Source organism: Caballeronia sp. LjRoot31, from assembly GCF_964253885.1.
GTDB lineage: Bacteria > Pseudomonadota > Gammaproteobacteria > Burkholderiales > Burkholderiaceae > Caballeronia.
Genome location: NZ_CAXURX020000001.1, coordinates 571,285 through 801,970, shown reverse-complemented (window position 1 = coordinate 801,970; position 230,686 = coordinate 571,285). Strand labels below are relative to the sequence as shown.

At 60.1% G+C, this 230,686-nt stretch carries 177 protein-coding genes, 1 tRNA gene, 2 pseudogenes and 1 riboswitch (2 of these 181 running past the window's edge); of the genes and pseudogenes, 76 read left to right on the top strand and 104 right to left on the bottom strand.

What is annotated here, in order from left to right:
* Window positions 1–1,647 carry the 5' portion of an FAD-dependent oxidoreductase gene (locus ACSQ8V_RS03370; RefSeq protein ID WP_436204892.1) on the bottom strand. It extends 21 nt beyond the left edge of the window, so only the first 1,647 of its 1,668 coding nucleotides appear in the window; the start codon lies at window positions 1,645–1,647; its stop codon lies off the left edge, out of view.
* 19 nt (window positions 1,648–1,666) lie between these two features.
* The gene (locus ACSQ8V_RS03365) at window positions 1,667–2,623 is read right to left on the bottom strand and encodes an MBL fold metallo-hydrolase (RefSeq protein ID WP_436180881.1); all 957 of its coding nucleotides are present in this window, start codon (window positions 2,621–2,623) and stop codon (window positions 1,667–1,669) included.
* 186 nt (window positions 2,624–2,809) lie between these two features.
* Between ACSQ8V_RS03365 and ACSQ8V_RS03360 the strand changes: the two genes are divergently transcribed.
* From ACSQ8V_RS03360 to ACSQ8V_RS03345, 4 genes are all read left to right on the top strand, one after another.
* Window positions 2,810–3,637 (top strand): EAL domain-containing protein, encoded by an 828-nt coding sequence (locus tag ACSQ8V_RS03360; RefSeq protein WP_436204891.1) that lies wholly within the window; start codon window positions 2,810–2,812, stop codon window positions 3,635–3,637.
* Between the two features lie 557 nt (window positions 3,638–4,194).
* The gene (dalD, locus tag ACSQ8V_RS03355; RefSeq protein WP_213762308.1) at window positions 4,195–5,586 is read left to right on the top strand and encodes a D-arabinitol 4-dehydrogenase; all 1,392 of its coding nucleotides are present in this window, start codon (window positions 4,195–4,197) and stop codon (window positions 5,584–5,586) included.
* A 118-nt stretch (window positions 5,587–5,704) separates the two neighbouring features.
* Window positions 5,705–7,186, top strand: coding sequence for a xylulokinase (gene xylB / locus ACSQ8V_RS03350; protein WP_213762307.1), 1,482 nt, complete (start codon window positions 5,705–5,707; stop codon window positions 7,184–7,186).
* Window positions 7,187–7,315: 129 nt separating this feature from the next.
* Window positions 7,316–8,263 (top strand): sugar-binding transcriptional regulator, encoded by a 948-nt coding sequence (locus ACSQ8V_RS03345; protein WP_213762306.1) that lies wholly within the window; start codon window positions 7,316–7,318, stop codon window positions 8,261–8,263.
* Between the two features lie 1,009 nt (window positions 8,264–9,272).
* Here the strand turns inward: ACSQ8V_RS03345 and ACSQ8V_RS03340 are convergent.
* The 6 genes from ACSQ8V_RS03340 to ACSQ8V_RS03315 form a co-directional block, all read right to left on the bottom strand.
* Complete coding sequence (locus ACSQ8V_RS03340) at window positions 9,273–10,394, bottom strand: ABC transporter ATP-binding protein (protein WP_213768681.1); 1,122 nt, start codon at window positions 10,392–10,394, stop codon at window positions 9,273–9,275.
* 49 nt (window positions 10,395–10,443) lie between these two features.
* On the bottom strand, window positions 10,444–11,172 hold the full coding sequence (locus tag ACSQ8V_RS03335) for an HAD family hydrolase (RefSeq protein ID WP_436206579.1): 729 nt from the start codon (window positions 11,170–11,172) through the stop codon (window positions 10,444–10,446).
* A gap of 34 nt (window positions 11,173–11,206) precedes the next feature.
* On the bottom strand, window positions 11,207–12,055 hold the full coding sequence (locus ACSQ8V_RS03330; protein ID WP_436204890.1) for a carbohydrate ABC transporter permease: 849 nt from the start codon (window positions 12,053–12,055) through the stop codon (window positions 11,207–11,209).
* Window positions 12,052–12,987, bottom strand: coding sequence for a carbohydrate ABC transporter permease (locus tag ACSQ8V_RS03325; RefSeq protein ID WP_213768679.1), 936 nt, complete (start codon window positions 12,985–12,987; stop codon window positions 12,052–12,054). The genes ACSQ8V_RS03330 and ACSQ8V_RS03325 overlap by 4 nt, the downstream gene beginning before the upstream one ends.
* Window positions 12,988–13,094: 107 nt before the next feature.
* Window positions 13,095–14,402 (bottom strand): ABC transporter substrate-binding protein, encoded by a 1,308-nt coding sequence (locus tag ACSQ8V_RS03320; protein WP_255631794.1) that lies wholly within the window; start codon window positions 14,400–14,402, stop codon window positions 13,095–13,097.
* A gap of 192 nt (window positions 14,403–14,594) precedes the next feature.
* The gene (locus ACSQ8V_RS03315) at window positions 14,595–15,368 is read right to left on the bottom strand and encodes an L-iditol 2-dehydrogenase (RefSeq protein WP_213768677.1); all 774 of its coding nucleotides are present in this window, start codon (window positions 15,366–15,368) and stop codon (window positions 14,595–14,597) included.
* A gap of 432 nt (window positions 15,369–15,800) precedes the next feature.
* Here ACSQ8V_RS03315 and ACSQ8V_RS03310 point away from each other — a divergent pair, with 432 nt between their 5' ends.
* Genes ACSQ8V_RS03310 through ACSQ8V_RS03295 form a run of 4 tightly spaced genes read left to right on the top strand, consistent with a single transcriptional unit; the run spans window position 15,801 to window position 18,603 of the window.
* A complete protein-coding gene (locus ACSQ8V_RS03310) occupies window positions 15,801–16,697 on the top strand; it encodes a metal ABC transporter solute-binding protein (protein ID WP_436204889.1) in 897 nt (298 codons plus the stop codon).
* A gap of 43 nt (window positions 16,698–16,740) precedes the next feature.
* Window positions 16,741–17,640, top strand: coding sequence for an ABC transporter ATP-binding protein (locus tag ACSQ8V_RS03305; RefSeq protein ID WP_436204888.1), 900 nt, complete (start codon window positions 16,741–16,743; stop codon window positions 17,638–17,640).
* Window positions 17,633–18,415: a metal ABC transporter permease gene (locus ACSQ8V_RS03300; RefSeq protein WP_436204887.1), complete on the top strand. Its 783-nt coding sequence runs from the start codon at window positions 17,633–17,635 to the stop codon at window positions 18,413–18,415. The genes ACSQ8V_RS03305 and ACSQ8V_RS03300 overlap by 8 nt, the downstream gene beginning before the upstream one ends.
* On the top strand, window positions 18,412–18,603 hold the full coding sequence (locus ACSQ8V_RS03295; RefSeq protein ID WP_213768673.1) for a hypothetical protein: 192 nt from the start codon (window positions 18,412–18,414) through the stop codon (window positions 18,601–18,603). The genes ACSQ8V_RS03300 and ACSQ8V_RS03295 overlap by 4 nt, the downstream gene beginning before the upstream one ends.
* Before the next feature lie 7 nt (window positions 18,604–18,610).
* Here the strand turns inward: ACSQ8V_RS03295 and fghA are convergent, their stop codons facing one another.
* The 4 genes from fghA to ACSQ8V_RS03275 form a co-directional block, all read right to left on the bottom strand.
* The gene (fghA, locus tag ACSQ8V_RS03290) at window positions 18,611–19,456 is read right to left on the bottom strand and encodes an S-formylglutathione hydrolase (RefSeq protein ID WP_436204886.1); all 846 of its coding nucleotides are present in this window, start codon (window positions 19,454–19,456) and stop codon (window positions 18,611–18,613) included.
* A 71-nt stretch (window positions 19,457–19,527) separates the two neighbouring features.
* Window positions 19,528–20,634: an S-(hydroxymethyl)glutathione dehydrogenase/class III alcohol dehydrogenase gene (locus ACSQ8V_RS03285; RefSeq protein WP_436204885.1), complete on the bottom strand. Its 1,107-nt coding sequence runs from the start codon at window positions 20,632–20,634 to the stop codon at window positions 19,528–19,530.
* Window positions 20,635–20,692: 58 nt separating this feature from the next.
* A complete protein-coding gene (locus ACSQ8V_RS03280) occupies window positions 20,693–21,925 on the bottom strand; it encodes an AGE family epimerase/isomerase (protein WP_436204884.1) in 1,233 nt (410 codons plus the stop codon).
* A 76-nt stretch (window positions 21,926–22,001) separates the two neighbouring features.
* Window positions 22,002–23,432 (bottom strand): xylulokinase, encoded by a 1,431-nt coding sequence (locus tag ACSQ8V_RS03275; protein ID WP_436204883.1) that lies wholly within the window; start codon window positions 23,430–23,432, stop codon window positions 22,002–22,004.
* A 387-nt stretch (window positions 23,433–23,819) separates the two neighbouring features.
* On the opposite strand from ACSQ8V_RS03275, the gene ACSQ8V_RS03270 reads away from it, so the two are divergent.
* Window positions 23,820–25,193, top strand: coding sequence for a nucleobase:cation symporter-2 family protein (locus ACSQ8V_RS03270; RefSeq protein ID WP_436204882.1), 1,374 nt, complete (start codon window positions 23,820–23,822; stop codon window positions 25,191–25,193).
* A 127-nt stretch (window positions 25,194–25,320) separates the two neighbouring features.
* Here the strand turns inward: ACSQ8V_RS03270 and ACSQ8V_RS03265 are convergent, their stop codons facing one another.
* From ACSQ8V_RS03265 to ACSQ8V_RS03255, 3 genes are read right to left on the bottom strand one after another with little or no spacing between them, the layout of a single operon-like run.
* Window positions 25,321–26,961 (bottom strand): efflux transporter outer membrane subunit, encoded by a 1,641-nt coding sequence (locus ACSQ8V_RS03265; RefSeq protein ID WP_436204881.1) that lies wholly within the window; start codon window positions 26,959–26,961, stop codon window positions 25,321–25,323.
* Window position 26,962: 1 nt separating this feature from the next.
* Window positions 26,963–30,154, bottom strand: coding sequence for an efflux RND transporter permease subunit (locus tag ACSQ8V_RS03260; protein WP_436204880.1), 3,192 nt, complete (start codon window positions 30,152–30,154; stop codon window positions 26,963–26,965).
* A 28-nt stretch (window positions 30,155–30,182) separates the two neighbouring features.
* A complete protein-coding gene (locus ACSQ8V_RS03255) occupies window positions 30,183–31,436 on the bottom strand; it encodes an efflux RND transporter periplasmic adaptor subunit (protein ID WP_436204879.1) in 1,254 nt (417 codons plus the stop codon).
* A gap of 455 nt (window positions 31,437–31,891) precedes the next feature.
* Here ACSQ8V_RS03255 and ACSQ8V_RS03250 point away from each other — a divergent pair, with 455 nt between their 5' ends.
* Window positions 31,892–32,542, top strand: a complete 651-nt coding sequence (locus ACSQ8V_RS03250; RefSeq protein WP_436204878.1) for a TetR family transcriptional regulator — start codon at window positions 31,892–31,894, stop codon at window positions 32,540–32,542.
* Window positions 32,543–32,571: 29 nt separating this feature from the next.
* On the opposite strand, the gene ACSQ8V_RS03245 is transcribed toward ACSQ8V_RS03250, so the two are convergent.
* The 9 genes from ACSQ8V_RS03245 to ACSQ8V_RS03205 form a co-directional block, all read right to left on the bottom strand.
* The gene (locus ACSQ8V_RS03245; RefSeq protein ID WP_213768663.1) at window positions 32,572–33,336 is read right to left on the bottom strand and encodes a CoxG family protein; all 765 of its coding nucleotides are present in this window, start codon (window positions 33,334–33,336) and stop codon (window positions 32,572–32,574) included.
* A 182-nt stretch (window positions 33,337–33,518) separates the two neighbouring features.
* Window positions 33,519–33,881 (bottom strand): DUF427 domain-containing protein, encoded by a 363-nt coding sequence (locus ACSQ8V_RS03240; protein WP_213768662.1) that lies wholly within the window; start codon window positions 33,879–33,881, stop codon window positions 33,519–33,521.
* Between the two features lie 261 nt (window positions 33,882–34,142).
* On the bottom strand, window positions 34,143–34,703 hold the full coding sequence (locus ACSQ8V_RS03235; protein ID WP_436204877.1) for a carboxypeptidase regulatory-like domain-containing protein: 561 nt from the start codon (window positions 34,701–34,703) through the stop codon (window positions 34,143–34,145).
* A 243-nt stretch (window positions 34,704–34,946) separates the two neighbouring features.
* Window positions 34,947–36,482, bottom strand: a complete 1,536-nt coding sequence (locus ACSQ8V_RS03230) for a DegQ family serine endoprotease (protein ID WP_213768661.1) — start codon at window positions 36,480–36,482, stop codon at window positions 34,947–34,949.
* A gap of 65 nt (window positions 36,483–36,547) precedes the next feature.
* Window positions 36,548–37,873 carry an ATP-binding protein gene (locus tag ACSQ8V_RS03225; RefSeq protein ID WP_436204876.1) on the bottom strand — a complete coding sequence of 442 codons (1,326 nt, stop codon included), beginning with the start codon at window positions 37,871–37,873 and terminating at the stop codon, window positions 36,548–36,550.
* The gene (locus ACSQ8V_RS03220) at window positions 37,873–38,535 is read right to left on the bottom strand and encodes a response regulator (protein WP_213768659.1); all 663 of its coding nucleotides are present in this window, start codon (window positions 38,533–38,535) and stop codon (window positions 37,873–37,875) included. The genes ACSQ8V_RS03225 and ACSQ8V_RS03220 overlap by 1 nt, the downstream gene beginning before the upstream one ends.
* 670 nt (window positions 38,536–39,205) lie before the next feature.
* The gene (locus ACSQ8V_RS03215; RefSeq protein ID WP_436204875.1) at window positions 39,206–39,688 is read right to left on the bottom strand and encodes a DUF2778 domain-containing protein; all 483 of its coding nucleotides are present in this window, start codon (window positions 39,686–39,688) and stop codon (window positions 39,206–39,208) included.
* A gap of 15 nt (window positions 39,689–39,703) precedes the next feature.
* Window positions 39,704–40,180, bottom strand: a complete 477-nt coding sequence (locus ACSQ8V_RS03210) for an Hcp family type VI secretion system effector (RefSeq protein WP_436180864.1) — start codon at window positions 40,178–40,180, stop codon at window positions 39,704–39,706.
* A gap of 304 nt (window positions 40,181–40,484) precedes the next feature.
* Entirely contained in the window at window positions 40,485–40,616 is a 132-nt protein-coding gene (locus ACSQ8V_RS03205; RefSeq protein WP_436180863.1) for a hypothetical protein, read from the bottom strand.
* A gap of 439 nt (window positions 40,617–41,055) precedes the next feature.
* On the opposite strand from ACSQ8V_RS03205, the gene ACSQ8V_RS03200 reads away from it, so the two are divergent.
* A protein-coding gene (locus ACSQ8V_RS03200) for an IS3 family transposase (RefSeq protein WP_436204874.1) occupies window positions 41,056–42,233 on the top strand; the annotation gives its coding sequence in 2 pieces (ribosomal slippage) (window positions 41,056–41,323 and window positions 41,323–42,233; 1,179 coding nt in all).
* Between the two features lie 554 nt (window positions 42,234–42,787).
* On the opposite strand, the gene ACSQ8V_RS03195 is transcribed toward ACSQ8V_RS03200, so the two are convergent.
* From ACSQ8V_RS03195 to ACSQ8V_RS03185, 3 genes are read right to left on the bottom strand one after another with little or no spacing between them, the layout of a single operon-like run.
* Window positions 42,788–43,810: a histone deacetylase family protein gene (locus ACSQ8V_RS03195; RefSeq protein WP_436204873.1), complete on the bottom strand. Its 1,023-nt coding sequence runs from the start codon at window positions 43,808–43,810 to the stop codon at window positions 42,788–42,790.
* Between the two features lie 13 nt (window positions 43,811–43,823).
* Window positions 43,824–45,068: a Zn-dependent hydrolase gene (locus ACSQ8V_RS03190; RefSeq protein ID WP_436204872.1), complete on the bottom strand. Its 1,245-nt coding sequence runs from the start codon at window positions 45,066–45,068 to the stop codon at window positions 43,824–43,826.
* A 19-nt stretch (window positions 45,069–45,087) separates the two neighbouring features.
* Window positions 45,088–46,398 carry an MFS transporter gene (locus ACSQ8V_RS03185; protein WP_436204871.1) on the bottom strand — a complete coding sequence of 437 codons (1,311 nt, stop codon included), beginning with the start codon at window positions 46,396–46,398 and terminating at the stop codon, window positions 45,088–45,090.
* Between the two features lie 127 nt (window positions 46,399–46,525).
* Between ACSQ8V_RS03185 and ACSQ8V_RS03180 the strand changes: the two genes are divergently transcribed.
* From ACSQ8V_RS03180 to ACSQ8V_RS03165, 4 genes are all read left to right on the top strand, one after another.
* Window positions 46,526–47,494, top strand: coding sequence for a LysR family transcriptional regulator (locus ACSQ8V_RS03180; protein WP_436204870.1), 969 nt, complete (start codon window positions 46,526–46,528; stop codon window positions 47,492–47,494).
* Between the two features lie 147 nt (window positions 47,495–47,641).
* Complete coding sequence (dacB, locus tag ACSQ8V_RS03175) at window positions 47,642–49,240, top strand: D-alanyl-D-alanine carboxypeptidase/D-alanyl-D-alanine endopeptidase (RefSeq protein ID WP_436204869.1); 1,599 nt, start codon at window positions 47,642–47,644, stop codon at window positions 49,238–49,240.
* 255 nt (window positions 49,241–49,495) lie between these two features.
* Window positions 49,496–50,686: an SGNH/GDSL hydrolase family protein gene (locus ACSQ8V_RS03170; protein ID WP_436180858.1), complete on the top strand. Its 1,191-nt coding sequence runs from the start codon at window positions 49,496–49,498 to the stop codon at window positions 50,684–50,686.
* 103 nt (window positions 50,687–50,789) lie between these two features.
* A complete protein-coding gene (locus ACSQ8V_RS03165) occupies window positions 50,790–51,110 on the top strand; it encodes a TA system antitoxin ParD family protein (protein ID WP_436204868.1) in 321 nt (106 codons plus the stop codon).
* A gap of 60 nt (window positions 51,111–51,170) precedes the next feature.
* Here the strand turns inward: ACSQ8V_RS03165 and ACSQ8V_RS03160 are convergent, their stop codons facing one another.
* The 9 genes from ACSQ8V_RS03160 to ACSQ8V_RS03120 form a co-directional block, all read right to left on the bottom strand.
* Window positions 51,171–52,187, bottom strand: coding sequence for an L-threonylcarbamoyladenylate synthase (locus tag ACSQ8V_RS03160; RefSeq protein WP_213768653.1), 1,017 nt, complete (start codon window positions 52,185–52,187; stop codon window positions 51,171–51,173).
* A 5-nt stretch (window positions 52,188–52,192) separates the two neighbouring features.
* Window positions 52,193–53,380, bottom strand: coding sequence for a 5-(carboxyamino)imidazole ribonucleotide synthase (locus tag ACSQ8V_RS03155; protein ID WP_213768652.1), 1,188 nt, complete (start codon window positions 53,378–53,380; stop codon window positions 52,193–52,195).
* Between the two features lie 68 nt (window positions 53,381–53,448).
* Window positions 53,449–53,976 (bottom strand): 5-(carboxyamino)imidazole ribonucleotide mutase, encoded by a 528-nt coding sequence (gene purE / locus ACSQ8V_RS03150; protein WP_097265832.1) that lies wholly within the window; start codon window positions 53,974–53,976, stop codon window positions 53,449–53,451.
* 298 nt (window positions 53,977–54,274) lie between these two features.
* A complete protein-coding gene (locus tag ACSQ8V_RS03145) occupies window positions 54,275–55,177 on the bottom strand; it encodes a phosphoribosylaminoimidazolesuccinocarboxamide synthase (RefSeq protein WP_436204867.1) in 903 nt (300 codons plus the stop codon).
* A 1,460-nt stretch (window positions 55,178–56,637) separates the two neighbouring features.
* On the bottom strand, window positions 56,638–58,074 hold the full coding sequence (gene pyk, locus ACSQ8V_RS03140; protein WP_213767647.1) for a pyruvate kinase: 1,437 nt from the start codon (window positions 58,072–58,074) through the stop codon (window positions 56,638–56,640).
* Window positions 58,075–58,501: 427 nt separating this feature from the next.
* Window positions 58,502–59,692, bottom strand: a complete 1,191-nt coding sequence (locus tag ACSQ8V_RS03135) for a phosphoglycerate kinase (protein ID WP_436204866.1) — start codon at window positions 59,690–59,692, stop codon at window positions 58,502–58,504.
* 453 nt (window positions 59,693–60,145) lie between these two features.
* A complete protein-coding gene (locus tag ACSQ8V_RS03130) occupies window positions 60,146–60,469 on the bottom strand; it encodes an AzlD domain-containing protein (RefSeq protein WP_213767637.1) in 324 nt (107 codons plus the stop codon).
* Entirely contained in the window at window positions 60,466–61,332 is an 867-nt protein-coding gene (locus tag ACSQ8V_RS03125) for an AzlC family ABC transporter permease (protein ID WP_436204865.1), read from the bottom strand. Before ACSQ8V_RS03125 ends, ACSQ8V_RS03130 begins: the two co-directional genes overlap by 4 nt.
* Window positions 61,333–61,527: 195 nt before the next feature.
* Window positions 61,528–61,824, bottom strand: a complete 297-nt coding sequence (locus tag ACSQ8V_RS03120; protein ID WP_436204864.1) for a hypothetical protein — start codon at window positions 61,822–61,824, stop codon at window positions 61,528–61,530.
* 83 nt (window positions 61,825–61,907) lie between these two features.
* Between ACSQ8V_RS03120 and ACSQ8V_RS03115 the strand changes: the two genes are divergently transcribed.
* From ACSQ8V_RS03115 to moaC, 7 genes are all read left to right on the top strand, one after another.
* Window positions 61,908–62,831 (top strand): branched-chain amino acid transaminase, encoded by a 924-nt coding sequence (locus ACSQ8V_RS03115; RefSeq protein WP_436204863.1) that lies wholly within the window; start codon window positions 61,908–61,910, stop codon window positions 62,829–62,831.
* Between the two features lie 138 nt (window positions 62,832–62,969).
* Window positions 62,970–63,164 carry a zinc-finger domain-containing protein gene (locus tag ACSQ8V_RS03110; RefSeq protein ID WP_047895834.1) on the top strand — a complete coding sequence of 65 codons (195 nt, stop codon included), beginning with the start codon at window positions 62,970–62,972 and terminating at the stop codon, window positions 63,162–63,164.
* A gap of 274 nt (window positions 63,165–63,438) precedes the next feature.
* Complete coding sequence (gene waaF / locus ACSQ8V_RS03105; RefSeq protein WP_213767634.1) at window positions 63,439–64,488, top strand: lipopolysaccharide heptosyltransferase II; 1,050 nt, start codon at window positions 63,439–63,441, stop codon at window positions 64,486–64,488.
* Between the two features lie 303 nt (window positions 64,489–64,791).
* Entirely contained in the window at window positions 64,792–65,238 is a 447-nt protein-coding gene (locus ACSQ8V_RS03100) for a nuclear transport factor 2 family protein (protein ID WP_436180849.1), read from the top strand.
* 123 nt (window positions 65,239–65,361) lie between these two features.
* Window positions 65,362–66,678, top strand: coding sequence for a YheT family hydrolase (locus tag ACSQ8V_RS03095; RefSeq protein ID WP_436204862.1), 1,317 nt, complete (start codon window positions 65,362–65,364; stop codon window positions 66,676–66,678).
* Window positions 66,671–67,285, top strand: a complete 615-nt coding sequence (locus tag ACSQ8V_RS03090; protein ID WP_436180847.1) for a DUF2946 family protein — start codon at window positions 66,671–66,673, stop codon at window positions 67,283–67,285. Before ACSQ8V_RS03095 ends, ACSQ8V_RS03090 begins: the two co-directional genes overlap by 8 nt.
* 103 nt (window positions 67,286–67,388) lie before the next feature.
* Complete coding sequence (gene moaC, locus ACSQ8V_RS03085; RefSeq protein WP_436204861.1) at window positions 67,389–67,868, top strand: cyclic pyranopterin monophosphate synthase MoaC; 480 nt, start codon at window positions 67,389–67,391, stop codon at window positions 67,866–67,868.
* A 207-nt stretch (window positions 67,869–68,075) separates the two neighbouring features.
* On the opposite strand, the gene ACSQ8V_RS03080 is transcribed toward moaC, so the two are convergent.
* The 8 genes from ACSQ8V_RS03080 to recA form a co-directional block, all read right to left on the bottom strand.
* Window positions 68,076–69,896 (bottom strand): PglL family O-oligosaccharyltransferase, encoded by a 1,821-nt coding sequence (locus tag ACSQ8V_RS03080; RefSeq protein WP_436180846.1) that lies wholly within the window; start codon window positions 69,894–69,896, stop codon window positions 68,076–68,078.
* 238 nt (window positions 69,897–70,134) lie between these two features.
* A complete protein-coding gene (locus tag ACSQ8V_RS03075; RefSeq protein ID WP_436204860.1) occupies window positions 70,135–70,761 on the bottom strand; it encodes a pilin in 627 nt (208 codons plus the stop codon).
* Window positions 70,762–70,879: 118 nt separating this feature from the next.
* Window positions 70,880–71,590: a TerC family protein gene (locus tag ACSQ8V_RS03070; protein ID WP_213767629.1), complete on the bottom strand. Its 711-nt coding sequence runs from the start codon at window positions 71,588–71,590 to the stop codon at window positions 70,880–70,882.
* A gap of 153 nt (window positions 71,591–71,743) precedes the next feature.
* Complete coding sequence (gene sucD, locus ACSQ8V_RS03065) at window positions 71,744–72,625, bottom strand: succinate--CoA ligase subunit alpha (RefSeq protein ID WP_031359567.1); 882 nt, start codon at window positions 72,623–72,625, stop codon at window positions 71,744–71,746.
* A gap of 137 nt (window positions 72,626–72,762) precedes the next feature.
* Window positions 72,763–73,944, bottom strand: a complete 1,182-nt coding sequence (sucC, locus tag ACSQ8V_RS03060; RefSeq protein WP_436206578.1) for an ADP-forming succinate--CoA ligase subunit beta — start codon at window positions 73,942–73,944, stop codon at window positions 72,763–72,765.
* A gap of 181 nt (window positions 73,945–74,125) precedes the next feature.
* Window positions 74,126–74,809 carry a DUF2889 domain-containing protein gene (locus tag ACSQ8V_RS03055; RefSeq protein ID WP_436204859.1) on the bottom strand — a complete coding sequence of 228 codons (684 nt, stop codon included), beginning with the start codon at window positions 74,807–74,809 and terminating at the stop codon, window positions 74,126–74,128.
* Between the two features lie 209 nt (window positions 74,810–75,018).
* Window positions 75,019–76,650 (bottom strand): recombination regulator RecX, encoded by a 1,632-nt coding sequence (gene recX / locus ACSQ8V_RS03050; RefSeq protein WP_436204858.1) that lies wholly within the window; start codon window positions 76,648–76,650, stop codon window positions 75,019–75,021.
* A gap of 17 nt (window positions 76,651–76,667) precedes the next feature.
* Window positions 76,668–77,744, bottom strand: a complete 1,077-nt coding sequence (gene recA / locus ACSQ8V_RS03045) for a recombinase RecA (RefSeq protein WP_213767626.1) — start codon at window positions 77,742–77,744, stop codon at window positions 76,668–76,670.
* 227 nt (window positions 77,745–77,971) lie between these two features.
* Between recA and ACSQ8V_RS03040 the strand changes: the two genes are divergently transcribed.
* The 4 genes from ACSQ8V_RS03040 to ACSQ8V_RS03025 all read left to right on the top strand — a co-directional run bounded on the left by ACSQ8V_RS03040 (window position 77,972) and on the right by ACSQ8V_RS03025 (window position 82,369).
* Entirely contained in the window at window positions 77,972–78,715 is a 744-nt protein-coding gene (locus tag ACSQ8V_RS03040; RefSeq protein WP_213767625.1) for a response regulator, read from the top strand.
* A gap of 24 nt (window positions 78,716–78,739) precedes the next feature.
* Window positions 78,740–80,317: a sensor histidine kinase N-terminal domain-containing protein gene (locus ACSQ8V_RS03035; protein WP_436204857.1), complete on the top strand. Its 1,578-nt coding sequence runs from the start codon at window positions 78,740–78,742 to the stop codon at window positions 80,315–80,317.
* Window positions 80,318–80,544: 227 nt separating this feature from the next.
* Window positions 80,545–82,203 carry an MFS transporter gene (locus tag ACSQ8V_RS03030; RefSeq protein WP_436204856.1) on the top strand — a complete coding sequence of 553 codons (1,659 nt, stop codon included), beginning with the start codon at window positions 80,545–80,547 and terminating at the stop codon, window positions 82,201–82,203.
* A gap of 89 nt (window positions 82,204–82,292) precedes the next feature.
* A tRNA-Met gene (locus ACSQ8V_RS03025) sits at window positions 82,293–82,369 on the top strand.
* A gap of 186 nt (window positions 82,370–82,555) precedes the next feature.
* Here the strand turns inward: ACSQ8V_RS03025 and ACSQ8V_RS03020 are convergent.
* Together ACSQ8V_RS03020 and ACSQ8V_RS03015 are read right to left on the bottom strand one after the other, a co-directional pair.
* Window positions 82,556–83,047: a GNAT family N-acetyltransferase gene (locus ACSQ8V_RS03020; protein ID WP_436204855.1), complete on the bottom strand. Its 492-nt coding sequence runs from the start codon at window positions 83,045–83,047 to the stop codon at window positions 82,556–82,558.
* Window positions 83,044–83,316: a DUF1778 domain-containing protein gene (locus tag ACSQ8V_RS03015; RefSeq protein ID WP_436204854.1), complete on the bottom strand. Its 273-nt coding sequence runs from the start codon at window positions 83,314–83,316 to the stop codon at window positions 83,044–83,046. The genes ACSQ8V_RS03020 and ACSQ8V_RS03015 overlap by 4 nt, the downstream gene beginning before the upstream one ends.
* A 135-nt stretch (window positions 83,317–83,451) precedes the next feature.
* On the opposite strand from ACSQ8V_RS03015, the gene ACSQ8V_RS03010 reads away from it, so the two are divergent.
* Window positions 83,452–83,577 carry a hypothetical protein gene (locus tag ACSQ8V_RS03010; protein ID WP_436204853.1) on the top strand — a complete coding sequence of 42 codons (126 nt, stop codon included), beginning with the start codon at window positions 83,452–83,454 and terminating at the stop codon, window positions 83,575–83,577.
* 60 nt (window positions 83,578–83,637) lie between these two features.
* Here ACSQ8V_RS03010 and ACSQ8V_RS03005 read toward each other — a convergent pair whose 3' ends face one another.
* Both ACSQ8V_RS03005 and ACSQ8V_RS03000 read right to left on the bottom strand, forming a co-directional pair.
* On the bottom strand, window positions 83,638–83,976 hold the full coding sequence (locus ACSQ8V_RS03005; protein ID WP_436204852.1) for a type II toxin-antitoxin system PemK/MazF family toxin: 339 nt from the start codon (window positions 83,974–83,976) through the stop codon (window positions 83,638–83,640).
* A gap of 3 nt (window positions 83,977–83,979) precedes the next feature.
* Window positions 83,980–84,267, bottom strand: coding sequence for an AbrB/MazE/SpoVT family DNA-binding domain-containing protein (locus ACSQ8V_RS03000; RefSeq protein ID WP_158941168.1), 288 nt, complete (start codon window positions 84,265–84,267; stop codon window positions 83,980–83,982).
* 716 nt (window positions 84,268–84,983) lie between these two features.
* Between ACSQ8V_RS03000 and ACSQ8V_RS02995 the strand changes: the two genes are divergently transcribed.
* The 4 genes from ACSQ8V_RS02995 (at window position 84,984) to ACSQ8V_RS02980 (ending at window position 90,484) form a co-directional block, all read left to right on the top strand.
* Window positions 84,984–85,703 (top strand): TIR domain-containing protein, encoded by a 720-nt coding sequence (locus ACSQ8V_RS02995; RefSeq protein ID WP_436204851.1) that lies wholly within the window; start codon window positions 84,984–84,986, stop codon window positions 85,701–85,703.
* 722 nt (window positions 85,704–86,425) lie between these two features.
* Window positions 86,426–87,832 carry a protein kinase domain-containing protein gene (locus ACSQ8V_RS02990; RefSeq protein ID WP_436204850.1) on the top strand — a complete coding sequence of 469 codons (1,407 nt, stop codon included), beginning with the start codon at window positions 86,426–86,428 and terminating at the stop codon, window positions 87,830–87,832.
* 11 nt (window positions 87,833–87,843) lie between these two features.
* A complete protein-coding gene (locus tag ACSQ8V_RS02985; protein ID WP_436204849.1) occupies window positions 87,844–88,989 on the top strand; it encodes an AAA family ATPase in 1,146 nt (381 codons plus the stop codon).
* Between the two features lie 13 nt (window positions 88,990–89,002).
* Window positions 89,003–90,484 carry a hypothetical protein gene (locus ACSQ8V_RS02980; RefSeq protein WP_436204848.1) on the top strand — a complete coding sequence of 494 codons (1,482 nt, stop codon included), beginning with the start codon at window positions 89,003–89,005 and terminating at the stop codon, window positions 90,482–90,484.
* Between the two features lie 374 nt (window positions 90,485–90,858).
* Here the strand turns inward: ACSQ8V_RS02980 and ACSQ8V_RS02975 are convergent, their stop codons facing one another.
* From ACSQ8V_RS02975 to ACSQ8V_RS02945, 7 genes and pseudogenes are all read right to left on the bottom strand, one after another.
* On the bottom strand, window positions 90,859–93,849 hold the full coding sequence (locus ACSQ8V_RS02975; protein WP_436204847.1) for a type I restriction endonuclease subunit R: 2,991 nt from the start codon (window positions 93,847–93,849) through the stop codon (window positions 90,859–90,861).
* Entirely contained in the window at window positions 93,846–95,060 is a 1,215-nt protein-coding gene (locus ACSQ8V_RS02970) for a restriction endonuclease subunit S (RefSeq protein ID WP_436204846.1), read from the bottom strand. The genes ACSQ8V_RS02975 and ACSQ8V_RS02970 overlap by 4 nt, the downstream gene beginning before the upstream one ends.
* Window positions 95,053–96,579: a type I restriction-modification system subunit M gene (locus ACSQ8V_RS02965; RefSeq protein ID WP_436204845.1), complete on the bottom strand. Its 1,527-nt coding sequence runs from the start codon at window positions 96,577–96,579 to the stop codon at window positions 95,053–95,055. The genes ACSQ8V_RS02970 and ACSQ8V_RS02965 overlap by 8 nt, the downstream gene beginning before the upstream one ends.
* Window positions 96,576–98,072 (bottom strand): N-6 DNA methylase, encoded by a 1,497-nt coding sequence (locus ACSQ8V_RS02960; RefSeq protein WP_436204844.1) that lies wholly within the window; start codon window positions 98,070–98,072, stop codon window positions 96,576–96,578. The genes ACSQ8V_RS02965 and ACSQ8V_RS02960 overlap by 4 nt, the downstream gene beginning before the upstream one ends.
* Window positions 98,073–98,680: 608 nt before the next feature.
* Window positions 98,681–99,051, bottom strand: a pseudogene (locus ACSQ8V_RS02955) (IS66 family transposase); the annotation flags it as partial.
* Between the two features lie 46 nt (window positions 99,052–99,097).
* Window positions 99,098–99,157 (bottom strand): annotated as a pseudogene (locus tag ACSQ8V_RS02950) (IS66-like element accessory protein TnpA); the annotation flags it as partial.
* 479 nt (window positions 99,158–99,636) lie between these two features.
* A complete protein-coding gene (locus ACSQ8V_RS02945; RefSeq protein WP_436204843.1) occupies window positions 99,637–101,406 on the bottom strand; it encodes a DUF262 domain-containing protein in 1,770 nt (589 codons plus the stop codon).
* A gap of 72 nt (window positions 101,407–101,478) precedes the next feature.
* On the opposite strand from ACSQ8V_RS02945, the gene ACSQ8V_RS02940 reads away from it, so the two are divergent.
* Window positions 101,479–102,504: an IS30 family transposase gene (locus tag ACSQ8V_RS02940; RefSeq protein WP_436204693.1), complete on the top strand. Its 1,026-nt coding sequence runs from the start codon at window positions 101,479–101,481 to the stop codon at window positions 102,502–102,504.
* 304 nt (window positions 102,505–102,808) lie between these two features.
* Here the strand turns inward: ACSQ8V_RS02940 and ACSQ8V_RS02935 are convergent, their stop codons facing one another.
* From ACSQ8V_RS02935 to ACSQ8V_RS02925, 3 genes are all read right to left on the bottom strand, one after another.
* Window positions 102,809–103,717, bottom strand: a complete 909-nt coding sequence (locus ACSQ8V_RS02935; protein ID WP_436204842.1) for an alpha/beta fold hydrolase — start codon at window positions 103,715–103,717, stop codon at window positions 102,809–102,811.
* Between the two features lie 56 nt (window positions 103,718–103,773).
* On the bottom strand, window positions 103,774–104,838 hold the full coding sequence (locus tag ACSQ8V_RS02930; protein ID WP_436204841.1) for a DedA family protein/thiosulfate sulfurtransferase GlpE: 1,065 nt from the start codon (window positions 104,836–104,838) through the stop codon (window positions 103,774–103,776).
* A 152-nt stretch (window positions 104,839–104,990) separates the two neighbouring features.
* A complete protein-coding gene (locus tag ACSQ8V_RS02925) occupies window positions 104,991–105,686 on the bottom strand; it encodes a FadR/GntR family transcriptional regulator (protein ID WP_436204840.1) in 696 nt (231 codons plus the stop codon).
* A gap of 155 nt (window positions 105,687–105,841) precedes the next feature.
* On the opposite strand from ACSQ8V_RS02925, the gene dgoD reads away from it, so the two are divergent.
* Both dgoD and ACSQ8V_RS02915 read left to right on the top strand, forming a co-directional pair.
* A complete protein-coding gene (gene dgoD, locus ACSQ8V_RS02920; protein WP_213767617.1) occupies window positions 105,842–106,990 on the top strand; it encodes a galactonate dehydratase in 1,149 nt (382 codons plus the stop codon).
* Between the two features lie 290 nt (window positions 106,991–107,280).
* Window positions 107,281–107,583, top strand: a complete 303-nt coding sequence (locus ACSQ8V_RS02915; RefSeq protein WP_436204839.1) for a hypothetical protein — start codon at window positions 107,281–107,283, stop codon at window positions 107,581–107,583.
* Window positions 107,584–107,624: 41 nt separating this feature from the next.
* Here ACSQ8V_RS02915 and ACSQ8V_RS02910 read toward each other — a convergent pair whose 3' ends face one another.
* Window positions 107,625–108,560, bottom strand: coding sequence for a CopD family protein (locus tag ACSQ8V_RS02910; RefSeq protein WP_436204838.1), 936 nt, complete (start codon window positions 108,558–108,560; stop codon window positions 107,625–107,627).
* 438 nt (window positions 108,561–108,998) lie between these two features.
* On the opposite strand from ACSQ8V_RS02910, the gene ACSQ8V_RS02905 reads away from it, so the two are divergent.
* The 4 genes from ACSQ8V_RS02905 to ACSQ8V_RS02890 all read left to right on the top strand — a co-directional run bounded on the left by ACSQ8V_RS02905 (window position 108,999) and on the right by ACSQ8V_RS02890 (window position 113,826).
* The gene (locus ACSQ8V_RS02905) at window positions 108,999–109,760 is read left to right on the top strand and encodes a c-type cytochrome (protein ID WP_213767614.1); all 762 of its coding nucleotides are present in this window, start codon (window positions 108,999–109,001) and stop codon (window positions 109,758–109,760) included.
* 21 nt (window positions 109,761–109,781) lie between these two features.
* Complete coding sequence (locus ACSQ8V_RS02900; protein ID WP_213767613.1) at window positions 109,782–111,080, top strand: c-type cytochrome; 1,299 nt, start codon at window positions 109,782–109,784, stop codon at window positions 111,078–111,080.
* Between the two features lie 279 nt (window positions 111,081–111,359).
* Complete coding sequence (gene trhA / locus ACSQ8V_RS02895; protein ID WP_213767612.1) at window positions 111,360–111,980, top strand: PAQR family membrane homeostasis protein TrhA; 621 nt, start codon at window positions 111,360–111,362, stop codon at window positions 111,978–111,980.
* 325 nt (window positions 111,981–112,305) lie between these two features.
* Window positions 112,306–113,826 (top strand): DEAD/DEAH box helicase, encoded by a 1,521-nt coding sequence (locus ACSQ8V_RS02890; RefSeq protein WP_436204837.1) that lies wholly within the window; start codon window positions 112,306–112,308, stop codon window positions 113,824–113,826.
* 174 nt (window positions 113,827–114,000) lie between these two features.
* On the opposite strand, the gene ACSQ8V_RS02885 is transcribed toward ACSQ8V_RS02890, so the two are convergent.
* The gene (locus ACSQ8V_RS02885) at window positions 114,001–114,516 is read right to left on the bottom strand and encodes a hypothetical protein (RefSeq protein WP_436204836.1); all 516 of its coding nucleotides are present in this window, start codon (window positions 114,514–114,516) and stop codon (window positions 114,001–114,003) included.
* Window positions 114,517–114,732: 216 nt separating this feature from the next.
* A complete protein-coding gene (locus ACSQ8V_RS02880; RefSeq protein WP_213767609.1) occupies window positions 114,733–115,560 on the bottom strand; it encodes a ferritin-like domain-containing protein in 828 nt (275 codons plus the stop codon).
* A gap of 768 nt (window positions 115,561–116,328) precedes the next feature.
* Here ACSQ8V_RS02880 and ACSQ8V_RS02875 point away from each other — a divergent pair.
* Together ACSQ8V_RS02875 and ACSQ8V_RS02870 are read left to right on the top strand one after the other, a co-directional pair.
* Window positions 116,329–117,108: a DeoR/GlpR family DNA-binding transcription regulator gene (locus ACSQ8V_RS02875; RefSeq protein ID WP_213767608.1), complete on the top strand. Its 780-nt coding sequence runs from the start codon at window positions 116,329–116,331 to the stop codon at window positions 117,106–117,108.
* A 319-nt stretch (window positions 117,109–117,427) separates the two neighbouring features.
* Window positions 117,428–117,625, top strand: coding sequence for a hypothetical protein (locus ACSQ8V_RS02870; RefSeq protein ID WP_031359543.1), 198 nt, complete (start codon window positions 117,428–117,430; stop codon window positions 117,623–117,625).
* Between the two features lie 86 nt (window positions 117,626–117,711).
* Here the strand turns inward: ACSQ8V_RS02870 and ACSQ8V_RS02865 are convergent, their stop codons facing one another.
* Entirely contained in the window at window positions 117,712–118,089 is a 378-nt protein-coding gene (locus ACSQ8V_RS02865; RefSeq protein ID WP_436180817.1) for a hypothetical protein, read from the bottom strand.
* A gap of 254 nt (window positions 118,090–118,343) precedes the next feature.
* Between ACSQ8V_RS02865 and glpD the strand changes: the two genes are divergently transcribed.
* From glpD to ribB, 3 genes are all read left to right on the top strand, one after another.
* Window positions 118,344–119,918 carry a glycerol-3-phosphate dehydrogenase gene (gene glpD, locus ACSQ8V_RS02860; protein ID WP_436204835.1) on the top strand — a complete coding sequence of 525 codons (1,575 nt, stop codon included), beginning with the start codon at window positions 118,344–118,346 and terminating at the stop codon, window positions 119,916–119,918.
* A gap of 164 nt (window positions 119,919–120,082) precedes the next feature.
* Window positions 120,083–120,832 carry a helix-turn-helix domain-containing protein gene (locus ACSQ8V_RS02855; RefSeq protein WP_213767605.1) on the top strand — a complete coding sequence of 250 codons (750 nt, stop codon included), beginning with the start codon at window positions 120,083–120,085 and terminating at the stop codon, window positions 120,830–120,832.
* 100 nt (window positions 120,833–120,932) lie between these two features.
* Window positions 120,933–121,112: riboswitch (FMN riboswitch) on the top strand.
* Window positions 121,113–121,270: 158 nt separating this feature from the next.
* Window positions 121,271–121,996, top strand: a complete 726-nt coding sequence (gene ribB / locus ACSQ8V_RS02850) for a 3,4-dihydroxy-2-butanone-4-phosphate synthase (RefSeq protein ID WP_436204834.1) — start codon at window positions 121,271–121,273, stop codon at window positions 121,994–121,996.
* Between the two features lie 283 nt (window positions 121,997–122,279).
* Here ribB and ACSQ8V_RS02845 read toward each other — a convergent pair whose 3' ends face one another.
* From ACSQ8V_RS02845 to ACSQ8V_RS02835, 3 genes are all read right to left on the bottom strand, one after another.
* Window positions 122,280–123,149, bottom strand: coding sequence for a hypothetical protein (locus ACSQ8V_RS02845; protein WP_436204833.1), 870 nt, complete (start codon window positions 123,147–123,149; stop codon window positions 122,280–122,282).
* A gap of 206 nt (window positions 123,150–123,355) precedes the next feature.
* Window positions 123,356–124,534, bottom strand: coding sequence for an MFS transporter (locus ACSQ8V_RS02840; protein ID WP_213767602.1), 1,179 nt, complete (start codon window positions 124,532–124,534; stop codon window positions 123,356–123,358).
* 10 nt (window positions 124,535–124,544) lie between these two features.
* Window positions 124,545–124,994, bottom strand: coding sequence for a VOC family protein (locus ACSQ8V_RS02835; RefSeq protein WP_436204832.1), 450 nt, complete (start codon window positions 124,992–124,994; stop codon window positions 124,545–124,547).
* 119 nt (window positions 124,995–125,113) lie between these two features.
* On the opposite strand from ACSQ8V_RS02835, the gene ACSQ8V_RS02830 reads away from it, so the two are divergent.
* The 15 genes from ACSQ8V_RS02830 (at window position 125,114) to ACSQ8V_RS02760 (ending at window position 141,404) form a co-directional block, all read left to right on the top strand.
* Window positions 125,114–126,079: a LysR family transcriptional regulator gene (locus ACSQ8V_RS02830; protein WP_436204831.1), complete on the top strand. Its 966-nt coding sequence runs from the start codon at window positions 125,114–125,116 to the stop codon at window positions 126,077–126,079.
* Between the two features lie 170 nt (window positions 126,080–126,249).
* Entirely contained in the window at window positions 126,250–127,611 is a 1,362-nt protein-coding gene (gene miaB / locus ACSQ8V_RS02825) for a tRNA (N6-isopentenyl adenosine(37)-C2)-methylthiotransferase MiaB (RefSeq protein ID WP_213767600.1), read from the top strand.
* A 32-nt stretch (window positions 127,612–127,643) separates the two neighbouring features.
* On the top strand, window positions 127,644–128,753 hold the full coding sequence (locus ACSQ8V_RS02820; RefSeq protein ID WP_436204830.1) for a PhoH family protein: 1,110 nt from the start codon (window positions 127,644–127,646) through the stop codon (window positions 128,751–128,753).
* A 2-nt stretch (window positions 128,754–128,755) separates the two neighbouring features.
* Window positions 128,756–129,223: an rRNA maturation RNase YbeY gene (ybeY, locus tag ACSQ8V_RS02815; protein WP_436180810.1), complete on the top strand. Its 468-nt coding sequence runs from the start codon at window positions 128,756–128,758 to the stop codon at window positions 129,221–129,223.
* Between the two features lie 3 nt (window positions 129,224–129,226).
* Entirely contained in the window at window positions 129,227–129,925 is a 699-nt protein-coding gene (locus ACSQ8V_RS02810) for a gamma-glutamylcyclotransferase (protein WP_436204829.1), read from the top strand.
* 247 nt (window positions 129,926–130,172) lie between these two features.
* Complete coding sequence (locus ACSQ8V_RS02805; protein ID WP_213767598.1) at window positions 130,173–131,078, top strand: HlyC/CorC family transporter; 906 nt, start codon at window positions 130,173–130,175, stop codon at window positions 131,076–131,078.
* A 216-nt stretch (window positions 131,079–131,294) separates the two neighbouring features.
* A complete protein-coding gene (gene lnt, locus ACSQ8V_RS02800; protein ID WP_436204828.1) occupies window positions 131,295–133,046 on the top strand; it encodes an apolipoprotein N-acyltransferase in 1,752 nt (583 codons plus the stop codon).
* Window positions 133,003–133,524, top strand: a complete 522-nt coding sequence (locus ACSQ8V_RS02795) for a GNAT family N-acetyltransferase (RefSeq protein WP_436204827.1) — start codon at window positions 133,003–133,005, stop codon at window positions 133,522–133,524. The genes lnt and ACSQ8V_RS02795 overlap by 44 nt, the downstream gene beginning before the upstream one ends.
* Window positions 133,525–133,707: 183 nt before the next feature.
* Window positions 133,708–134,715: a glycine--tRNA ligase subunit alpha gene (gene glyQ, locus ACSQ8V_RS02790; RefSeq protein ID WP_213767595.1), complete on the top strand. Its 1,008-nt coding sequence runs from the start codon at window positions 133,708–133,710 to the stop codon at window positions 134,713–134,715.
* 18 nt (window positions 134,716–134,733) lie between these two features.
* Entirely contained in the window at window positions 134,734–136,833 is a 2,100-nt protein-coding gene (glyS, locus tag ACSQ8V_RS02785; RefSeq protein WP_436204826.1) for a glycine--tRNA ligase subunit beta, read from the top strand.
* A gap of 11 nt (window positions 136,834–136,844) precedes the next feature.
* Window positions 136,845–137,408, top strand: a complete 564-nt coding sequence (gmhB, locus tag ACSQ8V_RS02780) for a D-glycero-beta-D-manno-heptose 1,7-bisphosphate 7-phosphatase (protein WP_213767593.1) — start codon at window positions 136,845–136,847, stop codon at window positions 137,406–137,408.
* A gap of 57 nt (window positions 137,409–137,465) precedes the next feature.
* Window positions 137,466–138,281, top strand: coding sequence for a lysophospholipid acyltransferase family protein (locus ACSQ8V_RS02775; RefSeq protein WP_436204825.1), 816 nt, complete (start codon window positions 137,466–137,468; stop codon window positions 138,279–138,281).
* Between the two features lie 96 nt (window positions 138,282–138,377).
* Complete coding sequence (locus ACSQ8V_RS02770) at window positions 138,378–139,370, top strand: M48 family metallopeptidase (RefSeq protein ID WP_436204824.1); 993 nt, start codon at window positions 138,378–138,380, stop codon at window positions 139,368–139,370.
* A gap of 160 nt (window positions 139,371–139,530) precedes the next feature.
* Window positions 139,531–139,917, top strand: coding sequence for a lactoylglutathione lyase (gene gloA / locus ACSQ8V_RS02765; protein ID WP_213767590.1), 387 nt, complete (start codon window positions 139,531–139,533; stop codon window positions 139,915–139,917).
* A 551-nt stretch (window positions 139,918–140,468) separates the two neighbouring features.
* Entirely contained in the window at window positions 140,469–141,404 is a 936-nt protein-coding gene (locus tag ACSQ8V_RS02760) for a DMT family transporter (RefSeq protein WP_436204823.1), read from the top strand.
* A 9-nt stretch (window positions 141,405–141,413) separates the two neighbouring features.
* Here the strand turns inward: ACSQ8V_RS02760 and ACSQ8V_RS02755 are convergent, their stop codons facing one another.
* From ACSQ8V_RS02755 to ACSQ8V_RS02730, 6 genes are all read right to left on the bottom strand, one after another.
* Complete coding sequence (locus ACSQ8V_RS02755) at window positions 141,414–142,358, bottom strand: LysR family transcriptional regulator (protein WP_436204822.1); 945 nt, start codon at window positions 142,356–142,358, stop codon at window positions 141,414–141,416.
* 156 nt (window positions 142,359–142,514) lie between these two features.
* Window positions 142,515–143,663: a porin gene (locus ACSQ8V_RS02750; protein ID WP_213767587.1), complete on the bottom strand. Its 1,149-nt coding sequence runs from the start codon at window positions 143,661–143,663 to the stop codon at window positions 142,515–142,517.
* A gap of 421 nt (window positions 143,664–144,084) precedes the next feature.
* Window positions 144,085–144,897, bottom strand: a complete 813-nt coding sequence (rsmA, locus tag ACSQ8V_RS02745) for a 16S rRNA (adenine(1518)-N(6)/adenine(1519)-N(6))-dimethyltransferase RsmA (protein WP_213767586.1) — start codon at window positions 144,895–144,897, stop codon at window positions 144,085–144,087.
* Window positions 144,898–144,957: 60 nt separating this feature from the next.
* Window positions 144,958–145,950, bottom strand: a complete 993-nt coding sequence (gene pdxA / locus ACSQ8V_RS02740; protein ID WP_436204821.1) for a 4-hydroxythreonine-4-phosphate dehydrogenase PdxA — start codon at window positions 145,948–145,950, stop codon at window positions 144,958–144,960.
* A gap of 11 nt (window positions 145,951–145,961) precedes the next feature.
* Complete coding sequence (locus tag ACSQ8V_RS02735; RefSeq protein ID WP_436204820.1) at window positions 145,962–147,332, bottom strand: peptidylprolyl isomerase; 1,371 nt, start codon at window positions 147,330–147,332, stop codon at window positions 145,962–145,964.
* A gap of 124 nt (window positions 147,333–147,456) precedes the next feature.
* On the bottom strand, window positions 147,457–149,835 hold the full coding sequence (locus ACSQ8V_RS02730; RefSeq protein ID WP_436204819.1) for an LPS-assembly protein LptD: 2,379 nt from the start codon (window positions 149,833–149,835) through the stop codon (window positions 147,457–147,459).
* A gap of 248 nt (window positions 149,836–150,083) precedes the next feature.
* Between ACSQ8V_RS02730 and ACSQ8V_RS02725 the strand changes: the two genes are divergently transcribed.
* Complete coding sequence (locus ACSQ8V_RS02725; protein ID WP_436204818.1) at window positions 150,084–151,124, top strand: aminoglycoside phosphotransferase family protein; 1,041 nt, start codon at window positions 150,084–150,086, stop codon at window positions 151,122–151,124.
* Between the two features lie 17 nt (window positions 151,125–151,141).
* Window positions 151,142–151,834, top strand: a complete 693-nt coding sequence (gene murU, locus ACSQ8V_RS02720; RefSeq protein WP_436206577.1) for an N-acetylmuramate alpha-1-phosphate uridylyltransferase MurU — start codon at window positions 151,142–151,144, stop codon at window positions 151,832–151,834.
* A 32-nt stretch (window positions 151,835–151,866) separates the two neighbouring features.
* Here murU and ACSQ8V_RS02715 read toward each other — a convergent pair whose 3' ends face one another.
* Together ACSQ8V_RS02715 and ACSQ8V_RS02710 are read right to left on the bottom strand one after the other, a co-directional pair.
* Complete coding sequence (locus ACSQ8V_RS02715) at window positions 151,867–152,289, bottom strand: type II toxin-antitoxin system VapC family toxin (RefSeq protein ID WP_436204817.1); 423 nt, start codon at window positions 152,287–152,289, stop codon at window positions 151,867–151,869.
* Window positions 152,286–152,531, bottom strand: coding sequence for a FitA-like ribbon-helix-helix domain-containing protein (locus tag ACSQ8V_RS02710; protein ID WP_213767580.1), 246 nt, complete (start codon window positions 152,529–152,531; stop codon window positions 152,286–152,288). Before ACSQ8V_RS02710 ends, ACSQ8V_RS02715 begins: the two co-directional genes overlap by 4 nt.
* A 152-nt stretch (window positions 152,532–152,683) precedes the next feature.
* Here ACSQ8V_RS02710 and purB point away from each other — a divergent pair, with 152 nt between their 5' ends.
* The gene (purB, locus tag ACSQ8V_RS02705; RefSeq protein WP_436204816.1) at window positions 152,684–154,072 is read left to right on the top strand and encodes an adenylosuccinate lyase; all 1,389 of its coding nucleotides are present in this window, start codon (window positions 152,684–152,686) and stop codon (window positions 154,070–154,072) included.
* An 81-nt stretch (window positions 154,073–154,153) separates the two neighbouring features.
* On the opposite strand, the gene ACSQ8V_RS02700 is transcribed toward purB, so the two are convergent.
* The 9 genes from ACSQ8V_RS02700 to edd form a co-directional block, all read right to left on the bottom strand.
* Window positions 154,154–155,098, bottom strand: a complete 945-nt coding sequence (locus ACSQ8V_RS02700; RefSeq protein ID WP_436204815.1) for a hypothetical protein — start codon at window positions 155,096–155,098, stop codon at window positions 154,154–154,156.
* A gap of 722 nt (window positions 155,099–155,820) precedes the next feature.
* Window positions 155,821–158,028: an Ig-like domain-containing protein gene (locus tag ACSQ8V_RS02695; RefSeq protein WP_436204814.1), complete on the bottom strand. Its 2,208-nt coding sequence runs from the start codon at window positions 158,026–158,028 to the stop codon at window positions 155,821–155,823.
* Between the two features lie 397 nt (window positions 158,029–158,425).
* Window positions 158,426–163,297, bottom strand: coding sequence for an Ig-like domain-containing protein (locus ACSQ8V_RS02690; protein WP_436204813.1), 4,872 nt, complete (start codon window positions 163,295–163,297; stop codon window positions 158,426–158,428).
* Between the two features lie 357 nt (window positions 163,298–163,654).
* Window positions 163,655–168,028, bottom strand: a complete 4,374-nt coding sequence (locus ACSQ8V_RS02685; RefSeq protein ID WP_436204812.1) for an Ig-like domain-containing protein — start codon at window positions 168,026–168,028, stop codon at window positions 163,655–163,657.
* A 535-nt stretch (window positions 168,029–168,563) separates the two neighbouring features.
* A complete protein-coding gene (locus ACSQ8V_RS02680) occupies window positions 168,564–172,289 on the bottom strand; it encodes an Ig-like domain-containing protein (protein ID WP_436204811.1) in 3,726 nt (1,241 codons plus the stop codon).
* A 666-nt stretch (window positions 172,290–172,955) separates the two neighbouring features.
* Window positions 172,956–173,456, bottom strand: a complete 501-nt coding sequence (locus tag ACSQ8V_RS02675) for a gluconokinase (protein WP_436204810.1) — start codon at window positions 173,454–173,456, stop codon at window positions 172,956–172,958.
* Between the two features lie 10 nt (window positions 173,457–173,466).
* The gene (locus ACSQ8V_RS02670) at window positions 173,467–174,849 is read right to left on the bottom strand and encodes a GntP family permease (protein WP_436204809.1); all 1,383 of its coding nucleotides are present in this window, start codon (window positions 174,847–174,849) and stop codon (window positions 173,467–173,469) included.
* A gap of 238 nt (window positions 174,850–175,087) precedes the next feature.
* Window positions 175,088–175,720: a bifunctional 4-hydroxy-2-oxoglutarate aldolase/2-dehydro-3-deoxy-phosphogluconate aldolase gene (gene eda, locus ACSQ8V_RS02665; RefSeq protein WP_436204808.1), complete on the bottom strand. Its 633-nt coding sequence runs from the start codon at window positions 175,718–175,720 to the stop codon at window positions 175,088–175,090.
* A 61-nt stretch (window positions 175,721–175,781) separates the two neighbouring features.
* Entirely contained in the window at window positions 175,782–177,662 is a 1,881-nt protein-coding gene (gene edd, locus ACSQ8V_RS02660; protein WP_436204807.1) for a phosphogluconate dehydratase, read from the bottom strand.
* 297 nt (window positions 177,663–177,959) lie between these two features.
* Between edd and ACSQ8V_RS02655 the strand changes: the two genes are divergently transcribed.
* Window positions 177,960–178,805 carry a MurR/RpiR family transcriptional regulator gene (locus ACSQ8V_RS02655; RefSeq protein WP_213768513.1) on the top strand — a complete coding sequence of 282 codons (846 nt, stop codon included), beginning with the start codon at window positions 177,960–177,962 and terminating at the stop codon, window positions 178,803–178,805.
* 266 nt (window positions 178,806–179,071) lie between these two features.
* Here the strand turns inward: ACSQ8V_RS02655 and ACSQ8V_RS02650 are convergent, their stop codons facing one another.
* The 4 genes from ACSQ8V_RS02650 to ACSQ8V_RS02635 form a co-directional block, all read right to left on the bottom strand.
* On the bottom strand, window positions 179,072–186,544 hold the full coding sequence (locus ACSQ8V_RS02650) for a YadA-like family protein (protein ID WP_436204806.1): 7,473 nt from the start codon (window positions 186,542–186,544) through the stop codon (window positions 179,072–179,074).
* A 664-nt stretch (window positions 186,545–187,208) separates the two neighbouring features.
* Window positions 187,209–189,404: a TolC family protein gene (locus ACSQ8V_RS02645; protein ID WP_436204805.1), complete on the bottom strand. Its 2,196-nt coding sequence runs from the start codon at window positions 189,402–189,404 to the stop codon at window positions 187,209–187,211.
* Window positions 189,405–189,410: 6 nt separating this feature from the next.
* The gene (locus ACSQ8V_RS02640) at window positions 189,411–190,688 is read right to left on the bottom strand and encodes an HlyD family type I secretion periplasmic adaptor subunit (protein ID WP_255631768.1); all 1,278 of its coding nucleotides are present in this window, start codon (window positions 190,686–190,688) and stop codon (window positions 189,411–189,413) included.
* Entirely contained in the window at window positions 190,685–193,000 is a 2,316-nt protein-coding gene (locus ACSQ8V_RS02635) for a type I secretion system permease/ATPase (protein ID WP_213768516.1), read from the bottom strand. The genes ACSQ8V_RS02640 and ACSQ8V_RS02635 overlap by 4 nt, the downstream gene beginning before the upstream one ends.
* A 658-nt stretch (window positions 193,001–193,658) precedes the next feature.
* Between ACSQ8V_RS02635 and ACSQ8V_RS02630 the strand changes: the two genes are divergently transcribed.
* A complete protein-coding gene (locus ACSQ8V_RS02630) occupies window positions 193,659–194,435 on the top strand; it encodes a copper homeostasis protein CutC (protein ID WP_436204804.1) in 777 nt (258 codons plus the stop codon).
* 17 nt (window positions 194,436–194,452) lie between these two features.
* Here the strand turns inward: ACSQ8V_RS02630 and ACSQ8V_RS02625 are convergent, their stop codons facing one another.
* From ACSQ8V_RS02625 to ACSQ8V_RS02585, 9 genes are all read right to left on the bottom strand, one after another.
* A complete protein-coding gene (locus tag ACSQ8V_RS02625) occupies window positions 194,453–194,869 on the bottom strand; it encodes a CopD family protein (RefSeq protein WP_213768518.1) in 417 nt (138 codons plus the stop codon).
* A gap of 18 nt (window positions 194,870–194,887) precedes the next feature.
* Window positions 194,888–196,165 carry a glutamate-5-semialdehyde dehydrogenase gene (locus ACSQ8V_RS02620; protein WP_436204803.1) on the bottom strand — a complete coding sequence of 426 codons (1,278 nt, stop codon included), beginning with the start codon at window positions 196,163–196,165 and terminating at the stop codon, window positions 194,888–194,890.
* An 84-nt stretch (window positions 196,166–196,249) separates the two neighbouring features.
* Window positions 196,250–197,368, bottom strand: a complete 1,119-nt coding sequence (holA, locus tag ACSQ8V_RS02615; RefSeq protein WP_436204802.1) for a DNA polymerase III subunit delta — start codon at window positions 197,366–197,368, stop codon at window positions 196,250–196,252.
* 23 nt (window positions 197,369–197,391) lie between these two features.
* On the bottom strand, window positions 197,392–197,943 hold the full coding sequence (locus ACSQ8V_RS02610) for an LPS-assembly lipoprotein LptE (protein ID WP_213768537.1): 552 nt from the start codon (window positions 197,941–197,943) through the stop codon (window positions 197,392–197,394).
* Window positions 197,944–198,035: 92 nt separating this feature from the next.
* Window positions 198,036–200,630 carry a leucine--tRNA ligase gene (gene leuS, locus ACSQ8V_RS02605; RefSeq protein WP_436204801.1) on the bottom strand — a complete coding sequence of 865 codons (2,595 nt, stop codon included), beginning with the start codon at window positions 200,628–200,630 and terminating at the stop codon, window positions 198,036–198,038.
* Between the two features lie 328 nt (window positions 200,631–200,958).
* Window positions 200,959–201,384: an ExbD/TolR family protein gene (locus ACSQ8V_RS02600; protein WP_436204800.1), complete on the bottom strand. Its 426-nt coding sequence runs from the start codon at window positions 201,382–201,384 to the stop codon at window positions 200,959–200,961.
* Window positions 201,385–201,440: 56 nt separating this feature from the next.
* Complete coding sequence (locus ACSQ8V_RS02595) at window positions 201,441–202,148, bottom strand: MotA/TolQ/ExbB proton channel family protein (protein WP_436204799.1); 708 nt, start codon at window positions 202,146–202,148, stop codon at window positions 201,441–201,443.
* Between the two features lie 50 nt (window positions 202,149–202,198).
* On the bottom strand, window positions 202,199–202,996 hold the full coding sequence (gene dapB / locus ACSQ8V_RS02590) for a 4-hydroxy-tetrahydrodipicolinate reductase (RefSeq protein ID WP_436204798.1): 798 nt from the start codon (window positions 202,994–202,996) through the stop codon (window positions 202,199–202,201).
* A gap of 154 nt (window positions 202,997–203,150) precedes the next feature.
* Window positions 203,151–204,002, bottom strand: a complete 852-nt coding sequence (locus tag ACSQ8V_RS02585) for an outer membrane protein assembly factor BamE (protein ID WP_213768525.1) — start codon at window positions 204,000–204,002, stop codon at window positions 203,151–203,153.
* A 201-nt stretch (window positions 204,003–204,203) separates the two neighbouring features.
* Here ACSQ8V_RS02585 and fur point away from each other — a divergent pair, with 201 nt between their 5' ends.
* Entirely contained in the window at window positions 204,204–204,632 is a 429-nt protein-coding gene (fur, locus tag ACSQ8V_RS02580) for a ferric iron uptake transcriptional regulator (RefSeq protein WP_213768526.1), read from the top strand.
* 115 nt (window positions 204,633–204,747) lie between these two features.
* On the opposite strand, the gene gap is transcribed toward fur, so the two are convergent.
* On the bottom strand, window positions 204,748–205,758 hold the full coding sequence (gene gap, locus ACSQ8V_RS02575) for a type I glyceraldehyde-3-phosphate dehydrogenase (RefSeq protein ID WP_213768527.1): 1,011 nt from the start codon (window positions 205,756–205,758) through the stop codon (window positions 204,748–204,750).
* Window positions 205,759–205,859: 101 nt separating this feature from the next.
* Window positions 205,860–207,890: a transketolase gene (gene tkt / locus ACSQ8V_RS02570; protein ID WP_436204797.1), complete on the bottom strand. Its 2,031-nt coding sequence runs from the start codon at window positions 207,888–207,890 to the stop codon at window positions 205,860–205,862.
* Window positions 207,891–208,253: 363 nt separating this feature from the next.
* On the opposite strand from tkt, the gene ACSQ8V_RS02565 reads away from it, so the two are divergent.
* Together ACSQ8V_RS02565 and ACSQ8V_RS02560 are read left to right on the top strand one after the other, a co-directional pair.
* On the top strand, window positions 208,254–208,667 hold the full coding sequence (locus ACSQ8V_RS02565; protein WP_062089626.1) for a VOC family protein: 414 nt from the start codon (window positions 208,254–208,256) through the stop codon (window positions 208,665–208,667).
* Window positions 208,668–208,781: 114 nt separating this feature from the next.
* Window positions 208,782–209,519: a 16S rRNA (uracil(1498)-N(3))-methyltransferase gene (locus ACSQ8V_RS02560; protein WP_436204796.1), complete on the top strand. Its 738-nt coding sequence runs from the start codon at window positions 208,782–208,784 to the stop codon at window positions 209,517–209,519.
* A gap of 178 nt (window positions 209,520–209,697) precedes the next feature.
* Here the strand turns inward: ACSQ8V_RS02560 and ACSQ8V_RS02555 are convergent, their stop codons facing one another.
* The 3 genes from ACSQ8V_RS02555 to ACSQ8V_RS02545 all read right to left on the bottom strand — a co-directional run bounded on the left by ACSQ8V_RS02555 (window position 209,698) and on the right by ACSQ8V_RS02545 (window position 213,705).
* Window positions 209,698–210,255, bottom strand: coding sequence for a barstar family protein (locus ACSQ8V_RS02555; protein WP_213768530.1), 558 nt, complete (start codon window positions 210,253–210,255; stop codon window positions 209,698–209,700).
* A gap of 5 nt (window positions 210,256–210,260) precedes the next feature.
* Window positions 210,261–210,779 (bottom strand): ribonuclease, encoded by a 519-nt coding sequence (locus ACSQ8V_RS02550; RefSeq protein ID WP_436204795.1) that lies wholly within the window; start codon window positions 210,777–210,779, stop codon window positions 210,261–210,263.
* 619 nt (window positions 210,780–211,398) lie between these two features.
* Window positions 211,399–213,705, bottom strand: a complete 2,307-nt coding sequence (locus tag ACSQ8V_RS02545) for an NADP-dependent malic enzyme (RefSeq protein ID WP_213768531.1) — start codon at window positions 213,703–213,705, stop codon at window positions 211,399–211,401.
* A 247-nt stretch (window positions 213,706–213,952) separates the two neighbouring features.
* On the opposite strand from ACSQ8V_RS02545, the gene thiL reads away from it, so the two are divergent.
* The 4 genes from thiL to ACSQ8V_RS02525 all read left to right on the top strand — a co-directional run bounded on the left by thiL (window position 213,953) and on the right by ACSQ8V_RS02525 (window position 219,455).
* Window positions 213,953–214,996: a thiamine-phosphate kinase gene (thiL, locus tag ACSQ8V_RS02540; protein ID WP_436204794.1), complete on the top strand. Its 1,044-nt coding sequence runs from the start codon at window positions 213,953–213,955 to the stop codon at window positions 214,994–214,996.
* Window positions 214,986–215,522, top strand: a complete 537-nt coding sequence (locus ACSQ8V_RS02535) for a phosphatidylglycerophosphatase A family protein (RefSeq protein WP_255631769.1) — start codon at window positions 214,986–214,988, stop codon at window positions 215,520–215,522. Before thiL ends, ACSQ8V_RS02535 begins: the two co-directional genes overlap by 11 nt.
* Before the next feature lie 54 nt (window positions 215,523–215,576).
* Window positions 215,577–216,077: a CinA family protein gene (locus ACSQ8V_RS02530; protein ID WP_436204793.1), complete on the top strand. Its 501-nt coding sequence runs from the start codon at window positions 215,577–215,579 to the stop codon at window positions 216,075–216,077.
* A 72-nt stretch (window positions 216,078–216,149) separates the two neighbouring features.
* Entirely contained in the window at window positions 216,150–219,455 is a 3,306-nt protein-coding gene (locus ACSQ8V_RS02525; protein ID WP_436204792.1) for an SNF2-related protein, read from the top strand.
* 1,129 nt (window positions 219,456–220,584) lie between these two features.
* Here ACSQ8V_RS02525 and purM read toward each other — a convergent pair.
* Window positions 220,585–221,640: a phosphoribosylformylglycinamidine cyclo-ligase gene (gene purM / locus ACSQ8V_RS02520; protein ID WP_213765902.1), complete on the bottom strand. Its 1,056-nt coding sequence runs from the start codon at window positions 221,638–221,640 to the stop codon at window positions 220,585–220,587.
* A gap of 232 nt (window positions 221,641–221,872) precedes the next feature.
* Between purM and hda the strand changes: the two genes are divergently transcribed.
* The 6 genes from hda to panB all read left to right on the top strand — a co-directional run bounded on the left by hda (window position 221,873) and on the right by panB (window position 227,207).
* Window positions 221,873–222,598 (top strand): DnaA regulatory inactivator Hda, encoded by a 726-nt coding sequence (hda, locus tag ACSQ8V_RS02515; protein WP_436204791.1) that lies wholly within the window; start codon window positions 221,873–221,875, stop codon window positions 222,596–222,598.
* Window positions 222,599–222,674: 76 nt separating this feature from the next.
* The gene (locus ACSQ8V_RS02510) at window positions 222,675–223,361 is read left to right on the top strand and encodes an HAD family hydrolase (protein WP_436204790.1); all 687 of its coding nucleotides are present in this window, start codon (window positions 222,675–222,677) and stop codon (window positions 223,359–223,361) included.
* On the top strand, window positions 223,354–224,955 hold the full coding sequence (gene pcnB, locus ACSQ8V_RS02505; RefSeq protein WP_213765899.1) for a polynucleotide adenylyltransferase PcnB: 1,602 nt from the start codon (window positions 223,354–223,356) through the stop codon (window positions 224,953–224,955). The genes ACSQ8V_RS02510 and pcnB overlap by 8 nt, the downstream gene beginning before the upstream one ends.
* Before the next feature lie 83 nt (window positions 224,956–225,038).
* Window positions 225,039–225,566, top strand: a complete 528-nt coding sequence (folK, locus tag ACSQ8V_RS02500) for a 2-amino-4-hydroxy-6-hydroxymethyldihydropteridine diphosphokinase (protein WP_213765898.1) — start codon at window positions 225,039–225,041, stop codon at window positions 225,564–225,566.
* Window positions 225,567–225,625: 59 nt separating this feature from the next.
* Window positions 225,626–226,333, top strand: coding sequence for a deoxynucleoside kinase (locus ACSQ8V_RS02495; protein WP_436204789.1), 708 nt, complete (start codon window positions 225,626–225,628; stop codon window positions 226,331–226,333).
* Window positions 226,334–226,391: 58 nt separating this feature from the next.
* Window positions 226,392–227,207, top strand: coding sequence for a 3-methyl-2-oxobutanoate hydroxymethyltransferase (gene panB / locus ACSQ8V_RS02490; RefSeq protein WP_213765896.1), 816 nt, complete (start codon window positions 226,392–226,394; stop codon window positions 227,205–227,207).
* Between the two features lie 56 nt (window positions 227,208–227,263).
* Here panB and pabB read toward each other — a convergent pair whose 3' ends face one another.
* From pabB to dnaK, 3 genes are all read right to left on the bottom strand, one after another.
* The gene (gene pabB, locus ACSQ8V_RS02485) at window positions 227,264–229,057 is read right to left on the bottom strand and encodes an aminodeoxychorismate synthase component I (protein ID WP_436204788.1); all 1,794 of its coding nucleotides are present in this window, start codon (window positions 229,055–229,057) and stop codon (window positions 227,264–227,266) included.
* 19 nt (window positions 229,058–229,076) lie between these two features.
* On the bottom strand, window positions 229,077–230,219 hold the full coding sequence (gene dnaJ, locus ACSQ8V_RS02480; protein ID WP_213765894.1) for a molecular chaperone DnaJ: 1,143 nt from the start codon (window positions 230,217–230,219) through the stop codon (window positions 229,077–229,079).
* A gap of 332 nt (window positions 230,220–230,551) precedes the next feature.
* On the bottom strand, window positions 230,552–230,686 hold the end of the coding sequence (gene dnaK, locus ACSQ8V_RS02475; RefSeq protein ID WP_213765893.1) for a molecular chaperone DnaK. The gene runs 1,821 nt beyond the window's last position; the window shows 135 of its 1,956 coding nt (coding positions 1,822–1,956); the start codon falls outside the window, past its right edge — the gene reads right to left on this strand; the stop codon is at window positions 230,552–230,554.

The window sequence follows — 230,686 nt, the reverse complement described above, 5'->3', positions numbered from 1 at the left end:
CAGGGCGCAAGTTGCGCGGGCGAGTGCTTCACGGACGGTCTGAGGTTCTAACGAACGAGCGCGCATCGCAATGTGCTGATCCGGGCGCAGCAAATAGAACGTGCCGGGATGTGCATCGAAACGTTGGGACAGGAGACCCTTCACATCTTCCAGTACCTCAACACCTTCGCGAGATTTAACGTCGGAACGCGCTGGCACGATCAAAAATAGCTTCATTTGCGGGCGAAAATCTTTCAACGCGGTCAGCGCATCCGACGATTCACCAAACAGTACACCCGCAAACGACGACCCCAGGCGCTGCAAGAACCATCCGTTGCGGCCAGCAAAAAACACTGGCGCATCCGCCGCCACTTCACCCGGCACAAGCGCGCAGTGGAAGGCATCGCGGTCCGGCGTGTTTAACGGCGAATCATGCAGCACCGAAGCCGTCGATAACCGTCCGCTATTCACTATCCGCCGCGCAAACGCGCAATCTTTCGCGAGCCGCAAAGCGGCGTCGCGGAACACGCGGGACACGTCGCTCTTCGGCGTGATGAAATCGGTTGAACGCGTGGAGTGGCGGATGTTTTCATCGGCGGCGGCTTCGCGCTCGCTGGCGTAGGTGTCGAGCAACGCGTCGGGTGCATCGCCGTCGATCACCAACTTTAATTTCCAGCCAAGATTGTCCGCGTCCTGCACACCGCTGTTCGCGCCGCGCGCGCCGAACGGCGATACGCCATGCGCCGAATCGCCCGCAAACAGCACTCGCCCGTGACGAAATTTATCCATGCGCTGGCATCGGAAGGTATAGACGCTCACCCATTCCAGTTCAAATTCGACGTCCGGTCCGAGCAACGCGCGCACGCGCGGAATCACACGCTCCGGCGCTTTCTCCGCGATGGGGTCGGCGCCCCAGCCCAACTGGAAATCGATGCGCCACACATTGTCCGGCTGCCGATGCAGCAACACCGATTGATTCGGATGAAACGGCGGATCGAACCAGAACCAGCGCTCGGTCGGGAAGTCGGCTTTCATCCGCACATCGGCGATCAGGAAGCGATCCTTGAACGTGCGGCCGTGGGTATCGAGATGCATGAGTGCACGCACCGGGCTACGCGCGCCATCGGCGGCGACCACGTAATTTGCTCGCAACGTATACGGACCGTCAGGCGTGTCAATCTGCAGCGAAACATATTCATCGGACTGCGTAATACCCATGACCTTGTTGCGCCAGCGGGCATCGAGCAAGGGCAACTCGCGCGCCCGCTCAGCCAGATACCCTTCGACGTAATACTGCTGCAGATTGATAAACGCGGGCCGCGCATGATCCGCTTCGGGCAACAAATCGAACGCGTAGAGCAGTTCGTTTTGCAGGAACACCTTGCCCACGTTCCAGCTCACGCCCTTCGCGACCATTGGTTCGCCGCAGCCGAGCCGATCGAATATCTCGAGCGTACGTTTCGCAAAGCAGATAGCGCGCGATCCCGACGACAACGTGTGGTCATCGTCGAGCAGCACGACCGGGGTGCCCTGCTGCGCGAGGTCGATCGCGGTCGCGAGACCCACCGGCCCCGCGCCGATCACGACGACCGGATGCAGCGGCGCATCGCCATCTTGATCCGATGAGCGGCGATACTCGAACGTAAGCGCCTGAAAATCGATAGCCATGGTCATTGTTCGTCGCCAATCAGCTTTCGAGCGTTTCCCACATTTCCTTGTCGCGCTGCGCCGTCCAGATGCGCGGATCGCGATATTGCGTGGCTTCGTCGAAGGCGCGCGTGACATCGAACGGCATGCAGTGATCGAAGATGACCCAGTCGCCAAACTTCGGCTTGAGCGCGGCATACGTGAGCTTGTAGATCTCGTTGAGGTCCTTGCCGGCTGCGGCGCCCAACTTCACTTGATTGAACAGTTCGCTAACGAAAGCCCGCGTTCCCGCGATACCGTCCGCCACTTGGCTCGGCGTCTTCAGCGCAGCACCGCGGCCGGGTACCAGCTTCTCGGGATTGAACGCCGCGAGCGCGTCGAGCGTTGCCGGCCAGTCCTGGTAATAGGCATCGCCACAATAAGGCGTCGCGCCGTATTCGACCAGATCGCCGGACAGCATCACCTTGTCCTGCGGCAACCACAGCACGGTGTCGCCTTTGGTGTGACCTCGGCCAAGCTGCATGATCTTCACTTCGAGCTTGCCTAGCCAGAGCGTCATCTCGCCTTTGAAGGTAAGCGTTGGCCACGTCAGGCCCGGCACCGATTCCACTGCATTGAACAGGCGCGGAAAACGCTCGATCTCGCTCTTCATGTCCTGCTCGCCGCGCTCGACAATCAGGTCGTACGTGTCCTGGCTGGCGATGATCTGCTGCGCGCCATACGCCGACGCGCCGAGCACCCGCACCGCGTGATAGTGCGTGAGCAGGATGTATTTGATGGGTTTGTCGGTGACTTCGCGGATCCGGCGAATCACGTCTTGCGCCATGACGGGCGTGGCTTGCGTGTCGGCGACGAGCACCGCGTCGTCGCCAATCACAATGCCCGTATTCGGATCGCCTTCCGCCGTGTACGCGTAGGCGTGCTCGGACAGGCGCTCGAATGTCACCTTCTTTTCCGCCAAGTCCGCCTGCGATGCAAATTTCTTCTCGGCCGCCATGAAAGCCTCCTGATGGTTTATCGCCTCAATTACGCATAGTAAAATTAATTACGATAAGTGAAATTATTGTTAACCCTAGTCATATGCGTCGAGTTGGTTTCGGGTCATATGAATATGTGGATTTTGTGCAAGGCGTCACGCGCGGCACTGCTACCATCGACGCTACACCTCTCACACCTTCCCTTCATGATTGCCCCAACCGTCCAGCAACTTGTTTCTCGCGCAGCGGACTATCCGTTTCCCGGCGCGCGCATCGTCATGGGCGAGGGAGCGAGCGCGAGTACGGCCATCGCGTTTTACGAAGGGTTTTGTCTGGCGAGCGCGTATGAGCCTATCTTCGATGTCACCACGCGAGGCTTGCCGCAATCGCTGACGGCATCGGTGGAAAGTGCGGAGCGTTTCGGCGATGAACTCGGTTTTCAGGCGCTTACCCTCACTGCCGATGGCGCGTCGTTCGATCCGTTCGCGCAACTCGACGACGACCCGAAGCTGGTCGAGCTCGACCGGCTCTCACGCGCATTGCACGCGTTTAATTTTTTCGGCGCACAGCGGCCGGGTTTGCTGTTCCTGCGTGTCCATGAGCGTCTGCTGAAGAGCGTGAAATACGATCATGGCAAGCACTTCTCTTCGGTATTGATCGAGTTTGGGTTGAATCCGGCGCGGATCGTGATTGAGTTGCCGCCGGCGGCGGTTGCGCATCGGACGTTCCTCGGGTATCTCGTGAAGAGTTATCAGAAGTATGGATTCAAGGTCGCGGGGAATTTGCCCAATGCCGGGCAGATCATGTCGGTGTCGGATATGGCTCGGCTGGATTTCATCAAGATGGATGCGGGTTTGGCGTTGAGGGATTCCGTGGTGAAGCCGTTGGTGGGGTATGCGCACCGGCTAAAGATTCCCCTCATATTTAGCCACGTCGGAGACGAAGCGCAATTCGAAGCGCTTCAGCAATTCGATGTGAGTTTTGTGCAAGGGCCCGCGTTTGAGGCGCATGCGATTGGGCCGGGGGGACGGTAGGAGCGTTCGCACTTCCTGACCCCACGGCCCTCCAGATCCGTCCACCGTTACGAGCGAAAATTCACCGGGCGGTGAACCTGTCCTCAATAGGAATGACGATGCCTGGAATCGTCGCGGCAGCTTCACTCAACAAATACAAAATCGGTGCGGCCGCTTCGACGCGCAATACGCAGACCGATCTTCAATCCCCACCGCCGCCTGACTCGATATATCAACAACACCACGCCACTGGCATCCGCCGCCATAAGCCGATCGAAATCTGCAGCGCAAATCGATGCCATAGATACCAAGGCGTCAGATTTTGTGCACCGCAATAGCCTTCATGTCACGCCGAACCATCCAAACCACAGCCCCAAAATCCACGCAAAAACGCAAACCGAAATGCTGCGTAGTGCCTTGACTTTCATCGAATCGAATACGATCATTCGCTCACAGAACGAGCAAATGATCGACGCAACACGGATTTGGCTCAGCGCCCACTTCGCGTTCGACGACAACGAGACACAGCACAGCGCCCGGCACCGCATGAGGCGCATCCAGATCAGAGGAAGGACGACATGACTACCGAAAGCCACGCAGCCGCCGACGTGATCCTGCACATCGGCGCGGGTTCTTTTCATCGTGCGCATCAGGCGTGGTATCTGCACAAGCTGATTGAATCCGGCGATACGCGCTGGTCTCTGACGGTCGGCAATATTCGCGGCGACATGAATGCCGTACTGGAAGCGCTGGCCGCACAGAACGGCACCTATACGCTGGAAACCGTCACGCCGCACGGCAAGCGCGCGTATGAAACCATCCGCTCGATCACGAAGGTCGTGCCATGGGCGGCGGACCTGAACGCGCTTGTGGCGGCGGGCGCTGCGCCCGAATGCAAGATCGTGTCGTTCACGGTGACCGAGGGCGGTTATTACCTCGATGAACACCATAAGCTGGATACGGCGAATCCGGATCTGGCCGCCGACCTGAAAGGCGCCCGCACGACGATCTACGGCGCACTCGCCGCTATTCTCGACGCCCGCATGAAGCAGAACGCGGGCAAGGTGACGCTGCAGAACTGCGACAACCTGCGCAGCAACGGTGATCGATTTAAAGCCGGCATGCTCGAATTCCTCCAATTGCGCGGCGAAACTGCGCTGCGCGAATGGATGATCGCGAATACGTCATGCCCGAACGCGATGGTCGATCGCATCACGCCACGCCCCACGCCCGATGTCCGCGAGCGCGTGCTAGCCGCCACCGGTTTCGACGATAAAGCCCCCGTCATGGGCGAAGCGTTTATCCAGTGGGTGATCGAAGACGAATTTATTGCAGGGCGGCCGGCATGGGAAAAAGTCGGCGCGGAAATGGTTCACTCGGTACTGCCGTACGAGGAAGCCAAAATCCGCATTCTCAACGCAACACATAGTTGTATTGCATGGGCGGGGACTCTGGTTGGCCATCAATACATTCACGAAGGCACGCAGGACGCCGATATCCGCGCGCTCGCCGAAACCTACGTCACCGAAGACGTGATTCCTTGCCTGTCGCCGAGTCCGATCGACCTGGCCAAGTACCGCGATGTGGTGCTCGACCGCTTCGTCAATCCGTATATCCAGGATACGAATCAACGCGTGGCCGCCGATGGCTTCTCCAAGATCCCCGGTTTTATCGCGCCGACTCTGCGTGAATGTTTTGCGCGTCACGTCGATCCGAACGCGACTGCCATGTTGCCCGCGCTGTTCTTCCGCTTCCTCGAACGCTGGCACGAAGGCAAGCTGCCGTACGCGTACCAGGACGGCGTGATGGACCCCGCCACCGCGCACGCTTTCTTCGAAGCGGACGATCCGGTGAAGGCTTTCGTCGCCGATAAACTGCTCTGGGGCAGCCTCGCGCAAAGCGCCGATCTGGAACGCGTGCTGCGCGCGGCGCTTGGCCGTGTCGATGCCTGGCTCGCCACGCGGGCCTGAGCAGCTTACTCATCTTCATGCCTGTCCGGTGTTATTGCCAATGGCGTAACACTGGCAGCGGCGCTACATTAGCGCCTCCGGTTTCCCGTGGCTTTAAGCCTTCATCAAGGGTTCGTCCATGTATTTAGGCATCGATCTCGGCACCTCCGAAGTAAAAGTTCTCCTGCTGGCGAGCGACGGCAATGTCGTCGGCACGGCGGGCACGCCCTTCACCGTTTCGCGTCCGAAACCCCGCTGGTCCGAGCAAAATCCGCTCGACTGGTGGAACGGCACGCGCGCCGCGCTCTTCGCTTTACGCGATAAATTCCCGCAGGAGTTCGCGCAAGTGCGCGGCATCGGTTTGTCGGGACAGATGCACGGTGCAGTGCTGCTCGATTCCGAAGATCGCGTGCTGCGGCCGGCGATCCTTTGGAACGACATGCGCAGCGACAAGGAATGCGACGAGTTGACCGAGCGCGCGTCGCAGTTGCATGAAATCGCCGGCAATCTCGCGATGCCCGGTTTCACCGCGCCGAAGTTGCTATGGGTGCAGCACAACGAGCCGGAGATTTTCAATCGGACGGCATGCGTGTTGCTGCCGAAGGATTATCTGCGGCTGCATCTGACGGGCACGAAAGTATCCGATCCGTCGGACGCCGCCGGCACCTTGTGGCTCGATGTCGCGCGCCGCGACTGGTCCGATGAACTGCTCGCCGCCTGCAACATGACGCGCGCCCAAATGCCGGCACTGGCCGAAGGCAGCGAGCCGTCGGGCACGCTGCTGCCCGCGCTCGCTCGCGAACTCGGATTGCCCGATGGCGTGATCGTCGCGGCCGGTGGTGGCGACAACGCGGCAAGCGCAGTGGGTATCGGAGCGACGGAACCGGGCGATGGTTTCCTGTCACTCGGAACATCGGGCGTGCTGTGCGTGGTCGGCGACCGCTTCCGGCCGAATCCATCGTCGGCGGTGCATGCGTTCTGTCACGCCATTCCTGATCGGTGGCATCAGATGAGCGTGGTGTTATCGGCCGCGAGTTGCCTTCGCTGGGTCTGCAAGCTCACCTCGACCGACGAACCCACGTTGCTCGCTGAAATCGCCGCGCTCGATCCCGCTGCGCTTGAGATCGCGCCGCTCTTCCTGCCGTATCTCAGTGGTGAGCGTACGCCGCATAACGACCCGTACGCGCAAGGCGTGTTCTTCGGCATGACGCACGCAACCGACCGCGCGTTGCTCGGTTATGCAGTGCTTGAAGGCGTGACGCTCGCGCTGACCGATGGCCTCGACGCGTTGCAGGCTGCCGGCACGGAAGTCCACGCGCTGTCGCTGCTGGGCGGCGGTGCGCGCAGCAAGTACTGGGGCCAGTTATTAGCCGACGCCCTCAACACCCGCACGCGCACGCACGGCGGCGGCGAGACCGGCGCGGCGCTTGGCGCGGCACGGCTTGGCTGGCTGGCGGCGGGCGGCGATCCGGCCGTGGTGCTTGCCAAGCCACCCGTGAAGGATGAGTTCATCCCGAACGCGGAACGCCATGCGATTCTGCGGCAGCGGCTGAAGGGTTTCCGCGAGTTGTATCGGCACGTGCGCCCGTTGTTCGATCCGGCGCGTCCGCGGCTCGCGTGATGGTTTAAAAGGCGGCCGGGGGAGTTTCTGCCCTCGGCCGCCGAGCGTGCACAATGTCGATCTTTCGCGTGCCTTTATGGCGCGCGATTCTCTTTATATTCGACACGAACGACCAGACATCGAGCCACCGTGCCCAAGTCCAACGAAAAACTCGATCTCGCCACCCGCGCCGCGTGGCTGTATTACGTCGCGGGCAATACGCAGAATGAAATAGCGGAGAAGTTGCAGATCTCGCGGCCCGTCGCGCAGCGGCTGGTCGCGTTCGCGGTCGAAAAGAACCTGATCCGCGTGCGCGTGGACCACCGGATTGCCGATTGCCTTGCGCTGGCGGCGAAGTTATCGAAGCGATACGGTTTGTCGATGTGCGAAGTCGTGCCTATAGACGGCGATTCGCCCGAGCAAGTGGATCGCAAGCTGGCGGTCGCGGGCGCGCAAGTGATGGAGCGTTATCTCACCGATGAAAAACCGCTGGTGATCTCGATCAGCACCGGCCGGACGCTGAAGGCCGTGGTCGCGCAAATCGGGCAACTGGAGCGTCCGCAGCACCGGTTGGTGTCGATGGTCGGGGCTATTGCCCAGGACGGTTCCTCGAACCGCTACGACGTCGCGCAGCACCTCTCCGAGAAGACCGGCGGCAAGCATTTCATGTTGCCCGCGCCGTTGATGGCTGACAGCCGGGCCGAGCGTGAGCAATGGTGCAATCATCGGCTGTATCGGATTGTCGATGCGTTGTCCGGGAACGCGGATGTCGCGTTTATTGGGATTGGCAATATTGGGATTAATTGTCCGTTGCATGAGGATGGGTTTATCACGACCGCCGAGGTGGAAGAGATGATGCAGGCCGGCGCGGTGGCGGAGTTGCTCGGGCTGCCGATTGATGCGCAAGGCGTGCGGGTGCAATCGACGACTGGCGAGCGTGTGACGAGTTTGCGGCTGGATGCCCCGCCGAAGCGGCCGACTATAGGGTTTGCGGGCGGGTTGAGAAAGCGTGACGCGGTGATCGCCGCGTTGCAGGGGAAATGGCTTTCCGGGCTGGTGACGGATGAGTTGTGTGCGCAGGCGGCGCTGGACGCTTGAGGGTGGTCGGGATTCTGGTGGGGTCGGGGTTTGGGTCGGGTTGGTCGGGTTCGGGGTTAGCGGTCGGGGTCAGTGCCGGGTTGGTGCTTTCAGTGTTAGTGGTCTGCGAGAGTCGGATTTTCTCTTTATCACTGTTAGCCACTGTGCGTGGCGGCACGTCATTTCTTTGTCCAAAGCGACAAAGAAACGAAGCAAAGAAAGCGCTTTAACCGCGCTACCCTAAGTGTCCACAGCGTGCAGTTTCAATTCATGGGTGCCCCAAAAGCACGGTGCTCGCCAGAGCGGAGGATGTGTGAACCCCTCCTTCTCCGAACACGGATACCCACACGCTTCGCCACCAGTGACTGAATCTGCCCAAGGGGCACCCCGCGCTATCCGCGGACGACCAACCACCGAATTTGTACGCATAACGAATCACACGGCCGACCCACCAGAAACGAAGCTGCAGAATGTGTGGGGCCATACCCACGAAGAAAACCGTAGAAGCAGCCTGATCAACTTACCAAAACGAAGTTGTTAATACGTATCAGGCCGCGTCGCCCACAAAAATAGCTGCGCAGACCAAGCAGTCAACCACGAAGACATGAAGCAGTAAAGATGCGTGGGGCCGCGCTGATTCCTGGGCGCCTCGTGCTTGCCCGAGAGCGTACGGGGCGAAGCGTGTTCGTGTCAGGATTCGCGAGAAGGAGGGGTTCACACATCCTTCGCTCTGGCGAGCACCGTGCTTTTGGGGCACCTATGAATCAAAACTGCACGCTGTGGACACTTAGGGTAGCGTGGTTTAAAAGCGTTTTCTTTGCTTCGTTTCTTTGTCGCTTTGGACAAAGAAATGACGTGCCGCCACGCACAGTGGCTAATAGTGATAAAGAGAAAATCCGACTCTCGCAGACCACTAAGGCCGAAAGCACCAACCCGGCATAGACCCCGACCACTAACGCCGAAATCCCCGCCCGCCCCACTCTCTCAACTCGCCAAAACCCCAACCCCCCGTCCACCGGCGCGAGCCCCCCTACGCCGCCGACAACACCTCAACAATCTTCCGCTGATAAGCAATCCCATCAGCATTAAACAAATGGCAATGCTCAGGCAAAGCGCCAAGCTTCAGCACCTCGCCACGCGAATGGCGCTCCAGCGGCGGAATCCGGGCGATGATCCCCTCCGGCGCCACCGTCGACTCCGAGTACAGATAAGCGGCATCGCCAAGCGACTCCACGGCCATCGTCTTCGCCGATACCCCGTGCTCCACCGTCGCCGCCGTCCCTGCATGCAAATGCTCCGGACGAATCCCGACTGTCACCGAATCGCCGACCTTCGCACTACCCGGCTCGACCGCCGTCAGTTGGGTCTCACCCGTCGCATACTTCACCAGCACACCATCGCTTAACACCTGCGTAATTTCGGCGTTAAAGAAATTCATCTTCGGCGAGCCGATAAAACCCGCCACGAACTTGTTCTGCGGCGCGTGATAAAGCTGGTTAGGCGTTCCGACCTGCTCCACATTCCCCGCCGACAACACCACGATCTTGTCAGCCAGCGTCATGGCCTCCACCTGATCATGCGTCACATAAATCATCGTGGTCTTCAACTCGTCGTGCAGACGCGCAAACTCCAGACGCATCTTCACGCGCAACGCAGCGTCCAGGTTGGACAGCGGCTCGTCGAAGAGGAACACCTTCGGCTTGCGCGTGATCGCGCGGCCGATCGCCACCCGCTGACGCTGGCCGCCCGACAATTGCTTAGGTTTCCTATCGAGCAAATGATCGATATGCAGGATCTTCGCTGCCTGCTTGACCGCTGCATCAATCTCCGGCTTCTTCGTGCCGGCAAGCTTCAGGCCAAACGCCATGTTGTCGTACAGCGTCATGTGCGGATACAGCGCGTACGACTGGAACACCATCGCAATGCCGCGCTTGGCCGGCTGCACGTCGTTCACGCGCACGCCGTCGATCATCAGGTCGCCGCCGCTGATATCTTCCAGACCGGCGATCATCCGCATCAGCGTGGATTTGCCGCAACCGCTTGGGCCCACGAACACGACGAATTCGCCATCGGCGATATCGAGGTTCACGCTACGAATCACTTCGGTTTCTTCGTAGCGCTTGTTGATGTTACGCAGATTCAGGCTTGCCATGATGGAGTCTCCGTCTTTAACTTGGCTTCGTTTTCTGCGAGCAAGAGGCTCACGGCAGTTCGAAGCTTGCGTTTTGCAGCCACTGCCCAACGAGCGCGGGGAGTTGTCCCATCTCGTCGAACACGACACTTGCGCCAGCACGTTTCAGCGCATCAATTTGTCCTTCAGTTGCATGACCGGCGCCCACGAAACCGAGCACGGTCATGCCCGCCGCCGCTGCCGCCGTGACGCCGGTTACGCTGTCTTCTACCACCACACAGCGTTCGGGCGCCACCCTCAGAGTTCGCGCCGCCGCGAGGTACACGTCGGGCGCGGGTTTCGGGTTTGCTACTTTATCGGCGCAAAACAGACGCTCGCCGAAAAACCGCACGAGGCCCGTGCGGCTCAGCACGGCTTCCACATACGACGTAAAGCTGTTGCTCGCGCAGGCCTTGCGCAAGGAAATCGCGGCCAGCGCGGCCTCGATTCCATCGACTGCCGGCCCTTCCACGGCCGCGGCTTCCACGACCACCCGGATTGCATCGATCTGGGCTGAATCGAGCGTCCGGCCGAGCGCTTCGGCCGTGCGCAGCAGCACCGTTTCGATTCGCAGCCCGAGCAGCGGCGTGACGATCGGCTCGGCATCCACGCCGGGCCAGAGTGCCTCCAACTGCTGCACGAGCACGCGTCCCGCAATCGCTTCGCTGTCGATCAATACGCCGTCGCAGTCGCAGATCAGCAGATGCCCGTCGAGGGCATCGGCTGGAGCGAGCGCGTCCGGTACGCCGGCTTGGGACAAGTTCAGGTTCACTGGATCGACCTCGGGTTAAGCTTCATTTCACCGCGCCGAAGGTCAGGCCGCGCACCAGTTGCTTCTGCGATAACCAGCCGACAATCAGGATCGGCGCCACGGCCAGCAGTGAAGCCGCCGAGAGCTTGGCCCAGAACAAACCTTCCGGGCTCGAATACGACGCAATGAACACCGTCAGCGGCGCCGCGTTCGAACTCGATAAGTTGATGCTCCAGAACGCCTCGTTCCACGAAAGGATCACGAGCAGCAACGCGGTGGACGCGAGCCCGGGGAGCGACATCGGCATCAGCAGATAGACGATTTCCTGCCACGTCGCCGCGCCGTCTATACGCCCGGCTTCCAGGATGTCACGCGGGATTTCGTTGAAGTACGTGTAGGACATCCAGACCGCGATCGGCAAGTTGATCAGCGTATAGACGACGATCAAACCCCACACCGTGTCGAGCATGCCGGTGTTTTTCCACAGCAGGTAGATCGGCACGAGCACGCCGACCGACGGCATCATCTTCGTCGAGAGCATCCACAGCAGCACTTTCTGCGTTTTCTTGGTCGGGAAAAACGCCATGGCGTACGCGCACGGCACAGCGAACAGCAAGCAGATCACCGTGACGCCGACCGAGATCAGGACGGAGTTCCACGCGAACGCAAAGTAATTACTGCGCGCGAACACCTCGCGGAAACTGTCGAGCGTGGGCGTGAAAATCAGCGATGACGAATACGCCTGCTGCTCGGTCTTGAACGCCGTGATGGTCATCCAGAAGATCGGGAAAAACAGCAGCAGCGCGAACAGCCACGCGATCACACCGAGCACGCCGCGCTTGAGCGTGTCGAGGATCGGCACGGACGTTGTTGCGGTAACGGGATGGCTCATGATTCGTACTCCCCTTTCAGGTTCTTCGAGAGCATGCGCACCAGGAAGAACGCAACGACGTTCGCCAGCACGACCGCCAGAATGCCGCCGGCGGAAGCCAGGCCGACGTCGAATTGCTGCAGGCCGAGCGCGTAGATCAGGTACGACAGGATGGTGGTCGCGGTGCCCGGGCCGCCGCCGGTCGTCGTATAGATTTCAGCGAAGATGGAGAGCAGGAAAATGGTTTCCATCATCACCACCACGGCAATCGCGCGCTTCAAGTGCGGCAGCGTGATGTAGAAGAACATGGAGAACGCGCCGGCACCGTCGATGCGCGCCGCTTCCTTTTGCTCCTGATCCAGCGACTGGATCGCCGTGAAGAGAATCAGGAACGCGAACGGCAGCCACTGCCACGCAACAATCACGATCACAGCAAAGAGTGGATAGTCGCCAAACCAATCGATCGGCTGAAGCCCCAACGACCGCATCAACGCGGCGATCAGGCCATACACCGGATGCAAGATCATGTTCTTCCAGATCAGCGCGCTGACCGTAGGCATGACGAAGAACGGTGCAATTACCAGCAGCCGCGCAATGCCCTGACCATAGAACTTGCGGTCAAACAGCACGGCAAGCAGCACGCCGCCAATTACGGTAATCAGCAACACCGATCCAATCAGCGTCAGCGTATGAACAATCGACGGCAGGAAGGCCGGATCGGTGGCCAGGAATTCATAGTTATCGAGCCCGGCAAACCCTTTGACATCGGGGTTGAGCAGGTTGTATCGCGAGAACGAATACCAGATGGTCATCGCGAGCGGGATGGCCATCCACAGGAACAGTACAGCGGTCGACGGCATGATGAGCCAGCGGACCGACTTCGCGCGCTTCTTGTCGCGCGCTGCGGCGGATTCCGCGTAACCGTCTGTGAGGGGGGGATTAAGTTGACTCATGATCGTGTCACCTCTCGATGATGCGCGGGCCGCGCGCCAGGCTTCTTCACAGAAGCGGCGCGGCCCGCTGTCCTACGTTAGGCGCAACAAGTTGCTGCTTTGAGCCCTTATTTCTGGTACCCAGCTTGCTTCACGGCACGATTCGCTGCGGCGTTGCCGGCTGTCAGCGCGGCATCGACCGTCGTCTGTCCGGCGACCACACCGGCGATCGACTGGCCAACCACGGTTCCGAACGACTGGAATTCAGGAATCCCGACGAACTGGACACCGGTGTACGGCACCTTTTGCAGCGTTGCATCGTTCGGGTTCGCCGATTCGATAGCGCTCAGCACGAAGTCGCCGAACGGTGCCGCCTTCTTGTACTCCGGATTGGCGTAGGTCGACTTGCGCGTGCCCGGGGGAACCGAGGCCCAGCCTTCGTCCTTCGCAACCAGTTCGATGTACTCCTTCGACGTAGCCCACGTCGCGAACTTCTTCGCGGCGTCCTGCGACTTGGAGGTCTTCGGAATCGCGAGCGACCACGACCACAACCAGTGCGAGCCCTTCGGGGTGACCGCGACCGGTGCTGCCGCGAAGCCGATCTTGTCAGCCACTTGCGACTGTGCCTTGTTGTACAACATGCCCGCCGCCACCGTCGCGTCGATCCACATTGCGCACTTGCCCGACGACATCAGCGTCAGGTTCTCGTTGAAACCGTTCGAGCTGGCTCCCGGCGGCCCATCGTTCTTCAGCAGGTCCGAGTAGAACGTGAGGGCCTTGTGCCATTCCGGGGTATTGAGCTGTGCTTGCCATTTCTCGTCGAACCAGCGGCCGCCGAACGTATTCACGACCGTCGAGAAAAACGCCATGTTCTCGCCCCAACCCGCTTTGCCGCGCAAGCAGATGCCGTACTGGCCTTTGGATTTGTCGGTGAGCTTGTCGGCGAATTGCTTGATCTGGTCGTAGGTCGGCTGGTCTGGCATCTTCAGGCCGGCGGCATCGAACAGGTCCTTGCGGTAATACGTCATCGAGCTTTCGACGTAGAACGGCAACGCGTACAACTGGCCGTTATACGAGAGGCCGTCGCGCGCGGTTTTCACCACATCGTCAATATCGTAATTGGCCGGCAGGTTCGTCATGGGCGCAAGCCAGCCGCGCTTGCCCCACTGCGGCGCTTCATAGGTGCCGATCGCCATCACGTCGAACTGGCCGCTGTTCGTGGTGATGTCGGTGGTGGCGCGCTGGCGCAGCACGTTTTCTTCGAGGATGACCCACTTCAGTTGAATGTCCGGATTCGCTTTTTCGAACGCCGGCGACAGCTTCTTCAACTCGATCATGTCCGGGTTGTTGAGCGTCGCGATCGTCACGGTCGCGGCCTTCGCGGCAATTGGCGCAATCGCGGCAACAGCGAATGCGGCGAATGCGAGCGAGCGCATCGGCAGGGTCTTGAGGGTGAAGTTGGCGCGTTTCATGTTGTTTCGTCTCCTTTATCGTTAGCACGGGCGCTGGTCTTGCGTGGCGTTGCTTGAAGCAGTCGATACTCGGGTAGTACAGGTGTTGCGGTAATTGATCTTCACTGGCGATCTTCCCTGCGACGGCGTCCTGATGCGCGCATGCAACGCGCGCCGTCAACTCATCCAGTTGCCGCCGTCCACGTTCAGCGTTTGTGCCGTGATGTAGTCCGAATCCGCCGATACGAGGAACAGCGCCGCACCCGTCAAATCGTTCGGCAGGCCCATGCGGCCGAGCGGCACGGCCTCGCCAACCAGCCGTTTTTTCTCACCCAGCGGGCGGTTTTCGTACTTCGCGAAGAGCGCGTCGACCGTCTCCCACATCGGGGTATCGACAACGCCTGGTGCAATGCTGTTCACGTTGATGCCATGCTGGGCGAGCCCGAGTGCGGCCGATTGTGTGTAGCTGATCACGGCGGCTTTGGTTGCGCAATAGTGGGAAACTAGCGCCTCGCCGCGACGCCCGGCCTGCGACGACATGTTCACGATCTTGCCGCCACGGCCCTGCTCCACCATGCGTTGCGCGACGAGTTGCATCAGGAAGAACATGCCCTTCACGTTGACCGAGAAGAGGCGGTCGAAGATGTCCCAGGATTCGTCGAGGATCGGGCGCATGTCGAAGAGCGCCGCGTTGTTGAACAGGATGTCGATACCGCCAAACTTATCGACGGAGGTCGCGACAATGCGCTCCAGGTCCTCGCGCTTCGTGACATCGGCCTTGATGGCCAGTACGCGGTCAGCGTGGTCCGCAAAACGCTGCGCCAACTCGGTTTCGTCCTTCAGATCGACGACGACGACTTTCGCGCCCTCGTCCAGAAATCGCTTCGTGACCGCTTCGCCAATCCCGCTTGCCGCACCCGTCACGATTGCTACCTTGTCCTGCAGTCTCACGGCTGTCTCCGGTTGGTTCGTCTCTGATTCGGCTACTTGAAATTGCACACTTGAAACACGCGATAGTGAGCGAACGCTCTATGCGCGATCAATTGCTCTCTGTTTGGTCGAATGATCGGTGAGGTGTGAGGCGGTGTCAAGGCACGCCGCCATGTTTCGATGCTGCGGCGCGCAAAGCACCTCAAAACTGCGGGAAAACCCCAACCGGCGCGGGTTTGCGGGTTATGGGCGAGTGTCTGGAACAAGGCCCGGATAGGCTTTCGTAATACGTCAGTGGATGCAAAATGTAGTGATACGTTATATCATCACGACCGGTTCGAACGGACGTAGCCGAGAGGGTCACGCCGGCAGTCACGCCTGCACAGTGGGCATGCAGAACGCGGACGCTATACACACCGTCAGCCTCTATCCACCCTTATTCCAGGAAACACCATGAGCAAACTTGCCGCCGTCATCCTGAGCTGCGCCGCCCTTTTATCTGCCAGCTTCTGCGGCCCAGCCACGGCGCAAACGGCATCCACAGGCGTGGTGCCGGTGGTCGCGGCCGAGAATTTCTACGGCGATGTCGTGCGCCAGCTCGGCGGCAATCATGTCCAGGTGACGAGCATCCTGAGCAACCCCGACGAAGATCCGCATCTGTTCGAAGCCAGCCCGAAGACCGCGCGCGCGTTGCAGAATGCGGCGCTTGTCGTGTATAACGGCGCCGACTACGATCCGTGGATGGACAAGCTGCTGTCGGCATCGAAGGGCAAGGGGCGCACGACTATCGTCGCGGCGCAACTGATGGGCAGGAAATCCGGCGATAATCCGCATCTCTGGTACGACCCGGCGACCATGCCGACGGTGGCGAAAGCGGTGAGCGACTATCTGGTCCAGGCGGACCCGGCGCACAAGGCTGACTACGACGCGCGTCTGGCGACGTTCCTGGCATCGGTGAAACCCATCGACGACAAGGTTGCCGCGCTCAAGAGCCAATATAAGGGCGTACCCGTGACAGCGACGGAACCGGTGTTCGGTTATATGTCGGACGCGATCGGCCTCGACATGCGCAATAACCGCTTCCAGCTGGCCGCGATGAACGACACGGAACCGAGCGCAACGGATATTGCCGCGTTCGAAAAAGATCTGCGCGAGCGTCGCGTGCACGTGCTGATCTATAACAGTCAGGCGACGGAAGCACTCACGAAGCGCATGTTGAAAGTGGCCCACGATTCACACGTGCCGAGCATCAGCGTCACCGAGACGCTGCCCGCCGGCAAGACCTTCCAGACATGGATGACGTCGCAACTCGACGCGCTGTCGGTTGCGCTGCAGGGAAAGACACAATGACGGGATGTGGCAATAGGACGTTCGCGCTTGCAGGCGCGTTGCAATGACGGGTTCCACACGAGGTAAAGCCGGTGCGCTGGAAGTCGAGCACGTTGCGCTCGAACTTGGCGGACGATCGATCCTGAAGGACGCCAGCTTCAGCGTGGCGGCGGGCGAGTTTATCGGCGTGCTGGGTCCGAACGGCGCCGGCAAGACCACGCTGATGCGCGCGATGCTGGGGTTGCTGCCGTTATCGAAGGGAACGATTCATGTGAACGGCGCGGCGGTCGTACGGGGTAATCCGTCCGTTGGCTACATGCCGCAAACGCGCAGCGGTCTTGCCGGCCGGCATCTGCGCGGCCGCGACTTCGTCGCCATGGCCGCCGATGGTCATCGCTGGGGCCTGCCGCGCGCAAGCGCCGCGGCGCGTGCCGATGTCGATCGCGTACTCGATCTGGTCGGTGGACGCTCGCTCGCCGCGCGGCCATTGTCGGAATTGTCGGGCGGCGAACGGCAGCGTTTGCTGCTCGCACAATGCCTGCTCGGCGACCCCAAACTCCTGCTTCTCGATGAACCCCTGATCAGCCTCGATCCGCGGCATCAAACCGGCGTGGTCGATCTCGTGCGGAGCGTGCAGCGCGAACTCGGCATTACCGTGCTGTTCTCGGCGCACGAGCTCAACCCGCTGCTGAACTCCATCGACCGTGTGCTGTATCTCGGCAATGGCCGCGCGGCGCTCGGTACGATCGATGAAGTCATCACGAAGCCGGTTTTATCGCAGCTATATGGATCGCCGATTGACGTGATGCGCGTGAACGGCCGCATCTTCGTGATGGCCGGCGACGTGGAAGTCGACAAGCTCGATCACGCGCACGAGGACGGTCCGAACGGACATTCCCACGACCACGACCACGATCACAGTCACACTCACCACCACACCGGAACGCATTCCCACGATGTTTGAATACGAGTTCATGCAAAACGCCTTCGCGGCGTCGGGGATTGTCGCGGTGCTCGCGGGCGTGGTCGGCTACTTCCTCGTGCTGCGCGGCCAGACCTTTGCGGGTCACGCGTTATCGCACGTGGGTTTCACCGGCGCGACCGGCGCGGTGCTGGTCGGCATGTCGCCGCTCTGGGGCATGATCGGCTTCACGCTCGCGGCGGGTATCGGCATGGGCGCGCTCGGCGAAAAGCTGACCGGACGCGATGTCGCCATCGGCGTGATCCTGACGTTGTCGCTCGGCTTCGGCTTGCTGTTCCTGCACTTCTTCACCGCGTATGCGAGTCAGGCAACGGCGCTGCTGTTCGGCAATGTGCTCGGCGTGAACCATGACACGCTCGTGGTGCTGGCCGGGCTCGCGGTGGTCAGTCTCGGCGCACTCGCGATCATCATGCGGCCGTTGTTGTTCGCTTCGCTCCAACCCGAATTGGCCGAAGCCAAAGGGGTATCGCTGCGCCTCGTGTCCATCCTGTTCCTTGCGATCACGGCGCTGGCGGTGGCGGCATCGACGCAGATCGTGGGCGTTTTGCTCGTCTTCGCGTTGATGGTGGGACCGGCCGCAGCGGCGCAAAACCTGGCGACGCGGCTATCGACCGGCGTACTGCTCGCGGCGGTTTTTGCGCTGGTGCAGGCGTGGTTGGGATTGACGCTGGCGTATTACACCGACTGGCCGACAAGCTTCTGGATCACGATCCTCGCGGCAGGGGTGTATGGGTTGAGTTTGTTGGGACGAAAATGAATCGAGCCGCTGACTGGAATGAGTTCTTCGCGTTGCTTAAAGACGTTGACGTGCCCGAGGGTTTCCTGAGCATGGAAGACCGTAATCAAGGGATCTATGCCCGTGATCCGTTCGACGGGTGGGCAGAACCGCCTGAAAACCCGGACGATGAAATCGCAAGCGAAAGCGCCCCACGCGCTTCCGCCTGACCCACTCTCAAGCACACAGCGTGCGTGCATGAAACGCAATATGCTCGCCGATAAACGTCGAGATGAAGTAATACCCGTGGTCATAGCCATCATGCCTGCGCACGGTCACCTTCTGCCCTGCCGCCTTCGCCGCCGCTTCGAATAACTCCGGATGCAACTGCGCTGCGAGGAAGTTATCGGCGAGACCCTGGTCGATCAGGATCCCTGCTGCAAAGTTCGACGCCGCGTTCTTCACCAGTTCGCTCGCGTCATACTGCTTCCACGTTTCCCGATCCTCGCCGAGATAGCCTGAAAACGCCTTCACGCCCCAAGGACATTGCGCGGGCGCAGCGATCGGCGCGAACGCGGACACCGACTTATAAATGTCCGGGTTCTTCAACGCGAGAACCAGCGCGCCGTGGCCGCCCATCGAGTGTCCGAAAATACCCAGCCGATCCTCACGCACCGGCAATTCGGCAAGCACCGCCGTGCGCAGATCCTGCGTCACATACGAGTACATCCGATAATTACGCGCCCACGGTTCCTGCGTGGCATCGACGTAAAACCCCGCACCTACGCCGAAGTCCCACGCAGCGCTTTCGTTCGGTACGCCCGCACCGCGCGGGCTCGTATCAGGCGCGATCAACGCGATGCCATGCTCAGAGGCATAACGCTGCGCGCCGGCCTTGATCGGAAAGGTCTCTTCCGTGCAAGTGAGGCCAGCGAGATAGAACAACGCGGGCACTTTGCCGGTCGATGCCTCGGCTGGCAAAAACACCGAGAACCGCATCGGCAAGCCGATCGATTGCGAGTCGTGTTTATAGGTTCGCTGCACGCCGCCGTAGCACCGATGTTCTTCCACAAGTTCCAGCATTGCTTCACCCCTTCTTTTTTTCGCCGGGACAGCGCGCCGTTTTTGGCGCGCCGCCTCAGTTGGCGCTTCGCTTAATACAACACCACCGAGCGGATCGATTCGCCCTTCTTCATCAGGTCGAAACCTTCATTGATGCGTTCGAGCGGCAGCGTATGCGTGATCAGATCGTCGATATTGATCTTGCCTTCCATATACCAGTCCACGATCTTCGGCACGTCGGTACGCCCGCGTGCGCCGCCGAACGCCGAGCCCTTCCACTCACGGCCCGTGACCAGCTGGAACGGCCGCGTGCTGATCTCCTCGCCCGCCGCCGCCACGCCGATGATGAACGACTGGCCCCAGCCCTTATGCGTGCATTCCAGCGCCTGACGCATCACCTTCGTGTTGCCGATACATTCGAACGAATAGTCCGCGCCGCCGTCGGTCAACTGCACGATGTGGTCGACCACATTCGGCACTTCGTTCGGGTTGATGAAGTGCGTCATGCCGAACTTCTTCGCGAGTTCCACACGGCCCGGGTTCAGGTCAACGCCAATGATCTTGTCCGCCCCAACCATCTTCGCGCCCTGGATCACGTTCAAGCCGATACCGCCCAGCCCGAACACCACCACGTTCGCGCCGGCTTCGACCTTCGCCGAATACACGACCGCGCCCACACCCGTCGTCACACCGCAACCGATGTAGCAGATCTTGTCGAAAGGCGCATCTTCACGCACCTTCGCCACCGCGATTTCCGGCACAACGATGTAGTTCGAAAACGTCGATGTGCCCATGTAATGGAACAGCGGCTTCCCGCCGATGGAAAAGCGCGACGTGGCATCCGGCATCAAGCCGCGGCCTTGCGTGGAACGAATGGCCTGGCACAAATTAGTCTTGCGCGACAGACAGAACTTGCACTGGCGGCATTCAGGCGTATAGAGCGGAATGACGTGATCGCCCTTCCTCAACGTGCCCACGCCCGGGCCGACATCGACCACGATACCCGCGCCTTCATGCCCGAGAATTGCCGGGAAGATGCCTTCCGGATCGGCGCCCGAGAGCGTGTAGTAGTCGGTATGGCAAATGCCGGTCGCTTTCACTTCAATCAGCACTTCACCGGCGCGCGGTCCTTCGAGATCGACTTCCTCTATGGTGAGCGGCTTTCCGGCTTCCCATGCAATGGCGGCTTTGGTCTTCATGTCTGGCTCCTTTCGTTGATCGTTGATTCAGAGTGGGCAGGCAATGCGTCGCACCATGTCATGACACAACATTTAGTACTTCGTAGCATGCACCCATGGTGTGATAGTCGACCTTGCCGGCCGGACTTTTTTCGTTGCTGTATTTCGTGTTGTCGCGCACGAGTATCCGGTACCACGCGCCCCATTTGTGATCGACGAAATGGTCCCAGCTGTAGGTCCACAAACGGTCGTACTCGGTCCAGTAACGCGCTGCCGTAGCCGAATCACCGGCTTGCGCGGCTTGATCGGCGAGCAACGCGGCGGCGGCCAATGATTCTGCCTGGACCCAGAAATACTTGTCTTCGTCGTAGAACTCGCCCTTGATATCGAAGCCGTAAACCATCCCGCCGTGTTCGTGGTCCCAGGAAAATTCCAGCGCACGATCAAACAGTTCTCGTGCACGCGTGACGTGCCATGGGTCCGGACGATGCCGGTCGAGAATCAGCAGCAGCTTCGCCCATTCGGTCTGATGGCCCGGCTGGAATCCCCACGGCCGGAAGATGTTGGTCTTGTCGCCCTTGTTGTATTCCCAGTCGACCGACCAGTCCGGCTTGTAGTGCTCCCAGACCAGGCCGCCGGCAAGCTCAGCCTGACGATTCACCATGTTGTCCGCAAGCAGCGCGGCACGGTCCAGGTAACGCACATCCTGCGACGCCTCGAACGCAGCGAGCATCGCTTCGCAGGCATGCATGTTGGCGTTTTGTCCGCGATAGTCCGACACCACCCAGTCCGCACTCGCTTCGTCTTTGTACAGGCCGTGAGCCGCGTCCCAGAAGTGCGTCTCCATCAGGTCCCAGGTTTCTTCCAGGTACCCGCGCGCTTCTTCGTATCCGGCTTCCAGTGCCTTCGCATATGCCAGCACGACGAACGCGAGGCCGTAGCAATGATTGGTGGCATCGGTGACATCGCGGCCGCTGAGCGTCCACGCATAACCACCGGTCTGCGGATTACGATGAAACTCACGCAAGTATTCAATGCCATGCCGGACACCACCGCGATACTCATCGAGGCCGAAGTGCTTGTACGCCATGGCATAGTTGAAAACGAAGCGCGTGCTCGACACCAGATGCCGCGACTTGCGGTCATAAATCGTGCCGTCATCCTTGTAGAAATGATAGAAACCGCCCGCCGGGTCCATGCAGTGCGGATGATAAAACGTCATGGTCCGCAGTGCGTGATCGAGCAGGAACTCACGCGAGCGAAAGTCGGGATGGTCGGGATGTGTAGCCGGGGACGTGGTTGTATCGGACATATTCGTATGAGGCTGTTCGTACTGTCTTTGGATTCGCTTGGGCGAGCGTTAGTGTAAGCGGAGGTGGAAACGAGCGTTAAAACCAGCTCGCGTTACGCTGGTATAAATCGATGAAACGCGTATGACGGAGCGCCAAAGCCCCGTCGCTATCTGCACCACCCGGCGATGCAACCAGCGTCGCCGACGGCGCCAGCACCTCCAGATCCGCCGCGTGCCAGGACCCGAGCGCGATGCCGCCAAGGATCGCCGCGCCGCGCGTCGCCGCGTTCGGGCAATCGACGGCTTGCAGCTCGGCGTCCAGCGCGTCGGCAAGAAGCTGACGCCAGCGCGGATCGATCGAGCCGCCGCCGGCAAGCCGCAGGGTTCGTACCGCGGCCGAGGGTCCCGCGTTCAGACGAATGGCATCGAGGCCGGCACGCAAGGCAAACGCTACGCCTTCGAAAGCCGCGCGCATCATCGTGCCGCGTGTGTCGCCAAGACCCAAGCCGAGCCACCCGCCCCTCGCCGATGGATTCATCCACGGCGAACGTTCGCCGCTCACGTACGGCAAGAACGTCACGCGCGTGGATGCCGGCGCACTGAACGCGTCTTCATAAGCGCTCGGCCAGTTCGTGTAGCCGAGCCAGCCGCGCACCGCTTCGAGCGCCACGCCCACGTTCTGCATCGCAGCCATCCGATACCACTGGTCAGTCGCCGCGCGATACGCGTGCAGCCCGATGACAGAGGCCGGCGCATCCGTCGACATCACCACGATCTGGCCGCCGCTGCCGGTGGTCAGCAACGCGTCGCCATCGGCAAAAAGACCGCTGCCGAGCGCGGCGCAAGCAGTGTCGCCCGCGCCCACAGCCAGCACTATTCCCGCGCGCAGCCCGAGCAGTTTCGCGCCCTCCGCGTTCAACGTGCCGGCCGCTGCATACGATGGCGCGAGCGGCGCGAACCACTCCCGCCGCAGCCCGATTTCCGCGATAAGCGCGTCGTCCCACACGCCCGAAGGTGCGGCTAGCGCGGTGGCGCACGCGTCCGACGGATCAGTGCAGACTTCGCCGCCCAACGCCGTGCGCAGCCAGTCTTTCGGCTGCAAGGCCCAGCGCGTCTTGCTCATCACTGCGGGCTCGTTCACCACGAGCCAGCGCAGCAGTGGCCCCGCCATGCCGGGCGCGACGGGATTCGCTTGCGGCGGGCGCCACGCGTCGAGCAAATCGAGCGCGCGGGTATCGGGCCATAACATCGCGGGACGCAGCGCGTGGTTGTTCTCGTCGGTGACTACGACGCCATGCATCTGCCCGGAGAAACCGATTGCATTCACCTGCTCGCGCTCATGGGCGGGCAGGCGTGCGGCTGCATCGCGCAGCGCATTCCACCAGGATTCGACGGGCGTTTCGGCCCAGCCGGGAAACGGCGTCGTGACTGCGTACGCGGCGCTCGCGAAGGCACGTTCGTGACCGTCTTCATCGACGATAGCGAGTTTCAGCGATGCCGTGCCCAGATCGATGCCAAGAAATCGCATGGAGATTCGTAGAAAAATAAGCTGAAAAAACGGGTTGCGACGGGTTTACCCGCTGCCCGCGCCGCGCCTCTGGAAAACAGACTATGCGGTGCGGCGGATAACCATCATAACCACGCCTCGTATCTGGACGCCTTGCGAAGCGCGACGCAAATCGTCCTTCGCCCGCCAGCCGTGGCTTCACTGCGCCAGACGCGATATTAAGGCACTCGCGGCATATCAGCGCGGCTAAGGGGGCCATACGCCAACGTCGACTTGTTCTCATTTTTTGCGCCGCTTACCTTGAATCACTAATTCGAGGGACACGCTCGGATCAACGCAAACAATTGCATGGGACCGGAGTAAGGCGCTAAAGCGCCAACTCCGGTCGACATTGGAGACAGAAACGACATGGCATCAATCCCGGTTCACCCGTGCGACGAACGGTTACCCGCCGCCCAGCTGCTTACGCTAGGCATTCAGCATGTACTCGTGATGTACGCAGGCGCCGTCGCGGTCCCGCTGATTCTCGGCGCGGCGCTCAAGCTGCCGAAAGACCAGATCGCGTTCCTCATCAGCGCCGATCTGTTCTCGTGCGGCGTCGCGACCCTTATCCAGACGCTGGGCCTGTGGATCTTCGGCATCCGCTTGCCGGTCATCATGGGCTGCACGTTTGCCGCCGTCGGCCCGATGGTCGCTATCGGCACGAATCCGGGGCTCGGCATTCTCGATATATTCGGCGCGACGATCGCAGCGGGCGTGGTGGGGATTTTTCTCGCACCGATGATCGGCAAGTTGCTGCGCTTTTTCCCGCCCGTGGTGGTCGGCACGGTGATCGCGGTGATCGGTTTGTCGCTGATGGGCGTGGGTATCAACTGGGCGGCCGGCGGTGTCGGGAACCCCGAGTACGGCAATCCGGTTTATCTGCTGCTGGCGCTTGTCGTGCTCACCTTGATCCTGATGATCAACAAGTTTGCTCGCGGGTTTGTCGCGAATATTTCGGTGTTGCTCGGGATCGTGGCGGGGTTCGGGATTGCCATGTCGCTTGGGCGCGTCGATCTCGACGGCGTGACGAACGCGCCTTGGGTCGGCATCGTGCTGCCGTTTCACTTCGGCCTGCCGCACTTCGACCCGCTTTCCATTGCAACGATGGTCATCGTCATGTTCGTGACCTTCATCGAATCGACGGGCATGTTCCTGGCTGTCGGTGACATGGTCGAGCGTCCCGTCGATCAGGATGCGCTGGTGCGCGGACTGAGAGTGGATGGATTGGGCACGCTGATTGGCGGGATCTTCAACTCGTTTCCGCATACGTCGTTCTCGCAGAACGTCGGGCTGATCGGCGTCACGGGTGTGAAGAGCCGCTTCGTCTGTGCGACCGGCGGCGTGATCCTCGTGGCGCTCGGGCTGTTTCCGAAGATGGCGCAGGTGGTGGCATCGGTACCGCCGTTCGTGCTCGGCGGCGCGGGCATCGTCATGTTCGGCATGGTCGCGGCGAACGGGATCAAGGTGCTGTCGAAGGTCGACTTCGTCAAGAACCACCACAACTTGTTTATCGTCGCGGTGAGTATTGGCCTGGGACTCGTGCCGGTGGTCGCGCCGAAGTTCTTCTCACAGTTGCCGCATGCGCTGGAACCCATTCTTCATAGCGGAATCTTGCTGGCGTCGGTGTCGGCGGTGCTGCTGAATATTGTGTTTAACGGGGTGAAGAAGGAACGCGACGCGACCTGCGCGATCCGTCATGCCGGAAGGGATTTCGATGGGACGGCGAAGGTGAAGCACTGAGGAAACGCATCAAGACCATTCATAAGATTCCTTGAGCGAATCGATGTCAGTGCAAACCTGAGAGACCAATAAAAAAACCGCAGCCCCAAAAGGCTGCGGTTTTTCAACATCTGAACCACCTACAAATTTACCCTGCCGATCCCACTGTTTTCCCCTCGGCATCAACCTGCGGCTTCGCCGCCGGCACCAGATGTTGTACCGGTACCAGCTTCGCAGAACCCGCCGAAGCCGAAGCCGAGCTGACCGTCGTACCGGAAGCCGCAGGCGCAACAGCCGCCGTCGGCGTGCCGATATCACGGTAATTCGGCATTGCATCCGAAGGACGTGGCTGATCGCCCGCATGCTCGACCCAGCCGCCGCCCAGCTCACGATACAAATCGACGAGATTCGTCACCCGGTTCAGCCGCGCCGTAATCAGCAACTGCTGCGCGGTGTACAGGTTCGTCTGGGCCGTCAGCACGCTCAGATAGTTGTCCACGCCGTTGCGATACCGCATATCCGACAGCTCCAGCCCGCGAGCCTGCGACTTCACATACAACTCCAGCGCCTTGATCTGCTCGTCGTACGTGCCGCGCGCGGCCAGCCCGTCCGCTACTTCGCGGAACGCCGTCTGGATCGCCTTCTCGTAATTCGCGATCTCGATGCGCTTCTGGATCTGAGCCAGATCCAGGTTGGCCAGGTTAGCGCCGCCCTCGAAAATCGGAATCGAGATTTGCGGTGCGAACGACCACGCCGCCGAACCCGGCTTGAACAACGTGCCAAGCGAAGGCGCGAGCGTCCCGAAGTTACCCGTCAGTGAAATCTTCGGGAAAAACGCCGCACGCGCCGCACCGATATTCGCGTTCGCCGCGAGCAGCGAATGCTCCGCCGACGCAATATCCGGACGCCGCACAAGCAGGTCCGAAGGCAGCCCGGCGGGGATATCGGCGAGCAGGTTCTGGCTGTCGAGCGGCAGGCCCGGCGGCAAATCTGCCGGCAACGGCTCACCGATCAGCAGCACCAGCGCATTCTCGGCCTGCGCCCGCAGACGCAATTGCGACTGCAGGTTGGCGGCAGCCTGCTGCAGGATGCCCTCAGACTGAGTCACGTCGAGCTCGGTGCCCACGCCGTTATCGAATTGCAGCTTCGTGATCCGATACGACTCCTGCGCCGTCTTCAGCGTATTGCGCGTGACGGTGAGCTGGTCGTCGTCCGAAAGCATGGTCAGGTACTGGTCGGCAACTTGCGACACCAGCGAGATTTCCGCCGCCTTGCGTGTTTCCGCAAGCGCGAAATACTGCTCGAGCGCCTGATCCTTCAAGCTCTGAATCCGCCCGAAGAAGTCGATTTCCCAGGACGCGTTCACCCCGACCGAATAGTCGGTAGAGAGCGTCTGATTAAACAACGACAGATCCCTCGGTGTTCGCGTCTTGGTCTGCGACCCGACTGCGTCAAGCGTGGGCAGCAACTCGGAACGCGTGATCTGATACTGCGAGCGCGCCGCGGCCACGTTAAGCATGGACACCCGCAGATCGCGGTTGTTCTTCAGCGCGATTGCAACGATCTGCTGCAAGCGCGCGTCGACGAAGAAATCGCGCCAGCCGATGTCCACCGCCGGCTTTGCCTGCGCCGCGCCGCCTGGCGAAGCCGCGTCCGGCTGCCTGTCATAGATGCCGCCCGTCGGGAACGTCTGGTCGACGGGCGCCGCCGGGCGCTCGTACTTCGGCGCCATCGTGCAGCCAGCCGCAAAAAGCGCGACCGCTGCCGCTATCAAGGAGTGTTTTAGCATCTCAATGTCCTTCCTTGGCCGGAGCAGGCGTGCCGCCGTGGTCACCATTGCCGCCGTTGCCATCGCCGTCGTGTTCGTGGTGCGGCGTACCCTTGTCGTGGCTGATTTTGCTGATCACCACAAAGAACATCGGGATCATGAAAATTGCCAGGAAGGTTGCGGTCAACATCCCGCCGATCACGCCTGTACCAATTGCGTGCTGGCTGGCTGAACCCGCGCCGTTACTGATTGCAAGCGGCAACACGCCGAGAATGAACGCCAGCGACGTCATCAGAATCGGGCGCAACCGCAAGCGCGCCGCTTCCATTGCCGCTTCGACCGTGGTCCTGCCCTGACTGCGCAAATCGCGTGCGAATTCCACGATCAAAATCGCGTTTTTCGCCGACAACCCGACCGTAGTCAGCAAGCCGACCTGGAAGAACACGTCGTTTTCGAGCCCGCGCAAGGTAGCCGCGAGCAACGCGCCCAAAATACCGAGCGGCACGACCATGATCACCGAGAACGGAATCGACCAGCTTTCATACAACGCCGCAAGACACAGGAACACGACGAGAATCGAGATGCCGTAAAGAATTGGCGCCTGCGACCCCGACTGGCGTTCCTGCAGCGACAAGCCCGTCCATTCGTAGCCAATACCGGCCGGCAACTTCGCCGCGATCGCCTCGATGGCCTGCATGGCCTGACCCGTCGATTTGCCCGGCGCTGCCGCACCCTGGATTTCAACCGCTGAAATACCGTTGTAGCGTTCGAGCTTCGGCGAACCGTAGATCCATTCGCCCGTACCGAACGCACCGAACGGAACCATCGCGCCGGCACTATTGCGCACGTACCACTTGTTCAGGTCTTCCGGGCTCATGCGGAACCGCGCGTCGCCCTGTACGTAGACCTTCTTGATCCGGTTATCGACGTCCAGGAAGTTGTTCACGTACGACGAAGCCCACGCGATCGAGAACACGTTGTCGATGGTCGCAGGCGACAGACCCAGCGCGTTCGCCTTCTCGCGATCCACGTTCACCTTGAACTGCGGCGTATCGTTCAGGCCGTTAGGACGAACCTGCGCGAGCGTGGGATCTTTCGCCGCCATGCCGAGCAGCATGTTGCGCGCTTCCATCAGCTTTGCGTGACCAACACCCGAGCGATCCTCCAACTCGAAGTCGAAGCCCGACGCCGTGCCCAGTTCCGGAATGGACGGCGGATTGACCGGGATGATCATCGCGTCCTTATAGCCCGCGAAGTGCCCGAACATGCGTCCGACCAGCGCGCCCACCTTCTGGTCCGCGCGCTGCCGTTCGCCGTAGTCCTTCATCCGCACGAACACCAGGCCCGCGTTCTGGCCGCGGCCCGCGAAGCTGAAGCCGTTCACCGTAAAGACCGCTTCGACGATGTCTTTCTGGTCCGTCAGCAGCCAGTTGGTTACGTCGGCGAGCACCTTGGCCGTACGCTCCTGCGTCGAACCCGCCGGCGCCTGGACGAGCACGAACATCGTGCCCTGGTCTTCGTCAGGCAAGAACGACTTCGGCAGGCGGACGAACAGGAAACCCACCGCGACGATCACGACCAGATAGATGATCAGCCAACGGCCCGAGCGGCGGATAACGTGCTGCACGCCGCTGTGATACTTGTCCTGGCTCTTGGCGAAAGTGCGGTTGAACCAGCCGAAGAACCCCTTCTTCTCGTCGTGATGACCCTTCTCGATTGGCTTCAGGAGGGTCGCGCACAATGCCGGCGTCAAAATCAACGCGGTCAGCACGGACAAGATCATGGCCGCGACAATAGTCAGCGAAAACTGCCGGTAGATCGCGCCCACCGACCCGCCCGAGAACGCCACCGGCACGAACACGGCCGACAGCACGAGCGCGACGCCCACCAGCGCGCCGGTAATCTGGTCCATCGCCTTGCGGGTGGCATCCCTTGGAGACAAGCCCTCCTCGGCCATCACTCGCTCGACGTTTTCCACCACCACGATCGCATCGTCCACCAGCAAGCCGATGGCGAGCACCAGCCCGAACATGGAGAGCGTATTGATGGAGAAACCCACCAGCCCCATGACCGCGAAGGTACCCAGCAACACGACCGGCACGGCGATGGTCGGAATCAGCGTGGCCCGCAGGTTTTGCAGGAACAGATACATGACCAGGAACACCAGCACGATCCCTTCGATCAGCGTCTTGACCACTTCCTCAATAGACAGCTTCACGAACGGCGTGGTGTCGTACGGATACTTCACGACCAGGCCCGGCGGGAAATACTTCGACAGGTCGTCGATCTTCGCGCGCACCAGTTTCGCCGTGTTCAGCGCGTTGGCGCCCGTGGCGAGCTGGATACCGAAGCCGGCGGTCGGTTGACCGTTGTACTTCGTGTCGAAGTTGTAGTTCTCACCGCCCAGCTCGATGCGCGACACGTCCTTCAGGCGCACTTGCGAGCCATCCTGATTCACCTTCAGCAGGATGTTGCCGAACTGCTCAGGCGTTTGCAGCAACGTGGCTTCCGTAATGGTCGCCTGCAGCATCTGGCCCGGCACCGCCGGCGTACCGCCCAAGCCGCCGCCTGCCACCTGCACGTTCTGCGCGGCGACAGCGTTCGTCACGTCGAGCGGCGTCAACGCGAAGTTGTTCAGCTTGGTCGCATCCAGCCAGATCCGCATGGCGAATTGCGAGCCGAACAACGTCACTGTCCCAACCCCGTCGATACGGCTGACCGGATCTTCCACCTTCGACGCCACGTAGTTAGCGAGGTCGTAACGGCCCATGCTGCCGTCTGTGGAAACGAATGCCATCACCATCAAGAAGCTGCTGCTCGACTTCGTCACCTTGGAGCCGAGCTGCTGAACGGCTTGCGGCAAGAGCGGCGTCGCGAGTTGCAGCTTGTTCTGCACCTGAACCTGCGCGATGTCCGGATTCGTGCCGGCCGCGAAGGTCAGCGTAATGGTGGCCGTGCCGGAGTCATCACTGGTGGAAGACAGGTAGAGCAAGTGATCGAGGCCGCTCATCTGCTGCTCGATCACCTGCGTTACCGTGTTTTCCACCGTGCTGGCGGACGCACCCGGGTACGTAGCACTGATCTGAATGGCCGGCGGTGCGATGGTCGGATACTGCGCGACCGGCAAGGTGAAGATCGAAGCGATCCCCGCCAGCATCAGAATAATGGCGATCACCCACGCGAAAATCGGGCGATCGATAAAGAACTTTGCCATGAAACAGGCTCCCTTTTATTGCGCCTGATTACGCGCCTGATGCCGCGGATGCGGGTGCCGGATTGCTCGAAGCCGCCGCGCCGCTTGCGCCAGCGACGGCAGCAGCCGGAGCCGCGCCCGCGCCAGCGTCTGACGCCGCCTGAGCCGGCAGTTGTGCATCGACAGCCTTCACGGTTGCACCGGGCCGGGCTTTTTCCGTCCCCTGCACGATCACGCGATCGCCCGGATTCAGGCCGCTATCCACGACCCACTTGTCGCCGTAGGTACCCGACGTCACCAGTTGACGCAACACGACCTTGTTGTCCGGGCCGACCACCAGCGCCGTCGGCTGGCCCTTCTGGTCATGCGTCACGCCGACTTGCGGGACCACCAGCGCCTTGTCGTTCACACCCTCGTCAATACTGGCGCGCACGAACATGCCCGGCAGCAGCACGCGGTCCTTGTTCGGGAAAATCGCGCGCACCGTGACCGAACCGGTGCCCTGGTCCACGCTCACGTCGGAGAACTGCAACTTGCCCGGTTCCGGATACGCGCGGCCGTCTTCGAGAATCAGCGTGACCTTGGCGGCGTTGACGCCGCTGGTTTGCAAGCGGCCTTCCTGGATATCGCGGCGCAGCTTGAGACCGTCCACGCTCGATTGCGTCAGGTCGACATAGACCGGATCGAGTTGTTGCACGGTGGTCAGCAGCGTCGCGGCGCTAGCCTGCACGTAAGCACCCGGCGTGACCTGCGACAAACCCGTGCGGCCCGTGATAGGCGAGACTACGTCCGTATAACCGAGGTTGATCTGCGCCGTGTCTACTGCGGCCTTGCCCGACGCGACGTCGGCCACGGCCTGCCCTTGAGTCGCCACGGCGTTGTCGTAGTCCTGCTTGCTGACCGCGTTTGCCGCGACGAGGATCTTGTAGCGCGCCGCCAGGGCGTTCTGCGTGATCACGTTGGCTTGCGCCTTGGCAAGCGTTGCCTTGGCGGTATTCAGGGCCGCGATGTACGGCGCCGGATCAATCTTGTAAAGTCGATCGCCGGCCTTCACGTCCGCGCCTTCCGTGAAATCACGGCGCAACACAATGCCGTCGACCCGTGCACGAACCTGGGCGACAAGAAACGCGCTCGTGCGGCCGGGCAGTTCGCTCACGACAGGAACGGTGGTGGGTTGAATCGTGACGACCCCGACTTCGGGCGTCTGGGGCGGCGGTGCTGATTGTTTTTGTCCGCAGGCTGCAAGAATCACGGCAGCCGTCGCGGCACTGATTAAGCGGAATGGAACCCGTTCGACGCGCATGGAGCGACCTCTGTCAAAGACTGAGATTGAAATAAGTGCGCGGCCGCCTTCTACGGGCGGGCCGCTACGAGCGTCTGAAGACGCTTACCAGTAGCCATTGGGCGCAAAAACCAGTGCCCCGACCATCATTGTTCCTCCGCGCCGGGAGCCGTCTCTATGTACGGCTGCCGCTGACAACGACCTTAGGGATGGACCACGCGGACGGACGGCGGAATGAAAGCTGTGTCGGATATTAACCGGTCAGTGCTACTTGGGCTATCGTTGGACGGATGGTATTGTATATACATTCATGAATGAACGTAAAAGAGACGATCGTACGTGAACAAGAGCAGTGCGAGGGGAATCGTCTCGAAGGGCTGGCGAGCGATGAACAAATGGTTGACGTCGCTGCAGTACAAATGTAAGACGGCGCTCATTTATCGCGCCGAGGCGAGCTAGCTGGGACCCACGAAACAATGGTCAGACGAACCAAGGAAGAAGCGGCGGAGACGCGCAATAGTATTCTCGATGCAGCAGAACGGGTTTTTTTCGAGAAAGGCGTTTCGCGCACCACACTAGCCGACATCGCGCTGGAAGCCGGCGTTACGCGCGGCGCAATCTATTGGCATTTTGCAAACAAGGGCGACCTGTTCACCGCCATGTTCGACCGCAGCCTGTTGCCGCTTGACGAACTGGTCGAAGCAACGCTCGACACCAAAGAGGCCGATCCGCTTGGCCGGATCCGCGACATCTTCATCTGGTGCATGCGCAATATCGCGCTCGACGAGCAGCGCCGGCGCGTATTCGACATCCTGTTTCTGAAATGTGAGTTCGTGGAAGACATGGGGCCGGTGCGCGAGCGGCATCAGACGAACATGCGCGAAGGGAAAGAGAAGATCGGGCGCGGACTGCGCAATGCGGTTGATAAAGGCCAGTTGCCGGCGTTGCTCGATACGCACCACGCCACCACCATCCTGCACGCGCTCTTCACCGGCATTCTGTACGACTCACTGATGTGGCCCGAGAGCATCGACCTCAAGAATGATGCCGAGCGCCTGATCGATTCCTGTTTCGACGTCATGCGCTACAGCCCCCACATGCTGCTGCGTCCCGCCGGACCTCTGTAACCGCGGGCTAGCCGAAAATGCCGGCGCTGCTATCGCAGGCCGTAGCGCTGCGCGAGAAACAGGAACACGGCGACACAGCAGATCATCGCGACCCACGCCCATGCGGGCAGGCTGTGCGGATGAGGATGGCGAGGCGCGTGACCGGGCAGCCGGTGGCGCAATACGCCGCCAATAGCGTCGGCGGTTGCCGCCGTGCGGGATTTTTGCGCGGCCGGCGTGCCGTGACGCGCGAACGCCGCCGACATGGAGATCGGTCGCAAGAATACGTGCCGGCGCGAAACAGCGGGGCCGGGCACAACCGCCGGCGGCTGACCATGCTTCGCGCGTACGACTTCGCAGAATTCGATAAAAAAATCGTCGGCAACTTCGCGCAGCGAGTTTTCGATCTGGCGTGCCGGCAAACCTGCCAGCGGCCCGGTGAGCGTCGCCCAGACGGTGTATTCAATCCACGTCGATGCGCTGTTCGCGTCCGGAATCAGCGCCACCGCGATTTGTCCGCGCAACGATCCCACGCCTTCGCCACGCGCCTTGAAACTGAGGGTTTGCGCGTCGACATCGCCGGATTGGCCATCATGGCGCGGCAAACGGGTTGCGTCGGCAACATGTGCCCGAATCGCGTAGTGCGCCCGCAACGCGCCAAGCGGCACCGTCAGCCTCAACGTGTATTCGCCACCGGCAAGGCGCACCAGGGATTCGCAGTTATCGATACTCGCGCGCACCAGCGCAAGATCTCCCAAAGCCTCGCGCACCTGAGCGGGTTCGAGCGGAATGCATAAGGCATCGGCGACTTCCATCGGGCCCTCCCGTTGTGTCGACCAGAGTTAGCGCTTCAGCGCTTACTCTGGTCCCATGCAGGTATCTGCGGTCGACCAGAGTTAGCGTGTCGACCAGAGTTAGCGCTTCAGCGCCTACTCTGGTCCCATAGCGCCTACTCTGGTCTCATGCCAGTCGACTGTTTTGATTTCGACCTGGCGTTTCAGGTACCCGCCGTCTCGTCGATACGATCGATCCGCGACGGATAAAACGCCAGATAATTTTTAATTTGCGCGACGCCTTCTTTCGGCTGCTCGTAACTCCAGACGGCGTTTTCGACCGGACCGTCCTCCGTCAGCAGATGGTAGTACGTAGCATCGCCCTTGTAGGGGCAATGCGAGGTATGCGTGGATTTTGAGAGCCGTGCCAGATTGACGTCGGCGCGCGGGAAATAATGCACCGGATCGTTGCCTGTTTCGATCAGCGTCAAGGCTGCGCGGGTGTCGGCGAATGTCACGCCCTGATGAATCACGCGATGGCGTCGCGTATTCAGCGAGATTTCAATGTGATGGGTGTCGGTGCTCATCGCGCGCTCCCGGTACAAAAAAACTAAACCGCCACCGCCGCGTTTGCAGCAGCGACATAAAAAAACCACGGGTTTTCCGGGACCCGTGGCTTTCATTATGGGACAACTTTGGGGTGCCTGTGCAAGCCCCGCCAACGTCTTTGGTACCAGCGCCACACCCTGGGCCATATTTAAAGCATCGCCGCAGTCGTTTGTTTCATATGCGGTTTTGCGTACGGTTTCTCACCGCGCCGGATGGTGCGTCTGATGGTGTTTAAACGTTTATTGCATGGACCAATGGAAATCAGCCTTCGCTCCACCGTTACCGGCCACTGTCACCCCTTGCTTCTTTTCTGAATCCTTGTAGCGGGCATAGACCGTGTAGTGGCCTGGAGGCAGCTTCACCAGCATGTACGGACCCATGGCGTCGGTCTTGAGGACTTCGGCGTTCTTTGCATCGGCAATCCGCACGTGGACGTCAGAGAGATAGTCCGACGTCGGCCCCGTGAAACGCAACGAAAGCGGCCAATGCGCCTGCTCGCGAATCAGCGCGTGCGATTCGTCCAACCCCACGCCGCCGGACGTGAACGAAACGTCGCCCTGTGTCTGGATCTGCGGCAGCCCGCCGCCGTTCGTGTTGCCGGCGCTGCTCGTGTCGCTCGTTCCCCCGCCCACGGTCTGCGCGAATGCACCGCCAGCCATCCCGAACGTCGTCGCGGCCGCTAGCAGGGCAATGGACGCCTTTCTCACGGCGGACCTGTGGTGTTTAGTCAACGCGCCGGTGTTTGCTTCAGTGTTTGACTCGGTAGTTGCTTCAATCGCTGCTTTAGTCGTCTTGGTCATCGTGCTCGGCTCCTTATGGACTTCAGACGCCTTCATCGGCGTTCCGCTTGTCTCCCGCCGTCCAGCACACGATGTTTAAGGCAGTCGGGCCGAAGCGGTTCGGGAGAGAAGCTATGAGCACGGTTCGTACCTGCATCTACCCTATTTTCAGGGCGGCGCCGTTGCCTACCCGGCGCCGCCCTGTTCCCGCATCGGCCGACGTTCAGTCGACATTTAAATAAATCACCCGGCAATCATCCCCAATCAGCCGAGATCCACCGGCACGAAGATTTGCGCATCGTCGCGCTGGATCAGCAACGCGATGCTGTCGCCAGCGTGAGCCACCATCGTCTTCAATTGCTGCACGGTCGTGACAGGCTGGCCGTTGACCGCCAGGATTACGTCGCCCGCCTGGATGCCCGCGCTTTCCGCCGCGCCGCCCGCCTGTTGCACGAGCAGACCGCGCGACAGCGATGCACTCTGCTTCTCTTCAGGCGTCAGTGGCCGGACCGCGACGCCCAACCGCGCATCCTGCGATGCCGAATCGGCCTTGTCGGCACCCTGCCCCGCGCTTGCGGTCTTGGCATCGGACAACGTGCCGACGGTCACGCTCAGGTCCTTCGTAGCCTTGTCGCGCCAGACCTGCACCTTCGTCGTGGTGCCCGGCGCGAGCGCCGCCACCTGCGACGGCAACGCGTTCGAATCCGCAACCGGCTGGCCATCGACTGAGAGGATCACGTCGCCGGGCTGCAGGCCGGCTTTCGCCGCCGGACCGCCCGCTTCGACCGAACTCACGAGCGCGCCATTCGGGCTTTGCAGGCCGAACGACTTCGCGAGCGTCTGGTCCATGCCCTGCACGGTCACGCCAAGACGGCCGCGATCCACATGGCCCGTCTTCACCAGCGCGTCTTTCACCTTCATGGCTTCATTGATCGGGATTGCGAACGAAAGTCCCTGGAAGCCGCCGGTCTGCGAATAGATCATCGAGTTGATGCCGATCACTTCGCCTTGCAGGTTGAAAAGCGGGCCGCCGGAATTACCCGGATTCACCGGCACGTCAGTCTGGATGAACGGCGTGTAGTTCTCGTTCGGCAACGAGCGCGATTTCGCGCTGATGATGCCGGACGTCACGGTGTTATCGAACCCGTAAGGCGAGCCGATCGCGACCACCCACTGGCCGACCTTGCTGCCGTTCGGATCGCCAATCTTGACGGTCGGCAGGTTCTTCGCATCGATCTTCAGCACGGCGACATCCGACTGCTTGTCTGAGCCGATTACTTTCGCGCGGTATTCGCGTTTGTCGGTGGTCTTGACCGTGACGACGTTCGCGCCGTCCACCACGTGTGCATTGGTCAGGATGTAACCATCGCTACTCACGATAAAGCCCGAACCCAGGCTTTCGCTTGGGGTATCGGCGGCGTTCTGGCCGTCGTTGCCGCCCATGCCCGGCACCCCATTACCGTAGAAGTGCTTGAAGAACTGGTAGAACGGATCGCTCGGATCGATCGGCAATTGCGGATTGCCGCCATTCCCGCCGCCATTCATGCCGTTGCGGCGCGACGCGGTCTTGACCACGTGCTTCGCGCTGATGTTGACGACCGCCGGGCCGTAGGTTTCGACCAGGCCGGAGAAATCCGGAATACCGGTCTTTGCAGCGGCTTCGGCCGGCATCATGGCGGCTTGTGCCGGCGTGATGACCTGCGGTGCCGGGACGTTCCGGTTTCCTGCGACGTAACCCGCCGACAGGGCGGCGGCAACGGCTACCGCAATGGCGCTGCGGGAAATGATCTTCGAATTCATCGTGTGCTCCTCGGGGATGCGCTTCAGAATGAAACGAAGATTACGAGGCGCCGCTTAAAGGGCACTTAAAGCGGGGGATTTAAAGCAGCTTTGAATTGAATGGAGACCAGCAAACCACCGCTTTTCGATTCGGCGAGCGAAACTTTCGCGTCATGCTGCATCGCGATCCGGCGCACGATCGCGAGGCCCAGGCCGCTGCCCGCCACGTCCGTGCGCGCCCGGCTGGCGCCCATTCCCGCTCGATAAAACCGGTCGAACACCCGCTCGCGCTCATCGGCGGGAATGCCCGGGCCCGTATCGGCGATTTCCACCGTGGGAGTGCCGTTGTCCACCTGCAGGCAGACGTCCACCCGTCCGCCGTCGGGCGTGTATTTCGTGGCGTTGTCGATGAGATTGTTGAACATCACGCGCAACGCGTTGGCATCGCCGGAAATGGTTGCCGGTTCGTTCGCTTCAATGCCCAGGTCGACACCGCGCTGTTGCGCCACCAGCACGGACGCGCCAACGCATTCATCCAGCAGCGCGTGCAGGTCCACGGGCTTGGTTTCACGCTTGCCGTCGGGTTCGGAGCGCGCAAGTGCAAGCAGTTGCTCGGCCAGACGCGTGGCGCGCGTGATACCCGCTTGCAGGTCGTCGAGCGCTTCCTTGCGCGACTCGTCGTCCTTCGCGCGCGCCACCAGTTGCGACTGGATCTGCACGGCGGCGAGCGGCGTGCGAAGCTCGTGGGCGGCGTCGGCGACGAAAGCCTTTTGCGTATCCAGCGCAGTCGCGAGGCGAACGAGCAGCGCGTTCAACGCGCGCACGACGGGCACGACTTCTTCCGGCAAACGGTTGTCGGGTAAAGGCTCCAGCGCTTCGGGATGACGCGTGTCGAGCGCGCGGGTGACGCGCTGCAGCGGCTTCAAACCCCGTCCGACGATGATCCATATTGCCAGGCCGAGCAGCGGCAGCAACACTACCAGCGGCCATAAGGTCCGCCATGCCACACCGGCCGCCAGCCGATTGCGGATGGACACCGGCTGCGCGAGCTGGACGACGTTATCGCCGACAATCGCGCTGTAGACGCGCCATACGCCGCGCGGCGTGGATTCGGTGGAAAAGCCCAGTTCCGCGTGGGGCGCAAGCGGTACGCGCGGGTGCGAGTAATACATGAGCACGCCGTTGCGGTTCCAGATCTGGATCACGACGCCCTCGTCGCTGTCGCTGCGTGATTGCAGCACGGACGAAAACGGTTCCGACGGCAGCGCGGCCGCAATCTGTTCCAGTTGATAATCAAACAGTTCGTTCGCTTCGGCCAGCGCCTGACGATAGATCAGCCAGCCCGCAAACCCCACGCCGACGATCACCAGTGCCAGCAGCCAGACCAGCAATTGGCGGCGAATGGAATGCATCAGGCTTCCTTCGATACCATGTAACCGAGTCCACGGACATTGCGGATGAGGTCAGGCCCCAGCTTTTTGCGCAGCGAATGGATGTAGACCTCGACCGTGTTACTGCCGATTTCCTCACCCCAGCCGTAGATTTTTTCTTCAAGCTGGCTCTTCGATAAAACCGCGCCCGGGCGTGCCATCAGGGCTTCGAGCAGCGCGAATTCGCGGGCGGAGAGGGCAATGGGGTTGCCTTCCAGCGTGACCTGGTGGCCCACGGGGTCCAGCGTTAATGCGCCGTGGCGGATCAGGGAGTCGCCGCGGCCGGCGTGGCGGCGGATCAGGGCGCGCATGCGGGCGCCCAGTTCGTCGAGGTCAAAAGGCTTGACCAGATAGTCGTCGGCGCCGGCGTCCAGGCCTTTTACACGGTCGGCAATGGCGTCCCGAGCGGTGACGATCAGCACGGGCAATGCGTTGCCTTTTGCTCTCAGGCTTTTGAGGACATCGAGACCGTCGCGTTTCGGCAATCCCAGGTCCAGCAGCATGAGATCGTAAGGTTCGCCGCCTACCGCCGTCAGGGCCGCTTCACCGTCCTGCACCCAGTCCACCGCGAATCCGTCGTTGCGCAGCGCCTTGCGGACGCCTTCCGCAATCATTCGGTCGTCTTCTACCAGTAGGATTCGCATCGATTTGGGTCACGGCTTGTCTCGGCTTTGCAGCCCGGACGTTCATTCTAGCCGGGACGGGTTAAGGCGGGCTTAAAGGGGCCTTAAGACCAAGAGAAGCGGTTTTCCTAAATAGACCCGATCGACAGTCGGCCACTTCGCGAGCACGAACACCCAGATCATGATCAAGTTCACGATGGACACCAAAATGGCAAGTTAAGTATCTCCCTGCCGGAAAAGCCGCCCGCTTGGTGACGCTGAAATAGGGGAACATAAAAATGATGGCTGTTGTCATCAAAATTAGCCAATGCCAGATGCTCGATAGTCCCACGGCCCCCTTAGCACTTTGTTGTGAAGCTGTGCCGTGAAAGTGCGACTTGATCATGTCTCACTGGCTGCGGATTTTTCTGACTCGATAGCCGCATAGTGCGAAATAACAGAGGAAGAGAAGAGCGCCGACTAGTAGCGTAGCTATTGCCCAATAGAGCACCAACGCGAGTGTTGCCATATCCTCTGGGTTTCCCAGATATTCGGCTCCGGTTACGGACAGGCAGAATCGAATAAATGTCTCCACAAACATCGGCATATTGAACGGGAGCGCGGCGATGACATACGTTAGTTGCCATCCTCCGATAGATGACGCCATGCCCCAAGCAACGTATCGCAATACCCGTTTCACAAATGACATTTCTCACTTGACCTCGACTGTTCCATAGGCTCGCAACGTTGTGCCCGGTACTGGCAGGGTCTGTCCTTGCGAACGGATGAATTTTTGAAGGCGGTCGAACTCATAGGGGGTTACGACCGTAATGCAACCGTGACTTAAACCCAAGGGGCCTTTGGGGTGCAACCTGAAATTACCTCGCTTGATACCATTGATGTTTGTCGTGTCGCCCGATGTCGGATTCCAGAGCATGAACCAAGTACGTCTGTCGGTTGAACCGTAGCCGTGCGCCTCCCACCAATCGTATAGGAAACCCAGGTAGCCCCCCGACTGGCGGTCTACGAGGTAGTACGTCCCTTTGGGAAGCGGTCCGACGTTTTCCATAGCCGTTTCATCGGGATTGTCCAGGCCTTGATCCGTTCCCGAAAAGGCCGCAATTGATGAGGTTCCCTCGCAGGTAAGGGACGAAGTCGTGAGCTTGTTAAGAACAAAAGTGCATTTGACCGGCATTTGTTTTACCTCAGGTCACTTTGTCGTGTTGTCCTTGATGTACAACGTAGCGGTTACAGCGCCGCCACTTCCCCCTAACTGGTTCTGTACGAAGTACTCATGCTTCATCGTTGAAAAAGAAAGGTGTACGTCTTCGTGACAAACATCGCCGCCGCCGACAAGCTCAACTTGGGTGATGACCACGTCATACATGGTGATCTTGAGGTACTCGAATGGTAGCCCTCCCGCCTTTCGCATAGTCAATTGCATCTGGTCGATATGCTTACCCGTGAAACAATATTTGGCCAGGTTCGGGCTGGCGCGGTCTAGCTGGTGCGTGAATGCCAGATCGGAAACCGTGGCCTTACCCGCGCCGCCGCCGGAACCCGACATCATGGCGGATTGCTGCGAGACCTTCCAACGCCAACCGATCACATCGATCTCGTTCAGGTGCGAGGCATCCTGCGATTCGCCGTCAATGCCATTTATTTTAAGGAAAATATCCTGTGCCATGAAAATCTCGCAACCTTTAAATTTAGCAGTACTGGATGAAGACTCGTGTATACAAAACTGAAATGATTGCATAGCCGAGGAAGCCTAACCCGATAGTCAGGGAAGGAACCACTTTAAAGCGTTGAGCAAAAACATCGTCGGAGACGGGCAAGTACGAAAGTGCCCTTTTCAATTTTGATATATCAGATTGTTGATAACGATGGGCTAAATCTAGCAGATTGCTGGATGCTCATGTTTTTGGGATAACTGCCATCGCATTCGAATTTACAATCCTCACAAACAGCATCTCAATATTCCTAACGTTTCACGCGATTGCGCTGGTACATTGAGAACCGAGATATTCAACATACCGGAAAGTGCGATTGGCAAGACACCGCTGTTTGAGGTCACGCCAAGTGCGTTCGATGACGTTGGGTCCCGGCGCATATTTTGGCAATCATCCGACAGTCAGCCATGCCCGCTAGTCGAGCGCTTTGTCGTGAGTTTGCTGGTGCGGATGGGCCGTTATAGAGCACCATCACGATCGGATTGCCAGGTACACGGGAGTGACGTGCGCATCGCCGGTTCAGGTCTTCCGGCAGGCAAACGGAGAGGGTACGGCGCGCAGCAGCGCTGGTGAGAAGCGTCAGTTCCCGACTGTTGCATCCGGCAAGCCAACTTGCAGCGCTTGCGACTTTGGCCGGTGTCTCACCGCGAAGATCAGCTCTGCGCTCTGCCCATATATGAGCGAGGTTAGCATGCGAGAGCGCGTCGGATTCGTCCTGCGAGAACGGTCGAATCTCACCGCGCGCCTGCTGGCACAAAAGTGTAGTGGTCTAATTTCCTCGGACAGGTCGATAGGCGGACAATGCTGAATCGATGAGGGAAAAGAGTAAATGACAAAAAGGCGCCGACAATTTGACGCCAGCTTCAAGCTGGAAGTGGTACGTATGGTAAGGGACCAGGGATTATCGGTGGGCGAGGTTTGCCGGTCGATGGGGCTTGTCGATACAGCGGTTCGACGCTGGGTCGCTCAATACGACGCGGAGTGCGCGGGTGGTCCCGGCGAGGGTAAGCCGCTGACAAGCGAACAACAACGCATCCGGCAACTCGAAACGGAGAACCGGCAATTGCGCGAGGACGTGTCCATACTAAAAAAAGCGTCGGCCTTCTTTGCACGGGAACTGAAGTGAGCTACCGAGTGGTCACTCAATTGCAAGAGAAGGCCGTCTCGGTCAGTCACGCTTGCCGGCTATTGCAGGTGAGCCGCTCGGGATATTACGCACACCGGCAGACACGGCCTAGCCCCAGGCGTGTGCAAGAGAAAACACATGTCAGGGCTGCCTTCGCCGCCAGCGGCAGGAACTACGGTAGCAGACGTGTGATGCATGCGCTGCAAGCCAAGGGAGTGCGCATCGGGCGTCATCGCGTGCGTACGCTCATGCGCGAAATGGACTTGCGTACGAACTGGAAACGTAAGTTCGTCTCGACCACCGACAGCCGTCATAAGCTGCCAGTGGCCGAGAATGTGCTGCAGCGGCAATTTGAGGTGGCACAGCCCAATCGGGCGTGGGTGTCGGATATAACGTACATCCGTACTGCGCAGGGGTGGCTCTACCTGGCCGTGGTGCTGGACCTGCATTCACGCAAGGTGGTGGGCTGGGCGATGGCGCCGACCATGCTGGCTGGATTGGTCGTCTCGGCACTGGATCAAGCCCTACAGCAACGTCGCCCAGCGCCGGGATTGGTACTCCATTCGGATCGCGGTAGCCAGTATGCGGGTGCTGAATACCAAGCCTTGCTTAAGCAACATCATGTCGTTTGCAGTATGAGTCGCAAGGGAAATTGTTGGGACAATTCTGTGATGGAAAGATTCTTTCTGAATCTGAAGATGGAACGCTTGTGGCAGCGTCAATACGCCAACCATGATGAGGCCCGAAGCGACATCAATCAGTACATCGTCGGCTTCTACAATTGCGTGCGGCTGCACTCGACTTTGGGCTATCTGTCGCCCAGTGCCTACGAGGCCAAAATGGCAGTAAAAGTACCTAACAACCTGTCCGAAATAACTTGACCACTACAAAGCTGCAACCGTACGCCCGAGCGCTCTGCCGCCTCTTGGTGCTACGCCCGCTCAGGGTGTGCCATAGCCGACGCCGGCCCCCTTCTTTGGGGCAGCATAATACTAGCCGTGCGCGATAGCGACGGCGCATCGGCGGTCGATTTCCGCCTCCAGGCACGGCAAGGTCCACAAAGTCGGTCCTGGTTCGCAGAGGATCACTCTCGCGCAGCCCACGGTTGCTTCGTCCGCGCTGCCCGGCCGACCGGTTCTTGGCAGGGCTTGAAATGCATCCACTCCGCCCGAGCTAATCGCCGCGTGGGATGGTGCACTCCTTCGGCTCGCGTGCCGATCACTCGCCGGACTGCCCGTCCGGACTCCAAAGATTTGCACGCGCCCTATCGGCCTCCCGCCTGTCCGAGGATCGGCTCAATCGCATCAACGCTACTCGATCTTCCGCACTAACTGTCTGCTCGCATCTCTACCCTGCATCATCGCTCCGTATTCAATCCGACACCGGGCTGGTGCATTCGTGAGCATGATTGATGGAGTCTACTCAGAACTACCCATCAACGTCCCGCGCCAAACCCATCGAAGAATGCGCGCGCATTCACCTCCAGTGTATCGATGTGATACCCGCCCTCCTGCACGATTAGCGTCGGCAATTTCAGTGCGCCAATCTGAGCGCCCAGCTTGCCGAATCCTTCGGTTGTCACCGCGACCATCGACTGGGGATCGTCCTTGTAGATGTCGAAGCCCAGCGCCAGCACCAGAACGTCCGGCTGGAAGCGCTCAAGCACACGCGTGGCGGTATCGAGGGAATCAAAAAACACTTCCTCCGATGACCCATGCGGCATCGGCAAATTCACGTTGTAACCGTCGCCGGCTGCCTCGCCACGCTCGTCGTCAAAGCCGGCTACGACCGGGTAGAAGTTCGTCGGGTCGCCGTGAATGGAGACGTACAGCACGTCGCTGCGATCGTAGAAGATTTCCTGTATGCCCTGGCCATGGTGCATGTCGGTATCGAGGATGGCGACGCGGCCGTATTTCCCACGCAGCGCCTGTGCCGCGATTGCTGCGTTGTTCAGGTAACAGAAACCGCCCGCCGCTTCGGCGCGCGCATGATGCCCCGGCGGCCGGCACAACGCATACGCCTCGCGCGCGCCTTCGATGATCGCGTTCGCCCCCGCCAGCGCACTTTGCGCCGACCAGTAGGCGGATTCGTACGTGTCGGGGCCGACCGGGCAGCTGCCATCGGCGAGATAACGTGCTGCTTGTCCAAGCACGCCACGCAGCGGATTGTTCTCGCGGATATACACATTCGACATTACTTCGTCGCCCCATTCAGCCGGCACCTTCTTCCACTCGCGATGCGCTTCCTCAAGGAAGCGCAAGTAGTTCATGCCATGCACGGCAGCGAGCGGCGCAGCGCCAAAGTCGGCGGGTTCGCGGACATCGAAACCCATGGCCTTCGACGCATCGACCAGTCGCAACGCGCGCTCAGGAATCTCCTGCGGCGTGCGCATCTGACCACGAGAAAGGTACGTGCGTGGATGATGTTTCAGTTGGGAGGGATGGAAATAAGTCAGCATTGTCCGGTCCTTGTTACGCGTCAACCGTTGCGCCGATCACCGCACGCGCCAGTACCGCATTGATCAAAACATTCGCGCCGCAGGTGACGTCTTCGGGAAGCGCGTCCTCGGCTTCGTTGTGCGAAAGACCGTCTACGCAGGGGATAAAAACCATGGCCGTGGGCACGTGCCGCGCGAGGTGGATTGCATCGTGACCCGCTCCGCTGACAATACGCTCGTATGCGTAGCCGAAGCCTTCCGCGGCTTCTTCCACGAGATCTACGCACGCGGAATCAAACGGCGTGGCAGGGCTTTTCCAGTATGTTGCGATGGCGGCTTCAAGCCCACGATCCCCGGCGATCTTGCCGAAGGCCGTGCGGACTTCGTGTTCCATCGCGTCGATTTTCTTGTCATCCGGATGACGCAGATCGACGGTGAACGCAACGCGCCCGGCAATGGTGTTACGCGATGAATTCGGCACGTCCACCTGACCAATCGTGACCAAGCCGAGCGGCGCGAAACGTTGCGCGATGGCTTCAAGTTCAAGCGCCATCGCCGCGCTCGCAAACAACGCGTCCTTCCGATACGGCATCGGCGTCGTGCCGGCGTGGGCGGCCACGCCCATCACTTCGACATCAAGCCAGCGGATCGCCTGACCGCCTGTAACAACGCCGATAGGATTGCCGTGGCTCTCCAGAATGGGCCCTTGTTCGATATGCGCCTCGAAATACGAATCGACGTTCTCAACGCCAAGTCCGCGCGTTCCGGCGTAACCGCTTTCATTCAAAGCCTCGCGCAACGTCACGCCGTCTGCGTCCTTGGTCTGCAATGCTGTTTCCAGCGGCGTCGCGCCGACAAACACCGCCGAACCAAGCATGGCCGGCGTAAAGCGCGCACCCTCTTCGTTCGTCCACGAGACAATCTCGATGGGCTTCTCCGTCAACACGCCGTGATCGTTCAACGTGCGCACGACTTCGAGCGCGGCCAGAACGCCGTAGACGCCATCGAAGCGACCGCCTTCAGGCTGTGTGTCGAGATGACTGCCGATCAGCACGGGTTTCGCTTTCGCATCCGAGCCTTCGCGACGCGCGAACAGGTTGCCGACTTCATCGGTACGCACGGTCATTCCCGCTTCGCTGCACCACGTGGCGAACAACTCGCGGCCACGCCGGTCTTCTTCCGTCAGCGCAAGACGACGCACGCCGCCCTTGGGCGTCGCGCCGATTTTCGCCATCTCCGTCAGGGTCGCCCACAGGCGTGGGCCGTCGATTTTCAACATGCTTCGTTATCCTCTAGATTCAGCGAGTAGCCAGTGCTTCCGGTGCATCGGCGCGACGATGTTTCAATGCATCAAGCGCGACGATCGACAGCAGCGAAATCCCGGCGAGACACGTATAAAACACCGCCAGCGGCCACCATTGCCCCGTGAACCTATGTGCAAGCCAAGTGCCGACAAGCGGCGTCAAGCCGCCCGCAATCGCGCCGCAAACCTGATACGAAATCGAGATCGCGGAGTAGCGCACACGCACCGGGAACACGCCGCTGACAAACCCTGCGATGACCGAATAAAAGCTCGCCATGCAGACCACGGCAATAGCGATGCCGATAATCATCGACACCATGTTGCCGCTTTGCACGAGGATGAACATGGGATACGGCGAGATCATCGCGCACAGGGCCGTGAGCTTCAGGAAGCGCGCACTGCCGATCTTTTCGGCGAGCAACGCGGCCAGCGGCTGCGTGAAGAACTGGATGATCGCGACCGCAAACAGGCAATCGAGGATCAGCGATTTCGTCACGCCCACATACTGTGTGGTGTACGAAATCATGAAGGTATTGGTGAAATACACGCCGGCAATGCCAATCGTATTTGCACCGATGCAAAACGCGACCAGCGCGCCCGACGAGCGGAACACTTCGGCAATCGGCAATTCCACCGTGCGCCTGGACAGCTTCTCGCGCTCGAATTCCGGCGACTCGTTCACGCCCATTCGAATCAAGATGCCGACCACAAGCAACACCGCGCTCACCAGAAACGGCAGGCGCCAGCCCCACGCGATGAACGCCTCATGCGGCATCGACGTCACCGCGCGAAACGCGACCAGCGAAAGAATCAGTCCGGCGGGGCTGCCGAGTTGCGCGAACGATGCGAAAAACGTCCGCCTTCCTTTAGGCGCATGTTCGGCCGCCATCAGCACCGCCCCGCCCCATTCGCCGCCCACCGCAATGCCCTGAACCACGCGCAGCAACACGAGCAGCACCGGCGCGAGCAGACCGACCTTCGCGTAAGCCGGCAGCAAGCCGACGCATACGGTCGCCACACCCATCATCATCAGCGTGGTCATCAGCGCTTTCTTGCGGCCGATCTTGTCGCCGAGATGACCGAAGATCAGCCCGCCCAGCGGCCGCGCGAAGAATCCGACGGCGAACGTGGCGAACGACGCCATCGTGCTGATGAACGGATCATGCGATGGAAAATACAGCTCGCCGAACACAAGCGCGGCGGCGGTGGCGTAGATATAAAAGTCGTACCACTCGATCATCGTGCCGATGAAAGCGGCGGCCGCCGCGCGCACGGGCTGGCGAGTCGGACTGGGTGTTGGGGTCACGGTGGCTCCTGATTCGCTTGTTTTAATGCAGATGGTCAGGGCGTTTTATCGCCAGCCATAAAACATTAGTCCAATTTCGATTTATTATTCGCCGTATAAGTTTGGCTAATACCCAGGACATTTCCCCATGGCTCAACGGCGTGTAGATATCGCGCGGTTCCTGAACGACCGGCTCGACTGGAACCTGCTGCGGACCTTCCTCGTCATCATGCAGGAGCGCAGCGTGAGCCGCGCCGCCGCGCGCCTGCATCTCACGCAACCGGCGGTGAGCCAGGCGCTCAAGCGCCTGGAGGACACGCTCGGGCGCAACCTGATCCAGCGCCGTGGCCCGCACTTCGAGCCAACGCACGCGGGCGAAGAGGTGTACCGGATCGCAAGCGATATCTACGGCCATATGTCGAGGCTCGAAACCGAGCTCGATGACCGCAGCGAAGACATCACCGGTTCGATCCGCCTGCTCACGGTGAGCCGTATCGATTCAGGCGTGTATGACGAGTTTCTCGGCGAATTCCATCGGACTTATCCGCGTATCGACTTGCATATCGAGGTAATGCGGTCGTCGGACATCATTTCGTCTCTGCTGCAAAAAACCGCGACGGCGGGGCTCAGCCTGTGCCGCACGCCCATCGATAAACTCGAGCAGCGTTGTTTCCTGCGCCAACGATATGCCATTTTTTGTGGCCGGTACCATCGCCTGTTCGGGCGGCATGGGCTGACCATGGAAGATTTGCTCGCGGAGAACTTCGTGTCATTCACGAGCGACCAGATTGGCGACAGCCTGTCGCCGCTGACCGTCTTTCGCGACCAGCGTGGGTTCACGGGACGGATCGTGGCGGCGTCGCCCAGTCTGGACGAAGTGCGGCGGCTGATCTTCGCGGGGTATGGCATCGGCTGCCTGCCCGAGCACATTGTCCGTGACGACCTCACGCAGCAGCGCCTGTGGCGTTTGCCGCCGGAAGAGGGTCTGGTCGATGTCGACGTCGATCTGCTGTGGCATCGCGGACGCAAGATGAACGCGGCGGAGCAGGCGTTCATCGATGGCATGGAGCGCACGATGCAGCGTTATTCACTGCCCGAACGGCTCGCCCCGCGCTGAGGCCCAAGTGCCAAGGCTTTACACCCGCTGCCGGTTGAAAGCCCGCAAACCTTAAACCGTAAGCAGAACCCCCATACAATAGCTGCACCGCTTGGGGCACCCTCGCCCTGCAATCCGCAAAACCGCACCACATCACGATCCAACCACATGTATAGAGCACCATTTCTGAACAGGACAAATCCACTTGCCAAACGTTGGCGCGCAGCCGCGACCCTGGTTATAGCCGCAGCCACTTTCACCTTCGCGATGAACACGCCCGTCGAGGCCCGCGGTGGTGGCGGCTCAAAGGCGGAAACGCAGAAACCAACGCCGAAACGCGCAACGGCGAAGAAGACGAAGTTCCAGCGCGTCGCGGTCCCGGCCGGTCCGCTGCCGGCCACCGTCATGGCGGCGCTTGCACGCGCCCACGTGCCGCTTTCGTCGATGAGCGTCGTGGTCGAACGAATTGGCAGCGGCGGCGTGCCGCTCGTCGCGATCAACGCCAACCAGCCGATGATGCCCGCCTCCACCATGAAGCTGGTCACCACGTACTCGGGCTTGTCGTTATTGGGTCCGGATTACCGCTGGAAAACCACGGCCTACGCCGACGGTGAAGTCGATGCAAACGGCGTCCTTCACGGCAACCTGTACATCCAGGGCACGGGCGATCCGAAACTCGTGCCGGAAGAACTCATCGACCTGGTGGATCAGATCCGCCGCAACGGCATCACGGGCATTGACGGTGCGCTGGTCCTGGACAAACGCTACTTCGATGCCTCCACGCGCGATCTCCCCGCCTTCGACGCCGACGAAAGCGCACCCTACAACGTCGGCCCGGACCCGCTGCTGTATGCGTTCAAGTCGCTGTCGTTCACGTTGACGCCGAGCCCCGACGGCCAGGTTGCAATCGATGTGCTGCCGCAACTCGCGCAGTTGCAGATCGACAACGAACTCAAGGTCACGCGCGGCGCTTGCGCGGGCTCACTGCCGGCGGCGTCGCCGAGCGTGGCGCAAACCACGGGCGGTTTTGTGCAGGCATCGTTTATCGGCGATTATCCGCTGCGCTGCGGCCCGCGCACCATCAACGTCGCTGCGCTAGACCATTCCACCTTCTTTGCCGGCGGCTTCCTCGCGCTCTGGAAACAGGCGGGCGGCACCTTCAACGGCACCACCCGCGAAGGCCCGACGCCGGTCAGCGCGCGGCTCGTCGGCACGCACCGCAGCCCGGTGCTGTCGGACATCGTTCGCGACATCAACAAGTTCAGCAACAACGTGATGGCGCGCAACCTGTTCCTGACCATCGGCGCCGCGATGGGCAAACCGCCCGCGACCACGCAGAAATCATCGGCGGCGATCACGGCGTTCCTGCATCACAACGCGCTGCCCATGACCGACCTTTACCTCGATAACGGCTCGGGCCTGTCACGCGAAGAACACATCACGGCGCAATCGCTCGCCGACCTGCTCACGGCCGCGAATTCGAGCCCGGTGGCGCAGGTCTTCGTGGAGTCGTTGCCTATCGCGGGCGTGGACGGCACCATGCGCAACCGGCTCACCAACGCGGGCGCGGGCGGCAACGCCCACATCAAGACGGGCACGCTGCGCGACGTGCGGGCCATCGCCGGCTACGTGGGCGCGGAGAATGGCGAGAGCTACGTGGTGGTGAGTTTTATCAACGACCCGCGTGCCGAAGCGGCCCGGGCGGCGCATGACGCGCTGCTCGAGTGGGTTTACGAGGGCGCGCGCCGCACGGGACCGGCTGAATGAGCCGCTTCCTGGCCGACTTAGAACCCGAGGGCGCGCGGTCTGCAAGCACAGGCAAACCCTCGTAGGAAACAATCTCAAATCCTCTTAAAGATTCGGTAAGCTATCGCCACGCTTGGCCGACGACACGCATTGTTCGCAGTGCATGTTGTTCGAAGATTCGAAGCCAACGCTCAAGCGGAAAGCCAGCCGACAGCAACCTCGAAGCGGCGTGCAGACCACATGACCAGATAAACGAGGAACGAGGAGATGAAGTCGATGAAACCCGCCCTGACGAAACCCGCCGCGCGTCAAACGCGCTGGCTGCTCGCTATCCAGACGGCCACTGCGTGCGCCGCGTTCGCCATGCTGGCCGCGTGCGGCGGCGGCAGCGATAACAACAATAACAACACGCCAGCGGGCGGCGTGAAACTGCAAGCGGTGTCGTTCGGCGACAGTCTCTCGGACGTCGGCACGTATGCACCAGTCGCAACGGCAAGCTTCGGCGGCGGCCGCTTCACGACGAACCCCGGCCAGATCTGGACCCAGAACGTGGCGCAGTATTACGGCAGCACGCTGACGGCGGCGAACACCGGCGGCTTCGGCATCCCGCTTTCGCCGGCCGGCGGTTTGGGCTATGCACAAGGCGGCTCACGCGTGACGTCGCAACCGGGCGTTGGCCACGCCACCCCGGGCACGGCGAACGCCGACTTTGCGCAGGCCACGACTGTCCCGATCAACGACCAGGTGACCCAGTACATTGGGACCTATGGCACGTTCAACGCGAACCAGCTCGTGCTGGTGAACGGCGGCGCCAACGACATCTTCTACAACCTGACCGTGGAGCAAGCGACTGCCGCCGACATCGAGGCCCAGCTCGCCGCGGGAACCATCACGCCGGCGCAGGCTACGGCAGCGGGCACTGCTGCGACGACCGCCGCGACGACCGCCATCAGCCAGGCGGCAATCGACCTGGCGACGGTCGTTGGCCGGGTGGTCCAAGCCGGCGCGACACACGTGGTGGTATCGGCGATTCCTGACATCGGCGGATCGCCTGAGGGCTTGGCCAGCGCCGATAAAGGCGTGACTTTGTCGCAAGTAACGCAGTTGTTCAACGGCACGCTGAAAGGCGCGCTGCAGCAGTCGGGCTTGTTGTCGAAGGTGGTCTACGTCGATGCCTACACCTGGGTCGACGGCATCCAGGCGAACTTTCAGGCGAACGGCTTCACGGTATCGAATACGGACACCGCCTGTAATCTCGCCGCGATGACCGCCGCCGCGACCAAGCTGGGCGAGCCGGACCCCTCGGCATTCGCTACGTCGCTGTTCTGCTCGCCGCAAACCTACACGGTTGCCGGCGCGGACCAGACGTATATGTACGCCGATACGGTCCATCCGACGACGCATCTGCATGCGCTGTTCTCCACGTACGTGGAACAGCAGATTGCTGCGAGCGGGCTGGGGAAATAAGCGCGGCCGGATGAGCCGATGATGTTGAAACGCCCGGTCGGAAGACCGGGCGTTTTGCTTTTTGGAGGGGCGGCCGAGGCTCTATTCGACGGTCTTCGCGAGGATGGCGGCCTTTGATCAGAAAGCCATAATCTCCGGGCACGCAGGCTGCAAAAATCGCATATCAGCCATAATGCTTCTCCTACTTCAGAAGGCCTTCATCATGGCGGTGCCACTCAAACTATCGGATGAACTGATCGAGATTGCGAAGCCGCATGCGACGGCAAAAAATTGCTCGGTTCCAAAGCAAATCGAGTATTGGGCGAGACTCGGAAAGGCGGTTGAAGAGAATCCTGAGCTTCCCGTCCAGTTCATCCAGGTCACGCTCCTCGCGGTCGAAGAAGCCAAAGCGGGTCAGCTAGCGGAATATCAATTCTCTTCGTGATGACACTTCGAAAGGTTTTTTAGCTAATCCTGCTTTGCAGGACACCAGCCCGCCGCGCCTCTACCCCTCAAACGCCGCTGCCGCACGCCCCAGCCGGTCGTTCACCGCGCTCCATTCCGCCGATACCGGCAGCGTCTCGATCAGAATCCTCTCGACATCAGCGCAATCGAGCGCGCGCAGCAGCCCGTACAGTTCGCGGGCGTAGCTCTGCGGATCGTCGGGCGCGGCGATGAAATGCACGTTCGGCGCGTCCGCCCATTTACCCGCGCTCGATGCCCGCGCGACCAGCGCCAGCTTCTTGCTGGCATCGAACGGATGCGCAGCGAGCAACGGTTCCAGCGCCGCGAACGGCAACAAGCTGAGCGGCGTGCGCGGCGCGTAATGCGCCTTCAGTGTGCCGGAGGCGCGCGGCGCGCTGGCGTCGGTGCCATCGGGCAGACGTGGCATCACGCCAAGCACATCGGCAATCTCGATCGGACTCACATGTCCCGGCCGGAGCAAGGCGGGAAAGCCCCGCGATAAATCCAGAATCGTCGATTCGATACCCACCTTCGCCGCCCCGCCATCCAGCACATGCACGCTTGCGCCGAATTCATCGCGGACATGTTGCGCCGTGGTCGGGCTGACATGCCCAAACCGGTTCGCCGATGGCCCCGCCACGCCGCCATGACCATCGCGCAAAGTGCTGAAGGTCGTGAGCAGCGCCTGCGCGACTGGATGCGACGGACAGCGGATAGCGACGGAATCCTGCCCGCCGCTGACAGCCGCCGGCACGTGCGCCGCGCGCTTCAGAATTAGCGTGAGCGGGCCGGGCCAGAAGGCATCGATCAGTTTCTGCGCATCGGCTGAAAGGGATTGAACCCAGTACGCCGGGTCGCTGCCGGGCGCGAGATGCACGATCACCGGATGATTCGACGGCCTTCCTTTCGCCGCATAGATCCTTGCGATGGCCTCGGGATTCTCGGCATCGCCGCCCAGTCCGTAGACGGTTTCAGTCGGAAACGCGACGAGTTGCCCGGCATCGAGCAACGCGGCCGCCTCCTGGATCTGCGCGACGGTGGGAGCTTCGAAAGTCATCAACGTTAATCCAGCGCAATGTGCAGCATGCGGGCGCAATCGCGCGCCGCCGTGCGCACTTCTTCCAGCGTGGCGCCGGTGAAATTCACGTGGCCCATCTTCCGGCCGGCCCGCGCTTCCTCCTTGCCGTACAGATGCAGCCGCGCGGTCGGCAACGCGATCACGTCATGCCACGGCGGCGTGCGCGCTTTCGTGCCCTCGAACCAGATGTCGCCGAGAATATTCAGCATGGCGGCCGGCGAATGCTGACGTGTGTCGCCAAGCGGCATGCCGGTCATCGCGCGGACTTGCTGTTCGAACTGGCTGGTAGCGCAGGCATCGACGGTGTAATGGCCGGAATTATGCGGACGCGGCGCCATTTCATTGGCGATCAGCGTGCCGTCTTCCAAGATGAAAAACTCCACGCACAGCACGCCGACGTAATCCAGCTTCGCGGCGATCGTGAGCGCCGCGTCCTGTGCCTGGGCGACGAGCGCGGGCGACGCGTCCGGCGCCGGCACGACGGTCTTCGCCAGGATGCCGCCGACGTGTTCGTTCTGCGCGAGCGGAAAGACGACCGACTTCCCGTCGCCGGCACGCGCGATCAGCACGGACACCTCGAACTTGAGCGGCATGCGCTTTTCGAGCACGCAAGGCACGCCCGCGAGCGAACCGTACGCGGTGCGCACTTCATCGACGTTGCGCACGCTCGTCTGGCCTTTGCCGTCATAACCGAGACGGGCCGTTTTCAGAATGCCCGGCAGCACGGCGGCGATCTGTTCGTCGCTTAAAGCGGCCAGCGCCTCGGGCGACTCGATCACCACATGCGGCGCCACAGGCACGCCAGTGCTCGCGATAAACCGCTTCTCCGCCACGCGATCCTGCGCGATGGCGACGCACCGGCCGGCGGGGCTCACGAAGGTCGTTTTCGCGAGGAAATCGAGGCTGGCGGACGGCACGTTCTCGAATTCCGTCGATACCGCCGCGCACAAACGCGCGAGTTCGGTCAGCGCGGAAGGGTCGTCGTACGCGGCGCGGATGTGTTTATCGGCGACGGAACCGGCCGGACTCGTCTCGTCCGGATCGAGGACCGCCACGCGATAGCCCATGGACTGTGCGGCGAAACAGAACATGCGGCCGAGCTGGCCGCCGCCGACCATGCCGAGCCATGCGCCCGGCTGGATGGGAGAACTGGGTTGGGTGTGTGCGTTCATCTTGTGGGGTCGGTCAGTCGGTCTCGGGCCGGAAATAGTGCCGGAGGTGTTCCGTAAAACTGCTGCGTTTATAGCGGCGGCAGGACCATGGCGTGCGCCGCGTCGTTCTGGCGCGCGCGGAATGCCGCGAGTTTGTCCGCGTAAGCGGTTTGGGTGACAGCGAGTATGGAGACCGCGAACAACGCCGCGTTCGCCGCGCCCGCCTCGCCGATAGCAAACGTCGCCACAGGCACGCCCTTGGGCATCTGCACGATCGAATGCAACGAGTCCACACCCTTCAAATATTTACTCGATACCGGCACGCCCAGCACCGGCACCGTGGTTTTGGCGGCGAGCATGCCCGGCAGATGCGCCGCGCCGCCCGCCCCCGCGATGATCGCGGCCAGCCCGCGCGTGCGCGCACTTTCGGCGTAGGCGAACATTTCGTCGGGCATGCGATGAGCCGACACCACCTTGGCTTCGTAAGGCACGCCGAATTCCTGGAGGATCGCGACCGCGTTTTTCATCACGTCCCAGTCGGAACTGGAACCCATTAACACGCCGATCAACGGTGCGTCATGCGTGTGGGCCGCGGTGGCGGTCTGGACTTCGCTCATCGTGCTGCATTCCTTTGGGGTGGACAGGCCTTTGGCGGCCTTTTTCGGGTGATGCGGATAGAAAGCATTTCAGTCGTCATGGAACGGCTTTGGGGACTGGGCGCTGCAGGGCCGGACGCCGGGGTCCGTTAATCGGGTCCGTTGCTTCGGCCCGGTTGCTTCGGTCCGTTGCTTCGGTCCGTTGCTCTCGTGCGCTGATTCCGGACAGCTTTTGCCGTCACCGTTATCACGTTTGAGCCACCGGACCCGCCCGCAGAATCGAGCGGAATTGCGCGCCAGGCCGGCCCCGCCTAAAAAATTACGCCAGCGACTGCCCGGTCAACCGTTGCAGCGCTTCTTCGTACTTCTCGGCCGTTTTCGCGATGACATCGTCGGGGAGCTTCGGCGCCGGAGGCGTTTTGCCCCACGATTGCGTTTCGAGCCAGTCGCGCACGAATTGTTTGTCGAACGATGGCGGGTTCGTGCCGACCTGATACCCATCGGCCGGCCAGAAGCGTGATGAATCCGCCGTCAGCACTTCGTCCATCAGGAACAGTTCGCCGCGCGTGTCCAGCCCGAATTCGAACTTCGTGTCCGCGATGATGATGCCGCGCGTCGCCGCGTACTCGGCCGCTTCCTTATACAGCTTGATCGAAATCTCGCGGATGGTCGCCGAAAGTTCCGTGCCGATCCGGCGTTCCATCTCATCGTAGGTGATGTTTTCGTCGTGATGGCCCATTTCCGCTTTCGCTGCCGGCGTGAAAATCGGCTCGGGCAGTTTTTCGGCGTTCTTCAGGCCCGGCGGCAATGCCACGCCGCAGACCGAACCCGTTGCCTGATAGTCCTTCCAGCCGCTGCCGGCCAGATAACCGCGCACGACCGCTTCCACCAGGATTGGCTCGAGGCGCTTCACCACGACGGCGCGGCCTTTGACCTGATCGGCTTCATCGGCGGCGACGATCGTTGCCGGATCGATACCGGTATTGTGGTTCGGCACGATGTGCGAGAGCTTCGCGAACCAGAAATCGGCCATCTGGTTCAGGACGCGGCCCTTGTTCGGAATGGGCTCGCCCATGATCACGTCGAACGCCGAGAGGCGATCGGTCGTGACGATCAGGAGCTTGTCGTTGCCGACTGCGTAGTTGTCGCGGACCTTGCCGCGCCCCAGCAGGGGCAATGATTTCAGCGTGGATTCGTACAGCGGGGAATGTGAGGTGGACATCGTCATCTACCGGAAAAGTGCCGCAAATCAGGCTGAGAGAAAAAACCAACACGCCGTTCCCCGGAATTGCGGGAACGGCGGTTCGTGTCGACTGGCCCTGTCATGCGCCCGGGGTCAGCCTTTGCATTCATTCTTCGTATTGATGCCCGGCGCAAAACCGGGCGACAAGCGCGACTCACCGCTATTGTAAACCGGTCGGGCGGACGACCCGGTTTTGGTTCATCGAGGGTAAGGTTTTCGGCGAAACCGCCCGCTATGCTGTTGAGGATGGCTATCTCAAAAAAAGTCGTCCAGTGGGGCCAGGGGTCAGGGGTCTATGCCGGGGTGGTCGGTTCTGGGGTTAGCGGTCAGAGTCAATGCCGGGTTGGTCGGTTCTGGGGTTAGCGGTCGGAGTCAATGCCGGGTTGGTCGGTTCTGGGGTTAGCGGTCGGAGTCTATGCCGGGTTGGTGCTTTCGGTGTTAGTGGTCTGCGAGAGTTGGATTTTCTCTTTACCACTATTAGCCACTGTGCGTGGCGGCACGTCATTTCTTTGTCCAAAGCGACAAAGAAACGAAGCAAAGAAAACGCTTTCAAACCACGCTACCCTAAGTGTCCACAGCGTGCAGTTTCTATTCATAGGTGCCCCAAAAGCACGGTGCTCGCCAGAGCGGAGGATGTGTGAACCCCTCCTTCTCCGAACACCGATACCCACACGCTTCGCCACCAGTGATTGAACCTGCCCAAGGAGCACCCCGCGCTATCCGCGGACAACCTCCCTCCAAATTTGTACGCGCCTCGAACCACGTCGCCAACCCGCCAGGAAACGAGGCCGCAAAGATGCGGGCGGCCGTACCGACGAAAATAGCCGTACAGAACGCGCAGCCAATTCACAAAAACTGAAGCAGTAAACACAAACACGCATCAAGCTGTGGCCTATGAATACGGTCGCACAGACCAGGTAGCTAACCTGTCAAAAAACCGCAGCCGTAAATACCTGTAAGGCCGTGCGGGTTCCTTAGCAATGGTGCTTGCCCGAGAGCGTACGGGGCGAAGCGTGTTCGTGTCAGGATTCGCGAGAAGGAGGGGTTCACACATCCTCCGCTCTGGCGAGCACCGTGCTTTTGGGGCACCTATGAATCAAAACTGCACGCTGTGGACACTTAGGGTAGCGCGGTTTGAAAGCGTTTTCTTTGCTTCGTTTCTTTGTCGCTTTGGACAAAGAAATGACGTGCCGCCACGCACAGTGGCTAACAGTGATAAAGAGAAAATCCGACTCTCGCAGACCACTAACGCCGAAAGACACCAACCCGGCATAGACCCCTGACCACTAACACTGAAAGCACCAACCCGGCATCAACCCCGACCGCCAACCCCGGAACTTCCCCCGCCAGCATCCACCCCAAACCCGACCAATCCCAAAAACCGTCCACCGGTGCGAACGAACCAAACAGTGCGAACGAACCAACCAGTGCGAACGAAATTAAAACGGATCTCCCACCCGCACGATCTTCATCGCGTTAGTCCCGCCGGCTTGCCCCATCGGCTCACCAACAGTCAACACGACCATATCGCCGCGAGCGGCATACCCCTTCGACACCACCACCTCCAGCGCCTGCTGAAGCGCAACATCGCGATCGGTGTTCGTATCCAAGTGCAACGACGTGACATTCCGATAAAGCGCCATCGTCCGCTCACTGCCAATCCGCGGCGTCAGCGCAAAAATGGGCACATGCGACCAATGCCGCGACATCCACAACGCCGTCGCCCCCGACTCGGTCAAAGCAACAATCGCCTTCGCACCCAAGTGGTAAGCCGTGAACAACGCACCCATCGCAATGGATTGATCAATCCGCGTGAACGTGCGATCAAGGAAATCCTTGTCAAGCTCGCTCTGCTCAGACTTCTCAGCTTCGAGGCAAATGGCCGCCATCGTCTCGATGGTCGTCACCGGATACTTACCCGCCGCCGTCTCCGCCGACAACATCACCGCATCCGTCCCGTCCAGCACCGCATTCGCGACATCAGAAACTTCAGCTCGCGTGGGCACCGGCGCATAGATCATCGACTCCATCATCTGCGTAGCCGTAATCACAAACTTGTTCGACTCGCGCGCCATCCGGATCATCCGCTTCTGCAACGCCGGCACAGCCGCATTACCCACTTCCACCGCCAGATCTCCACGCGCCACCATGATGCCGTCCGACGCATCAAGAATGCCCTGCAACGCCGGAATGGCTTCCGCACGCTCGATCTTCGCGATCATCTTCGGCTTGATGCCATAAGGCGCACCCGCGATGTTCGCCAGTTGCCGCGCCATCTCCATGTCCGTGGCGTTCTTCGGAAACGATACCGCCACAAAATCCGCACCAAGCGACATGGCCGTCTTGATGTCCTCCATGTCCTTCTCGGTCAACGCCGGCGCCGTCAGGCCGCCGCCCTGCCGGTTGATGCCCTTGTTGTTCGAAAGATCACCGCCCACTTTCACCGTGGTATGGATCTCTTCGCCAATCACACGGACCACGTCGAGCACGATCAGCCCGTCGTTCAGCAACAGGATGTCGCCCGCCCGCAAGTCGCGCGGCAAATCCGGGTAATCCAGGCCAACACGTTCATCATTGCCCAGCTCACAACGCGCATCGAGGATGAACGAATTGCCCGCAATCAACGTGATCTTGCCGTTTTCAAACTTGCCCACGCGAATCTTCGGGCCTTGCAAATCAGCCATCAACGCCACTTCACGGCCACATTGCTTGGCGGCGTCGCGAACGTATTGCGCGCGCTGGCGATGATCGTCGGCCGTGCCGTGCGAAAAGTTGAAACGGACCACGTCGAGACCGGCCTGCATCATTTGCAGCAGGATCTCAGGAGTGCTGGAAGCGGGGCCGATAGTGGCGACAATCTTTGTAGCGCGATGCATGGAATTCCTCGTCTGGGTGGTATCGCCTGAAACAGCGCTGCGAGTACGGTGTGCCGACGGGGATGAAGATGTCTCCGCCTGCGAACGCGCGCCGGCTCGGGCCGGCGTCGCTTTGTGATAGCTATTCGATATCTGTCCGGCGACCGGAATCAGCGACGCACTCGCGCCACCAATCATGACCGCGGTTTCCTTCCTTACTTCCCGCTTTAAATTCGAACCACGCCGGGCCGGCGCCGCAGCGGAACGCTTCGACTTGGCCGGTGCGCGAGCGGGGCCGGGGTCAGGTTTCACCCCGACCGCCACCCTCGAACCAATTTCGGCCGCCACTGATAAACCAGCGTCAGCAGCCAACTCTTCTTTATCTGCAGCAACTTCAGCAACTACGGATTCAGGACGATTGCTCTTCGACGTGGCTCGTTTCATGGGCTCAGGCCCGCGATTCGAGTACTTCCACCGCCGGCAACGTCTTGCCTTCCAAAAACTCCAGGAACGCGCCGCCGCCAGTCGATATATAGCTGATTTTGTCGTGGATGCCGTACTTCTGGATGGCCGCGAGCGTGTCGCCGCCACCTGCAATCGAGAATGCCGATGACTTGGCAATCGCATCCGCCAATGTCTTCGTGCCATTGCCGAACTGGTCGAATTCGAACACGCCGACCGGCCCGTTCCACACGATCGTGCCCGCCTTCTCCAACTGCGCGGCAAGCGCCTTGGCGGTGTCCGGGCCGATATCGAGAATCAGGTCGTCGTCCTGCACCTGGTCCACGGCTTTCGTTTCAGCCTTGGCAGTCGCGGCGAATTCCTTCGCAGTCACGACGTCGCTAGGAATGGGGACCGACGCCCCACGCGCCCGCGCTTCGCTGATGATGGTCTTGGCTTCATCGACGAGATCCTTCTCCGCCAGCGACTTGCCGATGTTCAACCCCGACGCGAGCATGAACGTATTGGCAATCCCGCCGCCCACGATCAACTGGTCCACTTTCTCGGCCAACGACTTCAGGATGGTCAGTTTCGTCGATACCTTCGATCCCGCGACAATGGCGACCAGCGGGCGCTTCGGCTCGCCGAGCGCCTTGCCCAATGCATCCAGTTCAGCGGCAAGCAGCGGACCGGCGCACGCCACGGGTGCGTATTTCGCAATGCCATGCGTGGTCGCTTCCGCACGATGCGCGGTGCCGAACGCGTCGTTCACGTAGATATCGCAGAGTTTGGCGAGCTTCTGTGACAACGCGTCGTCGTTCTTCTTCTCACCCTTGTTGCAGCGGCAGTTTTCGAGCAGCACGACCTGACCCGGCTGCACCTGCACGCCGTCAACCCAATCTGCGATCAGCGGCACATCGCGGCCAAGCAGTTCGCTAAGGCGCCTGGCCACGGGCGCAAGCGAGTCTTCAGGCTTGAATTGCCCTTCCGTCGGGCGGCCGAGATGGGACGTGACCATCACGGCGGCGCCCGCTGCCAGCGCTTGCTGAATGGCCGGCACCGAGGCGCGCACGCGGGTGTCTTCGGTGATGTTGCCCTGATCGTCCTGCGGGACGTTGAGGTCGGCTCGGATGAAAACACGTTTGCCGGACACTTTGCCTTCGGCGATCAGATCGGTGAAACGCAATACTTTCGTCATGGGAGTCAGCGGGTGAGCGAGTAATTGGAAAGCGGTTCGGGCGAGTTGAATCTGCGCGCCGTGGATTTATGCCAGCGGGCTCACACAGGTCGCTACGGGGAAATTGAAGTGCTCAAAACCATCCCGGCGATAAGTCGGCGTGCGCGCAACATCGCAAGGCGACCAGCACCAAGCGGAGGATTCGAACAGGTAAGGGACAATAAAACGAGGCGTGCCGCGCCTTTCGCCGGCGACCTGGATACCCAGGCGACGAGGCGTTGCAGCAGAGAATGGAGCGAGTGAAGCTGGTGTGCGGTGACTGCCGGATACACGTTTCGACCTCATTCGATACGACAGCGAGATCACCATTTTAACCGATACCCATGCCCGTCCGACGCAGGAAACGCAAATCCCCAGGATTCGGGATCGGCGAGTTTGCGATGGCTTGGATGACGCACCGCAGCAAAACCAGCGTCAAGCGAACAGCCGCAACACCGTGAAGACAATCATGCCGACGACAATCGTCCCCAGCATGCCGCGGCGCCAGAGAAACCAGGCGAGACCGCACAGGGAAGCGTAGAGCGCGTGATTCGAGAAAGAGATCGACAGGCCGGTCGGCGTAGTCAGAAGGTCGGGCACGACGACCGCAACCAGCGCCGCAGCCGGCGCGTAGCGCAGCGCGCGCTGCACGCGCTCCGGCAGGATCATGCGCTCGCCGCCCATCAGGAACAGCGCGCGCGTGATGCCCGTGATCAGCGCCATGCCGGCTATGGCCAGCCAGACTTGCGCCGCGCTCATCGGACGCTCCGGGCGCCCTTGGGGCCGACCGGTGATTTGTCGAGATCGGATGGCTGGATATCGAATGAAGGATCGAATGACGGGCTCAATGGCTCGGCGTCGATGAGACGGGGCGCGGAGTTTTCCACACGCCTTGGCGCGCCGCTGGTTTTGCGGCCCAGCTTCTCCGCCATGACATCGACAAACGTTCCGGCGAGCAGGGCCGCCGCCACGGCCAGCGGTAATGAAAGCCGGTACGGCAGGTCCAGCGCAATCAACGCGATCACGCTCGCCACGCCAACGGCCGCCAGCGTCGAGCGCGTGGCGATAGCCGAGACAATCAGCGGAATCAGCGCAAGCGTGCCGGCGAGTTCGAGGCCCCAGTTATCGGGGAAAAGGCTCGCGAGCAGAATTCCCACTATGGATGACACTTGCCACGAGGACCAGCTCGTCGCCGCCATGCCCCAGAAAAACGCCTCCTTGCCGGGCTGATAGCCGGTTGGGAAATTACGCTTCTGGAACATCAGGTAAATGATGTCGCCATTGAAATAACCGAGCACCAGCCGGCGGCGCAACGGCAAATAGGCGAAATGAGGCGCAAGCCCCGCGCTGAAAATGACGAACCGCAGATTGACCATGGCAGCGGTCAGCAGGATGGTCCAGAGCGGCAGCTTCGCGGCGAACAACGGCAGCACGGCCAGTTGCGACGATCCGGCATAGGCCGCGAGCGACATCCCGAGTGCTTGCGGCACGGTCAGCACGGACTTGGCCATCGCAATGCCGGTGACGAGACCCCACGAGAACGTGGCCGGAACCGCCGGAGAGAGGGTTTTGACGCCATCGAGAAACGCGCGTCGGTTCAGGTCTGACAGCCGGTCGAACATGGAGATGGGTGCGAGGCGTGGTGTGCTTGTGCGGTTGAGCGGCGGATCCAACGGATGCGGCGAAGAACGGGCAGCCGGCCGGATGATTGCCGCAGACCCGCTGCGGATCGAGCCTGAATTGCTGTTTAAAACAACCCAAAACACGACCCGAAACCGCCGCGCCGGGCCTTGAATCACGCCCAGTCTGACGCTCTATCAAGCCAACCGATCCGAACGGCGGGCTTTCGTGCGTTTCCTCACGGTTTGCTTTCGAACCGCAACGTTGGCTGCACCCTGAGCACATCGCGTGACGATGAAAGGCAAATTATAGCGTCGTGAAAGGCGCCAAATGGCCGATAGCGCCCATTTTTTAATCGAAAAGACGCTAAAATGACGGTCTTTGGTCGCCCAGCCGCTTGCCGGTTTTGCGCTGAAATCCCATGCCGCGCGTGCTGTTTCCGAACAGGCGCCACGGACCGGAACAAGGCGCAGAAGGCTCGTCGTCATCGTCATGCCGGTTAATCGGACGACGAAATACGCTGGCGCAAACGGGCGACCCATTCAACATCTGCACACTACTCGCCAGGAGAAATCGTATGTCAATGGCCGACCGCGACGGCAAGATCTGGATGGATGGCAAGCTGATCGACTGGCGCGACGCCAACATCCACGTGCTCACCCACACGCTGCACTACGGCATGGGCGTTTTTGAAGGCGTGCGCGCCTACAAAACCGGCAACGGCACGTCGATCTTCCGCCTGAAAGACCACACCAAGCGCCTGCTCAACTCCGCCAAGATCTTCCAGATGGAAGTGCCGTTCAACCACGCAACGCTTGAAGCCGCGCAACTCGAAGTGGTCGGCGTGAACAAGCTGGAATCCTGCTACATCCGGCCGATCATCTGGGTGGGATCGGAGAAACTGGGGGTATCGGCGAAAGGCAACACCATTCACGTGGCAATCGCAGCGTGGCCGTGGGGCGCCTATCTCGGCGACGACGGCATTGCGAAGGGCATCCGCGTGAAGACGTCATCGTTCACGCGCCATCATGTGAATGTCGCCATGGTCCGCGCGAAGGCGTCAGGCTGGTACGTGAATTCAATTCTCGCGAATCAGGAAGCCATCACCGACGGTTACGACGAAGCGCTGCTGCTCGACGTCGACGGCTACGTCTCCGAAGGCTCCGGCGAAAACTTCTTCCTCGTGAACAACGGCAAGCTGTACACGCCAGACCTGGCTTCGTGCCTGGACGGCATCACGCGTGACACGGTCATCACGCTGGCACGGGACTTCGGCATTCCGGTGATTGAAAAGCGCATTACCCGCGACGAGGTCTACACCTGCGACGAAGCGTTTTTCACCGGCACAGCCGCCGAAGTCACGCCGATCCGCGAGTTGGACAATCGCACCATCGGCGAAGGCAAGCGTGGTCCGATTACGGAAAAGCTGCAAAGCGCTTTCTTCGATATCGTGAGCGGCAAGAACGAAAAGTACGCCGATTGGCTTGCGCAGGTTAAGTAACGCAACGAAGTAACTTAACGCGCAATCCGACACATGACGTGCGGCGGTGAGGCGGGTTTTCAGGGTTTCCGGGTTTGAATTCCGGACTCGAAAGACCCGATTCACCGCGTCCCCAGACTAGAACGAACGAGATTCCTCATGAGCGAACTGAAGGAAATGCCGCTGGTCCAGTTGTCGGCGAAAGATGTGCCGGCGTTTTGCCCGAACCCCAACATGCCGCGCTGGAGCACGCATCCGCGCGTTTTCCTCGATATTTCCCACGGCGAAGCACGTTGCCCGTATTGCGGCACGCGCTACAAGCTGAAAGACGGCGAAACGATCAAGGGTCATTGAATCTTCGTCTTCGCGAAGACCAAGCGGCGTGCGGTTTGAACCGCGCCGCCCGCCTGGTCTCCGCGGCCACTAGCAATGCTGTGCCGCAATCAGCCATGCTGCTGCCGATCCCGTTGAACACAACGCTCCGGCCGCACTCCATGTTTTGAAAGAACGCACAACACCGCGCCCCTACGCCGGACACGCTGGATGCCGGGCGCCCTCACCCCATTGCCACAACGCGCCCGCCCACATGGTGTGAGCTGCGTTATTTTTGAGACTGGAACTTACATAGATGCGTCGCGCGTTGGTTATCGCACCGAACTGGATTGGTGACGCATTGATGGCGCAGCCGCTGTTTTCGCTGCTGAAGAAGTTGCATCCGCGCATTGTCATCGATGCTGTCGCGCCCACCTGGGTCGCGCCCGTGCTGGAACGCATGCCCGAGATCCACGACGTCTACGCCACCGATCTCGCCCACGGCAAGCTGCAAATGCTGCGTCGCTGGCAACTCGCGAGCGATCTGCGCGACGTGGGTTACGACGCCGCGTACGTGTTGCCGAACTCGTTCAAGTCGGCGCTAATTCCGTGGATGGCGGGCGTCAATCTGCGGGTCGGCTATACGGGCGAAAGCCGTTATGGCCTGCTGAACGTGCGGCACGCGAATCCGGCCAAGGGTCAACGTCCGCCCATGGTGGGCCAGTACGCCGCCCTCGCCTACGCGCCGGGCGCGAAGCTGCCGTGGCTGCAGGAAAACGCCACGGTTCCCATGCCGGTACCACGGCTCGATGCCGACCTGAACGAAGCGGCGCGCGTCTCCACCCGCTTTAATCTCGATACCCGCGCGCCGCTCGTCGTGTTTTGTCCGGGTGCGGAATACGGTCCGGCAAAACGCTGGCCGCCGGAGCATTTCGCGGCGCTCGCGCAGTTCATCGCGCAGTCGTTTCCGTATGCGCGGATTGTCGCGCTCGGGTCGCCGAAAGATTCACCCATCGCACAGGCCATTGCCGATCGTGCGCCGAACGTGCGTAACCTGTGCGGGCAGACGTCGCTCGGCGAAGCCTGCGCGCTGATCTCGCGAGCCAGCGCCGTGGTCACCAACGATTCCGGCCTGATGCACGTGGCCGCCGCGCTGCGCCGCCCGCTGGTGGCCGTGTTCGGCTCGACCGACCCGCGCCACACACCGCCACTCTCCGATCTCGCAAAGGTACAATGGCTGCACCTCGAATGCAGTCCGTGCTTTGCCCGCGAGTGTCCGCTGGGTCATTTGAACTGTTTGCGTGAACTCGGCGCCGAGCAGGTTTTCGGCGATCTACGCGGCATGTTGATGATGCAGCGTCATTAAAACGGGTTGGGCTGAAGCGGCTTCGGCGCCACGGCTCATGCTGATCGAGCAAGCCTGGGCCGCCGCTTCAGCTTCAAAGACTGCTTCATGATTTCGTCAGGGCAGCCGTCTGCCACGTCATGATCACCGGCGCCGTGACCGAGTCCTGCCGATTCCCGATCGGTGGAACGTTTGCGGTGTCCGTGGTTCCTGACATGCCAATGTCCCTAAGCCGGGGCATGCTTTTGAAACTTGACCGAACCGTGGCGCTCACTGTCCGAGAACATCCGGCGCCATGCATCGACCGTTAGAGACCCACTAGCCATGCCACGTTTTGCCCGCCTATTCGAAGCCGCCGCCGATACCCTCAACGCCTATTACCAGGCTGTCGCGGAGAGCAATATCGACAGCATCATGGCGCTCTGGATCGACGAGGAATTCGCCACCTTCATTTGTGCGGACGGCTCGCATCTGAGCGGCCTGGACAGCATCCGTGCGGGCCTTTCCACACAATTGGGGAACCGGCCAGTCACGGTCGAGCCGCTCGATATCCGCGTATACGACAGTCTCGGCACCGTGGTCTACGCCATCGCCGAAGCGCATCAGCCCGTCGAACCGGGCAGCTCACCCACCATGGTGTTCAGCACCTATGTGATGGTCCACGAACGTGGCGAATGGCGCATTGCACATGTCCACGCTAGTGCGATGCCAGACGAAGCCGCAGGACAAATTGCTGCAAAAATGCGACATGGACAAGGTCCGCTGCATTGACATCGGTTTTGCGGGTACGCTGGGCAGGGTAGCCGGCGTCCGCGGTTCGACGATTGCCTGGCCAGACTGATCGGCAGACTGTCGCCATCCGTTCGCATCCTGCATCCTGTTTGAAGACGCGCCATGAAACGCGATCACGCTCATCTCCTTCCTAACGCTCCGGCGCTGGATGCCTCGTCTGCGCTTGAGCAGACCGCTTCGGCCGCTCTCGACGCAGTGAGCCAAACAACGCTTGAACCGCTGGCCGAATGGCTGTATCGAGCGCCAAGATGGCTGCCCACCGCGCACGCGCAGACTATCGTGCCGGCGTTGTTCGCACAGCGGCCGGCGGTGAAATACCGGCGGGAACGATGGACAACCCCGGACGGCGATTTCATCGATCTCGACTGGCTGGCTTATGACGTCGATGGTGAAGGTGAAGGTGGCAAACACGCTCATTCCAGTGCTGCCACCGCGAACGCCTCGCCTCCTGTTGCACCGCGCGAGCTTCGAAACGCAGTCGCCACATCGTTCGATGAAACCGCGCCCTCGCACGATGGTGCTGGCCGCCACACGGCGGCGTCGCGAGGAACGAATCCCCCTCCCGACCCGGCCGCACCGCTTTTTGTCTTGTTCCATGGACTTGAAGGCAGCTCGGACTCGCACTATGCACGCGTGCTGATGGCCGAAGCGAAGGCGCGCGGCTGGTTCGGCGTCGTGCCGCATTTCCGCAGTTGCGGCGGCTCGATGAATCTCCTGCCGCGCTTCTACCATCTCGCCGATAGCGCCGAAGTCGACTGGGTTCTGCGTCGGTTAAAGGCGCAACATGCCGGGCCGGTGATCGCGGCGGGGGTATCGCTGGGCGGCAACGTGTTGCTGCGCTGGTTGTGCGAGCAGGAACAGGATGCGGCCGCCATTCTCGACGCCGCCGCCGCGATCTCCGCACCGCTTGACGTCCACGCCGGCGGTCACGCGATATCGCAGGGTTTCGGCATGGTCTACACGCGCAGCTTTCTCAAGACGCTCAAGCGCAAGGCACTGGCGAAACTCGACCAGTATCCGGGCCTGTTCGACCGCGACGCCATGCTCGCGGCCCGCACCATGCACGCCTTCGATAACGCCGTGACCGCGCCGGTCCACGGTTTCCGCGATACCGACGATTATTGGACCCGTGCCACCACGCGGCCCTATTTGCCGCGCATCGCGATTCCAACGCTGCTTCTGAACGCCCGCAACGATCCGTTCCTGCCTGGGCGGGTGTTGCCGTCGGCGACAGAAGTTTCCGCGGCCGTGACGCTCGATCAACCCGCGCATGGTGGGCACGTCGGGTTTATGACCGGGCCGTTTCCGGGGCGGATCGACTGGTTGTCGCAGCGGGTGTTCGGCTATTTGCAAACCTATGTGCGTCCCGTGGATCAGGTTCATCACGTGGCACACCAAACGGATTCCGAGCATGGATGAGATTGTCAAACAGGCGCTGGCCAAATGGCCCAACGTCCCGCATTGCACCGGCTGGCTGCTGCTTGATCGCCGCGGCCAGTGGCGCATGCGCGACGACGCCACGCAGGCGGCCGGTCTTCCCGGCGATATCATCCGGCACGACGCGTTGCTGGGCTTCATCAATCGCAACTACGCCGCCGATGCCGACGGTCAGTGGTTCTTTCAAAACGGCCCGCAGCGCGTGTATGTGGAATTGGGTTACACGCCGTGGATCGTGCGGCTGAGTGAAATTGACGGCGCGCTGGATGGCGCGACAGCTGGCGCGCTGCGGCTGACCGATCACGCGGGTGGGCGGTTTGAGCCGACGGCGGTTTGGCTCGACGATGAAGGCGGCGTGCTGTTTTCAGATGGCGCCGATGCGTCGGACGCTCCCCGTACTCCACGCGTCGCCGCGTTGCACGATCACGATCTCGATCTGTTTTCCACACACGCCGATCTCGATGATAACGGCGGCGTATTCCATTTCGCGGCTGGCCTCGACCTGACGTTGGGGCGTATCGATCGAGCCGATGTGCCGGGCAAGTTTGGCTTTGTCACCAGCCCGGCGGCGAAAGCGGCGGCCTTGTAAAGCGAAAGCGAAAACGACTTGAAAGGCTTATCGTAGCGGCGTGTGCGCGCCTGGATCACCCGCGTGCCGCTGTTATGATGAGCGCCCGTTGCAAGGAGAGGTTATGTCCGGACTTACACATTTCGACGCTTCTGGCGAAGCTCACATGGTCGATGTCGGCGACAAAAGCGAGACGCGTCGGGTCGCCATCGCGCGCGGCTCGATCGTCATGCTGCCGGCCACGCTTGCGTTGATCCGCGACGGCAAGGCTAAAAAAGGCGATGTGCTCGGCGTCGCGCGCATCGCAGCGATTCAGGGCGCGAAACGCACCTCCGATCTGATTCCGTTGTGCCATCCGCTGGCATTGACCCGGGTGGCGGTGGATTTTTCCATCGATGAAAACCTGCCCGGCGTGTTTTGCGAAGTACGCGTGGAAACGGTCGGGCGCACAGGCGTGGAGATGGAAGCGCTGACCTCCGTTCAGGTGGGACTGCTGACGGTTTATGACATGTGCAAAGCGGTGGATCGTGGGATGACGATCACCGATGTGAAGGTGCTGGAGAAGCACGGCGGGAAATCGGGGGATTGGGTGGTGGGGAGTTGATCACGGGCGCCTGAATATGGTCGCGTGCACAGATCCTTGGTCAATCGCTATCGCTGCCTGGTAACCCGCATTGGAAACCGACAATGCTTAGCTGAGAAAAAGGCAGTTCCAACTTTCACGTCGGAACTGCCTTTGTTTTTAGCCGCAATCGATCTCTTCGACTTCAAGACGCTCGGCCGCAGCGAGGCCGGCGATCAAACCGCCGTCTCAATCATCGTCGTCATCACTATCATCGTCAGTAGTCGACGGCGTAGGCACGCCATACTTCTTCATCAACTCGGCCTTGAACCCGGCCAGCGGCTTACCTTGATCGTCGAGTAACTGATAAACATCCGACAGTTGTTGCGGCCAGTCGTGCAGCTCGGTGGAGAATATCTTCAACCGGGCGATGGTATCGAGCGCGTCCTGCGACTGTCCGGCCAGCGCCTGCAACACCGCATAGCGCCTCAATACAGTCTCCCCTGGCAACAACGCCAGCGCCTGACGATGCATCACGAGCTTGGTGGCGAGGTCCTGGCTGTTCATCGGCAGCAACGTCGCAGCGCCATACTCACCCCAGGCGCCAAACAGAAACGACGGATCCGCACGATACTGCTCAGCCGGCTGCGAACCGTAATAGAGCACTTCCGAGCGGTTGTAATCGCGCAAGATGGGATACAGCGAAGCGAGCCCGAGCACCACCAGCACAACATACAACCCATAAGAAAACGACCGCGAGACCCACCGCAACGGCCGCGTCTCCAGCAAGCCAAAAATCAGCATCGCGGGCATCAGATAGAACATGTACTGCTGCGGATACTCGACCAGCGCATGCATCATCAGCACGCCCAGCAGCGACAGCGCGAAAATCCGCGCAGGCGTATGCGGTGCACGCAGCACTCGCACAAGCCAGCACACCACGCTGAACAACACGATCGCCATGCCGAGCAGACCGGTTTTCGCCAGCACGTCGATAAAGATATCGTGCGAATTGTTCGCGATCTCCACACCGCCAAGCTCACGCACGAACTCGAACTGATGCAGCGGGAACTCCCCCCAGCCAACACCCAGCAACGGATGCGTCAGGAACATGGTCCAGCCGTACTTCCAGAGCGCAAGCCGCGGCGCGATCTGGTTCGCGTCCTGCATCCGCTCCGCCGCCGATTGGCCAAGTTCGAGCTGAAAACGCAAGTTCGCCCAGCGAATGGCTGCGTTCACGGCGAAGAACAATACGAGCAGCACGATCGGAATCAGCCATGCGCGCGTTTTGCTGCGAGCGGCGCGGCTGTCGGGACCATCCGGGTCGTCGGCCACGGTCGAACGGCCCTGAATAAAGGCCATCCAGAATCCCGCGAGCACGATCACGCCCATCTGCAACCATGGCCCACGCGACACGGTCAACGCGAGGCCGGCCGAAAATATTGCGGAGAGGATGAGCCATATGATCACCGGCAGGCGTCGGGTTTGCACCAGATACAGCGCACCCGCCGTCGCGAACGCAATGTACGTGGCAAGGTGATTCGCCTGCGCCATGTTGCCGAACGGCCGCCGTTCAATCGCAACGTTGTAGGCCACCACGAACGGCGAAAACTTCGCCTCCATATGAAACAACTGCACGACCTGACAGAACACGGCGAACAAACCACCGACGATCAACGCCGCCGCGCCCCAGCGCAACGCCTTCTCGCCCAGACCCGCGCGCACGAAGCCATAACCCGTATGCACCGCGATAAACGATGCCAGCAAATAGCCGCCGCCAAGCCAGTTCATCGACGGCTGCGACACCGGCAATACCACCGTCTGCGCCACGAGCAGCAAACCGAGCACAAGTGGCATCAACGCGATGACCGGCGTCGCGAACGGCACACGCGGTTCGGACAAACGCACGGTCAACGCCATTCCCCCGCCAAGCATCAGGAACAGTGCAAGCGCGCTGAACTCGGCATAGAAGGTCGGAATGGGATAGGTGTGGTTGACGACCGAGAACGGGATCGTCAGTGCCAGACAGAGGACAGCAAGAGAAAGGTAGCGCGCGATGTTTGAAGGCATGTGGGGTCGGGAACGTCGGCAACCGGCGCACTATACAAAAAATTACCCTTGCTGTGCGATACCTGGCATGAAATGCGCCGAAATCGCCGCCATTCCTGAAAATTCCGTGGTGGTTTAGGCGAAACATCGAGGCTGTCCGCAATCCGCGTGCTCGCTCACAAGCGTCATGGCGACGATGCACCGCGATTACGGTTTCATGCGGACAGCCTTTCAGCTTCGCTCAGTGCCTTTCGACTCGCTAAGTCCGGCATTCCGGCGGTGCGAGATTAGGCGGTAATGTTGGTGCTTCCGAGGGTGACGGACCCGCGCCCGGCGCCGGCAAGGAGGACGCCGTTTTCGTGGCGTCGAAACATTCCCACGTGATCGATCCGGCCTGTACCGAGCCCTTCGTCAGAACGGTACGCGCCGTCGGCGTTTCGGCGTTGTCCGGTGTTGACGGTACCAGCACGAGCGTATTCGATCCTGCCGGCGCCACACGCGTGGAAAACGCGATGGTGACTTGCCCATTGGTATCGTCGACGTGAATCGACTCCACGTTCCGGGTCCCCGGCGGCGACGAATATCCGCCACCCAGGTCAGAGCCGCTCGCGGCATTTTCCGCCACCGCCAACCGTGCCGACGATGCCAGCGACAAGCCCTCGCCCACCCGGCTGCGTGCCAGATAATCCTGATAAGCCGGAATGGCGTACGCCGCGACCACGCCGACAATCGCGAGCACGATCATCAACTCGATCAACGTGAAGCCCATTCCGAAACGCTTTATCTTGCCGCGCGTAATCAGCCTTCGAAACCACGCTTTGCTGCTACTCGCGTCACTACCCGCACCATCTACCCTGCACACCGCTGCTGTTATTGCTGCTGCCATCGCTGAACTCCCAAAAAGACAAAGCGCCTGGTTGCGTGATGCAATCCAGACGCTTCGATCTTATTGAGCGCTAGCCGGTCTCAACAGTCAGCCAGACGGCCAACGGTCGAACCCAAAATCAATGCGCGGCTTTCGATTCCGCCGCCAGCACGCGCCGCCGAAAGTACCAGCCGAAGGCCAGCACCAGCACGGCGCCCGCCACGTGCGCCGTGTACTCGGCGCCCAGCACGTTCAACGCCGGCCAGCGGTCGAAGAACGGGTCGTCGATCATCAATCCGCCCGCGATCCACCCGAGCAAACCTGCGCCGAGCGCAATGACAATCGGGAATTTGTCGAGCAGCTTCAGCACCAGCGTACTGCCCCACACAATCAGCGGAATGCTCACCAGCAAGCCGAAAATAACCAGCGCCAGCCGATGCTGCGGATCGGCAGCTTCCGCAGCACCTGCCACGGCAATCACGTTGTCGAGACTCATCACGGCATCGGCCACGATGATTGTCTTGATCGCGGCCCAAAGCTGGTCGGTCGGCTTGATATTCGGGTCGCTGTGATCCGGCATCATCAACTTCACGCCGATCCACAGCAACATCAGGCCACCCGCGAACTTGAGGAACGGGATATCGAGCAGCAGCACGGCAAACGAGATCAGCGCGACCCGCAGCACGATCGCCCCGAGCGTACCCAGCAGCACGCCGCGCGTGCGTTGCTGCGGCGGCAAATTCCTGCAGGCGAGCGCAATGACGACGGCGTTGTCGCCGCCAAGGAGGATATCGATAACGATAATCTGTAGAACAGCGCCCCAATGGAGCGTGGCGAAGAATTCGAGCATGAAGGAACCGATGAACGACAGCGACAGAAAGTACGCGCAATAAAAAAGCGGGGAAGCCTTGGCTCCCCCGCTTTTAGAACCGACGTTTTACGAAAGGCTTACGCAAGCATACCGCAGCCCTGCGTTTTCTGTCGATCGGCCGTTCCTTAACCCTTACAGCATCGCCTTCAACAGACGCGCCATTTCCGACGGGTTCTTCGTGACGGTGATACCGCATGCTTCCATGATTTCCAGCTTGGCATCGGCCGTGTCCGCGCCGCCCGAAATCAGCGCGCCCGCGTGACCCATGCGCTTGCCGGCCGGAGCCGTGACGCCCGCGATGAAGCCAACCACCGGCTTCTTCATGTTGTCCTTGATCCAGTAAGCGGCGTTCGCTTCGTCCGGGCCACCGATCTCGCCGATCATGATCACGGCGTCCGTGTCGGGATCGTCGTTGAACATCTTCATGACGTCGATGTGCTTCAGACCGTTGATCGGATCGCCGCCAATACCCACTGCCGACGACTGGCCAAGGCCAATAGCTGTCAACTGACCGACGGCTTCATACGTAAGCGTGCCCGAACGCGACACCACGCCGATACGGCCCTTACGGTGGATATGACCCGGCATGATGCCGATCTTCAGTTCGTCCGGCGTGATCGTGCCCGGGCAATTCGGTCCGAGCAGCAGCGTCTTGCGATTTTCGCGACGCATACGGTCCTTGATCTCGAGCATGTCGCGCACGGGAATGCCTTCCGTGATGCAGATGGCGAGATCCAGGTCAGCTTCGACCGCTTCCCAGATTGCAGCAGCGGCGCCAGCCGGCGGCACGTAGATCACCGAAACGGTTGCACCCGTTTCAGCCTTTGCTTCCGCGACGCTTGCGTAGATGGGGATGCCTTCGAAATCTTCGCCGGCGCGCTTCGGGTTCACGCCCGCAACGTACGCTTCACGGCCGTTCGCATACTCGCGGCAAGCGCGGGTGTGGAACTGACCGGTCTTGCCGGTAATACCCTGGGTGATGACCTTGGTGTCTTTGTTGATCAGAATCGACATAGTGTGACCTCTGTTCGTCGACGTCGCCTTTCGCCTGCGCGCCTTGTTTCAAGGCGCGGCGGGCGGGAAGGCGCCGCCTTTCGTATCTGGTGGAACGCTCGTAATCCGGTGTCTGGTTTAACAACCAACAGCCCGGATTATTTGCCCTCGGCGGCTGCGACAACCTTCTGCGCAGCTTCTTCCATGCTGTCGGCCGCGATGATCGGCAAGCCTGAATCCGCCAGCATCTTCTTGCCGAGATCTTCGTTCGTGCCCTTCATGCGCACGACCAGAGGCACCTTCAGCGACACCGCCTTCGACGCTTCGATCACGCCTTCCGCGATCACATCGCAGCGCATGATGCCGCCGAAGATGTTCACGAGGATTGCCTTGAGATTCGGGTTCTTCAACATGATCTTGAAGGCTTCCGTGACCTTCTCGGTCGTAGCGCCGCCGCCCACGTCGAGGAAGTTGGCCGGCTCGCCGCCGAACAGCTTGATCGTGTCCATGGTGGCCATTGCCAGACCGGCGCCGTTCACCAGGCAGCCGATGTTGCCATCGAGCGAGATGTAGGCCAGATCGAACTTCGACGCTTCCACTTCAGCCGGATCTTCTTCGTCGATATCGCGATACGCGACGATGTCCGGGTGACGGAACAGCGCGTTGGCGTCGAAGTTGAACTTGGCGTCCAGTGCGATCACCTTGCCGTCGCCGGTGACGATCAGCGGGTTGATTTCCGCCAGCGATGCGTCCGTTTCCCAGAATGCCTTGTACAGGCCTTGCAGGATCGCGCGCGCTTGCGGGATCGAGCCTTCGGGAATGCCGATCTTGCGCGAGAGGTCGTCGGCGTCTTTGTCCAACAGACCCGTCGCCGGCTCGACGGCGAACTTGTGCAGCAGTTCCGGCGTCTTTTCCGCGACTTCTTCGATGTCCATGCCGCCTTCGCTCGATGCCATCACCACGACTTTTTGCGTGATACGGTCGAGCACGAGGCCGATGTACAGTTCCTTCTTGATGTCCGCGCCTTCTTCGATCAGCAGGCGGTTCACCTTTTGGCCTTCAGGGCCGGTCTGGTGCGTGACGAGTTGCATGCCGAGGATCTGGTTCGAATATTCGCGAACCTGTTCCAGGGTCTTTGCAACCTTCACGCCGCCGCCCTTACCGCGACCGCCAGCGTGAATCTGAGCCTTGACGACCCATACCGGGCCGCCCAGCTCTTCAGCGGCCTTGACCGCATCGTCCACCGAGAACACGGGCTTGCCGCGCGGGACCGCGACGCCGAACTTCCGCAGGATTTCCTTTCCCTGGTACTCGTGAATCTTCATGCGTGATTCCTTCAGTCTGAGAGTTGGATTGAACTTCGATTACGTGGATTAAGGGATTGCTTGGAATGCTTGAATTACGTTGAGCGTTGCTTCCGGCGTCAAAAGTATCCGCGTCCGGAGTCATGCTGATGTTTCCTGGTCGGCCAGTTCTGGGAACCTGCTCTTGCTAATTTCGATTAGTGTCGACTAATTCCGATTAATTTCGCTGAGCCGGCTCCACTTCGCTTCCGGCCTTTTTGGAGTTGTCCTGATCCACTATCCGGTCTGCCGCGCCACGGGGCGCGTGGCCGAACCAGCGCGGATAATATTGCCGAACGGCTTCACCGTCGAAACGCAACGCGTTGCAACGGCCAAGCTGGAATGGAGGTTTGTCGGTTTCTGCTGCTTTGTTTGCTGCTGTGCTTGCTGAACTATCCGATGCTTTGCCGGGCGCGCCGCCTTTTTCGGTGTTCCACACTTCGCCGGCGAATGCCTGGATGGCGGCTGTGGGCAACACGGCGCAAAGTTCAGTGATGTGCGTGCAACCGGTCGTTCCGGCCAGCAAACGGCTGGATTCGCGACGGAAATTTTGCACAAGATTGAGGCCGATGAGCGCGCGGTAAGCGGGGTTCGATGCTGCGCACAGCCCCGCATACGGAGACCACTCGGAAGCCGCTTCGGCGTCGACGATAGTGAACGTTCGGTCGATAGTGATGCGCAGCCAGAGTTCATGGATCGGCAGGCCTTGAGGCCGGACGCCCGCCGCGAGTTTGACGTCGCGCGGCTTTTCATCGGTTAGACAGGCTTCGATATCCCACAAGCCATCTTCACGCTCAAACGCTTCCAATCGAATCGCGCGGCGATGGCGCAACTGTCGGGAAACGGGCGGAGAAAGCGGCATGTGCAGAGGAAGGCCGGAATGGGAAAACGCCAAAATTTTACCATACTGGGCATTTTCAGCCGGACCAAGTTGCCGCGGGGGAGCTTGAGGGGCAATGCGGAGACTTGTGCGGCGGTTTGTTTCGCGTTTGTTTCGATAGGGCCGCGCGCGGTGGGGGATTTCGCTCAGCGCCGGGGTTGGGGTCGTAGCGCCAAAATTTCCGCCGGCGCCTATTCGTCGATATCGATAAATTCGTCGTCGCCAGCTTTCAGCACTTTCACGATCGTCCCGCCGTTGAATCCCCGCGTGGCGAGAAAGCGCGCTTGTTTCGCACGTTCGGCCGGCGTCGTCGGCGGTTCGCCGAATTTCTTGCTCCAGACCTCGCGAGCACGAGTGAGTTCGGTTTTCTTCAACTCGGCGCCAGCGTCCTGAATCAACGTTTCGTCGATACCGTTGCGCTTCAACTCATTCACGATCCGGCTTGTGCCAAGACGAGTGCCCCGCCGATGAACAACGCTCTCCACAAATCGCTCATTCGACAACCACCCTTCTTGTTCAAGCGCGTCGAGCAAGGTATCGAGGGAATCGCCTTCGCCGAGATGCGGCGTCAGCTTGCGCGACAATTCCGTGCGGCTATGTTCACGGCGCGATAAATAACCCAGCGCACGACCGCGTAACGATAATTGCGGCCCCTTTCGCTTGGAATCGCCCGTTGCCGATGACTTTCCGCGTCCGGTAGAGCCGCGCGAATAAACCGGTTCGGCGTTTTGGCTTTCGCTAACTGCATCCGCTGCAGATGGCACGCACTGTTCGAAGGACTCGAATGGATCGGCTACGTCAATGCCTGTTTCTCGCTCGACGCCCGGAGAAATAACTGCAGGTTTCGATTGCGATTTCCGGGCAGCTTTTGCCGGAGCGGCCTGTGATTGAACAAGTGACTGTGCCTGTTCCAGGACCGCCCGAGCGCGCTTTAAGCGTTCCTCGGCATCGACCGCGTCCAATCCAGTTGCCGAATCAGGCTGCGCGGGTTCAAATTGTTGATGGTCGACTTGCGGCGCAACCGCAATGTCGGCGATTTTGGCGCTGTTCTCATCAGCGAGCTTTGCCGGCTTCGGCGAATTACGACGACTGGTTTGTCGATCGGTGGACCGTTCGAAAACATCCACGCCGTCAACAGGCTGAGGCAAAGATTTGCCACGCGTAGTCGAACCGGCTGCTTTGCGCCCCGATAACCCGCCACGTCCAAATTTACTGCGATCACTCGATCGCTCGTATTCAGCCGGGGCCTCTGCCGACGCACTCTTCAAAGATGACCGCGCCGCCCCCCCACCACCGAACGATCCACGCTTCGGATACGCACGATCACTCGACCGTTCGAACACCGGCTCGCTGTCCTGCTGTGTGGTTTCACCCGCTTCCTGCAGACTCGCGGCGATCGCCTCAGCCTTGCTGCTGCCAGACGACAAACTTGAACCGCCGGGTCGCCCAAAGCTGCTTTTCCTGGCGAAGCTACTGTTACCGCTACTGCTACTCCCAGCACTCTTGCCGCTGGAAAACCCGCCACCCTTATTAAACCCACCGCTTCCGCTCTTCTCGCCGGAAACTCCACCGCCCTTCGAGAAGCTGTTTCCAAACGAACGACGCGCCGGAGCAGATCCCTCCACACCGACGCGTTCGCCTGCTGCTGCGCGGTATCGATCGCTGCTTCGTTCGTAGCGGTCGACTCCTTCCTCGGCGCTGAGACTTTCGTCTTCGTCGCTTATGGACTTCGAGCCGTCCGGATCTTCCTTTACGTCCTGCTCCGCGTCACGATTTGAATCGCGACCGGTCTTCGATCCGAACCGGCTCTTGCTGCGCATCATCTTTTACCGCCTAAAACTCATTCTTCTTCATCCGCCACTTCGGCAACACCCGGAGCGATTGCGTCGGCCATTGCATTGACGCCCAGCGACTCGCGAATTCGATTTTCGATTTCACGCGCCATTTCAGGATTCTCACGCAGGAATTCGCGTGCATTGTCCTTACCTTGACCAATCCGTTCGCCGTTATAGCTGTACCAGGCGCCCGCTTTATCGACGAGCTTGGCTTGCACGCCCAAGTCGATGATTTCGCCCTGACGCGAAATACCTTCGCCGTAGAGGATGTCGAAGATGGCTTCGCGGAACGGCGGCGCAACCTTGTTCTTCACCACCTTCACGCGGGTTTCGTTGCCGATCACTTCGTCATTCTTTTTGATCGAGCCAATACGGCGAATATCCAGGCGCACCGATGCGTAGAACTTCAGCGCGTTACCACCCGTGGTGGTTTCCGGATTGCCGAACATCACGCCAATCTTCATGCGGATCTGGTTGATGAAAATCACCAGGCAGTTCGTACGCTTGATCGTGCCGGTCAGCTTGCGCAGCGCCTGCGACATCAAACGTGCTTGCAAACCAGGCAGCGAGTCGCCCATTTCGCCTTCGATTTCAGCCTTCGGCACCAGCGCCGCAACCGAGTCGATCACGATCATGTCGATGGAACCCGAACGCACGAGCGCGTCGCAGATTTCCAGCGCCTGCTCGCCCGTGTCCGGCTGCGAGATCAGCAGGTCCGACGGACTCACGCCAAGCTTTTGCGCGTAACCGATGTCGAGCGCATGTTCCGCGTCAATAAACGCTGCCGTGCCACCGACCTTCTGCATCTCCGCAATCACTTGCAGCGCCAGCGTGGTCTTGCCCGACGATTCCGGACCGTAGATTTCCACCACGCGTCCACGCGGCAAACCGCCGACGCCCAATGCAATATCCAGTCCGAGCGAACCGGTCGAGACCACTTGAATGTCTTCAATGGCTTCGCCAGCGCCGAGCCGCATGATCGACCCCTTGCCGAATTGCTTCTCGATCTGCGCGAGCGCGACGGCCAGCGCCTTGCTCTTCTCTGCAGACATCCCGCCCGGGCCTTTCTTGCTATCTTCCATGAATCGTCCTTTGCTATGATGAACGGCGTCTGGCGCATGCCCTTGGGAGTTTTTTCCCGGCTGGGCGCACTGCTGCAGACACTGTATAAAAAAACAGGTGTTTTTGCAAGTCCGATCGAAGCGCGTAGTTTCAGCGCCACGTTCGACCCCTGCAGGACACCACTACACCTGGAGACCGCCGCGCCGGGCGAATTGCGGTGCCGGCAATGCTTTTTGCGCACACTACGATGCGAATCCTCATTGCCGAAGACGACAGCATACTCGCGGACGGTCTCATTCGATCACTCCGCCAATCGGGCTATGCCGTGGATCACGTGCGGCACGGCGTGGAAGCCGACACTGCCCTTTCGCTCCAGACTTTCGACCTTTTGATCCTCGATCTGGGCCTGCCGATGATGTCCGGCCTGGAGGTCCTGAGACGCCTCAGGGCACGCAATTCCCAGATGCCCGTGCTCATCCTGACGGCCGCCGACAGTGTCGATGAACGCGTCAAGGGCCTCGACCTCGGCGCCGACGACTACATGGCCAAACCGTTCGCGCTGAACGAACTCGAAGCCCGCGTGCGCGCCCTTACCCGACGGGGCGCGGGCGGTGGCCCCACCGTCGTCAAGCATGGCGCGCTCGCGTTCGATCAGGTCGGACGCATTGCGTCTATCAACGACCAGGTGATCGAGTTATCGGCACGCGAACTCGGCGTGCTTGAGGTCCTGTTGCAACGGGTTGGCCGGCTGGTCTCGAAGGAACAACTCGTCAACCACCTTTGCGAGTGGGGTGAGGAAGTCAGCAACAACGCGATCGAAGTCTATGTCCATCGGCTAAGAAAAAAAATCGAGCCCGGCGGCGCGCGGATCATAACCGTTCGCGGGTTAGGCTATAGCCTTGAAAAAGCCGTTGCCGCGGTAGCCGCTTCTGTACCTTCTACCCCGGCAAATACCGACGAGCCTGCCTCGCCCAGCCCGCAGTACAAGTAGCAAGTAACCACGAGTAAACACGCCATGGGCTCGCCAGCATCCCCCGAGCGCGCCGCTCCGGCGTTGCGCGAGCTGTCACCCCTTTCGCCCGATTTGCCCGAAGCCGACCCCGACGCTTCTCGCGACGCGCGTTACGCGAACCCGTTCGCGCCGCCCGACGAGCTCGAGCCCGACGGCGAGCCCGCGCCGCGTTCTCTGTTCGGCGAAATTCTGGACTGGATGCTCGCGCCACTGCTGCTCTTGTGGCCCATGAGTATTGCGGTCACGTATCTGGTTGCCAAGTCGATTGCCAACGGGCCGTTCGACCGCGCGCTTGAGACGGATGCCTACGTGCTCGCGCGGCAGATCGCGCCGGTGAATGGCGTCGCGGAATTGCGGCTGCCGAACGCCACGCGGGACTTCCTGCGCGCGGATAACGTGGACAGCGTGTTTTTCCAGGTCCTGGGGACGCGCGGTGAACTGGTGGGCGGCGACGCCGATATGCCCTTGCCTCATGACGATGATCGGCCACAGCCCGGCATCGTGGAATTTCGTGACGACGTGCTGCGCGGCAACGACATTCGCGTCGCTTATACGACGGTGGAGGCGCCGACGCTCGCTCATCCGGTGCTGGTCCAGGTGGCCGAGACGCTCGATAAACGCAGCCAGTTGGCCAACGACATCATCAAGGGCGTGATCCTGCCGCAGTTCGTGATTTTGCCGTTGGCTATCGTGCTGGTCTGGTTCGGGTTGTCGCGCGGGCTTGCGCCGCTGCATGCCCTGCAAGCGAATATTCGCGCCCGGCGTCCCGATGATCTTTCACCGCTCGAAGCCAGCCGCGCACCGCCGGAAATCGCGCCATTGGTGGCGTCGTTTAACGATCTGCTCAACCGGCTCGAGCAGAACATGCAATTGCAGAAGCGGTTCATAGCCGATGCCGCGCATCAGATGAAAACACCGCTCGCCGGCTTGAGGACGCAGGCAGAGCTGGCGTTGCGGCAGGATGTATCGGCAGAAGTGCAGCGTTCGCTTGAACAGATAGCGACGAGTTCCGAGCACGCCGCGCGGCTGGTGACACAACTGCTCGCGCTGGCTCGGGCGGAGAACCGGATGTCGGGGCAGATTTTTTCGCGCGTGGAGTTGACCGATCTCGCGCGGCTCGCCGTGCGCGACTGGGTGCAGGCGGCGTTGGCCAAGCGGATGGATATTGGTTATGAGGAGCCGCCGCATCCGGTCGAGGTTGAAGGCAACGCGGTGATGTTGCGCGAAATGCTGTCGAATCTTATCGATAACGCCATTCGCTATACCCCGCCCGGAGGGCGAATCACGGTCCGCGTGCGCACCGACGAGTCCGACACGCGGCACGTCTTTCTCGAAGTGGAGGACACGGGGTTGGGCATTCCTGAAGCGGAACGCACGCGTGTGGTTGAGAGGTTCTATCGCATTCTTGGCCGTGAAGGCGATGGCAGCGGACTCGGTCTTGCCATCGTCCGGGAGATCGCGACGATGCACGGCGGCACGCTCGATATTGACGATCACGTGTACAGCGAAGCGCCGCGGCAAGCCGGAACGCTTGTCCGAGTGGGCTTAAAGCGGGTTTATCCTGCCCGGGACAAACCCTGATCGCAGTTCGCCCGGCATTTTTGCACGACCCGATTTAGACGGATGTTAGCTAATTTATTGATGCAGAAGAACGAATATTTGAAGACGTTAGATCAATAACAAGATAACGAAGCGTCTTAACGCCCACCCGCTCGGCGTCAGAACGCCGTAAGTTTTCCCTCCAATAATCGTTGCACGGCGCTGCTATCCGCGGATGCCATTCAAAGATCAATACAGGAGACGACTTCATGGCAACGGTCGAGGGGCGCATTTCCCACGCACCGATGACGAGCGAAGAACGGCGCGTGATTTTCGCGTCATCGCTAGGCACGGTGTTCGAGTGGTATGACTTTTATCTGGCGGGCTCGCTTGCTATCTATATAAGCAGGACGTTCTTCTCCGGCGTCAATCCGACGGCCGGTTTCATCTTCACCTTGCTCGGCTTTGCGGCGGGTTTTGCCGTGCGGCCGTTCGGCGCGATAGTGTTCGGGCGTCTCGGCGATATGGTCGGGCGCAAGTACACCTTCCTCGTGACCATCGTGATCATGGGTCTTTCCACGTTCGTGGTCGGGCTGCTGCCCGGATACGGCACGATCGGGATTGCCGCGCCTGTGCTCTTCATCGCGATGCGGCTGCTGCAAGGGCTCGCGCTCGGCGGGGAATATGGTGGGGCTGCGACTTACGTGGCTGAACATGCGCCTGCCAACAAGCGCGGCGCGTGGACGGCGTGGATCCAGACCACGGCGACGCTTGGGCTTTTCATCTCGCTGATCGTGATCTTGCTTGTACGGAGTTCCGTCGGTGAGGAAACGTTCGGTGCCTGGGGCTGGCGTGTGCCGTTCCTGGTGTCGATCCTGCTGCTCGCCGTCTCCGTGTGGATTCGGTTGAAGCTGCACGAATCGCCAGTGTTCGAGCGCATCAAGGCGGAAGGCAAGACGTCGAAAGCGCCGCTGACCGAAGCGTTCGGCCAGTGGAAGAACCTGAAGATCGTGCTGCTTGCGCTGTTCGGGCTGACGATGGGACAGGCCGTGGTTTGGTATACGGGCCAGTTCTATACGCTGTTTTTCCTGACGCAGACGCTGAAGGTTGATGGCACCAGCGCCAACATCATGGTGGCGGTGGCGTTGTTGATCGGGACACCGTTCTTCCTGTTCTTCGGGTCGCTGTCGGACAAGATCGGGCGCAAGCCGATCATCATGGGCGGGTGCCTGATTGCCGCACTGACGTACTTTCCGCTCTTTCACGCGCTGGCTCATTACACCAATCCGACGCTGGAAGCCGCGACGGCCAAGGCGCCGATCAGCGTGATAGCCAACCCGGATGAGTGTTCGTTCCAGTTCAACCCGGTGGGGACATCGAAGTTCACGACCTCCTGCGATATTGCCAAGGGCGCGTTGTCGAAGGCTGGTTTGAACTACGAGAACGTGGCAGCGCCGGCTGGGACGATCGCGCAGATCAAGGTGGGCGACACCGTGGTGGATACGTTTGACGGCAAGGCCGCCGATGCGAAGGAGAAAGGCGCCGCGTTCGACAAGACGCTGGCGGGCACGCTGAAGTCGGCGGGTTATCCGGCGAAGGCTGACCCGGCGCTGATCAACTGGCCGATGGCGATTGTCGTCCTGACCATCATGATGATCTACGTGACGATGGTTTATGGGCCTATCGCCGCGATGCTGGTTGAGATGTTCCCGGCGCGGATCCGGTATACGTCGATGTCGCTGCCTTATCACATCGGCAATGGCTGGTTCGGCGGGTTCTTGCCGGCGACGGCGTTCGCTATCGTGGCCGCGAAGGGGAATATTTTCTCGGGGCTGTGGTATCCGATTGTGATCGCGTTGGCCGCGTTCGTGATCGGGATGCTGTTTGTTAAGGAGACGAGGGGGACGGCGGTTTATGACTCGGATTGAGGGGCCGCCCGCTGGATCATTTTGTCTCTAGGAATGAGCCTGGAAGGGGTTGACAGGTTTCGCAACCCTCTTCATAATCTCGATCTCTTGGCGAATTAGCTCAGCCGGTTAGAGCGACGGAATCATAATCCGCAGGTCCGGGGTTCGAATCCCTGATTCGCCACCAAGTTGTAAAGAAAGCCGCTGCTTCGAAAGAAGTAGCGGCTTTTTGTTTGGCTGCGTGCTGCCAGTTCTTGATGGTTATAGCCTTTTTGACTATGTGGGTGAGCAGGCCGAGAACGCGTCTTGCGTTCTGGTCAGGGCGCGACAGTGCACCTTGCCTCTTTCCGACCTAAAGCTGCTAGTGCGGCTACTACGGATGCCGTTTTAGAGGGAGCATTAAGGTCATTGAATCTACCGGCGATGCCCTAAATCCGTAGTACTCATAGAACTGCTTCGCGCGCTCGTTCACCGCATGCACAAGCAACGCGCGGACACCGGCATTCTCTGCGACAGATCGCACACGAGTTACTGCATCCTGGAGCAAGGCGGCGCCAAGCTTGATACCCTGAACGCAAGCATCGACCGCGAGCCTTGCGAGCACCATCACTGCCACTGGATTCGGCATGTTGCGACGGACGGCGCTAGTGGCATCTTGGTGCGCGACTGCACCCGCCGCCAAAGCGTAAAACCCAAGTACGCACTGGTCGGGATCGACCACGACGAAGGTGCGACTGGCGCCGTTCAGATGGTTGGTCAATGCGCGCCGCCTCAGCCAATCGTCCGGTGATGGCTCGCCGCAATTGAAGCCATCGAGTAGATGCGTCGCAGCGAGCGACTGAGGTGCCGAAAGTTGAACGCTCACTCCTTGCCCGTGTCCCACGGAGCCTTGACGGCCATCAGACGCTCAAAGCCCGCGTTGGCGGTTTGTGGTGCGTCGAGCAATGCAGTGAATTCGCGGAACCTGTTCTCGTCCAAGCTGAAAAAGACCTGATCCAGCGCAATAGCTTGCGCGCGCTCGCATGCAGCTTCCAGCATGAAGTCCGAGCGATTCTTGCCCAGCAGATTGGCCGCATGGTCGATCAGGTCGCGCTGTTCGGGTAGCGCACGTAAATTTATGGAGACGTCATGCATAAAGCTTCTCCTTTGTGTATGCACAACAGATACACATAATACGTTTGCGTATAGCTGTTGTCAGCACACCGACCGGCCGACGGTCGCACCTTTGCTCTTGGTGGGCTCGAGCAGTATTTACGGTAGGAAGGCTGCATGCTCACGCCGCGAAGCGGTGTTTACGTTCCGCCAACACTGGATATCGTCAACTACGATTTCCGGTTGCGCGACAACTATGATGGCCGGTCGACCTTCCAATTGTCGCGCACCACCATCCGCTAAGGCAGCGTCGCCGCCTCACCTAACTCGACAAAAATGGCTTGTTTCCGAGCCCCTTGATCGTTACAAACCGATTAGCGGTCGCACCGCATCTCTCACCGATTCCAGCTCCGCTTCTGTCACCTTGTGCCCGCGAAACTCAGCCTTTCTGGCCTCGATATCGACCGACCGAATCTGGTCAGCCTGAGCAACGCAAGGCTCGGGAAGCGTTGAGAGCGGAATTTCGGTCTGCCACTCGTGATTCGTCCTCGAGATCGTCACGCCGATGACCCGATGGATCACGCCGTTGACTGCTTTCGGGCTAATCACAAGAAACGGCCGCTTGCCGCTCTGCTCAGTTCCCATCGTTGGCGCTAACTGCACCCACCACACCTCACCGGCCTCTGGAATGCCATCGTCCATTTATCACCACGCGTCATTGCGGGCGGGGTCATCCGGGCCGCCGGCCTCTGAACCCATCGGCTCGTCATCCAGCAACGGATCGACCTGTCGCTCTCGCTTGCGCGCCGGACCTTCCTCAAGAAAGCGCGCCATCGAGAACTTTTTCACGCCCGCTGGTTTAATTACAAGAGCGCCATCTTCTGCGCTCACCTCTACGTCCGTGTCTTCCTGCAGGCGCAGAGTTTCTGCGAGCCCTGCAGGAATTCTCACGGCGAGGCTGTTGCCCCACCGCTTCACCTGTTGAAGTGCCATGCGTCGGCTCCTTATTGAGCGGCTTTCGTAGCCGTTAGATTTCAAAACAACTGCGGCGTCCGGTAGATACCGCATAGACACACTGTAGCGCGTTTTCACGAATGTGTATACGGCGTGTCTACAAGACGGCGGATAGAGCCCGCCGTTGGAATGCCACTTCGTGGCGCCGGTCTGTGGATATGGTGTTTCCGGTCGCCTCTTCGAATGCGGTTACAAACCAGCTAACCAAGACGTCGCAGAAATCTTCGGTCATCGATCGTTTGCTGCTCAGCAAAATTGATGGTTAGTCTTTGGTTTAGCATTCTCGGCTAAATTAGCTGCACAGCAAATCAACTGATTGTTACAAATCGAGATTTTGGGCGCCCTCGAATGGAAAGCGCGCGGATTGTGACTATGAATCGGATACAGGGTTCAGGCGACCGATCCGGCCGCCTCTCCGAATTTGGTAGCTCGATATTATTGATTACGCGCCCGGCCGCATCGTTTTCTCGCCTGCCCCAAAAGCTAGCACCCTGGCATTGACGTTTATTTTACGTTTCATGTTTAAAAATCGTTAAAAGTCAAAATTTGCGTCCCAGCGTTAAATTCGAGAAAAGCGCTATACGATCCGGGTTGCAGGAGCAAGGCTTGGCAAAGATGGAAGCAGGACTAGGATCAAGAGAATCGAAGCCCCACCAAGACATTCGAAAACGCGAACATTAGACATCAGAAAAATTATGAAACCCAGGATCTTTATTGGTTCATCCCGAGAGGGAATTTCAATTGCGAATGCAATTCATTCGAATCTAACCAACGACGCCGAATGCACCGTTTGGAAAGACGGTGTTTTCCAACCGTCTTCGTCCACATTGTCCGATTTGATGGGGATGCTCCATGATTCGGATTTTGCGATTTTCGTATTTAGTCCCGACGACGTCTCGATCATGAGATCTGCAGCAGACCACGTCGTGCGAGACAATGTTCTTTTCGAGCTTGGTCTCTTCATTGGTCGACTTGGGCAAGAGCGATGTTTTTTTCTCATTCCCGACTCCGAGAGAATGCGACTACCCACAGATCTTTTCGGTTTTAGTCCAACCAAGTATGAATCTCATCGCCGCGATTCAAATTGGGAGGCTGCAGTCAATCCAGCATGCACGCAGATACTTCGGGTTGTGAATAAATTGAGGTTTTCTCAAGACATCAATGAGGAAAGCGTTACTGCAAAAGTAACCGATGCCGCATCTGGGGAATCGTCGAAATTTGTAGATCCTGCAGCCACGACAAAGCTAAAGATCGAACGCTACAAGAAATCGTTCTTACTTAAGAGTGACAATCCTTCTCACAGAGAACGCCTTTCAGTGTTGTCGTATGCGTCATACAACCGGACGCTTCATGCATGGGTCATCCCTTATTCGAAGGAAGCTACCGCACGCTCTGAACTCTCTGATCTGTTGTGATTTTTGTCAAGCATTCGGGGTTTCCGCGAGCTACTTTCTTAATCTAAGATTCCTTAAAAACACGTCCGATATTTATGTTAGCGACCTTTATGCAGATGACCGCAGGCTCTTAGCTACTACCCATCTTGCTACGATTGCTGCTGTCGTAGCTCTGGGCGAAGCCAAGTTGGAAGTGAGAACCGGAAAGGGCTCGGAAAAAATTAACTTTCCGCTTACCGTTGCTGACATCGCCAGGATAAAACGCCAAGGCAAACGATGATGCACTATCCCACTTCATCGACGGGCTGGCGAAATTTTCGGCGCTGTTGGCCTTCCCGCTGCCATGGGACGACGACCCAGAGATTCATTTCCGAACTGCGCTACATCACCTTCCGCCCGAGTTGATTCAGGTAAGGACTGCGGAGCTGGAGGCCGCCAATTTCACGAGCCAGTTGAAGAAGCGCAACCATTACATCTACTTCCCAGATTGCTAACGATTCGCCGAGTGTGCTGCTATGCGGCACTTTGCACTCTCGCCTTCAGGACAAGCGTTGTTTGAATCGGACCTCGGGTATGCGCCAAAAAGATGAAGAAATAGAAAGAGGTCTGCGAGAGCGGCTGAAGCGTAAAAAACGTGTTTTCCAAGGAGATTTCCTCACATCAAATACATTAGAATCTCAGAGACGTCACTTCATAGAACACCAAAATGAGAGAACAGACCGCTTGCGGTTGCTGGAGGTCCAATGCCTGAAATGAACAAAGAAAAACTGGCAGCGCTTCAGAGTACAGCCGAAGCATATCTTGCTTCAAAAGGCGGCGAGATAGTCAAGGAGCTCGGGTCAGGTGGCTCAGCCGCAGTTTTCCTAGTAAAGGTCGATGGTAAAGATGTTGCCCTAAAAGTTTACGACCCCGCATTCTTTCTCGGTGATGAGGGAACTGCGGAGCGCCGACGAATCGACCTTCAGCTCAAATTGGTCGGCCACTCTTGTCCGACCTTGGTACAGGTTCACGACATTGAATTTGCAGTCGACACGTGCTTCGTCCATATGGAATATCTCCCGTGGCACGAGTTGAGTAAATGCTTGGACAAAGTTCCTCGCGCGCTAATTCAAAACCTGATTTCACAACTGGTCGATGCGACGCGCTATCTCGAAGACGTGGGGCTCGTGCACCGGGACATCAAACCGCACAACATCATGGTTAGCGCGGACTTTTCTGCCTTGAAGCTTATTGACCTCGGAGTGGTCCGTCCTTTCGACTCCGATAAGGCTGCTGGCGGTGCCGATGGGACCGATCACGGCCACCGGCGACCGTTTCTGGCCACCGCACAGTACAGCTCGCCAGAGTACCTGTTCCGGCTAACGGAGCCGTCACCGGAGCTGTGGCGCGGGCTGACTTTTTATCAAATCGGCGCAGTGATGCATGATTTGATAATGCAAAAGCAACTTTTCGCAGACGAGGTGGAGACTGGTAATCGGTACGCCGTCGCCATGGCTGTCCTACGAAAGACTCCGGACGTTAATCCTGATGGGCACGTTCCGCCATCGTTATGCACGTTGGCTTCTCATTGCCTTGCGAAGGACTTGACTCGTCGACTCCGCCTTGTCAGCTGGGGGGATTTCGCGCCACCGGGCGACGACCCGGAGACAGAACTCAGGCGACGACTGCAGCGCTTGGGCGCCGAGCGGCCGGAACACGTCGCAGCCGAACAGGAGCGTATTCGCACGCAATTGGCCAGAGAGCAAGCTTTGACCACGGTAGTCACCGCTCTCGGTATGCAGGTTCGCGAGTCGTTTCCTGGCACGCAGCTTGAACCTATAGGACAGCCGGAACCCAGCTGCGCTGCGCTCCTGCGCTTCCACTTGCCAGATACTGACCTAGCCGTAGACATGTCCATCGAAGCTCGCTGGTCAGATGGGGAAGAAGCCGGGTTGACTGTGCGAGGTCGTCTCGCTCGTTCTACGGGGCGAGCGAGGTTTGAAGGCGACGGGGCAGAGGTTAGCCTGTTGTCGGAGTCTGCATCGAACGCGCCGGCGGCAACCGAAGCCCTAAAAAACGCATTTATCCGCCTCGCAACTGAAGCGATGAATCAGATCGAAACCGCCGAAGACCCAGGCGCGGTGTATGGACTTGAACTTAAGCTGGCATAACGGGGACAGACATGGAAGGTAGCTGGTGGAAAGACCCGAATGAGATGGACAAGCAGCAGCAAAAGATTGTTGCACTCCCAGTCGAGGGAAATTATCTCGTCCAAGGCCCCCCTGGATGCGGAAAAACGAATCTATTGATACTCCGGATGCAGTGGCTTTCGAGCGCCGGAAAACGAAACGTTCTGTTTTTGACGCTAGGTAGAAGCCTTGCCGAGTTCATCCGAACGGGCGTAGGCGCGAAAAAACTTATCGAGACGAGTCAAATAATGACGTTCGCCGGCTGGTCCAAACAAATAATAGCCGACCACATGCCGTCACTACTCGCCGGGGCACCCGCCGAGTATGACGAAGCGCGTGACTATTATGCCGACGCGCTCAATCAGGCGACCTCCGGGTTACCGAACGACTACTATGAAGCAATTGCCGTCGATGAAATACAGGACTTGAAAAGTCTAGAGTTGGAAGTTCTTTCCCGGTTAACGCCTCGCTTAATCGTAGCTGGCGATACCCGACAAAAAATATATGCTGGGTCCGGTATAGCTGCAGCCCAGGATCTGAATTTCACTCAATCAACGCTCGATTTCCATTATCGAATTGGACACGCAATTTGCGTAGTGGCGGACAAAGTTTATCCGCCGTCTGAAGGAGACGAGCCGCTACTTCAGAAAAGTCAATACCCAGAGGGGAAAATGCCCTCTACGGCTCGCGGCATAGATTGCCAAGACTTCAACACGCAGTGCGAGGAATTGGTCAAAAACATCAAGACGCAGTTGAAAGCCTATCCTGGAGAAGGAATCGGAATTTTGCTTCCCACGTTCAAGCACGGGAACCTGGATACTCTGCGCGCCCATTTGGATGCTGCTGATTTCGCGAACCTTGTCAGCTATCACGACGAAAACGGCAGAAGTTTCGAGACCGAAAAACGAATCTTTGTTTTGACATGCCATTCGGCAAAAGGGACCGAATTTCGGTCTGTTCACCTTTTAGCGGCGGAGCGGATGATTAAAGGACCGTTGGCGCGCCGGGCACTAATTTTTACGGCAGTGACTCGAGCGAAGACGTCTTTAACCGTCTACTACAGCGACTCGTTACCACCCTCTTTAGCATCGGCCTTCGCTAAGCCGACTGTCCCAGACCTTAAGAATCTATTCGACTAATGGGAACCCATCAATGACGCATCACCAGTTTGATTGGTTCTCAATTCCCCCGAGCCAACTGCCAGAGGCGCTATTTGCCCGTTCGTCTGCGGCGATGGATGGCAATCGGATGGGCGAACCTGAACAATCGTTAGCAGGGACCTACGCCGTCGGCTTTCCCAAGAATCGCACAGAAAATGGGGCCGCTATCACCATAGTCCGCGAATCCGAAGCTGCGCAGTTGCTCGCCTGGGTTTCCACTTACGCGCCAGAGTGCTTTCCAATCAGCCAGACATCGCGGGTGTTAGGCTTCGACGACTGGGAATTGGCGAAGAAGATAAAAACTGAGCGTGTTTATCCGGGAAAAGATGCTATTTGGCCAAGCGTCGTCTTAGGCGAGATGCTAGCCCAGGGCGACGCCGACTTTCAAGTCCGCAACCTTCCAATGTCTCGAGCGTACGCATGCTTTAGTTTCACACAAGCACGCGCATCTATGCTCTATGGGTCGCAAGCTCCGGCCATGGCTTCAACAGTGCAACGCCTCCGCTTGGTCTCGCGCTCAGGGCTGTTTGTAAAGCGGCTTCTACCGGTCGATGACCTGGCGCCAATCTGGAGTTTCGTCGACGACCAACTCCCGAAAGCCCGGGAAATCTCCGGCGTAGTGCGATTTGTCATGGCCGCCTTAGATGGCAACGGGTCAATTGGCAAACTTGAGGTTCCCAGCGATTATTCTCGAGTTGCCTTGAAAATCGCTGAGATTTCTTCCGGCTCTTTGGAACAGAGAGTCATCGAGTTTGAACGCGCCGTAATCGCACTTCAAGCACTTGCGGCAACGGATTCCACGACGCACCGACTAATGCCCCTGCACCTCGCCGCATTTGCGGTCTGGGTCGGTTCTGGCAGCAGTCACATCAGCTTGCTGGATGAATTTAAGGCCCGATACCCGGGTTCGTACGCTTGGTTTGGGCTACTAGCAGGCTTGGCTGGACCAAAGCACTGGGATAGAGAATGGATACGGGCGAGCAACTCAATCGAGCGCTTACTCCGCGCCAGCTTTAGCCTTCAGGAATCGCCAAACTTCGACTTGTGCTGGGAGGAGTATCGATTCATTGAAGGTCAACGCGAACCGGTGGCTTGGCTAAAAGACCTCCCGAAGCTTTATCCCAAACTGCTCTCAGTCGAAATCGTGCCTGGAGCGACCTGCCAAATGCGCTTGGACGAGCCGGCTTCCCCAAGCGGACGGAAGGTCACGGCCACTCAAGCGGAACCCGCTGCGGAGGAGTTGCAGCGAATCATGGAAAGTGAGCGGCGACAGCACGCTCAAGTAGTCGCAGAAGTCGAACGCACCCTTAATGTCGCCTTATCGTCTTTGAAAAACCTGAGGCAAGGACAGCTTGAGCTCATACCGGCAAGCGCACCACCTGAACCGAGTGGGAAAACCGAACGCAAGCCACCGGCTCAAAGTTCAAAGCGAAATACCACACCAAAGCGGGCAACGCCCAAGCGGACGACTTAACAAGCAATTTGAATAGGTCAGTAGACTTGCAATGAATGAGGGCTACCGGTACAAAGTGAGGGTACATTTTTGGCGGTGGGCAGCCGTAACGGTTGATTCTGAGTGGTGATAACCCCTGACTCGTCACCAAGTTGTTCAAAGGGGTTAGCTTCCGCTAACCCCTTTTGTTTTTGTCTCTCTCCATATACTTACGGGACTTCCTCTAGCGATATGGGCCCCATCCGATTCCTACAAACGACGCGGGAACGCGTTCCCCGGGATGACGTGATGAAGGCCGCGACGCGACTCTCTCGTGCCCCTCCGGGGCACGAGTCAAGGGCGGGACTCACCTTGCATCCGTTGAGATTTCGTTCTTCTCACCGATCATCCTTCCCCTAGTAATACTGCCGGATGTAGCTGTATGCCTTTTCGAACAGGTCCTCGTCCGCGTGAAGCTTGTACTTGAACAGGGCCTTGCGGAGTGCCTTCTTAACCTCACGCTCGCCGGCCTGCGTTCCCTGCCAACCGGGAAAGCGTACCAGGCGTACGATCTCATCGATATCGGCAACGACGCGCTCGACAATGATGGGCGTGTCCGCCGTTTTGACCTCGTTGAACAGTTCAGTCAGAGCCGTTTTGCCGCGATCATCGTCTTCTTCGGGTGGAATTTCGCTCTCAGCTTGAAGGGTATCTTTGGCGATCTCCAGCAACTGCTTCAGAAACTCCACGCTGTTGATCTGTCCAGATTCGAAGCGATCCTTCAACGCATCCAGCCGTTCCGACAGCTCCTTGAATTTGGGATTGCCGCCATGGCCGCGAAGCCTACGCTTGAGCTTGATCTCGATCTCCTTGGCCTTTTTCGGCTCAGGATTCGACAGCACCGCCTCCAGCAGATCTGCGTCCAGCACTAAGGTGTCGAGGTCATCGCGTACCGCGTCCACGTGCACATTCTGGTGAATCAGCTCAATGGTTTTGGCACCGAGCGAATGCCAGATTAGTTTGCCGTGGCCGCCGGAGGGCTGCACAGACTGATACACCTGCGACAGCCACTTATAGTCCTTTTCGAAGGGGCCGAGCACAGTGTCGGGTGACAATGCCTCCCAGATCTTGTTGAGAACGCTGTATTCGGCGGCGAAGTTGTCTCGCACCTCGTTGTTGGGCAGGCACTGCTGCGCGGCAATCAAACCCTCGTAGCCTGGCTGTGTGCGGTCACAGTCGGTGAAGAACGTTAGGCATTTCTGCATCGCCTCGGGCAGCTTGTCCTTGAGTTCCTGGATGTTACTGACCACCTGTTTGACGCTTTGGTCATCAAACTCCAGCGCCGCCGCCACGTCATCGAAGATCCCGAGGTAGTCCACGATCAGGCCGTGGGTCTTTTCCTCGGAGTAGGTGCGGTTCACTCGGCAGATTGCCTGGAGCAGCGTGTGATCGCGCAGCGGCTTGTCCAGATACATAGCCTGCAGGACGGGCGCGTCAAAGCCGGTCAGCAGCTTCGCAGTGACGATGATCAGCTTCAGCGGGTCGGCGGGGTCGCGGAAGCGGTCCAGCAGCCGCTCTTCCTCATCGCGTTTGCGGTCGTAAGGAGCGTATTCCGGATGCTCCTTCTTGTCGGACGCCTGCACCGACATGACGATGTCGGTCGCCTCCGGTGGAAGCAGCTTGTCCAGCTCGGCCTTGAACAGCAGGCAGGACTCCCGATCGAAGGTGACGATCTGCCCTTTGAACCCGTTAGGTTCCACCTTGGTTTGGAAGTGCTCGACGATGTCCTCGCACACCTTCCGGATGCGCTCGGGCGTCTTGACCAACACTGCCATCTTGGCAGCAGTCTTGGCGAGGTTGTCCTTGTCCAGGTCCGACAGGCCGCCGGTCAAATCCTTGTAGGCCGCATCGAGGGCGGCTTTGTCGATGTGCAGATCGATCAGGCGCGGCTCGAAGTGCAGTTTCAGCGTGGCGCCGTCACGGATCGATTCCTCGAAGCCATAACGACTCATGTAGCCTTTCTCGTCCTCGTCGGCACCAAAGGCGTAGAAGGTGTTACGGTCGGCGCGGTTGATCGGCGTGCCGGTCAGGCCGAACAGAAAAGCGTTGGGTAGGGCCTCGCGCATCTTGCGGCCCAGGTCACCTTCCTGCGTGCGGTGCGCTTCGTCGACCAGCGCAATGATGTTGCTGCGGTCGTTCAGACTGCCTGGGGCCTCGCCGAACTTGAAGATCGTCGTGATGATGATCTTGCGCACATCCTGCGCCAGCAACTGCTGCAGCTTCTCCCGGCTTTCGGCCTTTTCCAGATTGGGAATATCCGCCCCGGTGAAGGTACTGGTGATCTGGCTGTCGAGATCGACCCGGTCGACCACGATCAGCACCGTGGGGTTCTTCAAACCGGCGTGCATACGCAGCTTCTGCGCGGCGAACACCATCAGCAGGGATTTGCCCGAACCCTGAAAGTGCCAGATGAGACCTTTCTTGGGGTAGCCTGCGAGCACACGCTTGACAATCATGTTTGCCGCCTCGTACTGCTGGTAGCGGCAGATGGTCTTGACGCGGCGCTTTTTTTTGTCCGTGGCAAATAGGGTGAAGCTGCCCAGGATATCCAGCACCACATGGGGTCGCAGCATGCTCTCGGCCGACAGCTTCATGGATTTCAATGAGTGGTGTTGGCCGTCATCGCCTTCGCGATCCAGATGCCACGGGCCCCAATCCTTGACTGGCAGGCTAATGGAGCCGTAGTGGTAGGCCTTGCCCTCGGTGGCCACCGAGAACACGTTGCAAACGAACAACTCGGGCACGAACTTCTCGTAGTCGTCATGCACCTGTACCGCACCGTCGACCCAGCTGATGCACTTCTTGACCGGCGTCTTGGCCTCAATCAGCACCAGCGGCAAGCCGTTGACCAGCAGCACCAGATCAGCACGGCGCTCCGTGAAGCCGGCGCGGTAAATAAACTGCTGGGTGACGATGTACTTATTCTGCGACAAATCATCCAGGTCGATCAGCCGCACGGGCACATGCTCGTTGTTCTGCCCGAAGGGCATGGAGCGCTCGCCGCGCATCCACGCGGTCATCTCCTCATTGGCGCGAATCAGCCCATCCGAGCGCACCGACAGCACGATGGCGCGGAGTTTGTAGAGCACTTCATCGGCACGGTCGTGCTGCGCGGCGATCTCCGGGTTCAGGCGGATCAACGCCTGCCGCAGCCACGATTCGACCAGCACGTCCTGAATCGGGCGAGGTACGTCAGCCGGCGCTGCGTAGCGCCAGCCGATGCCTCTCGGACTCAGGCCGTAACTGGCGATCGGCTCTTGAAAGGTGTTGGTTGGCGTAGCCTTGATCGGGCCGGCGAGCAGGTCGCGGACGTAGGCTTCGACGGTGTTGGATTCCGTAAAGCTCATCTCGAAGCCCCCTCCATAAGAACTTGATTTCTTATTGCGCTTGCTGTCTCGGCGCGTTTCTTGAGTTGAGGGATAGCAGTCACCACAGCAGATAGGGCCTTCACCATTGCTATTTGTACATCAAGTGGCACGAGCGGGAACTTCATTTCGGAAAACCGCTGAACACCCAAGTGTGCGATTGATGTTGTCTGCTTCGAAACCTGGATGAATCGCGATGTGTATTGGCAATACTGAAAATAATAGTGTGCGAACTCGGACAACACGTCGGCATTCGGCCGAAACCGAATCAAAGTGTTTTGGAAGCAGCAGTCGCGAACGTCATCACGAAATATTGCACTGCGGCCAACAAGCTCGCGACTTTGGCCCTCATTCAACAACACGTCGCCACTCTGAAGTTTAAATGTCGCGAACTCACTCTCCTTGAAGTCCATTTCATTGACATCACTCGTGTCAATGAAGCCGTCGAACACATTGGCCACACGCAGATACTTTCTTGTGTTCTTCCCGGTCTTGTATTTTGGTGACAACTGTCGGCCCATAAGAATCTCGCCCGCATCACGCGCCTTGATCCACCGGCAATCGACATCAGTCGCTAGATATGCAATACGGACCGTGTCACCGCCCTGTAGCGCATCAAAGGTTTCGAGAAGAAGTGATTTTCTCAGCTTCTCCGAGCGAGCCGCCGCGTCTTCTGCTGCTGTTCGTGCTGCCTCAGCGCTCATGAGCAACCTAACCAAGCACCGTTGCTCGTCTATTGGCGGTAGTGAAAACTCCTGTACCGCCATCGTTTTCCAGTTGATCGTCGGCGACAAAGAGCCGACGGAAATCTCAACCGCACGATCCATGAACAGATCGCCCTGTATGAAGAACGGCAGGAATTCGGGAAGCACGACTTCGGGTTTCGCCCGTAACACCATAGCGTGCGCAGAGCAAATGCCATCGAAGTCCGCAACGCCCAATTTGCGCTGGTAGGCTCGACGGCGACCAAAAATGATGTCGCCCTTCTTGAACATCAGTTTGGTGGCTTCCACGTCATCGGGTGTGCCCCAGCGACGAATCTTGAGCGAGCCTGCATCGAGGTGTTCGAGGCCAACGTAGTGCTCCATTCCGGACTCGGACGGGTTGTCGATGCGGACATTGACGTTGGTCGCCATCTGATCGAAGCGCCAAACCTTCCAGCCCGGCTTCAGATTATTTTTGTTTTCAGACACGCTCGATGTCCTCCGTAATCAGTCCAGCCAGCGTTTCCACCAACGCGTCCATCTGTTGCCAGAAGGCCCGACCATCCGTTTGCCATTTCTTCCAGGAGGAGCGAAGCGATACCGCATCGCCATTGCTGTCGGTTTCGGGCGTGGCGGCAACGCGCTTCACATACAGCGGAATCGACAGGTTGGCCGTGTTGGCTCCGATATCGGCCAAGGTGGCGACCTTGGCGAAGCCGGGCACATCAGCAAAGGTCTTATAAGCGGTCAGGACGCGCTGCTGGTGTGCGGCCTTCAGGAAGCTCTGCGCTCGCTCGCGAGTGACCTCGTTCACCGCGTCGATGAAGATCACCTTGCCCTTGCGCGCAGCCTTCTTTTTGCGGTTACAGATGACAATGCACGACTCCATTGGGGAGTTGTAGAACAGGTTGGGGCCCAGACCGATCACGGCCTCCACCCAGTCCTGCTCGATCATCTTTGAGCGCATGGCTTGTTCTTCATTGCGAAACAGCACGCCGTGGGGCCAAAGCACGGCGCAGCGGCCGTTGGCCGTGAGGCTGGTCAGGATATGCTGCTGGAAGGCGTAATCGGCACGGCCCTGCGGCGGAGTGCCCAGGGAATTGCGTCCCCACTTGTCACTGTTCCATGCTTCGCGGTCCCACTGTTTGATTGAATATGGGGGATTGGCCAGGATCACGTCGAACTGGCGCAGACGATCACCCGCGATGTGCTTCGGATCAGCCAAGGTATCCCCCCGGATGATTTCGAAGTCTTCGACGCCGTGCAGGAACAAATTCATGCGGGCGATGGACGAGGTGATGAGATTGCGCTCCTGCCCGTAGAGCTTGAGCGTGCGGAATTCGCCGCCGGAGCGCTTTACTTCGTCTAGTGCCGAAATCAGCATGCCGCCGGTACCGCACGTGGGGTCGTAAATCGACTCGCCGGCCTGTGGGGCGAGCAATTGCGTCATCAAATGAACGACCGTGCGATTGGTGTAGAACTCGGCTGCAGTGTGTCCGGAGTCGTCTGCGAACTTTTTAATCAAGTATTCGTAGGCATTGCCGAGCTCATCCTCGGGCACGTTAACCACTGACAGCGTCTGGGATGAGAAGTGCTCGATAAGGTTTTTCAGCGTTTCGTCAGGCAAACGCTCGCGGTTGGTCCACGGCGCGTCACCGAAGATGCCATCGAGCAGATCTGGGTTGGCAGTCTCGATCGCGCGCATTGCCTTCTGGATGGCGGCGCCAACGTTCTTCGGGATCTGGCGCACGTCATTCCAGCGCGCGCCATCGGGAATCTGGAAGCGATGGTTCTCGGCGAACTGCGCATAGGAGAGGTCGCCATTTGAGTTGGCCAGCGCCGCCTGGTATTCCTCGTCCCATACATCGGACACACGCTTATAGAACAGCAATGGGAAAATGAACTGCTTGTAGTCACCGGCGTCGATGAGGCCGCGCAGCAGCACGGCGGCGCCCCACAGGTAGCTTTCGAGCTCTTGCTGGCTGATGCGTTTGCTTGGGTGACTCATTGCAGCCATCCCCCTTCAGTCATGACCTGCGCGAGCCGCTCTTCGGCCTCGCGACAGCGGATTAGCGCATTTTTGAACGCCGCGATGGCGTCGGGCAGCGGTGGGATGTCTTCTTGCAGCGGCGGCAGCACGTAGCGCGAGATGTTCAGTGTCCAATCTTCAGCTTTGATCTCGTCGAGGCCAACCACCCGGACCGCGTCCTGCACATCAGTGAAACCGCGATACCAGCCGAGGATGTCCGCTGCATGCTCGGGCTCCAGATAGTTTTGCGCGCGGCCTCGGCGGAACAGTCGTGAGGCATCTGCAATCAAGACTTTCTTTTTACGCTTGGCCGGTTTGCGCTTACGAAGGATCAGGATGCATGCGGCGAGCCCGGTGCCGTAGAACAGATTGGGCGCGAGCCCGATCACGGCCTCGACGAGGTCCATCTCCAGCAGTTTCTGACGAATGCTGCCTTCAACGCCCTTGCGGAAAAGTGCTCCCTGAGGCAGCACTACGGCCATTCGGCCGGTCACATCAGCCATCGACTTGACCATGTGCTGAACCCAGGCGAAGTCACCGCTTGATGAAGGCGGCAGACCAGCAAAATTGCGGCCGAAGGGATCGTTCAACCACACGTCCTCGCCCCACTTTTCCAGCGAGAACGGCGGATTGGCGATCACGCAGTCGAAGGTCGCCAAGAGGTCGCCCGCGAAGAAAGCCGGGTTGCGCAGCGTGTCGCCGCGCACCACCTGGAAGTCCTCAATGCCGTGGAGAAACAAGTTCATCCGCGCGATGGATGAGGTGGTGAGGTTCTTTTCCTGACCGTACAATTTGCCCCATAGACGCTTGACGTCGCCGTGCATTTCTTTCACGTGCTGCACAGCGGCCAGCAACATGCCGCCGGTACCGCAAGCCGGGTCGTAGATGGTTTCTGCTTCCTTCGGGTCGAGCACGTCTATGATCAGCCGCACCACACTGCGAGGGGTGTAGAACTCGCCAGCCTTCTTGTTGGTCGCGTCGGCAAACTTCTTGATCAGATATTCGTAGGCGTCACCGAGCAGGTCTGAATTGACGTTCTTGTTACCAAACGGCAGCTTGGAGAAGTGCTCGATCAGGTCCTTGAGCAGGGAATCTGACAGCCGGTCTTTGTTCGACCACTGTGCATCGCCGAATACGCTATATAGCGTTTCCGGGTTGGCCTTTTCGATCTCCCGCATCGCGCGCTGCAGCGCTGCACCCACGTTGCGGGCTTTGGTGCGGACATCATTCCAGTGGCAGTCTTCCGGGATCTGGAAGCGGTGTGATTCCGGGAACCAGGCCAGTTGCTCATCACCGGTCTCGTCGACGATCTCCTGGTATTCCTCGTCCCAGACGTCGCAGATGCGCTTGAAGAACAGCAGCGGGAAAATGTAGGTCTTGAAGTCGGCCGCATCCACCGGACCACGCAAAATGTTTGCAGACTCCCAGAGGTGACTTTCGAGCTGGCTTAATGTGATTTCAGGGAAACTCAAAGGTCTAGTCCTTCGTCTTGCGCCGAAAATATGCGCTCAACGTCAATTTTCTGTGCTCCGCCATAACGAATTCCGATTACGCCATACGTTTCGCAATGGCAGCGGATGCGCTGCGCCTGTAATGTCAGGAACTGTTTGCAACCAAAAACGGGTCTGATGTTTAACTCTGGCCAGCAACACTCGCTCTGGCCAGTGAATCTCACCGAACGGCATTGGACGCCATGACGACTGCCGCATTGTAAGGCAACGCGTGGTCATGCCCTATCGCATTTACCCGAGGCAGCATAGTGAGTCCTCGGCCTTAGTTTTTAGTCGCAGAATCGGTCGTCCGGCCCGCAAGAAGAATATCTCGTCGTGGCCGGGAACGGCCCGTAGCTAGCAGAGTAATCCTGTCAACACGATTGATCGCGAGACGTAGCGATGGATCAGCGAGCGAGGGTCGAATTATTGAAAAAGGCCGATTTCGCACGAATCGGCTCTTCTCGTCAAACGTAAGCTTTGCACCGGCACCGTCGTTGACCGCGACCGGCGAATGGTGTCCTGTTAGAAGCGGCCGTTTGTCGGAAGCTGCGGCGCCAGGTTCTAGGGGCAAAAAGTGGTCGATACGATCGATTAACGTGATCTGAAATATGGGTGAGCACGTGGCGCAGGTGAGCCTCTGGATCGACATCCCCGAGCTTGCACGAGCCAATCAGAGAGTACCTGCCGGCAGGGCGATCGCCGCAGCTGTCGGCGCCCATAAATAAGAGGTTCTTTTCTTCCAAGACTGGCCGCACGCAACGCATTTTCTACGACGTTGTTATCTATCCGCAACGCCGTTCTCGCAATAGTAGTTCGACGCCTGCCACTGATTGAGCATGTAGTTGATTGCCTTCGTCGTGTCGGACTGTAGCGAGGGCGTCAACAGCCGCTCCCGTAACCAGCGTTCGAGGTTGTCGAGTAGTGGCCGTGCGCGCTCCTGTATAAAGTGTTGGCGCACGCCACCTGAACAGCAGGTTGATGCTGATGTCGCCCTGACGGCTAATCAACGTCGCGGAAGCGCCAGGCTCGAACGATTGTTCGGCAAGTTGTCGCTTGTACTCCATGGGAAAATAGGGCCGCTTATATCGACCTTCGGCACCGCGCCCACTCAATGCCTTATCCACGCATCGCATCCGCTGAATGATTTGGTCGACGTACAATAGAGAAAGCCGCCAGCCTCGTATAGAGGCCTCGTTGCATCGCTACAGTTACTGACGCTAAACACTTTTTGATTTAGCCAGAGTACGGTTGATTTCTCTTATTTATCATTGAATGACCGCGTCACTCGCCGAATCATGATCCGCAGGTCCGGGTTCGAATCCCTGATTCACCGCCAAATTTTCAAAAAACACCGCTGATCTGAAAACTTTCCGTTTCATTGGTCGCTGGCAGCTTCGCAAACATTGAATTCACGCGCATCCCCCCCCCCTCGCTCGACAAACTCCCACCGGGGTTTCAGTGGGCTTCCGTTAAGCGAGAAGGACCTATGGGATTGTCAAGGCATGCAATGTGACACAAGCAGTTGCGGCTGGGATGTCCAGAATCACAGGGGACCGGAGTCGGACGCTAAAGCAGGGGCTGTATTGTCGATTAAAGATTCCTTTGGCCAACGTTGCCGAGCCCATTCCGCCAAAAGTGCACCACGCGCTCGCACGGAATCAGCGTTCCACGAGCTGTGGTCCTGCGCCAACCGTTTTGTGGTTTTAAAAATGGTTTCTGTTTGAAAAAAAGCTCGACACGCCAACCAGTTCTTACGCGCTTTCTCGGAGTTCGCTTTAATAGTGAGCGGAACGAGGTTCCCCCACACATGCCTTAGTTGAAGGTGATCCTCCTGTGAAATTTCCTCGAGCCACTCGCTGGTGATCTCATTCGGGATAACGTGGTCAAGGGAGAAGGCAACGTCCTCAGGCAACAGATCTCCACCATCTAGCCCGTGCTCGTATTCGCGAATGATAAACATGGCGAGTTTGCGACCGTAGAGTGGTCGCGTAGCGACATCCGTCTTGAACGTTTGGTCGTCCGGAAACCGAACCGTGGCTTTATCGTCGATGGTCGAAATAAATTTCGCTGGGTCGCCTTGGGTTGCATGCCATAGGTCTTTAAAAACTACATGCAATCCCGTTGGCTCAAAGCCCGCAAATGCGCGTCGAACCAGGAAGGACTCAATCAGTAGCAGATTTGCTACCCCCCAGCCTTCCGTTAATGCATCGCTGTTAAACGCCCGGATAAGGCGGAAGATGAAAGGAAAAACGCTCGCCGGAGTCTTCATGCGGTTCAGGACTCTCATACGATTGTTAATCGCATCTGACGTTGTCAAGTTGCTCCATGGCTTTCCTTCTCTCGCCGTGAGAGCGTTGTAGGTCGACACATGAACTTTAAGATCCTCAATGATCTCGAAGGCTGCTTTGGTTTGCCATCGATCTTTTAGCGCAGCAAGAAGATTTGATTTAGTGGCGGTTGGCTTGTCGACCAGTGCGAACGGGAAAAAGTACCCATCAAATCGATCGCCGAGAGACTCCTCGAGCGGAACCCAGCTTTTTTGATAAAGCTGCTGCGCCTGTTCCGGTGAGTCCGCGAGCTTTTGGAAAACCAAATTGCGAATAAGGTCCCGGTTCTCTAGGCGAATTCCCTTGCTATTTAGACTGTCAAACACCTGGTGTGCATTGTGCTCATCGCCCAGAATGATTTGCACGAATGCAAGCTTCTCGAGCAAGGTGGTGACAATCTTGACTGCGATTTCTTCATCAAATACTTTGTCGACGTAGCATCGTTGTCTGATGTGAGATTCAGTTCGTTTGGCTGCGTCCGTCATCGCGCCAGTGGACTCACCGAAGTTGGCTGCTAGCTTAGGTTCGATTGACCCTATATCGGAAAAGAGATGATTGAACTGTGTGAAGTCGACCAGCGTCGGCTGAAGCTTTGGGCGATTCTTGTATTGGCCGCCCTGATTCAATACATATTGTTCGAAAAGTGTATTAGATAGTTCTGTTTTGCCAGCGTCACGCGCGTGCCGGGCCAACAAAATCAATGTAAGGTACAGCGTTGTTAGCCGCTGCTGTCCGTCGACAATCCAAGCCGAGTCAGGCCTGAAGGCCATGCCTGCAGACTTGACCTCAAGCACGAGTGCACCGAGGAACCGCTCGGAGTCTTCACCTTGCAAGATGTTGTCCACTCCGTCCCACAATGAGTCAATTTCGGCCACACCCCATACAAAGCGGCGCTGAAACAACGGCGATATATATTCACGCTCGCCTTTGAATAATTGAAGAAGGGTGACAGCGCCAGCATCCAGCCCGGTTTCTTTTCTTTTCATCGTTCGCTCTGCTGCTATTGGTTGGCGCCATCAAATCTGAAGTGCAACACCTTCCTCGTGTAAGGTGCGCACATGCAAAAAAGAAGAACGTATCAACAGCTTCAGCCTGAAGAGCGCATGACCATTGCAAGCATGAAGCAGCTGGGTTCGAGTGTTCGGGCCATGGCCCGAACACTCGGGCGCTCGGCATCAACTGTGAGCCGCGAGCTGACCAGGAACACGTGTTCTGTCGTGGGCTATGCGTCTGCCCCGGCGCAGTCGCTCAGCACGAGCCGACGCGAGGCTGCGCGCCCATGTCCCAAGCTGCACCCTCAAAGCATGTCGTGGCGCGTCGTACTCACCCTGCTGGAATGGAAGTGGTCGCCCCAGCAGATCTCAGGTACGCTCAAGCGCATGTGGCCCAACGATCCAACCCAGCACGTCTCGCATGAGACCATCTACACTGCCATCTATGCGCAGCCACGCGGTGAGCTGCGCCGCCAGCTTATCGCCTGTCTGCGCCACGGTCACAGCACCCGCATGTCACGCAAGCGGGGCACTGACCGGCGCGGCCAGATCCCCGACATGGTGAGCATCCATGTGCGCCCGCCTGAGGTCGACGACCGGGTGATGCCAGGTCACTGGGAAGGTGACTTCATCAAGGGCGCCGGCAATCAGTCTTCCGTCGGCGTGCTGGTTGAGCGCACCAGTCGCCTGGTGCTGCTGGCGAAGATGGAAGACGCCACCGCCGCCTCGGCACTGGCGGGCTTCACTGCCAAACTGAATTCGATCGCCGCCCCACTGCGCCAGAGCTTCACCTACGACCAGGGTAAGGAAATGACCCGGCATCAGGAGCTCAGCGCCGCCACCGGCGTGCGCGTGTACTTCTGCGATCCGCACAGTCCATGGCAACGCGGTACCTGCGAGAACACCAACGGGCTGCTGCGGCAGTATCTGCCCAAGGGTACTGACCTCTCGATCTACAGTCAGGACGAACTCGATGCCATCGCCGACAGCCTCAACAGCCGACCTCGCGCTACCCATGCATTTCATTCGCCATTCGAGGTCTTCGAACGTATGCTCGCAACCGCTTCGATAACCTCAGCTTCCGTTCATTAACCCGCTGTTGCATTTCAGCTTTGAAACCGCCGTTTGGAAAAACGTACGTCGGTCTCGCTAACTTTTCGCCTCTGGCGGCGAAGTTCCGGTTTCGATAATAAGGCAGCGCCAAGCCAAAGGGCAAAAATTTCCTCGTTTGATGACTTTCCAGAAACCATTAACGCGCAAGGGCTGCAACTTGCTCCCATCGCGTGCCTAGTACGATTCCGAGATCGCCTCGCTAAATTCGGTGCTTAACCTGTAAAAACCTACAACTTTGGATGGCAGTGGCCGCTCTCCCAGTGAATGAACATTCAAAATGATTTCACTGCACGGCAATCCCGAGCACCATCGATCCTAAGACGGTTCGATTAAAAACTCCCGCGTGTGTCACATTCATCCCATGTGAAGCGCCCTCAATCGTCACTCTTCGCGCCCCTTCAATCCACCCCTCCAGAGCTGTCACCGCATCCCTAAACATCCGCGGACTCTTCTCCCCATCGATTAGCAGCGTAGGGCATTGCACCCTCCCCGCAGCCTTCGCATCGTAGGCAGGCAACGGATCTCTAAACTGCAGCGCCAACGTATTTGCGTTATCCATCGCCATCGCCTTGAACTCTTTCGGACTCCTCGCCCAGAACCCTGGCCGACTCACGGAATCGACAAAAAGCTCCAACCCCGCATCCACATCCCCGCTACCAATCAACTCCGCTGCCTTCGCCCGCAGCGCATTAATCGGCGCAGGCAACACCGTCCGCCCTCGCCCATCATCCCCAGGCCGAGCCACTGCCCCACCCGGATCAGCAAGCACCAACGACTTCACCAACTCCGGATATCTCACGGCCAGATGAAACGCAACACACCCACCCCGCGAGTGCCCGACAACATTCACAGCCCCAACGCCCAACCGCTCGATAAACCGCCCCAACTCATCAACATGCGAGTCCCAACTAAACTGCCTTGATCCACCAGCCATCGCACCAAACCCCAGCACCCCCGAAGGCCAGTAATGCGAAAGACTCGGCGCGACACATCGATACTGCCTACCAAGTGGCCCTAACTGCGGCTTCCAGTATCGAAAGTCACAAAGCGACCCATGCACGAACAGCATCACCTCATGATGCTCATGCCCAGTCTGTACAAAGGGAACTTGCAAACCATCATCAAGCGTGGCGATATCCGGCGCAGGCAGGCCAAAAAGTTGCGAGGAATCCACCCCATCCAACAGCTTCATCCGATGCAACTCCGCTTAACGAAAGACCGCAAAAAACAAAAGCCCGCAAAAAAACCTCACTCCGGCGCCGTAGCCCGAACGGTAACCATATCGCCCAGGCTCCGATCATCGTCATCATCGAGCGAAGAAGAAGCCGAAGAAGAAGACACAGAATCCAACGCCCCCACAACCGCCCCAAAAGAATCAAACGGAATAGCCTCCACCGGAAACCCCTTCTTCTCCCACGCGTCCAACCCGCCCTTCAGCGGCCGCACGTTCCGGAACCCCTTCGCCCTCAACTGCCGCGCGATCTGCTTGGCCGTCGCTTCATTCGGACACACGCAATACACCACGACCTCGTGCTCCCGAAACATCGGATCGATTTTCCCTGTCGACTCCAAATCCAGCGGGATCGCGCCTTTGATCCGATGCGCCTCCTTCCTCCTCACCTCTTCCGGCCGGGCATCGAAAATAACGGGTGGTGCATCCGACCGCATCATTTCATCGAGTTGTTCGGGCGATATCCGATACTTCGCGAGCCATCGACGAAACTGCATTCGACGCACCCATCGGTACGCCAAAAACGCGCCTGCGGCCATTGCGAGCACATCGAGCGCGGTGAGCCCATACGTCCTGACGAACGCCAGCAGGTGCGCGACTTCGGCCTTCAAGATCGCGCCGCCGAGCATCCACGCCGAAGCCCAGAGCGCCGCGCCCACCAGATCCCAGAACACGAAAACCCGCACATCGATCTGCGTCGTCCCGAGCAACGGCGACGACACCAATCCCAATCCCGGAACGAATTTAGAAAGCGCCAGCAAAGGCACGCCGAATCGCTCGAACCAACTCCGGGCGGTACGCAAAGTGGTATCGAGGGAAAGCGAAAACCGCACGAGCGAGTTCAGGAATCGCCGGCCATACAACCTTCCGGCAGCGAACCAAAGCGAATCGGCGATGATCACCGCGATGACCGCAGCCGCCAACATATGCCAGAACGAAGCCAGCCCGGCCGCGACTAAAGTGCCGGCCAGCACCAGCATGGGTGCAGCAGGAATGGGAACGCCGAGCTGGGTGGCGAGCACGCTGACGAACACGGCCCACGCGCCCCACGACGACACAACGGAGATCGGGACGTACGGCATTCGGGCTCCTTCGGGACGGTGCGGAGCGCCGCGTGTCGGATAGATCACCTAAAAACGTCGGCTAAAACCATGCCAAAACAGCGCTCGGACCCGCAACTTTATCCCGAAAATGAAAATATCGCCGAGTGCGCCGAACGTCGTTTATCTCCGCTCTACCCCTCAATTCGCGCCCGCGTCACGCCGAGCAAACCGCCCATCGCGTCACGCGCCGCCGCCGAATCCCGCGCGACGATGGCATCGAAAACGGCGGTATGTTCCGCCATCGATGCGTTGAAAACCTCCGCCCGCCGCGCATTCAACCGCAACTGCGCCTCAAGCGTGCGCTCGATCAACGTCCCGAGCGGCACCAGCAACTCATTGCTGCACGCGTTCAACACGCTCAGATGAAACCGCAAATCGGCACGAACCCATTCATCGACATTGCGCGCATCCAGCATCGCTTGATGTGCCTGGCTTAAACGTGATAACGCCGCGTCATCGTGATTTACGGCGGCCAATGCAGCGGCATACGGCTCGATCATCTCGCGCATTTCCTGCAGCTTGATCGCGAACTGCAACGGCTTCGCAACCCGCGAATACCATTCCAAAACGTCGGCATCGAGAAGATTCCAGGCCTGCCGAGGCCGCACGCGCGTGCCAATCTTCGGCCGCGATTCAATCAATCCCTTCGATGTCAACGTGCGCAGCGCCTCGCGCAACACCGTCCGGCTGACGCCAAAACGCTCCATCAATTCGGCCTCACGCGGCAACGTGGACGCCGGCGGGAAATCGCCGCGCAGAATCTCGGTGCCAAGCTCATACGCCACGCGTCCGTGCAGATCGTGCTGGATATCCTTCCCCTTTCCCAAAGTTGATGCCAGGCAATCAAAACCACGCGATTATACGGACCCTTCCCCGACAAGGGTTTCCATCCAATAGTACTATTAATATACACATCAAACGGTTTTTTGATAGCATAGAAACCCTCGTTCCTCACTCACCGGAAAAATCAGGAGACGCCAGCATGAAAATCACCAAACTCGAGACTTTTATCGTTCCGCCGCGCTGGTGTTTCCTGAAGATCACGACCGATGAAGGCATCGTCGGCTGGGGCGAACCGGTGGTGGAAGGCCGCGCGCATACGGTCGCGGCGGCAGTCGATGAGCTGTCGGACTATCTGATCGGCAAGGACCCGTTGCTGATCGAGGATCACTGGCAGGTCATGTATCGCGCGGGGTTTTATCGCGGCGGGCCGATCGGCATGAGCGCGATTGCGGGTGTCGACCAGGCGCTGTGGGACATCAAGGGCAAGCATCACGGCGTGCCCATTCATGCGCTGCTCGGCGGCCAGGTCCGCGACCGGATCAAGGTGTATTCGTGGATAGGCGGCGACCGCCCCAGCGATGTCGCGAGCAACGCGCGCGCCGTCGTGGACCGCGGTTTCAAGGCGGTGAAGATGAACGGTTCGGAAGAACTTCAGATCATCGATACCTTCGACAAGGTCCAGGCCGTCATCAATAACGTAGCTGCGGTGCGTGAGGCGGTGGGACCGAATATTGGCATCGGCGTGGACTTCCACGGCCGCGTGCACAAGCCGATGGCGAAGGTACTCGCGAAGGAACTCGATCCGTTCAAGCTGCTGTTTATCGAAGAGCCGGTGTTGTCGGAGAACGTTGAGGCGTTACGCGACATCGTGAACCAGACGAGCACGCCGATCGCGCTCGGCGAGCGTTTGTACTCGCGCTGGGACTTCAAGCACATCCTGGCGGGCGGTTACGTGGACATCATCCAGCCGGACGCGTCGCACGCGGGCGGGATTACGGAGTGCCGCAAGATTGCATCGATGGCCGAAGCCTACGACGTCGCCCTCGCCCTCCATTGTCCGCTTGGGCCCATTGCGCTCGCGACGTGTCTTCAAATCGATGCCGTCAGCTACAACGCCTTCATTCAGGAGCAAAGCCTCGGGATTCACTACAACAAGGGCAACGACCTGCTCGATTACATCAAGAACCCCGAAGTCTTCAAATACGAAGACGGCATGGTGATGATTCCGCAAGGGCCGGGCTTGGGCATCGAGGTGAACGAGGAGAAGGTGCGCGAGATGGCGAAGGTTGGGCATCGCTGGCGCAATCCGGTGTGGCGTCACGCGGATGGCAGCGTTGCAGAGTGGTGATGTAAGAATTGCGCTGCACCGCACTATGCAGAAGCGGCGGGCATCGTAGAATGGCGTTATTGAGACAGGAATTCCGTCTCGATGGCGTTACGTAACTTGCTGGCAAGATCGCACAAGCCAACGGGTTACAGCACTGGAAACGGCTTCCTTTCGGTACACGAAACCCTTGTGCCGAAAGGATTTGCATGCGGTGAGGACGCCTGGCCCGCGTCTTGCATTATCTGGCGTACGTGTGTTTGTTTCGACCCAGCGCCCGGGAAGAGCGCGACGATCAAGCTAGAGAGTCCAGCATGTATTACACCCTTCCAGATGAATTCGTCCGCACGCAGATGGCCGTCGGCGCGCTGGTGCTGTTCGGCGTGCTGCGCGTGATCGGAGCCGTGATGGGCGCCCAGCACGGCTGGCGCATGTCGACGGTGACGCGCTGTTTTGTCGGCGCGGCGGTGCTGTTTTGCTTGCCGCAACTCATCGATGTGGTGATCTCATGGCCGATGTCGCACCGCGCTTTCGTCGAACTTCAGGGCAAAGCGATCGGCTGCGCGCTGGCGCTGTTCTGCGCACCGATCGTGAGTCACAAACTGGGCTACGAGTAGATATTGGCGTCCAGTAACTGAGCGCACGAAGCCCCCGACGATTAACCCATCGCAGAAAAACCCGGCACGCTGTGCGACAGCACGGCAGCCGCGACAAACACAGCAACAATCAGCAACGCTTCCATCCGCATCACGCCGGTGAACGTGTGTGCATCGACGGTCGATGCAGTGCGCTGCAATCGCGGCATGACGGACCATCGGTTCATCGCGCCGAGTAGTAACGCGGTCGCAATAAGCACACCCTTTACAACCAGCGCATGGCCCCAGCCACTCGCTTCGAGCGCCACCACCGATCCGCCCAACCCGCGCCAAGCGTTATAAATCCCGGTGAGAATCACGAGCGATACGGCAACCACCGCCGCCGTGGAAACCTTCCCGGAAATACGAATCAAGGACGCCCGCGCCAGCGACGTCCCCAGCGCCGGCAACACTCGCCACGCGCTCGCGATAACCAACCCGCCCCACACGGCCGTTGCCAGCAGATGAACCGTCTGCACGCCTTCGGCAAGCGAAAACGCGCCGGCATCGGCGGCATGTCCCACCGACGCCTTACCCGCCGCTGCCACCAGAGCGCCGATGGCGAACAACCCGATCCGCGGTCCGCCCTTCGGATTACCCAACGCAGTAGCCAGGATCAGCAGCACGCTGCCGGCGAACGCAATCGCCCAGCCCGTGCCGGCATGCGTGCCGGTCACAACGGTGACGACTGCATCGAAGGCTTGAAAGAGAGGCGCACCGCTCATCGATGCCGCCTGCATCCACACCAGCACAAGATCCGCCACCGCGAGCACGACCGCGCCGCCCGTGCTCAGCCGCCGCGCCCTCACCCAGCCGAGACGCGCGGGCGAAACAGGGGCAGCCGCGTTTTCCTTCGATAACCACACGCTCAGGAACGCCCCGCCGAGCGCGCAGGCAAACGCAATATCGGCAATCGCGGCAACGATGACTTGAGCGAACCACAGCGGATCGTCACTCATGACCGCGCCTTGACGAAGAAATTCAGCCTGAAAGTAAACAAGGAATGCATTGAAGGTTCGATGAAGGGTCGAGGAGGAAACTAAACAAACCACCGGGAACGCGAGTCTAGCGGAACGGCCACATGGAATGCACCCATGCGCAAGGACACCCGAGGCACACAAAACCACCGCCGAGCCCTGGAAAACCCATCGATGCTTTGTCAAACACCGTCAACTGTTAACTGTCACGCATAGTCAAAAACCCCTGTCGATCGGTCGCGCGGCAAATTGTCGCGTACACGTTGAAAGCGAGGCGCAACAGGGCAATGCTCAAATAGTCACCATCAGGCAACGATGATAGAATGCCGCGTCGCATCACGGGCTCGCAGAGCCAATGTGGCAATGGTTCACCACATATTCGCACCGGGCCGAACGAAGCTCGGCAGGTCCTCGAAATTCATGGAGTGTCGCGTGTCTTCAAGACGCATCTTTCGTCCGTTGCTCGCCCCGCTAATGGCTCTGGCGCTGATCGGCGCCTCCTGCATCGCCGGCGCAGCAGAAACCCCGGCGCCCGCTCAAGCCGCCGCCCAGCCAATGGCGCCGGACACCATGGCAGCGCGTGTACAGGGTTGCACGGCATGTCACGGCGTCCACGGCGAAGGCACGGACAACGACTATTTCCCACGTCTTGCCGGCAAGCCGGCTGACTACCTGTACAACCAGTTGCAGAACTTCCGCGAAGGCCGCCGGAAGTATCCGCCCATGAACTACCTCGTCACGTATCTCTCGGACGACTACCTTCATCAGATCGCCACGTATTTCTCGGAACAACGTCCGCCGTATCCGCAGCCGGCCAAGCCGACTGTGTCGGCGTCCACGTTGTCAAAGGGCCAGCAGATCGTGCTGAACGGCGACGCAGGGCGCGGTATTCCGGCCTGCGCGGCGTGCCACGGCGCGAACCTGACGGGTATGCAACCGGCCATTCCGGGTCTCGTGGGATTGCACTCCGACTACATCAGCGCGCAGCTTGGCGCCTGGCGTGCGGGCTCGCGCCACGCAATAGCACCTGACTGCATGCAACAGATTGCCACCCGCCTGACCGACGACGACGTGACCGCTGTCGCCGCCTGGCTCTCCACGCAAACCGCACCGGCTAATCCGGTACCCGCGCCCGCAGGCTCGCGCAAAACGCCGCTCGCCTGCGGCAGCGAACCGCAATAAGGCGCGAGGAGCGAGAAGAATATGAAACGCAAGTCCCTGTTCGCACTTTCGGCTGTTGTTGTGATTACAGCCGCCGCAGCCGCCGCAGCACTCTGGTCAGGTGGCGACACCTTCCATTCGGGCGGCGCCGTTGCCGCCGTGCCCGCCGACCAGACCGAGTTGATCAAACGCGGTGAGTATCTGGCGCGTGCTGGCGACTGTATTGCCTGCCACACGGTTCGCGGCGGCAAGACGTTTGCCGGCGGTCTGCCCATGCTCACGCCGTTCGGCACGCTCTACACGCCGAACATCACGCCGGACGACCAGTACGGTATTGGTAAGTGGACGTCGGAGGATTTCTACCGGTCGATCCATCTCGGCCGCTCGAAAGATGGCAGCCTGCTGTACCCGGCCATGCCGTTTACGGCTTATACCAAGGTCACACGCGCCGACTCGGACGCCATGTTCGCGTACATGCGCTCGGTGCCCCCGGTCAATGTAGCCAGCCGTCCGCACGAACTGCGCTTCCCGTTCAACCAGCGCAACATGCTGATTGGCTGGCGCGTGCTGTTCTTCAGTGAAGGCGAATTCAAGCCGGACCCCACCAAGTCGGTTGAGTGGAACCGCGGCGCTTACCTGATCGAAGGGCTTGGCCATTGCAGCATGTGCCATACATCGATCAACCCGCTGGGCGGCCCGGTCAGCTCGGCAGCGTTCGGCGGCGGTCTGATCCCGTTGCAGAACTGGTATGCACCGTCGTTGACGTCGAATAAGGAAGCCGGCCTCGGCGACTGGGACATCAAGGACATCAACGACCTGCTGAAGACCGGTGTGTCGCAACGCGGCGCGGTATTCGGCCCGATGGCTGAAGTGGTCCACAACAGCTTGCAGTACATGACGGACGCGGACATCAACGCCATGTCGACGTTCCTGAAGTCGATCCCGCAAAAGGGCGAAGCGCCGGAAACGATGCAGTTCGAAACATCGGCGCAGTTCGGTTCGGAATTGCTGCAGCAGGGCAAGAAGATCTACACGGAAAACTGCGCGAAGTGCCACGCGGAAAATGGTCTCGGCAAACCGCCGGCCTACCCGCCGCTTGCCACGAACCAGTCCATCCAGATGCAGTCGGCCGTGAACCCGATCCGCATGGTGCTCAATGGCGGTTATCCGCCGAGCACGGAAGGCAATCCGCATCCGTATGGCATGCCGCCGTTCGCTCAATCGCTCTCGGATACGGAAGTGGCTGCAGTGGTGACGTACATTCGTATGTCATGGGGCAACCACGGCACGCCGGTGTCGCCGCAACAAGTCAGCAACCTGCGCTCGGCGCCGCTCGACTGATTGAAGAAGGGTTTTCCCGCGGGTAGCGTAAAATACGCCGAAAGGCGCAAGCAGGGCGCAGGCCTCGAAACCGGGGCTGCGCCCTTCTTCTTTTTTGAGCACGAATAAGCTGGAACGCGGGTAGGCAGTCTGGATGCGCCTCAGGGGCGGTAAAATGCCCGGGGTTGGTTTGCCGGATTGCGCGGGTTTTGCTCCGGTCTCAACATTTCCTGATGTAGAAAATGAAGCAGAAAAGCGCGGCGCTGCAGACAGGACGCAATACCGCGATGAGGATGGTCGATGCACATTGGTGAACGGTTCAACAGCGTGACCCATCTCGTCGGCACGGTGCTGTCGGTGGCAGGGGTCGCTACGCTCGTCACCATGGCCGCGATGGAACGCGACCCGTACAAGATCGTCAGCTTTGCCGTGTACGGCGCCATGTTGCTCGTGCTGTACACCATTTCCACGCTGTACCACTGGGTCCGCAGCCCGCGGGCCAAGGCGGTATTGCAAAAATGCGATCATTCGGCCATTTACTTGCTGATCGCGGGAAGCTACACACCGTTCACGCTTGTCACGCTGCGCGGCCCGTGGGGCTGGTCGTTATTCGGCGTAAGCTGGGGGCTCGCCGCTCTTGGCATCGTTCAGGAACTCACGCTCGGGCGTCGAACCCGCAGCGTATCGATGGTGATTTACGTGATGATGGGCTGGCTCGCGCTCGTAGCCATCCGTCCTCTCGTTTCAGCACTACCGCCCGCCGGCACGGCGTGGCTGCTGGCCGGCGGTTTGATCTATAGCGCCGGCATTTACTTTTTCATCAACGACGAGCGCATCCGGCATGGACATGGCATCTGGCACCTGTTCGTGTTGGGCGGCAGCTTGTGTCAATTCGTCAGCATTGCACGCTACGTTGCTTGAGTATGTTGCTTGAATACGTAGCATGAGCCTGCCCTAAAACGGCACCCAATGCCTGACGCGAAGCGTTTTACGGCGTTTCAAATGCAACTTAACGCCAGTCAGCGTGTCTTGATAGCGCGTTGATCTTCGCGGCAACTTTCCCGGCGCTCGTAGCTTGTGCTTTGAGCAAGCGCCCCGAACGTCATGCCGCCCGATTTCCTCGATCGTCGTACGCACGCACCTAGTGGTGCGGGCCGCCTTTTTTTGGGCTTCAGGCCTTTTGGGGCTTTAAGCTTTTGGGGCTTTAGCGATAGCGCCGGTCGTCATACCGAATCTGTGAACACTTATGTCTTTTGATTCCCTCGGCTTGTCCGAACCCTTGCTTCGCGCTGTCAACGAACTCGGCTACACGATCCCTACTCCTATCCAGTTGCAGGCCATTCCGGCTGTGCTGAACGGCGGTGACCTGCTCGCCGGCGCGCAAACCGGCACGGGAAAGACAGCGGGCTTTACGCTGCCTATCCTGCAACGTTTGTCAGAAGCGCCTGCACCTTTGGCCGGTGCCAAGCGCCCGGTCCGCGCGCTGATCCTCACCCCTACGCGCGAACTCGCCGCCCAGGTGGAAGAAAGCGTGCGCGGCTACGGCAAGTATTTGAAACTGAAATCGACCGTGATGTTCGGCGGCGTGGGCATCAATCCGCAAATCGATGCACTGCGACGCGGCGTGGATATTGTCGTGGCAACGCCGGGCCGGTTGCTCGATCACATGCAGCAGAAGACCATCGATTTGTCGAAGCTCGAAATTCTCGTGCTCGACGAAGCCGACCGCATGCTCGACATGGGCTTCATTCACGACATCAAGCGCGTGCTGGCCAAGTTGCCGCCGAAGCGCCAGAACCTGCTGTTCTCGGCTACGTTCTCCGAAGAAATCAAGACGCTTGCGGACAACCTGCTCGACCGCCCGGCGCTGATTGAAGTGGCGCGCCGGAATTCGACTGTCGAAGCTATCGCGCAGAAGATTCATCCCGTCGATCGCGACAAGAAGCGCGAGTTGCTCACGCATTTGATTCAAAAGAACAACTGGTTCCAGGTGCTGGTTTTCACGCGCACGAAGCATGGCGCGAACCGGCTCGCCGAACAATTGACGAAGGACGGCATCAGCGCGCTGGCCATTCACGGTAATAAGAGTCAGTCGGCGCGTACGCGTGCGTTGGCTGAGTTCAAGGACAACACGCTGCAAGTGCTGGTGGCGACGGATATTGCGGCGCGCGGTATCGATATCGACCAGTTGCCGCACGTCGTCAACTTCGATCTGCCTAATGTGCCGGAGGATTATGTTCACCGGATCGGCCGTACGGGGCGTGCTGGAGCAACGGGTGAGGCGCTGTCGCTGGTTTGCGTCGATGAACATCAGTTGCTGAAGGACATCGAACGCCTGATCAAGCGGCCGATTCCGCAGGAAGTTATCGCGGGCTTTGAACCGGATCTGACGCAGAAGCCGGAACCGATTCTCCGACGCAGCCAGGGCGGCGGCGGTGCGCGTCAGGGTCAAGGCGCGCCGCGTCAGGGCGCGCCGAAGCAGTCGAACGGCGGCGGCCGGCCGTCGGCCAAGCCGGCTGGTAATGGCAATGGCAATGGCAATGGCAATGGCAATGGCGGTGGTGGTAATGGTGGCAACGGCGGGGGCTACGGTTCGCGCTCGCCGAAACCCGTTGCGGCGAAAACCGGTGGTAATGGCGCCGCGCCGCGCAAGCCCGAAGGCTCACGGCCGCCCGGCGCTGCGCTGCTCGGCGGCAAGCCGCGCAGTGAAGGCGGCGGCGGTGCAGGTCGACGCGATACGCCTCGCACGGGACAACGCGGGCGTTAAATAGCGTGATGTGGGTGCGGGTGGGAAGTTCGCCTGCGCCTTCTTCTTCGCTTGGGGGAAGGTGGTTGCTTTCGGCTTCGCCATGCTGGCGGAAAGTCACATGGAACTCTTTTGCGGGCAACCGCCCCACACTGCGTTCGATAAAAAGCGGAGCCTCGGCTCCGCTTTTTTATTTCAGGCAGCGGCGCTCGCCGCACGCTTCAGCACATCGATTTGTTCTCGCCAGCGGGCCAGCACCGCGTCCCCCTGCCCCTGAGCAAACTCGAACCCAATGCCCTGCACGAGCCGCGCGTAAGGCACTTTCTGCCATTCCCCGCTTTCGATCGTCGCGATAAAACACGTGACCGGCGAACCCTCCAACGGCGCAATTCGCGCCTGAAGCTGTACCTGGAAGAAGGCTTCGTCGAAGACGAAGGTCAGCGTGGCGTTACCCGTCTTCGACACCAACCGCGCCGCCCTCGACTGCGGCCACAACGAAAAACACAACGTGCCCGGATCCGGCGCGAACAACTCGCCGACGCTCAACAGCGATGTCCGCACGCGGCCGTCATCGGCTGCGAGCAACGACGCCGTGAAGCCCGTTTTCGTCTCGATCGACGTGCCGTCGAACAAGGTCCGCAATTCGGCAGGCCATTCGTCAAACGTGCCCTGCTCGATACCTGACGCACCGGACGCGGTGGAAGCGGTCATGCGGATCTCCGTGAAAAGACGATGGCCCGCGAAGGCGGGCCATCGAATAAGCTTCCCCGCCGCAAGCAGCGCGGTATTGCTGCACAGGGACTCGTACGCTTCGCGCCTCGGCTCTGGCTCCGCAGTGCCCTGACAGGCTTACGCTGCAAGCAGCGGGGAATTCGACCCGAACAGATTAAAGCGTAGCAAACTGTTCGATGCAAACGCCGGCTGGGCCTACCGGAAGAACACGTGCTGCGTGATCTTCGCGAGCGGATAGTGCACGCTGGGCTGGATTCGGGCCGGCAGATCGAGCGGCTTGAGCAGCATTTTCACGCACATATCGGCCGACAAATTGCGCCGGACCAGCGCGTTCACCCGAGCCGCCAACTCCCGATTGTGCGCGGTGTCATTTGCGCGCTCCGGGTAGCGGATCGCAAACACATGGCGCAGCGCGATCTCGGAATCCTCATTCTTGATTTCCATGACACGACGCAGCAACGCGCCGAGAACGGCGAAGCGACCGTTGCCTTCGATCTTGTTGTACTTCTTGAAGAAGCGAAAGAAGTGCTTGTAATGGCGGACTTCGTCTGTACGGATGTTGTCGGTGAGTTGCTTGAGAACCGGGTCGTCCGAGCACTCATTGATTGCCCGATACAGCGTGGCCGTCCCGGTTTCAACGACACAACGCGCGACCATTTCCAGCGCACGCGTTTTTTCGAAGTCCTCGACCGAACAGGTCAGCGAGTATTCGGCGAAGAAATTCTTGAACGCCGTGTCCCAGTCGAACTCCGGCCACACATGATGGATATACGTTTTCAACGCCCGGCCATGCTGCATTTCTTCCGGTTCCCACTCGTTGTTGAGCCAGTCGGAAACTTCGGGGTCGTCGTTGAAATACGTACTCAGGTTGCTCGTATAAAGATCGGTCCCGCTCTCAATGAACGAGGCCGCGCAAAGCAACAGGAGAAGGTGTTCATTGGATGCCGCTTTACGCCGGTCGATCCGGGACAGGTCGATATCTTCGATCCGCCAAGGCATCACATGGGTACTGTCAGTGTGCATAAAAATCGCGCTCCCAAAGCTGTACTGAACGCGCCGTCAGCCAAACCGGCCGAAAATCAGGCGACGCCGTGAACGTAACGTCGCGGCGTCCTCATGTGGTTAAAGACTTGGAGCCTGCATCTTAGCCGGGTTGCAACGAAGCTGCAGACACGAACACAGACCGTTAGAACCACATGTCAGTTCCGGATACCGCACAAATCAGCATAAATCGTACCGCGCCGGATCGCGTTGCGATAACGCATGCAACGCTTGATTCCCATTCCCTTACAGACGTATTTCGACAAGCCGCTAAAAGACGATTCAGCAATGGCGTTTTGGCCGATCGATTTGCCTGTTGAATCCGCACACAGCGCGGTAGAGTCCCGGCCGCTAACCCGCATTCAGACTCGACACCATCTATTTTGCCATCCTGACGAGTTGCTGCGCAGAACGCGAAGCATGCAATCCGTACGGCCCGTGCGAACATGGGGACATGCGGATATGTACATGTGCGGATCACGCGGGAACGGCTTCATCCCAAATCGTTCGCGGTTGCGGCGCGGGCGTAATCGAGGTAATCGACGTAACGCGTGGTAACGAACTTGTCGCTCTCAATGTGCCGCCCGAGCCCTAAACAGCACCGGCAAGGCGCTCGTTGGCGCGCTTGCATCGTGGCTATCGGGGAACGATAACCAAAGGCAACGCGGGTGATCGGGCATTGCCGTCCTGCCGGGCCTTTCCCTTACAATACGGGCCACCTCACGACAATAAAGCGCACTCTTCGACGCCATGACACGAGATCCCCGCATCACCTTGAACGCACGACAGCAAGAGCTGCTCGACTGGGTGCAACGCGATGGCTTCGTGACGGTAGAGGACCTGGCCACGCATTTCGACGTCACGCCGCAGACCATTCGCCGCGACGTCAACTGGCTCTCCGACATGAACCTGCTGCGCCGCTATCACGGTGGCGCGAGCCTCCCGACCAGTTCGGAGAACGTCTCGTACACCGCGCGCCAGCGCATGTTCCACGACGAAAAGCGCCGCATAGCCGCGCTGGTTGCTCAGCACATTCCCGATCAGGCGTCGCTCTTCATCAACCTGGGCACGACGACCGAGGAAGTCGCCCGGGCGCTGAACCGGCATCGCGGCTTGCACGTGATCACGAACAACCTCAACGTGGCGAGCATGATGAGCGGTTACCCCGAATGCGAGGTGCTGATCACCGGGGGGATTGTGCGGCCCTGGGACAAGGGCATTGTGGGCGAGCTGGCGATCGACTTCATTCGCCAGTTCAAGGTGGACTTCGCGATCATTGGGGCGTCGAGCATTGAAACCGACGGCACGCTGCGCGATTTCGATACCCGCGAAGTCCGCGTGGCCGAAGCGATCATCAAACACGCCCGCACGGTGTTCCTCGCCGCTGACCATTCGAAATTCGGCCGCCCTGCACTCGTCCGGCTTGGTCATCTGAGCCAGATCGACGCGCTTTTCACCGATGCCCCCGCGCCACCCGACATGGCTCAAACGCTCGCCGAGGCAAACACGCAGGTGTTCATAGCGGAGTAACGGCCAGCCCGCACACCCTGCACCGCCTGTGTGCACTGCGGCACGAACCTCATGTAATTTCTACGATTCCGCTTGTCCGCCGAACCGCTTTCACGCTCCTGAAAAGTCAAACCCAATATTTTCCGCAAGCGTTTGGCACTCGTCCGGCACTTGCCTACAATCAAATCCCCGGCAACGAAGCGCCGCTTTTCGGCGCTGCCAGCCACGCTATGCAGCATGCGTCTGCCGGACACGAAGTTCCAGCCTCGCCCAACGTTCCCAAGCACGGATGCCGGTCACCGACCGGATAAAGTGCCGTTCGATCGTCATGGAGAACACGATGCTCAGTCCGCATGAATTTGCCACGCTGCTCCTGTTGCAAGACGCGCCCCATCAGATGGACATGGTGCGCGACGAACTAGACGCCCTGCTCGAACGCCAGCTTGTCCAGTTGGAAAATCTTGCGTCTGGACGCCAGTTGTGGAGCCTGACGGCTTCCGGCGACTCCACGATCAAAGCAATCAAACGGTATTCGTAAATCTGCTCTGTGGTCAGCTCACCCTCGCCAGCGTGCCCAATCAGGCTGCATGAGCGAGCCGAGTAGCGGACCAGATAGCGGCCCAACTAGCCGCGCAATGTCGGGTCGACGGCTGCGCGCCAGCTAAGCGCTTGTGCCCGCTGATCTGCGAAGAACAAAGCCCACGCGCTTTGAGCCGCCGGCGTACGGCTAGCACTAAAGCTCGTATATTGACCCGCAATTCCCGCCTGGAACGCGCAAAACTGCTCCTTTGGCAACTTGCCGCGCTTTTGCGCCACGTAAGCGTCTAGAAGCGCCGAATACACGCCCTGTGCGTCCGTGCCGTAATCGACAGCACTCCCGCCGCACATGGACTGAAGCGCGGCCAGGGACGGCGCCCCCCTTGATCCCGAAACATCCGGCGCGGATATGCATCCGCCCAGCATCAGCGCGCCTAGCGCGCCGGCCATCAATATCTTTCGCATTGCGTCCACTCCTTGGTCTCCAGTGTCTACAGTATCGGTCGCTGGCCCGCTTCGCGCCACTCGGCCGGACGGCCTATGAGCCCAATCGGAAACAAATACGACCACGACCTGCACTTTTCCGGCAAAACGCCGTAATAGCGAGCGTTAGCCATTCAGACGACTTTACATTTTCGTTTTTGTTCGTTAAATTTCGAATTCGAACATTATTATGTTCCGACGGAGTTCTCTGTTGGTGGCCATGGGGCGGACAAGCGATGCAAGGCAATCTTTATGATGTGCTCGTGGTGGGCGGCGGGGTCAACGGCACGGGTATAGCGCGGGACGCGGCGGGCCGTGGCCTCACCGTCATGCTGTGCGAAAAGGACGACCTGGCTTCGCACACGTCGTCGTCGAGTACAAAGCTGATTCACGGCGGACTTCGTTATCTCGAATACGGTGAATACCGGCTCGTGCGCAAGGCGCTTCAAGAGCGTGAAGTGTTGCTGCGCGCGGCGCCGCACATCATGTGGCCGCTGCGTTTCGTGATGCCGCACATGCCCAACCTGCGCCCCGCCTGGATGATCCGCGCCGGCCTCTTCCTCTACGATCACCTCGCACGCCGTGAATTGCTGCCCGGCTCCCGGGGCATTGACATGCGCCGGCACCCGGCCGGTGCACCGCTCATCGACTCCATCAAACGCGGTTTCGTCTATTCCGACGGCTGGGTGGACGACGCACGGCTCGTCGCGCTCAATGCCGTTGACGCGCAGGAACACGGCGCGGTAATCAAGACGCGCACGCGCCTGGTCAGTGCGCGCCGCGGCGAAGGCGTTTGGCATGCCACACTTGCCGACAACCACGGGGCGACCTTTGACATTCGGGCGCGCTCCATCGCGAACGCTGCCGGCCCGTGGGTCAGTGATCTGCTCAAGGATTCACTCAACAGCAACACGCACACACGCCACACCGTGCGGCTGGTCAAGGGAAGCCACATCGTCACCCGGCGCCTCTTCGAGCACGACCACGCCTACATTTTCCAGAATCCGGACAAACGCATCATCTTCGCGATTCCGTACGAGCACGAGTACACGCTGATCGGGACGACGGATCTCGAGTATCACGGCGACGCGTCGAAAGTCGCCATCAGCCCGGAAGAAACCGCGTACCTCTGCGACTCCATCAATCGCTACTTCAAGAAACACATCAGTCCGGCCGACGTCTGCTGGACCTATGCCGGTGTGCGCGGCCTGCTCGAGGACGAAAATGCGGAGAACGCGTCGGCCGTCACGCGCGATTACCTGCTCGAACTCGACACGCCCGCGAACGAAGCGCCGTTGTTATCGGTATTCGGCGGCAAGATCACCACGTTCCGCAAGCTGGCCGAAGAAGCCGTCGACAAGCTCGGCGAGGCGCTGCAGTCGCCGGCCCGGAATAAACCCTGGACCGAAGGCGCACCGCTGCCCGGCGGGGACATTGCCCATGCCGATTTCGCGCTTTTCCTCAGATCGTTCAAGGAGCGCAATCGCTGGCTGCCCGGCGGGCTCGCGCATCGTTATGCACGCGCTTACGGCACGCGTGCACAGAAGCTGCTGGGCGATGCAAGCTCGCTCGCCGATCTCGGCGAGGCCCTGGCGCCCGGCCTCTACGAAGCGGAACTCCGCTACATGCGCGACAACGAATGGGCGACCTGTGCGGACGACGTGCTCTGGCGCCGCTCGAAACTCGGCCTGCACCTGGAGCCGGGGTCACTGGATGACGTGATTCGCCGCATCGACGGGTGGTTCGCATCCGGCAAGCCGGAGAAGGAACCGCGGGCGGCTTCATCCATGCCCACTCGCACGGTCGTTTAACCGAGCGTTGCCGCGAATAGCTACCCTGCGGCACCTGATAACGGTGTGACGATATCTTCGTTTGACCCACGTTAAGCCGATGCTAGTCTTGCTTTCACTTGTCCCCGCGCCGTTTCGCTGGGCGGGTCTTATCGACTGAACGAATGAAAGACTGGAGGCTCATCATGGTTGCACCGGCTTATTCATCGCTGGAACTCGTGCGCGAGTCGTTCGATGCGCACGCGCCGGCCGAACTCGCCGAGGCAACACGGGCGGCATCGGCTAACGTTCATCAAACGCATAACACCGACGCGCAGGAAGCGAACGACGCGCTCGAATATCTCGTTGGCGTGAACCTGGCGCGGCTGCGTGCCGAACGCCAGCTTTCGCTCGATGCCCTCGCTCGCGCGTCGGGCGTATCACGGGCCATGCTGGCACAGATCGAATCCGGGCGGAGCGTGCCGTCCATCAAGGTGCTGCACAAGATCGCGAGCGCGCTCAAGGTGTCGGTGGCGGCGTTCCTTCGACGCCACGCGACCAATGGCATCGAATATTTGCCGGCCGAGCAGGCAACGCGCCTCGTGACATCGAATGGACGCTTTTCGGCCCGGCCGCTGTTTCCGCTGAGCGCGCCGGCATCGGCGGAATTCCACGAACTACGCATTGCGCCGCTGCACGCCGAATCCGGCAGTCCGCACCCGCCCGGCACCACGATCAATCTGGTTGTAAGCGACGGCACGCTGGAAATCCGCGTGCATGACCGGGCGCAGTTGCTGGCCACGGGCGACGCCATTGTGTTCGACGCGGATCAGCCCCACACGCTGCGCAATCCCGGCAACACGGAAGCACGCGCCTATCAGGTCACGGTGAACGCGGAAACGCCGCCGCGCTGGCATGTTCCGGCCGATTCACGTCGTATCGACGATGCCAGCTAGGCGCGCTTGCGTCCAAGCTATAAACATGCAGTACTGCAACATCGGCTGGTCTGTTGTATCCTGAAATTAGTCGCGTTGTTAAGTGTTTAGCGACAAGTCAGTACGTCTTCAGGGCGGGGTGTAATTCCCCACCGGCGGTATGCGAGTGGCTGAAGCCTCCCGCGAGCCCGCGAGCGCCCGTGAACGCAGCTTGCAAGTCATTGCGAGCCACGTAACGGGGTCAGCAGATCTGGTGAGATGCCAGAGCCGACGGTCATAGTCCGGATGAGAGAAGATGTGCAGACGGTCATGTCCGTTTCGCGTGTTTGCCGCGGCGTTCTTGTGTCCGCGTTGAACGGGCGCTGTCGATTGATGGCGCTGAAAACGCGTGTCGTTCTGTCTGTTTGCAATGCCCTGAAACGTTTTTCGCCCCATTTCTTTTGCGAGAGCGTTTCACCCATGTTCGACAAAGTGTCCAGCTTCACCTCCCCCGCCACCGCCTTTGCTGATCTTGCGCAACTTCGCGCAGGCGACGCTTCCGTTGTCATCCCTCCCCGAATTGCCGCGGCCCTGCAAGCATTGCGCGAAGGCCGCGCGGTCGCCCTGCTCGATGACGACGATCGCGAGAACGAAGCCGACCTCATTTACGCCGCTGAAAAACTCGACGCCGAAGGCATGGCGCTGATGATCCGCGAGTGCAGCGGCATCGTGTGCCTGTGCCTCCCGGACGAGACCGTTCGCGCGCTCCACCTGCCGCCGATGGTCGCCGACAACGGCAGCAAATACGGCACGGCATTCACGGTGTCTATAGAAGCACGCGAGGGCGTGACGACGGGCGTATCAGCCATTGACCGGTTGACCACGATCCGCGCCGCGATCGCCGACAACGTCAAGGCCGGTGACATCGTGAGTCCCGGCCATGTGTTCCCGTTGCGCGCACAGCCGGGCGGCGTGCTGACCCGGCGGGGTCATACGGAAGGAACCGTCGATCTGACGATCCTCGCCGGGTTGAAGCCGGCTGGCGTCCTGTGCGAACTGATGAATCCGGACGGCACGATGGCGCGCGGTGCGCAGATCGATGCGTTTGTTAAGGAGCGCAACATTCCGGTGCTGACCATCGCCGAACTCGCTGATTTCCGCATGGCGCTCGCCGCCGCACGCGAACTGGCGGAAGAAACGGTTTAACGGCGGAAGGCTCCGTTCGACGGAGTATCGAGAGCAATAAAAAACGCGGCCCTGAGTTGAAGGGCCGCGTTTTGCGTTTGGGCGTCGTGGGAAAGCTGGGAACGGTTGCATCCGGCGACAAAGCAATTCAACCACCGCCGCCGCGTCGGTCGACGCGTTTCAAACCGTTCTCATGCAAACGTCGAAGGGGGCATGACGGCTACGCTCGATCTCGCCTGACCACGAACTGCAAACCGCGAACAAGCGTCGCGGCCAATGAAAAACAAACGCCGCCACCACAAAATCACACAGATTCCTCTCTCAAAATCGCCGCGAACTTCCTGTACAGCCAGACCGAGCAGGTTGCGCCCGTTGCCGTATAAAGCAGCGTGCCCACGCTTTGCACGACCATCAAACCCATCGTCAGGCTACCGATGGACCCTGCCGTCGCCAGCATTTCTGCGATCACCGTCAACACCGTCGCAATACAAATGATAGGCAGGATCGCGAGCACGGCCGCCGTCGTGATAAACCAGAAATGCCCGCGCGTGTCCTCCCAGGCGGCACGCCATTGAATCCGGCCACCGGCGGCAGTGTGCGGAAACAGCAAGGAAAGCCGCGCCGACACATAACTCACGCCGCACACGGCCAGCACCGCGAGCGTGGCGGTCGCGGCCATCGATGTGCCGCTGGACAATCCCGCCAGCCGCAACCCGATCCACACGATAACGACCGCGAGTGTCGCCCCCACGTAACCGGCAACCAGCGCGATGCAGAGAAGGAAATAGCGCCGGATACCGGCGTCCCAGAGACGTGCCGACGGCAGTACGGACGCGGAGGTGGCGGAAGCTTCGGCGGGCTCCGCGCTCAGTTTCATCGCGAAGCGGACCACGAACACGGCCAGCACGGCGAGTATCAATGTCTGTACAAACGTGACGCCAAGAGAAACCAGCGCCTGTCCGAACCCGGCGGCATGACCGGCGCTGCTGCCGGTCATCGCAGTGAGCGAACCGCCCGATTCCGCCATGCCGGGAAATTGCGCCGTATAGCCGGCGGTTGCCGTCGCGAGCACGGCTACGAACGCCACTAGAAATACGATCGGCATGTGCCGCACGGCGGAGGCGGCGTCGCGCCATGCGCCCTTCAGGCATTGGCGCAGCGTGATGTCTTCCATAAAACCTCGGTCGAAAAGCGTGATGAAGCGAGAAGCCGCGGATGCGGCTCGCACGACACGCTAGTCGGTTGAGGACGCCGGGTCAACATCCGGCTAGATCGGCGTGGAGGCCGCCCTATCGCGCAGGGCGGATCGGCGCGCGTACCGTCCCATGCCGCACGCTGAATCAACGCGCGTATTCCCCCCATCCCACACGCCCCACGGATTCAAACCGCATCGACCGCACCCGCGCTCGCTCCCTGACCGCCGCGATCAAGCCGGGCCGCGTACCACGTCACGCCGAGCGCGACCACGGCCACCACGGCCGCCACCCACGGCAGCGAATCAAGCGGATGCCCTTGCTGCAGCACCACGCCGCCAAGCCACGCGCCGCCCGCATTGCCCAGGTTGAACGCACCGATATTCAGCGTCGACGCCAGATTCGGCGCGTGTTTCGCCTTCTCGACCACGCGAGTTTGCAGCGGCGGTACGGTAGCGAACGCGGCGATGCCCCAGATAAAGATCGTGATGGCCGCCAGCGTCTGGTTGTGGCTGGTCTTCGCGAACACCGCCATGATGATGGCCAGCGCGACGAGAATGCCCATCAGCGACGGCATCAGCGCCCGGTCGGCCAGCTTGCCGCCGATCGTGTTGCCGATCGTCAATCCAACGCCGAACAGCACGAGCACCAACGTGACGCCGTGTGGCGAAAATCCGCTGACCTGTTCGAGGATCGGCGCGATGTAGGTGAAGACCACGAACACGCCGCCGAAGCCGAGCACCGTCATTGCCAGCGCGAGCCAGACTTGAGGCTCCTTCAGCACGCGCAGTTCGTGACCGAGGTTCGACGGTCCCGAATCGTGCTTGTTCGGTACGAGCGCGGCCACGCCGATCAGCGACAGCACGCCGAGCGCCGCCACGACCCAGAACGTCGAGCGCCAGCCGAACTCCTGACCGATAAACGTCCCGAACGGCACGCCGAGCACGTTCGCGAGCGTGAGCCCCGTGAACATCAGCGCAATCGCGCTCGCGCGCTTTTCAGCGGGAACCAGCGACGCCGCGACCACTGCGCCAATGCCGAAAAACGAGCCGTGCGCGAACGACGTCACCACGCGGGCAACCATGAGCATCGAATAACCGGGGGCAACGGCGCACAGCACATTGCCGACGATAAACACGCCCATCAGCAATTGCAGCGCGAGTTTGCGCGGCATTTTTGCGGTCAGCACGGCGAGCAGCGGCGCGCCGACGGCTACGCCCAGCGCGTAGCCGGTGACGAGAAAACCCGCCGATGGAATCGATACAGCCAGATCGCGGGCCACGTCGGGCAGCAAACCCATGATCACGAACTCAGTTGTACCGATGGCAAACGCGCTGATCGCGAGCGCCAGAAGTGGAATAGGCATGGAAATCCCCTTAGTTTGAGAATGCGGAGGGTGAGGAGGGTGAGGATGGTGACGATGGTGAGGAAACCGACGTCACGAATTCGATGACCACGCCTGGCGCAAGCTGCACGAACACTTGCTGTTCGCGGGCGAGCGGAACGTCGGCTTCGGAAAACGGAATCGCGTGTTCGTGCAGACGCGCGAGCAACGCCTGCCATTCGGCCGCGCCTTGCACGCGCAACGCGAGATGATCGATGCGCGTCGCGGCCCGGCCACCGGGCGGCGACGCCAGCACCGAACCGTTCTCGATCAGATGCACGGCCGGCACGTCGTCGAGATAAAGCCAGTACCCGCCTATGCCGAACGGCGGGCGCGGACCGACTTTCATGCCGGCTATATCGACGAGAAAATGGCGGATCGGCTCGCAATCGGGCGCGACGATCGTGACGTGATCGAGTTTCATCGGGGCAGGTTTAGACACGTCGGGCGGCATGATTTCCAGCTTCACACGCTGCAATGCACCAAATTCTGCGCGCAAAGAGACATTTTGATAATTGGCGTAGCATTTGAAGCATTATCAAAAGTAAATTGAGAATGACGATGGATCGACTCGGCGATATGCGCCTGTTTACCGAAGCGGCAGCGCTCGGCAGCTTGTCGGCGGCGGGGCGCAAGCTGGGTTTATCGCCGGCGGCGGCCAGCGCCCGGCTGCTCAAACTGGAGAAATCCCTCACCGCACGGCTGTTCGAGCGCACCACCCGCCAGCTCAGGCTCACCGACGAAGGCCGGCTTTATTTGCAGCATTGCCGGATTGCGCTGCAGGCTATCGACGACGGCGAAGCCGCGCTGCACGCCGGCCAGAATCTCGTGCGCGGGAAGGTGCGAATCTCAGCCACATCGGATTTCGGCCGCAACCTGCTGTGCCATTGGCTCGATGAATTCAGCCGCCTGCATCCGGATGTGAGTTTTTCGCTGACGCTGTCGGATTCGGTGTCGAATCTGCTGCTGGAGGATATTGATCTGGCGATTCGCTTCAACCAACCGCCGGAGGGCAATCTGGTCGCGCGGCGGCTGGCGCCGAACCGGCGTGTGCTGTGTGCATCGCCGGACTATCTGGCGCGGCACGGCGAACCGAAAATGCCCGCCGATCTCAGCGCGCATACGTTCACGGTGCTGGTGACATCGACGGCTACGTTCAATCAGTTCCAGTTCGTCCGCGGCGACGAGCGTTTCACCCACACCGTGCCCCTCGACGAAGCCTGGGAAACGAACGACGGCGCGCTCTCGCGGGCCTGGGCGCTGGCTGGCCAGGGTATTGCGCACAAATCAATCTGGGATATAGCCGCCGACGTCCGCTCCGGCGCGCTGAAAATTTTGCTGGCAGACTGGTGTTCGAACGAAGCGGCGGTTCACGCGGTGTTCCACGGCAACCGGTATATGGCGCCGCGGGTGCGCGTGCTGCTGGATTTCCTGATCGAACGCTTCGCCCGGGCGACGGCGGAATTGCTTGGCGACTTGGCCTACCCGCCCGGCCAGCAGGGTCACGAAGTCGAGCGGACGCTATAATATTAAGTTAAGCGTCGAGCTACGCGGCGTCCGAATTTCGGCCATTTCAGGCGAAATCGGGCTAAAGCAGGGCTAAAAGCGAGCGCAAAAGCCGACGAACGAAATAGGTAAGTCCCTTCAACGCATTAAAAACCGCGCCCCCAGACTAATCACTGCGACCGGCGAAATTCATGACCAAGAAAGTATATGTAAAGACCTTTGGCTGCCAGATGAACGAGTACGACTCCGACAAAATGGTCGACGTGCTCGGAGCAGCCCATGGCCTCACCCAGACGGATACGCCGGAAGACGCGGACGTCATTCTCTTCAACACGTGTTCAGTGCGCGAAAAAGCGCAGGAAAAGGTTTTCTCGGACCTTGGCCGCGTGCGCGAGTTGAAGGAAGCGAACCCAAACCTGATCATTGGCGTGGGCGGTTGCGTGGCAAGCCAGGAAGGCGCGGCTATTGTGTCCCGTGCGCCGTACGTGGACCTGGTATTCGGCCCGCAGACTTTGCACCGCCTGCCCGAAATGATCGCGAAACGGCGTTCCAGCGGCCGCGCGCAAGTTGATATCTCGTTTCCGGAAATCGAAAAGTTCGATCATCTGCCGCCGGCTCGCGTTGATGGCCCGAGCGCGTTTGTATCGATCATGGAAGGTTGCAGCAAGTACTGCAGCTATTGCGTGGTGCCCTACACGCGCGGCGAAGAAGTATCGCGGCCGCTGGACGACGTGCTGACCGAAATTGCCGGCCTCGCCGACCAGGGCGTGCGCGAAGTCACCATGCTGGGTCAGAACGTGAATGCGTATCGTGGACCGGTGACACAGCATTCCACGGACATTGCGGATTTCGCTACGTTGATCGAATACGTGGCCGAAATCCCGGGCATCGAACGGATTCGCTATACCACGTCGCATCCGAAGGAATTCACGCAGCGCCTGATCGACACCTACGCGAAAGTGCCCAAGCTCGTGAGCCACTTGCACTTGCCGGTGCAGCATGGTTCCGATCGCATCCTGATGGCCATGAAACGCGGTTATACCGTGCTCGAATACAAGTCCGTGATCCGCAAATTGCGCGCGATTCGTCCGGATTTGTCGCTGTCCACGGACATGATTGTCGGGTTCCCCGGCGAGACGGAAGATGACTTCCAGAAGATGATGAAGCTCATCGACGAAATGAGTTACGACACCAGTTTCTCGTTCATCTACAGCCCGCGTCCCGGCACGCCCGCCGCAAACTTGCACGACGACACCCCGCGCGAAGTGAAGCTCAAGCGCTTGCAACATTTGCAGGCGACCATTGAGGCGAACGTGGCGAAGATCAGCAACGCCATGCTGGGTTCGGTGCAGCGCATTCTGGTGGAAGGCCCGTCACGCAAGGACCCGAGCGAACTCGCCGGGCGCACGGAGAATAATCGCGTGGTGAATTTCCCGGCGCCAATCTCATCGCACAAACGGCTGATCGGCCAGATGGTCGATGTGGAAATCAACGTGGCGTATCCGCATTCGTTGCGCGGCGAACTGATTATGACGCCAGCGACAACTCACTAAACCGCAGCTTCGACAGGAACCCGACTCTCGCCTTGAAGACCGCTCAGCAGCATATGGAATTCACCGCACCGCGCGAAGACAACGCGCGGCTCGCCAACCTCTGTGGCCCGCTCGACGAAAACTTGCGGCAGATCGAGCAGGCGCTCGACGTGACGCTCACGCGTCGCGGACACAAGATCACCATCCGCGGGCGCGGCGCGAAGGTTGCGCTGGCGGCGCTCGAGAATTTCTACAATCGCGCGAAGGACACGTTGTCGGTGGACGACATCCAGCTGGCGCTGGTCGAAGCGCGCAATGCGGCGAGGCGCGGGTTGAATGTCAGCAAACCTTCGAACAATCTCAATTCCGACCCTGTCGATCCGCGTTTTCGCGGCGACCCCGATCATCCCTTCGATGAACCCAACGTGACCATCGACCTGGGCGACGAGGAAGATCCAGGGCCAAAGTTGTACACGCGACGCGCCGATCTACGCGGCCGCACGCCAATGCAGCGTGAATACCTGAAGCAGATCATTGCGCACGATGTGACGTTTGGCATCGGCCCGGCGGGTACGGGCAAGACCTATCTGGCGGTCGCATGCGCGGTGGACTCGCTCGAACGCGATCAGGTGAAGCGCATTGTGCTGACGCGTCCTGCCGTAGAAGCCGGCGAGCGGCTGGGTTTCCTGCCGGGCGATCTCGCGCAGAAAGTGGACCCGTATCTGCGGCCGCTTTACGACGCGCTCTACGACCTGCTCGGCTTCGATAAAACCGCGAAAATGTTCGAGCGCCAGATGATCGAAATCGCGCCGCTCGCGTACATGCGCGGCCGGACGCTGAATCACGCGTTCATCATTCTGGACGAAGCGCAGAACACCACGCCCGAGCAGATGAAGATGTTCCTGACGCGGATTGGTTTCGGGTCGAAGGCCGTTGTCACCGGCGACACCACGCAGGTCGATTTGCCGCGTGGGCACAGAAGCGGGCTGATTGAAGCGCAACACATACTGGCTGACGTGCGCGGTATCGCGATGACGAAGTTCACCAGCGTGGACGTGGTGCGCCATCCGCTGGTCGCGCGCATTGTGGAAGCGTACGACGCGCAGTCGGACCGTGATGCCGCGGCGGCCGCGATTGCCGCCGCAAAATATCGCTCTGAATAAGCATGCCCAAACTTGCCTTGACGCTGCAGTTTCCCGCCGCTAAAGCCTTCCCTGGGCACAAGGCGCTGTTGCCGCGCGCAACCGTCGCCAGCTGGATCAAGGCGTCGCTGTTCGCGGACGCGGAACTGACCGTGCGTTTCGTCGATACCGACGAAGGCCGGACGCTGAACCGGTCTTATCGGACGAAGGACTACGCCACTAACGTGCTGACGTTCGCGTACGCCGAATCGGAAGACGATCCGGTCACGGGCGACCTGGTGCTCTGCTGTCCGGTAGTGGAACGCGAGGCGCGCGAGCAGAACAAGCCGCTCGCCGCGCATTACGCGCATCTGATCGTGCACGGTACGCTGCACGCCCAGGGCTACGATCATGAAGATTCGGCGGAAGCGGAGGAAATGGAATCGATCGAAACCGGCATCATGCAAAAGCTCGGTTTCACCGATCCTTACTTGCCGTTGCCGCCCAACTAAGCCGTGACTGACGACCCTTCCCCGCTCCCCGAACTGCTGAAGGACCTGCCTGCGCAGACTCCCGACGACTATCCGCCGGTGTTCGAGGAGTCGCGTCTTCTCACCGATGAAGAACTTGCGGCGTCGCGTGAAAAAGCGTTGGCGCACTGGGATCGCAAGACGGATCTCTGGCTGTTCGGCTATGGCTCGCTGATCTGGAACCCGGGCTTGCCCGCCGTGGAAACGGTGCGCAGCAAGGTGCACGGTTATCATCGCGGACTGTATTTGTGGTCGCGCGTGAATCGCGGCACGCCCGAACAGCCTGGGCTTGTACTGGCGCTGGATCGCGGCGGTTCATGCACGGGCATGGCGTTCCGGCTTGCAGCCGTTGGCGCGGAGCCGCACCTTGACGTGCTGTGGCGACGCGAAATGGCGATGAACTCGTACCGCGTGGCCTGGTTGCCGTGCACGCTGGTCGACGGCCGCCGTGTCGACGCGCTGGCGTTTGTGATGCGACGCGAGGCTTCCACCTATACCGGCAAGCTGGCAGACCCGATGGTGCGCCACGTGCTCGGCTGCGCCACCGGCCGCTATGGCACTACGCTTGATTACGTCAGCCGCACGGTCGCCGCACTACGCGAATGCGGCATGCCCGACCGGCAGCTCGAAGCGCTGTTGCAGCGCTGCCAGAATGTGAATTCCGTGAATTCGTCGCAGGAATGAATGTGACGGGACACGTTAGAGGTACGCATGAAGGCACGCATGAACCTGCTGAGAATGCTCAGTAATATGCCCAACTGCGACCGATCGGCCAACGTCACCGGCTCGACATACTCAGCCGATATTTATCAGTTACGATGTTTCTACGAGATTTGAACGTCTTCGTGCCCGCTTGAACTGGCGCGAATTTTCCTTGGTGTATTCTTAACGCTCCGTAATTTCGCGTCCGGAACACTCCGGGCGCCCCACTATGAACGACGCCTATCCCAGTCGACGACACACCGACAAACCGCCGGAAAAGCGCACGCTGCTTGAGCGCCTGACCGATTTCATCTCGCACGAACCTGAATCGCGCGACGAATTGCTGGAAGTCCTTCAGGACGCCCACGAACGCAATCTGCTCGACGCGGATTCGCTCTCCATGATCGAAGGCGTGTTCCAGGTTTCGGAACTCTGCGCGCGCGACATCATGATTCCGCGTGCCCAGATGGACGCCATCAACATTGCCGAAACGCCCGAGCAGTTCATTCCGTTCATGCTCGAAAAAGCGCACTCGCGCTATCCGGTATTCGAAAGCAACCGTGACAACGTGATCGGCGTGCTGCTTGCAAAAGACTTGCTGCGCTATTACCACGAAGAAGAATTCGATGTCCGCGGCATGCTTCGCCCCGCCGTGTTCATCCCCGAATCGAAACGCCTGAACGTCTTGCTGCACGATTTCCGCGTGAACCGGAATCACATTGCCATCGTCGTCGATGAATACGGCGGCGTGGCGGGACTGATCACGATTGAAGACGTGCTGGAACAGATTGTTGGTGACATTGAAGACGAGTACGACTTCGACGAAGAAGCCGGCAACATCATTGCGACACCGGATGGCGCGCATCGTGTGCGTGCGCTGACCGGCATCGAGCAGTTCAACGAACAGTTCGGCACCCATTACTCCGACGACGAAGTCGACACCATCGGCGGGCTGGTCACGCACCGGTTCGGACGTGTGCCGCATCGTGGAGAAAAGGTGCGGATCGACGAGTTCGTGTTCGAGATTCTGCGCGGCGACGCTCGCCAGATCCATGTGCTGCGCGTACGGCGCGCGCCGAATACGAACCTGCTCGACGGGAATTCGCGGCGCGACCACGACGACGAACGCGATTGAACGCGATTACTTTCGCTTGATCAAAATAGAGAACGCGTCGGAACGCCACACACACTGAGCGGCCCTGACCTGCTCAAGCCTGTAACACTGACTGTTCACACTACGCGTCAGTGGCCGGTGGTGTGTCGGCTATGCAGGCGTTTTGCGCCTTTTTCGTGACATGACGAGCGCCGGTCACGCTCTGTCATTCGCTTACTTTCTGCCGACCCGTAATCCATGGCCGACTCTTCGTCTCCTGTTACCTCGCGGCGCGGCTCCCAGCCGATACCCGCTGAAAAACGCGCCGGCACGGCTCAGTCCTTGCCGTTCTGGCATTACCTCGTCGCGGCCGTGCTGGGCGCCGCGAATACGCTTTCGTTCGCACCTACGCCGCACGGTGGCTGGGTCGAACTGGTGATTTTCACGCTGTTTTTCGCGTGGCTTACGCGCACCAATGGCTGGAAAAGCGCGGCGTTGACGGGCTGGGCATTTGGATTCGGCAACTTCGTGACGGGTGTGTGGTGGCTGTATGTCAGCATGCACGACTACGGCGGCATGGCGGCGCCGCTGGCGGCTGCGGCCGTCGCGTTGTTTTCAATGTATCTCGCGATCTATCCGGCGTTGGCGGGCGTGGTCTGGTCGCTGTGCGCGGGTCGTGCGCGATATGAAGACAATGAGGACGACACGGGCTCCTCTGCTACCGTGCCCACCGATGAACCGCGCTTCGTGCCCACCGATGAACCGCGCTTCGTGCCGACCTGGCACGGCGCGTTTGCCTTTGCGAGCGCGTGGGCGCTGGGCGAATGGTTGCGCGGCCTTGTGTTCACCGGCTTCCCGTGGCTTGCCAGCGGGTATGCGCAAGTCGATGGCCCCCTGGCGGGGTTCGGATCGGTCGCGGGCGTGTATGGCGTGGGCTGGGTGCTCGGGCTTGTGGCGGCGTTGCTCGTGCAAGGGTTCTATGGCTTTCGGCGCAACTCAGCGGCTGAAACGTCCAAGGCTGCGCGACTTGCGCCGTTCATCGTGGCGGTGGGGTTGCTTGCGTCCGGCATGTTGTTGTCGCTGGTCGAATGGACGATCCCGGCGAACGCGCCGCTTACCGTCAGGCTGCTGCAAGGCAACGTGAAGCAGGAGATGAAGTTCGAGCAGGAAGGCGTTGATCAATCGCTGGCGCTGTATAAAAAGCTGATCACCGAGAAGCCTGCGGATCTTATTGTCACGCCGGAAACGGCATTGCCCATTCTTGCCGTCCAGGTGCCGCCTGACCTGGCGCTTGCGCTGCGCACTTTCTCCGATACAACCAACTCGTCCATTCTGTTTGGCGCTATCGGCGTGACGGCTTCGGAAGGCCGCGTAACCGGCTACACGAACAGCCTGTTCGGCATCACGCCGAATCAGCGGGACGTGTACCGCTATGACAAACATCATCTCGTGCCATTCGGCGAATTCGTGCCGACGGGTTTCCACTGGTTCGTGGCGCTCATGGGCATTCCGCTCGGCGATCTCGGGCGCGGGCCGCCGGTGCAGAAATCGTTCTTCGTACACAACCAGCCGATTGCCGTCGATATCTGCTACGAAGATATTTTCGGCGAAGAGATTGCGCGGACGATTCGCGAACAGGAAGCGCCCGCGGGCATTCTGGTGAACTCGACGAATCTTGCGTGGTTCGGCAACACCATTGCGCTGGATCAGCATTTGCAAATGGCCCGCATGCGTTCGATCGAAACCGGCCGTCCGATGCTGCGCTCGACCAACACGGGCATCACCGCGGTGATCGCGGCGAATGGCGCTGTAGTAGGACGGTTGCCCGTGTACACAGTCGGTTCTCTTGATGCCATCGTGCAGGGCACATCCGGCCGTACGCCCTATGTCACGAGCGGCAACATGACCGTGATCCTGGTGTCGCTGTTGCTGCTAGCATTCGGATTCGCGTTCGCGCCGGGCAGGAATGGCCGCAACAAACCTGACGACAGTGGCATCGGAAAATCCTGAACCCGCCCTGTTCATTATCCGCAAAGCAGTGCGGGCAGACGCGGACGCCGCGTGGGACATCCGCCGCGCCGCCGTGATGAATGAATGCGCGGGCGCGTATCCGCTGGATCAGCTCGAAGAATGGACGGGCGGTACGACCTCGGCAGCATTCGCCGATGCCGTCGAAGCGCGTTTCCTCGTGGCCACCATTGACGAGCACGTGGCGGGCACCGGCATGATCAACCTCGCGACCGGCAAGATCGATGCGATTTTTGTCCATCCGGCGTATATGAAACGCGGCATCGGTGCGGCAATGATGCGTCACCTTGAAACGCTCGCCCGCTCGGAAGGACTCCGCGAACTCAAGCTCGACTCCACGCTGAACGCCGCGGCGTTTTATCGCGCGCTCGGTTTCCAAGGCGATGAAATCGCGCCGTACCATTCGCCACGCGGCCTGACCATGGATTGTGTGCCGATGAGGAAACGGCTCGGCGGATAATCCCCGTTTTTACCGGCCGAATGGCCGATGAGTCCGCCGGTCATCCCCGGAAAGTCGCACAAGCCCCTCATTCCCGCTAAAATTCAACGTTTTAGCCCTCCGGCCGGTGCATTTTTCCGGTCCGCTTCGACCACGCGCCGGCCCACCGGCCCCAAGCTTCGAAGGCACGCTTCAAAGGCATTCATGCTCACTTTTCAGCAAATCATCCTGACGCTGCAATCCTATTGGGATAACAAGGGTTGCGCGCTTCTCCAGCCGATCGACATGGAAGTCGGTGCGGGTACCTCGCACGTTCACACGTTCCTGCGCGCTATCGGCCCGGAACCGTGGCGCGCGGCGTATGTCCAGCCGTCCCGGCGTCCGAAGGATGGCCGTTACGGCGACAACCCGAACCGCCTGCAGCACTACTACCAGTATCAAGTGGTGCTGAAACCCGCGCCCGAAAACATCCTCGACCTGTACCTCGGCTCGCTTGAGGCGCTCGGCTTCGACCTGAAGCAGAACGACGTGCGTTTCGTGGAAGACGACTGGGAAAATCCAACGCTCGGCGCATGGGGCCTTGGCTGGGAAGTCTGGTTGAACGGCATGGAAGTGACGCAGTTCACCTACTTCCAGCAGGTCGGTGGTATCGACTGCAAGCCGGTGCTCGGTGAGATCACCTACGGTCTCGAACGGCTCGCCATGTATCTGCAGAAAGTGGAGAACGTCTACGACCTCGTGTGGACCGAATGGGAAGAGGACACGCCGAACGGCCGCGAACTGCGGCGCCTGACCTATGGCGATGTCTATCACCAGAACGAAGTCGAGCAATCCACCTACAACTTCGAGTACGCGAACGTCGACCTGCTGTTCACGTTCTTCAAGAGCTACGAAGCCGAAGCTCAGAAGATGATCGAAGCGAAGCTCTCGCTGCCCGCGTATGAGCTCGTGCTGAAAGCCGGTCACACGTTCAACTTGCTGGACGCGCGTGGCGCGATTTCGGTGACGGAGCGCGCGGCGTATATCGGCCGGATTCGCGATTTGTCGCGTGCGGTCGCAAAGGGGTATTACGAGTCGCGTGAAGCGCTCGGTTTCCCGATGCTGGGCAACCCCGTACACGCCGCGGCCGGACTCACCACGGACGCACAAGATGCCGCCAAGCCCGCATGGGCGCCGGCGCTGAAGGTCGAGCGCAATATCGATCAGGCCTGACCAGAGCACGACATAACAATGACTGAAACCAACCTTGCATCGCTGCTCGTCGAGTTGCGGACCGAAGAACTTCCGCCGAAAGCGCTCGCGCGCCTGGGCACCTCGTTTGCCGAAGGGATTGTGCAGCGGCTTGCCGCGCGCGACCTGATTGAAGGGGAAGCGAGTTTCGAAAAATACGCCACGCCGCGACGTCTCGCCGTGGTCATCAAGAACGTGCGCGCAGTCGCGCCGGAACGGCAGGTACGCGAGAAGGTGCTGCCGGTTTCCGTCGCACTGGACAAAGACGGCCAGCCCACCGCGCCGCTCGCGAAGAAGCTCGCGGCGCTGGGTTTCCCTGATTTCCCCATCGGCGACCTCGAACGCGCCCAGGACGGCAAGGCCGAAGCGTTTTTCCTGCGCTACGCGGCACCCGGAGCAACGCTTGCCGACGGCCTGCAGACCGCGCTGCAAGAAACGCTTGGCAAGTTGCCAATCCCGAAGCTGATGACCTATCAACGCCCCGACGGCACCAGCGTGCAGTTCGTGCGGCCGGTGCATGGGCTGGTCGCGTTGCATGGCCGCAGAATCGTGCCGGTGAGCGCGCTCGGCATCGACTCCGGCGACACCACGCTGGGGCATCGCTTCATGTCGGAAGGGATTGTCGCGATCACGCACGCCGATGATTACGCCGAGACGCTGCGCTCGAAGGGCAAGGTCGTGGCGAATTTCGACGACCGTCGCGAATCCATCCGGACGCAATTGCTGGCATTCGCGGGTGAAGATCGCGTGGTCATGCCTGAGTCGTTGCTGGATGAAGTGAATGCGCTGGTCGAATGGCCGGTCGTGTATCAGTGCCGTTTCGACGAGTCGTTCCTGCAAGTGCCGCAGGAATGCCTGATCCTCACCATGCAGACGAACCAGAAGTATTTCGCGCTGACTGATGATCACGGCAAGCTGCGTTCGCGTTTCCTGATTGTGTCGAACATCGACACGCAGACGCCGGGCGATATTGTGGAAGGCAACGAACGCGTGGTCCGTCCGCGTCTGGCCGACGCCAAGTTCTTCTTCGAGCAGGACAAGAAGAAACGCCTCGCCGACCGCGTGCCGCTGCTCGCGAACGTGGTGTATCACAACAAGCTCGGTTCGCAGTTGCAACGCGTGCAGCGGCTTGAAGCGCTGGCCGGTGAAATCGCGCCCATGATCGGCGTGGATGCAACCGTCACGAGGCGCGCCGCCCTGCTCGCGAAGGCCGACCTGATCACCGACATGGTCGGCGAATTCCCGGAATTGCAGGGAACCATGGGCACGTACTACGCGCGCCACGACGGCGAGGTGGAAGAAGTCGCGCTCGCGTGTTCGGAACATTATCAGCCGCGTTTCTCCGGCGATGAAACCCCGCCCAACGGCGTGAGCAGCGCCGTCGCTTTGGCCGATAAACTGGAAACGCTCGTCGGCATCTGGGGCATCGGCCTGCAGCCAACCGGCGAGAAAGATCCGTTCGCGCTGCGTCGTCACGCGCTCGGCGTGTTGCGCATCCTGCTGGAAAAGCGCCTTGCCATCGACCTGTTCGACTTGCTGCGTATCGCACACAAGCAATTCGCCGGCATGCCGCAAGTCGTTGATTCAAGCGACGCCATCTACGCGTTTTTCATGGACCGGTTGCGCGGCGTGCTGCGCGAGCGCGGTTTCAACGCAATTGAAATCGACGCTGTGCTGAGTCTGAACCCCACGCGCCTGGACGACATCGTCGCGCGTCTGGACGCTGTGCGCGAATTCGCGTCGTTGCCGGAAGCCGCATCGCTTGCCGCGGCGAACAAGCGCATCTCGAATATCCTGAAGAAGTCGGCGGAACCCGTGCCGTCGAGTGTGCAGCCAGCGCTACTTCAAGAAGCGGCCGAAAAGGCGCTGTACGCGCAGCTCGAGCAAGTCGCGCCGCGCGTGCAAAAGCAACTGGCCGAGCGCAACTACACGGAAGCGCTGTCGGCGCTGTCCGCGTTGCGCGACGCCGTGGATACTTTCTTCAACGACGTGATGGTGAACGCGGAAGATCCGGCGCTGCGAAGTAACCGCCTGGCTCTTCTCGGCGCACTGCATCAGCAGATGAATTGCGTCGCGGACATTTCGAAGCTTGCCACCTGATGCGCCACACCATGCCGACCAACGCAAACAAGAAACTGGTGATTCTCGATCGTGACGGCGTGATCAACGTCGACTCGGACGCATTCATCAAATCGCCCGACGAATGGGTTGCCATCCCCGGCAGCCTGGAAGCAATCGCGCGTTTGAACCAGGCCGGTTACCGCGTGGCGATTGCATCGAATCAATCGGGTATAGGCCGTGGTCTGTTCGACATGGCCGCGCTCAACGCAATGCACGAAAAGATGAACCGGGCGGCGGCGGCGGTCGGTGGCCGTATAGACGCGGTGTTTTTCTGTCCGCACACGCAGGAAGACGAGTGCGAGTGCCGTAAGCCAAAGCCCGGCATGTTGAAGCAGATCATCGAGCGCTTCGAGATCGATCCTGCTGACACGCCCGTGGTCGGCGACTCGCTGCGCGATCTGCAAGCAGGCGCGGCGCTCGGCTTCGCGCTGCATCTGGTGCTGACCGGCAAGGGGCATAAAACGCTGGCAGCGGGGAATCTTCCGTCGAATACGAAAGTACACGACGACCTGCGCACCTTCGCGCTCGACTTCCTCGCCGCACATCAAGACTGACCTGACTGACCTGACGCTGGTTTTTTTCGTCACATCACATAAGACTTATTCAAGCCGATGCGCTTCATTCGTTCGCTGTTGCTGATGGTTTTTTTCGTCGTTTATACGGTGCCGTACGCGTGCACGTGCTTCCTCGTGTTCCCGTTCATGCGCGCTGAAAAGCGATACTGGATGGCGGCGTACTGGTGCAAGTCGTGCATCGTGGTGATGCGATACCTGAACGGCATCCGCTATCAGATTGAAGGTATGGAGAACCTGCCGGACGGTCCGGCCGTGCTGTTGTCGAAGCACCAGTCGGCTTGGGAAACGCTCGCATTCCCCGCGTTGATGCCACGGCCGCTCTGCTATGTGTTCAAGCGTGAGTTGCTGTTCGTACCGTTCTTCGGCTGGACCATGGGCATGCTGAAGATGGTTCATATCGACCGGCGTCAGGGCAAGGATGCGTTTGCATCGGTGGCGCGGCAAGGGCGCGAGCGCATGGCCGAGGGAGCGTGGGTCATCATGTTTCCGGAAGGCACGCGTACACGCGTGGGCCAGCAGGGCAAGTACAAGTCAGGCGGTGCGCGGTTCGCGTGCGCGGCGGGCGCGCCGGTCGTCCCGATTGCCCATAACGCCGGACACGTATGGCCGCGGAAATCGTTTCTCAAATATGCGGGTATAGTCACTATGTCGATCGGTCGTCCGATCGACACGACAGGCCTCACGCCGGATGAAGTCAACGTGCGCGTGGAGCGCTGGATCGAAGCGGAAATGCGTCGTATTGATCCGGACGCGTACGGTCCCGCCGATGGTCTCGCCGCCAAGGCTGACGCTAAGTCTGACTCTAAGTCAGAGTCAGAGTCCAAGTCTCACGGCGCGGCTACCGGCCTGTAGACCCGGGTGTCGTTATCGCTACGTTCGTTACGTTTGTTTCTATCGTTAGTGTCGTTCTTCCCGTCATTCCTGCGCCGCGTGCGCCAAGCTGAGCCGATGCAGAAGACTCCCTCGCGACAGCGTCCCGCTGCCGCGCTCGACAACCCGCAACTCGACCTGCCGCTCAACCTCCCCAGTGAGCCGAGGCTGTCGAGTGCGGCACCATCGCCTGCTACGTCGGGCGCTCCTGCCTCACCCGCCCCCGCCATGCCAGCAACATTGCGTGGCGACATCGCGCCGACCGATACTACCGAGACGGCAAGCACACCCGCGCCGCCCTTGCGCAAACCCGTTGCGCCCGACGGCACGCGCAACCGGCAACTCGTGCTCGGTTCGCAGATGCTCGATTACCGTTTGAAACGTTCGTCGCGCCGGACGATCGGCTTCACTATCGACGGTACCGGTCTCGCGATTACCGCGCCGCGCTGGGTGACGATCGGGGCAATAGAAAGCGCGATTGCCGAGAAGGAAAAGTGGATCTTCAAGAAGCTCACCGAATGGCAAACGCGCGTGGAGCAACGCGCGGTACCGCGGATTGAATGGAAGGATGGGGCGCAGCTTCCGTATCTCGGGCGGACCGTCACTGTCATGATGACCGCTGCGCCGGGTACGACGGGCAAGAGCGCGACGCAACCGGCCTTCGATACAGAAAGTGACGTGCTCTGGCTCGGCCTTCCCGCAATGGCAGAGGGTCAGCTCATTCGCGAGCGTGTGCAACGCTGGCTGCATGTTCAGGCGTTGCAGGTTTTCGGCGAGCGGTTGCCCGTGTATGCAGCCAAATTGGGCGTGGAGTTCAGGGCATATGCGTTGTCGTCCGCGGCTACGCGCTGGGGCAGTTGTTCCAGCGACGGCAAGATCCGCCTCAACTGGCGGCTGATTCATTTCCCCGTGCATGTTATCGACTACGTGGTCGCGCACGAACTCGCGCACCTTCGAGAGATGAATCACAGTGCGCGCTTCTGGGCCACCGTCGAATCCATTTTCCCGGATTTCCGCGAAGCGCGGCATACGCTCAAACATCATCCGCCCGAATTGCTGCCCCTGCTTTAACGCCCCGGCGGCGCGGAGCATCGCGCTGCGAGCCTTTGCGGCGGGCGGTACAATTTTGGATGTGGCTGTTTTAATCGTGCGCGTTGTTCGCTGAGACACAGTAAAAGACACGGTAAAGCGGACCACCCGTTCCATCGACATTCCCCACAGGAACCCCATCATGCGACTTCTCCACACCATGCTGCGAGTCGGCGACTTGCAGCGATCCATCGATTTCTACACGCGTATCCTCGGCATGAAAGTGCTGCGTCAAAGCGAAAACACCGAGTACAAATACACGCTTGCGTTCGTCGGTTATGGCGATGAAAGCGAAACCAGCGTGCTCGAACTGACCTACAACTGGGGCGTCGACAAGTACGACCTGGGCTCGGCTTACGGCCACATCGCGCTGGAAGTAGACGACGCGGCGGCAGCTTGCAATCGCATCCGTGAAGCCGGCGGCAAGGTCTCGCGCGAAGCTGGTCCGGTGAAAGGCGGGACGACGGTGATCGCGTTTGTTGAAGATCCGGACGGCTACAAGGTCGAGTTGATCGAGAAGCATGCTTGAGGCGGTTTGGGGGTAACGACCTGCCAGCGATGGCGGGTTATCTCCAGACTTTCTGCGACGGTCATATTTGCACTTGTTGCTCCCAGCCCCAAAAAATGGCGCTTTTCGATGCCGCGAAATTTCACCGGTTACAGATAGGTAGGTGTACGGGGTTCGCAAGGACGTCTATCTGCCTCCTGCGCGAGCAGGGTCCAGCCGTGCTGGCATGCAGGTTTCCAGCCAAGCGCTCCCGCGCTGTTTGAGGCTCCTTCGGGAGCCTCATTCGTTTCCGCCTGATGCCGACCTTTCGCGAATTATCATCAGATATCCTGAATTATTGATGTTCACCAGCGCGATCTATTCAGCGTGAACAAAGTGAACAAAGGCCAGCGCGCCACCAAATTCGTCCAGCACACAACGCGCCAAGATTAGTCACTCGACATTGCCGGGCGGCGAACCAAGTGCCGGTAACGCTGACTCCATGCGCAACGCGCCCGCATGACAGCCTTGCGCCATCGATGGCAAAATGCGCCAGAGACTTGGCTCAGCAACCGGTAAACCACAATAATTCAATGAGCACCACAGCCCTGCCCTTGCGCCGCGCGCCCGACGCGACCGCCATCCTGTTGATGATCGCGTTATGCGCAGTGTGGGGTTTCCAGCAAGTCGCCATCAAGGGCGCGAACGGCTCTTTCCCGCCGCTGCTTCAGGCTGGCATCCGTTCAACCATAGCAACAGTTCTCGTCTGGATATGGACACGTTCACGCGGCGTCGCGCTGTTTCGCCGCGACGGCACCCTCGCATCCGGCCTGCTTGCCGGCGTGCTGTTCGGCGGCGAGTTCGTGTGCATTTTCCTGGGACTGACGTTGACCAGCGCCACGCGCATGGTCGTCTTTCTCTACACCGCGCCGTGTTTCATGGCCCTTGGCCTGCACTGGTTCGTCGCGGGAGAAAAGCTGAAGCGGGTGCAGTGGGCAGGAATAGCGCTCGCGTTCGGCGGCATCGCACTCGCTTTCGCCGATGGCTTCCTCCACCCGGCAACGGGCAGCGCATCGACATGGCAAGGCACCGCCGGCGATGCTCTCGGCGTACTCGGCGGCGTGTTCTGGGCAGCGACGACGGTCGTCATCCGCGCATCACCGCTCGCTCGTGCAAGCGCGAGCAAGACGCTCCTCTATCAGCTCGCGGTATCGGCAATTGTTTTGCTTGCGCTCGCCTTCGCGCTCGGGCAAACGCATGTGAGCACGATCACACCAACTGCCGTCGCCAGCCTCGCGTATCAGGCGATCGTGGTGGCGTTCCTGAGCTATCTCACGTGGTTCTGGCTGCTGACGCGCTACATGGCGTCGCGGCTCTCGGTGTTCTCGTTTCTCACACCTATCTTTGGTGTCGCGTTCGGCGTCGTGCTGCTGGGGGAAACGCTGACTACGCGTTTCATGCTTGCATCGGCCCTGGTTGTCACGGGCATTGCGCTGGTCAATGCACCCGCCGGCCGGCGACGTACCTGAAAAGGCCGGCTACCGGGCACGCCCGGCCGCTTGCGCGGCGCGGCTGGCGTCATTCATGATCTGCCCGGCGAGCGCAAGCGCCGCCTCCGCCGCGGCGGATTGCGTTCGATCCGCAAGGCAAACAAGCGCGAACTGAAGCCCCAGTTTGCGCGGATGAACAATCGACACACGCACCAGGCGCTGGTCATCGGGGTCTCGCTGTAACACTGAAGCCGTGCAGAACATCACGGCATCCGATCGCGCGACGACATCCTTGAGCACGATGACATCGCTACATTCCAACTGCACGGGAACGGCCTCGTGCGCGCGAAACTTCAGCAGCCGGCGCAACGCGTCTTCCATGAACGCAGACAGCGGCACGGACACCATGGGGAATTCGCGCAATGCCGCCAACGGCACCGGCGCACGCGCGAGCAACGGATGACCGGGGCGCACGAACCAGCCGCCGTCGTGACTGGCCAGGCGATGAGTGGTGACATCGGGCACAGCCGGCGTTTCACGACGATCCATCACCACGAAGTCAGCATCCTCCGAGCGCAAGCTTTGCATCAGCATACTGGCTTCTGCTATTTGTACGGATACCTTGGTAGCTGGAAACCGCCGTGCACATTCGACCAGTAAATCTGGAAACAGGATGGCGGCGGCATAAGGCCCCATTCCGATTCTCACTTCCCCCAGCGCGTCCGACCTGATCAGCTCGACATCGCGAAAAAGACAGCGTGTTTCGAACAGCACGCGCCGGGCACGCTCGACCAGCATCCGGCCGGCGGCGGTTGTCGCCACACCGCGTGCCGCGCGATCGAAGAGCTTGATATCGAACTCGTCTTCCAGCGCCTGGATACTACGGCTGAGCGCGGGCTGACTCAGATGAACCCGCTCCGCCGCACGCGCGAAACTACCCTCTTCGGCGAGCGCAACCATATGCGCGAGGCGACGCGAATTGATCTCATGCATGATTTAAAACGGAACCCTAAATAATGATCGCTGGTTTCGGAGCCGGGTGGTTATATCACCTCCTGCTGCCGCGGAGCCGCGCATACCGGCGCCGAAGGTTCGTGAAAAATTGCAAAAGACCGGCGGTGTCCCGAGCAGGATGCCGCCGGTCCCGGCTCAAAACTTGTGCCGGATTCCGGCCATCACGCCAAGCTGCGTGCTTTTCTGCGCGAGGCTGACAGCGTTGACCCCTTGCAACTGAGAGCCGATCAGATCGCCCCTATAGAGTGAATAATCGGTTTCCAGATACACGTCTGTGCGCTTGGACAGGTCGTAATCGGTGACCAGTTGAAATTGCCACGCCGAGCCGTCCTGCGGTTGGGTCTTGCCGGCCTGCAGCGTGCGCCACACGTTTGCGGCGAAGTGCCATGCACCTGCTTGCTGCGTAACGCCGCCGAGTATCATCCTGCGCCGCTTGAAGTCGGAGTATTTCAGCGCGGCGAGTCCCGGCGCGGCGAACGGTCCGTTGGCGAAGGTGGAGAACCCCTTGTCGTTCTGATTGACGATATAACCCAGCGCGAAACGCGTCTTGTCCCACGTGTACGAACCGCCAACGGTCCACGCCTTTGCGTTGCTGCCGTTGAGCGAGTCCTTCGTCTCCTTGAACGCTCCACCGAGCGTGAATGGGCCGTTCGCCGGCGCGTAGGCTGCTGCTACGCCGTACTGGCTGCCATATGCCATATGGCCGGCGTTGCCGCTGAACGAATAGGCGGTCGAGATGCGAAAGTCCTTGTACCTGCCGTGATACTGGATCTGGTTGCTGCTCCAGATACCGCCGGTCATGGTGACTTCGGGCTGGAAGTTGAAGTCGTAGGGAATCCATGGATTGCTGGAGTACCCGCCCATGGTGATGCCTTCGATCATCACGTTGTACTGACGGCCCAACACAACCTGTCCATACGTCGACGACTGCAGGCCGATTTGCGCTTCGTTGAAAAACGGCATGGTGGTGTCGCTCTGGCCGTTGTTCAGGAGAAAGCGGTTTTCGAGCTTGAAGAAGGTTGACCAGCCACCGCCCAGGTCTTCAACGCCCTTGATGCCCCAGCGGCTCTCGCTCATGCCGCCAGGTCCCATCAGGAAACGGCCGTTACCCCGTGTGTCGGCGTTGGACAGATAGCGCACACTCACGTCGGCGATGCCGTAGAGCGTGACGCTGGATTGTGCGTGGCTCGTTTCGCAGGCGAACGCAGCGGGAAGCAACGCGTAAGTCACCTTGCACCATTTTCCCAATCCACCCGTTTTTTTAAGTTGTCCCGACCTGTTCATACGTCTCCTCGTGATGTCGTCATGCGACGATCAAGCCTCGCCTGTATCGCCACGAATCAAAGAAGTCGTTGCCGTCTCCGATGCACACCCGCGTCATGCCGCTGAAGCGATTGCTCCTTACAAGAGTCTTTCTGCGCGTTTGCGCTGCCAATTTGAGACCAGCGACAGGATTAACTCCAGTGCATTTCTTGCATCGCGAGGATGCAGTGGCCGCATGAAGGCATGAAGAAAAGAGGAGCGGACAGAGGTCGCGAGATTCGCGTCAGCGAACCCGGAATAATGAGATAAAAAAGACGAAAGGAGCGGCAGCAAGGGCGATAGCGGCTTGATAAAACTGCCTTGGCGCGACCGGCGAGGCCCGCTCAGGCGAGAGAGAAACACCACACGCGCTATCGAAACCCGTCTGCGGCCTTAAAAGCGACTACTGCGCCGCCTTCACCACCTGCGCCAGTTTCACGAACTCGGCCACGGGCACTTCTTCCGCGCGGCGTGAAAGGTCAAATCCCAGCGCATCGAAATCCACCCGATCTCGATACACGCCCAGCGTATTGCGCATCATCTTGCGCCGCTGCGAGAACGCTGCGAGCACGACTTCGCCGAGCACCTTGTCATCCACGTCCGGCAATTCATGCGGCGCAAAGGGAATCATCCGCACGATCGCAGAATTCACTTTCGGCGGCGGATTAAACGATTCGGGCGGAACGTCGATGAGCTTATCGATTGCATAGCGATACTGAAGCATCACCGTCAGGCGGCCAAAGTCCTTGTTGCCCGGCTCGGCGATCATCCGGTCCACCACTTCATCCTGCAGCATGAAATGCTGATCGATGACTTTCGGCGCGAACGCGGTCAGGTGAAACAGCAGCGGACTGGATATGTTGTACGGCAAATTCCCGACAATCCGCAGCGACGGTTTTTCACCTTCCAGCGCGAGCGAACCAAAATCGAACGCGAGGGCATCGCCGGCATGCAGCGCCAGCAGATTGCCAAACCGCTTCTCAAGCCGTCCGATCAAATCGCGATCCAGTTCTACCGCGTGCAGCGGCGATTCGGGCGTGGAGAGCCGTTCGACCAGCGGCGCGGTGAGCGCGGCAAGACCCGGGCCGATTTCGACCATGCGTTCGCCGCGCTTGGGCGCGATGGTGTCGACGATCGAATCGATCACGCCTTGATCGACGAGGAAGTTCTGCCCGAAGCGCTTGCGCGCGAAGTGGCCCTGGTGCTTGATGGACATCGGAGAAGCCGATTAAAACCGCAATGAAAAGGAAACAGACAAGGAACGAGGCAAAAGAAATCAGGCTGTGCGGCGGTGGCGCGCCATGGCGACGGCTGTGTCGATAGCCACTATCAAGCTGCCCGGATCGGCGCGGCCCGTACCGGCCAGATCGAGCGCAGTGCCGTGATCGACAGACGTGCGAATGATCGGCAGCCCCAGCGTGATGTTGATGCCTTCGCCGAACGTCGCGAATTTCAGGACCGGTAAACCCTGGTCATGGAACATGGCGAGCACGCAATCGGCGTCTTTGAGATAACGCGGCTGGAACAAGGTATCCGCCGGATAGGGACCGGGAGCGTCGATACCCAGCGCGCGCGCTTGCAGCAGCGCGGGCGTGATGACATCGATTTCCTCGCGGCCCAGATAACCGTTTTCGCCCGCGTGCGGGTTGAGCCCGGTCACGAGGATGCGCGGTTTCGGCAGACCGAACAGCGCTTTCAGATCGCGGTCGATAATGCTCAACGTCTCGACAATGCCATCCACCGTCAACGCCGCCGACACGTCCTTCAGCGGCAGATGGGTGGTAGCGAGCGCGACGCGCAGCGGCCGGTCGCCCATGCCCGCGAGCATCATGACCACGCGCGGGGTATGCGTGCGTTCAGCGAGATATTCGGTGTGGCCGGTGAACGGAACGCCGGCGTCGTTGATGGTGCTTTTCTGCAGCGGCGCGGTGACGATGGCATCGAACCGACCGCTCACCGCCCCGTCTATGGCTGCATCGAGCAGGCCGAGCACATAACGCCCGTTCGCGGCGTTCAGCTTGCCCGCGGTGACGGGCACGCTCAGCGCGTGATGCTCGATCTCGATTGCCGCGCCCGTTGAAAGCCACGGCGATGAACCAGCCCGCTCGGCCATCAGCTCACGGTCGCCAAGCACGGTAAAGCGCACCGACGGCCAGCGCTGAGCCGCTTCAGCCAGCGCCGCCACCGTCAATTCAGGCCCCACGCCCGCCGGTTCCCCGGTGGTAATGGCTATGGACAATAGAGACGGTGAGCGGCTTGCTGCGTTCATCTCACCAAACCTTACTGGTTCAGCGCTTGTTGAGCCGCGACGCCCTTGTACTGCACGTAAGCGGTGTCGCGCAGTTCACGCAGCCAGTCGGAATACGCTTGCTCGGCCTTGCGCTGACCGATCGCCTGACGCGCCGTGTCCAGTTGCTGCTGCACTGAACCTTCTGCCTCGCGGCGTCCCAGCACCTGGATCAAGTGATAACCGTACTCGCTGCGAACCGGGTCGCTGACCTGACCGTCTTTCAGGTTGTTCATGGCGCGCTCGAATTCCGGCACGGTTTCGCCCGGGCTGATCCAGCCGAGGTCCCCGCCTTGCGACGCGGAACCGTCCTGCGAATAAGTCCGCGCGAAGTTGGCGAAATCGCCGCCCTTCTGAACGTCATCCTTGATTTCCAGCAGCTTCTGACGGGCGGCCGACTCGGACACGCCATCGGCTACGCGCAGCAAGATGTGCCGGACGTGGGTTTGCACGAGCTTCGGGGCATCGGCGGCCTGGCCTTGGCCTGTCCGGCGCTCCACCAGCTTGATGATCTCAAAACCGCCGTCGGTGCGAATCAGTTGCGGATTCACCTCGTTCGGACGCAGCGTTGCAACCGCGCTCACAATGGAAGCCGGCAACGAAGCCTGCGTGCGGAAACCGAGATCGCCGCCCTTGGCTGCGTCGGTATCCTGCGTATTGTTCTTGGCCAGCTTGGCAAAGTCCGATCCGCTTTGCGCGTCTTTCAGCACGCCTTCGGCCTTCGCCTGGATAGCGGCAATGTCAGCCTGCGACGCGTTCTCCGGCACCTTGAACATGATGTGCTGGAGATGCAGGTCATTGGACTGGAGGGCGTTCGGTCCGCGCTGGCTGGCAACGTAGTTGGCCACTTCGCCGTCCGACACCGTGATCTTGCTGTCCACCTCTTTCTCACGCAATTTCGATAGCGTCAGCTCGGTGCGGGCATCGCGCCGGAAAGTCGTCCAGGGCACCCCTTGCGCCTCGATGCGCGCGCGGTACACGTCGAGCGTCATCTGGTTTTGCTGCGCGAGACGCTCGAGCGTGCGTTGCACGGTCGCGTCGTCAATGGTGATGTTGTCTTCCTTCGCCTTCTGCAACTGAATCCGCTCGATCACCATCTGGTCGAGCACCTGACGTTGCAGCTGATCCGCCGGCGGAACCGGCGCGTTCTGCTGTTGCAGGCGGCGCACGATCAGACCCGTGCGGTCGGCGAGTTCACGTTCCGTGATGACGTCGCTGTTCACAACAGCCGCGACAGAGTCCGCAATCTGCGCGCCGCCCGCCGTGGGCGAGGGCGCCAGCGCCTGAGCGTGCGCCACCGGTCCGGCCAGTAAAGCTGCGGCGAAAACACCTGCCGCGAACATTGCGCACTTCAACTTGTTCATGTTTGACACAGATACTCCATCGATTGCGGCCGGTGACCGACCCTGTTGCCTGTTGCCCTTCTGCCCTGTACCTACGGCTTCCTGCCTGTATCCTGGCGTATTCCCCGGCACACACTCCGCACGCTCATTCGTAATTCGTGTAACGCGCGAGCGGTGCGGGCGGCGGCGGTGGCGGCGTGTAACCGTTGACGCCGGCACGGAACGCCGCGGTCAGCCCATTATCGACGTTCGACAGGCCCTTGAACGTCATTTGAGCGAGAATACGCGTCCCGGCAGTGTTACTTCCGGTGCTGGTGATACCGTTTGCGTAACGCTGCAAGCCGACGCCCAAGGTCCAGCAGTCGGCATCGTACTGGAAGCCCAGCAGCCCGTCGACGAGTCGATGCCCTGCCAGATCGTAGTTCACCCGGGCGACGCTATAAATGTGTCGCGACAATGGCCATTGTGCCGAAACCAGAATCTGGTTGATCGGCGAAGTGGACAGCGTGGTTTCGTTCGCCCGCGTGTACCTATACCCAATATTGATGACTTCGCGCGCCGCCGGGCTGAACCCGAAACCGATGCTCGACCGCACCAACTGGTTGTTGTCGGCATTATATTGGAACGCAGTTTCCTGTGAAAAACCAGCGCCCAGCTTGAAAGACGCGCCCAGGATCAGGTCCGAGTGTTTCGCCTGGTCGAGCGGCTGGCCTTCCGTGATCGTGACGCGCTGCGGCTGGAAATAATACTGCTGCGCGATCACAAAACGCGCGCGTTCGTCGCCCGTTGCCGGGTTGATGAAACGCGAGGTCAGGCCCACCGTCAGACGGTTTGCATCGGCAATACGGTCGTTACCCGCGTACGTGTTCGGCGTATAGATTTCAGCGAGGCTGAAGTCCGACTGGCCGGTGTCGAAGATCGGCGCGAATTCCTGATTGCGGTACGGCGTGTACACGTAATACAGGCGCGGCTCCAGGGTCTGGATGTAATCCTCCCCGAAGATGCGCACCGAACGGTCGAACACCAGGCCGGTGTCGAAGCTGACGGTAGGAATGGATTCCGACAGGCTCTTCGGCTGGTTCGGGGGCGTGCCGTTGGCCGCACTGCCGATCTCATTCAGGTCGTACGACGCAAAGTGATACTGGATCTTCGGCGTAACGAAATAACCGGGTCCGGTGACGCTGTAGCTCAGGTACGGATTAAAGACAACGCGCTGACCTTCCGTGGAGTCCGCGATGGTGGTCGTAAAGCGCGTGTAGTCCGCTTCCGCGCCGTAGTCGAAACCGCCGACGTTGTACTTGTTGTACAGGACGTTCAACTGCGGTTCGCGCGCATACGGCGAGGTCGCCGGCGGCAACACCTGCCAGCGCTGCTCGTGAGCGAGAATCGACCACGGTCCGTTGTTGTACGTGAGCCCCACTTCCTGCTGATACAGCACCTGCGTGCCGTTGATGATCTGGTTCGACGCGTTGCCCAGGTCTTCCGGATACTGATTGTCCGAGACCTTGTTGTAGTTGATATAAGCGCCGAAACCGCCGCCAAAGTTCTGCTGGTGCTGGATGTAGATCGCATAGCGGTTCGTATGCGTCTGCAAGTCCTGCGGCAGGAATTCGCCGGTGATCGTGCCCGAATAAGTCGGCGACAAATACCGGAACGTCGACTGGATCTGAATACCGCGGCGTGTCATCAGGCGCGGCGTGACCACCAGATCGCGATTCGGCGCGATATTGAAGTAGTACGGCATCTCCACTTCAAAACCGGTGGTCGAATTCACCGACACCGTGGGCGGCAAGAGTCCGCTGCGCCGTTCGCCAGTCAGCGGGAACGACAGCCACGGGCTCGCGAACACCGGGAAGCCCTGGAAGAACAGCACGCCGTTGTGCGCGACGCCTTCGTTCGCGCCGGTATCGAAGTCGAACGACGTACCCTTGATGTACCAGGCCGGATCCATCTCGCACGAACACGCCGTGTACGTGCCGTGATCCACGCGCGTTTGTTCGTCATCGATCAGGTCCGCGCGCTGCGCGCTGCCCGAGCCATTCGAGAGATTGAAGCGGTACTTCGGGTTCGTCATGTAACCCTCGTTCGCCTCCACCTTCAAGTGCGCTTCCGGGCCGATGAACGAATTGCCGTTGTTGAAGATCCTGACATGACCGTAAGCATCGGCCATGTCGGTGTCCTGGTCGTAATGCAGCGCATCCGACTTGATCACCGAGACGTTACGGCGCAATTCGGCCGAACCCTTCGCGGCCATGTCCTGGTCGGCCGTGCCCGTGGTGTGGTCGCCGAGCACGAACGTGGCCGGCTGGCTGCCCTGGCGCAACGGCCGCTCTTCGAGCTGCGGCGCAAGCCGCAGGCTCCAGGCGTCGCCGAGCGGCTGCGAGTCGGCTGCCGCGCCCGCTAGCTGCGCGTGCGCGAGCGCCGGCATGAGGCCCGGCACGGCTATCAGCGCGGCGAACAGCCGCCGTCTGCGTAGCCGCGTTTCGCGCAATGGAACTGGTTTGGAAAACTGTCGTGGCGGCATGTTTGAGTGCTGTTCAATCGCGTCACGCTCGGCGCTCGACGAGAGCGTCCTGGCACAGTCACCGGAACTCGCGCCACCGGAGTTGACGGTTCGCTGCGAACGAAAGTGAATCGATCGATGGATGGTCGGGCGGTAATCTTAACCACCGGCAGCCGTCATGGCTTGCCGGAGGCTTCGCGCCGGGCGCAAACGGAATGCTTAAAAAGTCGTGGGGTATTATATGGCAAGACGTTTCACCCCTCGAGTTTATGACGCCCAATCCCCCCAATTCCTCGAATTTCCGCCTTACACAACTTCACGACTGGCTGCAGACTGTGGCCGAGCGGTATCGGCTGGATCTTTCCACGCTGGCGCCCGCTTCCACCGACGCCAGTTTCCGGCGCTATTTCCGGCTGGCGAGCAACGCCGGGCTCGAATTCGGCAAGACCCTGATTGCCGTCGATGCCCCGCCGCCCGAGAAGTGCCGCGAATTCGTGCAGGTCGCGGGTTTGTTGCGCGAAGCCGGCGTGCATGTGCCGCAGATCCTGGAGACAGATTTCGATGCCGGTTTCATGCTGGTGACGGATCTCGGCACGACCACGTACCTCTCCGTACTCGATGAAAAAAACGCGCGGCCGCTGATGCGCGCGGCTATCGATACCTTGATCCGGTTTCAGTCGACCTCGCGCGAAGGCGTCTTGCCTGCTTTCGACGAAGCCTTTCTGCGTCGCGAAATGGAACTGATGCCGGAGTGGTTCGTGACGCGTCATCTCGGCCACACGCTGGACGCGGCTGAACGCAAGGTACTCGACGACACATTCAACGTTCTGGTTCAAAGCGCGCTGGCACAGCCGCAAATCTTCATGCTGCGCGATTTCATGCCGCGCAACCTGATGGTGAGCGAGCCGAACCCTGGCGTGCTGGACTTCCAGGACGCGGTTTACGGGCCGTTGACCTATGACATCGCTTCCTTGTTACGCGACGCGTTCATCAGTTGGGAAGAAGCGTTCGAACTCGATTGTTTTGTCTATTACTGGGAAGGCGCGCGCGCAGCAGGATTGCCCGTCGACGCCGATTTCGGCGAGTTTTACCGGCAGATCGAGTGGATGGGCTTGCAGCGGCATATCAAGGTTCTGGGGCTGTTCGCGCGGATTTATCATCGCGATGGAAAGCCGCAATATCTGGCCGATCTGCCGCGGTTCTTGGGCTATGCGAGAAAGGTGTCCGAACGCTACAGGCCGTTAAGGCCATTTGCCCGCTTGCTCGATACGCTGGAAGGCCGCGCCGTGGATGTGGGATATACGTTTTGACGGCTCTCAACGTAGCCATGATTTTCGCCGCCGGGCGTGGCGAGCGCATGCGGCCCCTGACTGACAGACGTCCCAAACCTTTGCTTGAAGCCGGTGGCAAAGCGTTGATCGTCTGGCAAATCGAACGGCTCGCTGCCGCCGGATTCAAGACGATCGTCATCAATCACGCGTGGCTTGGGCGCATGCTTGTATCGAATCTCGGCAATGGTTCGCGCTGGGGCGTTGAAATTCGCTACTCGCCTGAAATACATGCGCTGGAGACGGCGGGCGGAATTGCCAAGGCTTTACCGCTGCTGGAAGAGCATGGCGAAGCCACCGTTTTCGCGGCGGTCAGCGGCGACGTGTTCTGCGAATTCGACTACGCACACTTGCACGAACGCGCCGCACAGATGGCGTTGCGCGATGAACCGGCAATGCATCTGGTGATGGTGCCGAATCCGCCCTTTCACACCCTCGGCGATTTCGCGCTTGATCCGAATGGCCGGCTCTCTCTTGATGGCTCGCCGCGCTTCACGTTCGGCAATATCGGCCTATACGATACCCGCATGTTTCGCGATCTCGCGCCCAACACACGGCGCGCATTGACGCCGTATTACCAGGAGACGGTCGCGGCCGGACGTGCTACAGGCGAGTTGTATGAAGGCCGATGGGAGAACGTTGGAACGGCGGCGCAGTTAGAGGCGCTGGATCGCGAACTGAGGGGCAAGTGAACGCAAAAGTGGACGCAAGCGGACGCTGCACGCTATGCTGCCGTCCAGGGATCAATGACCGGGATTTCTGTCGCTTCGAAGTCCTTGCCGTTTCGCGTTGCGAGCACTGCGTCGCAACTGTGGCAGATAGCGGCGATTTGCGCATCGGCTGAACTGATTGGCCGGCCTTGCGCCTCGCGTGCGGCTACGAGGGCCGCATACGTACGCGCGGAACCTTGGTCGAAGGCTAGCACCTTGCCTGCTAATTCTCCATCAAGCATCGACTCGATCGCGCCGCGCAGCGCGGTTTTGCGTTGGCCGTGCGGAAGCCGCGCAACACCGTACAACAATTCTGCAACAGTAATGGCCGTGGTGTGCAAGTCATGCGAGTTTTGCGCATCCAGCCAGGCCAGCACGTTTTCGTCGGGGTGGGCGCGCATGAGCTCCGACAAGACATTCGTGTCCAGAATAATCATTCCGGAAACTCAGCGGCCCGTGGCCGTTCAGTCCGTTCCGGTAGCGTCAGACCGTTGTCGGCAAGACTCGCAAAGCGTTGATGGATACGGCTGCCGAAACCCGTAACGTTTGCTGTGCCCGCTACCGCATTCTGCAAGATCACCCGCACCTCCTCTTCCATGGAACGGCCATGCCGGGCAGCTTCCACACGAAGCAATGCCTTAACTTGGTCGTCCAGGTTGCGAATTGTCAGCGTTGCCATTGGGCACTCCATTTTGCTGTCATTGACTGCAATGCTATCATAAAATGCATAGAATGGTCTCGTGCCAGCAGGTCGACACACGCTCCATTCGGTGACTGGTTCGCAAATGTTAAAATCTCTCCTTCCCTTTCGCCTTTTCTTCGCGGTTGCCCATGTCCGATACCCGTTCCGATACCCTCTTCGCGCTGACCGCGCTGTCGCCGCTCGACGGCCGTTATGCCGCCAAAACTGAAGCGCTGCGGGAGTGGCTGTCCGAATACGCGTTCATGAAACATCGCGTGAAGGTCGAAGTTCACTGGCTGATCGCGTTGTCGCAAGCGGGATTCGACGAAATTCCGAGCTTTTCCGAAGCGTCCGAGAATTTCCTTCTGCAACTCGCCGAACGCTTCACCGTGCACGATGCCTCCCGCATCAAGGACATCGAAAAGGTCACGAATCACGACGTCAAGGCCGTTGAATACTGGCTCAAGGAATCCGTAAAAGGACAGCCGGAGCTGGAACGCGCGAGCGAGTTCATCCACTTTGCGTGTACATCGGAAGATATCAACAATACGTCGCACGGCATGATGATCGCGGGCGCGCGCGAACACGTCATGCTGCCCGCGCTGCGCTCCGTGCACGAGCGCCTGATCAAACTCGCCCACACGCATGCCGCGCAGCCAATGCTCGCACGCACGCACGGCCAGCCGGCCAGCCCGACAACGCTCGGCAAGGAAATGGCGAACGTGGCGGCGCGCTTGCAAAACGCGATAGAACGGATTGCGGAAGTGCCGATTCTTGGCAAAATGAACGGCGCGGTCGGCAATTTCAATGCGCATCTTTCTGCTTATCCGGATTTCGACTGGGAAGTGTTCTCTGAAGGCGTGGTGGAAGACCGGCTGAAACTCACGTTCAATCCGTACACCATTCAAATTGAACCGCACGATTACATGGCCGAATTGTTCGACGCCATGGCGCGCGCCAATACCATCCTGCTCGATCTCGATCGCGATGTGTGGGGTTATATCTCCGTCGGTTATTTCAAGCAGCGGACCAAAGCGGGTGAGATCGGGTCATCGACCATGCCGCATAAGGTCAATCCTATCGACTTCGAAAATTCGGAAGGCAATCTGGGCCTGGCGAATGCAACGCTGCGCCATCTCGCCGACAAACTCCCCGTCTCGCGCTGGCAACGGGATCTCACGGATTCAACGGTGCTGCGCAACATTGGCGTGGCGTTCGGTTATTCGCTGCTGTCCTATGACTCTCTGATTCGCGGACTCGATAAACTCGAAGTGAACGCCGCACGCCTGAATGAAGATCTGGATAATTGCTGGGAAGTTCTGGCTGAACCGGTGCAAACGGTCATGCGGCGTTATGGCGTTGAAAATCCGTATGAGCAGTTGAAGGAATTGACGCGCGGCAAAGGCATTACGCGCGAAGGCTTGCAGACGTTCATAAGCGGACTGGCCATTCCGGATGAAGCCAAGCAATTGCTACTCGCCATGACGCCCGGGTCATATGTGGGTAAGGCTGTCGAATTGGCGAATCGGATCAAGTAACGCTCAAGTAACACCGTAGCCGCGTGTTTTGACCGGAAGCAGTTCGGGGAAGGTTGTCCCGAACTGCTTTTTGCTGCCCGCTCAATGCAACTCGATTCGTACTGCCTGCTCGATCAGCAATTCAGTGTGGCTACCCGAGTGCTCAATCACGTTGAACGTGTGTCCGCCAACCTGCGCGGTTCCATGATGCTGCCATTGACCGTCGGACAATCCCGCAACAGGTGAGTTGCTCAGGTCAACTGAATCGCCATCCTTGCCGGTGACCATCAGTTGCTGTTTGCCATCGTCGAGAAAAAGATTGTGCTCGCCCAGGCTGAGTGTGTCGGCCAGCGACATTTTCAACGCGTTGTGTTGACCGCCAAGATCGAAGCCGCCAATCCCTGAGGACGTCGCCAGCGATCTGTCCGTCAGCGCGCCAAGATCCAGAACCTGGTGATGACCGAGAAACGCGAACGTTTCGACACTCTTCTCACCATGGGCGAACTCCAGTGTTCGCCTGGCATAAGGCTCGGACGGCTTTGGGGGCTCTGACGGCTCGGCGGCATTGACGGCACTGGAAACAGTGTGTCCCGAGACGTCGCTGTCTGGAACCCTCGCGGCAGACCGGACGTGAAAGACGTTCTCGGGAAAATAGGGCGCGCTGCTGAGCCCGGAGTCAGCCGCCGCGCCTGTCGCGTAGAGGGACGCGTGGTTCGCGACGACGTCGTCAATGAGCGGGGTTTCAACCGCTTCGGTTGTAACGGCGAAGTAATTGACCGTGCGGTCGCCGCCATAGTCTGCAGCCTGAACCGCCGACAAGTCGTGGACGCCATCGAAAAGCGGTGTGGAGAGCTGGAGCGACCATCCCCCTTGCCCATTCGCGACTACGACTCCGAGCAGCGTTGCACTGTCGTACACGTCTATAGTTGCGAACGGATTGGCCGTGCCGACAATCAATGGCTTTTCAGTGTGGATCGTACCGCCATCTTTCGCGCCTCCCACTTCGGTTATGACAGCTTGTGCGCGAACATCTAGGTTAGAGACCATTTTCGCGAATCCTTTTTTATAGCGAGTCAATGCAACCGCGCATGACTGATCAAGAAGTGGCTGCGACTTTCACCGTGTCAATACAATCCAATCGACCTGTACTTTCTGCTGCACCGGCAATTCGGCATGGGTGTTCAAATGCGGGTCGACGTTATGCATAAACGCCGTCAACCTGCGCGCCCGTGTTCTTATTCGTTGCCCTTCATCACTGGGCCATCGGAAGTTCGAAAAGGTCAACGAAACTTCCCTCCTTGCCATTTAACGCAGACTGTTGCGTGCATCCTTGCGGAACAAGTCCTCTTCGCTTTTGATGCCGCTGACGCTGTGCGACATGCGATCGATAGACAGGTCGCTCAGGCAAGGATGATGCGCTCGACATCCTGCCTCCCAGAAAATTGCGATGCGTTCGACGATAAAGCACCGCGCGTGACGGCTCCATCTCAACATTGAAATTCAGAGTTTTGGGACGACGCGTAGGGATGTGTTGACAACCGTGCTTGTTTTGAACGTGTCGATGCGATGCTGAATTGGTTGCTGTCAATGCGTCTCGCCGGCTGTTACGTGGGAGATGAAATGATGATGCCGTCAAGACAATCCGCTCTGTTAAGAGGACGCAAAAAAGCCGTTGCAGAATCACTTCTGCAACGGCGGCCGATTAGCTTTTTCGGGTCATGCAACCGACGATCCTTTTTGGAATCATCGGTCTTAAAGACTTCCTTAGCTTAGTTATGCAACGCGATCTGCACGCCTTGCTGCACCAGCAACTCGGTGTGTGCGCCGGAGTGTTCGTACACGTTGTACGTAACCCCGCCGACCACCGCCGTGCCTTCCGCCTGCCACTGACCGTCAGCCACGCCCGCGATGTGCGCATTCGACAGATCAACCGTGTCGCCATTAGAACCCTTCACCATCAACTGCTGATGGCCGTCCTTCTGGAACAGGTCTTGTTCACCGAGGTTCAGCACGTCCGTCAGCGAAAGCTTCAGGTTGTTCGTGTGACCGCCCAGATCAATCACTTCGATACCCGAGATCTTCGCCGCCGCCGTCTTACCGGTCAGTGAGGTCAGATCGAGCACCTGGTGGTCGCCCGTCAGGTGCAGCGTATCGATCGCCGTACCGCCCGAGCCCTGGATATGCGCCGTGGTTTCCTTGAAGTAGGACATGGGGTTCGCATTCAGGTCCACCGTCTCGTTACCGTTGGCCGCGTGGCCGACGAAGGTGTCGTGCTCACTCACCGCCGTGTGATGATTCGTCGTGGTTGAGTCGTCGGTCGTCGCCTGATCGGACGACCCGATAAGCGCCTGGTCGTCCGTTTGGTGAACGGCGCTTACCGATTGAACCGGCACCGCTGGCGCCCAGACCCCGCCCGAAACCGGTAAATGGACGTTGAACCCGACCAGGTTCCAACTGGACTCGGCACGCTTGTCATCTATCAGATAAAGCGTTCCGTTGGTCGTTTTCCAAAAAATACTTTCCTCCACCCCTTTGGGCGTTGTATAGCCCCAACCGTAGCTGTAAATGTTGTTTCCTCGTGAAGTCAGAGTGGCTGTTGCGCCGGGATTATTCGCATAGGCGGTGTTCGTCCAGAGCGATCCCGCACCGTAGAGTCCCGCAAGATTCATCCCGGTAATGTCGATATAGATCGTTTGGTATCCTGAGGTGGATACATTCCATACCTGCCCGCCAGACGACGTGGATTCGGTGAACCCGAAAGTATTCGACGTTACCCCTGCCAAGCCGCCACTCACCACTTTCGCCGTATACGTGTGATAGCCGCCGGTTACACCCGAGTCTTTGTATGACCAGGTGCTACCGTTCACCGTTGCAGTGCCAATCAACGCATTGTCCCGGTAGAGAGCCACGGTCTCGCCGGTTTGCAGAACTGAGGAAAGGGAACCCTGAACCGTCGGACTCGCGCCCAGCACCAAACCATTGTTGCTGACATACGTGTTCGCGGCAGAAACGGTATCAAGCAAATTCGTGATCGTTACCGTTTCCGTGGGTGCGACCCCGTAGGTGAAACCAGTGTCGGGCGAATGCGCGCTCGTCGTGCCCGCCGCATTCATTTCCGTCACGCTGATGCTGTGCCCGCCTATCGCCAAATCTGTTGCGGGCGTGAACGTCCATTTGCCGTCGTGGCCAACCGTGGCCGTGCCCAGCACCGTGGCGCCGTCGTACACCGTGATGATGTCGCCCGCCGTGCCCGTGCCGCTGATATGCGGATGGCCGTCAGTCGTCGAGCTGCCCGCAGGAATCAACGCGTTGCTGTCATCGGTCAAGGTGGGCGCGGCCGGTGTGGCCGGCGTGCTGGTGTCCACCTTAAAGCTGATGTCGGTCGAATGCGGACTTGTGCCCGCCGAATTGCTCTGAGTCGCGAAGACATCATGCGCGCCGTCGGTGAGCGCCGTTGCGGGCCTCAGGCTCCACGTGCCGTTGCCCGCCACGGTGGTCGTGCCAATCAGCGTAGCGCCGTCGTACACCGTGATCGTGTTACCCGCCGTGCCTGTGCCCGTCAAGACCGGCCGGGAATCGTCCGTGGTCATGCCGTTCGTGATCGGCCCGGTGATGCCGCCCACGTTGTCGGTCAGCTCTGTAATGCCCGGCGCGACCGGCGTAACGACGGTCGCGCCGATCTGCACGCTCAACGGCACAGACGAGGCGCCGAAGTTGCCCTGGCTGTCCTGGGCGATCGCCGCGAAACTGTGAATTCCGCCCTTGAGCGCTGCGGACGGCGTGAATGACCAGGAGCCGTCTATCCCCACCATTGCTGTTCCAAGCGCCCGCACGCCGTCATAAATGGTGACGGTGTCGCCTGCGTCCGCCGTCCCCTTGATGACCGGCGTGGTGCTATTCGCCACCCCGCCGTCAAGCGCCGCGCCAACCGATGTAATCACTGCCCGAGACGGGTCTTGTGTTCCAAGCGCCATCATTCAATCTCCTTTAATTATTCCGACGTCAACGGGGCGTCGAACCCGCCGGTGCACGCGCCCCAAGGAAACGAATTGGAAGTAAATTGCACAATTCGAAACGTGCAACGGCAAATCCTCCATGCGAGTCAGCGGTGTTGATATCGGAGAAGTCCTAAATGAATGCAATGCATCCGTATCGGACAGGGCAATTGCATGAATGCTCGTTAACAAATCAAAGAGGCATCGAAGCGAAAGTTGCTGGACCCGATTAAAAAGGCGCTTGCTTCTGGCCTTGCAGAAGGGTTAGAGCCAAGAAAAAAGGCCGTCTCGGGATTGCTCCCGTGACGGCCTTTTCCTTGGCTCCTACCAAGAGGAGAGCGGTTCTATCTGCAAACCGCTCTCCCCTCTACTGCGCTGCCTAGTTATGCAACGCGATCTGCACGCCTTGCTGCACCAGCAATTCCGCATGCGCGCCGGAGTGCTCGTACACGTTGTACGTCACGCCGCCCACGACCGCGGTGCTTTCCTGGTGCCATTGACCGTCAGCCACGCCTGAAATGTGCGTGCTCGACAGGTCCACCGAGTCGAGGGACGAACCCTTCACCATCAACTGCTGATGGCCGTCCTGCTGGAACAGGTCCTGCTGCCCAAGGTTCAGCACATCCGTCAGCGAAAGCGTCAGGTTGTTGAAGTGGCCACCCAGATCGAACACCTGGATGCCCGAGATCTTCGCCGCCGCCGTCTGGCCGGTCAGCGAGGTCAAATCGAGCACCTGGTGAGCGAACGTCAGGTGCAACGTGTCGATCGCGCCGTGCCCCGAACCCTGGATGTGCGCCGTGTTTTCCTTGAAGTACGAACTCACGTCCGCGTTCAGGTCCACCGTCTCGTTACCATAGGCCGCCGTGCCCAGGAAGGCGCCATGCTCATCGACTGCCGAGTGAGCGTCCGAGTTGACAACCGGCGTGCTGGACGGCGAGAAGTCGAACGAGACAACGTTGGACTGCGGGCTGCTCGCATTCGACGAATTTGTCTCGGTCACGAACAGGTTGTGCGTGCCCACCGACAAATCCGCACCCGGCGTGAACATCCAGTGACCAGTTCCATCGATCACCGCGGATCCGATCACCATGAAGTTGTCGAACACATGGATTACGTCGCCTGCCGCGCCCGTCCCGCTGATATGCGGATGGCCGTCCGAACTGACCGCGCCCTGTGGGATCGGCGCGCCGTTGTCGTCCGTGATGCTGATCACAGGCGTTTTCGGCGTGCCCGAACTCGGATCCACCGTGAAGTGGATAGTGGCGGACTGAACGCTCGCGCCGGCCGAATTCGATTGCACGGCGTAGATGTCGTGCGGACCGGTGGCAAACAACGCGTTCGGCTGGAAGTTCCACGTGCCGTCATTGCCGACCTTGGTCACGCCCATCATTCTGCTGCCGCCGTCGAACAGGGTAATCGTGCTGCCGGGAACGCCCGTGCCGCTAATGGAAGGATGGGTGTCGACTGTCGTAGCGCCCGCCACGACCAGGTGGCCGCCGTGGTCCATGATTTCCGAGATCACCGGGGCCGCAGGCGCACTGGTGTCCACCGTGAAGCGGATATTCGTGGAGTGACCGCTCGTTCCCGCCGCGCTGGACTGGGTCGCGAAAATGTTATGCGAGCCGTTGGCAAGCGCTGCCGTGGGCGTGATGTCCCATGAGGTGTTCACGCTGACCGTGGCCGAACCGATTGCCGTGTTGCCGTCAAACAGCGTGACCACGGTTCCTGGAACGCCGGTGCCGCTGAACGTGGGATGCGATTCCCCAGTCGTCATGCCGTTCGTGATCAGGCCAGTTGCATCGCTCACCGTGCTGATGACCGGCGCGGACGGAATAGCCGTGCTGCTGAAGGTGTCCATGATGGTCCAGCTCAGGTCCGGATTGAACAGGGTCGAACCTGATCCGGTCGAAAAACCGAACGAGTAGATGCCACCCGTCAGCTTGCCGCCCAGCCCGTTCCAGTCCTGCTGATTCAGCACAACGGTCAGCGTATTGCCATTCAGCACCGGCTGAGTCGCCATTCTTTCCCAGCCGTTCGTACCGGGGCCGGACAACATGAAGGTCGCGCCCTGCGACGAAATGCTCGAGTCGATCCAGGCGGTCACGGTCACCGTGCCATCGGTCATTCCACCTTGTGCAACCGACGCGCCGTGGCTGTCGGTCACGCCCGTGACCATGATCTTGGTGAACGTGAAGTCGAACTCCCGCGATGCAGCGCTCGTCACGTGATCCGAATTGGTCTCAGTTGCCGTCAAACCGTGACCGCCGACCTGCAGCGCGGTTGCCGGCGTGAAGCTCCACGTGCCGTTATCGTTCACGACCGCGGTGCCGAGCAGCGTGGTGTTGTCGAAGACGTTGATCGTGCTGCCCGCATGACCCGTGCCGTTAAGCGTGGGTTGTCCGTCAGTCACGAGGCCGCCCGGCGAAACGTTGCCTGCCAGGGGGCCGGCGGTGTCGATCAGGCCCGTGATCACCGGCGCAGAGGGAGCGGACGGATCAACGGGGACAACCGGGTTGAAGCTGAACCAGAAAGCATCGGACTGCGGGCTGGTGTCGCCCGCCGGATTGGTCTCGGTCACGAACAGGTTGTGCGTGCCCACGGCGAAGTCCGCCGCCGGCGTGAAGGTCCAGTGGCCCTTCGAATCGATCAGCGCGGAGCCGATCGGCGTGGAGCCGTCGAACACGCGGATGGTGTCGCCCGCCGTGCCCGTGCCGCTGATATGCGGATGGCCGTCGGTACTGACAGAACCCGGGGCAATGGCCGCGCCGCCGTCGTCCGTCAGGACAGGCAGCGATGGCTGTTGCGGCCCGTGAGCAACCGTCACGTTGAAATTGATGTCGGCGGAACGCGCGCTCGTGCCTTGACCATTTATAGCGACCGCATAGAGATCATGCGGGCCCGAGGACAGCGGCGTGGAAGGCTGGACCGACCAGGTGCCGTTCGAGCCGACCGTGACCATGCCGATGACTGACGTGCCATCGAACAGCCTGATGGCGTCGCCGGCGGTTCCCGTGCCTGTCAGCGTAGGACGCGCGTCTGCCGTGTCCATGCCATTCGAGATCAGGCTGACAACCGAACCGGAGGCGTCGATCAAGCCCGTCACCAGCGGCGCTGTGGGAGCGCCTGACGGAGTGACCGGATTACCCGGGTTGAAGATGAACGAAAAGACGCTGGACTGAGGGCTGGTCTCGCCCCTCGCATTCGTTTCGGTCACGAACAGGTTGTGCGTGCCCACTGACAGGTCCGCGCCGGGCGTGTAGGTCCAGCGGCCGTTGGTGTCGATCACCGCAGAGCCGATGAGGAACGAGTTGTCGAACAGGCGGATCACGTCTCCCGCCGTACCTGTGCCGCTGATATGCGGATGGCCGTCGGTTGATATGCCGCCCTGGGCGATCGACGCGCCGCTGTCGTCCGTCAGGACAAGACGCGACGGCTGTTGCGGCGTGCCCGAGCCCACCGTGAAGTAAATATCCGCGGACTGCGCGCTCGTGCCCGCCGAACTGGATTGCATGGCGTAGATGTCGTGCGAGCCGAGCGCAAACAACGAATTCGGCTGGAAGTTCCAGGTGCCGTCATTGGCAACCTTGGTCATGCCGATCATCCGGATGCCGTCGTAAATCATGATCGAGTTGCCCGGAGCGCCCGTGCCGCTGATCGAAGGATGCGTGTCGGCCGTGGTCCCGCCCGTCACGATGATCCCGCCGTTGTGATCCATCAGTTCGTTGATCACGGGCGCAGCAGGCACGCTCGTGTTCACCGTGAAGTGGATGTCCGCTGAGTGGCCGCTCGTGCCTGCCGCGCTGGATTGCGTCGCGAAAATGTCGTGCGAGCCGTTGGCGAGCGCCGCCGTGGGCGTGATGTCCCATGACGTATTCATGCTGACCGTGGTCGAACCGATTGCCGTGTTGCCGTCAAACAGCGTGACCACGGTTCCGGGAACGCCGGTGCCGCTGAACGTGGGATGCGATTCCCCAGTCGTCATGCCGTTCGTGATAAGCCCTGTGGCGTCCGTCACCGTGCTGATGACCGGCGCGGACGGAACCGTAGCGCTGCTGAAGGTGTCCATGAAAGTAAAGCCCAGGTCCGGATTGAACATGGTCGAACCGGCGGCGGTCTGGAAGCCAATGGAATAGTTGCCGCCCGTGAGCGTGCCGCCCATTCCGTCCCAGTCATGCTGGCTCAGCACAACGGTCAGCGTGTTGCCATTCAGCACCGGCTGGGTCGACATTCTTTCCCAGCCATTCGTACCGGGGCCGGACAACATGAAGGTCGCGCCCTGCGACGAAATGCTCGAATCGATCCAGGCGGTAATGGTCACCGTGCCGTCTGTCATGCCGCCGTATCCCACCGACGCGCCGTGGCTGTCGGTCACGCCGGTCACCATGATCTTGGTGAACGTGCAGTCGAACTCCTGCGATGCCGCGCTCGTCACATGACCTGTACTGGTTTCAGTTGCCGTCAGGCCGTGGCCGCCGACCAGGAATGCCGCTGCCGGCGTGAAGCTCCAGGTGCCGTTCTCGCTAACCACCGTGGTGCCGAGCAGGGTGCCGTTGTCGAAGACATTGATCGTGCTGCCCGCATGGCCCAGGCCGTTGAGCGTGGGTTGCGCGTCAGTGATCAGGCCACCCGGCGCAACGTTGCCGGCCAGGGGACCCTGGTTGTCGACCAGGCTCGTGATCACGGGTGCCGATGGATTCGACTCCACCGTGCGAATGCTGTGCGTGCCGACCGACAGATGGGCCTCGGGCGTGAACGACCAATTGCCGTTAGTATCCACCGTAGTACTGCCAAGAACCGTGCTGCCGTCGAGTACGGTGACGACGTCGCCAGGCGTGCCATTGCCGCCGCCGGTCAGCACGGGACGCGAATCGTCCGCTGCCGACACAACAACGGTTTGGGGCGCAGTGCTCATGAAATGCATCACGGGTTGCGGGACCGGTTCAACGGGTGCGGCAACCTGAACGCTCATTGCAGCCGATGACGCGCTGTCATGGCCAAGCCCGTCCGACGCAATGGCGGCAAAGTTATGCATTCCGACCTTCAGCTCGACCACGGGAATGAACGACCATGTGCCGTTGTCCGAGGCAATGGCCGTACCAAGCAGCCTGATGCCGTCATAAATTTTGACAATGCTTCCCGCGTCCGCAGTCCCGGCAATAACCGGCGTCGGGTTGCCAACTGTTCCGCCGTTGGACGCCATGCCGACCGACGTAATGACCGCTTGGGAGGATTGTTGTGTTTGCAGTGCCATGTGTTTTGCCTCTATTGCTAGTGAAACGATGAAACTTGGCCGGTGCTCGGTCAGACACGCACGCGCACGGCTTCGAGAAAGCGCACCGGTCCATTGCGCAACGCGCAATATTCCCGATACGTGCGGCTGATTCTAACCAGAACCTCTTCGCCTTACATATCCGAAAGCTCTTAAAAATGGGCCGATTTTGCGGCTATTTGTTGCTAAATTGATCGAATTTATGCCGAAGTGTGAATACAAGACAAAAGGCCGCAGCGGGATTGCTCCCGTTGCGGCCTTTTGTTTTGCAACCAATTAAAGATACGGGCGGCGCCGGCTGAACTTTTGCCGAGGCCGCCCGCTTCCCTACGGTATTACTTAGTTATGCAACGCGATCTGCACGCCTTGCTGAACCAGCAACTCGGTGTGCGCGCCGGAGTGTTCGTACACGTTGTACGTCACGCCGCCCACCACCGCCGTGCCTTCCGCCTGCCACTGACCGTCAGCCACGCCCGCAATGTGCGCATTCGACAAGTCAACCGTGTCGCCATTAGAACCCTTCACCATCAACTGCTGATGGCCGTCCTTTTGGAACAGGTCTTGTTCACCTAGGTTCAGCACGTCGGTCAGCGAGAGCTTCAGGTTGTTCGCGTGACCGCCCAGGTCGATCACTTCAATACCCGAGATCTTCGCCGCCGCCGTCTGGCCGGTCAGCGAGGTCAGATCGAGCACCTGGTGGTCGCCCGTCAGGTGGAGCGTGTCGATTGCCGTACCGCCCGAGCCCTGGATATGCGCCGTGGTTTCCTTGAAGTAAGACGCCGGGTCCGCATTCAGGTCCACTGTCTCGTTACCGTTGGCCGCCGTGCCGATGAACGCGTCGTGCTCGCCGACTACCGTGTGGTGGTCGGGTTGAGTCGAATCTACGCCCGACGCTGCTTGGGCTGTGTCGTCGGTTGCGTCCGAACTTGTCGGCTGCAACATGGACGACAGTCCGGTCGCCACCGTCAGCGGCACGTGCAGCGAAGTACCCGGAAGGTAACTGCCTCCTGCCACAATAGACGGTAGGTCCGTGATGTAAAAATCGTGCGCGCCGTTTGCAAAATTGGCCGTGGGTGCGATTTTCCATTTTCCGTTCTGATCCGCAGTAACTGAACCGATCGCTGTGCTGCCATCGTATAGCGTAATGATGTCGTTCCCCGTGGGAGAACTGGTTCCGCTAAAGCTCAGATGCGCGGATTGAGTCGTTGTATTCCCAAGAATCACCACTCCCGAATCGTTTGTTATGGTCGGCACGGCTGGCACGCCGTTGATCACCACGCTGCCGCCCACATTCAATACACAACCCGCGCTAGGGGCGCTCGTCACGCCGCCCACTGTTTGCGTCACGGTATAGGTATGCACGCCGTTTGGCGGGTAATCGTAATTAGCTTTGCTCGTACCCCCCCACTTGCCCGTTGCGTCGACCGTTGTCGTGCTTAGTAGCGAGCCATCGCGGTAGATCCGGATGACAGCGCCCACTGTGCCGCTTCCCGCCAAATCGGCAACTCCGCCTGTGATGGTCGTACCGCCAGACGAGATCAAAACTTCGCGGGCGTACGAAAGGTCACCAGCGGCGGTGCCTATACCGTAAATGACCAGAGGTAAATTAACAGTAAGCGGCACATGCGGCGAAGTGGCCGAGCCCGCCGCGTTGCTTTCCACTACGTACAGATCGTGGCTGCCAACGCTCAAGTCGGCTGCAGGCATGAACGTCCACTTGCCGTCCGTGCCAACGGTGGTCGAACCAATTACGGTCGCGCCGTCGTACACCTTGATGATGTCGCCCGACGTGCCTGTGCCATTGATATGCGGATGACCGTCGGTCGTTGTGCCCGATGTAATCGCTACGCCGCTGTCGTCCGTCAAGGTCGGCGCAGCCGGCGTGGCCGGGGCGGCCACGGCGAAGGTGAACGCAATCGGGGCCGAGGCCGCGCTCGTGCCGCTTGCGTTCGACTCGGTCACGTACACACTATGCGGGCCGCTGGAAAAATCCGTAGAAGGCGAGAACGTCCACTGCCCGTTCGGTGCCACCGTTGCAGAACCCAGCAGCGTCGCGCCGTCGTACACCTTGATGATGTCGCCCGACGTGCCCGTGCCATTGAAATGCGGATGGCTGTCGGAGGTGGTCGCGCCCGCAGCAATCGCAGCGCCGCTGTCGTCCGTCATGGTCGGCGCAGCCGGCGTAGCCGGGGCAGTTCCGGTGTGAGTCCAACTGGTGTCGTTGACGACGTAATCCGCCGACTTGTAAGAACTTCCGGTAGCAGGGTAGTCAATGGCCGTGAAAGTGGTCTTCCCTGGTGCTGTACCCGCGAGAAAGACCGGCGTATTGTCAGCGAACGTTGTGGTCGCAGAAAACGTCTGGGAAAAAGTGCCGTCTGGCCCCACCGTTACGGTTATCGACGGCCTACCTGACCCGCTTATATGGTCGCCAGCAACAAATATCTGGACCGTATCGCCAGCGGCGTACCCAATAACGGCCCCCTTCACAGTGATTGTCCCAGTCATCGAACCGTTGTTCGCGATCAGAAGACCATCCTGATCGTACACGCCAGTAATCACGATCGAATGCGAAGGTATACCGACAGTCACTGTCGAGGCTGCCGACTTCGCGCTCGTGCCGGCCACGTTCGATTCCGTGACGCTGATGCTGTGTGCAGCACTAGACAAAGCCGTCGCCGGCTGGAATGTCCATGTGCCGTTTGAGTTCACGACCGCCGTGCCCAACACCGTGGTGCCGTCGTACACCGTGATCGTGTCGCCCGCCGTACCCTTGCCGTTGATATGCGGAGCGGCGTCGGGGGTTGTGCTGCCTGCGGGAATGGCTGCGCCCGCGTCGTCGGTAAAGGTCGGCGCGGCCGGCGTGGCCGGCGCGGTCGTAACGACCGTGATGACAACCGGCGTCGAAGCCGCGCTCGACGTGCCGGCCGGGTTCGTTTCAGTAACCGTGATGCTGTTGTTGCCAGCGGCCATATCAGTTGACGGCGTGAACGACCATGTACCGTCGTTTGCAACCGTGGTCGAGCCGATTACGGCGCCGTTGTCGGACACCGTGATGATGTCGCCTGCCGTGCCCTTGCCGTTGATGTGCGGATGCGGGTCGGCCGTCGCGCCACCTGCGGCAATCGCGTTGCCGCTGTCGTCCGTAAAGGTCGGTGCGGCCGGCGTCGCCGGCGTGCTAGTGTTCACGGTGAAAGTGAACGTGTTTGAAACCGTGCTCGTCACACCGCCGGAAGTCTTGGCCGTAGCGGTGATGGTGTGCACGCCGCTTGCCCAGGTGATGCCCGACCCGATCCACCATGAGCCGTCTACTGACACACCGACCGAACCTAACAGGCTCGCGCCGTCGTATACGGAGATCGTGTCGCCGTAGTGCGCCGTTCCATAGATAACATTGCCCGTGTACGGCGTCGTGCTGCCGCTCGGTACGGACTTGACGTCGACCGAACCGTTGTATTCGTGCAGAAGCGTAATGACCGGTACCGTTGCCACAGGCGTGAACGTGAACGCAATTGCAGCCGATGCCGCGCCCGTTGTGCCGGCCGCGTTGGTTTGCGTGGCCGTGATCGTGTGCGTGCCGCTGGCCATATCCGTTGACGGCGTGAAGGTCCACTTGCCGGTGACGTCAACCACGGCCGAGCCGATCGGGGTCGCACCGTCGTAGACCTTGACTATATTGCCTGCCGTGCCGGTGCCGCTGATGTGCGGATGGCCGTCGGTTGTCGTGCTGCCCGCCGGAATTGATGCGTTGCTGTCGTCTGTCAGAACCGGCGTCGACGGTTTTGCCGGCGTGGTCGTGTCCACCACCACCACGATAGGCGCGGAACTCGCGCTCGACGTGCCGGCGGGGTTCGTTTCAATCACCGTGATGCTGTTCGAGCCATTGGGCAGATCCGGCGACGGCGTGAAGGTCCACGTGCCGTCCGGTGCAACCGTGGTCGAGCCGATTACGACGCCGTTGTCGTACACCGTGATGGTGTCGCCGTTCGTGCCCTTGCCGTGGATATGCGGATGCGCGTCAGCTGTCGTGCTGCCTGCGGCAATTGCGTTGCCGCTGTCGTCCGTGGTAGTGGGCGCAGCCGGTGTAGCCGGCGTGGTGGTGTTGACCGTGAAGCTGATATCGGTCGAGTGCGGGCTCGTACCCGCTGCGTTGGTCTGCGTGGCGTATAGATCGTGCGTGCCATTAATCAGCGCCGTGGCGGGTTGCACGCTCCACGTGCCGTTGCCTGCCACCGTGGCCGAGCCGATTACAGTAGCGCCGTCATACAGCGTGATCGTGTTGCCCGCCGTGCCCGTGCCCGTCAGGACGGGCCGCGAGTCGTCGGTCATCGTGCCGTTCGTGATCGGCCCGGTCTTGGTGCCCACGTTGTCGGTCAGCGCTGTGATGCCCGGCGCGGCCGGTGCAACTACGGTTGAGCCGACCTGCACGGTCAACGGAACCGACGACGCGCCGAAGTTGCCCTTGCTGTCCTGCGCGATGGCCGCGAAGCTGTGCGAGCCGCCCTTGAGCGCCACGGTTGGCGTAAACGACCACGTGCCGTTCACACCCACCAATGCCGTGCCGAGCAGTCGCACGCCGTCATAAATGCTGACGATGTCCCCCACGTCCGCCGTGCCCGTGATGACCGGCGTGGTGCTATTGGCCGTGCCGCCGTTGAGCGCTGCGCCCACCGACGTGATGACTGCCTGAGACGGGTCTTGTGTTTGAAGCGCCATTGATCAATTACCTTTGATTGCTATGAAGTCGATGGGGCGTCAAGCCGCTTGGTTCGACCCGCCCCTCGGAAACGGATTTATCCGTTGCACAACAGCACGTTTCCCAACGTGCGACCGCGAATTTTCCATGCAAATCAACGGCGTCGATACAGGAGAAATCCTAAAGGCGATACTCCAAGGACGACCCGCGCGAAAAGGAAAGTAACGATAGCCAAGTGCAACGCGCGGCATGCGCTTCAGTGCATGGAACGCGTCGGGTCTGCGCGGCTGGTCACACAATTTGAAGCGGCGGCCACCGCGCAACTCCGCCGGGTAGCCTTCGCACGGCGGCGGCCGCTGCAATACGAGATGGCTTATGTTAGCCACGTAACCGGCAGGGCAATCAGAATGCCGAGGCGGTCTTGTTTGAAGCCTTGCCGAACTATCAAAAACCAACAAAAAAGGCCGTTGCGGGATTGCTCCCGCAACGGCCTTTCCATGTTTCCGTCAGCTGAGAGCGGCTCCCTCCGGGAACCGCTCTCCTCAATTGCGCTGCTTAGTTATGCAACGCGATCTGCACGCCTTGCTGAACCAGCAACTCGGTGTGCGCGCCGGAGTGTTCGTACACGTTGTACGTCACGCCGCCCACCACCGCCGTGCCTTCGGCTTGCCACACGCCGTCGGCCACGCCAGCAATGTGCGCGTTCGACAGATCAACCGTGTCACCGTCCGAACCCTTCACCATCAACTGCTGATGGCCGTCCTTCTGGAACAGGTCTTGTTCACCCAGATTCAGCACGTCCGTCAGCGAGAGCTTCAGGTTGTTCGTGTGACCACCCAGGTCGATCACTTCGATACCCGAGATCTTCGCCGCCGCCGTCTGGCCGGTCAGCGAGGTCAGGTCGAGCACCTGGTGATCACCCGTCAGGTGCAGTGTATCGATCGCCGTACCGCCCGAGCCCTGGATATGCGCCGTGGTTTCCTTGAAGTAGGACGCTGGGTCCGCGTTCAGGTCCACCGTCTCGTTGCCGTTGGCCGCCGTACCGATGAAGGCGTCGTGCTCGCCGACTACCGTGTGGTGAGCCGGCGTAGAGGCCGTCGGGTCGAGAGCGACTACGGTGTCGTCGGTGACCGGTGCGTGTTGCGTCGCGCTGACGAGAGGAGCACTGTAGTTCCAGCTGGTTTCATTGGCCGTCCAGGTCGAACTGCTCATGACAGCGTTTCCACTGGCTACTACTATTACAGTTCCAGTGAAATCAATGGTTCCCGGCGAACCAGTAAACAACGGCGACCCCACGGTGTCCTTCGACTGTGAAGAAAAGGTGTAGGCAAACGTGCCGTCCGAATTCACCGTCACGAAGACCAGGTGATTTCCACTCCCAATAGTGGATGCGGCCCCACCAACGAGAAGTACAAGTTGCTGGGTGCCAGCGGTGTAACCGTTGACCCAGCCCTTAACGGTTAATGGTCCCGTCGAAGAAGCGTTGTTCGCAATCAGTAGACCGCTGTTATCGTACACGCCTGTGATGACAAGCCCGGCCCCGATCCTCACTGACGAGGCTGCCGAGTACGCGCTCGCACCGGCCGCGTTCGACTCCGTCACGCTAATGCTGTGCGTAGAATTCGCAGCCAACATCGTTGTCGGCTGGAACGTCCAGGTGCCGTTGGATTGCACCACCGTCGAGCCCAGCACCTTGGCACCGTCGTACACCGTGATCGTGTCGCCCGCCGTGCCATGGCCGTTGATGTGCGGGTACGCGTCGGTCGTCGTGCTGCCGGCGGCGATCGCGTTGCCGCTGTCGTCCGTAAAGGTCGGCGCGGCCGGCGTGGCCGGCGCGGTCGTGGTGATCGTGATCGTCCAGGAATTCGACGCAGCGCTTTGTGCCTGTCCGCTGGCGAACTGGGTGGCGGTAAAAGTATGCAGGCCATCATTTATCGTCCACTGCGGCTTAAGCGCCCAGTGACCGGTGGCGTCCACGGTTGCTTGCCCGGCCCCAACGCCATCCATGAAAAGGTAGACGGTGTCCCCAACCGTGCCCGTGCCGCCGACAGTCGGCTGGTTGTCGTCGGTCGTACCGTTATTCGGGACCGGGCCCTGAACCGGACCCACGGCGTCGACCACGCTTGTGATCACCGGCGCCACGGCCACAGGCGTGAACGTGAACGCGATTGCGGCCGATGCCGCGCCCGTCGTGCCAGCCGCGTTGGTTTGCGTGGCCGTGATCGTGTGCGTGCCGCTGGCCATATCCGTTGACGGCGTGAAGGTCCACTTGCCGGTGCCGTCAACCACGGCCGAGCCGATCGGGGTCGAACCGTCGTAGACCTTGACTATGTTGCCTGCCGTGCCCGTGCCGCTGATGTGCGGATGGCCGTCGGACGAGGTGCTGCCCGCAGGAATTGATGCGTTGCTGTCGTCTGTCAGAACCGGCGTCGACGGTTTTGCCGGCGTAGTGGTGTCCACCACCACGGCCGTTGCTGCCGACGTCGCGCTCGATGTCCCCGCCGGATTCGTTTCAATCACCGTGATGCTGTTCGAGCCGTTCGACAAGTCCGGTGACGGCGTGAAGCTCCACGTGCCATCCCCGGCAACCGTGGTCGAACCGATTACCACTCCGTTGTCGTACACCTTGATGATGTCGCCCGTTGTGCCCTTGCCCGCAATATGCGGATGCGCGTCGGCCGTCGTGCTGCCTGCGGCAATCGCGTGGCCGCTGTCGTCGGTCAGGGTCGGCGCTGCCGGCGTAGCCGGCGTGGTGGTGTTGATCGTGATCGTCCAGCTGTTCGACGCAACGCTTTGTGCCTGTCCGCTGGCGAACTGCGTGGCCGTCATGATATGCGCGCCGTCCGTCATGGCTGCCGGAACCTTCACCGACCAGTGACCGGTGGTGTCGACTGTCGTGCTGCCGCATCCAGCGCCGTTCTGGAAAATGTACACCGTGTCGCCGACCACACCCGTGCCGCTGATGGTGGGCTGATTGCCACTGGTCGCCCCGCCACTCGGAATGCTCACCAGAGTCGGGCTCGTGCCCACTGTATCAAGCACATTCGTGATGACCGGCGCCCCGGCCACAGGCGTGAACGTGAACGCGATTGCGGCCGATGCCGCCCCCGTCGTGCCCGCCGCGTTGGTTTGCGTGGCCGAGATGCTGTGCGGGCCGCTGGCCATGTCCGTCGACGGCGTGAAGGTCCATTTGCCGGTGCCGTCAACCACGGCCGAGCCGATCGGGGTCGCACCGTCGTAGACCTTGACTATGTTGCCTGCCGTGCCGGTGCCGCTGATGTGCGGATGGCCGTCGGACGAGGTGCTGCCCGCAGGAATTGATGCGTTGCTGTCGTCCGTCAGAACCGGCGTCGACGGTTTTGCTGGCGTGGTCGTGTCCACCACCACCACGATAGGCGTGGAACTCGCGCTCGGCGTGCCCGCAGGGTTCGTTTCAATCACCGTGATGCTGTTCGAGCCATTGGGCAGATCCGGCGACGGCGTGAAGGTCCATGTGCCGTCCCCTGCAACCGTGGTCGAGCCGATGACGACGCCGTTGTCGTACACCGTGATGGTGTCGCCGTTCGTGCCCTTGCCGTGGATATGCGGATGCGCGTCAGCTGTCGTGCTGCCTGCGGGAATAGGGTTGCCGCTGTCGTCCGTGGTGGTCGGTGCCGCCGGCGTGGCCGGCGTGGTGGTGTTGAGCGTGAGCGTCCAGGTGTTCGATGCAACGCTAGGCGAAGCGCCCGTGGTCTGCGTTGCGGTCATCGCGTAGGTGTGGTCGCCCTGCCCCCCCAGGTTGATCGTCAGCGTCCAGTGGCCCGTGACGTCCACCGTCGTGCTGCCGAAAGCATAGCCGTTTTCGTACAGATGCACCGTCGCGCCCGCCACGCCCGTGCCGCTTACCGTCTCCGTGCCGCTGTTGGTAATGCCGCCCGAAGGAATCGTCACCTGTGACGCGTTCACGATGTTCGTGATCACCGGCGCGACTGGCACGTTCGAAGCGATCTGCACGCCCACCGTCGCCGAGGAGGCGCCGAAGTTGCCGTGGCTGTCCTGGGGGATGGCCGCGAAGCTGTGCGCGCCAAGTTTGAGCGCTACGGTTGGCGTAAACGACCACGTGCCGTTCACACCCACCAATGCCGTGCCGAGCAGCCGCACGCCGTCATAAATGCTGACGATGTCGCCCACGTCCGCCGTGCCTGTGATGACCGGCGTGGTGCTCGAGATCGTGCCGCCGTTCCCTACCGAGCCAACTGACGTGATGACTGCCGCTGACGGATCGGATGTTTGGAGTGCCATGTTATTACCTTTTGTTACAGTGAATTGAAAGGGTGCAACTCTGAGCCACGTTCAGCGCGAACCGAGCCAACCACCCAGATGAACGAGTCGGACAACTATGAAATAGTGAGTTCCAACGCATGAACGGCGATTCTGACTGTTAAAGGAATACGCACCTACAGGAAAAGTCCTAAATGCAAAGTTAAAATGAGTCAAACTGGCACACAGATGCTCCCAACATTTGTTGAAAATATTTCTCCAATCGTATCTATGTTTTGCATAACTAATTTCTTCACCGCGCTCGACAATATAGGACCCTTATGCAAGGTTCCAGTACAACGCTGAAACGCACAATTTCCCAACCGCGTGGTTGATAAGTGGCACGCCAGGCCGAATTACACAGGCCTTTGCAAACGATGTATTCGCCATTCCGTGACGAAACCCGACTGTGTCGATCCGGCTTACACCGCGCCACTGTCGAGCAGTCAAAAGTCAAATAGGGTTGCCCAGGTCCGTCCGCCTGCGCCGCCACAGATAAAACCGCCCATTGCCGCGCAATGGACGGCCAGGCCCAATTCGGACTATGAGAAACCGGCCTGAATAAAATAAAGCGGGTTCAGTGTTGCACTGAACCCGCTTTAATTTTGAAACACATGCGAAGCGCGTGCGCGTAATAGATGCTTGAATTTAGAAACCGCGGTCGCTCATTGCACTCAATACTGTATCCACAATTTTCTCCGGCGCTAACGCAATATCCACTTCAATGGCTTCGTCGGGGCCGGGCGGTTCCAATGTATCAAGCTGACTTTGCAATAATGCCGGGTCGAAGAAATGCCCTTTGCGTGTCTTGATGCGCTCTCTCAACAGTTCTTCCGATCCTTTCAAATAAACGAAAGTCACGTCCGGGTCTCCGTTGCGAAGAATGTTACGGTAAACGCGCTTCAACGCCGAGCAGGCATAGACATGCGGCGTGCCGTCAGCCTGCTTCTCCACAATCGAAGCGCGAATAGCGTTCAGCCACGGCCAGCGGTCTTCGTCCGTCAATGGAATGCCCTGGTGCATCTTGTCTTTGTTTGCCTGGCTATGAAAACTGTCGGCATCGGCGAAATCGCAGTTCAGCCGTTCAGCCAGCATCTCGCCTATTGTGGTCTTGCCACAGCCGGATACGCCCATCGCAATCAATATCATCGGAATCTCCTTATACGACCGTCGCAAGCGCAAAGGTCAAACCTAATCCCATTAGCGAAATGATGGTTTCGCAAAGCGACCACGTCTTGAACGTCTGACCCACCGTCATGCCAAAATATTCCTTGACGAGCCAGAATCCCCCGTCGTTCACGTGCGAGAAAATCAGCGATCCGCAACCGGTGGCGAGCACCAGCAATTCTGCGCTGACCGCGCCATTCGATGCCGCCGCTATAGGCGCCACAATCCCGCACGCCGTGGTCATGGCGACTGTTGCGGACCCGGTTGCCAGCCTGATCAGCGCAGCCACGAACCAGCCAAGCAGCAACGGCGACAAATGCGCAGCCGAAGCAGTGGCAACCAGCTGCTGCGAGATCCCGCTTTCGCGCAGCACGTTCCCAAAGCCGCCGCCCGCGCCCACGATCAAGGTAATGCCCGCAATGGGCGCGAGGCAATCGCCGCAGAACTTCTGGATCTGTTCACGGTTGAAGCCGCGAGACGCCCCGAAGCTCCAGAAACTGAACAGCACGGCAATCAGTAACGCGACGTCGGCATTGCCTACAAATTTCAACAAGTTATTAGGCAGCGATTTGGGCGCGAAAATCAGGTCGGCCCAGCTTCCAATCAGCATCAGGATCACGGGCAGCAAGACAGTGAGCAGCGTGATGCCGAACCCGGGCAGCTCGCGCTTCTCGCCTTGCTTACCTTCCTTGCCTGAGTCCTTGCCTGAGTCGATAAACTGCGCCGCGAGCGGATTGTTTTCAGGCAGCTTGATATGTTTGCTGATCAGCAGCGCAAACAGCGGGCCCGCAACAATCGCAGTAGGAATGCCAACAATGAGCCCATACGCTATGGTGCGGCCAATGTCCGCGTGGTAAGCCTGCACGGCAAGCAGCGCGGCGGGGTGGGGAGGAATCAATCCATGCACGACCGAAAGCCCGGCGACCATGGGCAAGCCAACCAGCAACAGCGACTTGTTGGTGCGTTTCGCGACGTTGAACGCTATGGGGATCAGCAGCACGAAACCCACCTCGAAGAACACCGGCAAGCCGACGATAATCGCCACGCACATCATGGCCCAGTGAATATGCTTCTCGCCAAACCACTTGATCAGCGTATTGGCAATCTGCTCCGCTCCGCCCGACTCGGCCATCATCTTGCCGAGCATGGTGCCCAGTCCGACCACGATCGCTATATGCCCCAGCGTGTTGCCATTGCCGGTCTCGAACGCTTTGACGATGTTCTCCATCGGCATGCCGACTGCCAGGCCAAGCAACAACGAAACGATCACCAGGACAAGAAACGGGTAAACCTTGTAACGCGTGATCAGCAGGATCAGCAATGCGATGACAATAACCGCGTACACCAACAGCATGCTGCCGTGGACTGGCTCCATTAAGCGCCTCCGAGGTTGTTTAGTAGATATGCCGCGCGGCAGCAGACTGGATCTCAAGCCCGTCGGGGCCTGGTCGTCACAACACGCCGTAGCGCAGCCGGTGTTCAACCCGGGGATTTTACTTGCAGGTAGAGAAATACGTCTTTCAAACGTGTCTTGATGTGAAAAAGCCCCTACGGGCAGAGCGCAGGGGCTTCGGTCGTTCCTTGATATTCAAGGGCGGAGCTTGTGCGGCGCTTTACGGCCGCGGCGCCAGGGTGCTGGCAGCGCGCGCCAGACGCGTCACTTCTTCCCAGTTTTCCGCAGCGAGCGCCGCCTTGGGCGTCAACCACGATCCACCCACACACACCACATTCGGCAACGCCAGGAAGCTCGGCGCGGTTTCCGCTGTGATGCCGCCCGTCGGGCAGAATTTCAGGCCGGGGAACGGACCGTTCAGCGCCTGAAGCATCGCAATGCCCCCCGCCTGTTGCGCCGGAAACAGCTTCACGATTTCGTAACCCAGTTCCATGGCCGTGATGATGTCAGTCGGCGTCATCACACCCGGCAGCAGCGGCAAGCCGGCGTCGAGAGCGGCCATGTGAATGTCCTTCGTCAACCCCGGCGATACCCCGAATTGCGCGCCCGCTTTCTTCGCTTGCGCGCAATGTTCCGGCCGGGTGATGGTGCCCACGCCGACCACGATGTCATCGCCCAGTCCGCATGCGCGTTCTATTGCCTCCAGTCCCGCCTTCGTGCGAAGCGTGATCTCCAGCACCTTGACGCCACCCGCGTGCAATGCGCGCGACACGTTCTCACCCTGCTCCGCCGATTCAAACGCGAGCACGGGTATGACCGGCCCAAGACGCACTATTTCACTGACTGACTTCATTTTCTGCTCCTTCCTTATATTGTGGTTCTGGTTCTGGTTCTCTCAGGCTCGACCGGCGGTTTTATCGGCGCTCGGCAATGTTTGCGTGTTGTTCGCTCAGTTCGCTCTGTTCGCCCACCATGGGGCCGAATACCGATGCCCCCAGTTCTGCCGGCATGGCCGCGCTGCGGAACACGCCGAATAATTCGCGCCCGAATCCGACTTCGTTCTCAGCTTGATGCGCAGGCTGTTCGACCGGACGCGCGTTCCATTCGTTTGCATCTATTTCAATGTCAAGCACACCCTTGTTTGCATCGATAACAATCATGTCGCCCGTGCGCACCTTGCCCAACGGCCCTTGCAGCAACGCTTCCGGCGAAATGTGAATCACCGCGGGCACTTTGCCCGACGCACCCGACATACGCCCGTCCGTGACCAAAGCAACATGAAAGCCCTGATCCTGCAACACGCCGAGAAGCGGCGTCAACCGGTGCAACTCCGGCATGCCGTTGGCGCGCGCGCCCTGGAACCGCACGATCGCCACGAAATCCCGCTTGAGCTCGCCGTTATCGAAGGCTTCCTGGACCTGTTCCTGCGAATCGAAAACAATTGCCGGCGCCTTGACATGCCGATGCGCGTCAGCCACCGCCGATATCTTGATCACGCCGCGCCCCAGCTTGCCTTGCATCAGGCGAAGACCGCCGTCGGGCGCAAAGGGTTCCTTGTGGCTGCGCAACACTTTTGTATCGTGGCTGGCTTCGGGGCCATCGATCCATTGCAATTTGCCATCGATCAATTTTGGCTCGCGGGTGTAATGCTTGAGGCCATGACCCGCCACCGTTTGCACGTCTTCGTGCAGCAAACCGGCTTCCAGCAGATCCCGCACCAGGAACGCAATACCGCCTGCCGCGTGGAAGTGGTTCACGTCGGCCTTCCCGTTCGGATAAATCCGCGCCGTAAGCGGCACGGCCTGCGAGAGTTCATCGAAGTCATTCCAGTCAATCACGATGCCCGCCGCCCGCGCGATTGCTACCAGGTGAAGCGTGTGATTGGTCGAACCGCCGGTAGCCAGCAACGCGACGATGCCATTGACTATGGCTTTTTCATCGACCACGTGGCCGACCGGCGTGTAATGCCCCCGCTCCACAGTCAGCTCAAGCACCCGCTTCGCCGCTTCGGCGGTGAGCGCGTCTCGCAACGGCGTGTGCGGGTGAATGAAGGCCGAGCCCGGCAAGTGGAGGCCCATGACTTCCATGAGCATCTGGTTGCTGTTCGCCGTGCCGTAGAACGTGCATGTGCCGTGGCCGTGGTACGCCGCCGCTTCTGCTTCGAGCAACGCGTCACGGTCGCAGCCGCCGGTGGCGAACTGCTGGCGAACCTTGGCTTTGTCGTCGTTGGTCAGGCCGCTCGTCATGGGGCCGGCCGGCACGAAAATAGTCGGCAAATGCCCGAATTGCAGCGCGCCAATCAGCAAGCCGGGAACGATCTTGTCGCAGATGCCGAGGCACAGCGCGGCATCGAACATATTGTGGGTCAGCGCCACCGCCGTGCTCATGGCAATGACTTCGCGCGAAAACAGCGATAACTCCATGCCCGCATTGCCTTGCGTAACGCCGTCGCACATGGCCGGAACGCCGCCCGCAAACTGCGCCACACCGCCCGCTTCGCGCGCCGCGTGCTTGATGATGTCGGGGTAATTCTTGAACGGCGCGTGAGCCGAAAGCATCTCGTTGTAGGACGAAACAATGCCAATGTTCGGCTCGCGAATCGCCTTGATCGAGATCTTTTCCTGACCTTCCATGCCGGCAAAACCATGCGCGAGATTGGCGCATGAAAGCGCGCCACGGGCAGGAAAGTGCCCCTGTGCGCCGGCGATACGGGCCAGATAGGCCGCGCGCGTCGGCTTGCTGCGCTCGATCACGCGCTGCGTCACTTTGTTGAGATGCGAATGCGGGGAAACCATCGAAACTCCTTCGCCTGGGGTCGGCGAGCATCCGGGGGCGCCCGGGACGAATAGAAGCTCGGAGTCGGCAGTTTGGTATTTGACGATAACCGAGCGGATCAGACGAATGTTAGTAGAAAAACTACATTTTTCATATCTGGAAAACCCTTACTTGTTCGTTCACCGCGAACTGATAGACGCATGATACGGTTGATAATCAACGGAAATTGTCATCGAATCGCTTTTGTATTTGTAGTTTTTGTACATAACCGCGAATCAGCTATAGTCCGTTCAATTCCAGCATAGGTGAGATTCACGATGTTGCTGTCCCAAGTCGAAGCAATGCGCGAGCAATTGCGCCCATCCGAGCGCAAGCTTGCCGATTATGTGATTGACGCTCCGCGAGAGGTGCTGGATCTTGCAATGACCGATTTCGCCAAACGCGCCGGTGTCAGCCAGCCGACCATTGCGCGTTTTTGCCAGGCATTGGGATTTTCAGGTTTCCGCGAGTTCAAGATCCGGCTGGCTCAAAGCATTGCGTCCGACGTTCCCGCCCCCGCTGTGTTTCGTGACGTTCGCGCCGACGAACCCGCCGCCGGCGTAGCCGCAAAAGTTCTCGACAGGACCATTGGCGCGCTATTGCAGGTGCGCAATAGTTTGTCGTCGGATAGCGTGGCCGCGGCAATCAATTTGCTGGCTGAAGCGCGACGCATTGAGTTCTATGGCGCGGGAGGCTCCGGCATTGCCGCGCTCGATATCCAGCACAAATTCTTCCGGCTCGGCGTGCCGAGCGTGGCCTATTCGGACCCGCACACTTACACCACCTCCGCCGCGCTGCTGGGCGCGGGGGACGTGGTGGTGGCGGTATCGAATACGGGACGCACGCGCGACATTCTGGACGCCGTGAAGTCCGCGCTCCAGGGCGGCGCCAAGGTCATTGCGATCACGCATGGAAGCTCTCCGCTGGCACGGCTCGCGAGCGTGGGACTCTTTGCGAACGTCGATGAAGACACCGACATTTTCTCGCCGATGACCTCTCGCGTGTCCCATCTCGCTATAGGTGACATTCTGGCGGTTGGGGTAGCGCTGGCGAGGGGACCCGAGTTCGCGGAAAGGCTGGCGGACGCCAAGGGCGTGCTCGACAGAAGGCGAGTCGGAAATTAGGAAGGTTACTTGGGAAGCGTTGCTGTGGCCTGACGGCCAGGGAACCTGACCATGACCATGCCGCAAACAGGTCGCGGCCGTGTGCGCGTGATCTGCATGCTTGCGCCTACGCTCCGCGTAAGCCCCAAAAAAAAGCGGGTTCTTCCGAAGAAGAACCCGCTTCAAGTACTGCCTTAAGGTACTGCTACAACATGAACAACTTGTAGTGCAAAAGCCCTTGAACCAGCCCGGTTCTTGACGAACCGGGCCCGAGGCTTAAGCCCTGATTACCACTGGTACGAAGCACCCGCACCAACCGTCGTACCCGCTGCCGACCAACCTGCGCCTACGCGCACCTTGATGTTCTGCGTAATACGAGCCGTACCGCCAATGGCCGATGCTGCATAGCCCTGGAACGTACCGCCACCAATACCGATCGACAACGTCTTGTTAGCATCGACGTCCGGGATCATCGTCAGCGCTGTGGCTGCCGCAATACCGCTGTACGCCTTGCGAGCAATACCGCCCACTGCCGAGTTCATCTGGTTCAGATTGACTGCATCCGTACCTTGCGTACCCGCTGCAACGTTCGTGATCTGACGCTCGTTACCTTGCGAACCAACCGAAACGCTGTTGTCACGATCTGCCACCGAGTTTGCACCCAGTGCGACTGCGTTGTTCGCCGGAGCCGTAGCACCGTTACCGATAGCGATCGAGTTCGTACCCGACGCACCAGCGTTGCCGCCGATAGCGATCGTGCCGTCACCCGTACCGCTCGCGCCGCCACCAATCACAACTGCGTGATCGCCGGAAGCCGAAGCGTTGTCACCCATGGCGATTGCGTCGCTGCCGGTTGCCGATGCTGCTGCAGCCGGTGTACCGTCCGCGCCATTCGTACCGTTGATACCGTTGATGCCGATACTCGTGGAGCCCGTCGCGGCGATGTTCGTCACCGAAGCTTGAAGAGCAGCAACGTCCTGGTTCGTCGTGTACAACTGGTCGCCGGTTACTGCATCCGTGCTACCTGCTGCCAACGTTCCTGCCGTCAGGTTCGTCAACTTCGTACCAGCCGTACCAGCCATCGTGATCTGGTCATGTGCTGACGAGTCATACGACACTGCGTTCGGCGCTGCCACTCCGCCACCTGCGGTGATGTTGTTCACCGTGGTCTGCAGATTCGTCACGTTGTCCGCATTCTGCGTAACACGGCTGTCGAGGTTGCTGATTGCGTCACCGACGTTATGAACCGTGCCACCACCCACGTTGAACGTAGGCTGCGTGAACGAACCGTCAGAGTTCATTTGCGCGCCGCCGCCGATCGCGGTTGCGATGCTTTGCCCGTTGTTGAACAGTTGCGAGCCGTTGATTGCGTCGAAGCTCGACGAGTTCACGGCACCGGCAGCTACACCGGTGATCGTGCGCTGAACACCCGACGAATTCGTTACGTCGACAACAGTGCCACCAGTCATCTTGCCGACGGTGATGTTTTGCGTCGTAGGATCTTGAGCAACCAGACCCGTACCGCCCGTATCCGCCGAGATTGCTGCGACCGCGTTGTTCAGGTTCGTCAGGCCGGTATCAACGTCCTTGAATGCATCGCCTGCGTTCGTGGTTGTGTGACCACCGATCGAATACGTCGGGCCAGTTACGGCACCCGTGGTCGAATTGATCGCTGCGCCGCCACCCAGAGCCGCAACTACCGGCGTCAACTGGCTCAGGTTCACTGCGGACGTGGCCTTCGTGCCTGCCGCTACCCCCAGAAGTTCACGTGCGACACCCGCGTTGTTAGCGAAGTTCACATGCGTACCGTCCGTTGCACCGCCAACCAGAAGGTCAGCACCTGCAGCAGCTTGCGTGATCAGTGTCGAACCGCCACCGCCTGTTCCTGCTGCGGCGATTGCCGAGGTCATCTGACCCAGGTTGACCGCGTCCGTGGTCGTGGTACCAGCAGCCACGTTCACGATCTTGCGTTCCGAACCCTTTGCACCGATAGACACAACGTTGCTCTGCGAACCATCGCTGCCGTTACCGAGAATCACGCTGTTGCTGCCCAAAGCATAAGTGTTCGCCTTGGAACCAACAATGTTATTGCCGATGACAACCGTGTTCGTGCCTGACGCCGAGCTGTTGTTACCCATTACGATGGTGCCAGAGCCGCTGACTGCCGCGCCGTTACCAATCGCAATACCGCTTGTGCCCGCACCGCCCACTGCTGCGCTCGTACCCAAAGCGATCGAGTCCGTGGTCTCAGCATCCGAACCGTTACCAATTGCCAGCGCGCGGTCAGCAATAACCGAAGCGTTCACGCCGATTGCCGTGGCGCCGACGCCGTTCGCGATCACTGCGCTACCAATAGCTACCGCCTGGTTAGCCGTCGCACTGACGTTCGTACCAATCGATACTGTGTTGTCAGCGTTGGCCTTCGTGTTCAAGCCAATTGCGATTGAATCAGTACCGGACGTTTCAACCTGACCCAGCTTGTCCGTGGTGCCTACGCCCATTACATCTGTCAAGGCAAACACGGTGGCAGGCGAACCGTCTGCGTTGCTACCGAGTCGCGTCGCTGAAAGCTGCTGCACAGACTTGACCGGCGTTTGCGTGGCAGTTACACCCGCCAACATGGTTTCAACCTGACCCAGGTTGACAGCGTCGTTGTTGCCCGTGGCGTCTGCCACGTTCACGATCCGACGTTGTGCGAACTGCGTACCAACCGATACCGTGTTGTCCACGCTAGCCAGCGAGCCCGTACCCAGTGCCACCGAGTTTGCACCCGTTGCACGCGAATTCAGACCGAAGGCCAGGCCACCTGTTGAGTTGGCGAATGCATTGCCGCCGATTGCCATTGAATCCGTGCCCGTTGCTTGCGCCGTAGCCGCAGAGCTGGCGCCGAAGCGGACATACTTCAAGCTGGAGCTCAGGATCTGGTTAGCGGACGTCGCTGTGCTGATAGCGCTATTCAGCTGTTCAACGTTCACTGCGTCGTTGTTGGCAACGCCGTCAGCTACGTTTGCAACCTTGACCGGCGTACCTGCTGTACCCAGCGTTACGCTGGTCTTGGCCGTGCTGTCGTAGGCCACGAACGTGTTCTGAACCACACCGCTCGAGTTGAACGTAGCGCCCATTGCCTTCAACTGAGCAACGTTCGTTGCGTCCGTATCAGCTACGCCTGCCACGAGGTTGTGAATCTGCGCGCCAGCTGTGCCGACACCCAATGTCACGCCAGTCTTGGCCGTGCTGTCGTATGCCACGAATGCGTTCTGAACCACGCCGCTCGAGTTCACAATGATGCCTGCTGCTGCCAACTGACCCAGGTTCACTGCGTCCGTTGCCGTGGTACCTGCAACGACTTGGTGAATCTGCGCGCCAACCGTGCCCGTACCCAGCGTCACGCCGGTCTTGGCCGTGCTGTCGTATGCCACGAACGCGTTCTGAGCCACACCGCTCGAGTTCACGACCAAGCCTGCTGCCGTCAACTGACCCAGGTTCACTGCGTCCGTTGCTGTCGTACCGGCAACCAATTTGTGGATCTGTGCGCCAACCGTGCCGTTGCCCAGCGTTACGCCCGTCTTGGCCGTGCTGTCGTAGGCCACGAATGCGTTCTGAACCACACCGCTCGAGTTAACAATGATGCCTGCTGCTGCCAACTGACCCAGGTTCACTGCATCCGTTGTCGTGGTACCGGCAACGACTTGGTGAATCTGCGCGCCAACCGTACCCGTACCCAGCGTCACGCCCGTCTTGGCCGTGCTGTCGTAGGCCACGAACGCGTTCTGAACCACGCCGCTCGAGTTCACAACAATGCCTGCTGCTTGCAACTGACCCAGGTTCACTGCGTCGGTCGTGGTCGTGCCTGCAACTACTTGGTGAATCTGCGCGCCAACCGTGCCGTTGCCCAGCGTTACGCCAGTCTTGGCCGTGCTGTCGTATGCCACGAATGCGTTCTGAACCACGCCGTTTGTGTCGACATTCAGGCCAGCCGCCTTCAATTGCTCAACGTTCACTGCGTCGTTATTGGCTTTGCCGTCAGCTACGTTTGCGATCGTGACCGGCGTGCCAGCTGTGCCAGTCGTACCCAGCGTAATCTTGTCATGCGCCGACGTGTCGTACGAAACAGCGTTCGGGTTCGCACCACCGGTAGTCACTGCACTTGCGATTGCCGTCGTCATCTGACCCAGGTTCACTGCGTCCGTTGCTGTCGTGCCTGCAACCACTTGGTGAATCTGCGCGCCAACCGTGCCCGTACCCAGCGTCACGCCAGTCTTGGCCGTGCTGTCGTATGCCACGAATGCGTTCTGAACCACGCCGCTCGAGTTCACAATGATGCCTGCTGCTGCCAACTGACCCAGGTTCACTGCGTCGGTTGTCGTGGTACCGGCAACGACTTGGTGAATCTGCGCGCCAACCGTGCCCGTACCCAGCGTCACGCCAGTCTTGGCCGTGCTGTCGTATGCCACGAACGCGTTCTGAACCACGCCGCTCGAGTTCACAATGATGCCTGCTGCTGCCAACTGACCCAGGTTCACTGCGTCGGTCGTGGTCGTGCCTGCCACTACTTGGTGAATCTGCGCGCCAACCGTACCCGTACCCAGCGTCACGCCAGTCTTGGCCGTGCTGTCGTATGCCACGAACGCGTTCTGAACCACGCCGCTCGAGTTCACAATGATGCCTGCTGCTGCCAACTGACCCAGGTTCACTGCGTCGGTTGTCGTAGTACCGGCAACGACTTGGTGAATCTGCGCGCCAACCGTACCCGTGCCCAGCGTTACGCCAGTCTTGGCCGTGCTGTCGTATGCCACGAATGCGTTTTGAGCCACACCGCTCGAGTTCACGATCAAGCCTGCTGCTGTCAACTGACCCAGGTTCACTGCGTCGGTTGCTGTCGTACCGGCAACCAATTTGTGAATCTGCGCGCCAACCGTGCCATTACCCAGCGTTACGCCAGTCTTGGCCGTGCTGTCGTATGCCACGAACGCGTTCTGAACCACGCCGTTCGTGTCGACATTCAGGCCAGCTGCCTTCAATTGCTCAACGTTCACTGCGTCGTTATTGGCTTTGCCGTCAGCTACGTTTGCGATCGTGACCGGCGTGCCAGCTGTGCCAGCCGTACCCAGCGTGATCTTGTCGTGTGCCGAGGTGTCATACGAAACAGCGTTCGGGTTTGCACCCGTGCTGGCCGTTGCACTTGCGATTGCGGTCGTCATCTGACCCAGGTTCACTGCATCGGTCGTGGTCGTGCCTGCTGCGACGTTCACGATCTTGCGTTCCGAACCCTTCGCGCCAACAGAGATGACATTGCTTTGCGTACCATCGCTGCCGTTACCGAGGACCACGCTGTTGCTACCCGACACCTTCGCATTGTTGCTGCCCAACACGTACGAATTGGTACCTGTTACCGTGCTGTTGTTACCAATGATGAACGATCCATCAGCAAGCGCCATTGACTGGTTGCCCAAGGCCAACGATTGCACGCCGGTAGCACCTGAGTTCTTACCAATGACGATTGCGCGGTCGTTGGCGGACTCTGCGTTTGTACCAATCGCAATACCGTCCGGTGAGTCCACGTCAACAGCGGACGAATTGCCGATCGACAGGCCGCCGTCCGATACCGAGGTTGCGTTGCTGCCGAACGCCATCGAATTCGAACCGTTGGCAATCGTGCCGTAACCCATTGCCACGGAGTTCACGCCGACTGAATTGATGTTCGAACCAATTGCGACCGAGTTCGTGTTGGTCGACGACGTGTTCAAGCCGATAGAAACTGAATCCGTTCCGATTGCCGAGATTGAACCAAGCTTGTTGGTCGGACCGACGGCAATAACCTGGTCCAGCGTGATCGGCGTGACAGCACCGAGGAGACCGCCGCTTGCGCCCAGGAGAGCCGGGCTGCTTGCGCCCAACAGGGTCGGCGAGCTCTTCAGCGTAGCCTGAAGGCCAGTGCTTTCGTTAGCCAACAGGGTCATGACCTGACCGAGATTGACTGCGTCGGTGTTACCCGTACCTGCTGCCACGTTCGTCAGGCGACGTTCCTTGCCCAGCGACCCGATAGAAACGGTGTTTGCCTGGTTAGCATTCGAGCCATAGCCGATCGCAATGGAATTGAGGGCCGTAGCCTTCGAGTTCGTGCCGAAAGCGAGCGTTTCGTCGCCGCTGGCGACAGCATTGCCGCCAATAGAGACCGCATCCTGGCCGCTGGCCTGCGCCTGGCTGCCGTTCATGACCGCGCTGATGCCGATGAACTTGGAGTTCGCAACTGACGTTGCCAAACCTGCGGTCGCCGAAGTGAGCTGCGAGAGGTTGACTGCATCATTGGCGGTCGTGCCGTTCGCCACGTTCGAAATCTTGACCGGCGTGCCTGCAGCACCCAGGGTTACTGAGGTCTGGCCCACTTGGTCATAGACGACGCTGTTGGCGGCCGAACCGCCCGTACCCGTTGCCGCGGCAGCAGCCGTCAGCGCGGAATCCAGTGTGTTGTATGTCTTGCCGCCGACCGTGTAGGTCGGTGCCTTGATGGTGCCGTCAGCGTTGACGCCGGCCGAGCCGCCCAATATTGTGGCTACGCTGTTTTCAGCAGCGTACAGTTGTGAACCATTGATAGCGTCTTTGCTCGTCGCACCGACTGTGCCTGCTGCTACGTTCGAGATCTTCGTGCCCGACGCGCCCAGCAACGTAACCAGGTCCTTGCCAGTCGTGCTGTAAGAAACGAACGAGTTCGTCACCGTACCGCTCGTGCCAATGGTCGCGCCCAATGCCTTCAACTGAGCAACGTTGGTTGCGTCCGTGTCAGCAACACCGGCAACGAGGTTATGAATTTGCGCACCTGCGGTGCCAACGCCCAGCGTCACGCCCGTCTTGGCCGTGGTGTCATAGGCCACGAATGCGTTCTGAACCACGCCGCTCGTGTTGATGTTCAAGCCTGCTGCTGTCAACTGGCCGACGTTCACTGCGTCCGTTGCTACAGTACCAGCCGCCAATTGGTGAATCTGGGCGCCAACCGTGCCCGTGCCCAGCGTCACGCCCGTCTTCGCCGTGGTGTCATACGCCACGAATGCGTTCGTTACCACGCCGCTCGTGTTGATGTTCAAGCCTGCTGCTGCCAACTGACCCAGGTTCACTGCGTCCGTAGCGTGCGTGCCGGCAGCCAGATTCGCGATCTGGCGCTGCGTTGTTGCGTTACCTACCGATATCGTGTTTTTGTCGGTTGCAACTGAATCCTGACCCAGTGCTACCGAGCCGGAACCCGATGCGGAGGCGTTCATGCCCAAAGCCATGGCGCCGGAGCCCGTTGCCGAAGCGCTTTGACCGATTGCAACGCCACCGTTGTTGATCGTGTAAGCGTTGGCGCCGATTGCCGTGCCGCCGTTTCCAGCCACTGCAGCCGAACCAAACGCAAGGCTGTCCGAGCTGGCCTGGCTGTTCTGGCCGACGGCCACGCCCGATCCGATCGAGTATGCCGAATCGCCAATCGCGATACCGCCAATCTTGGTGGGGGCCGCTGCGTCTGCATCGACTAGCGAATCGACACCAATCGCTACGCCGTCTGCAATATTGACAGTCGCGTTCGTGCCCGACTTGACGGTGTCGTCAGCCATGGCGACGCCGGCGCCTGCCAGGCTCATGCCGCCGACCGCGATCTGCGTCAGGATAGCCTTGGAGATGGCTGTTTTTGCACGCTTGCTCTTGCTGCGTCCAGTTGCCAGTTCCGAAACTGCGACCCATGATCCCGTCGATTCATTCCAGACTGATTTGTATGACTTGTTCATGCTATGAATACCTTTTTACAAAAATAGAAAATCGCCTTGCGGCTCGGCAGAGATCGATCGCCACCTTTATTCCGGATGGCCAATGCGTTTGCAGCTTCCGCGTAACGCTCGGCGTTCGATGCCTCTTTCGGTTCTTTAATACCGAAGCACTGAAACCGGGGTTACTTGTGAGGCCCGGTTCTTGTGAACGCAAACGAACTATAGATTTGGAACCGAAGCGACTTAATGCGAAAACTCCTAATTTGCGTCTCGCAAACTGAATCCTTGTTTCTCGACATTGATCCTCCGTACGAATCCAGGAAACCGCGCACCGGTTATTTGGTCAAGTCCATTGCTGGCAAAGGCGAAGAGGCCGGCACACACCCTGCCTCTTAAACGGCCTCATTCAATTAGGATTATTCTTATAAAGAAAAAGCGTTGCACGCTGACAACCGAAGCAACGTCAATTTCGTCATAAATTGTCGAAATTTGTAAAATATAAGTTACTAATAAATATGCCGATTCGATTAATGACCAACAGACTTAATCAATCAATTTATAAAAATGAAAAAGGCCAATTAACGACAAGTCGTTAATTGGCCTTGAAAATACGTGCGAATCCATGCCGTTCGGCAATCTATAAAAACGTTGATCTAGCGGATTAATTTACAGCGACTCCGGGCTGTCAAGCGCCCGTCAACCACGAATCCAGCGTGCCATTATTGAGATGGATTTTAAGAACAGCCTGATAGGCGTCGAACTGCGTTGTAACTGCGCTAACCTGGTTGTTATAGAAATCGCTTTCAGCGGACAACACGTCCAGCAACGTCCGTCGGTTCAGGTGATACCACTGCTCGAAAAACTGCTTGCGGATCAGATCCGATTCCGTGGAAAGCTGGTCGTACAGCTTGGCGCGCGTGCTCATGGCGAGCGCGTCATGGTAGGCATCCCGTACCTTGAATTCCGAGTCGAGCGCCAGCTGGTCGCGCTTATCAAGGCTCGACGAAGCACGCGAGAGCGCTGCGCGCTCGGCGGCACGCTGGCTGCCACCCTGGAATGGCGTCCAGGACAGTTGCAGCATGGTTGACCAGGGCTGACGGTTGCCGAACACGTCCGGCGCCGTATTCTTGTTGATCACCCAGTTCAATTTGGGCATTGAGTCTGCCCGCACCGACTGAGCGTTCAACTTCGCAGCTTCGGCTTCCGCGTCAGCCTGCGCGATTGCCGGGTTCTGCGCCACGGCGCTGACCGCTGAATCTACGCCATCAAGCATGAATTGCCAGTGAACGCCGCCGGGCATGGGAGTGGGCTCTTCGCCTACCAGCTTGCGGACCGCGATCTCTTGCGTGCGCACTTGTGCTGCAACCGTTGCCTGGGACGTCTGGGCCTGCAGCAATCGGGCCTGAGCTTGCGTCAACTCGCTCAGGCGACCCGGGTCGGCCTTGACGATCTCTTCCAGCATTTGCACGAGTTGCGACATGCGCTTCACGTAGTTCTCGCCAATCGCATACACGGCGCGGTTCTTGGCCAGCTCGACCAGGCTGCTCGAGGTGTCGTAAGCATTCTGCTGCGCCAGGGTCTGGTAGTACAGCTCCGCGGCCTGCGCCGTTTTCGTGCGGCTGTCGATACTCTTGCTCGTCTTGCCAAAGTCATAGATCAGGGTAGTGATCGCAACACTCGCGGTCGGACGGTTGTACTGGTTAAAGCTCGCGCTGTCGCCGGTAATGGCAGGCGAATTCGCGCCAACCTGGATCTGCGGATAACGCTGGCCCTTCACCTGATCGATGTCGAACTTTGCCGCGTCCCAGTCATTGCGCGCCTGCTTGAGGGCCGGGCTGCGCGCAGCAGCGGCGTCTGCCGCGTTGCGCAGGGCGGCGCGTACTGCCTGCTCCGGCACGACCGCTGTATTGAGGACCGAACGCGACGTGCTGCCGTCGTCCAGCCAGTCCGAATACGTCTGGTCGTTCGAGCGCATGGTGCGCACGGTGCGGCGAATGCCGGCGGGAGGATTGGCCATCACCATGGCCGATCGGGCGTCAAGCGTGGCCTGCACCGATGCCTTGTTCGCCATGCCCTCACCGGATACGGAAGACGAATCACTGTCTGCTCGTGCAGTACTGCCTGTAGCCAGCGAGCCTCGCAGCGACTGGAGATCGCTTAGCACGTTGGGCATCCGCGGAGAAACGGCGGATGCTGTTTGCGTCGGGCTGACGGCCCGAATGGGCGACTGCGCCATGCCGATGCGTGCGCTATTGGTAGCGGTAAATTCCGGACGCAGCGCGGAAGGGGCAGACACAGCAGCCGACGCAGGGACAGCAATCTGCGGCGCCGCGGCCTGAACTGCCGGCACGGCGGGTTGCTGCGAAGCTTGCACAATGCCGGCGTTCGCGAAGGCCTGGGCAAAACTGCCCGATAACGGCGGCAAGCTCGCGCCTGAACGCGCGGCCGAGGGTTGCACCGCTTCGCTAGCGCTTGCCTGCAAGGGCTGCATGGCCGCGGGATTCGCTTCAATAGCGCGTGACACCGCAACCGCTTGCGGCGACTCATACACGGCAGCCGCGGCAGGAGCCACCGCCACCGGCTGGGCTCGCGGTGCGCCCGGCGCTATGGCGCGAGCCAGCGCTACCGCCCCGTCCATGTTGTTGTCGGCCGAAGCTGCCGGCTGGGTTAGCCGTGACTGCTGCGGCGCCCACGCCATGTCGTCCAGCGCTGACCTGGCCTTTGCGTCCGTTGCGCTGAATGCCAGCCCGATAACACCGCTACCGACCAATACGCCCATCGCGGAGAACAACGTCCGGTTCGGGGTGATGCCATACGGAAGCGCGCCATCAAGCTTGTTTCCGGCGCGGATCAACCGCACTTTGTTTGATTGTGTTGACATGTCGACTTATCTCTCGCGGAACGCTTCACGCGACTTGAAAATGGGTTTCAGCAGGTACGAGAGCACGGTCTTTTCGCCAGTGCGAATTTCGACGTTGCCGGTCATGCCGGGAATGATCGGCAAATGCTTGCCGGCGGCCACGAGTTCGCTTTTATCAGTCAGAACCTGTACCCGGTAATAGATGGCATCGGGTTTGCCCGGCGCCGCTTTCTCGTCCTGCAGCGTGTCCGGGCTGACGTCAATGACATGCCCCTTCAAGCCACCGTAAATCCCGAAGTCGTAAGCAGAAATCTTGACCATGGCCGGAAGGCCCGGATGAAGAAAGGCCACGTCTTTCGGCTGAATACGCGCCTCGACAATCAACTGGTCGGCATAAGGCACGATGCTCATGATCTGCGCGCCTGGCTGAATCACGCCGCCGATAGTCGTAATCTTGATGTCCTTGACCGTGCCCTTGACCGGCGCGACCAGCGTGGTGCGTTCCAGCACGTCAGCGCGTCCTACCAGGTTTTCCTTCGTCTGCGACAACTCGAGGTCGAGGCGCGACATTTCGTCGTTGGCATCGGACTTGTACTTGTTGCGGCGATCCACAATCTGCGACTGCAACTCGTTCGCGCTGCGCTTCATGCGCAGAACTTCGGTTTCCGAAATCAGGCCACGCGCTGCGAGCGGCTCCGTCATGTTGATTTCGTTCATCGCCAGCCCATAGCTTGTTTGAAGCGAAGCCACGGTGTCTTGCAGGGAGCGGCGACGTGATTGATACGTCTGCGTTTCACTCAGGACCACTGCCGGGTCCTTTAGGACATCGTCGGGAAACACGAGGGCCGTGCCATTCGCTTCGGCACGCAGCCGTGCAACCTTGGCTTCGAGACCGATCAGCTTGGAATGCCCTTCGGAGTACGACGAATCAGCGCGCTTCGGGTCAATGTTCAACAGCAGCTGGCCCTTCTCGACTACGTCACCTTCTTTCACATGCATGTCGGCGAGAATTCCGCCTTCCAGGCTCTGGATGATCTGCTCACGCATGACCGGAACCACTTTCCCCTGTCCCTGCGTGACTTCTTCAACGTGGGCAAATTTCGCCCAGATCAACCCGCCAACAATCACGGCGGCAACCAGGTAGAGCATGGCCATGGTGCCGGGGATCGACTGCGCCAGCATCGATTCGCGCAAGTCGTTCATGTAGGCCGTATGAGCCGGATGGACGTAAGGCGCGGCATTCTTTTTGCGGCCACCCGGCGTCAGTGAGCGGGCCCAATAGCCCAATCGCGTAAATAATTTCATGATGGTTCCTTGATGGCGCCGTGCGCCTGTGTATCGGTTCCCTGCGCGTGACTCACGGCTGGAGCGGCAGGGTTGCGCAACGCGGCAAGCACTTCTTCCTTCGGGCCATCGGTGACCACTTTTCCTGCATCTATAACCACGATGCGATCAACCAGTTGCAGCAGCGAAGGCCGGTGCGTGACCACGACCAGCGTGGTGCCGCGCGTGGCTTCGGCCAGATCCCTGATGAATGCGCTCTCGGTTTGCGTGTCCATTGCGCTGGTCGGCTCGTCCATCAAAATGAGCGTGGGACGCGCGATAAGGCAGCGAGCGATGGCGACAAGTTGCTTTTGACCGCCCGACAAACCGTCGCCGTTTTCGCCGATCTGCATGTTCCAGCCGTGCGGATTGCCGGCGGCTATTGCGTCGAGTCCGGTCAGCTTGGCTACTCGCAGCAACTCGTGGATGCTTGCATCAGGACGGCCGATCATCACGTTCTGACGAAGCGATCCGTAGAACAGGCGGCTGTCCTGTGACACATAGCCCACCTTTTCGCGCCAGTCGGCCGGATCGACTTGCGTGATATCAATGCCGTCGCTGAACACCTGGCCGCTCGTCGGACGATAAAGATTCGACATCACGCGCAGCAACGATGACTTGCCGCTACCTACGCGGCCCAGAATGGCGACGCGTTCTCCTGCACGAATGTCGATGTTGATGTTCTTCAGGAATTCAGGCGGCTTCATGCCGTTCTGAACCGGGTAGTGGAAGCCCACCTGACGGAGTTCGATCGCGCCGCTGATACCCGGGTTGTTCAAATACTGGACGTCCGGATCGCGTTCCACCGGTTTCTTCATCAGCCCGCTGAGCGAGTCGAGTGCAGCCTTGGCTTGCTGGAAGCGCACGGCCAGACCGGCAACTTGCGCCAGAGGTGCCAATGCTCGGGAAGCCAGGATCACAGAACCGATCAAGGCGCCCTGCGTCAGCTTGCCTGCGGAAATCATGTACACGCCGGCCACCACGATCATCACCGTCTCGAACTGCGTGATCCACGAGACGAAGTTCATGGCGAGCGCCGAGAGATGCTTCGATTTCATCGAAGTGTCAGACGCCTTGGCTGAAAACAGTTCCCAGCGTTCCTGCATGTAACGCTCGCCGCCAGTGGCCTTCAGCGTTTCAATGCCTTCCACGCTTTCAATCAGGACACCTTGCTTGAGCGACGATTCGCGCAGGTTTTCCTTCATCACCCTCTTGAGCGGCCATTGAATCAACACGCTCACGCCGACGATCACGGGGACCAGCAGCAGCGGGATAAACCCAAGCATGCCGCCGATCATGAAGATCACCGCGATATACAGGAACGTGAAGGGCAAATCCGACAACGTGGCGAGCGTGGCTGAAGCGACGAAGTCGCGTACCGATTCAAACTCGCGCAACTGGTTGGCAAACGAGCCCGACGATGCCGGCTTGTGCTCCATGCGAATGGCGAGCGCCTTCTTGAACAACATGGCGCCCATGATCAGATCGGCTTTCTTGCCGGCGACATCGAGCACATGAGCCCGGACGTTTCTTGCAATGAACTCGAACAGCATGGCGATCGCCACGCCGATCGCGAGCGACCACAAGGTGACAAACGCCTGGTTCGGGACCACGCGGTCATAGACGTTCATCGTGAAGAAGGTGCCGGCCAGCGCGAGCACATTGATCAGCAGCGCACCAAGGGCGGCGCTCCAGTAGTAACGCCGATAACGCCACAACGTGCTCAACAGCCAGTGGCCGTCCGACTTCTCCTCAGGTATGCCTGCGCGGGTGTCGACCTTGCCAACGGGCTTCACCAGCATCGCAAAGCCGGTGTAGTTGGCTTTGAGCTGGCTGACGCCGATGGAGACGACCTTCGAGCCCGTCTCCGGCAGCACCACCAGGTAGGCGGCTTCCATTTCGTCCTGGGCCGGTTGCTGGCCTTCCTTGATTTCAGCGGCCGGCTTGATGACCTTGACGTCGTTGGGCGCGCGGCCGAGCAGGACGCAACCACCGTGGTCCTTGCGGAACAGGATGACCGGCAGCAACATGGGCGACACTTCGTTGGGCTGGCGTTCGACCACGCCGACGTTGAAACCCGACTGCTCCATCGCGAGCTGTGCTTGCTTGGGGGAAATGAATCGTCCCGCGGGCAGGCCCGAGAGCATTGCCGCTTCGCTGGTCGGCTTGCCGTGGTACGCGGCCATCCATACGAGACTTTTCAACAGCGTGTCGTCAACCTTCGTCGATAGCGCCAATGCATCGTCGCCGTCCGGTTGAATGGGCGTTATCGCGCCCGGTACTTCATTTTTCATGGCATTTGACTTTTGAGCGTCTGGTGAGGAGGCTTGGGCCTCCGGACCAGCCGGGGTGGATACGTCGTTCGGTAACGACGCGGAACGATTCGTCGCGGGATGCATTTATTTCAGCGGATGCATTATCTGCACGGGCTCGGACACCGAAAATAAGAAGCGTCCTAAATACAAACAGCGAAGGGAATCCGTAATTGCTGCTCAGCGCACTGACTTAATGCGATGAGTTGATTCTCGTCGTCGGAGGCTCAGAGAACCATGAGAATGGTCCTAATTAAACGGATGCCGAACTCTTGAGTTGTTCGTGAACATGAGCTGAAAAATCAGCGGCTTACGCCTACTTAAACGAATAGCGATGGGGAATTCGGACGGGATGGCCAGACGCAAAAATGCCGGCACGCGGGCCGGCATTTTGATTAACGAAGCAGAACGTAACGATGATTAAAATGGCGTCATAACAACAAGAAGCGTCGCACCAGCAAATCCGGGGACGGGAAATTCGTTAAACATTCTGTGCCACTTGTGAGAATGCTTATTTTCGCCTCGTTAAACCGCCCGGGCAAAACACCGCAATAAGCGTGAGAAATAAGCACAAGCAGGACGATGCCCGGGTTGGCGTGCTTTAAGCTGCGAGGCTATGTCTCAATGAGGAAACCCCTCCATGTCCACCTCCCCTGTCGTGCTCGAAATCTGCGCGGGTTCGGTTACCTCGTGCCTGGCGGCGCAAGAAGGCGGCGCGAGCCGTGTCGAGTTTTGCGACAACTTGCTGGAAGGGGGCACTACCCCTTCATATGGCGCGATCGCCAGCGCGCGCGAAAAACTGCAGATACAGTTGAACGTCATCATCCGCCCACGCGGTGGTGACTTTCTATATTCAAATGTCGAGTTTGACGTGATGGAGCGAGATATCCTCGCCTGCAAACAGCTCGACGTCGACGGCGTGGTGATCGGGTTGCTCACCGCCGAGGGTGATATCGATGTGACCCGTACCCGGCATCTGGTGGAACTGGCTGCGTCCATGCCGGTCACGTTTCACCGGGCGTTTGACGTAGCGCGTGATCCGTTTGAAGCGCTGGAAGACATCATTTCCACAGGCTGCAACCGCCTCCTCACCTCCGGACAGGAAACCAGTGCACCGGAAGGTGCTGCGCTCATCAGCAAGCTGCGTGAGGCCGCCGGCGAGCGCCTGGTGATCATGCCGGGCGCGGGCGTGCGGGTGAACAATATTGCGCAACTGGTCGCGCAAACCGGTTGCATCGAGTACCACACCTCCGGACGCGCGCCCTTCCCCAGTGGCATGCGCTATCGCAATGAACGGGTAAAAATGGGCGGTCCGGGACAGGATGAATACGCGATCGTGGAGACGTCGGCTGACCTGGTGAAACAGATTCTTTCTGAAGCGAATCAAGCGTGGCAACACGTGCACCGCTTGACGTGACCATGCGGTAACGCGATTTAGAACGGCTTGATCACCACCAAAAGCGTCGCACCGAGCAGCCCGAGGATGGGAAACTCGTTAAACAGCCTGTACCACTTGTGCGAACGTTTATTTTCGCCACGTTGAAACCGCCCGAGCAAAACCCCGCAATAAGCGTGATAAATAATCACCAGCGCGACAATGCCCAGCTTGGCGTGCATCCATCCCTGCCCGCGCCCGATTCCCATTACCAGCAGCAGCCACAAGCCGCACGCCAGCGCCGGCACAGCGATAAACGTCATGAAGCGGAACAGCTTGCGCGCCATCTGCAGCAGTCGCCGCGTAGCTGCCGCGTCGGTTTCCGACGCGAGATTGACGAAAATTCGCGGCAGGTAGAACAGGCCGGCGAACCACGAAGCCACTAATACTATGTGCAGCGATTTGATCCAGAGCATCGGAAGCATTTTCTCGATTTATTGGCGTATTTCGCCGTGGCCCAGCACCACGTATTTCAACGATGTGAGTCCGTCCAGTCCAACCGGGCCGCGCGCATGCAGTTTGTCGTTCGAGATGCCAATTTCGGCACCCAGGCCAAACTCGAAACCATCGGCGAAACGCGTTGAGGCGTTCACCATCACGCTCGCCGAATCGACTTCACGCAGGAAACGCATCGCACGGTCGTGGTCTTCCGTGACGATCGCATCCGTGTGATGCGAGCTATAGGTGTTGATGTGATCGATGGCTTCGTCAAGGTCGTTCACCAGCTTGATCGACAGGATGGGGCCGAGATATTCGGTGCTCCAGTCGGCTTCGGTGGCGTCCACGAGCGGGCCGCTGAATTTTGCCTCGTTCAGCACGGCGCGCGCCGCGGCATCCACGCGCAGTTCCACCTCTTTTGCCTGGAACGCCTTTGCCAGCACCGGCAGCGCCTGAGCCGCGATGCCGCGCGCCACCAGCAGCGTTTCCATGGTGTTGCAGGTGCCGTAGCGATGCGTCTTGGCGTTGTCGCACACGTTGAGCGCCTTGTTGAGATCCGCGCGGTCGTCCACGTAGACGTGGCAGATGCCATCGAGGTGCTTGATCATCGGCACTCGGGCTTCTTCCATCAATCGCGCGATCAGGCCCTTGCCGCCACGCGGCACGATGACATCGACGTAATCGGTCATGGTGATCAGCTTGCCCACCGCCGCGCGATCCGCCGTCGCCACGACCTGCACCGCGTCCTGCGGCAAGCCGGCCGCTTCCAGCCCTTCACCAATCAATTTCGCCAGCACCGTATTGCATTCCAGCGCCTCGGAACCGCCACGCAGAATGGTCGCGTTGCCGGATTTGAGGCAAAGCGCGGCTGCGTCGATGGTCACATTCGGACGCGATTCATAAATGATCCCGATCACGCCCAGCGGCACGCGCATCTGGCCGACCTGAATCCCGCTCGGCCGAAATTTCAACCCGCTGATTTCACCGATAGGGTCAGCCAGCGCGGCGACTTGCCGCAAGCCTTCGATCATCGTATTCAGCGCTTTCTCGGAAAGCGTCAGGCGGTCGATGAACGCGGCGTCATGGCCTTTGTCGCGAGCGTGGGCGAGATCTCGCGCATTCGCGTCCTTCAACGTGGCGCGCTCGCGTTCTATCGCGTCGGCGACCGCGTTGAGTGCGGCGTTTTTCGCAGCCGTCGACGCGCGCGCCATCGCGCGTGAAGCCTGGCGCGCGCGGCGGCCGAGGTCGGTCATGTATTCGTCGATGTTGGTCATCGTCATTCTCTTGGTTCGTTCGACGCTTGATGTGGCGAGGCTGTCAGATCGGACGGCGTGCCAGCAACCGATTTTAAGCCGTTGTCAGGCTGGGCGCTTGGTAGCCGGCGCGGCTGCGAGCGGCTTGCCGTGCAGCGGACCGCCCGACGACGCGACGGTCATCGCGAGTTCGAACATGCCGTCCCACGGATCGGGCGGCGGATCGCCCGGGTTTGCGCTGCCTCGCGGACCGCCACCGCCGGATAATCCCTTCACCTGCCTGTCCAGCTTCGCCGCCAGCGACAACGCCTTTTCAAGCGCCGCTTCGCTCACGCGCGAGAGCGCGGGGCCGATCAACCGCTCGCGCGGTCCCCACACGCGGTTTTCTCGTAGCAGCGTGGCGAGCGGCTTTCCCGCCGCAACGCCGCGTTTCATCCGCAGCAGCGTGCGGATTTCTTCCACCAGCGCCCATATCACGAGCGTGCCGGCTTCGCCCTCGCCCTTCAGGCCGTCGAGCATGCGCGTCAGGCGGCCGACGTCGCCGGTCAGCATGGCTTCGTTGAGCTTGAACACGTCATAGCGTGCGACGTTGAGCACCGCGTCATGGATCTGTTCGAACGTCAGCACGCCTGCGGGATGCAGAAGCCCAAGCTTCAGGATTTCCTGATGCGCGGCAAGCAGATTGCCCTCCACCCGTTCCGCGATAAACACCAGCGCCCGCCGTCCGTCCTCGCCCGGCGCCACGCGCTGGTTTTGCGCGCTCAGCCGCTGGCCGATCCACATGGGCAACTGCGCACGCTCGACCGGATCGATCTTCATCATCACGCCCGGCCCGCTCAGCGCTGTGAACCACGCGGACTTTTGCGTGGCGGCATCGAGCCGCGGCAAGGTGATAAGCGTGAGGACGTCGGGGTTATCGGCGGCGGCCAGGGTTTTCAACGCCTCGCCGCCTTCCTTGCCGGGCTTGCCGGTGGGAATGCGCAACTCGACCAGTTGGCGATCGCCGAAGAGCGACATCGACTGGCTCGCGCCCAGCAGCGAACTCCAGTCGAAATAACGGTCGACGACAAACACCGAACGATCCGTGAAACCCTGCGCCCGGGCCGCCGCGCGAATCTTGTCGCACGCTTCCTGCGCGAGCAGATGCTCGTCGCCATAGACAACGTACAAGCCTTTCAGGCCTTTCGCGAGGTGCGCGTCGAGCGCGTCGAGTCGAAGTTGCATGGTTTTTCGTGACGTTCCGGCGCTTAGAGCGGCGGCACAGGCAACGGCGCACGCGGCGCGATGCCCGGCAAAGCCTCGCTCGGCGCCGGATGCAGGGAACGCACGACGGCAAGCCGGCGCGTCAACTGGTCCACAGCGTCGAACTGCATGTCGCGATACAGCGTCTGCGCTTCAATACCCTTCGCCAACGTGAACTGATCGCTATATGTCAGCGCCCGGTTCAACGAAATCACGCTCGGCGGAATCAGCAAGGTACCGTCGGCGCCCACCATCGAATAATTCAGGTTGTAGTCGAGTTCGTACTCCTGCACGACGCCTTGTGCATTCAGACTCAAGGTCTTCATGCCGTTGCCGCCGGTCAGCGAAAGGATGGCGTCGGGCTTTTCCGACACCTTGACGATCACGGTGTCGCTGCCGCCTTCCACTACTCGCTGGAGGCGTCCAAGCATTTCCGGCGTGCCGCCGCTAATGGCGAGCCGCTTGAACGCGTAGTCCTGCTGCCCGCGCAACTGGAAGCCGCAGGCGGACAGCAGCACCGCGCTGCACGCCAGCGTCAGGATCGAGCGCCGGCTGATCGCGCGCTTCGTCATCGTGTTGGTCGAATTCAAGCTGACAGCTTTCCTGCTCACAACGTCCTCCAGGATTTTCATGGCGCGCGATCTCCGGCTCATACGACCACGTTCACCAGCCGGCCCGGCACCACGACGACCTTCTTCGGCGTGCGCCCTTCCGAAAACTTCGCGAACATCTCATGGGCGACCGCCGCCTTTTCGATGTCCTCGCGCGACGCATCTTTCGCCATGATCAGCGAACCACGCACCTTGCCGTTGACCTGCAAGACCAGCTCGATTTCAGCTTGTTCAAGCGCGGCTTCATCCACTTTCGGCCAGGATGCGTCGAGCAAACCGCCATGCAAATTGGCGTAACCGAGTTCCTGCCACAACTGGAACGTGATATGCGGCACGACCGGATACAGCACACGCAGCAATACGCCGAAGGTTTCGGTCAGCACGGCGGGCGTTGCGTCCTTCGCGCTATCCACGGCATTCAGCATCTTCATGGCCGCCGATACCACCGTGTTGTACTGCAAGCGGCCGTAGTCGAAATCGGCCTGCTTCAGGATGGTGTATATCTCGCGACGCAGCGTGCGATCGGAGTCGTTGAACTTCGATGAATCGAGCTTGGCATGTGTTTTAAGGACAGTGGCACGGCCATGCGCGAGTTGCCATACGCGGCGCAAGAAGCGGCTCGCGCCTTCCACGCCCGTGCCCGACCACTCGAGCGACTGCTCCGGCGGCGCGGCAAACATGACGAAGAGACGCGCGGTGTCGGCTCCGTAGGCATCGATCAGCAATTGCGGATCAACACCGTTGTTCTTCGACTTCGACATCTTCTCCACGCCGCCGATCACCACCGGCTTGCCATCGGCGTTCAGCACCGCGCCGACCGGGCGGCCTTTGTCGTCGTGCGTGACGGTTACGTCGACGGGGTTGATCCACGTCTTCTTGCCCGCCGCGTCTTCGCGGAAATAGGTTTCGTTCAGCACCATGCCCTGCGTGAGCAGGTTCTTCGCCGGCTCGCCGAACTTCACCAAGCCCAGGTCGCGCATGACCTTGGTCCAGAAACGCGAATACAACAGGTGAAGAATCGCATGCTCGATCCCGCCGATGTACTGATCCATCGGCATCCAGTAATCGGTGCGTTCGTCGACCATCGACGTGGCGTCCGGCGCGGCATAACGCGAGAAATACCAGGCTGAATCGACGAACGTGTCCATGGTGTCCGTCTCGCGCTTCGCCGGCGCGCCACACTTCGGACACGTGCAATTGACGAAGGCTTCGGACTTCGCGAGCGGATTGCCCGTGCCGTCCGGCACCAGGTCTTCCGGCAACACGACCGGCAGATCGGCTTCCGGCACCGGCACGTCGCCGCAAGTCGCGCAATGGATGATCGGGATCGGCGTGCCCCAGTAGCGCTGGCGGGAAATGCCCCAGTCGCGCAGACGCCACGTGATTTGTTTATCGCCGAGATTTTGCGCTTTCAGGTCGGCCGCGATTGCGCTGGTCGCGTCTTCGAAGGTGAGGCCGTCGTACTTGCCACTGTTGATCAGCGTGCCCACGCCCTTCTCGCCGTACCACTCTTCCCAGGCGTCCGTGCTGTAGGTCTTGTCTTGCACCGCGACCACTTGCTTGATCGGCAGCGCGTATTTCTTCGCGAACGCGAAATCGCGTTCGTCGTGCGCCGGCACGCCCATCACGGCGCCTTCGCCGTAGCTCATCAGCACGTAGTTGCCAATCCACACTTCGACCTTTTCCTGCGTCAGCGGATGCGTGACGAAGAAGCCGGTCGGCATGCCCTTCTTTTCCATCGTCGCGACGTCGGCTTCAGCCACGCCGCCGCGTTTGCATTCTTCTATGAACGCTTGCAAACCCGCGTTATCGCGAGCAAGGCGCGTGGCGAGCGGATGTTCAGCAGCAACGGCAGCGAAGGTCACGCCCATGATGGTGTCGGCGCGCGTGGTGAACACGCGCAGCAATTTGCTTTCGCCGTCGATCTCGTACGGGAAGCCGAAATTCACGCCGAAGCTCTTGCCGATCCAGTTCTGCTGCATCACCTTCACGCGCTCGGGCCAGCCGAGACCTTCCAGGTCGCCGAGCAACTGATCCGCGTAATCCGTGATGCGCATGTAGTACATCGGGATTTCGCGCTTTTCCACCAGCGCGCCCGAGCGCCAGCCGCGCCCGTCGATCACCTGCTCATTGGCGAGCACGGTCTGGTCTTCCGGGTCCCAGTTCACTGTCCCGGTCTTTTTATACGCGATGCCCTTTTCCAGCATCTTCAGGAAGAGCCACTGGTTCCATTTGTAGTACTCGGGCTTGCACGACGCAATTTCACGCGACCAGTCGATAGCCAGCCCCATCGACTGCATCTGCTTCTTCATGTAGTCGATGTTGTCGTAAGTCCACTTCGCCGGCGGCACGTTGTTCGCCATCGCGGCGTTTTCCGCGGGCATGCCGAACGCGTCCCAGCCCATCGGCATGAGCACGTTGTGGCCGTTCATGCGCAGGAAGCGGTACATGACGTCGTTGATGGTGTAGTTGCGCACGTGGCCCATGTGCAACTTGCCCGACGGGTACGGCAGCATGGAGACGCAATAGAACTTGGGCTTGTCGCTGATTTCGGTCGCCCGGTAGACATCTTTCGCGCGCCAGTCGCTTTGCGCTGCGGATTCGACGTCGGCGGGTACGTATTTATCTTGCATGGTGTGGTTTTTGGCGGTTTTGCCTTTCGGCGTTGCGGCAGTACTGCCTGGCGGCGGTGCTCGGCTGGCGTCGGTTGCGGGTTCTGCCCGGATTCTGCCCGGGCTTTGCCAGGATCGCAGCCCCTCGGGCCGCTGCCTGGCGCTATTCCAACCCCGGTTGGGCGCGCCCGCGCGGCCAAAACGCGATTATACCGTTGGGGCAGAAGGTTCCGGCAGTGTGCGTTCCTGCGCCTTGGGCTTGCGTCGCGCATGGGACTTTTATCCCGGCGAAGCACTGCAGTCGCGGGCTCTGCGTCCGTTTGGCTTTGGAGCGTCACTCGTCCAGGTGCTAATGCGCCGGCTTCACCTGATCCGTCACGAAGCCGATCTTGTTCAGCCCCGCGCCCTGCGCCGCCCCCATCACCTGCGCGATCACGTCGTAGCGCGTTTCCTTCGACGCCCGCAAGTGAATCTCCGGCGGCGTTGCGCGTTTACCTTCAGCCGCGAACTGGCTTCGCATCTGCTCGAGCGTGATCGGCTTGTCGTTCCAGTAGAGCTTGCCGGTGGCATCGATGGAAAGCGTGATCGTGTCCGGCGTCTCGTGCGCGGCTTGCGACGCGACCTTCGGCAAATCAAGCCGGATAGCATGCGTGAACAACGGCGCCGTGATGATGAAAATCACCAGCAGCACCAGCATGACGTCGATCAACGGCGTCATGTTGATCTCCGCCATTGGCGCGCCGTTCGATTTCTTGTCCAGTCCGCCGAATGCCATGATGTGCTCGTCCGGATGCGTGGTCTTGAAGGGTCAGGTCTGAATACCGCGACGTCTTAAATCGCGTGGTCTTGAACGACGGGCGCGCTCTTGACGCGGCGCGGCGCCACACCGCTTGTATAGGCGTGCAGGTCGTGTGCGAAACCGTCGAGTTCTTCCGATATCTGCCGCACGAGCCGCCCCAGCACGTTGTACGCGAGCACGGCGGGGATTGCCACGACCAGCCCGAACGCGGTCATGATGAGCGCCTCGCCGACCGGGCCGGCTACGTTCTCGATCATCACCTGTCCGCTCGCCGCAATACTTCCGAGCGCGTGATAAATGCCCCACACGGTGCCCAGCAAGCCGACGAACGGCGCCGTACTCCCCACCGACGCCAGCAAAACCTGCCCGAACTCAAGCCGCCGCTGAGACGCCAGCAACGCATGCCGCAACGCGCGCAACACCCGCTCGCCGGGCTCCACATGCGCGATCAGCGCCCCCGGCATTTCTGCTTCCGTGGCTCGCCACGCAGCAACCGCGAGCGGCAGATACACGCGCTCCCGATCCACTTTTCGCAATTCCGAGATGCCCTCGGCCAGCGTCGGCGCCTGCCAGAAACGCTGCACGGCGCGCGGCCCCTGACGCTTCGCGCGCACCAAAACCCACGCCTTCACGATGAGAAAACACCAGCTCGCCACCGACATGGCCAGAAGCACGCCCGCGACGCCATGTGTGATGCCGTCGCTGCTCTGCAGGTAATGGATGATGCCGGTTGTAGCCATCGGACAAGAACCCCGGGTTTGGGTGGCTCAGAATCAGCTCAGAATCAGGCTCAGCGCAAACCAAGCACGTCTTGCATATCGAAGAAACCGCGCTCGCGGCCCGCAAGAAAGTGGGCGGCGCGCAACGAGCCCTGCGCGTAAGACAGGCGGTTGGACGACTTGTGCGTGATCTCGACCCGCTCGCCAATGCCCGCGAACAACACGGTGTGATCGCCGACAATGTCGCCGCCGCGAATCGCAGCGAAACCGATGGTCGATGGGTCGCGTTCCCCCGTCACCCCTTCGCGGCCGTACACGGCGCAATCCTTCAACTCGCGGCCGAGCGCGTGCGCGATGGTTTCACCCATTGCAAGCGCGGTGCCCGAGGGCGCGTCAACCTTGTGCCGGTGATGCGCCTCGATGATCTCGATGTCGTAACCTTCGGCAAAATGCTTTGCCGCGAATTCGAGCAGCTTGAGCGTCACGTTCACGCCCACGCTCATGTTCGGTGCGAACACGATCCCGATTGTTTCGCCGGCCGCACGCAAGCGGACTTTCTGCTCATCGCTGAAACCGGTGGTACCGATCACCATTTTCACGTTATGCCGCAACGCCGCTTCCAGATGCACGAGCGTGCCTTCGGGACGCGTGAAGTCGATCAGCAGGTCCGCGTTGGCGAAAACCTGCTCAATATTGTCAGTCAGCAAAATGCCCGTCTCTTGCCCGAGGAACGCGCCCGCGTCCTGGCCGAGTTGCGGCGATCCGGTTCTGTCGAGCGCACCGGCCAGCGTGGCGTTGGCGTCCTTGAGAACGGTTTCTATGAGCATGCGGCCCATGCGGCCCAATGCGCCGGCAATGGCGATTTTCATGGCGTGTCTCGCGTGAGTTGGGGCGATGAAGTCAGAAGCATGGCAGCGATACGACAGATACGGCGGCCGCATGGCACACGGCCGCCCGAACAGGACAGGTCTCGACGAAACCAGACAAAGCAGGCGGGCAACGTACGTCGGCCCGCCGTTCTGCTTAGTTGGTAGTCGTTGCCGGCACGGAGGACGCGCCTAAACCGTTGCTCGTGTTCGCCGGGGCAGGCGACGTGCCTTGCGGACCCACAGCAGTGCTGTCCGGGATCGTGATCGTATTCGGACGACGTTGCAGCTGGATCTGCGAGTTGCCTGCCGCGCTGACGTTCGGCGGCAATCCCGGGTTGCCCGGCACGGTCGGCATGGCCGACGAGCGGGTGCGGCCCGTGGGTGCCTGCACGGCGTCGGTCGCGCGATTGGCAGCTTGAGCGGCTTGCTGGTTGGCGTCGCCGGCAAATGCGTTCGACGCATTCGATGCATCCGGCTGGACGCCCGACGCACTCGCCGTTCCCGCGACCGCTGCGCCGCTAGCGGACGTACCCGCTGCAGCAGCTGCGTCCGTTGCGCTGGCGCCGCTGGCTGAAACGGCCGTGGCCGCAGCCGTAGCGGCGGTGAGCTTGCGGCCCTTGTCGCCGTCAATTTCGGCAAGCAATTCGAGATTCGACGGCAACCCCTCGCCGCCCGACCAGCTAGCTACGTGATCGCCCGCGAACAACACGACGAAATCACGCTGCTGCACGACCGACGTGGAACCGCGCTTGAAGTAGAAGACGTAGTCCCAACGATCCGCATGGAACATGTCCGCCAGCAACGGCGTGCCGAGCAGCGTCTTCACCTGGTCGCGCGTCAGGCCGACCTTCATCTGGCTCGCCGCTTCCGCTGAAACGAAGTTCCCCTGCACAACCGTGATCCGGTACGGTGTGATGCGCTGCGCGATGCTTTGCGTAACGCTATCGTAAGCGGAACAACCAGCCAGGACGGTCATAGTGGCGGCAGCGATCAAGGTTCCGCGCATACGACGGCTCTCCCGGCTATTCAATAAAGATTTTAGAAACATTTCACCCTTCATTTCACCCTTCGCCTGACCCATCGCCCGTGGGGGCGCAAGAAGTTTCGGAGTCTTTCGGAGATCGCGCCATTTCGTTCGGATGGTGACCGGAACGGTAAAAACGCATTACTATGAGAACCTTGAATTGTACTCTAGGGATGCCTAGCGATGACCAATCCCGCCGATCTGAAAAATATCGGGCTGAAGGCAACCTTGCCCCGGCTCAAGATCCTTGAGATTTTCCAGCATAGTCCTGTGCGTCACCTGACTGCAGAAGACGTGTATAGAAACCTGTTGCACGAAGAACTCGACATCGGTCTCGCCACCGTGTACCGCGTGCTTACGCAGTTCGAGCAAGCCGGCCTGCTGACGCGCAGTAATTTCGAGTCGGGCAAAGCCGTGTTCGAGCTCAACGAAGGGACCCATCATGACCATCTGGTGTGTCTGGACTGCGGCAGGGTGGAAGAGTTCTTCGACGCTGAAATCGAAAGCCGTCAACAGGATATCGCGAAGGAACGCGGCTTCAAGCTGCACGAACACGCGCTTGCACTGTATGGCACGTGTACGAAGGAGCAGTGTCCACACCGAAAGAACTGATTTCAATTAACCGTTCGTGCGTGTGGTTCAGTGCGCAACGTGTAAAAAAGCCGCCGGTTCTTGCAAACCGGCGGCTTTTTTTTCAGCTTGATTTCACCGCGTTAATTTGCGGCTTTTACTTTGCATTAGCCAGTGCTACGGCCGTGTCCAGCATGCGGTTCGAGAAGCCCCACTCGTTGTCGTACCAGCTTGATACCTTCACCAGACGGCCCGACACCTTCGTGAGCGTCGCGTCGAACGTGGATGAAGCCGGGTTGTGGTTGAAGTCGATCGACACCAGCGGCGCGGTGTTGTAGCCCAGAATGCCCTTCAACGAGCCTTCCGATGCTTCCTTCATGATCGAATTCACTTCGTCCACGGTCGTGTCGCGTGCAGCGATAAACGACAGATCCACGATCGACACATTGATGGTCGGCACGCGAATAGCGTAACCGTCCAGCTTGCCGTTCAGTTCCGGCAACACCAGGCCCACCGCCGACGCAGCACCCGTCTTCGTCGGGATCTGGCTATGCGTGGCCGAGCGCGCGCGACGCAAATCCTCGTGATACACGTCCGTCAGGACCTGGTCGTTTGTGTACGCATGGATAGTCGTCATCAGGCCGTTCACCAGGCCGATCTTGTCGTTGAGCGGCTTGACCAGCGGCGCGAGACAGTTCGTTGTGCACGATGCGTTCGAGATCACCGTATCCGACGCCTTCAGCACGTGATGATTCACGCCATAGACAATGGTTGCGTCGACATCTTTACCGCCCGGCGCCGAGATGATGACCTTTTTCGCGCCAGCCTTGATGTGCGCGCTGGCCTTTTCCTTCGTTGTGAAGAAGCCAGTGCATTCCATCACGACGTCCACGTTCAGCTCGCCCCACGGCAATTCGCCCGGATTGCGGGTGGCCAGTACGCGAATCCGGTCGCCGTTGACCACGAGGTAGTCACCATCCACCGACACAACGCCGGGGAACTTGCCGTGCGCCGTGTCGTACTGCGTCAGGTGCGCGTTCGTGTTGGCGTCGCCGAGGTCATTGATGGCAACAATCTCGATGTCGTGCTTCTTGCCGTTTTCATACAAGGCGCGCAGCGTATTGCGGCCGATCCGGCCGTAGCCGTTGATTGCAACGCGAATCGTCATGATCTATCTCCTGATGGCTGAAAAAAGGTTCCAGTTCGCTGCTGCCGGGTTGGCTGGGTTGGCTGGGTTGGCTTGGTCATAAGCTCTGACCCAGCGCCCTGTCAGCCCGCGAGCGCGGCTTTCGCCGTCTCCACGACATGCTCGACGGTAAAGCCGAAATACTTGAAAAGCTCGCCGGCAGGCGCGGATTCGCCGAACGAATCGATGCCCACCACGCCGCCTTCGAGGCCCACGTACTTACGCCAGAAATCGGTCACACCGGCTTCGATCGCCACGCGCACGACGCCCTTCGGCAGCACACGGTCGCGATATTCCTGGTCTTGCAGATCGAACGCATTCGTACACGGCATGGACACGATGCGCGCGCCAACGCCTTCCTGCGCCAGTTTCTCGCCGGCCTTCAGCGCCAGTTCGACTTCCGAGCCCGTCGCGATCAGGATGATCTTGCGTGCCGGGATGTCGTCGTTCCAGTCCCGCAGCACGTAGCCGCCCTTCGCAATATTCGCAATCTGCACGTCGTTACGCGGCGAGAACAGCAGTTTCTGACGCGTGAAGATCAACGCTGACGGACCCTTGTGCTCAATGGCATGCGTCCATGCGACCGCGGTCTCGACGGTGTCTGCCGGACGCCACACTTGCAAGTGCGGAATCAGCCGCAAGCTCGACGTTTGTTCCACCGACTGGTGCGTCGGACCGTCTTCGCCCAGGCCGATCGAATCGTGCGTGAACACGAAGATGGACGGCGCCTTCATCAGTGCAGCCACGCGCAGCGCGTTGCGGCTGTAGTCCGAGAAGGTCAGGAACGTGCCGCCAAACGGCCGATAACCGCCATGCAGCACGATGCCGTTGATGGCCGCGCTCATACCGAATTCGCGCACGCCGTAGTTGATGTGGTTGCCCCACTGGATCTCGTTCGTGTTCTCACCGGCGCGCACCGGCTTCGATGCCTTCCAGTTGGTCAGGTTAGAACCCGTCAGGTCAGCGGAACCGCCAAGCAGTTCAGGCAGCGCAGCGGCGAGGCCGTCGAGCGTTTGCTGCGAAGCCTTGCGCGTGGCAATGGTTTCGCCCTTCTGATTCGCGGCTTCAATAATGTTCTTCGCGTCCTGCGCCCACGTGGCCGGCAGTTCGTCGTTCATCCGGCGCACGAATTCGGCGGCTTCGGCCGAATGCTTCGCGCGGTACGCATCGAACTGCTTGTTCCATTCCGCTTCCGCGTGCGCGCCCGCTTCCTTCGCGTCCCATGCTGCGTAGACTTCTTGCGGAATCACGAACGGTTCCCAGCTCCAGCCCATTCCTGCGCGTGCATCGGCGATTTCCTTCAGACCGAGCGGCGCGCCGTGCGAATCGTGGCTGCCTTGCTTGGTCGGCGCACCCTTGCCGATAGTGGTACGGCAGCAGATCAGCGTGGGTTTATCCGAGTTCTTCGCTTGCGCAATGGCTGCGTCCACCGCGTCCACGTTGTGGCCGTCTACCGCGCGGATCACGTTCCAGCCGTACGCTTCGAAGCGCTTCGGGGTGTCGTCGTGGAACCAGTGCTCAACGTGACCGTCGATGGAAATACCGTTGTCGTCGTACAGCGCGATCAGCTTGTGCAGCTTGAGCGTGCCCGCGAACGAACAGGCTTCGTGCGAGATGCCTTCCATCATGCAGCCGTCGCCGAGGAACACGTACGTGTGGTGGTCGACGATCTTCGCGTCGTCCTTGTTGAACTCCGCCGCGAGCAGCGCTTCGGCGAGCGCCATGCCGACCGCGTTCGCCAGACCCTGGCCCAGCGGGCCGGTGGTCGTTTCGACGCCCGGCGTGATGCCGTATTCCGGGTGTCCCGGCGTCTTCGAATGCAGTTGGCGGAAGTTCTTGAGTTCGGTGATCGGCAGGTCATAGCCGGTCAGGTGCAGCAACGAGTACAACAGCATGGAACCATGACCGTTCGACAGGACAAAACGATCGCGGTCAGCCCAGTGCGGGTTACTCGGGTTGTGCTTCAGGTGACGCGACCAGAGCGCGACGCCGATTTCCGCCATGCCCATTGGCATGCCCGGATGGCCGGAGTTGGCTTGTTGAACAGCGTCCATTGCCAGCGCACGGATTGCGTTGGCCATCAGGCTGGTCTGGCTGGAATTCGGGGTCGTCATGTCGAGTCCGGTAGGTCCTGAAAAAATCCTGGGATGATTCTCGGCGACGCACCGGAGCAAACGATGAAACCACGTTTTCAACACCCGGAGCGACGAGAAACGAAGAGGATCGGAAGCCGGTTATTCTAGCAGACGACTTTGGCGCACTGCCGCGAGGGCCGTCGCGGCGCCGGAGGAATTAGATTGGAAATTGGCTGCCGCCGCAAACGTAGATCATAACGAACGCTTCGCGCGGGCACGCTCCCTGCACCGGCATAGCGAGCGGACGCGACGTCGCGCAGCAACAGAAATCCGCGCAGCCCTTCTGCCAAAGGGCGTCATGGCACAATGCACTGATCAAGCCGAGCTCGAGGAGAAGCCCTTATGTCCGACCCCCGCCCCGCCGATGTGCCGTGGCTCACGCCTTACCTGACCGTTCGCGATGCCCGTGTCTCCACCGGTTTCTACGAACAGGCGCTAGGTTTTGCGGTGCGTGACAGCGTCAACGACGACGGCGCCGTGATCCACGTCGAGATGACGTATCGCGGACAGTTGATCCTGATGTTCGCCCCCGAAGGCGCCTATGGTTCGCACGCGAAGACGCCGAAAAGCACGGGTCTGATGGCGCCGCAATCGTTCTATCTCTACGTAGACGATGTAGACGCCGCGTTCGCACGTGCAGTCGCGGTTGGCGCGAAGCCGCTGATCGAACCACAAGACCAGTACTGGGGCGACCGTTTTGCGCAGTTCGAAGACCCGGACGGGTATCGCTGGGCAATCGCCCGGCATTTGAATTAGGCTGGGTACGTCGCGTTCACGGTTGTTCGTCGAACCTTGAACGTTGATCAGGTCGCGCTCAAGCTCCATCACTTCCCTGCCCGCGCGCTTCGCAGCGTCCGGGCGAGTCATTTCATGCCACGTTTCTTTGTTGCCAGTCCGCTCGTCGCGGGCGAAATCATGCCCTTGCCGGACGATGTCGTCCGCCATGTTCACGTCCTGCGCCTGCAAACCGACGACACGGTCCACCTGTTCAACGGCTTGGGCGGCGAATATCGCGCGCGCCTGGTTGAGATCGGGAAGCGGACTGCGACCGTGCAACTCGATGAATTCACCGATCGCGAAGCGGAGCCGCCGTATCGCGTCACGCTGGTGCAAGGTGTGGCGGGCGGCGACAAGATGGATTGGCTGATCGAGAAGGCGGTCGAACTAGGCGCCACGTCCGTCGTTCCGCTCACTGCCGAGCGCGGCGTGGTGCGGTTATCGGGCGAACGCGCGGCGCGTCGCCAAGGACATTGGCAGGCGTTGGTGCGAGCCGCGTGCGAGCAATGCGGAAGAAATCGGGTCCCGGACGTAGCAGTGCCTCAGGACCTGGATAAATGGCTCGGCAATCTGCCGCCCGCCGAAGACGGCGAGTTGCGGTTGCTGCTGTCGCCACGAGCGCAGCTTGGGTTCGCCTCTTTGCCCGCGAGCGCGCCCACGGCGCCCGTAACTATCGCGATCGGGCCGGAAGCCGGATTTTCGCCGCCAGAGGAAGCGACCATTCTCGATGCCGGTTTTGTCACCCTTGGTCTCGGACCTCGCATCTTGCGCACCGAGACAGCGGGTATTGCAGTCCTCGCGGCACTGGCCGCGCGCTGGGGCGGGTGGTGAATTAACCGCGGCATCGCTGCGATCCATCTCGAAATAAAACGCAAAAAAGCCAGTCAGCGCCTGTGTTCAACAGACGATGACCGGCTTTCTAACTTCTCTGCGCCGAGAAAACTCAACGCCTTGCGCATGGAACTTGTTCAGAACTCGGGCGCTTGCCGCTTGCGCTCAGGCGAACGGCTCAGGCGAACGAGTAAAACACCCTGAACGCCACACGCCGTTCGGCCCAGAATTCCGCTGCTTCGCGAAACACGTCGAGCAAGGTCTCGCGCCCTTCCTTGTCAAATTTCTGCGCAACAGGCAGTGCTTCCAGCACGATCACGAAACCCGGCTGCGAACCGGCTTTGTGCACGAGGTCGGTGAGACTGTCGTACAGCGCGTCGTAATTCTTCCCGAAGTGCTTCGGAAACAAAAACGACGTGGCGATGGTTTCGAGCACTTCCTGCTTGCTCTGGGCCTGGCCGCAATACGCGTAGAGAAAATGCTGGCCGAGCTTGCTCGCTTCGTCGGCGAGATCCTGGACCCTGAAAGCGCGGATCGACTGCACGATATTTGATCGTACCGTCTTGAAAAGACTCATAGACCCCTCGTTCAATGATGACAGCGCCGTGCTCTGTTCGTCGTCGGGTCGATTTTCGTCTGTCGTGCGGAGTCGCAAAACTCGCTGAAACATGTTGCCATCGCCGGCGAAAAGATCACCCGCGACACCGTTGTCGTGCGCGTAGATGTTGTCGCTCATGCCGTTCATCCCGAAGTTAATCCCGCAATGCGTTTAAAACTCACGTAATGGTCGTCGGTATAGAAGCAGTTGTCGACCTGCCGGCGGGGCCCGCCACATACGATCCGCCGTGCGCCGCGATCGCGGGCGCGCGGCGTGGGAACGGTGTATTCGTGGTAAAAGCCGCGTGGGTGCGGCGGCAGCATACGCTCGCGGTTGCCGAACACGATGCCGTCTTTCTCATACGGGAAAGGCCCGCCAGCCTCGATCCGCCGCAGCGTCACAACAGCCTGTTTCGGCAATTGTGCGGCGTCGACGGTAGTCTGCGACGGTTCCGAACCCGTTGATGCGGCATCGCGCCAGCTCTTTGCGCGCGGATCGCTTTTCAGCTTGTCCTTGTCTTGCAACACGTGCGGCGGTTCCGCCTGCGACGCTCCTGCCAAGGTGCTCGCGGCCGGGCTTGGGGAATCCGGCCCGCCTTTCCCGCAGCCGCTCAACACCCACGAAAGCGCCACAATGAACCCACAAAACCATGCGCGCTTCACGAAACCTGTCCCCGCTTTGAACCCAGAAATATGACGACCATTAAAGACGTAAGGGTATCGCTAATGACACCGGGAATCAATGTTGGTTCGGAAGATGCCCGTTTTTCAGGCGCTTTTTGCCTCTTATCTGACCGTTACATGCGGCTCGCCGACGCTTTTTCATGAATGACAAAAAAATAGGCCTCGATCATATTTAGGATCAGTCTGAGATATTTTTATCTCATTTAGGTTGAAAATGACTTCATGCATGGTTTGGGGAGCGGAGCCAGCGTCGCCTCTCTCGCGAAGCTCCTACGGTGTAAAAGCCGGCATCATTGCTGTTTGGAGGAGAAAGCAAATCCCCTTGCATGCCTCGTGGCGTGCCGGATCATCCGGCACGCTTTTTTTTGTTCCGGCGCCCGACGTGACCATCAGGAATCCGATCATTAAGCCGACGAAACGCTGCAACTATGCGGTCCAATCGTCGCGGAAATGAAAAAGAGGGATTGCGACCACTTGCCGCAATCCCTCTTTGCAATCCGTCTTTCTATTTCTGCAACCCCTCTTCCCGGAGTTCTACTCGAACCCGCCAGCCCTGCGCGGATTCCTGTCCGGCGAGCTTTAATCTCGCTTCGAACCCTTACCGCGCCGCAGCCGTTGCGTCCGCCACCAGCAACGCCGTCATATTGACGATCCGGCGCACCGTAGCCGACGCCGTCAGCACATGCACGGGCTGAGCCGCGCCCAGCAGCATTGGCCCAATGGCGATGTTATTGCCCGCTGCCGTCTTCAGCAGGTTGTACGAAATATTCGCGGCATCAATATTCGGCAGTACGAGCAAATTCGCGTCGCCTACCAGCGTTGATTCCGGCAGGACTTCGCGGCGCAGGTTGGCATCCAGCGCTACGTCGCCGTGCATTTCGCCGTCCACGTCCAGATCCGGCGCACGCTCGCGCAACAATGCCAGCGTGTCGCGCATCTTGATGGCCGTCGGCGCGTTGCTGGTACCGAAGTTCGAATGCGAAAGCAGAGCGATCTTCGGCACAATGCCAAAGCGTCGCACTTCTTCCGCCGCCATGATCGTGATCTCGCAGAGCTGCTCGGGGGTCGGGTCCACGTTCACGTGCGTGTCGACAATGAAGATCTGCCGGCCCGGCAGCACCAGCGCATTCATTGCCGCATAGACGCTGCAGCCTTCCTTCTTGCCGATCACCTGATCGACGAAATGCAGATGGCGGTGCGTCGTGCTGATCGTGCCGCAGATCATGCCGTCCGCTTCGCCCTTCTTGACCAGCATCGCACCAATCAGCGTGGTGCGGCGGCGCATCTCCAGCTTCGCCATCTGCGCGCTGATGCCCTTCCTGGCCATCATGGTGTGATATGTCTGCCAGAAGTCGCGATACCGCTCGTCGTGATCGGTATCCACAACCGTGAAGTCCACGCCAGCGGTCAAACGCAAACCGTACTTCGTGATGCGCTGAGCGATCACGGCCGGTCGTCCGATCAGGATCGGCTTCGCAATCTTCTCGTCCACCGCGATCTGGACCGCGCGCAGCACGCGCTCCTCTTCACCCTCCGCGAACACAATGCGCTTTTTGTCCGGATCCACGCTGCGTGCGAGCTGGAACACCGGCTTCATGGTCGTGCCGCTGTGATAGACGAACTGCTGCAGATGCTGTTCGTACGCGTCCATGTCTTCAATAGGACGCGTGGCCACGCCTGAATCCATAGCGGCCTTGGCCACCGCCGGCGCGATCTTCACGATCAGGCGCGGGTCGAACGGTTTCGGAATCAGGTACTCGGGACCAAACGACAGGTCCTGAATGCCATAAGCCGTTGCCACGATATCGCTTTGTTCCTGCCGCGCCAGTTCCGCGATCGCATTCACCGCGGCAATTTCCATTTCGCGCGTGATCGTGCTCGCGCCTGCGTCGAGTGCGCCGCGGAAAATGAACGGGAAACACAGGACGTTATTGACCTGGTTCGGATAGTCGGTACGGCCGGTGGCAAGCACCGCGTCCGGACGCACTTCCAGTGCGAGTTCCGGCAGAATTTCCGGCGTCGGGTTGGCGAGCGCGAGAATCAGCGGCTTTTGCGCCATGCCCTTGACCATCTCCTGCTTCAACACGCCGCCAGCGGACAGCCCGAGGAACACGTCGGCGCCTTCCATCACGTCGGCCAGCGTACGCGCCGAGGTTTCGCGCGCAAAACGGTCCTTGTCCGGGTCCATCAACTCCACGCGGCCCTTGTAGACCACGCCGGCAAGATCGGTCACGAAGATGTTTTCGAGCTTCAGGCCAAGTTCAACCAGCAGGTCCAGACAGGCCAGCGCTGCGGCGCCCGCGCCCGAGGTAACCAGCTTCACTTCTTCAATCTTCTTGCCGACCACGACCAGGCCGTTGGTAATAGCAGCCGCGACAACGATAGCCGTGCCGTGCTGGTCGTCGTGGAACACCGGGATCTTCATGCGCTTGCGGCATTCCCGCTCCACGATGAAGCAATCCGGCGCCTTGATGTCTTCCAGGTTGATGCCGCCGAACGTGGGTTCGAGCGCGCAGATCACTTCAACGAGCTTCAGCGGGTCCATCTCGTTCAGCTCGATGTCGAACACGTCGATACCGGCGAACTTCTTGAACAGCACGGCCTTGCCTTCCATGACCGGCTTCGACGCGAGCGGCCCGATATTGCCGAGCCCGAGGACCGCCGTGCCGTTCGTCACGACGCCGACCAGGTTGCTGCGCGCGGTGAAACGCGCGGCGTTCAGCGGATTGGCGACGATTTCCTCGCACGCGAACGCCACGCCCGGTGAATACGCCAGCGCTAGATCACGCTGGTTGATCATCTGCTTGGTGGGAGCAATCGCGATTTTGCCGGGGGTGGGAAACTCGTGGTAATCGAGTGCGGCTTCGCGGAGCTTGGCTTTGGCGCTATCGGCAGGAGAGGTCATGAGGCGTCTGGCTTTAGGCGAGATTAGAATAGAAGTTCGAACGCATTGTAGCGCCAATCAACCGACCCTCCGGATGGCAATACCGGCAATTCGCGGCACATAGCCCATTTGGACAAGGCCTGGAAAAGCAGCATCAGCCGTACGCCGGCAGCGGGTTCACGCCGCAAAATTCCCTTATTGAGATGAAACGCGCGTCAACAGGCACGCATCGTCGCCAACTCTCTCCCACCACGTCGCCGGATTGCTGATGCTCTCAGAGTTTTCCCTGATCGAACGATATTTCTCCCAGCCCGCCGCCGCGTTCCCGGCAACGGACGACGCGCCGAAGGCGACGCTCGGCATAGGTGACGACTGCGCGTTGCTTGCCCCGAAGCACGGACAGCACCTGGCAATTTCCACGGACATGCTCGTGTCGGGCCGCCATTTTTTCCCCGATGTGTCCCCGTGGGCGCTGGGTTACAAGGCGCTGGCGGTGAATCTGTCGGACCTCGCCGCCATGGGCGCGAAGCCGCGCGCGTTCACCCTAGCGTTGTCGATGCCGAAAGCCGATGAAAGCTGGCTCGAAGCGTTCAGCAGCGGCCTTTTCCAACTAGCCAACCAGTACGGCTGCGAGCTGATCGGCGGCGATACAACCAGTGGCCCGCACGTGTGCATCAGCATTACCGTGTTCGGCGATGTCCCTGTTGCGCAGGCACTGCGGCGCGATGCCGCACGACCAGGCGACGACATCTGGGTATCCGGCGTGCTGGGCGGCGCGCGTGCCGGGCTCGGTATCCGCCGCGGCGAATGGTCGATGAAAGATCCTGCCGGCGAAGCCATCGCAATCAAGGCGCTCGAACTGCCGGAACCGCGCGTGGCGCTCGGCATCGCGTTGCGGGGTGTCGCGCACGCCGCGCTCGATATCTCCGACGGTCTCGCCGGCGACTTGCTCCACGTATTGAAGCGCTCGAACGTGCGCGCGACGGTGAATATCGATCAGATACCGCGCTCCGGCACGCTCGCTGGCCTGCCCGCGGCCACGCAGGTGCATTGCATCCTGGCGGGCGGCGACGACTACGAACTCTGCTTTACCGCGCCGGCCGCCGTGAGGACCGAAATCGAACGGATAGGGACGGCGCAGGGAGTTTTGTTGACGCGTATCGGTACAATCGAGGGTCCGGCCGCGGAAGGACGAGCGGCGTCCAACACGTCCGGCACAGCGCCGAAGGACTTGCCGGCCATCGACTGGCGCGACAACACCGGTCCGGTTTCTTTCCCCGACACGGGCTTCGACCATTTTCATGCAGACTGATCCGATCATCGACACAATTGACGAGACACCCCGCCCGAAGCCGTCGCGCCGCACGAGCGCGCGCTTCATGCTGTCGCATCCGCTGCATATCCTGTCACTGGGCTTCGGCAGCGGCTTGTCACCAATCGCGCCCGGCACCGTCGGCACCTTGTTCGCGTGGGCGTCGTTCGTGGTGTTCAACCCGCACCTGACGGTTGCCGAATGGGCCTTGCTGATCGCCGTGGGGTTCGTGGCCGGCTGCTGGTTCTGCGGTTTCACGGCGAAGAAAATGGGCATTTCCGATCCGTCGCCGGTGGTCTGGGACGAGATCATCGCGTTCTGGCTGGTGTTGCTGTTCGTCACGCCGGCCACGTTCACGGGGCAGTTGTGGGCGTTCATCGTGTTCCGTTTCTTCGACATGGTGAAACCGCCGCCCATCAGTTATTTCGACCGCCGGTTGAAAGGCGGTTTCGGCATCATGTTCGACGATATTGCCGCTGCGTTCTTCACGCTGCTCGTAATTGCGCTATGGCGCATGACCATTTGATTTCTGTCTTGCCCGCATCTCACGTTTCCGACCGCCCCCACCCGAGGCTTTGCCATGGCTACCGATAACGTCGTCCACCAGCTCGCCATTCGTGCCGGCAACAAACTGCGCGACGAGCGGCTGATGCTCGCGACCGCCGAGTCGTGCACCGGCGGGATGGTTGCCGCCGCCATGACCGATATTTCCGGCAGCAGCGCGTGGTTCGAGCGCGGTTTCGTCACCTATTCGAACCTGGCGAAGACCGAGATGATCGGCGTGCCGCCTGACCTGATCGAGCGCCACGGCGCGGTCAGCGAACCGGTCGCCAAAGCCATGGCGGAGGGTGCGCTGAGGAACAGCCGGGCGCAGGTATCGCTATCGATAACCGGCGTGGCCGGACCGGGCGGCGGCACGGAAACGAAGCCCGTCGGCATGGTGTCTTTTGCATGGAGCAACCGCTTGCACACGGCGGTGGAGACGCAGCAATTCAAGGGCGATCGCGAGCAGATTCGCACCCAGGCGGCGGCGTACGCGCTGCGCGGCTTGCTGGAACTATTGGAACGAAGGGAACGGTGAGAAGACGGTGATCGAGCGGATGGCGGCAAGACAGGCGGAGACACGAAGGGCCATGCACGGGCGGGTTTGCTGATGCCGGCGTTTGTGTACAACACGGCGCAAATCGTCAAATGGCTCGGCGCGCATACCGTTGCCAAGGCACGCGGGTATGTGGACGACGTGACGCGTCTGCACTGGGACGAAGACGTGCTGCGCGCCAACGTTCAAGGGATGCAACGCCAGCCTTATACCGTGGAGGTGACGTTTAACGATCAGCACGGCAAACTTTCCGCGCAAGGCCATTGTTCGTGCCCGGTCGGATTCGGCTGCAAGCATGCCGCCGCCGTATTGCTCGCGAGCGCCGCGGACAGACCGCGCGAGTCCGAAACCGTGCGCCCCGAAGTAGCAGGCTGGCTTGAAGGATTCCGCTCGCGGTTCGCCTCCACTCGCAGTGCCTCCGCAAAAAAGCCCGGCGAGTCGAGCGGCGCGCTCGCGCTCGTTTATATGCTGGGAACGTCGCGCATCATGCGCACCGCCGAAGTCACGCTGTATAAAGTGCGGCTCAGTCCGGACGGTTCGGTCCACACGTTCGACCGGCCCTGGACGAATCTGGACGCGGCGCTTGTCAAGCAGCCGAAGTTCGTCGGCGATGAAGACATGAGCATCGTGCGGGGGCTCCTCATTGGACGTACCCGCAACGATTTCGGCGGCTTCGGGCTCCACGGCGAAGAAGGCTCGGACTTGCTGCAGCGCATGCTGGCGACAGGACGGTTATTCAGCGCCAGGCTGGCCAGCCACGAGACCTCGGGGCCGCGCCGGCCGCTGCGTGAAGGTGAGCAACGGCCGGGACGAATCGAGTGGACGCCCGATCTGGACGATCGCGTGCGTCCCGTGCTGCAAACCGAGCCGCCCGCCACGTTGGTCATTCCCACCGAACCGCTGTGGTTCGCCGACGCGCAGACGCTTGAAGCGGGCATCGTCGATATGCCGCAACCCGCGCGGCAACTGGCCGATTATTTGTCGATGCCGCCCATCTCGCTTGCCGAAGCGCCGTTGGTCAGCGCAATGTTGCGTGAGGTCGACTCCGATCTGCCTCCGCCGCCGGAGCCGGAAACGCTGAACGTGCGTATTGTCGATACGGAACCGGTGCCGGTGCTTGTGCTCGATACGCGGCCCGTCAACAGCAGTTGGCGTCCCCGCGACGAGCGCACCGCTGCGAACGTGCTCGACTTTGCCCTCGTGACTTTCGATTACGACGGTTTCAGCATCGACCCCACGCGCGCCACCACGGTCATGCGCGCCGCGTCCGGCGAGATGGTCCAGGTGAGACGCCGCCACGACGTTGAAGCGCGTTATCTGGCGTCGCTCTACGATCTTGGCTTCCGCCAGATTCCCTCGCATCAACGTTTTGGACCCAAGCCCATTCCCAGTGGCGTGCTCGGCTTGCCCGTGCCCGACGCATGGGCCGTGTTCACCAACGACGCGCTCCCCGCGTTGCGCGAGGACGGCTGGCGCGTGAGCATGACGCCGGAATTTCGCTTCGACTTTATTGAGATCGATGACATCCAGGGCACCGCGCGCCAGGGAACCGATGGCTGGTTCGACCTGGAACTCGGCATTGCCGTGGGGGATCGGAGCGTTCGGCTCGAACCGCTGCTGGCTGACCTGTTCCAGCGCGACCGGCGCTGGCTCGCGGGCGCTATCGATTCAATCCACGACGACGAAGGCATCGAGCTCAAGACCGATCTTGGCGAGCGGCTGCGGGTGCGGGCGTCGCGGATCAAGCCGGTGGTACGCGTACTGATCGATCTCTTCGATACCCTCGGCACGCATCCGCTGCGCGTCTCCGAACAGGATGCCGGGCGGCTGGAAGCGCTCAGCGACACGGGCCGCTGGGAGTTTCACGGCGATGTGTCCATACGCGAGCTTGCTCAGCGTTTGCAGGAAGGGCCGGGGCTGCGGGAAGTGCCCGTGCCGCTTGGCTTGCATGCCGAGCTTCGGGGGTATCAGCGCGAAGGGCTCAACTGGATGCAGTATTTGCGCGAACGCAATCTGTCGGGTGTTCTCGCCGATGACATGGGTCTCGGCAAAACCGTGCAGACGCTGGCGCACATTCTGGTCGAGAAGGAGTCAGGACGGCTGGACCGGCCGGTGCTGGTGGTGTTGCCGACCACGCTGGTTCACAACTGGCGTGAGGAAGCGAAAAAGTTCGCGCCAGATTTGAGGGTGCTGGATCTGCACGGCCCGCAGCGCAAGGAACGTTTCGATCAGATTGATGAGCACGATCTTGTATTGACCACGTATCCCTTGCTGTGGCGCGATCAGGCGATGTTGTCGTTGCACGAGTACCACCTGCTGATCCTTGATGAAGCGCAGATAGTGAAGAACGTCGCGACCAAGGCCGCGAAGGGTATTCGCGATTTGCGCGCGCGACATCGGCTATGTTTGACTGGCACGCCGTTGGAAAACCACCTGGGTGAGTTGTGGGCGCAATTCGATTTCTTGCTGCCCGGTTTCCTTGGGACGCAGAAAGATTTCACGAAGCGTTGGCGCACACCGATCGAGAAATACGACGATCCGGTGCGGCGTGATTTGCTAGTGCGCCGGATTCGGCCGTTCATGCTGCGTCGAAGGAAGGATGAGGTCGCGAAGGAGTTGCCGCAGAAGACGACCATTGTGCGGACCGTGGCGCTCGAGGGTGCGCAACGTGATCTGTACGAGACCGTGCGGATCGCGATGCAGGAAAAAGTGCGGATGGCGGTGGCGGATCAGGGCTTGGCGCGCAGCCATATTGTCGTGCTTGAGGCGTTGCTCAAGTTGCGGCAGGTTTGCTGTGATCCGGCGTTGGTGAAGCTGGCGCGGGCGAAGCGTGTGGAGGAATCGGCGAAGCTCGATTTGTTACTCGATATGCTGCCGGAGTTGCTTGAAGAAGGGCGTCGGGTGCTGTTGTTTTCGCAGTTCACCGGGATGCTGGCGATTATTGCTGCCGCGCTCGATAAAGGCGGGCTTCCTTATGTCATGTTGACGGGAGATACGACTGATCGGATTACGCCGGTGACGCGTTTTCAGGATGGTGAGGTACCGTTGTTTCTGATCAGTTTGAAGGCGGGTGGCGTGGGATTGAATCTGACGGCTGCGGACACGGTGATTCATTACGATCCTTGGTGGAATCCGGCGGCGGAGAATCAGGCGACGGATCGGGCGCATCGGATTGGGCAATTGAAGCCGGTGTTTGTGTACAAGCTGATTGTGGCGGGGAGTATTGAAGAACGGATTGTGGCGATGCAGGGCCGCAAAGCCGCTCTCGCCGATAGTATTTTGCGTGAGGACGCGGCTGGGGCGGTGAAGTTTTCTGCCGAGGATATTGAGGCGTTGCTGGCGCCAATGCCAGTGGGTTGAGTTGGCACTCGGGGTTGGGGGGGGTTGGTGGGGGTGTTAGGTTCCGGGGTTAGCGGTTTTGGGTCTATGCCGGGGTGCTAGGTTCTAGGGTTAGCGGTCGGAGTCTATGCCGGGTTGATGCTTTCAGCGTTAGTGGTCTGCGTGAGTCGGATTTTCTCTTTATCACTATTAGCCACTGTGCGTGGCGGCACGTCATTTCCTTGTCCAAAGCGACAAAGAAACGAAGCAAAGAAAACGCTTTCAAACCACGCTACCCTAAGTGTCCACAGCGTGCAGTTTTGATTCATAGGTGCCCCAAAAGCACGGTGCTCGCCAGAGCCACGGATGTGTGAACCCCTCCTTCTCGCGAATCCTGACACGAACACGCTTCGCCCCGTACGCTCTCGGGCAAGCACCAGCGTTCAAGAATCAGCGCAGCCTCACGCGTTCTGGATGCCGCGCTCTTCGCGTGTCAGCTACGTGGTCTGACGGTTATGTCCATAGGTCACGGCACCACGCGTGTTGTTGCTCCGGTTTTGGTGAGTTACCCGCGCGGTCCGCACAGTTATTTTCGTCGGTTACGGCCGCGCGCATCTTCGCGACCTCGTTTCCAGCAGGGTTGGCGACGTGGTTCGAGGCGCGTACACATTTGGAGGGAGGTTGTTCGCGGATAGCGCGGGGTGTCCCTTGGGCAGGTTCAATCACCGGTGGCGAAGCGGTGGGTATCCGTGTTCGGAGAAGGAGGGGTTCACACATCCAAAGACGCGTGAGGCCGGGGTGGTTCCTTGGCAATGGTGCTTGCCCGAGAGCGTACGGGGCGAAGCGTGTTCGTGTCAGGATTCGCGAGAAGGAGGGGTTCACACATCCGTCGCTCTGGCGAGCACCGTGCTTTTGGGGCACCTATGAATCAAAACTGCACGCTGTGGACACTTAGGGTAGCGTGGTTGAAAGCGCTTTCTTTGCTTCGTTTCTTTGTCGCTTTGGACAAAGAAATGACGTGCCGCCACGCACAGTGGCTAATAGTGATAAAGAGAATATCCGACTCTCGCAGACCACTAACACTGAAAGCAGCAACCCGGCATAGACCCCGACCGCTAACCCCGGAACCTAGCAACCCGCCCCCAAATCCCAACCGAGTGCGAACGAAAACCTACACCACGACAGTCTGAGCTTCCCCGGCAAGCGATTCCCGCACTACACCGATCGACCAAACCTGCTCACCCGCAGCCGACAAAAGCCCCGTAGCGGCTTCAGCGTCCGCAGCATCGACCACAACGACCATTCCGATTCCGCAGTTAAACACCCGATGCATCTCGGCATCAGCCACACCGCCATGCTTCTGCAGCCACGAAAACAACGGCGGCAACGGCCACGCCCGATGATCCAACTCAACCGTCAAGCCCTCGCGCAGAACCCGCGGAATATTCTCAACCAGCCCACCGCCGGTGATATGCGCCATACCCTTCACAGCCATCTGCGACATCAACGACAACAACGGCTTCACGTAAATATGCGTCGGCGCCATCAACGCATCAGCAAGCGAACGGCCATCGAAATCAGCATTCAGATCAGGCTGCGCACGCTCAATAATCTTGCGCACCAACGAATACCCATTTGAATGGATCCCAGAAGAAGAAAGACCCAACACGACGTCGCCAGGCTGAATGGTCGAGCCATCGATAATCTTGCTCTTCTCAACCGCACCCACCGCAAACCCGGCCAGATCGTACTCACCATCCGGATACATGCCCGGCATTTCAGCGGTCTCACCACCAATCAACGCACACCCGGCCAATTCGCAACCTTGCGCAATCCCTTGCACCACGGTCGCCGCCGTATCCACGTCCAGCTTGCCGCAAGCGAAATAATCGAGGAAAAACAATGGCTCAGCACCCTGCACCAGGATGTCGTTGACGCTCATGGCAACCAGATCCTGGCCAACCGTGTCATGCTTGTTCAGTTGAAAGGCCAGCCGCAGCTTCGTACCCACGCCGTCCGTGCCGGATACCAGCACCGGCTCTTTGTATCGTTTAGGTACTTCAAACAGCGCGCCGAATCCGCCAATTCCCCCCAACACGCCGTCGCGCATGGTTTTCTTGGCAAAGGGCTTGATCCGGTCGACAAGCGCGTCGCCGGCATCGATGTCCACGCCCGCGTCGCGATAGGACAAACCTTGGGCGTCTGAGGCGGATTTCGGTTGATTCATGGGGGATCGGCGAGAAGGTCGGTAAAATGAGATTTTAACCGATGCCAGCCGCCCAGCCGGATTTCTCGCAGTTCGCGGCCCTGACTCCGAAAGACCGCACCAAACCCTTTTCGAGACTCGCGCCCATCCGGCTGGAAACTCGACCCTGCGCTCAACGCCTTTCGCCACGGCATAAACCGGGCATCGGTATGCTGAGCGCGCCGCTTTTCAAGATACGCCCTGACGGAACCGATTGCCCGTGCAACGCCAACTGACGCTCGATCTCGGCACGCCGCCGCTCGCCACCTTCGATAATTTTTTCGCCGCCGGCAACCACGAACTGGTGACCCGCCTGCGCGAACTCGACGGTGCGCTCGCAGCCGGCCCCGTGGCCGACCGGACCTTCTACGTCTGGGGCGAAGCCGGCAGCGGCCGCAGCCATCTGCTGCAGGCGCTGGTGCACGAAGCGAACGGGCGGGCGCGCTTTCTGAGTCCGCAAGCGCCGCTGGCCGCGTTCACGTTCGATCCCAAGGCGAGCATTTACGCCATCGACGACTGCGAGCAGCTTTCCGGTGCCCAGCAAATCGCGCTATTCAACCTGTTCAACGAGGTGCGCGCGCATCCGGCCAGCGCGCTGGTGGCAACGGGCAATGTGGCGCCGCTGGGGTTATCGGTGAGAGAAGATTTGCGCACGCGCCTCGGCTGGGGACTCGTATTCCAGCTCACGCCCCTCTCAGACGAAAGCAAAGCCAGCGCGCTGAAACACGCGGCGCGCGAGCGCGGCATTGCGCTCGCCGACGACGTCCCCGCCTATCTGCTCACGCATTTTCGCCGCGACATGCCAAGCCTCATGACCTTGCTCGATGAACTCGACCGCTTTTCGCTGGAACAAAAGCGCGCCGTGACTCTGCCCTTATTACGCACGATGCTCGCCGCAAAAGAAGACAACGCGCCCCGTCCGCAGACCGAGCTTTTTTAGGCCCGATTTCAAGCCCATCACCGCGCCGCGAGCAGCCAGCGAACGCTTCCACCCGCTTCAAGTAAAATGCGCTCCCATGAACCTAGCCCTTTTTGATCTCGATCACACTCTCATCCCGACGGACAGCGACCACGAATGGGGCCGCTTCATGGCGAAGCTCGGCATTGTCGATGCTGAGAAGTTCGCGAAGCAAAACGACGCGTTCTACGAAGACTACAAAGCCGGCACGCTCGATATCCACGCGTACCTGACCGCCCAGCTTTCTCCGCTCGCCCAGCACCCGCGCGCGCAACTGGACGACTGGCACGCGCAATTCATGCGCGAAATCATCACGCCGGCCATCGCTCCGGCGGCACTCGAGCTCGTGCGCCGCCACCAGGAAGCGGGCGATCTCTGCTGCCTCGTCACCGCCACGAACGCGTTCATCACGGCGCCGATCGGCCGGGCGTTCGGGATTGAAGCGTTGATCGCGTGCGAGGTCGAAACGGTCGACAATATCCCCAACGGCGAGCTGACCGGCCGCGCAACGGGCACGCCGAGCTATCGCGAGGGCAAGATCGTGCGCACCGAAGCGTGGCTCGCGTCCATGGGAAAAAGCCTGAACGACTTCGAACACAGCTACTTCTACAGCGACTCGCACAACGACATTCCTCTACTCGAGAAAGTCACCGACCCGATCGCGACCAATCCCGACGACACCTTGCGCGCGCATGCGCAAGCCCGCGGCTGGCGCATCCTGGAAATCTTCTCCCCACGTGATTAAAAAACTCATCCGCAAGCTGTTCGGCCAGGAAAGCGCCAAAGAAGAGACCCCGGCAACCGCCCCGCTCTCCGACGATGTAAAACCCGCCCGCAAAAGCACGCGCAAAAAGGCCGCGCCGGCCGTGGCAAAGCGCGATCCGAACGTACCCGTGATCCTGTCGGCGGACGTGCACGGCATCGACCCGGCCCTGATCTCGAAGAACGCGATTCGCGTGACCGAAGGTCTGCAACAAGGCGGGCATCGCGCGTTTATCGTGGGTGGCGCCGTGCGCGACCTGCTGCTGAACGTCGCGCCGAAAGATTTCGACGTTGCAACAGACGCTACGCCGGACCAGGTGCAGAAGCTGTTCCGGCGCGCGCGCATCATTGGCCGGCGGTTCCAGATCGTGCACGTGCAGTTCGGCCAGGACATCATCGAGACATCGACGTTCCGCGCGCTCGTCGATACCCCCGCCGACGCACCACCCTCACCGCCTCCGCCGCGCCTGAGACGTGGTGAAATGGACACGCGCACGCATGCGGTCGATGCCAGCGGCCGCGTGCTGCGCGATAACGTGTGGGGCGAGCAGCACGAAGACGCCACGCGCCGCGACTTCACGATCAACGCCATGTATTACGATCCGGCCACGCAAACCGTGCTGGATTATCACGACGGCATGGCCGACATCCGCGCGCGTTTGCTGCGCATGATCGGCGACCCGGCCACGCGGTATCGCGAAGACCCGGTGCGCATGCTGCGTGTCGTGCGTTTTGCCGCGAAGCTCGGCTTCGAGATCGAGCCTGCCACGCGCGCGCCGATCGCGGAGCTGGCCGACCTGATCAGCAACGTTCCGGCCGCCCGCCTCTTCGATGAAATGCTCAAGCTGCTGCTCTCAGGCCACGCGCTCGCGTGCCTGACGCGGCTGCGCGCGGAAGGTTTGCATCACGGCGTATTGCCGCTGCTCGACGTGATTTTCGAATCGCCGCACGGCGAGAAATTCATCACGCTCGCGTTGACCAATACCGACGAACGCGTGCGCGCCGGCAAAGGTGTATCGCCGGGTTTCCTGTTCGCCACGCTGCTCTGGAACGACATGCAGACGCGCTGGGAGCAGTTCACGGCGGCCGGTGAATTCCCCGTGCCCGCACTGCATCGCGCAATGGACGACGTGCTCGACATGCAGACTGAAAAACTCGCTATCCATAAGCGGTTTTCATCGGATATGCGCGAGATATGGGGCCTGCAACTTCGGCTCGAAAAACGCTCGGGCAGAAGCGCGATGAAGCTGCTGGAACACCAAAGGTTTAGGGCAGGTTATGATTTCCTCCTGCTGCGATGCGAATCCGGCGAACTGGATGCATCGGTTGGTCAGTGGTGGACGGATTTCATTGCTGGGGACGCTGCCGCGCGCGAGTCACTGCTTTCGCACGGCGGGAAGGACCGGGTACCCACGAAACGACGGCGGCGTAGCAGCAACGCCAAAAGCCGCAGGCCGGGTGACGGAATGGAGGGCGGCGCGAGCACCGTAGAAGGGTCAGCTCGCGACAATCGCGAAGAGCGTGACGTGCGTGATGTACGGTATGGCGACGAAAGCGGTGGCCAGCGCGACGATTGACACGGACCGTGCGCGTGTTTTGATCATGTCGATCAACGCGCGTGAGCCGTGTAACGCCAAACGACAGTCGTAGGATTCATGCCATGACGGTAGCTTATCTGGGCCTGGGCGCAAACCTTGGTGACGCGCGCCAGACCCTGAAAGACACAGTGGTGTGTCTTGCTCAGCAAAACACGATCACCGTGCTCGCGAAGTCGAGCCTCTATCGCACCGCGCCCGTGGACGCCGGTGGCGACGACTACTTCAATTACGTCGTCAAGATCGATACCACGCTGGCCGCGCGCCAGTTGCTGCGGCTGTGCCACGGCATAGAAAGCCATTTCGGACGCGAGCGGCCATACAGGAACGCGCCGCGTACACTCGATATCGACATCCTGCTGTACGGCGATTCCTGCATCGAGGAAGCCGATCTCGTCGTGCCCCACCCGCGTCTCACCGAGCGCGCGTTTACACTCGTGCCGCTGGTCGAACTCGACCGCGATGTGGTCATCGCGCAACGCGGCCGAGCCGATGCATTCCTCGCCTCGGTTCAGGATCAACGTATTGAAAAAGTGGCGACACATCAGTGCCCGCTATTCGCTTCCCGCTGCACTTCGCGACGCGAAGCCTGAAAAATTTGCGATGCGAAGCCCGAAATTCCGCGACGCGAAGCCTGAAAGGTGAATAGTCCATGAGCATGTCGCCCCTTACCGTCACCGCGCCGCAGTTGCGCCCGCCGCATCGGTATATTGCGATTGAAGGGCCTATTGGCGTCGGCAAGACCACGCTGGCGCGCTTGCTCGCCGAACGCTGGTCAATGCGCACGCTGTTCGAGCGCCCGCAGGAGAACGTGTTTCTAGAGCGGTTTTATCGCGACAACACGCGTTACGCGCTGCCTACGCAATTGCAATTCACGTTGCAGCGCGCGCAGCAAACGCAGGAGATCGCAGCGGCGCTGCTGGGCGCACCCGGGCATCTCGGGCAACACGCCAGCGCGCCGCTCATCACCGACTTCCTCACCGATAAAACCGCGTTGTTCGCGCGTCTCACGCTCCCCGACGACGAATTCGAGCTGTTCCGGGAGATCGCCAAGCGTATTGATACGTCAGCGCCCGCGCCGGATCTGGTCGTGTATCTGCAGGCGAGTCCCGAGGTATTGTTCGCGCGCATTCAAAAGCGCGCAGTACCGATGGAACTGCAAATCCCGGACGCGTACCTGCGCGCCCTCTGCGACGCCTACAATGACTTCTTCTATCACTACGACGCCACGCCGCTGTTGACGGTGAACGCCGAGCATCTGAATCCGCTGGAATCGGACGCCGATCTGGCGCTGCTGGTTGATCGAATTGAAACCATGCGTGGGCGCAAGGAATTCTTTGTCAAGGGCACGTCACTTTAAGTCCGTCCGGCTTGCGCGCAGGCGTGCCGTCTCTTATCTAGTCGATGTGGAAATTCTCATGGCGTATTTGCAGGAAACCAGCCGCACCGCGATCACCGTCCCGAAGCTTCGGACCATGCGTGAAGCCGGCGAAAAAATCACGATGCTGACGTGCTACGACGCGAGTTTTTCCGCGTTGCTGGATCGTGCGGGCGTCGATGTATTGCTGATCGGCGATTCGCTTGGAAATGTGTTGCAAGGGCATGGCACGACGCTGCCCGTGACGCTGGCCGATATTGCGTATCACACCGCCGCGGTCGCACGCGGCAACAAGAACGCGCTGGTCGTCGCCGATATGCCGTTTGGCACAGTCGGCTCGCGCGAGGAAACCTATGCAAACGCCGTGCAATTGATGCGCGCGGGTGCGCAGATGGTGAAGATCGAAGGCGGTGAATGGGTCGCCGATACGGTCAGGTTTCTCGTCGACCGGTCAATTCCCGTTTGCGGGCATGTCGGGTTGACGCCGCAATCGGTGCACGCGTTTGGCGGGTTCAAGGTGCAAGGGAAAACCGACGCCGGCGCCGAGCAAATGCGCCGCGATGCCCTCGCGTTTCAGAATGCCGGCGCGCAGTTGCTGGTGATCGAAGCGGTGCCTACGCTGGTGGCTAGCGAGGTGACGCAGCAGTTGGTCATCCCGACTATTGGCATTGGCGCGGGGCTCGATTGTTCGGGCCAAGTGCTCGTGCTGCACGACATGCTCGGGATTTTTCCTGGCAAACGGCCGCGGTTTGTTAAAGACTTCATGCAAGGGCAGCCGAGTATTCTTGCAGCCGTCGAAGCGTATGTTCGCGCTGTCAGGGAGAAGACATTTCCGGGGCCGGAGCATACGTTTTAAGGGGGTTGTTGTTCGTTTGTTGTTCTGTCAGAGGCGGCGTTCTTGTTCGCCTCTGCTTAGCTCAACCGCTTCAACCGCGCCGGCATCGCGCCGCGCAGCGCGTTGCAGATCATCAACGATTCTGCACGGTCAAGGTCCTCACGCGTCAGCGTGCGTTCCTCAGCATCCAGCTCTTCGATCAATACACCACGCATCACGCCCGGCAACAATCCTGCGTCGAGCGGCGGCGTGCTCCAGCGGCCATTGAGTCTCACGAACACGTTCGATCGCCCGCCTTCCGTCAGCTCTGCGCGCTCGTTGAAAAACAGCATGTCGAACGCGCCTAGCGCTTCGGCCTCGCGCCACGCACGGTCATAGTCTTCACGCGACGTTGTCTTGTGCCTGAGCAACGGATCGTCCGCCGATCGCGCTGCGAAGCCATATTCCGATGCCAGCAAAACGTCGGCCGTCGACGCCGCCAACGGCACGAGCGGCGCACTCGTCACGGTAATCTCGCCGCTTTTGCTCAACGCAATCCGCAACCGATAACCCGCCTGCGCTTCGAAGCTCGCGCATGCTTCATCGATACATTCCTGCAGCTTCGCCCGATCAAGCGGAAAGCCACACCATTGCGCACTGGCCTCAAGCCGCGAAAGATGGCGATCCCAATGGCGAATCCCTTCTTCCTTAGTCGCGAACGTGGTCTCGAAGAGCTGGAAACCCGGATCGGAGCCAATCAGGAATTGAGCCTTCAATTCGCACTCCTCGAATTCATCGGCGGCGACGCTGTCCAGCACAATGCCCGCGCCCACGCCCATCCTGCCTCTGCCGTGCCGTATTTCCAGCGTCCGGATCGGCACCGACAAACAGAAGTCCCGGCGCTTGTCCAGCCAGCCGATCGCGCCCGTATAAATGCCGCGCGGCGTGCTTTCCAGCGCATCGATCAGTTGCATCGTCTTGTGCTTGGGCGCGCCCGTGATCGACCCGCACGGCATAAGCGCCCGAAGGATATGTGCGAAGGTGGTGCCGGGAAGCAACCGTGCTTCCACCGTCGATGTCATCTGCCAAACCGACGTGTACGGTTCAACCGAAAACAAGCGCGGCACGTGCACGCTTCCCGTAACCGCGACACGCGACATGTCGTTGCGCAGCAAGTCCACGATCATCACGTTTTCGGCGCGATTCTTCGGGTCGAGCCTCAGCCATTCCGGGTCCGCACTGCGGGGCGCCGTGCCCTTCATCGGCCGCGCCTGCAGCACGTCGCCCTCGCGCTGGATGAACAACTCGGGCGAGCACGAGAGCACATCGCGCCCATCGGGCAGCGCAATCAGCGCGCCGTATTGCACAGGCTGCCGCTCCCGCAGCCGTCGATACAACCCAACTGCCGAGCCAAAGACATCGAAGGCGAGACGGAAGGTGTAGTTGATCTGATAGGAATCGCCGGCCTGCAACGCTTCCTGAACGGCCGCGATGGCCTGCTCGAACGCGTCGGGCGTCACGCTCGCTTCAACGTTCGCGACACCCGCCACCGATGGCTGGCCGGCCAGGCCGTTATCACGCGCGACGAGCCATTGATTCGCCTCTTCACACGATAACAACGTGCACTCGCGGAACAACAAAAAGCGCAGCGCGGCATCGCCGGGCTGCGCTAACTGAAGATTGCGGCCAAATTCATAATCCGCGAGCATGACGGCGTGCAATCCGTCGCGCAGGTCTGCTTCAACACTCGCACATACTGCGTCGAGTTGGGCGGGATCATGGCACGACCGTTCATGCAAGAAGCTGGCGTACAGGCGACTCGACCGCCTTTCGGCGGTCGAGTCGCAATCGTCGAGCAGCGCGAAAACCTCGCGGCGTTGCTGCATGATCATCGCCTTGGTCGAGAGAACCTCAATCGAAGAAACTCTTCACCCGATCGAACCAACTCTTGCTTTGCGGGCTATGACGCGCGCCGCCTTCCGTCAGTGAACGCTCGAACTGCTTGAGCAGATCACGTTGCTGGTCGGTGAGCTTGACCGGCGTTTCGACCTGCACATGCACATATAGGTCCCCGGCAATGCTCGAGCGCAATCCCTTGATACCCTTACTACGCAGCCGGAACGTCTTGCCCGACTGCGTGCCTTCCGGCACGGTGAAACTCGCGCGGCCAGCCAGCGTGGGCACTTCAATCTCGCCGCCAAGCGCCGCCGTGGAGAAGGGAATCGGCATCTGGCAATGCAGGTCGTCGCCGTCGCGTTCGAACACCGAATGCTGCTTGATGTGAATCTCGACGTACAAGTCACCGCTCGGACCGCCGTTGATGCCGGGCTCGCCGTTACCCGACGAGCGAATCCGCATGCCGTCGTCAATACCCGCCGGGATCTTCACCTCCAGCGTCTTCGTTTCCTTCACCTTGCCCGCGCCGTGGCAATGACCGCACGGCTCAGGAATGTGGGTGCCGGTGCCATGACACTTCGGGCAAGTCTGCTGGATGCTGAAAAAGCCCTGCGACATGCGCACGGTGCCTTGTCCCTGACACGTCGGACAGGTTTCCGGCTTGGTGCCGGGCTTCGCACCCGAGCCCTTGCAAATCTCGCAATTCACCCAACTCGGCACGCGAATTTGCGTGTCGTAGCCATGTGCTGCCTGCTCCAGCGAGATTTCCATGCTGTAGCGCAAATCCGCGCCGCGATAAACCTGCGGACCCGCGCGCCCACGACTGGCTCCCGCTGCGCCGCCGGCCGCCTGGCCGAAGATGTCGCCGAAAATATCGCCGAAGGCATCGGCGAATCCGCCAAAACCCTGCTGACCCGGACCGGCCATGTTCGGATCGACGCCGGCATGCCCGTATTGATCGTAGGCCGCGCGCTTTTGCGGATCCGAGAGCATTTCGTAGGCCTCTTTGACCTCCTTGAAATGCGCTTCCGAATCCTTGTTATCCGGATTGCGGTCGGGGTGATGCTTCATCGCAAGCTTGCGATAAGCCTTCTTGATTTCGTCGTCGCTCGCATTCTTCGCGACGCCCATAACCTCGTAGTAATCCCGTTTCGCCATATCGGTTCAGCGCCACCGCGCCTGATCAGAGATCAGGTCCGGCAGCTCCCTCTTGGATGCCTGGAGTCTCGCGACTCATGTGGTTCGTCGACGCGTGCCCACCATGCGTGATTCGCGCGATCAATAAGTGACCAGCACGCAAATCAAGCCGCACGAAGCGCAGCGCCCTCTAAAAAAACAACGTGCCCGGAAAGCCATTCGGCTCGCCAGGCGCGTTCTTCGTCCGTACGCTCAACTGGGCGCAAGACATTTTTCGTCGCGGTCCCGTGCAAAATCAAAGCTGCACGGGACCGGTTCCTTCATCGACGAACTGCTGATGCGGTTCAATCGACTCAGTCCTTCTTCACTTCCTTGAAGTCGGCATCGACAACATCGTCGTGCTGCTCCGGCGCCGCCTGCGCACCGGGGCCGCCTGCTGCGCCCGCTGCCCCAGCTGCTCCCGCCGCACCTTGCGCTGCAGCCATGTC

Excerpts from the sequence above, each read along its gene's own strand:
- ACSQ8V_RS03110 (WP_047895834.1), top strand. The coding sequence starts at position 62,970 with ATGAGCGAACTGAAGGAAATGCCGCTGGTCCAGTTGTCGGCGAAAGAT.
- ACSQ8V_RS02510 (WP_436204790.1), top strand. The coding sequence starts at position 222,675 with ATGAACCTAGCCCTTTTTGATCTCGATCACACTCTCATCCCGACGGAC.
- purE (WP_097265832.1), bottom strand. The coding sequence starts at position 53,976 with ATGAGCGAAGTCCAGACCGCCACCGCGGCCCACACGCATGACGCACCG.
- edd (WP_436204807.1), bottom strand. The coding sequence starts at position 177,662 with ATGGTTTCCCCGCATTCGCATCTCAACAAAGTGACGCAGCGCGTGATC.
- ACSQ8V_RS02700 (WP_436204815.1), bottom strand. The coding sequence starts at position 155,098 with ATGGTCTCTAACCTAGATGTTCGCGCACAAGCTGTCATAACCGAAGTG.
- ACSQ8V_RS02650 (WP_436204806.1), bottom strand. The coding sequence starts at position 186,544 with ATGAACAAGTCATACAAATCAGTCTGGAATGAATCGACGGGATCATGG.
- gap (WP_213768527.1), bottom strand. The coding sequence starts at position 205,758 with ATGACGATTCGCGTTGCAATCAACGGCTACGGCCGGATCGGCCGCAAT.
- ACSQ8V_RS03250 (WP_436204878.1), top strand. The coding sequence starts at position 31,892 with ATGGTCAGACGAACCAAGGAAGAAGCGGCGGAGACGCGCAATAGTATT.
- ACSQ8V_RS03120 (WP_436204864.1), bottom strand. The coding sequence starts at position 61,824 with ATGACGATGACGACGAGCCTTCTGCGCCTTGTTCCGGTCCGTGGCGCC.
- ACSQ8V_RS02885 (WP_436204836.1), bottom strand. The coding sequence starts at position 114,516 with ATGACCGCTTCCACCGCGTCCGGTGCGTCAGGTATCGAGCAGGGCACG.
- fghA (WP_436204886.1), bottom strand. The coding sequence starts at position 19,456 with ATGCTGGAACTTGTGGAAGAACATCGGTGCTACGGCGGCGTGCAGCGA.
- ACSQ8V_RS02870 (WP_031359543.1), top strand. The coding sequence starts at position 117,428 with ATGCTCAGTCCGCATGAATTTGCCACGCTGCTCCTGTTGCAAGACGCG.
- ACSQ8V_RS03125 (WP_436204865.1), bottom strand. The coding sequence starts at position 61,332 with ATGTTCGACCGGCTGTCAGACCTGAACCGACGCGCGTTTCTCGATGGC.
- purM (WP_213765902.1), bottom strand. The coding sequence starts at position 221,640 with ATGAATCAACCGAAATCCGCCTCAGACGCCCAAGGTTTGTCCTATCGC.
- ACSQ8V_RS02670 (WP_436204809.1), bottom strand. The coding sequence starts at position 174,849 with ATGGAGCCAGTCCACGGCAGCATGCTGTTGGTGTACGCGGTTATTGTC.
- trhA (WP_213767612.1), top strand. The coding sequence starts at position 111,360 with ATGCACATTGGTGAACGGTTCAACAGCGTGACCCATCTCGTCGGCACG.
- ACSQ8V_RS02795 (WP_436204827.1), top strand. The coding sequence starts at position 133,003 with ATGGCCGCAACAAACCTGACGACAGTGGCATCGGAAAATCCTGAACCC.
- ACSQ8V_RS02875 (WP_213767608.1), top strand. The coding sequence starts at position 116,329 with ATGACACGAGATCCCCGCATCACCTTGAACGCACGACAGCAAGAGCTG.
- ACSQ8V_RS02530 (WP_436204793.1), top strand. The coding sequence starts at position 215,577 with ATGGCTACCGATAACGTCGTCCACCAGCTCGCCATTCGTGCCGGCAAC.
- ACSQ8V_RS03000 (WP_158941168.1), bottom strand. The coding sequence starts at position 84,267 with ATGGCACTTCAACAGGTGAAGCGGTGGGGCAACAGCCTCGCCGTGAGA.
- ACSQ8V_RS03320 (WP_255631794.1), bottom strand. The coding sequence starts at position 14,402 with ATGCGCTCGCTCGCATTCGCCGCATTCGCTGTTGCCGCGATTGCGCCA.
- ACSQ8V_RS02655 (WP_213768513.1), top strand. The coding sequence starts at position 177,960 with ATGTTGCTGTCCCAAGTCGAAGCAATGCGCGAGCAATTGCGCCCATCC.
- ACSQ8V_RS03035 (WP_436204857.1), top strand. The coding sequence starts at position 78,740 with ATGGGCTCGCCAGCATCCCCCGAGCGCGCCGCTCCGGCGTTGCGCGAG.
- ACSQ8V_RS03015 (WP_436204854.1), bottom strand. The coding sequence starts at position 83,316 with ATGCATGACGTCTCCATAAATTTACGTGCGCTACCCGAACAGCGCGAC.
- ACSQ8V_RS03325 (WP_213768679.1), bottom strand. The coding sequence starts at position 12,987 with ATGAGTCAACTTAATCCCCCCCTCACAGACGGTTACGCGGAATCCGCC.
- ACSQ8V_RS03160 (WP_213768653.1), bottom strand. The coding sequence starts at position 52,187 with ATGACTTTCGAAGCTCCCACCGTCGCGCAGATCCAGGAGGCGGCCGCG.
- ACSQ8V_RS03095 (WP_436204862.1), top strand. The coding sequence starts at position 65,362 with ATGAAACGCGATCACGCTCATCTCCTTCCTAACGCTCCGGCGCTGGAT.
- ACSQ8V_RS03270 (WP_436204882.1), top strand. The coding sequence starts at position 23,820 with ATGGCATCAATCCCGGTTCACCCGTGCGACGAACGGTTACCCGCCGCC.
- purB (WP_436204816.1), top strand. The coding sequence starts at position 152,684 with ATGTCCGATACCCGTTCCGATACCCTCTTCGCGCTGACCGCGCTGTCG.
- ACSQ8V_RS02595 (WP_436204799.1), bottom strand. The coding sequence starts at position 202,148 with ATGGCTACAACCGGCATCATCCATTACCTGCAGAGCAGCGACGGCATC.
- ACSQ8V_RS02560 (WP_436204796.1), top strand. The coding sequence starts at position 208,782 with ATGCCACGTTTCTTTGTTGCCAGTCCGCTCGTCGCGGGCGAAATCATG.
- ACSQ8V_RS03330 (WP_436204890.1), bottom strand. The coding sequence starts at position 12,055 with ATGAGCCATCCCGTTACCGCAACAACGTCCGTGCCGATCCTCGACACG.
- ACSQ8V_RS03265 (WP_436204881.1), bottom strand. The coding sequence starts at position 26,961 with ATGCTAAAACACTCCTTGATAGCGGCAGCGGTCGCGCTTTTTGCGGCT.
- ACSQ8V_RS03155 (WP_213768652.1), bottom strand. The coding sequence starts at position 53,380 with ATGAACGCACACACCCAACCCAGTTCTCCCATCCAGCCGGGCGCATGG.
- holA (WP_436204802.1), bottom strand. The coding sequence starts at position 197,368 with ATGCAACTTCGACTCGACGCGCTCGACGCGCACCTCGCGAAAGGCCTG.
- xylB (WP_213762307.1), top strand. The coding sequence starts at position 5,705 with ATGTATTTAGGCATCGATCTCGGCACCTCCGAAGTAAAAGTTCTCCTG.
- waaF (WP_213767634.1), top strand. The coding sequence starts at position 63,439 with ATGCGTCGCGCGTTGGTTATCGCACCGAACTGGATTGGTGACGCATTG.
- moaC (WP_436204861.1), top strand. The coding sequence starts at position 67,389 with ATGTCCGGACTTACACATTTCGACGCTTCTGGCGAAGCTCACATGGTC.
- ACSQ8V_RS02930 (WP_436204841.1), bottom strand. The coding sequence starts at position 104,838 with ATGCCGTACGTCCCGATCTCCGTTGTGTCGTCGTGGGGCGCGTGGGCC.
- ACSQ8V_RS02965 (WP_436204845.1), bottom strand. The coding sequence starts at position 96,579 with ATGAGTCACCCAAGCAAACGCATCAGCCAGCAAGAGCTCGAAAGCTAC.
- ACSQ8V_RS02980 (WP_436204848.1), top strand. The coding sequence starts at position 89,003 with ATGACGCATCACCAGTTTGATTGGTTCTCAATTCCCCCGAGCCAACTG.
- ACSQ8V_RS03295 (WP_213768673.1), top strand. The coding sequence starts at position 18,412 with ATGAATCGAGCCGCTGACTGGAATGAGTTCTTCGCGTTGCTTAAAGAC.
- ACSQ8V_RS03305 (WP_436204888.1), top strand. The coding sequence starts at position 16,741 with ATGACGGGTTCCACACGAGGTAAAGCCGGTGCGCTGGAAGTCGAGCAC.
- ACSQ8V_RS02585 (WP_213768525.1), bottom strand. The coding sequence starts at position 204,002 with ATGCGCGGAACCTTGATCGCTGCCGCCACTATGACCGTCCTGGCTGGT.
- ACSQ8V_RS02975 (WP_436204847.1), bottom strand. The coding sequence starts at position 93,849 with ATGAGCTTTACGGAATCCAACACCGTCGAAGCCTACGTCCGCGACCTG.
- thiL (WP_436204794.1), top strand. The coding sequence starts at position 213,953 with ATGCTCTCAGAGTTTTCCCTGATCGAACGATATTTCTCCCAGCCCGCC.
- ACSQ8V_RS03070 (WP_213767629.1), bottom strand. The coding sequence starts at position 71,590 with ATGCTCGAATTCTTCGCCACGCTCCATTGGGGCGCTGTTCTACAGATT.
- dacB (WP_436204869.1), top strand. The coding sequence starts at position 47,642 with ATGTATAGAGCACCATTTCTGAACAGGACAAATCCACTTGCCAAACGT.
- ACSQ8V_RS03360 (WP_436204891.1), top strand. The coding sequence starts at position 2,810 with ATGATTGCCCCAACCGTCCAGCAACTTGTTTCTCGCGCAGCGGACTAT.
- ACSQ8V_RS02625 (WP_213768518.1), bottom strand. The coding sequence starts at position 194,869 with ATGCTCTGGATCAAATCGCTGCACATAGTATTAGTGGCTTCGTGGTTC.
- ACSQ8V_RS03195 (WP_436204873.1), bottom strand. The coding sequence starts at position 43,810 with ATGCTGACTTATTTCCATCCCTCCCAACTGAAACATCATCCACGCACG.
- ACSQ8V_RS02675 (WP_436204810.1), bottom strand. The coding sequence starts at position 173,456 with ATGATATTGATTGCGATGGGCGTATCCGGCTGTGGCAAGACCACAATA.
- ACSQ8V_RS02525 (WP_436204792.1), top strand. The coding sequence starts at position 216,150 with ATGCCGGCGTTTGTGTACAACACGGCGCAAATCGTCAAATGGCTCGGC.
- ACSQ8V_RS02710 (WP_213767580.1), bottom strand. The coding sequence starts at position 152,531 with ATGGCAACGCTGACAATTCGCAACCTGGACGACCAAGTTAAGGCATTG.
- ACSQ8V_RS03075 (WP_436204860.1), bottom strand. The coding sequence starts at position 70,761 with ATGGCAGCAGCAATAACAGCAGCGGTGTGCAGGGTAGATGGTGCGGGT.
- ACSQ8V_RS03245 (WP_213768663.1), bottom strand. The coding sequence starts at position 33,336 with ATGGAAGTCGCCGATGCCTTATGCATTCCGCTCGAACCCGCTCAGGTG.
- ACSQ8V_RS03010 (WP_436204853.1), top strand. The coding sequence starts at position 83,452 with ATGCTCACGCCGCGAAGCGGTGTTTACGTTCCGCCAACACTGGATATC.
- ACSQ8V_RS02830 (WP_436204831.1), top strand. The coding sequence starts at position 125,114 with ATGGATCGACTCGGCGATATGCGCCTGTTTACCGAAGCGGCAGCGCTC.
- glpD (WP_436204835.1), top strand. The coding sequence starts at position 118,344 with ATGCAAGGCAATCTTTATGATGTGCTCGTGGTGGGCGGCGGGGTCAAC.
- ACSQ8V_RS03300 (WP_436204887.1), top strand. The coding sequence starts at position 17,633 with ATGTTTGAATACGAGTTCATGCAAAACGCCTTCGCGGCGTCGGGGATT.
- rsmA (WP_213767586.1), bottom strand. The coding sequence starts at position 144,897 with ATGTCCATCAAGCACCAGGGCCACTTCGCGCGCAAGCGCTTCGGGCAG.
- dgoD (WP_213767617.1), top strand. The coding sequence starts at position 105,842 with ATGAAAATCACCAAACTCGAGACTTTTATCGTTCCGCCGCGCTGGTGT.
- ribB (WP_436204834.1), top strand. The coding sequence starts at position 121,271 with ATGTTCGACAAAGTGTCCAGCTTCACCTCCCCCGCCACCGCCTTTGCT.
- ACSQ8V_RS03255 (WP_436204879.1), bottom strand. The coding sequence starts at position 31,436 with ATGCGCGTCGAACGGGTTCCATTCCGCTTAATCAGTGCCGCGACGGCT.
- ACSQ8V_RS03180 (WP_436204870.1), top strand. The coding sequence starts at position 46,526 with ATGGCTCAACGGCGTGTAGATATCGCGCGGTTCCTGAACGACCGGCTC.
- tkt (WP_436204797.1), bottom strand. The coding sequence starts at position 207,890 with ATGACGACCCCGAATTCCAGCCAGACCAGCCTGATGGCCAACGCAATC.
- ACSQ8V_RS02620 (WP_436204803.1), bottom strand. The coding sequence starts at position 196,165 with ATGACCAACATCGACGAATACATGACCGACCTCGGCCGCCGCGCGCGC.
- ACSQ8V_RS02630 (WP_436204804.1), top strand. The coding sequence starts at position 193,659 with ATGTCCACCTCCCCTGTCGTGCTCGAAATCTGCGCGGGTTCGGTTACC.
- ACSQ8V_RS02735 (WP_436204820.1), bottom strand. The coding sequence starts at position 147,332 with ATGAACAAGTTGAAGTGCGCAATGTTCGCGGCAGGTGTTTTCGCCGCA.
- recA (WP_213767626.1), bottom strand. The coding sequence starts at position 77,744 with ATGGAAGATAGCAAGAAAGGCCCGGGCGGGATGTCTGCAGAGAAGAGC.
- pabB (WP_436204788.1), bottom strand. The coding sequence starts at position 229,057 with ATGATCATGCAGCAACGCCGCGAGGTTTTCGCGCTGCTCGACGATTGC.
- dalD (WP_213762308.1), top strand. The coding sequence starts at position 4,195 with ATGACTACCGAAAGCCACGCAGCCGCCGACGTGATCCTGCACATCGGC.
- ACSQ8V_RS02900 (WP_213767613.1), top strand. The coding sequence starts at position 109,782 with ATGAAACGCAAGTCCCTGTTCGCACTTTCGGCTGTTGTTGTGATTACA.
- eda (WP_436204808.1), bottom strand. The coding sequence starts at position 175,720 with ATGAAGTCAGTCAGTGAAATAGTGCGTCTTGGGCCGGTCATACCCGTG.
- recX (WP_436204858.1), bottom strand. The coding sequence starts at position 76,650 with ATGATGCGCAGCAAGAGCCGGTTCGGATCGAAGACCGGTCGCGATTCA.
- ACSQ8V_RS03285 (WP_436204885.1), bottom strand. The coding sequence starts at position 20,634 with ATGAAGACCAAAGCCGCCATTGCATGGGAAGCCGGAAAGCCGCTCACC.
- gloA (WP_213767590.1), top strand. The coding sequence starts at position 139,531 with ATGCGACTTCTCCACACCATGCTGCGAGTCGGCGACTTGCAGCGATCC.
- glyQ (WP_213767595.1), top strand. The coding sequence starts at position 133,708 with ATGCTCACTTTTCAGCAAATCATCCTGACGCTGCAATCCTATTGGGAT.
- ACSQ8V_RS02865 (WP_436180817.1), bottom strand. The coding sequence starts at position 118,089 with ATGCGAAAGATATTGATGGCCGGCGCGCTAGGCGCGCTGATGCTGGGC.
- ACSQ8V_RS02990 (WP_436204850.1), top strand. The coding sequence starts at position 86,426 with ATGCCTGAAATGAACAAAGAAAAACTGGCAGCGCTTCAGAGTACAGCC.
- ACSQ8V_RS02905 (WP_213767614.1), top strand. The coding sequence starts at position 108,999 with ATGGAGTGTCGCGTGTCTTCAAGACGCATCTTTCGTCCGTTGCTCGCC.
- ACSQ8V_RS03080 (WP_436180846.1), bottom strand. The coding sequence starts at position 69,896 with ATGCCTTCAAACATCGCGCGCTACCTTTCTCTTGCTGTCCTCTGTCTG.
- murU (WP_436206577.1), top strand. The coding sequence starts at position 151,142 with ATGATTTTCGCCGCCGGGCGTGGCGAGCGCATGCGGCCCCTGACTGAC.
- ACSQ8V_RS02840 (WP_213767602.1), bottom strand. The coding sequence starts at position 124,534 with ATGCCTATTCCACTTCTGGCGCTCGCGATCAGCGCGTTTGCCATCGGT.
- ACSQ8V_RS03280 (WP_436204884.1), bottom strand. The coding sequence starts at position 21,925 with ATGTCCGATACAACCACGTCCCCGGCTACACATCCCGACCATCCCGAC.
- ACSQ8V_RS02940 (WP_436204693.1), top strand. The coding sequence starts at position 101,479 with ATGCAAAAAAGAAGAACGTATCAACAGCTTCAGCCTGAAGAGCGCATG.
- ACSQ8V_RS02880 (WP_213767609.1), bottom strand. The coding sequence starts at position 115,560 with ATGCACACTGACAGTACCCATGTGATGCCTTGGCGGATCGAAGATATC.
- ACSQ8V_RS02600 (WP_436204800.1), bottom strand. The coding sequence starts at position 201,384 with ATGGCATTCGGCGGACTGGACAAGAAATCGAACGGCGCGCCAATGGCG.
- miaB (WP_213767600.1), top strand. The coding sequence starts at position 126,250 with ATGACCAAGAAAGTATATGTAAAGACCTTTGGCTGCCAGATGAACGAG.
- glyS (WP_436204826.1), top strand. The coding sequence starts at position 134,734 with ATGACTGAAACCAACCTTGCATCGCTGCTCGTCGAGTTGCGGACCGAA.
- ACSQ8V_RS03220 (WP_213768659.1), bottom strand. The coding sequence starts at position 38,535 with ATGCGAATCCTACTGGTAGAAGACGACCGAATGATTGCGGAAGGCGTC.
- ACSQ8V_RS02755 (WP_436204822.1), bottom strand. The coding sequence starts at position 142,358 with ATGCATGAGATCAATTCGCGTCGCCTCGCGCATATGGTTGCGCTCGCC.
- ACSQ8V_RS02715 (WP_436204817.1), bottom strand. The coding sequence starts at position 152,289 with ATGATTATTCTGGACACGAATGTCTTGTCGGAGCTCATGCGCGCCCAC.
- ACSQ8V_RS02635 (WP_213768516.1), bottom strand. The coding sequence starts at position 193,000 with ATGAAAAATGAAGTACCGGGCGCGATAACGCCCATTCAACCGGACGGC.
- ACSQ8V_RS02565 (WP_062089626.1), top strand. The coding sequence starts at position 208,254 with ATGTCCGACCCCCGCCCCGCCGATGTGCCGTGGCTCACGCCTTACCTG.
- ACSQ8V_RS02680 (WP_436204811.1), bottom strand. The coding sequence starts at position 172,289 with ATGGCACTCCAAACATCCGATCCGTCAGCGGCAGTCATCACGTCAGTT.
- pyk (WP_213767647.1), bottom strand. The coding sequence starts at position 58,074 with ATGCATCGCGCTACAAAGATTGTCGCCACTATCGGCCCCGCTTCCAGC.
- folK (WP_213765898.1), top strand. The coding sequence starts at position 225,039 with ATGACGGTAGCTTATCTGGGCCTGGGCGCAAACCTTGGTGACGCGCGC.
- ACSQ8V_RS03235 (WP_436204877.1), bottom strand. The coding sequence starts at position 34,703 with ATGACCAAGACGACTAAAGCAGCGATTGAAGCAACTACCGAGTCAAAC.
- ACSQ8V_RS03090 (WP_436180847.1), top strand. The coding sequence starts at position 66,671 with ATGGATGAGATTGTCAAACAGGCGCTGGCCAAATGGCCCAACGTCCCG.
- ACSQ8V_RS02915 (WP_436204839.1), top strand. The coding sequence starts at position 107,281 with ATGTATTACACCCTTCCAGATGAATTCGTCCGCACGCAGATGGCCGTC.
- leuS (WP_436204801.1), bottom strand. The coding sequence starts at position 200,630 with ATGCAAGATAAATACGTACCCGCCGACGTCGAATCCGCAGCGCAAAGC.
- ACSQ8V_RS02995 (WP_436204851.1), top strand. The coding sequence starts at position 84,984 with ATGAAACCCAGGATCTTTATTGGTTCATCCCGAGAGGGAATTTCAATT.
- ACSQ8V_RS03310 (WP_436204889.1), top strand. The coding sequence starts at position 15,801 with ATGAGCAAACTTGCCGCCGTCATCCTGAGCTGCGCCGCCCTTTTATCT.
- panB (WP_213765896.1), top strand. The coding sequence starts at position 226,392 with ATGGCGTATTTGCAGGAAACCAGCCGCACCGCGATCACCGTCCCGAAG.
- ACSQ8V_RS02725 (WP_436204818.1), top strand. The coding sequence starts at position 150,084 with ATGACGCCCAATCCCCCCAATTCCTCGAATTTCCGCCTTACACAACTT.
- ACSQ8V_RS02910 (WP_436204838.1), bottom strand. The coding sequence starts at position 108,560 with ATGAGTGACGATCCGCTGTGGTTCGCTCAAGTCATCGTTGCCGCGATT.
- ACSQ8V_RS03225 (WP_436204876.1), bottom strand. The coding sequence starts at position 37,873 with ATGCATTCCATTCGCCGCCAATTGCTGGTCTGGCTGCTGGCACTGGTG.
- ACSQ8V_RS02535 (WP_255631769.1), top strand. The coding sequence starts at position 214,986 with ATGCAGACTGATCCGATCATCGACACAATTGACGAGACACCCCGCCCG.
- ACSQ8V_RS03365 (WP_436180881.1), bottom strand. The coding sequence starts at position 2,623 with ATGGCGGCCGAGAAGAAATTTGCATCGCAGGCGGACTTGGCGGAAAAG.
- pdxA (WP_436204821.1), bottom strand. The coding sequence starts at position 145,950 with ATGAACGCAGCAAGCCGCTCACCGTCTCTATTGTCCATAGCCATTACC.
- ACSQ8V_RS03135 (WP_436204866.1), bottom strand. The coding sequence starts at position 59,692 with ATGACGAAAGTATTGCGTTTCACCGATCTGATCGCCGAAGGCAAAGTG.
- ACSQ8V_RS03210 (WP_436180864.1), bottom strand. The coding sequence starts at position 40,180 with ATGGCACAGGATATTTTCCTTAAAATAAATGGCATTGACGGCGAATCG.
- ACSQ8V_RS03240 (WP_213768662.1), bottom strand. The coding sequence starts at position 33,881 with ATGAGCACCGACACCCATCACATTGAAATCTCGCTGAATACGCGACGC.
- ACSQ8V_RS02645 (WP_436204805.1), bottom strand. The coding sequence starts at position 189,404 with ATGTCAACACAATCAAACAAAGTGCGGTTGATCCGCGCCGGAAACAAG.
- ybeY (WP_436180810.1), top strand. The coding sequence starts at position 128,756 with ATGCCCAAACTTGCCTTGACGCTGCAGTTTCCCGCCGCTAAAGCCTTC.
- ACSQ8V_RS03055 (WP_436204859.1), bottom strand. The coding sequence starts at position 74,809 with ATGCCGCTTTCTCCGCCCGTTTCCCGACAGTTGCGCCATCGCCGCGCG.
- sucD (WP_031359567.1), bottom strand. The coding sequence starts at position 72,625 with ATGTCGATTCTGATCAACAAAGACACCAAGGTCATCACCCAGGGTATT.
- ACSQ8V_RS02690 (WP_436204813.1), bottom strand. The coding sequence starts at position 163,297 with ATGGCACTGCAAACACAACAATCCTCCCAAGCGGTCATTACGTCGGTC.
- ACSQ8V_RS03170 (WP_436180858.1), top strand. The coding sequence starts at position 49,496 with ATGAAACCCGCCCTGACGAAACCCGCCGCGCGTCAAACGCGCTGGCTG.
- ACSQ8V_RS02890 (WP_436204837.1), top strand. The coding sequence starts at position 112,306 with ATGTCTTTTGATTCCCTCGGCTTGTCCGAACCCTTGCTTCGCGCTGTC.
- ACSQ8V_RS02545 (WP_213768531.1), bottom strand. The coding sequence starts at position 213,705 with ATGACCTCTCCTGCCGATAGCGCCAAAGCCAAGCTCCGCGAAGCCGCA.
- ACSQ8V_RS02985 (WP_436204849.1), top strand. The coding sequence starts at position 87,844 with ATGGAAGGTAGCTGGTGGAAAGACCCGAATGAGATGGACAAGCAGCAG.
- ACSQ8V_RS03145 (WP_436204867.1), bottom strand. The coding sequence starts at position 55,177 with ATGTCCACCTCACATTCCCCGCTGTACGAATCCACGCTGAAATCATTG.
- ACSQ8V_RS03130 (WP_213767637.1), bottom strand. The coding sequence starts at position 60,469 with ATGAGCGCGGCGCAAGTCTGGCTGGCCATAGCCGGCATGGCGCTGATC.
- dapB (WP_436204798.1), bottom strand. The coding sequence starts at position 202,996 with ATGAAAATCGCCATTGCCGGCGCATTGGGCCGCATGGGCCGCATGCTC.
- ACSQ8V_RS02555 (WP_213768530.1), bottom strand. The coding sequence starts at position 210,255 with ATGAGCGACAACATCTACGCGCACGACAACGGTGTCGCGGGTGATCTT.
- ACSQ8V_RS03340 (WP_213768681.1), bottom strand. The coding sequence starts at position 10,394 with ATGGCAAGCCTGAATCTGCGTAACATCAACAAGCGCTACGAAGAAACC.
- ACSQ8V_RS02685 (WP_436204812.1), bottom strand. The coding sequence starts at position 168,028 with ATGGCGCTTCAAACACAAGACCCGTCTCAGGCAGTCATCACGTCGGTG.
- ACSQ8V_RS03215 (WP_436204875.1), bottom strand. The coding sequence starts at position 39,688 with ATGCCGGTCAAATGCACTTTTGTTCTTAACAAGCTCACGACTTCGTCC.
- ACSQ8V_RS02640 (WP_255631768.1), bottom strand. The coding sequence starts at position 190,688 with ATGAAATTATTTACGCGATTGGGCTATTGGGCCCGCTCACTGACGCCG.
- ACSQ8V_RS03100 (WP_436180849.1), top strand. The coding sequence starts at position 64,792 with ATGCCACGTTTTGCCCGCCTATTCGAAGCCGCCGCCGATACCCTCAAC.
- ACSQ8V_RS02695 (WP_436204814.1), bottom strand. The coding sequence starts at position 158,028 with ATGATGGCGCTTGGAACACAAGACCCGTCTCGGGCAGTGATTACATCG.
- ACSQ8V_RS03030 (WP_436204856.1), top strand. The coding sequence starts at position 80,545 with ATGGCAACGGTCGAGGGGCGCATTTCCCACGCACCGATGACGAGCGAA.
- ACSQ8V_RS02770 (WP_436204824.1), top strand. The coding sequence starts at position 138,378 with ATGCAGAAGACTCCCTCGCGACAGCGTCCCGCTGCCGCGCTCGACAAC.
- ACSQ8V_RS03260 (WP_436204880.1), bottom strand. The coding sequence starts at position 30,154 with ATGGCAAAGTTCTTTATCGATCGCCCGATTTTCGCGTGGGTGATCGCC.
- ACSQ8V_RS03190 (WP_436204872.1), bottom strand. The coding sequence starts at position 45,068 with ATGTTGAAAATCGACGGCCCACGCCTGTGGGCGACCCTGACGGAGATG.
- ACSQ8V_RS02935 (WP_436204842.1), bottom strand. The coding sequence starts at position 103,717 with ATGAAGCTGTTGGATGGGGTGGATTCCTCGCAACTTTTTGGCCTGCCT.
- ACSQ8V_RS03165 (WP_436204868.1), top strand. The coding sequence starts at position 50,790 with ATGGCGGCCTTTGATCAGAAAGCCATAATCTCCGGGCACGCAGGCTGC.
- ACSQ8V_RS02495 (WP_436204789.1), top strand. The coding sequence starts at position 225,626 with ATGAGCATGTCGCCCCTTACCGTCACCGCGCCGCAGTTGCGCCCGCCG.
- ACSQ8V_RS02750 (WP_213767587.1), bottom strand. The coding sequence starts at position 143,663 with ATGAACAGGTCGGGACAACTTAAAAAAACGGGTGGATTGGGAAAATGG.
- fur (WP_213768526.1), top strand. The coding sequence starts at position 204,204 with ATGACCAATCCCGCCGATCTGAAAAATATCGGGCTGAAGGCAACCTTG.
- lnt (WP_436204828.1), top strand. The coding sequence starts at position 131,295 with ATGGCCGACTCTTCGTCTCCTGTTACCTCGCGGCGCGGCTCCCAGCCG.
- ACSQ8V_RS03005 (WP_436204852.1), bottom strand. The coding sequence starts at position 83,976 with ATGGACGATGGCATTCCAGAGGCCGGTGAGGTGTGGTGGGTGCAGTTA.
- dnaJ (WP_213765894.1), bottom strand. The coding sequence starts at position 230,219 with ATGGCGAAACGGGATTACTACGAGGTTATGGGCGTCGCGAAGAATGCG.
- ACSQ8V_RS03115 (WP_436204863.1), top strand. The coding sequence starts at position 61,908 with ATGTCAATGGCCGACCGCGACGGCAAGATCTGGATGGATGGCAAGCTG.
- ACSQ8V_RS02845 (WP_436204833.1), bottom strand. The coding sequence starts at position 123,149 with ATGGAAGACATCACGCTGCGCCAATGCCTGAAGGGCGCATGGCGCGAC.
- ACSQ8V_RS03040 (WP_213767625.1), top strand. The coding sequence starts at position 77,972 with ATGCGAATCCTCATTGCCGAAGACGACAGCATACTCGCGGACGGTCTC.
- ACSQ8V_RS03275 (WP_436204883.1), bottom strand. The coding sequence starts at position 23,432 with ATGCGATTTCTTGGCATCGATCTGGGCACGGCATCGCTGAAACTCGCT.
- ACSQ8V_RS02775 (WP_436204825.1), top strand. The coding sequence starts at position 137,466 with ATGCGCTTCATTCGTTCGCTGTTGCTGATGGTTTTTTTCGTCGTTTAT.
- ACSQ8V_RS02760 (WP_436204823.1), top strand. The coding sequence starts at position 140,469 with ATGAGCACCACAGCCCTGCCCTTGCGCCGCGCGCCCGACGCGACCGCC.
- ACSQ8V_RS02730 (WP_436204819.1), bottom strand. The coding sequence starts at position 149,835 with ATGCCGCCACGACAGTTTTCCAAACCAGTTCCATTGCGCGAAACGCGG.
- ACSQ8V_RS02805 (WP_213767598.1), top strand. The coding sequence starts at position 130,173 with ATGAACGACGCCTATCCCAGTCGACGACACACCGACAAACCGCCGGAA.
- ACSQ8V_RS02855 (WP_213767605.1), top strand. The coding sequence starts at position 120,083 with ATGGTTGCACCGGCTTATTCATCGCTGGAACTCGTGCGCGAGTCGTTC.
- ACSQ8V_RS03230 (WP_213768661.1), bottom strand. The coding sequence starts at position 36,482 with ATGAATTCGAAGATCATTTCCCGCAGCGCCATTGCGGTAGCCGTTGCC.
- ACSQ8V_RS02945 (WP_436204843.1), bottom strand. The coding sequence starts at position 101,406 with ATGAAAAGAAAAGAAACCGGGCTGGATGCTGGCGCTGTCACCCTTCTT.
- gmhB (WP_213767593.1), top strand. The coding sequence starts at position 136,845 with ATGCCGACCAACGCAAACAAGAAACTGGTGATTCTCGATCGTGACGGC.